Origin of the sequence: Caproiciproducens sp. CPB-2 (assembly GCF_036287215.1) — a bacterium.
Classification (GTDB): domain Bacteria; phylum Bacillota; class Clostridia; order Oscillospirales; family Acutalibacteraceae; genus Caproiciproducens.
This window is the reverse complement of record NZ_CP142860.1, coordinates 1,894,717-2,125,402: the sequence shown is the minus strand read 5'-3', so window position 1 is coordinate 2,125,402 and position 230,686 is coordinate 1,894,717. Positions and strand designations below refer to the sequence as shown.

Sequence of the window (230,686 nt, the reverse complement as noted above, 5' to 3'; positions counted from 1 at the left end):
AAATCCAAGGTAAAAAGCATTATTATTTCGGAGCTGGACGCCGTGGCGAAAAAATACGGCCAGCCCCGTAAAACCATGATGATTTATCAGAACGAGATCGAGGAGTATTCGGCGGAGGAGGAAGTGGCGGATTACCCGGTGAACCTGTTCTTTACGCGGGACGGCTACTTCAAGAAAATCACCCCGCTTTCCCTGCGCATGAGCGGGGAGCAGAAGCTCAAGGAGGACGACGAGGTCGTACAGCATATCGAGGACAGCAACACCGCCGACCTGCTGTTTTTTACCGACCGGTGTCAGGTCTATAAAGCGAAGGCCAACGATTTTGGCGACACCAAGGCGAGCGTTTTGGGAGAGTACATCCCCGCGAAGCTGGGGATGGACGAGGGCGAGAACGCTCTCTATATGGCGGTTACCCACGACTATGACGGCTATATGCTTTTCTTTTTCGAAAACGGCAAAGCCGCAAAGGTCGACATGTCCGCCTATGCCACAAAAACGAACCGCCGCAAGCTTTTAAATGCCTACTGCGACAAATCCCCGGCCGTGCGGATTGCGTATGTAAAAGAGGACTGCGACTTTATGCTGACGTCGCTTCAGGGCCGGATTCTTCTGGTTCATACCGGCGCGGTTCCCAGCAAGTCCACGCGCAGCACGCAGGGCGTCGCCGTCATGACGCTCCGCAAAGGCAGCAGGCTGCTTCGTGCGGAGCCGTACAGCGAAGGGATGCTGGTCAACCCGAACCGCTACCGCAAAAACATTCCGGCTTCCGGGTCCCTTCCCACTGCGGAAGAAACTGCAGGGGAGCAGCTGAAGCTGTAAAATAATAAAAAACGCCGCTGAAAAGCCAATAGCAGTCCAGCGGCGGGTCAGGTCAAAGCGGCAAACGCAGACGCTTTGATGAGTCCGTACTTAGATTGCCCTTTTGCCTTTTCCATATGCATAAAACTTGAGAATGCACATAAAATATGCTTGCAAAAACGCACTTTTTATGTTAGTATAGTTTAAGTTGTTTATGCAAGAATATTCGGAGGTGCGCTATGTCAGCTGTCGAGGTTATATTCGGGATTATATTATTAATATTTTCAGTTGCTATAACGATTGTCGTCCTTCTTCAGGAAGGGCATCAGCAGGAACTCGGGGCGATTACAGGCGGTGCCGATACTTTTCTTTCAAAGAATAAGGCCCGTTCGGTAGATTCGTTTCTTGCCCGGTGGACAAAAGTGATTGCAATTGGATTCTTTGTACTGGTGATCGGTATCAACGCGTACATGTACTTTTTGAAGTAACTTGAATGCTAAAGCCCCGCTTGTGTAAAGCGGGGCTTTTCTTATCGGCGCGCCGCCTCGTTTTACGCAGGTTGTTTAAAAATGGGAATCATAAAATTGATAATAAATTCGGAGGAACCATGTTAGAGGAAATCAAGAGGAAAATTATACAATACATGCAGGCTTATCCGCAGAGCATCACTTCCCGCGGACTGCTCAAAAAACTTGGGGTAAAGGATAACAAAAACTTTTACCGCGCGTTAAATCAGCTGAGGGACGAGGGCGCCGTGGAGGTCAATAAAAAACACCGCGTCCGTCTGCCGGAGGAAAGGAAAACCGTCAAGGCGACCATCGTGTCCCTTTCCAAAGGCTTTGCTTTCGCGCGCCCGTCGGACGGCGGAGAGGACCTGTTTATTCACGCCGACAATCTGAAAAAGGCCTTTATCGGCGACACGGTTCTCCTGAAGCATGTGAAGCAGAGCGCCAAAGGGCCGAGCGCCCATGTGGACGAGATTTCGGAAAAAAGCAGCCGGGTCATTGCCGGTACGCTCAGCAGGGGCAAGGGACTGTGCGAAATTGTCCCGGACGATGCGATCCGCTACCATATTCCGGTGGAAAAGAGCTCCGCAAAGAACGTGAGGGACGGGGACAAGGTTCAGGCGGAAATATTCCGTGCGCCCCGCACCTCCCTGCTTTCCGCGCGGATCGTCAAGGTCTACGGGAAATCGAGCAGCGCAAAAATCTGTGCGGACGCCATCATCGACCAGAACGGAATCCGGACCAAATTTCCGGACGAAGTCCTTTTCGAAGCGCAAAAAATCGCCGCGGGTACGGTTACGGAACAGGATCTGAAGGGCAGGCTTGACCTGCGCGACGTTAGCATCTGCACCATTGACGGCGCGGACGCGAAGGACCTGGACGACGCTATTTCCGTCAGCCGGACAAAAACGGGCTACAAGCTCGGCGTCCATATCGCGGATGTCAGCCATTATGTAAAAGAGGGCGGCGCCATCGACGCGGAAGCGCTGGAGCGGGGGACCTCCGTTTATTTCGCCGACCGCGTCATCCCCATGCTTCCCAAGGAGCTTTCCAACGGGGTCTGCTCGCTGAACGCCGGAGAGGACAAGCTGACCTTTTCCGCCATTATCCAGCTGGACGGACAGGGGGAAATCCTTTCCTACCAGTTCCGGAAAAGCGTGATCCGTTCCAAGGTGCGCGGCGTTTATTCGGAAGTGAACCAATTGTTTGACAAGACGGCCGACGCCGGTCTGCGGAAAAAATACGCTCCGGTCATCCGCTCGCTCAACGCGGCAAAGGAGCTCGTCGATCTTTTGAAGGCGCGTTCCATTCAGAAGGGAACGGTCGATCTGGACAGCACGGAATCCAAATTCACGCTGAACGAGGAAGGGGTCTGCGTCAATGTGGAGCCCCGGCAGACGGGCGTTTCCGAGCAGATGATCGAGCAGCTGATGATTACGGCCAATCAGGCCGCCGCCAAGCTGGCCAAAGCGAATGCCCTCCCGTTTGTCTACCGCGTGCACGAGCAGCCCAGTCCGGAGCGTGTGGAGAACCTGGCGCAGCTCGTGGGGGCGCTCGGGCTGAACGCGCGCAGCCTGAAGCACGAAGGGGACGTTACCACCGCCGACTTCGCCGACATCATGCATCAGGCGGAGGGCACGCCCGCGCAGAAGGTCATTTCCCATCAGCTTCTGCGGACGATGGCAAAGGCGCGCTACGATACGAACCCGATCGGGCATTTCGGGCTTGCGCTTGCGGACTACTGCCACTTTACCTCTCCCATCCGCCGCTATCCGGATACGGCTATCCACCGCATCCTTTCCGCCATGCTGGAAACGAAGGACAGGGCAGAGCTGAACAGAAGGTTCCTGACCTTTGCGAACGCCGCCGCCTCCGCTTCCTCTTCCGCGGAAGTCCGCGCCATGCAGGCCGAGCGCAGCGCGGAGGACTGCTATATGGCGGAATATATGACGCAGCATATCGGCGAATGTTATACCGGAATCATCAGCGGGGTGACCCAGCGCGGCGTTTTTGTGGAGCTGCCGAATTCCGTCGAGGGCTTTGTGCCGGTCGACAGCTTTGAAGGTGCACGTTTCCGCTTTGACGGCGTTATCACGCAGGTCGACGAGAACACCGGCCGCAAGCTGACCATCGGGCAGGAGCTTGCCGTCCGGGCGGTCGCCGCGGATGTGACGAGCGGCAGAATCGACTTTATTCCGGATACTTCTGTAAACGTGGAACCTTAATTGCGTTTATTTCCATAAAAAGTCCCTCTTCATTGGCAAAATATTGAAACATTGGTATAAATTTTGGCATATTTGACCATCATACTAACATAAATATAAAACCGAAAGGCGGAGCTGTTAGTATGGAATCTGTTTTAAAACTGGTGCAGCGCACGGATTGCGCAGCTGTTCAGGAAAATGATGATAAAAAGCAAATCCTGGAAGAAATCAAGGAAGTCTGTCGTCTGATCGCCTGCAACGACTGCTGGTTCGAACTGGAATGTGACGAAAATTTGATAGACGCCTGTATTTATCAGCGCGAAGAACTCCATTCCCGTTACAAATATCTGCTGAACCTGGCAAAACAGCGGGGGATCAGCTGTCCTCCTTTCAAATGCAAGGAAATGGGGGTGTGATTTTGCCCGATCTGATTCTTATGCTTTCCATGTGCGGGGTATTTGCGCTTCTCGTGGTGATTCAGGTGATCGTCAAGGCAAAAAAGCCCGTGCAGCGTGCGGCGGGCGGTGTCATTATGGGTCTTTGCGCGCTTGCTGCGGTGAATCTGACCGGATTTTTTACCGGAGTCAGCCTGCCGCTCAGTCCGCTTACCATAGGGGTTTCCGGCGCCGCCGGTCTTCCGGGGGTGACCCTGCTGCTGCTTTTGAATCTGATTATAAAATGAGACGAAGAAAAGGCCCCCTCGGGGAGGGGGCTGGCAGGCGAAGCCTGACTGGGGGAGTCCGGTTCCCTCAAGCTTCGCACTCCTTCAGTCGCGCCGGGCGCGCCAGCTCCCTCAAAGAGGGAGCCAAAAGAGGAGAAGTGAATTTATCGACAGCTTGAGGCGGGCTTTGCCCGTCTTTTTTATTTTATTTGAGCGCCGCCGTGTGGTCCTTCAAAATATCGGCGGCCATTTCGCTGTTTCCGGTCACCAGCGCCAGCAGCATCCGGTAGACGTTTTCCGGCGACTGGTGAAAGTTGTGCTTTACCATGTTGGCCTGATACAGATCCGGGACATGCAGGGTAAAGTTCATCAGATCCATATCGCCGCCGGAAATATGGCAGACGACGTTGTAGCCGCGTTCGGTTTTTGTAATTTCCACCTTGTTTTCCCGTTCGCGCTTTGTCCTGGCCAGCAGGTTGATCGCGGCCGCGACCGCTTTGTCCCGTACAACGTGGGGGAGTGCCCTGTCCAGCTGTTTGGCGATCATCCGGGCGGTGCCGCTCGCCGAGCAGAGCTCGTCCTTTTCTCCGCTGACAATGATATTCCCCTTTTCGATCAGCTCCGCCAGCGCGTCGGTGACTTCAAAATAGTTTGCCAGTCCGTTGTCCTGAATGATATTTACAATATCGCTTTTTGAAAGCGGTGCATCCAGGCTTGACAGCAGATAGCAAATTAAAATGCGTATCTCGTTCTTGCTGCGGAGTCCACCCGGCTCGATCCCTCCGGTAAAAGCGTCAAAATCCATAAACAACACCTCCGGCAAATATTTTATTCTACGCAAAAAAGCCAAAGCAAACGTACTCCTCAATCGCCGGAGCAGGCTTGGCTTTGACTCGGAACGTGTACTGCTGTTATTTTAACATACAACCGGATTTCTTTCAATCCGGATTAAGGGGCTTCCGTTACTTTTTTATATTTTCCTTCAGGTATTTCAATATTTTTTCCTGTTCCTGCACAGTACAGGAACGGAACACACCGACCAGGATTTTCTCATTGCTGGAAAGCTCGTAAATATGGCTTGTATTTTTTTTACTGTAAATAAAGTTGAATTTGGCCCCGCTGTCCGCTACCGTTTCCGGTGTTCCTTCATCGGCCAGCAAATCATTTATGGCAATATTGAAGACCTTGGCAAGGGTCATCAGTACGGTTATATCGGGTGTTGTTTTGCCAATTTCATAGTACGAATAGGTTGAGCGGTCAATGTTTAATATTTTTGCGATCTGCACCTGTGTGTAGCCGCTTTTTATACGCAGCTCGCGTAGCCTTTCGTTTATATGGATTTTTTCAATAATAGGTCACACCACCTTTATAAGAAGTGCCAAAGGGCTTGCATTAATCAAGATTATATAATATATAATGCCGTCACGATAATAACGTGATGTTTATTCACCTAAAAATAATCCTTTAACAATAAATTTATTTGATTAGCTCTTGACGTGTGCATTCTGATTTTGTATAATATCTTAGTTGGCTGTTCAGACAAGCATTTTCAGTGCAAAGAGCAGTTCCCGAGTTCGGAAAATGAAAGTGCTTACGCCTTTTCCATTACGCTACTGTGGCTCAATGGTAGAGCAGCTCATTCGTAATGAGCAGGTTGTCAGTTCGATTCTGACCAGTAGCTCCACCAGCCTGAAGCTGGACGCAATCGCGCACTTCACTTTGTGAGGTGCGTTTTGTTTTTGTCTGCGCCAAAGGCCCATATGCCTTTTTTGATTTTCTATAGAGTTCTCTTTTATTCTATATCATATCTCCGGCCTATTATTTCATTTATTTCATTACGGCGAAAATATTTGCAGTTTCTGTATCGGAAAACAGACAAAAATGCATGAAATCTTCCGTATCTCTTTAAAAAAAATCCTCTATGTGTTATGATTTTGCCGTAAGAAAATACAGAATGTACCAGATGATTGAAAATGTATCTTACGGATACAATAACAGGACAGGAGGGAAAGCATGACTACATTCAATGAATTATACGAAAGACTTGTAAAAGCTTCGGTGGAAAACAGGGAACCGCAGGAGCTTGAAAAAATTCGGGAGCAGGAATTCGACCCGCACCACCTCGACTGTCTGCTGAATCCGGAAAAGTACGCGCCGGTGCTTCGCATTGGCGAATGTAAATGCTCCAGCAGCGAGCAGGCGCCCTGCGAGGGGAAATGCCTTTTTGACGCCCTTTACAGGGATGAAAAGGGAAACGTTCAAATTAAGAAAGACCTGTGCGTCGGCTGCTCCGAGTGTATTGAGAGCTGCCAGGCCAAAAAGCTGACGGCCAGCCGCGACATTCTGCCCGCGCTTGCCGCCGTACATGAAGCAAAGGCACCCGTTTACGCAATGATTGCCCCCGCCTTTATCAGCCAGTTCAGCAAAGACGTGACTCCCGGAAAACTGCGCACCGCCTTTAAGATGCTCGGGTTTGCCGGTATGGTCGAGGTTGCCCTTTTTGCGGATATCCTTACCCTGAAAGAGGCGCTCGAGTTCAATAAAAATATCGTCAGGGAAACCGACTTCCAGCTTACCAGCTGCTGCTGCCCCATGTGGATCGCCATGATCCGCAAGGTGTACCACGAGCTGATGCCCCATGTGCCCGGCGCGGTTTCCCCCATGGTCGCCTGCGGCCGCGCCATTAAAGACATTCATCCGGACGCGCTTACCGTCTTTATCGGGCCCTGCATCGCCAAGAAGGCCGAGGCGCGCGAGCCGGATATTTCGGATTCCACGGACTTTGTCCTGACCTTTCAGGAAATACAGGATGTTTTTGAATTCGCAAAGCTGGATCTTGCCGCGCTACCGGAGGACGAACGCGACCATTCGTCGCGCGCGGGAAGAATTTACGCCAGAAGCGGCGGCGTCAGCGAGGCGGTCCAGAGGACGTCCAAACGTTTAAGCCCCGACCGGAAAATCACCGTCCGCGCCCATCAGGCCGACGGGGTTCCCGCCTGCAAGGCGATGATCAACGATCTGCTGGCCGGAAAAATCGACGCAAACTTCCTGGAGGGTATGGGCTGTGTCGGCGGCTGTGTCGGCGGGCCGAAGGCTTTGATCCCCCGCGGGGAGGGCCGCAAAAACGTGAACCAGTACGGACAGGAAGCCGTCTATCAGACCCCGATAGACAACCCCTATGTGATCGAACTGCTGCACCGGCTTGGCTTTGACACGGTGGAAAGCCTGATCGAACACAGCGATATCTTTACCCGCAAATTCTGAGAAGTTTGATTTGTAATTTAAAAGCAGGGTCTATGAATGCCCCCGTTTCTATGATATAATAATACCATAGAATGGGGGCATTTGTTATGGGATACAAAGAGGACTTTGAAAAAATATACATATCCAAAATCACGAGGGCCGGGAGCGCGGAGCTGCTGGAATGGCTGAAAACCACCGACTTTTTTACCGCGCCCGCAAGCACGAAATTTCACTGCGCCTGTCTGGGCGGACTTGTTCAGCACAGTGTCAGCGTGTACCGCGTGATGATGGATAAACACTTCAACGCGGAGACGGACAGTGAAGAAAGCTTTGCCATCTGCGGGCTTCTGCACGACGTCTGCAAAGCCCAGTTTTATAAAGAGAGCACCCGCAATGTGAAAAACGAAGAGACCGGCGCGTGGGAAAAGCGCCCGTACTATACGATAGAGGACAGCTATCCGTACGGTCACGGTGAAAAATCGGTCTTTCTGATCGAGCGGTTTATGCGCCTCAAAACCAGCGAGGCGATTGCCATCCGCTGGCACATGGGCGGCTTCGACGAATCCGTCCGGGGCGGAAGCTTTTCCATCGGTCTGGCGTGGCAGAAATATCCTATTGCCGTGAAGCTGCATCTTTCGGATCTGGAAAGCACCTATCTTTGTGAAAAGGGGACGTCTTCCGTACACGGGAAATAAATTTCAAAACATGCGCCGGAGGGAAGCTTCCGGCGTTTTCTTTTATTTTTTTTGAAATGCTATTGACAAATTGAAAATATGATGTATTATTGTATTAAGTTATTAGTACAATAATACAGAACGGAGGTGGATCCATGGCCTGGAATTTGAAATCCGACAGACCGATTTATGCGCAGCTGATCGAACAGATAGAGCTTTTGATCGTATCGGGCGTTTATCCTGCCGGTTCAAAGCTGCCGTCGGTCCGCGACATGGCCGGAGAGGCTTCTGTCAACCCGAATACCATGCAGCGCGCGCTGGCGCAGCTTGAGAATGACGGCTTATTATATTCACAGCGTACCAGCGGCAGATTTGTAACAGAGGATGTGGAGCGCATTATGCAGACGAAAAACAGTCTGGCTCAAGGACTGATCAAAGAATTTATAGAAAACATGGGCAATTTAGGCTATGACAGGCAGCAGACAATCTCTCTGCTTGAGAGGATATCGAAGGAGGAAAAATAATGGAGAACATTTTGGAATGCCAAAATCTGGTGAAATTCTTTCCCGGATGTCTGGCACTGAACTCGATCAATCTGGCCATACCCAAAGGCAGGATTGTCGGCTTGCTCGGCCCGAACGGCAGCGGCAAAAGCACCATGATCAAGCTGGCCAACGGCCTGATTACACCGACCAGCGGAAAAATCCTGATCGAGGGGATGGAACCGGGCATAGAAACAAAGAAGATGGTTTCTTATCTTCCGGAGCGGACCTACCTGAACGACTGGATGAATGTCAACAGTATGATCAATTTTTTTGCTGATTTTTATGAAGATTTCAATAAGCAGAAGGCGTATGACATGCTCCGCCGGCTCGGCGTGGACCCCGCCCAAAGGCTGAAAACCATGAGCAAGGGCACAAAGGAGAAGGTACAGCTGATTCTGGTCATGAGCCGCGAGGCAAAGCTTTATCTGCTGGATGAGCCGATCGGCGGTGTGGACCCTGCGGCAAGGGACTACATTCTCGACACGATCATCAGCAATTACAGCGACGAAGCCACTATCGTGATCTCCACCCACCTGATTGCGGACGTTGAAAAGGTACTGGATGAGGTCGTCTTTATCAATCAGGGCAATATCGTGCTGACCTCCACGGTCGACGACATCCGTGAAAAAGAGAATAAGAGCGTGGATGCGCTGTTCAGGGAGGTATTTAAATGCTGAGGAAACTTTTGAAATATGAAATACAGGCGACGGCCAAAATCTTTCTGCCGATGTATGCGCTTCTGATCGTTTTCGCGCTGCTGAATAAGTTCTTCATCGCGGTGAACGCCGACTACCTGAGAATCCCGCAGGTCATTTCCGCAACGGTTTTCGGGATCATTATTATCGGCATCTGCGTCATGACGCTGGTGGTCACCATTCAGCGCTACAACAAGAATCTGCTGTCTGACGAGGGATACCTGTCCTTTACGCTGCCGGTGAAGATTCACAGCCATATCGACTGCAAGATGCTCGTCTCCCTGATGTGGACGGTTCTGAGCGTTCTTGTATCATTGGCGTCCGTTTTTGTGCTGGCGGTAAACGATAAGACCATTCTGTCCCTCCAGCAGTTTTTCGCGGCCTGTATGGACCTCTTAAGCAGGGTGGGCCCCGGGGCCTATATGATCCTTCTGGAAAGCCTGCTGCTGGCGGTTGCCGGTGTCCTTTGCCAGGTCCTTACGATCTATGCCTCCATCACGGTGGGCAACATGAGCTCCAAACATAAGATCCTGCTCGGCATCGGTGCTTATCTGGGCTTCGGCGTGATCGAGCAGATTGTCACTTCCATTCTGCTGACGTCTTTCGGCGGAAACTTTACCCGCTATTTCAACTGGCTCAGCACGGCGGCCAATTCCGACCAGATTCTGGCGGTCCAGTATTTGCTGCTGGCATTGCTGGCGTATATGCTTGTGTTCGGAGCGGCGTATTATTTTCTGACCAACTGGATGCTGAAAAAGAAACTGAATCTGGAATAGGCTGAACGCAAATACAGCTTTTTGGGCGCGCCGTGCGGCGCGCCCGCTTTTTTATGGGAAGGACTGTAAATGCGCTAACCGTATTGAAATTAGCCTTGAAAAACTTTATAATAAATACAGCCTGCAATACCTTTCCTTGTAAGACCTTTGTCCGAAATTGGCTGTGAAAGAAGCCGAAGCGCACTACGGCAATTCCATTTCAGTTTGCGGAACAAAACAGGTTCCCCCCCCTCCCCCCGCCTCCGGCGGGGGGAGAAACTAAAACTTGTTGCAGAATCAACCGGAAATGCTGTAAATTATATGTTAAAAAATTAACAAATGATGAGTGAGAGGGATGGCAACTTTGGAAATCACGATCTGTATAGGAAGTTCCTGTCATCTGAAGGGTTCGCGCGACGTCATCAAAATTTTTGAAAGGCTGATAGCGTTTCATCGTCTGGAGGACAAAGTTACGCTCAAAGGGTCGTTCTGTATGGGGGAATGCTCCAAGAACGGCGTATGCATCTGTGTGGACGAGGAGCGCTTCAATGTTACTCCGTCCGAAGCAGAATCATTTTTTAACTACGAAATTGTGCCGAGAATCAAGTAACTGAGTAAAGCGGAAGTGGGGACATAAAATGGGGATTATCGGTTTAAAGGCGGCAAACTGTAAAAACTGTTATAAGTGCGTAAAGGTTTGCCCGGTTAAATCCATTAAAGTGGAACATGCACAGGCGCAGATTATTGAGCGGAACTGTGTTTTATGCGGAACCTGCCTGGAGCAGTGCCCGCAGAATGCAAAGACGCTGAACAGCGATGCTGCGGCTGTCAGGGAAATGATCGGGAAGGGCGTCCGGGCCATTCTTTCCGTGGCCCCGTCCTACGTGGGCTCCTTTGATTTTGATGATGTGCAAAAGTTTGCGGGGGCTGTGAAAGCTCTGGGCTTTTACGGCGTAGCCGAAACAAGCATGGGAGCGGCTTATGTGACGGCGGAGTACCACCGGCTGATGCAGGAAAACCGCATGGAAAACATCATTACCACCTGCTGCCCTTCGGCAAACAGGCTGATCGAGCATTATTATCCGTCCCTGGTCGGCCAGATGGCGCCCGTGGTTTCTCCGATGATCGCGCACGCCAGGCTGCTGAAAAAGACCTTTGGATACGGTACCCGCGTCGTATTCGTAGGCCCGTGCATCGCAAAGATCGGCGAGGCCGCCGATATCCGCCACAACAATGATGTGGACGCCGTGATTACCTTTGACGATCTGGCCAGATGGATGGAGGAAGAGCATATTTTTATTCATGAAGCGCAGCCGGCATCCTTTCTCAACCCAAGCTCGCGAATCCTGCGGATGTATCCGGTGACGGACGGAATCATCGCTTCCCTGCGCGCCATGGGCGATACGGACGACTGGAAGATGCTCAGTGTAAGCGGCTCCGCGGAATGCATTGACCTCTGCAAAGCGCTGGAACGCGGCGATCTGCGGCATTGCTTCATAGAGATCAACATGTGCAGGGACGGCTGCGTCAACGGGCCGATTTCCAACAGGGACGCGGCTTCGCGCTTCTCCTCCTCCATGAAGGTCAGAAAATACGCCGGTGAGGACGCCGGTGAATATCCCAATCTACCGGAGCAGATTCCTATGGGAATGCAGTTTGTGGACTGTTCCGTGCGGGAAGATATTCCTGATGAAGCGACGATCCGCATGATTCTGGCGAAAATCGGCAAGGAGTCGCCGGAGGATGAGCTCAACTGCGGTTCCTGCGGCTATCCGACCTGCCGGGACAAGGCGGTTGCCGTCTACCAGAACAAGGCCGAACTGACCATGTGTATGCCGTATATGAAGGAACGCGCCGAATCGCTTTCCAACTGTGTGCTGACCGAAACGCCCAACATCACCATCATTGTTGACAAGGACCTGAATATTATTGAATTCAACACCGCGGCGGAGAAGGCGTTTCAGATTTCCCGCCACGAGGCTCTGCAGAAATGCATTTACGAGATTATGGATTCCTCCGATTTTCAGTATGTTTTTGACGCAAGACAGTCCATCCCGGACAAAAAGGTGCATTTCCGGGATTATGGAATTACCACGATGCAGACCATTGTGTATATCGCAAAGCAGAACATCGCCATGGGGATTTACAAGGATATCACCCGTGAGGAAGCGGAGCTGGAAAGCAAGTATAAGCTCCGTAGCGAAACCATGGAGATGGCCCAGAAGGTCATTGACAAACAAATGGTAGCCGCGCAGCAGATTGCGAGCCTGCTCGGGGAAACGACGGCGGAAACAAAGGTCACGCTGACAAAACTGAAAAATATGATTGTGTTTGACGGTGATAAACAATGAAAATGCATGTTGACACCGCGTATCGAAGTCTGAATAAATACGGCGAAGAGCTGTGCGGGGACAAGGTGATCGTCTCGCGCACAAAGGACGCCACCATCGCGGTTCTGGCCGACGGGCTGGGCAGCGGTGTAAAAGCCAATATCCTTTCCACTCTGACCTCCAGCATTATTTCCACCATGCTGGAAGAGGGAGCGACTCTGGTGGAGGCGGTCGAGACCATCGCCAAAACGCTGCCGGTCTGCAATATCCGCAAGCTGGCCTATTCCACCTTTAGCGTCATCCGGGTGTCCGACGACGGCGACGTCTCTTTGGTGGAGTTTGACAATCCTCCCTGCATCTTTGTGCGAAACGGCAGGACCATTGATCTGGAGAACTGCTCGGAAATCAAAGAATGCGCCGGAAAGACTGTAACGGAAAGCCATTTTACCGTCTGTCCCGGAGATGTGATCGCCCTTGTCAGCGACGGCATTGTCTACGCCGGCGTAGGTCAGGCGCTCAATTTCGGCTGGAACTGGGAAAATGTTTCCGCATGGCTTGCCAAGACGACCCTGAAGGAAACGTCCGCGCCGCGGCTTGCAGTTTCGCTGTCGCAGGCCGTCAACGAGCTTTATCTGGGAAAGCCGGGGGACGATTCCACCAATCTGATTTTAAAAGTCACCCCGCGCTGTATGGTCAGCCTTCTTTCCGGGCCGCCGGTCCGCAAGGAGGACGACGCCAGGATCGTCCATGATTTTATGACCTCCCCGGGAAAGAGGGTGGTCTGCGGGGGAACAAGCGCCAATATCGTATCCAGAGTATTGAACCGGAAGATCGAGACCACGATTCATTACACAGATCCGGATATTCCGCCCACCGGAAAAATAGAGGGGATCGACCTTGTGACCGAGGGCGTCCTGACTCTCAGCCGGACGGTGGAAATCCTGAAGGACTATCTTTCCCACCAGACCGACTCCTACTATTTTCATGTCCTGGACCAGCCGAACGGCGCGGCAATGCTCGCCAGGCTTCTTCTGGAGGACTGTACCGACCTGAAGGTTTATATCGGCAGGGCGATCAATCCCGCCCACCAGAACCCCGGCCTCCCGGCCGACCTGAGCATTAAGATCAAGCTGATCGAAGAGCTCTGCACCCTTGTGCAGCAGCTCGGCAAAAAAGTAGAAAAATATTACTATTAAACGGATGAGGATTATTCATGCAATATAATAATGACGCCAAGCAATTAAAATACGAAGTACTGACCAAGGCCGCTCAATACGCATACGAAGGCACGCTGAAGGAACACCTTGACACCATCCCTTATGAAATCATCCCGGGGCCTCTGCCGGAATTCCGCTGCTGTATTTACCGTGAGCGTGAAATTATCCGGGAACGCCTGATTTCCGCGCGCGGGGAAAACCTGCCCGGACAGGATGACGGCAATATCGTCGCGGTGCTTACGGCGGCCTGCGAGGGCTGTCCGATCAACCGCTTTAACGTCACGGACAACTGTCAGCACTGCCTCGCGAAAAAATGCCACGCGGCCTGCCCGTTCGGCGCCATTTCCATTACTCCCAAGGGCGCATACATCGACCCCGCCAAATGCAAGGAATGCGGACGCTGCGCTGCAGCCTGTCCGTACAATGCGATTTCCGACACCATGCGCCCCTGCATCCGGGCCTGTCCCGTCAAAGCGATTACAAAAGATGAATACAAGCGGGCCGCCATCGACTATTCCCGCTGCATCAACTGCGGCGCCTGCACGAAAAACTGCCCTTTCGGCGCAATCACCGACCGTTCCAGCATTGTCAACGTGATTGAGGAAATCAAATCCGGCAAGCCGGTCTACGCGGTTTTCGCGCCGGCCATTGAAGGGCATTTTGGCGCCGCCAATGTCGGCATGCTGAAATCCGCGATCAAAAAGCTGGGCTTTACAGGCGTCGCAGAGGTTTCCCTCGGTGCGGACGCAACGACTTTCCATGAGGCGCAGGAGCTCCGGGAAGCGCTGGAAAGCAAGCGGAAGATGACCACCTCCTGCTGCCCGGCCTTTGTGGAGATGATAGAAAAGCATTTTCCGAAGCTGGTTCCGCTGATTTCGCACACCGCTTCTCCCATGACGCTGACCGTCCGATACATAAAGGCGGAGCATCCCGGCAGCAAAGTCGTCTTTATCGGGCCCTGCATTGCCAAGAAAATTGAAATCCGGAAGGTTCAGGATACCGCCGACTATGTCATGACCTTTGAAGAGCTTGAGGCCATGTTCAGCGCGAGGGAGATCAACGTCCTTGAGGAAGCGGAAAACGAGCAGGACGGAAGCCGCGCCGGCAAGGGCTTTGCGCAGAGCGGCGGCGTTTCCGGCGCGGTTAGGCAGGCGCTGGAGGAACAGAATTTTGAGCTGCCGTTTACCTGCGTAAAATGCAACGGCGCGGCCGAGTGCAAAAAGACTCTGATGCTCCTGAACGCCGGACGCCTGGAGGAAGATTTTGTGGAGGGCATGGCGTGCGAGGGCGGCTGTATCGCCGGGCCCGGCGGCGTGGAGGAGCTGCAGAAGCTTCTGAAAAACCGCAGCAGGCTGATGGCGTCCGCGGATCACCGCGGCATCCTTGAAAACATTCAGAACATACACGATTTTTCAAAGATTAAAATGACCACAGATTCCCAAGAATAAAGGGGAAAAGGAGGGATCGCTTTTGTACGCAGTCAGCGCAAAAGGTCTTACGAAATCCTATGATGGGAAAACCAATGCCCTGAACGACCTGAATCTGGACATTCCGCAGGGCAGCGTGTACGGCTTCCTGGGCCCGAACGGGGCTGGAAAAACGACATCCGTCAAACTGTTTACGGGGCTCCTGAAACCGACGCAGGGGGAGTGTACGGTGCTTGACCTGAATCCCGTGAAAGCCCCCGGCGACGTCCACCGGCTTTGCGGGGTCATGACGGAATCCGCCAGAATGTACGGCCAGCTGACGGGCACGCAGAACCTTCTCTTTTTTGCCCAGACGGCGGGCCTGAGCCGCGACGAGGGCAATGAGCGGGCGGTCCAGCTTTTAAAAGAGCTTGACCTGTGGGACGCGCGTGAAAAAAAGCTGAGCGAATATTCCACCGGCATGGCGCAGCGCCTCTCTCTGGCCCGCGCGCTGATCAACCGTCCCCAGGTGCTTTTTCTGGACGAGCCCACCAGCGGGCTTGATCCGGAATCCGCACAGACGGTTAATTCCATGATTACGGACCTGGCGGGAAATACCGGTACGACGGTGTTCCTCTGCACCCATCAGCTGCGCTACGCGCAGGACATCTGCGACAGCTATGGAATCGTTGATAAAGGCAGGCTGATCGCCGGGGGCAGCCTCGAGGCCCTTTGCAGCGAGATCGGCTGCCGCGTCAAGGCCGCTTTCCGACTTCCCGAGGGGGATTCCCTGGACGGCTTTGACGCCGATGGCGGATGGTGGCGGACGGAGCTTGAGCGGGAAGATCAGATGCCGAAGCTGCTGAAAACCGTCGTTGAATCCGGGCATAATGTTTTTGAAGCGCGTTTGGTAAAGCCGACGCTGGAAGACATCTATTTTGAATATCTGAAGCGTCAGGAGGAAGCACAATGAAATTGCTGTCGTCAGCCGAACAGGCGGTTGTAAATAAGGATTTCGGGGAGATCTGGAACACCAGAATGGCGCGCAATACCATTATTTTCGTGCCGCTGCTGATGGTTCTGCTCCTGCCCGTCATGTACCTTCTTATGATTCTTTTCGTCCCGGCAGGGGAGATGAACGGCGTTGACCAGATGCTGCAGCTCCTTCCGCGGGAAGCGTCGTATTTTTCCGTCAAGCAGGGTATGTTCTACATTATGACAAATGTGGTCTGTCCCATGTTCTTTCTGATGATTCCCCTGATGGTTTCCAGTGTTTCGGCGGCAAGCAGCTTTGTCGGCGAGAAGGAACGCGGAACGATCCAGACGCTGCTTCTGACCCCTTTGAGCGTAAAATCGATTTTCAAAGCCAAGGTGCTCAGCTGCGTCTTTTTATCCGCGATCGCCACAGGTATCTCCTTTGTGGTGTTTGCCTGCGTCATCACGGCGGGGGACCTTCTCCTCGGCATGCCGTTTTTCCTGAACTGGAACTGGCTCGTACTCGTGCTTTTTCTGGCGCCCGGGGTCACGGTTTTCGGAGTGGTCTTTATGGTGCTGGTTTCGGGCAGGAGCAAAAGCTACATGGAGTCCTTCCAGACGTCGGGATACATCGTTCTGCCGCTTGTCCTTCTTTTTGTGGGGCAGTTCACCGGCCTGTTTCAGCTGAACGCGCTGATCCTGCTGATCATTGCGGTGGTTTTACTGGTAGTTGACTGTCTTCTCTGGTTTGTCGCGGCGCGTTCTTTCACACCGGAAAAGCTTTTAAAATAAACCGCCTATTTGCCTTCGCCGTCGGAAAGTATTATAATAGGATTGTAATAGTATGGAAATGACGAAGACTGGAAGGTGATTAAGTGGCTGCAGATTTACATTGTCATACGAAAATGTCCGACGGTTCGGTCAGTATTGACGAGGTTGTTCTACTTGCCAAAACGCATGGGATCCCCACGATTGCCGTCACTGATCATGACACATTTGCGGGATCGACCAGAGCAAGAATTTTTGGGGACAGGCATGGGATTAAAGTGATTTCAGGGGTCGAGTTTTCAACGACGGACCCTGCTACCGGAAGAAAGGCGCATATACTGTGCTACCTTTGCGACAATACCGACCGGCTGGAGGGCCTGTGCAAGCGCACCGGGGACAGCCGCCGCCGCGCTTCCTGCATCATGCTTCAGAAGGTAATGAAGCTTTATCCGATTACTGCAGAAATGGTTCTGCGCCGGGCGCAGGGGAGTACCAATATCTATAAGCAGCATATTATGCACGCGCTGATAGACGCGGGCTATTCCAATGATTTTTTCGGTGAAACATATCACAAGCTGTTTAATTCCAAGACGGGGCTTGCTTATTTTCCCGTCCACTATCCCGATGTCCACGACGTGATCGGGCAGATCCATGACGCGGGGGGTGTTGCGGTTCTGGCGCATCCCGGTGAATACGACAGCTATGATCTGCTGGAACAGCTTGCAAAAGATCATGAAATTGAAGGCGTGGAGGTCTGGCATCCGCGCAACAAGCCGGGCGACGAGGAACGCTTTACCGCCATTGCGCAGGAGTATGGCCTGGTGATGACAGGCGGCACCGATTTTCACGGCATGTATACGACCGTCGCAATGCCGATCGGGACGTGTGTAACGCCGGACAGTCAGCTGGAAGCGCTGAAAAAGGCCAAAATACATTTGAAAAAATAGAGCAGCGGAGGAAACAGCTTGGTGTATCAGTACAAAACAAAGGGGACATGCTCTTCTGAAATCGATCTGGAGCTGGAGGGCGACACCGTCAAATCGGTTAAGATCATCGGGGGCTGCAACGGGAACGGCAAGGGAATCTGCGCGCTTGTAGAGGGAATGAAGGCCGACGAGGCCATCCGGCGCCTGAAAGGAATCAAGTGCGGGTTTAAGTCCACCTCCTGTCCGGATCAGCTGGCGATTGCATTGTTACAGGCAAAAGAGCAGCAGGAGCATAAATAAAGAATGAAGGGCTGCGATTTTACTCGCAGCCCTTTTTGTGCGTTTAGCAGCCGCCACATCCATTGTTGCAATTGCCGCAACCACCGCAATCGTTATCACCGCCGCAGCATACTAAAAGGATGATGATAAGGATGATAATCCAACAGCAGCTGCCACCACCACCAAAGAAATTGTTGCTACACATAATTGTTTGCCTCCTTTCGGTTTACAGTATATAATATTGCATAGGAACAAAACGTGTTACAAATTTTTCTTTTGGGGCCTCACCCCAAAATCAGGCTTTTCTATCTTCTATTCATGATGAATTAATAGTAATATTATATTATGTTTAATAATCTTACGGGGTGATTCTATGCTGTGCGATTCCTGTGGAAAAAATCCTGTTACCACTCATATTAAAACCATCATCAACGGGGAACTGACGGAATATTCCCTCTGCGCCGAATGTGCGCAGAGATTGGGGTATGGAAATCTTCTGACCGGGCTGGGCTGTGATTACGGCAGCCTGCTGGGCGGCTTTTTCGGCGGGACCGAACTGGACGACCCGGTCCGCTGCAAATGCTGCGGCTCGACCTTTGACGATATCATGCGCAGCGGGCAGGTCGGCTGCGCACAGTGCTATCATACCTTTTACGACCGGCTGATCCCTCTGATTCAGCGTATTCACGGCAATACCAGGCACCGCGGAAAGGTTCCGGGCGGCGGCGCTCTTCAGAGCAGGCCGCAGGAGCAGCTCAGCCTGATGCGCCGGGAGCTGCGGGAGGCAATCGACGCCGAAAACTTTGAACATGCCGCCAGCCTGCGCGACCGGATCAAAGAGCTGGAAGGGGGAAAGGTCCATGAATAACCCGAATCCCGGGTGCGAAGAGGATGTTGTGATCCGTACGCAAATTCATCTCATCCGCAATCTGACGGACGTTCCCTTCTGCGCGAAAATGAGCCGCGCCGACCGTCAGAAGCTTTCCGAAAGAGTGGTGGAGGCCTTCAGCGGCAATGAGACCCTGTCACACCTTTTTCAATTTACGGACATGGAAAGCCTGTCCAGGGTGGAAGCGGTTTCTCTGGTGGAACGGCATCTTGTCAGCGCGGATTTCATATCGGACCGCCGCGGAAGGGGCTTCTTTGTAAACGCGGATGAGACGGTCAGCATCATGGTCAATGAAGAGGACCACATTCATCTCCAGTCTTCGGAAGCGGGGCTGAATCCGCAAAAAGCGTTCGCCACGGCGGATGGTCTGGACGACATTCTGGATAAATGCCTCGGTTTCGCTTTTGATGAAAATCTGGGATATCTGACACAGAATCCCGTCAACCTCGGGACGGGGATGCGCGCCTCCCTGATGCTGCATCTTCCCGCGCTGCGGGAAGGCGGGGGGATTTCCCGGATTTCCGCGAATCTCAGTAAGCTTGGTCTTGCGCTGCGCGGTACTTTTGGGTCCGGGGTGGAGCCGAAGGGCGCCGTATACCAGCTGTCCAACCGCGTTACCTTCGGGCTGTCGGAGCAGGAAGCGATCGCGAACCTTCAAAGCATTGCCATGCAGCTGATCGAACAGGAGCGTGCCGCCAGAAAGGAACTGGCGGAAAGCCTTGAAATTCAGGATACCGTCAGCCGTTCCCTTGCCATTCTGCAAAGTGCGAAGATGATGGCGAACGAGGAATTCATGCAGCTGATCTCCAACGTCCGGTTCGGTGTGGCCACGGGCTTGGTCGACCCGATCGATTATGGCGAAATCAACCGCCTGATGGTTCTGGTCCAGCCCGCTACGCTGACGTTTTACAGCGGAAAAAAGCTTACTCCTGCGGAGCGGCGCAGCCTGCGGGCCGAAAAGATCAGGGATTTTTTAAAAAAGGGGAAATATCTATGGCCGAATTAAAAAATGACAATACGGATCTGGCTGCGGCGCTCTTTTTTGTGCTGGGGGAAACCGTGCCGCACCGCCGGGCGCTGGAAGAAGAGGCCGTCGCTCTGAAAGAGAAGATTCAGGACCGGGAAAAAATACTGCTGAAGGTGATCGAGCTCTGTGGCGAGCCGCAGACGCCGGAGCAGCTCTATCTGGCCGCGAAAGCCTACAGCTGGCTGGGCAAAAAATATTATCAGGAAACGATCCGCTATGCCGGAGAGTACCTGCGCACTTCCGGCTGGGGGAGCCTTCCGAACCATATTCGGGAGGAAGACGGTATCACCATCAACTACGCCGCCGCGCAGCGCGCTTCCGTGCTGAGGGACCTTGCGAAGGCCCAGGAGGGCCTGGGGCGCCTTGACGCCGCGCTCTTCAATTTTACCGAGGCGTATCGTTTGGAGCCTTACAGCGCAATGAACGCGATTAAAGCGGCTGATCTGGTCGCAAAGCTGCACGGCAGGGAAGAGGCGCTGGAGTTCTTAAAGCAGCAAAGGCAGAGCCAGTATTACGATCCGGTGAAATATACGGATTCTCTCGGTCATACCCGTAAAAACGATCTCTTCAAGCAGCTGCTGGATGCCCATATATTAAAGCTGCAGGAAAATAAGCCGCCCGTACAATAGCGGGCGGCTGTCATTCAAGGCGAAGTATGGAGTGCGCGGCTCCGCTCTCCATAAATAAAGTCAAAGAATACGGACGTATTCTTTGACTTAAATAATCGGAATTTTATTTTTTCTGTTAATACTTGCCGCCTGCAGCCATCGGCAACTCGAACCCGGCAGCTTCCCTTGGGTATGCTGCCGCTTCCAGCACGGAGGGCTGGCCGTTCAGCCTGAATTTTTCCACCAGGTCTCTCAGAATTTGTGCCTGACTGGAAAGCTCCTCGCTTGCGGCGGCGCTTTCTTCGGCGGTTGCGGAATTTGTCTGGACAACGCTGGAGATTTGCTCCACACCCAGCGTGACCTGGGAAATAGCGTCGGACTGCCGGTTGGTCGCCACTGAAATTTTTTCAACCGTTTCGGTGACCTCCTCCGCCCTGGCAACGACGCGGTGGAGCGACTGGGCGGTCGCGTCCGCGATTTTTGTCCCGTTTTCTACCTGCCTTACGGAGTTTTCAATCAGAGCGGTCGTATTTTTCGCGGCTTCGGCGCTCTTGCTTGCAAGATTCCTTACTTCGTCGGCAACTACGGCGAACCCTTTTCCGGCCGCCCCGGCCCTGGCCGCTTCCACAGCTGCGTTCAGCGCGAGGATGTTTGTCTGGAATGCGATATCCTCAATGGTCTTGATGATCTTTCCGATTTCCCCGGAAGATTCGTTAATCAGGGACATGGCCTTGACCATGTCGTCCATGTGCTGATTGCTTGTCTCGATTTCCCTGCTGACTTCGGCCACGAATCTGCTCGCGTTGGCGGTATGCTCCGCGTTGTCTTTCACGTGGGTGGATATTTCGGAAATGCTGGCGGAAAGCTCTTCCACGGAGCTTGCCTGCTCCGTAGCGCCCTGCGCCAGTTCCTGCGCGCCGCTGGAAACCTGGGAGGAACCGCTGGCGACCTGCTCCGCCGCCTGATCGATCTGGCTGAAGGTGTGGTTCAGAGTGGCGATAATTCCTAAAATAGAGCTCTTGAGCTGGGCATAGTCGCCGATGTAGTCCAGATCCGTTCCCACGGTAAGGTTGCCGCGTTCAATTTCACTGACTATATTTCCGATATCCGATATGTAAGCCCGGATGGAAGCTGTGGATTTTGCGAAAGCTTCTCCCAGCCGGCCGATTTCATTTTTGGAGCTTCCATCAATTTGAACGTTCAGATCGCCCTGCGCGATCTTCTGCGCGGCTTCCGCCATTTCGGCCACAGGTTTGCTGATGCCGCGGGAAATCCAAATGGCGATGATAATGGAAATCAGGAAGCTGATGAAAATGACCCCGACAATGGCAAAATGCGTAAGCTGGGCCTGCTTGGACAGGTCGCCTGCCAATTTGTTTCCGGCCGTCGTCTTTTCCGTAAGCAGTGCCTCGATAGACGCCCGGATGCTGTCGGAAAGAGGAGTGCCCTCGCGGTCCAGCAGCTCGGATGCTTCTGTGTTCCTGTTTTGCTTGGCCAGTTCAACCACCTGACCGCTGACCTGTTCAAATTTTGTCAGATTTTCCTGAATATGATTATAATAATCAAGTTCCTTTTCCGTGACCATTCCCTTTTTTATATTTTTCAGGTAAGTATCCAATTTCTTGCCTGACTGGTCAAGCTCGTTCCCGCTTTCCTGTATTTTCTGTGGTTCCGTGCTGTAAATGATATTGCTGAGAATGGAACGGCTCTCATTGAATTGTGTGTTGAAAAGCCCGATCTCTCCCTGGGAGAAGCCGTAATCCGTCAGCGCTTTGCCATAAGTGGCATTCAGAAGCGCCGTTGTGTTTACTCCTACGATTCCGCTGATGCTGGAAATGATGGCTACAGCAATAAATGCGATCATCAGTTTTTTAGCGATTTTCATATTCCTGAACATTTTCTCATCCCTTTGACTTTTTTGGGTCATTTTCGCTGATCGGGGTATTCTAATATCCGTAACGTGCCCTGTATCAGGACAATGCCGGCGCCTGTCCGCTCCATGTCCAATACTCTGTGCAGATACTGAAATATTTTGTTTACCACCTCTTCTTTTACAGGATCCCTTTTCAATTTATATTTCTACTTCAATATAATCAAACAAATTGCCTTTTTCAGTATACGCGAAAAAAAACGATTTTTCAATACTTATAGTCATTTTTTGTCGAATATCTTTAGGTATTAATTGAGTGTCTGCGAAAAATGTGACTAAAGGATGAGGGAACAGAGGTAAACATGGATAAGGCAAAAATGGAAATCATGCAGAAAACTGCAGAGCAAATCAAACATCTGCGCAAGGCAGCGGGCTTCAGCCAGAAATCGCTCGCAAATTCTGCCGGGCTGGACCCGGCTTTTTTAGGCCATATCGAGCGGTGCCTGAAGTGCCCGACGATCGACACGCTCAATAAAATCGCAATGGCGCTGGATATTTCCCTGTCCGAGCTGTTTGACTTCGGTCATCCGAGGAAATATGAAAAGAAAGAGGCGGCCGTCAAAAAAATCACGACGGTTGCGGAGAGGCTCACCCCGGAAGAAGCCGAACAGCTGGCGGACCTGGTGGCCGGAATCGTCGCGTTCAAAAGGGAAGGGCCCCGCTCATAAAAATCAGGCCGCGGGCCCGTATCGGACCCGCGGCCTGACATCCTATTCCGGTGTAAAATTGGTAGCGATTTCTTTTTCGCTGTCGGGGGGAGAATAGACAAACCGGTCGATCCTGTTTCCGGTGAAGAAATATTTTGGCGCGGAAGGACGGTAGGAGTAGTCGAACGTATCGATAATCACGAGCTTTACCTTCATCCGTGAAGGAATGATGCTTTTTATGTAAACGCTCGCCTGCTGACCGGGTACCACATCCTCCTTGGCTTCCGCCAGCCCGGCAAGGTTGGGGGAAAGCTCGACGAAAATGCCGTAGGACTCGACGGAACGCACGATCCCGGCCACTGTTTCCCCGGCTTTGAACATGGCTACGTTTTCCGCCCAGGTTCCCAGAAGCTCTTTGTGGCTCAGGGTAATGCGCCCGTTTTCCACGGACTTTATTACAACACGGATATCCATGCCGACCGTAAACCGCTCGCGTGGGTGGTCAATTCTGGAAACGGAGATGGCGTCGATCGGCAGCAGCGCGATAATCCCGCAGCCGATGTCGGCAAAAGTCCCGAAGCTTTCCAGGTGGGTCACGCGCGCGTTGATGACGTCGCCCGGAGTAAGCTTTTTCACATACTCGGCCATGCACTTTTCCTGTGCGGCCCGCCGCGACAGCAGGGCGGTCATATGTCCGTCCGTATCCTTCTGAAAACCCGTCACGGTAAAGCATACCGGCCGGTTGACTCTGGAAATGATGGCAATGTCACGTACCGTACCTTCGCGAATACCTAAAGCACCCTCGTCGTGCGGAATCACACCCTTCATGCATCCTAAATCGACCAGTAAATTATGCGAGCTGTCACAAATCAGCGCGCGTCCTTCCAAAATTTTTCCATCCCGGCAGGCGTCGTTCAGCGCGGAGATGCTCAGGGTCGCCGCGCGGTTTTCGGGTGTATCGATGATCCAACCCTCAGGATAGTAATCAAACATTTTCCTACCTCCTTTATGTCTTCGCTTATCTATATGCTTAAAATGAATCGGTAATACTATGCTGATTAATTATTAAATTGTTAATTTATGCCCCTTCGGCTTGAATATGATTGCTTTTTATAATAAAATATAATTTATGTATTACGAGAAGGAGTTATTTTTTATGATACGATACATCAGAAAAATGCTTGGGTTTGTTTCTGTTTTCGCCTTGCTTCTGAGCCTGTCCGCCTGTTCCGGCGGCGGCGCCGCAAGCTCCGCGGCATCGTCCTCTCCGGCGTCCTCCGCACCGGTGAGCTCGGTCGCTTCCGGCAGGGTAAAGCCGGACGACGGCAAAAAAATAGGCTATCAGCTTGAAAAGCCCGCCGTCGGCGAAGACATTGCCGTACTGACCACCAGTATGGGCGTGATCAAGCTCCGCCTTTTTGCGCAGGCCGCTCCGAAGGCCGTTGAGAATTTCAAAGGCCTGATTCAGAAGGGCTATTACAACGGGCTGACCTTCCACCGCGTGATTAACGATTTCATGATTCAGTCCGGCGATCCCAAAGGCGACGGAACCGGCGGGGAAAGCGTCTGGAATAAGGACTTTGAAGATGAGTTCAACGCCAACTTGGTCAACATCCGCGGCTCCGTTTCCATGGCGAACGCGGGTGAAAACACCAACGGAAGCCAGTTCTTCATCAACCAGAGGGGAACCTCCGAAAAGGTGAACTGGGAGGACTACCAGCAGGCGTACAATGTCTATAAGCAGTATCCGGACGCCTTTATCCAGCAGTACGGCACCTATTTTCTCAACATGGACAAGGTCACAGACGCCTATAAAAAGCTGTATGACGACAACGGTGGCAATCCCAATCTGGATGGCGCGTATAATATTGTGGAGCGGGGACACACCGTTTTCGCACAGGTGATCGAGGGAATGGATGTCGTCGACAAAATTGCCGCGGTTCCCGTTTCCGAAAACGATCAGGGGGAGAAGAGCAAGCCATCTACCCCGGTTACCATCCAAAAAGCGGGGATAGAAAAATACCAGCCGTAATACAGGCCGTTATGCAGGGTGCACAGGTCGGTGGGGTACTCAGGCCGATTATTGGCGGATTGTTTCAAATCTTGTAAGAACAGCGTTTATTATCGCCTATTGCATTGACAAGCCAATACAATAGGCGATATAATTAATCTAATTTGGTTTTTGCAGCGGCAGTAAATTCAAGTGCTTATGGAGGGTAACTATGTCAGCAAAATATGTTTTTGTAACAGGCGGGGTTGTATCCGGATTGGGGAAAGGAATCACGGCGGCTTCTTTGGGGCGTTTACTGAAGGCAAGGGGGCTGAGAATTACCATACAGAAATTCGATCCCTATCTGAATGTTGATCCGGGCACCATGAACCCGTTTCAGCACGGAGAGGTTTTCGTCACCAATGACGGAGCGGAAACGGATCTGGATCTTGGCCATTACGAACGCTTTATCGACGAGAATCTGACCCAGAACAGCAATATCACTTCGGGCAGAATTTACTGGAATGTGCTGCAGAACGAGCGCAACGGCGATTACGACGGGGGTACGGTTCAGGTGATCCCCCACATTACCAACGAAATCAAATCCCGCATCTATGACGGGAAGGACAATATTGACGTAGCGATCATTGAAGTGGGCGGTACGGTCGGCGATATTGAGAGCCTGCCTTTTCTGGAGGCCATCCGTCAGTTTGCGACGGAGGTCGGCAGAAACAACTGCCTGTTTATCCATGTTACCCTTGTTCCTTACCTGATCTGTTCCCATGAACATAAGTCAAAACCCACCCAGCACAGCGTAAAGGAGCTCCTCTCCATCGGCATTCAGCCGGACATTATTATTCTCCGTTCCGAAAGGCCGGTCGGCGACGATATCAAAAAGAAAATCGCGCTTTTCTGCAATGTCAATGAAAACTGCGTGATCCAGAACCTGGATCTTCCGCTTCTGTATCAGGTGCCTCTTGCGTTGAAGGACGAGCGTCTGGACGATATCGTCTGTAAACGCTTTGGGCTGGACACGCCCGGCGCTGATCTGAGCGACTGGATCGCCATGGTCAACACGGCCATGTCCCTGACGGAAAGCGTCACCATCGGGCTTGTAGGCAAATATGTGGAGCTGCATGACGCGTATCTGAGCGTTGCCGAAGCCCTGACCCACGGCGGAATCGGCAATAACGTCAAAGTAAATATCAAATGGATTGATTCCGAAACGATCACCCCGGACAACGTCGCGGAAATTCTTACCGGTATGGACGGCGTGATCGTGCCTGGCGGATTCGGACAGAGGGGCATTGAGGGCATGATTACGGCGATTCACTATGCCAGGGTCAACCGGATTCCGTGCCTCGGCATCTGCCTCGGCATGCAGCTTGCGATTGTGGAGTACGCCCGCGATGTGCTGGGCCTTGCGGACGCGAACTCGGCGGAATTCGATCCGCAGAGCAGCAACCATGTCATTGACCTGATGCCGGAGCAGAAGGACGTTGTCCAGATAGGCGGCACCATGCGCCTTGGACAGTATCCGTGCAAGCTGACCGCGGGCACGAAAGCGGCTGCGCTTTATGGCAACGAACCGCTCATTTCCGAGCGCCACCGTCACCGCTTTGAGGTGAACAACGATTACCGCGAGCGGTTTGAACAGGCGGGCGTGGTCTTCTGCGGGAAATCGCCGGACGACCATATCGTGGAAATGATGGAAGTCCCGGAGCATCCGTGGTTTCTGGGCTCCCAGTTCCATCCGGAATTCAAGTCCCGTCCGAACCGCCCGCACCCGCTTTTCAAGGGCCTGGTCGGCGCGGCAAAGGAGTACAAGGCGGGCCAAAAGAAATAGCCGCCGGTATCCGAAATCTGAATTTTTATTGCTGTCTTCCATTTTCGATGGGAGGCAGCATTTTTTGCAGTTTTAATTTTATTTAGAATTTGTTTAACAGCGTTTCCAGTCGATTTAGCCACAAGGGTGTGTTCCTCCCCCGCCGAAGGCGGGGGAGGAACGTGTTTTGTCTCGCAAACCGAAATGAAATTGCTGTAGGGATTGCTTTGCCGGCTGCTTGACTGGCAATAAAAAGAGAACCGCCGGAAACCAAACGGTTCCCAACGGTTCTTTGTGCTGTTATCCGGTTATCTGGCGCCGCCGCCACCGCCGCCGCCAAAGCCGCCGCCGCCTCCTCCGAAGCCGCCGCCGCCAAAACCACCGCCGCCGAAGCCCCCCGAGCCTCCGGATTGGGGCGGGTGCGCAAGGCGCGTAGCGGAAGTGCTGATGTTGCTGATCGTGTTTCCCAGCGAGGCGCCGAAATCGCTGCCGATGTGGCTGAACCCGCCCATGCCGATGGAACGGCCGAACATGTAGTACATGTAGCTGCCTCCGTAATTCGTGTAGAGGTAGCCGTCGTCATTCAGCTGCGGATAGACCATTCTGAGCTGATCGCAGACCTTTTTGGAAATGCCCATCATGGTTGCGTAAACAAGGTATTCCTCCCAAAGCGTAAGCTCCGGAACGCCGTATTCCTTCATGCGCGAAAATTCGAGCATGTATTTTTTCAGTCCCTGCCATACGGCGTAATCGTATTCTCCCTTTTTGCTCAGCCTTGTTTTTCCGCTCGAAGCAATGATCAGCAGGACTCCAAAAACGATGAATCCCACGGGAATGTAGACCAGCCAGCCGCCTGAAAGCAGAAGGATCGCGATGGCTCCCACAATACCGAGAATTCCCAGAACGGAGCTGACCGTCAGAAAAGCGGGCCGGCGCTCATAATACCCGCGCGAGGCGATTTCCCTCTTTGTCTGCGACAGAAAGAGTTCCATTTTGCTGTCGATCGATTTGTTGTGATCCTTGGCGTAATTTTCAAATTGCTTCATGGTAAACCGGCCGTCAAATGACGACGCCACGGCGGAAATCATATCATAAAACGTCTGCTCGCTTTGCGTAAGCGGCATCTGTTTTGTATTTTCCGCTATGCTTACCACAAAATCTTTTTTCTCGTTGGAGTCAAACCGGACGTACCCCTTGCGCGCCAGGCTCATCAGCGTAGCGCTGAAAACACGCCCTTCTTCTTTGCTGGTGACCCCGCCGCTGTAATAATAGAACAGGTTTGCCGCTCCGCCGGGGGAACTGTCCTCTGGTATCTCGCGGGTGTATTCGGGAGCGTCCACCTGATACGGTCTGGCTTTTTTTTTCAGCCATATCAGAATGAAGATTCCGGCTATCACCAGAACAACTCCGCCCACGGCATCCACTACGCCGACCGTGTAATTCAGCTTCTGCTGGTTCTCCCAGTCCTGCGCCCATTTATTCTCTTCCTTTTCAATATCGCTCAGCACGTTGACCGTACTGATCCTTGTCGAATCCGGGAACAGGGAAACGGGCATGCAGACGCGCGTTTCCACCAGCGTCTCCGGCGGAACCTGGCTTGCGGTAAAGGAAATCCGGGCAGGGGAATCGATGGTTAACTGACTCTGCGCCGTACAGTGCAGCCATCCCTTCACTTCCTTATCCTTCGCGCCGGACGGAATCAAGATGGTGCCGTACAGCTGGGTGATCGGAATACTGAAGTTCTTTCCGATAAAGGCGTTGTACAGGACGGAAGTATCTCCGTATACACTGACAAGGTTCCTGATAGTGTACGATACCTTGAAGTTTCGTACGCCGCTGTCGATCGCCGGCAAAAACCAGCCGATTTCGATGTCCTTCGCCGTGTTGTAAATATAACAGACGTTATCCTCAGAAAAATAGCCGCTTGTCGGATTGATATCGTCACGGAAGCTGTACTGAACGTTTTCATCCATGTCGTACACGGATAAATTTTCGATTCCTACGCTCTGGCTTCCGTTAACCGGGAAGGTTTTATACAGGTTGCTGTAGGGCTTGCCGCGGTCTTCCAGATTGATGCGCCAGGTTTCCGTCACCTGCATATCGCCGTTACTGTTCAGCTGAGAAACGATATCCAGATTTTCCAAAGTCTGCTTTGCGCCGTGCTTGTAACCGCCGGCGCCGATGATAAAAAGAATCAATAGGATAGCGGCGACGGCCGCAGCCATCCCGCCAAAAAGCTTTTTGGCCAATCTGTATGCTCCCTTCGTTCGCCGAAAATCAGAATTTCACCTGTGGTACGGCTTTATCGGCTTCCTCGATCTCAAAGTATTTTTTCTGTCCGAAATGGAACAGGGAAGCAATGATATTGGACGGGAAATGCATGACGTACTCGTTGTATTTCATTGCGGTGTCGTTATAAAACTGACGGGCGAAAGCAATTTTGCTTTCAATGTCCTTCAGCTGACCCTGCAGGTCCAGAAAATTCTGGTTTGCCTTCAGGTCCGGGTATTGCTCCGCCGTGGCAAACAGGTTTACCATCGCGCGGGACAGCTTGGCGTTGTTCTCCATCGCCTCTTCGGGCGTTTTGGAGCTCATGGCCGCGCTGCGCCATTTTGTGACCTCTTCCAGGGTCGATTTTTCATGGGAAGCGTATCCCTTGACGGTTTCCACCAGGTTGGGGATGAGGTCAAAGCGTTTTTTCAGCTGAACGTCCACCTGTGCCCATCCGTTGTCCACTCTTACGGAGAAAGAGACAAGCTTGTTGTACATGCCTGTGACCCAGAAAACAAGAATCAGGATAACTGCGGCAATAATGCCAAAGGTGATCCAATCCATGATGCGTACCTCCTAATCATCTCTGCGGTTTTTGAATATCAAGACATCGCTTAAATTGCTATGAAATGATCATAACATATTTTACATAAAAAGAAAAGCGGGGGAAAACAATCCTTATTGTACCCCGAAAACAGATTTTATTTGCCATGCAAAAAGGGGAAAGGATTTTCATATCCTTTCCCCCTGAACAGTTTATTTCCGGCTTGGGTTTGAAATTCGGTAGCAAAGCGTCATCAGGCTGTCGTTCAGATGAACGTTCTCAACAATCGTATCTTCATACTTCATTGTAATATCATAATGGCTGAAGTTCCAGTAATTGCGCACACCCAGATTGTAAAGGCGTTCAATCATGGTATGAACGCCGTCGCGGGGGATGCAGAGCACAGCCATGGTCGGCTGGTCCTTCTGGCAAAAATCTTCCAGCTCCACCGTGTCGCGTACAATCTGACCGTTGATTCTGGTCCCGGTTTTACTGGGGGAGCTGTCAAAAATACCGATCAGTCTGAACCCTTCGTCATCAAACGACATGTGAGAGGCGATTGCTCTTCCCAAATTTCCGGCTCCGATCAGAATCGCCTTATACTCATTGGAAAGGCCCAGAATATTCCCGATTTCATCACAGAGCTGGTCGACAATATAGCCGTAACCCTGCTGGCCGAACCCGCCGAAGCAGTTCAGGTCCTGACGGATCTGCGAGGCGGTCAGCCCCAGCTTCACGGACAGCTCGGTGGAAGAGATCCTGGTGACCCCTTTTTGTTTCAGATGGGTTAAAAAACGATAGTAGCGGGGCAATCTTCTGATTACCGACATTGAAATATTTTCGCGTCTTGGCATACGCTTTCCCTCCGTAATAGTCCGGTTTATAGAAGCCGAACCAGACTTTTATTGACTTCCCTTAAAAAGGTTTCGGTGTCAACTGTGGTTTTGCCTGGCAGCGTGGAAAGAGCGGCAAGATCGCCGGTCATAATGCCGCTTTCAACTGTCTGAATAGACGCTTTTTCCAGTTTGTCCGCAAAATCCGTCAACGCGGGAAGGTGATCGAGCTCTCCGCGTTTTTTCAGCGCGCCGGTCCAGGCAAACAGGGTAGCCATGGAATTGGTGGACGTCTTTTCGCCCTTCAGATGTTTGTAGTAATGGCGCTGTACGGTGCCGTGGGCCGCCTCGTATTCATAGATTCCTTCGGGCGAAACGAGAACGCTCGTCATCATGGCAAGGCTGCCGAAGGCGGTTGCGACCATATCGCTCATGACGTCGCCGTCGTAATTTTTGCAGGCCCAGATGTATCCGCCTTCTGAACGGACCACACGGGCTACCGCGTCGTCAATTAAGGTGTAAAAATAGGTAATACCGGCTTTTTCAAATTTTTCTTTGTAATCAGATTCGTAAATTTCCTGAAAAATATCCTTGAAACGATGATCGTATTTTTTTGAAATCGTGTCCTTGGTCGAAAACCACACATCCTGTCCGACGTCGAGCGCGTAGCTGAAACAGGACCGGGCAAAGCTTTCAATGCTTTTGTCAATGTTGTGCTGGCCCTGAATAATGCCGGATGTCTCGAAATCATGGATCAGCGCGCGCTCTTCGGTGCCGTCCGCTTTTGTAACGACAAGCTCGGCTTTTGCGCCGGCGGGGACGGTCATTTCCGTGTTGCGGTAGACGTCGCCGTAGGCGTGGCGCGCAATGGTGATCGGCTTTTTCCAGGTGGTGATAAAGGGCGTAATGCCCTTCACAAGGATAGGGGAACGAAAAACGGTGCCATCCAGAATTGCACGGATGGTGCCGTTCGGGGATTTCCACATTTCTTTCAATCCATACTCGCGCACTCTGTCCGCGTTCGCGGTAATCGTTGCGCATTTTACGGCAACGCCGTATTTCTTTGTGGCATAAGCGGAATCAAACGTGACCTTATCGTCGGTTGCGTCGCGGTTTTCCAGCCCAAGATCGTAATATTCCGTCTTCAGGTCGATATAGGGGATCAGCAGGATATCTTTAATCATCTTCCAGATGATTCTGGTCATTTCGTCGCCGTCCATTTCCACCAGCGGCGTCGCCATTTGAATCTTATTCATTCGTAGCCCTCCTGTTTTCTGTAAGCGTTCTGCAAGTCCGTTGTATTTTTGTATCAGCTGTTCTGTTCTTTGATGTAGCTCAGCAGGCCGCCTGCAAGAACGATCTTTCTCTGACGGTCGCTCAGAATGGCGTCTGCTTCGAAGGAGGTGCCTTTTGTCAGGTTTTTTACAAGAACGGTTCCGCCGTTTTCGATGGTGGCGCGGATATCCGGCAGCTCCAGTTCGTCCATCTGGTCGATTCCGTCGTAATCCTTCTCGTTTTTAAATACGAGCGGAAGGATTCCTCCGTTCGCCAGATTGGCGCAGTGGATACGCGCAAAGCTTTTTGCGATCACCGCTTTGATTCCAAGATACAGCGGGACCAGAACGGCGTGCTCACGGGAAGAGCCCTGTCCGTAATTGGAGCCGCCCACAATGATGCCCTTGCCGTATTGGCGGCAGCGCTCCGGGAATTCCTTGTCACAGACGGCGAAACAGAAGTTGGAAAGGTAGGGAATGTTGGAACGGTACGGAAGAATCTTCGCCCCCGCCGGCATAATGTGGTCGGTTGTGATGTTGTCGCCGACCTTCAGCAGGGCTTTTGCGGCGATGTCCCCGGGGAGGGCGGTGGTGGTGGGGACTTCCTTGATGTTCGGCCCGCGCAGGACTTCCACGTTTTCCGCTTCCTTCTCACTGGCGGGGGGGATGATCATATTGTCGTTGATCAGGAATTTTTCGGGCTGCCCGATGGGAGCTTCCTCGCCCAGCGTCCGGGGATCGGTCAGAACGCCGTTGATGGCGGAAGCCGCGGCGGTTTCCGGGCTGACAAGGTAAATTTTGGCGTCCGCCGTGCCGGAACGTCCCTCAAAGTTGCGGTTGAAGGTCCTCAGCGAAATGCCGCCGGAATTCGGGGATTGTCCCATCCCGATGCAGGGGCCGCAGGCGCATTCCAGAATCCGTGCGCCGGCGGAAATCAGGTCGGCAAGCGCGCCGTTCTGTGCAAGCATATTGTAAACCTGTTTGGAGCCGGGGGCAATCGAAAGGCTCACGTCGGGGTGAACCGTCTTTCCTTTTAATATGGAGGCGATCCGCATCATGTCGCGGTAAGAGGAATTGGTACAGGATCCGATACAGACCTGATCCACTTTGATGGGGCCGATCTCGTCCACGGTTTTTACCGCGTCCGGGCTGTGGGGACAGGCCGCCATCGGTTTCAGCTCGGACAGGTTGATCCCGATGGTTTCATCGTACTTCGCGTCGGCGTCCGGCTTTAGCTCCACCCAGTCCTTTTCGCGGCCCTGTGCTTTCAAAAACGTAAGGGTTACTTCGTCGGAAGGGAAGATGGAGGTGGTTGCGCCCAGCTCCGCGCCCATGTTGGTGATCGTCGCGCGCTCCGGCACGCTCAGCGCCGCGATTCCTTCGCCGCCGTATTCCACGATCTTGCCGACGCCGCCCCTTACGGACAGAAGGCGCAGGACCTCTAAGATAATATCTTTGGCGGAAACCCATGGAGAAAGCTTTCCGGTCAGATTGATACGCAGCATTTTCGGCATGGGGATGTAATATTCGCCGCTGCCCATGGCAACCGCAACGTCAAGCCCGCCGGCGCCCATGGCGAGCATGCCGATTCCGCCGCCGGTGGGGGTGTGGCTGTCCGAGCCGATCAGCGTTTTGCCGGGAACGCCGAAGCGCTCCAGATGGACCTGATGGCAGATTCCGTTGCCGGGTCTTGAAAAATAAATTCCGTGTTTCCTGGTGACCGTCTGAATGTACCGGTGGTCGTCCGCGTTTTCAAAACCGGTCTGCAGGGTATTGTGGTCGATATAAGCGACAGAGCGCTCTGTTTTTACGCGCGGGACGCCCATAGCCTCGAATTCCAGATAGGCCATGGTTCCGGTGGCATCCTGCGTCAGCGTCTGGTCTATTTTCAAACCGATATCGCTGCCTGGCGTCATTTCGCCGCTTAGAAGATGGGTTTTTATGATTTTCTGTGCCAAAGTCAAACTCATTATCAAGCTTCCCTCCAATTCGAATTCCCAACATAGTTAAATATATAACCATTATCCAATAAAAAAGCAAAATTGTCAATCTATCCAATCACTTTCTGCCAAAGCATTCTATTTTGACGCTTTATTTTCTTGATGAATATCACAACAGATGATATAATCATAATATTGATATTTCAAACTTGTACATTTCCGTGTATGAGAACGCCCTTCTTACGGCACAATAAAGCGGTAGGAGGGATTATCAATGAGCCATAAAGACCAAAAAGAAAAAGGCCAGAAAGAAGACCGGGATTATATAAAGCGGGTCAATGATGACGATAAAGCCGAGAAAAACGAAAAGCAGACCGACCAGATTATCGACACCGGTTCGGTGATTACCGGCAACGGCAAACATCTGATTCACTGCCTGACGATCATCGGTCAGATCGAAGGACATTATATTCTGCCTTCGCAAAATAAGACGACCAAGTACGAGCATGTGATTCCGCAGCTTGTCGCGATTGAGGAAGAACCCACCATAGACGGGCTTCTGATCATTCTGAACACCGTCGGCGGCGACGTGGAAGCCGGGCTTGCCCTTGCGGAACTGGTCGCGGGGATGAAAAAGCCGACTGTGTCGCTCGTGCTGGGCGGCGGCCATTCCATCGGCGTGCCGCTGGCGGTTGCCGCCAAGCATTCTTTCATCGCCCCCAGCGCGACGATGACCATTCATCCGGTGCGTATGAACGGCATGCTGCTCGGCGTTCCGCAGACCCTTGAGTATTTCCAACGCATGCAGGAGCGCATTACGCGGTTTGTCATGCAGAATTCTCACATTTCCGCCGAACGGTTCCACGAGCTTTCCATGAACACGCAGGAGCTGGTTATGGACGTGGGGACGGTTCTGGACGGAAACGACGCCGTCAAGGAAGGCCTGATCGATTCTCTCGGAAGCCTTTCCGACGCCATCGACTGCCTCTACGATATGATAGAAAAAAAGAAAGCGCAACAAAAAAAGTCCGGCGCAAGAACCCCTAAGGCGGGGGCAAAAAAGCCGGAGCCCAAAACAGCAAAGACCGCTGCCAAAAGCCGCAGCGTATAAAACGAGCCGCGCAACTTCTTTTCAGCTCCCTCTTTGAGGGAGCTGGCAGGCGGAGCCTGACTGAGGGAGTCTGATAGAAGCCCCGACCGGGAGCTTTTACTCCCTCCGGCGCGCCGCCTCCCTCACGGAGGGCGGCAAAAAATGCAAAAGTTACATATAACGAATGACAGAAACAAATGAAAATAAAAAATATAAGGTGATTATAAGGTGGCAACTCAAAGAACAAATACGAATAAGAAAGCGGCGCCCCGCGCACGGAGCAAGCCGAAGGCACAGCACCTTGCCGGCGGAAGAAAAACAAGGGCGGAAAAGGATGCCGAGTATATCAGGCAGCGCAATCAGATCAACGCGATTGTGGTGTTTGCCATGTCCATCCTGATGGTCTGCCTTGTGCTGATCGGGGGCGACCACATCTGGCTGTGGTGCCACAACGCGCTTCTGGGCCTTTTTGGCAGCTGCGCGATCATCTGGCCGATTCTTCTCTGCTACATATCGCTCGTAACGGCTTTTGAGCGTCAGAAAAACCGTCTGGGCAGCAAAGTCATTTTTATGATCGTCATTATTGCGCTGTTTTGCGCGGCTGTCTATATTTTTACCGATCAGAACAATACGCCCATCACCTCGTACTGGGACAGGCTCAAGGATCTTTATACCCTGGGTACCCAAAGGTCCGGCGCCGGGCTGTTCAGCGGCCTGATTGGAATCCCGTTCGTCGCGGCGCTCGGCTCGACCGGGGCAAAAATCGTTATTATTCTGTCTCTGTTTGTAGCGGTTATGATTTTGACCGGGACCAGCCTTGTCCAATTGTTCCGGGCGGTGACAAAACCGGCCGACATGATGGCTGCCAGTTTCAGCAGCGCACAGGAACAGCGGGCTGTGGAACGCGCCCGTCAGGCCAATTCCAACATCGATATTGCGCTTGACCGCGAGGATATGGCGCAGCGTGCCGTTCAGGCCAAGGGCAAGCCGCAGAAGAACAAGAAGCTCGAACAGCTGGAAAAGGTGTTCGGGGTCAAAGAGCCCGTAGTGGAAAAGATAGAGCAGCCCGCGGCTCTGGTTCCGCCGGCCGCGGATAAAACCGGCTCCGCTGCGGCCGCCGCCGCTTACGCCGCCCGTCAGGCCGCTTCGCCGCAGCCGGAGGCGCAAAAAATCTCCGAACCCGCCGGCGTGCAGATGACCATGTTTACTGACGAGCCGCCGCAGGACGGCACCTACCATTTTCCGCCGGTCACCATGCTGGAAACTACAAAAGTAACGAATGAGCAAGATATAGCTGCAGAATTAGAGTTTAATGGTCAAAGGTTGGTCCAGACTTTAAAAAGTTTTGGAGTTGTTACGCATATTGTTAATCGAAGTCACGGCCCCGCTGTAACCCGTTATGAACTTCAACCCGCTGCGGGGGTGAAAATCAGTAAGATCACGAATCTGTCCGACGATATCGCCATGAACCTCGCCGCGTCCGGAGTGCGCATCGAGGCGCCGATTCCGGGCAAGGCCGCCGTCGGAATAGAGGTCCCGAACAAGAAGGTCAGCGTTGTCAGGATGCGCGAGCTGATCGAGTCCAACAGCTTTGTCACGGCGCAGAGCCGTCTGACCGTCGTGCTCGGGCGCGACATCGCGGGTGAGGTCGCGATGGCGGATCTGAGCAAGATGCCTCATCTTCTGATTGCGGGCGCCACGGGCTCCGGCAAATCCGTGTGCATCAACTCGTTTATTGTCAGCCTTCTGTATAAATCCACTCCGGAAGAGGTCAAATTTCTGATGATCGACCCGAAGGTGGTGGAATTGGGCATTTACAACGGGATTCCACAGCTTCTGGTTCCGGTTGTCACCGATCCCCGCAAGGCCGCGGGCGCTTTGGGATGGGCCGTCACGGAAATGCTTAAGCGGTACAAGACTTTTGCCGAAAATAAGGTAAGAGATCTAACAGGTTATAATAAACTTATCAAATCTAACAACTGTAAGGATGAAAGCGGACAGCCTCTACCGCCCCTGCCGCAGATCGTCATCATTATCGACGAGCTTGCCGACCTGATGATGGCCGCCCCCAACGAGGTGGAGGATTCCATCTGCCGTCTGGCGCAGATGGCGCGCGCCGCGGGCATGCATCTGCTGATTGCCACACAGCGGCCCTCCGTCGACGTCATCACCGGAATTATCAAGGCGAATATCCCAAGCCGTATCGCGTTTTCCGTTTCCTCCCAGGTGGATTCCAGAACCATTCTGGACATGGGCGGCGCGGAAAAGCTTCTGGGGCGCGGGGATATGCTGTTTTCGCCCGTCGGCTCGCAGAAGCCCACCAGAATCCAGGGCTGCTTTGTCAGCGACAGTGAAATCGAATCCGTCGTAAATTTCGTAAAGAAGTCGCAGGAAGCGGGATATGATAAAAATATTGCCGAAGAGATTGAGAAAAACGCCGTAGCCGAGAAGGACGGCGGCGGCGACGGCGGCGTGAACGGCGACACCGACCCCATGATGCCGGAAGCGGTCAAATGCGTTGTGGAAGCGGGACAGGCTTCGACCTCTCTGCTCCAGCGCCGCCTGCGCCTCGGGTATGCCCGCGCCGGCCGTCTGGTCGACGAGATGGAGCAGATGGGCATTGTAGGCCCGCACGAAGGCTCCAAGCCGCGTCAGGTGCTCATTACATACCAGCAGTGGCTGGAAATGACCATGCAGCAGGCAGATCAAAAAGAAAGTGAAGAATAAGCGGAATGCCTTTTTTACCCATTACAAAAGAAGAAACGGATGCTCTTGGCTGGGACGCGCCGGATTTCGTCGTCGTAACCGGCGACGCCTACGTTGACCATCCTACCTTCGGCACCGCGATCATCTCGCGCGTGCTGGAGCAGTTTGGCTACCGGGTGGCCATTCTGGCGCAGCCGGACTGGCGCACCGATCGGGATTTTACCCGGTTCGGCAAGCCGAAATACGGCTTTCTGGTCAGCTCCGGAAACATTGATTCCATGGTCGCCCATTACACCGTGGCGCGCCGCAGACGCAAAGAAGACGCCTATTCGCCGGGGAACAGAACCGGTCTCCGGCCCGATCGCGCCGTTATTGTCTACACGAAAAAAATCAGGGAAATCTATCCGGACTCGCCGGTCGTTATCGGAGGGCTGGAAGCGTCCCTTCGCCGCTTCGCGCATTACGATTACTGGGACGACAAAATCCGCCCGTCGATTCTTCTGGACTCCGGGGCGGATTTGCTGACCTACGGCATGGGCGAAAGCCAGACGGTCGAAATTGCCCGCCGCCTGTTTTCCGGCGAGCCGATCGGTACGATCACCGATATCCGTGGCACCTGCTACGCAGTTCCCACGAAGGAATACCGGCCCGGCCCGGCGGTAGACTGTCCCAGCTTTGAACAGGTCTGTCAGAATAAAAGGGAGTACGCCGTTTCCTGCCGCAAACAGCAGGACGAGCAGGACGCCGTGCGGGGACGCAGAGTCATTCAGCGCCATGGCGGCAAAATACTGGTTCAGAACCCGCCGATGCCGCCTTTAAAGCAAAAGGAGCTCGACGCCGTTTATGAGCTGCCGTATATGCGCACCTATCACCCGTGCTACGAGAGCATGGGCGGGGTCCCGGCCATTCAGGAGGTGGAGTTCTCCATTACGCACAACCGCGGCTGTTTCGGCGCCTGCAATTTCTGTTCGATCGCGTTCCATCAGGGCCGTTCCATCACCACCCGCAGCGAGGAATCCATCCTGCGCGAAGCGAAAAAGCTGACGGAAAGCCCAAATTTTAAAGGATATATCCACGATGTCGGCGGCCCGACCGCCAATTTCCGCCACCCGTCCTGCGACAAACAGGAAAAGCTGGGGCTCTGCGCGGGCGGCAAAAAATGCCTTGCACCGAAGCCGTGCCCCCTGCTCAAGGTGGACCACAGCGAATACCTCGACATTCTGCGCAGGCTGCGCGCCCTGCCGAAGGTCAAACGCGTGTTTATCCGTTCCGGCATCCGCTTTGATTATTTGATTGAAGACAAGGACGACGCCTTTTTCAGGGAACTGGTCAAATACCATGTCAGCGGACAGCTGAAAGTTGCGCCGGAGCACTGTACTCCGGAGGTCCTTGACTGTATGGGCAAGCCGCATATTGAATCTTTTCTAAAATTTGAAAAAAAATATCATCAATTCTGTAAGGAGGAGGGCAAGGAGCAGTATCTTGTTCCATACCTGATGTCCTCCCACCCAGGCAGCACCCTGAAAGATGCGGTTTCGCTTGCTCTGTTTCTGAAGCGCGAGCACCTTCGTCCGGAGCAGGTGCAGGATTTTTATCCCACGCCCGGCACTATTTCCACCTGCATGTTTTACACCGGGCTCGATCCTTATACGATGAAAGAGGTTTATATTCCCCGCACCGACCGGGAAAAGGCGATGCAGCGGGCGCTTCTGCAGTATTTTAATCCAAAGAACAGGGATCTGGTAATTGCGGCGCTGAAAGCCGCGGGCCGCAGCGACCTGATCGGTACGGGCGGATCGTGTCTTGTCCCTCCCAGCCCTGCCATGCAGCGTGCCGCCCAAGTTCAGAACAGAGAGAAGCGGGGCAGATGGAGCAGCAAAAAAACAGTAAAAAGGCGCTGAAAATCACTATTTCGCTGTTCCTGGCGATTGGATTCGTTGTTTCGCTGCTGCCGTTCGGGGCGGCAGCCTCCTGGCACCGGATTTTTTCCTTTTTCGGACTGAGCGATTTCTCCGCGGCGGCGGATTCCAGCCCAATGTCCCTCCATGTGCTGGAGGTCGGAAAAGCCGACAGCATTTTGATTGAGTGCGGGGGGAGAGCGATGCTCGTTGACGGCGGGACTGTCGATTGCGGGGAACCGGTGGCGGAATACCTTGACCGCCGGGGCGTGAAGGAACTGGAATATATGGTCAACACGCACCCCGACGAGGATCACATCGGCGGTCTTGCGTACCTGATCGGGCGTTATCCCGTCAAAAAATATTTTGCGCCCGATATCCCGAAGGACCTGATTCCATCCAGTGGGGAATATCTTGCCGCGCAGAAAGCGCTGAACGAAAAACGGATTTTGACGACTGCTCCCCGGCCCGGAGAAACTTTCTCTCTCGGCGGGATGGAAATAGAGGTCCTTGCCCCTGTCCGGCAGGGCGGCAGCACCAACAACAATTCCATCGTCCTGAAGCTGACCTATGGGAAAACGCGGTTTCTGCTGATGGGCGACGCGGAAAAAGAGGAGGAATCCGATTTGCTTGCGGGCGGGGAAGACCTTTCCGCCGATGTTCTGAAGGTCGGCCACCACGGCAGCAGCACCTCCACCACGGACGCTCTGCTGAACGCCGTAAAGCCGAAATGGGCGGCGATTTCCGTTGCCGACGATTCCAACGGGCTTCCGAAACGGGAAGTACTCAAAAGGCTTTTGTCCGCCGGAGCGGCGGTTTACCGGACCGACGTCAGCGGAACGCTTATTTTTATGAGCGACGGGCAAACTATAAAGCTTGCAGCCGAGCGCTGATGATGATAAAGAGGGGGATAGAAAAAATGAAAATGCTGGTCATAGACCGTTTTGAGGGAACTTACGCAATCTGTGAGGACAAGGATCAGAAATTCTTCGCCATCGAAACCACCGAGCTCCCGCAGGGCGCGCGGGAAGGCGACGTGCTGAATGTGGACGCCGCCGAGGGGGCGCTCAGCATCAACGCGGAAGCGACGGCGCAAAGGCGTTCCAAAACAAAAAAACTGCAGGATAAACTTTTCCAGTAAAAATGCAGAATATCATAAAAACACCGCCCTTTCCCGTTGTGTGATGGGTGGTGTGCACCCCGTCAAGAGGACAATGAAAAAATAAAAAGATTTTTAGGACTGCTGTCCGCCGGAACCGGCGGGCAGCAATTTTTACGCAGCTTTTGCGTACTGTGCATGGAACTCCATGGGTGTCATAACAGACAATCGGCGCTGCAGTCGCCGGTAGTTGTAAAAGTAAATATACTCTGAAATGGCTTGCGTGATCTGTTTCCGGTCGGTGAATTTGCGTCCATAGTACATTTCCCGTTTGAGGATACCCCAAAAGCCTTCCATCGGCCCATTGTCAATACAGTGCGCCACTCTGGACATGCTTTGCTTCATCTTGGCGGCATGCAATTTCGAGTGAAAAGAACGGCTGGTATACTGGTACCCCCGGTCACTGTGAAATAGCGGGTGTGCGTCCGGATTAGCGGCCACGGCAGCATCCAGCGTATTGAATACCAACCTGTTGTCATTATGATCGCCTACGGCATAGGCAACGATGCGCCGGTCGTACAAGTCCAGAATAGCGCTCAGATAAACCTTGCGGATTTCCGGGCCGATGAAATACTTGAATTCCGTTACATCGGTCAACCATTTTCGGTTCGGAGCGTCCGCATAAAATTTGCGGTTCAAATAGTTTTTGGCAATGTATTCCGGCGATGCCGCACTTTTTGTGCACCCGTGCCGACGGTATTTGACGCTGGACTGAATATGAAGTGCACGGTCGATGCGGAGTACTCGCTTGTCGTTGACATGAATGCCATGATGCCTGTCCAACTCATCCCGTATTCTGCGGTATCCCATATCCGTATGCAGGCTATGGATTTTCTCGACCTCGCCTGCGATGAGTTCGTTTTCCAACTCGCGGCTGCTTTTCGGGTGCTTCAGCCATCTGTAATACGCCGAGCGCGTGATGTGCAGAAAGCCGCAGAGTTTCCAAACAGGGAATACCCGTTCCGCAGACAGCGTGCTTACCGCGCCGTAAGCCGCCGGATGCCTGATGAAGCTCAACGTCGCCTCCTCTCCAATTCCTTCACTTTTTTTAACAGAGCGTTCTCCATTTCCAGATCATAGTTTTTCCGTTCAAGCTGAGCAACCTTGTCTCTGAGTTCTTCTTCCGGCGTCCGGCTCGGAAGCGTCCCGGCCCGGTGTCCCCGCCGGTCCTCCAGCCCCGCCCTGCCCATATTTCGGTATTTCCTCGTCCAGGTGTAAACCTGCTGGTAAGAAACTCGATACTTAAGCGCTGTACCGCCGTAATCATTCCCGTTGACGATACACGCTTTTACGATCTCCATCCGTTCTTTCGCGGTTGTATCCCGGCCCTTCGTCATGCGACTCCCTCCCGTATGTATCCTGAAGTCTTCATGACAATTATATACCCTCAGCCAATCCCTGAGCTGCCGGGTATCACGGATTCCGTACTTTTCGCAGATTTCCTGAAGAGAACCTTTCCCAGCAAGATAATCCAAAACTGCCGATAGTTTCGTTTCCTTGCCGTATGCCCGGTCGTGTCCGTGGGTCAGAAACCCCGCAGGCCCTTCCGTCTTGTACCGACTGACCCAACGCGCAATCGTCTTGCAATCTACTCCCGCCTGTTTTCCTGCTTCGCTGTATCCAATTTTGCCTGACAAATACAATTCTACAATACGGATCTTTTCTTCGGCTGTTGTCTTCTTCCTATTCGGCATAATTTTACCCCCAGACTGAAGAACAGTGCTTTTTTATTTCACTGTCCTATCTGGGGGTAGCATATCACAAGGGATAAGGCGGTGTTTTTTATCATGACACTCTATCGCCGGAGCGTAACTTTGTCCGTGTTCATTCTGTGCATATGCACGTTCTGCGCTAACCCGAACCCTAAATACAGACAGGCTGCGGACGAACCGCCCGCGCTGAAAAACGGGAGCGTAACGCCCATGACCGGCAAAAGGTTCAGGCACATGCCTAAATTGAACAGCGCCTGCGCCGCGATCATGCCGAAGAAGCCGAAGCAGATGCTGCTGCCCAGGCAATCGGGGGATTTTCTCGCGATCCGGAGCGTCCGCAGCAGGAGCAGCAGAAGAAGAACCATAATCAGCATACAGCCGAAAAAGCCGAGCTGCTCGCCCGCGACCGAGAAAATAAAATCGCTCTGCTGTACGGGTACCAGGCCTTTGCTGACGCGTGAATTGCCGTTGAACAGCCCGCGTCCCCACAACTGTCCGCTGCCGATGGACAGCCTGCCCTGAATCTGCTGCAGGCCTTTGTCCAGCGGGTCCGATTCCGGGTGGCGGAAAATGGTAAAGCGGTCTTTCTGGTAATCCTGCAAAATATATTCCCACGCAATAGGGAATGCGACAGCCAGCGCGGCGAATACCGCTCCAAAGTATCTGAGCTGAACCCCGGCTCCAAACGCCATGGCAAGGAACATGCAGAAGAAGATGACCGCGGTGCCGTCGTCTCCCTGAAAATGGACCAGTACGACTGGAATCAGCGCATGGAAAGCCAGCAGCATGATATGCGGAAAGGATTTCAGCAGGTCGCGTTCCTTCAGTTCCGATATATGTTTGGAAAATGTAATGATAAAACCAATCTTGACCAATTCGCTCGGCTGAAAGGTGATACCGCCGGGGAGCTCTATCCACGCTTTTGCGTTAATGCCGCCGCTGCTTTTCACCGCAATACCGAAAATCTGTGTATATACAATCAGGAACAGGCAAAATCCCGCTACAATATACCAGTAGCTCGCGATTTCCCGGTAATCAATCAGCGTGAACAGGATCGCGCCCACATAGCCGATGATAATGGCGACCAGCTGTACGGCAAAATAGGACTTGCCCGAGCCGCTGTTGGGTACGGTTTTCAGCAGCAGAAGGCTGTACGCCGATATCAGGATCATAATTGTCCAACACAGCTTGTCCGCCCGTTTTAAATAGTTGACAAAAGATTTCAAACCTCGCATGACTTCACCTCTAATTTATTTATTATATGATGGAAACGCGAAAACTGCAAGCGAATAATAAGGGAAAACCGGCGCGGGCGAGAAGCCCGCATCGGTTTTCCTTTTTATGTCAGAAGCAATAGGGTTTACTGCTCTTTGGGCTGCAGCTGTGCAAGCGGAAAATCGACTCTCGCCGAAAACAGGTCGGCGTCGACGCTGATCCGGAACTCTCCCCCGCAGGCCTCCGTAAAGCTGCGTGCGATGGAAAGCCCCAGCCCGCTGCCGCTTGTCGTGCGCGAGCTGTCTCCCCTTACAAAGCGTTCGGTCATATCCCGGTCGCCGTCCAGCTCAAAGCGGGAGGTATTCTTTACCGAGGCGGAGGCTTCTTCCCCCGTTTGTTCCAGCGTGATAAATACACGGGAGCCGTCCAGCGAATACTGCAGCGCGTTGCCGATGAGGTTCTGGAACACCCGGTATAAGAGCTTTCCGTCCGCCCGGATCATGACGGGGGTATCCGGAATGTCGATTTTCAATACCAGTCCGGAAGCCTCCACCTGCTCGTTCATGTCCGCCAGCGTCTGCAGGATCAGCTTGCCGTAATCCAGAATTTCCGGATTCATCTCGATGTTTCCGCTGGTCGCCTTGCTCACCTGAAAGATGTCCTGCACCATGTTTTTCAGCCGGTCGGATTTTTGGGCAAGGATTTCGATATAGTCCTTTACATGGTCGGGCAGATTTTCCTCCTGCTTTAACAGGTCGATATAGCTGATGATGGAGGTGAGCGGCGTTTTCAGGTCGTGGCTCACATTGGTGATCAGCTCTATTTTCATCCGTTCGCTTTTGAGGCGTTCCTCCACCGCTTCGCCGATGCCGGACTGAATCTCATTCAATTCCAGCGAAGCGTTTTTCAGGTCCGCTTCCGCGGGCAGCTCGACCACCGCCGAAGAATCGCCGGTTTTCACAAGGGAAATATGGCGTATCAGAAGCCCGATGTCATAGACGGTGTTCTGAAATCTGCGCACATACCGGTAAATCAGGTAAATCATCCCGGCAAGCACCAGCAGCAGAAAGACCATGACGAAGAAGGAACTGGGATGAATGACGGCCGTTACGGTCAAACCAAACAGCAGCAGCAGGATTTCAGCCGCCAGCAGCGCCCAGAACCGTTGGACCATCTGCCGCTGGAACGGCTTTGAAAACTCAAACCTTCTGTAATTGTTTAAAGCGGAGTTGAAAATATTGTGCCGGTAAAAGGGACGGTTATAGCGCATATCGTTCACCACCAGATAATAACAGAACAGCGAAACCACCGCACAGGTTCCCCATAAAATCCAGTCGTTGTGCCAGGAGTGGGTCATAAAAGCAAAGTCCAGATAGACCAGCACGGCGACGCACAGCGCCTTGAATTCACACCAGAACCAGCCGGTAAAGCGCGCCAGCGCCAGATCAGCCTGTTTTTTATCCTTTCTCAGAAGAATATATACGGCGAAGGCGATCAGGCCAAGCGCCAGAAAGACCCCGGCGGCATACAAAGCGGTTTTTCCGTTTCGTTGGTTGTCGGGAATATAGGACAACACGCTGCTGCCGCTGACGGGCTCAATGAGTTCACTGCGGACAAACATAGTTACGCGGTAATTCTCAATGCCGGAATCGTTCAGCTCCGTGTTGCTGGTATAACCCGGAACATACCACATGGATTTGTTGGGCCGGTAAACTCCGTCCCCGTAAATATCCAGATTTTTTCCGTCCTTGGTAATCGTCACCTTTTCGCCGTCGAAATGCAGCCTGAAGTTATACCCGTCCGGCAGCGGTGCGGTATCCAGATCCAGATTCGGGTACCCGTTGGTATGCATTGCCGGTTTGTCCTTTGTTCCCGCCGAATAGAGGATGTTTTTGCTCGCGTCCCGGTCCAAAACCTCCCAGGCACCGGTGTCGTCAGCTTCTTTTCCTGAGGCCAGCGAATCCAGAATATCCTGCAGCCGGTATCCCATCCCCTGACTGAACAGGGAAGTTTTTTGATAGTCCTGTTCAAACGCATCGTTCACTTCTCTGAGAAAGTAGTCGCCGCGGTTGACGAATTCCCCGGAAAAAAGGGCCAAGGTCAGGATCCCCGTAATCGTCACCATACTGAAGAAAAAACAGAGCCAGCTGAATACCGGCTTAAACTTTTTCGATTTTGTAGCCAATGCCCCACACCACCTTTAAATATTCGGGTTCCTTTGGGTTGAGTTCGATTTTTTCCCGGATGCGGCGGACATGGACCATAACGGTGTTTTCCACACAGTAGGCGGGCTCGTTCCATACGCGGCGGTATATTTCCTCCGCAGGAAAGGTCCTGCCCAGATTGCGCATCAGCAGGTCGACGATTTTGGTTTCCGTCGCCGTCAGACGGACGGGCTCGCCGTCCGCCTTCAGGATGCGTTCGTCCGTGTTATAGCTCAGTCTGCCGTTGACGATTTCGTTTGCGTTCGTATTCGCGTTGATGTCGCCCAGGCTGATGTAGCGCCTGAGCTGGGAACGGACGCGCGCGACAAGCTCCATGGGATTGAACGGCTTTGTCACGTAATCGTCCGCACCCATGCTGAGTCCGAGAATTTTATCGGTGTCCTCGCTTTTTGCCGAAAGCACGATGATCGGGATATTGCGTTTTTCACGGATTTTCATGACCGCGGAAAGCCCGTTCAGCTTCGGCATCATCACATCGATCAAAATCAAATGGATTTCGTTGTTCATCGCCGCGTCGACGGCCTCCAGCCCGTCGTAGGCACACAGAGCCGAATAGCCCTCCTTTTCCAGCAAAATGGCGATTGCGCGGACGATTTCACGGTCGTCGTCGACAATCAGAATCTGTTTTTTATCCATTTGATTTCCTCCCTCAAAAACCTTAACAACAGCTTACCGCATATTTCTTAAGAAAAACTGAACGGATTTCTTACAAAAAACTGAAGATTTTAATTTCCTGCACTCGCCCTATTCTTGATCTGTGGAGCTGCTTTTCATTATAACATATCCTGACAACGATGCTTCCGCCGTCTGTTTCATCAGGAAATATTACTCTTTCCTGTTCATTTTTACAAAAGAATATGATATAATTTTGTCATAATTATGTGTTAGGAGAATGCATGAATGCTGACGGACATCGAAATTGCACAGCAGGCAAAGCTCGTACCGATTGCGAAAATTGCCGCTGACCTCGGAATTTACGAGGAAGAACTTGAGCCATACGGCCGGTTTAAAGCAAAGCTGAACGACTCTCTCTACAACAGACTTGCCTCCCGCAGGGACGGCAAACTCATTCTGGTTACGGCAATCAATCCCACTCCCGCGGGGGAAGGGAAGACCACCACGACGGCGGGCCTTGGCGAGGCAATGAAGCGGATCGGAAAAAATGCCGTCATTGCCCTTCGCGAACCGAGCCTCGGTCCGGTATTCGGCATCAAAGGAGGCGCCGCGGGCGGCGGATACGCACAGGTGGTGCCGATGGAGGACATCAACCTGCATTTTACGGGCGATTTTCACGCCATTACTTCCGCAAACAATTTGCTCTGCGCCATGCTGGACAACCATATCCATCAGGGAAACGCGCTGGGGATTGACCAGCGAAGGATTTTGATCAAACGCTGTCTCGACATGAACGACCGCGCCCTGCGCAGCATCGTGGTCGGCCTTGGCGGGAAAATTAACGGAATTCCCCGCGAAGACGGCTTTTGTATTACCGTTGCGTCGGAAATCATGGCCATTTTCTGTCTTGCGTCCGACATTACGGATCTGAAGGAACGGCTGGGAAGAATTCTGGTCGCGTACACCTTTGCGGGCGCGCCCGTCTACGCTTCGGACCTCAAGGCGCAGGGCGCCATGGCCGCACTTCTGAAAGACGCGATCAATCCGAATCTGGTGCAGACGCTGGAGGGCACGCCCGTTATCATGCACGGCGGGCCGTTTGCCAACATCGCCCACGGCTGCAACTCCGTCAGGGCCACGCGTCTTGCTTTGAAGCTTGCCGATTACTGCATTACCGAGGCCGGCTTCGGCTCCGACCTTGGCGCGGAAAAATTTCTGGACATCAAGTGCCGTCTTGCGGGGCTGAAGCCCAGTGCCGTTGTCCTTGTGGCGACCGCGCGTGCGCTGAAATACAACGGCGGCGTGCCGAAGGACCGCACGGCGGAGGAAAATCTGCCGGCGCTGGAAAAGGGAATCGTCAATCTGGGCGCGCATATCGCCAATATGAAGAAGTACGGTGTGCCGGTGGTCGTCGCCATCAACCGCTTCGGCAGCGATTCCGACGGTGAGCTGGCGTATATTGAAAAATACTGCCGCGACAACGGCGCGGATTTCGCGCTTTCGGAAGTCTTTGCCAAAGGCGGAGCGGGCGGCGTGGAGCTGGCGAAAAAGGTCTGTGAGGCGGCGGAAAAGCCGTCGGATTTCCATCCGATTTATTCCGTCGATTCCACGGTCAGGCAGAAAATTGAATGCATTGCCAAAGAAATTTACGGGGCGGACGGTGTGGACTACACCGGCCAGGCGGAAAAGGCTATTGCCGACATCTCCGCGCTCGGCGGGGACAGGCTGCCCGTCTGCGTTGCGAAAACCCAATATTCCCTTTCCGACAACGCCGCGCTTTTAGGACGGCCGAAAGGCTTCCGTATCACCATCCGCAACCTGCGCCTTTCCAACGGCGCGGGGTTTGTGGTTGCGTACGCGGGGGATATTATGACCATGCCCGGACTGCCGAGGGTACCGTCCGCCGAAAAGATCGACGTGGACGCGAATGGGAAAATTTCGGGATTATTTTAAAGATATAAGGGGACCGGATATGCAGGAAATCATCACTTCTTCGCCTGCCGGGACGGAAGCGCTCGGGGTAAAAATTGCGGAAAAGCTGACCGGCGGCGAGGTGCTGGCGCTTTTCGGCGGGATGGGGATGGGGAAGACCGCCTTTACGCGCGGCCTTGCCCGCGGGCTTGGAATTCAGGACGGCGTTTCCAGCCCGACCTTTGCGCTCGTTCACGAATATCACGGCAGGCTGGATGTCTACCATTTTGATATGTTCCGCGTAACCGGGTGGGACGACCTTTACTCCACCGGATTTTTTGATTATCTCGACAGCGGCGGCGTGCTCGTCATCGAGTGGAGCGAAAACATCGAGGCCGCTCTTCCGCAGGATGCGATACGGATTGAAATCCGTCGGGGCGCGCGGGAAAACGAACGGATTTTTCAGATAGAAGGGATAAAACCATGAGGATACTGGCAATCGATTCTTCCGCGACCGCGGCCTCGGCGGCTCTTCTTGACGACGACAGGCTGCTGGGAGAGTTTTACATCAATACCCGCCTGACCCACAGCCAGACGCTGATGCCCATGATCGACCATCTTCTGGAGTGTACGCGGACAGAACTGGGAAACGTCGATCTGTTTGCGGTTTCCGCGGGCCCCGGTTCTTTTACGGGCGTCCGTATCGGCGTGGCGAGTATCAAAGGCTTGGCCATGGCGCAGAATAAACCCTGTGCGGGAGTTTCCGCCCTGGAGGCCATGGCGCAGAACCTGGCGCACCTGGACTGCACGGTCTGTGCGGTAATGGACGCCCGCTGCGGGCAGGTCTATAACGCGGTCTTTTCCGCGCATGAAAATTCCGTGGAAAGAATCACTCCCGACCGGGCGCTTTCCATTGAGGATTTGGCAAGGGAATGTAAAAATTACACGAAACCGATATTCCTTGTTGGAGACGGCGCGAAATTGTGCTATAATAATGAGCGGTTTAAAAGCCTGAGCGCGGTTCTGCCGCCCGAGCACCTGCTTTACCAGCGTGCCTGGGGAGTGGCAAAGTCTGCGCAGAAAGTATATGAGCGGGGCGGGGCGGTGTCCCCGGCGGCTCTGATGCCGATCTATCTTCGCCCGCCGCAGGCGGAGCGGGAATTAAAAAAACGAATAAAAGGAGAAATCAAATGATAGCTTTAGGAGCGGATCACGGCGGATTTTTATTGAAAGAAGCCATTAAGAACTATCTTGCTGCCGAAAATATTGCCTATAAGGATTTCGGCACGTTTGACGAAACCTCTATCGACTATGCGCCGGTTGCGGCAAAGGTCGCGCACTGCGTAGCGGACGGCGAAGCGGAGCGCGGAATCCTGTGCTGCGGAACGGGAATCGGGATGAGCATCGCGGCCAACAAGGTGCAGGGCATCCGTGCGTCGGTGTGCGCCGACGCTTACTGCACGGAAATGACCCGTCGGCACAACAATTCCAACATTCTCTGCCTTGGAGGCCGGGTGATCGATGAAAAAAAGGCGGTGGAGCTCGCAAAGATCTACCTGAAAACCGAATTTGAAGGCGGCCGCCACCAGCAGCGCATTGACGAAATCTCTGCGATAGAGCGCGGCGAACTGTAATTTTGGAGTTACAACAATACAAGACTATGGAGGCTGTCAACATGGATAAACAGGTATTTGTTATGGATCATCCGCTGATTCAGCACAAGCTGACTTTTTTACGCGACAAAAACACGGGTTCCAAGGAATTCCGCGAGCTGGTCGGTGAAATCGGGATGCTGATGTGCTACGAGGCGACCCGCGATCTTCCTTTGGAGGACACGACGATCGAGACCCCCATGGGGAAAGCGAAAACAAAGGTGATTGCGGGAAGGAAGCTTGCGTTTGTTCCTATTTTAAGAGCGGGCCTGGGCATGGTGGACGGCGTACTGAAAATGGTTCCCGCCGCGAAGGTCGGCCATATCGGCCTTTACCGCGACCACGAGACGCTGCAGCCGATAGAATACTACAGCAAGCTGCCGCAGGATATTGAGGAGCGCGACGTCATCGTGCTGGACCCGATGCTCGCCACCGGCGGCTCCGCGATCGACGCAGTCACCATCATCAAGCGCAGCAAGCCGAAAAGCATCCGCTTTATGTGCATTATTGCCGCTCCGGAAGGGGTGAAGGCGTTTACCGAAGCGCATCCCGACGTACAGCTTTTCTGCGCCGCCGTCGATGATCACCTGAACGACATCGGCTACATTGTACCGGGCCTTGGCGACGCGGGCGACCGTATTTTCGGAACACTGTAAAAATAGATAGAAACGGGGGGCGGCCATTGGCCGCCCCCCGTTTGATCGTGTCGAAAAAAATTTATTTAAAATGCGCGCAGAATTTTTCGATTGCGTCCTCGTCGACCGGGTCGTCCGGGAAAGGCTGCCTGATCAGCGAAAGATTTTCCACGTGACGGATTCCCTCGCCCGGTTCCAGGCCGTACAGCGGACTCAGCGATTCCATTTCGATAAAATCGCCGCACGCGTACGTCTCATAGGAGCAGCCGTAATCCGGGTACGCCGCCTGAGCGGTGTGAAGGTAACGCTTTATTAGCGTATATTCTCCGCAGGTGTACGATGCCCAGCCCGGCGTATTGTTGACGCCCAGCTTCAGTGCGTCGGGTTTGTCCGTGTCGTGCCGGATCGTAATAAACCGGTTGCCCGCTGACAGGCGTTTGTCCCGGATATCGGAATACGGCCAAAGAGTGAGAAGCCGGTTGGGGAGCAGCGAGCTGCCGGTGTCCTTGTTCATCGGGATCACCTCCATGCCGCCGCCCTTCACCATGGTCAGCGCCCACAGCGCGCAGTTCCGTTTTTCCTTCGAGCAGTTTTTCGCGCTGTGCACCACCATGATATCCGTGGTGCCCTCGGTCATGATCACTTCAAAGCTCAGCTGAACGTCGTTGCGCTTCTGGCGCGGGGGCGTAAAGCTGACGCCTTCCGGCAGAATGCCGTATACGACCGGCTCGTTGTCCGGATAATACGTTTCGGGCATTTTTTCGGGACTGAGCCATACGCGGTGGCCGCCGTAATGGTAAAAAGCCGCGTCCTTGCCGTAGCGTTCCGACATACTTTCGCTGCTGATATAATTGCGGCGTTCCAGATCGTTGTAAAGAATATTTTCTTCGCCGATAAAGCCGAAACGGACGATGCGCGGCCCGAACTCAATGGTTACAACAACGTCGATCAGGCCGTTATCCAGCCTCAGGCATTTTCCGTAGTTCTCATATTCCGTTTCCTTAATTTCAATAGACAAGAGAAGACACATCCTTTCAGTCAAAAGACGAAATAGAAATAATACCCGTTGTCCTGTCGAGCCCGCAGGGCGCGATTTTCGGCATACACAGCGCATAAAGGTCCGTTGCTCTGTTTTCTAATTCAAGCATATTTTTCCCGCTTTTGTCAAGAGAAAATATGTCCGACGAATTGGTGATGACCGGCAGCGCTGCCCGCCCCTTCATGGAATGCAGAATTTCCGTGCCGCGCTGATTAAAGCCGAGGATGCGCAGATAGGGAGGAATCCCCGCGCTCATGGAAGCATCCAGCCCCAGAAAAGCGGAAAGAATGATCCGCCGGATTCTGGCGTGCGTATATCTTTTGGACTTAATCAGGCTGTATGCTTCCTCCAGGCCGCCGGCTTTGCGCACCGCGGCGTAAACCCGGTTCTCCAGCCCTTCGCTGATGTCGGGAAGGGCGGCGAACCGTTCGGGGCTCATCGTTCTCAGCTTTGCCAGAACGGCCCGCTCGATGAGGGCAAGGTCGGCGGGAGCGTTTCCGGCTTTTATTTCCCGCCTTGCCGTTTCCGCACAGGAAGGAGGCATCAGCGGGGAAAAATCTTCTCCGGAGCGCATCATTCTCCGTATCTGTGAGGCGGAGGCTATGAATCCCTCCGGGGCGTGCGCGTCGTGCGCGGCGCCCACGCGTCTGACTGTAAACGGTTCGATGCCGGAATTCAGTCTGCGCAGCGCCTTCAGGTATTCTATGCCTAAAATATTGTTTGGCTCGCTTAAAAGTTCCGCGGTTTCTTCGTCGAACAGGCCGGCGACCGCGTTTTGCCTTGCCTTTGCAAAGGTTGCGCCGCTTTTCAGCTCGGAACGGATTCTTTCCCGCAGCTCTCCGGAGCCGAGCGCCCGTTCTGCTTTGTATAAGTCCTCTGTGCGGCCGCATTCGCTGCCGAAGCTCAGCAGGTCGATTCCCATCGCGTCCAGCAGTGCCACGCCGCCGTAAGCAAACTTTTCCGCTCCCGCAAGCGCCCAGGGCAGCGGCAGCTCCACGACAAGGTCGACGCCGTTTTCCAGCGCCTGCCTTGTCCGCGCCCATTTGGAAAGGATCGCCGGTTCGCCGCGCTGCACGAAGTTGCCGCTCATGACCGCCGCAACGTGGGTTGCCCCCGCTTTGCGGGTTTCCGAAACCAGCGCGGCATGTCCGTTATGGAACGGATTGTATTCAGAAACGATTCCGGCCACATGCATTTTATGACAAACTCCTTGATTTTTCTTGAATTTGACGGTTCGATGTACTATTATTATAATATACAGTATTCTCTCGGCGGATTCAATAGCCGCTCGGGTATCTAAGAAAGCATTTTTAGGAGGAAAAAGCATGAAGATTTTGGTAATAAATGCAGGAAGCTCTTCGCTCAAATATCAGCTGATTGATATGGAAACCGAAGAGATGCTTGCAAAGGGGAACTGCGAGCGTATTGGAATAGAAGGCGGAACGTTTACCCATAAGACTGCGGACGGCCGCAAGAAGGACTTGCAGGTCACCATGTCCGATCATAAAGAGGCGTTCAAGCTGGTTACGGCAGCTTTAACGGATAAAGAGGTCGGTGTCGTCAAAAACCTGTCGGAGGTTACGGCAATCGGTCACCGCGTTGCTCAGGGCGGCGCCATTTTCAGCAAGTCCCTGTTTATCAATGAAGATGTGATCGAAGGAATCAAGAGCTTGATTCCGCTGGCTCCGCTGCACAACGGGCCCGAGCTTCAGGGAATCCTCGCCTGCCGCGAGGTTTTTGGAAAAGACATACCGGAATGCGTTGTCTTTGATACTTCCTTCCATTCCACCATGCCCCCGAAAGCTTACATGTTTGCCATTCCTTACGAATATTATGAAAAATATAAAATCCGCCGTTACGGCTTTCACGGCACCTCCCACCGCTATGTCAGCAATCACTGCGCGCATCTGATGCACCAGCCGATCGAGGACATCAACATGGTTACCTGCCATATCGGCAACGGTTCCTCCATTGCGGCCATCAAGGGCGGCAATGTTGTCGATACCAGCATGGGCCTTACGCCGCTGGACGGTTTTATGATGGGTACCCGCTCCGGCTCGCTTGACCCGTCGGTCGTAACCTTCATTATGGAGAAAGAAAACCTTACCCCCGAACAGATGGATGAAATTCTGAATAAGAAATCCGGACTGCTCGGCATCAGCGGACACAGCGACGACCGCGACGTTACCAAAGCGGAAATCGAGGGGGATCCCAGAGCTATTCTTGCCCACGAAATGCTTTCTTATCAGATTATCAAATATATCGGCTCCTATGCGGCGGCCATGAACGGCCTTGACTGCATCGTTTTCACAGCCGGTCTCGGTGAAAATCAGGCTCATCTGCGTTACGCGGTCTGCCGCGGCCTGAAATTCTTCGGCGTGAAGATCGATCCGGTTCTGAACGACAAAATGGTTTCCGGGCGCGAAGGCAAAATTTCCACTTATGATTCCAAGGTCGCCGTTTATGTTATTCCGACCAATGAAGAGCTTGTCATTGCGCGCGACACCAAGGAGATTGTCGAGAAGCTGACCTACGCTTCTACAGAGGACAAGACGGTCGTTGACCTTGAAGATATCTGATAAAATAAAGGAATAAAATGAAAAGGATGCATCCCGCGGGATGCATCCTTTTCATTTTATAAACTCTGCATATCCCTCCAAATGAATTTGTCTGCCTATGCTGTACCAGCAATAATCGTACTAAGTTATTGAATCACTTCGATCCCCGTCATGATCATCTGCTCAGCAAGGGAAGCCATGTGCTCCGAAGATTCCTTCAGTCCGGTTTCCAGCCATTTCTGCAGAAGTCCAATACAGCCGGAAACGATAAAGGAATAATAATATTCAAAATTCTGGGATTTACCAAACAGTTCCATCCAATCGCGGAAGCAACGCTCCCTAACCAAGTCTTTCAGACGGTTAATGAACAAGATATCCCCATTGCTACTGATTAATACTTTGCACATATCGGCATTCTCTTTTACAAAGCGGAAAATATCTACAATCATCGGTAACGGCCGTCCGTTTAAGGACTCTGCCGGATATCTGTCCAGCACGCTGTGGAAATTTTCAAACATCTCCTTTTCGATCTGTTCCACCATGTCGAACACGTCTTTATAATGCAGATAGAAGGTTCCACGATTAATATCTACCAGATCGGATAATTCTCTGACGGTGATATCCTTTATGCTCTTTTCCTCAAGAAGCTGCGTCAAACCCTGACGGAGCTCTTTTTTTGTTTTACGCACGCGGCGGTCCACTTTATCATTTCTCATAGTTTCTTTCTGCTCATGTCGTTCTATTTTATCATTTTGCATGATTTTCTCCTCTGCTCAACATAAAAATATACAAATGTCTATTATTGATCATATTGATCATAAATTGACCATTGCCGTCTTTTCTATGTCTTATTATAATAGATTCGTGTCAATTAATCAATTGAAATTTTGATTGAATAAAGCTTTTAAAGCGTATAAGAAGATAAAATTTGCCTTGGAAGATGAAAAGGGGCAAATCGCATTGGAAAGCGTTAAGGAAGAATAGAAGGAGATCTCTACCTATGAAAATACGCAGAAAGTTGCCCACCAAACGCAATGTGATCAATTTTATTGTCGACCGGAGGAGACTGCTTGAAATCATTTTCGGCATTCTTATCGTTTTGAGCCTTTTTTGCAGCCTGTTCGTTGAAATCAATTACGATTTAAAAGAATACCTTCCGGCCGACACACCGTCGGAAAGCGGAATCAATCTGATGGAGAAGGAGTTCGGCTATCCGGGGATCGCGCGCGTGATGGTGGACGATGTGTCGTTATATGAAGCCAAGGCCTATAAGGAAAAAATTGAAGCGATCGACGGCGTCGACCGGGTACTTTGGGCCGACTCCGAAACGGACGTCTATCAGGCCGGCGAATTCGTCGAGAGTAAAGACATCGAGGATTATTATAAAAACAGGCATTCCGTCATGGATATCATTTTTAAGGAAAGCGACACCAGCAAGCGTACCTCGCAGTCAATCGATGAAATCAGGAAAATAACCGGCGCAAAAGGGCATTTGGTCGGTCCCGCCGTACAAGATAAGACGGTCAGCGAGGGCCTGAGAAGCGAAATGGGCAGCGTGCTGGCGCTCGCTTTCGCGGTGATCGCCCTTGTTCTGTTCCTGTCGACGACCTCTTGGTTCGAGCCGGTTCTGTTCCTGTTCATCATGGCCATCGTCATCATCATCAACAGCGGCACGAATGTTTTTCTGGGGACGATCTCCTTTTTGACCTCAAACGTCTCGTCCGTTCTGCTGCTGGCCTGCTCGATGGACTTCTCCATTTTCCTGCTGCACGCATTCATCCGGAGAAAAGAGGCCGGCAAAGAACCGGAGCAGGCGATCCGTGACGCTCTGGAGGAAGCCATGAGTTCCATCATCCCCAGCGGTGTGAGTACCATCGCGGGTTTTCTGATGCTGGCGACGATGAAATTCACCATCGGCTTCGATCTGGGGATCGTTCTGGCAAAAGGGATCGTCATCAGTCTGGCTACCGTCCTTTGCCTGATGCCCGCGCTGATTCTGCACAGCTACAAGCTGGTCGAAAAAACGGCGCACCGCCCGTTTCTGCCGAAATTTGAAAAGCTCGGCAGGATTTCTTTCAAAGCGCGCTATGGCGTGCTGATCTTTATCGCGCTTGCCGCGGTTCCGGCTTTTGTCGCGCAGGGGATGAACGATTTCGTTTACGGCGGTGAAACGATGGGCGCGAGTCCCGGCACGCAGATGTATGCGGATGAGCAGGCGATCGACGCACAGTTCGGGCGCAGCAATCTTCTGATGGCCCTGTACCCGAACACCTCCCTGGTGAAGGAGAAGCAGCTTTCGGACGAACTGGAAAAGCTCGGATATGTGAAAAGCGTCACCTCGCTTTCAAATACGCTGCCGGAAGGCGTTCCGGCCAGTATGGTTCCGAAAAGAGAATTAAACGATCTGCACACGGACCGTTACGCGCGTATGATGATTTATATCAGGACCAAAGGGGAAAGTGAGCTGGCGTTCCATGCCTCCGATGAGATCCAGGCGGTCGTGAAAAAGTATTATCCGGAGGATTCCCATGTCATCGGCGAGACCCCTTCCACACAGGACATCAAAACCACGATCAACGGCGACTATAATGTGGTCGACCTGCTTTCCCTTGCCGGGGTCGGTGTGATTTATGCGATCACGTTCCAATCCGCCCTCGTTCCTTTCCTATTGATGATTCCGGTTGAAATGACCGTATTCTTCGATATGATTTTTCCTTATCTGGCGGGAGATTCAACAACGTTTTTGGGCTATCTGATCGTCAGCAACCTGATCCTGGGCGCTACAGACGACTACGGAATCCTGATTACCACCACATATCTGGATTTTCGCGGGAGGATGGACCGAAAGCAGGCATACATTGAAACGATCGCGACATGCACCCCTTCGATCCTGGCGTCGGGCATGATCCTTTCCGGGGCGGGATATCTTTTTTACTTCATTTCCTCCATCGCGGCGATCGGCGATCTGGGGCATCTGGTCGGCCGCGGCGCGCTGCTGAGCATCCTGTTGATGGTTTTCCTGCTTCCCGCGATCCTGTATCTATTTGACGGACCGATCCTGCGCAGCCGGCAAAGGCACGCGGACCGGCTGAAGCGGCTGCACGAAGGGAAAAGCAGGAAGCCCCTGCCGAAGCGAGAGGCCTTGAAAAATCTTCGGAAGCAGCTGAAAACGATCGCAGGAAGCTGGAAATTTCCCTGTAGACAGTCTTCAGGTCCGAAGAAACCGGGCGCATTTGAGACGTCTGAGCCAAATCCACCAAAATCAGAACAGGAGGATCTACAATGAGAACATGGAAAAAATTTTTGGCAGGCTTTCTTGCCGCGGTCATCCTGGCGCCGTCCCTGGTGGTACCCGCGCAGGCCGCCGCGCCGTCGGTGACGACGGACGAATCGATGTACGTCAACCTGGACCATTACGGAAAAGTGGAGCAGGTCAATGTTGTAAAAAGAGTTGACCTGAACGGGAACAGCCAATTTACGGATTACGGCTCTTATGAAAAAGTGACCAATATGTCCAATCTGACGGAACCAAGCGTTTCTTCACAGGGCGTCACTTGGAAGCTGCCGGAAAGCTCGGGGAGCTTTTTCTACGAATGTGCGCTCAAGCCGGAAGGCGCAACCCTCCCCTGGAGCTTTGACGTGTCCTATAAGCTCAACGGGGTCCCGACCGACGCAGAAAATCTGGCCGGGGCTTCCGGTATGGTGGAAATCAGCGTGAAAGCCGTACCGAACCGGAATGTCAGCGATTATTACAAAAACAACATGCTTTTACAGGCCGGCACCATGATCGATATGGAAGACACGCTGAGCATCGAGGCGCCCGGAGCGCAGGTGCAGACGGTGGGAAAATCAAAGCTTGTCATGTTCGCCGCGCTGCCAGGCGAGGAAACGACCTTTAACATGCGGATCGGAACGAAGAAATTTGAGACCGACGGACTGGTACTCATGATGGTTCCGGGCTCCCTTGACCAGATGAAGGATATCAAGGACCTCAAGGAAGACAAGGATACGATGGAGGATTCCGTGGATGCGATCCACGACAGCACCAATGTGATTCTCGGCACGATCGAATCGATGTCCGTCGGGCTGAAGCGGACGCAATCCGGCCTTTCCGCTCTGGACCGGGCGCGCGGCACGATCAGCTCCGAAAAGGACGGTCTGTACGACAAAGCGGACCTGAGCCTTGCGGATCTCACCGCTGTCGCGCAGCAAACGGCACTTCTGGTTCCCCATCTGCAAAGCGCGCAGCAGATGGTTAAGGATGTGAATGGCGACCTGAATGCGCTGACGAAAACCGTCGGCGAAGCCAAGCCCTATCTCGCTTCACTCAATAGTTCCATCGGCAAAATTCAGGACGATGTGAAGGACCTGCGGGAGGTGCTCGACAATATTGACAACACTTCCAGCGATCGGAATGAGGTCCTCGGTGATATGAGGAAGGATATCGAAAGTGCGAGAGCCGGTCTGACCGCGCTGCAGCCGCTTCTGACTGATTTGAGCAAAAATCTGGGTGAACTGAGCGCTCTTCTCGAGCAGCTGCAGCAGGCGCTGGGTGAAACCGACCCGGCGAACGCCGCTTTATTTGCAAGCCTGAAAAAGGTGGCAGACTCAACGAACGGCCTTGTGTACGCGATGGGACTGGCATGCGGCCAGGCGGACGAGTACCTTGACACGGCGGACAAAACCTCGATTTGGCGGACGATTATTTCGATGCACTGGACGACGCCACGGACGCCGCGGATTCGATGCTGAAGCATTCCAACCAGCTGGGCGATTCCGCGCAGAGTCTTCTGCGGCTGGGGGAAACGCTGATCGACCAGACGACGGCCCTGAACAGCACGATGAACCGGTACGAGCCAGAAACCGTCTCCGCGCTGAAGGATACCGAGGAGCTGACGCGCCGCCTGACCAGCGCCCTGAACAGTTCGAATGCCTTTCTGTCGTCGTTCGAGTCCACCATGAAAGCCAGCGACGGCAACCTGGACGCAGGAAGCCGCGACAGCCTGAACGGCATGATCGGCGTGTTGGGAAAGAGCCTCGACGGCATCTCCCAGACCTCGGTCATCAAAAAGGCCAACAACACCATCAAGGACACGATCGATAAGGAAACGGATAAATATGAAGACGACAGCAACCTTTTGAACCTGGACGCCGAGGCAAAGCCGGTTTCTTTTACCTCCGAGAAAAATGCCTCCCCCGAAAGCATCCAGATCATCCTGCGCACGGAGGAAATCAGCGCCGGGGACGAGGAGGAAAGCACGGAGGATCTTGAAAAGGAAAAGGAGAAGATGAATCCCTTCCAGAGAATGCTCAATGTATTTCAAAAGATCTGGCACTCTGTGATCGACGCGTTTACAGAATAATTTGGCTAAATTAAGATACAATAGCCAGAAAAGGTTTTGTCCATTATTGGATACTTTTCTGATACTGTCCTTATAGGAAATTTGAGAGTATTCATCTTGAGGCCAAAGAAAACAAAAACGAAAGAGATAAAAGCCTTGTAATATGCAAATTGCATTACAAGGCTTTTATTCTGAAGCAATAAGAAAAATGGTAGCACTATTTTGGAAACTTGTTCCGTTTCATCTTTTGCACCCAATCCCCGTTTAAATGTCTATAGTGCAACAAAGGCTTATTTGAAGTCTTTTTGCATAGGTTTGCGGCAGGAATTGAATGTAAAGATATAGGAGGCTGAAACATGGGAATAGCGATTGCAATGGCGCATCCTCCGGCCTTGGGAAAGAGTTTGCGGGAGAACTCATTGAAAACCATCCGGAGAAAGTCTTTTCTAAATTTAAGAAAGCGATGAATACATAATGTATTTATACGAATACAAGTCATAACCCCCGCTTGCCGGGGATTATGACTTGTTGTTTTTCTGTCTTTTAATCACTTTCAGGCGGGAGAATTCTTCCCTGTCCTTTTCTTCCAGCGCGTCGGTAATAAACTTTACGGTTTCCTCAAACCGGGGAATCATAATATTCTTCAGCGCGTTGGCCCGCTTCTGGGTCTTTTTGATCGCGTCCGCCAGCCGGTAAACGCTATTTTCCACCTCTGCCAGCTCTGCGGTCAGCCGCTTTACTTCGTTGAATTTCATATAGGCATTGTCCAGCATAATATTGGTGGAATTCAGCCCGAACGGAATCGGCGCACACACCGTATCAATCGAAACCATGGGAATCTCCACCCCCATGACGCTTCTGTAGGCTACGTTCAGGTTGTTGTCGAGCGGTACCGTGCGGGACAGTTCGTTGCAGATGCCCAGCGTGATATTTGCTCTCTGCAGCGCGGCGTAAGCTTCATCGTAAGTATCGTCAATGACGCTCTGAATTTTTGCGGCCCGCTCAATCAGAGCCATCATTTCACGGATCAGGATGTTGCGTTTACGATCCAGAAGATCATAGCCGGTGCGCGAAAGCGCAAGGGTTTTTTTTGTAGCGAGCAGATTGCCTTTTGTGGGGACGATCTGGTTGCTCAATGCGGCTCACCTCCTTACTTAGCCGGTCAAATCGTGCGGTACCGTGACACGCACCATTTCTCTCAGCCGTATTCGTATGGTAAAAATTGCCCTGCTGCACGATTCCGGAATTACTCCGCCGGAGTTTCCTGTCCGGGTTTCTCAGGTTCCTGGGCTTTGCTGTAGTATTTATCGAGAATCGCGTCGTCCACACGGTCCAGCTCCCCGCGCGGCAGGGTGGAAAGCAGTTTCCAGCCCAGGTCAAGGCTCTGGCCGATCGTGCGGTTTTCATTGAAGCCCTGGTTGACGAACTGGGATTCGAACAGCTTGCCGAATTCAATATATTTCTTATCGACGGGCGAAAGCTCTTCTTCGCCGATAACCGACGCCAGGGAACGGGCGTCCATCACCTTCGCGTAGGACGCGAAAAGCTGGTTGGAAAGCGCGGAGTGATCTTCACGTGTGTAGCCCGCACCGATGCCGTCCTTCATCAGACGGGAAAGGGAGGGCAGTACGGAAACCGGGGGATAGAAGCCGGAGCTGTCGAGCGAACGGTCCAGAACGATCTGGCCCTCGGTAATATAGCCGGTCAGGTCGGGGACAGGGTGGGTCACGTCGTCGTTCGGCATGGTCAGAATCGGAATCTGCGTGACGGAGCCTTTCTTGCCGCGGATCATTCCGGCCCGTTCGTAAAGGGAAGCGAGGTCGGAGTACAGGTAGCCCGGGAATCCTTTTCTGCCCGGGATTTCACCCTTGGAGGAGCTGAATTCACGCAGCGCCTCTGCATAGGAGGTCATATCCGTCATAATGACGAGGATGTGCATCCCCAGCTCAAAGGCAAGGTATTCGGCGACCGTCAGCGCGCAGCGCGGGGTCAGGATTCTTTCAATGATCGGGTCGTTTGCAAGGTTCAGGAACATAACGACCTTCTGCAGTACGCCAGACTCGTCAAACGAGCGGCGGAAGTATTCGGCAACGTCGTTTTTTACACCCATGGCGGCGAAAACAATCGCGAAGTTGCTGCCGCTGTCGTCGCTGATCTTCGACTGTCTCGCGATCTGGACGGCAAGCTCGTTGTGCTTCATGCCGGAGCCGGAAAAGATCGGGAGCTTCTGGCCTCGGATCAGCGTCATCAGGGTGTCTATGGTAGAAATGCCGGTGTTGATATAGTTTTTCGGGTATTCTCTGGAGACCGGGTTGATCGGCGTCCCATTGATATTGGCTTTTTTCAAAGGGAATATTTCGCCGAGCCCGTCAATCGGGCGGCCCGAGCCGTTGAACACGCGGCCCAGAATTTCCGGGGAAAGCGGCATCTCCATCGGATGTCCCATCAGCCTCGTGCTGGTATTGTCAAGGGAAATGCCGCGGGTGCCTTCAAACACCTGGATCACAACGCGGCTGCCTTCCATCTGAACAATTCGTCCCCGACGCAGCGTGCCGTCGTTCAGACGGATATCGACGACCTCTTCAAACGAGGCGTTTGCGACATCGTCCAGAACGATCAGAGAGCCGTTAATTTCTTGTAAGCCGATATAATCAAGAATCATGGCGTAACCACCTTCTTAGGTAAAATTAGGAGTTTCATCCGGGCGTCAGGAAGCAAGAATTGCGGAGAGAGTCCGGTCTATTTCTTTTATATAGTCGTCGAACATCTCCGGCTTGTTGTTGGGAATGTCGTATTTCATCTTGACCAGCTTGTCGAACAGCCCGGACTGCACAATGCCGGAAATCGGCACGGACGCGGACACAAGCTGTCTTGCCTTTTTATAGAGATACAGGATCACTTTCATCATCAGCTTCTGCTTTTCAAGGGGAACAAAGGTATCTTCCGCGTGGAAAGCGTTCTGCTGCAGGAAACCGACTCTGATAATTCTGGCGATCTCAATGATCAGCTTCTGGTCGTCGGGCAGAACGTCCGAGCCGATCAGCTTGACAATTTCCATCAGCTGGTTTTCTTCCTGCAGGATTTTATTGATCTCCTTGCGGTATTTGATAAAGTCTTCGCCCAAATGCTCCGCGTACCACGGATCCAGATCGGTGAAATATTCACTGTAGCTTTGGGTCCAGTTGATGGCCGGGTAATGCCTTGCGTAAGCAAGGGCTTTATCCAGCGCCCAGAAGCAGCGGGTAAAACGTTTTGTGTTCTGTGTGACGGGCTCGGAAAAGTCGGAGCCCTGCGGGGAAACGGCGCCGATAATGGTAATGGAGCCGTCCGTGCTGTTCAAATTTTTGACCATGCCCGCGCGCTCGTAAAATTCGGAAAGGCGGCTGGGCAGATAGGCCGGGAAGCCTTCCTCGGCGGGCATTTCCTCCAACCGGCCGGATATCTCGCGGAGAGCTTCCGCCCAGCGGGAAGTGGAGTCCGCCATGATGGCAACATGATAGCCCATGTCGCGGTAGTATTCGGCAAGCGTGATTCCCGTGTAAATGGAAGCCTCGCGCGCCGCGACGGGCATGTTGCTGGTGTTGGCGATCAGTACGGTCCGGTCGGTCATCGGCCTGCCGGATTTCGGGTCGATCAGTTCCGAAAACTCATCCAGAACCTGGCTCATTTCATTGCCGCGCTCGCCGCAGCCGACGTAAATAATGATATCAGCATCACACCATTTGGCGAGCTGATGCTGCGTCATGGTCTTTCCGGTGCCGAAGCCGCCCGGAATCGCCGCAGTGCCTCCCTTCGAAATGGGGAAGAGGGTGTCTATGACACGCTGGCCGGTAATCAGCGGCACTTTTGTCTGCAGGCGCTCGGTCACCGGGCGCGGCACGCGGATCGGCCAGCGCTGGCAGAGGGAAAGCCGGTGTGTTTCCCCGTGTTCGTCCTGCAGCTCCACAACGGGATCGGTCACTTTGTATTTGCCGTCTGCGTTTACCTTTGTGACCACGCCGGAAAGAAGCGGGGGAACCATGCATTTATGCTTGATGATGGTTGTTTCCGGGCACTCGGCGTAAACGTCGCCGCCCTTTAACCGGTCGCCCTCTTTCACGGTGACCGTAACGTCCCAAAGCCGGCTCTCATCCAGAGCGGACACGTTGCTTCCGCGGGCGATAAACGCGCCGGACTGCTCCGCAATACTTTTCAGCGGGCGTTCGATTCCATCAAAAATATTATCGATAATTCCGGGGCCGAGCGTAACGTTCATGGGGCTGCCGGTACCGGAAACAGGCTCTCCGGGCTTCAGCCCCGTAGTTTCTTCATAAACCTGAATGGTAATTAATTTATTTGTAATGCCGATTACTTCGCCGACCAGGCGTTCGTTCCCGACATATACCATTTCCATCATGGAAAAGCTGCGCGAGTCCTTGACGGTTACGACGGAACCGTTTATTCCGAATATTACATTCTGATTCTCCATCTCATTCATCTCCGTTATAACAATTGGGTACCGGCTCAGACGATAGCCATCCCCGAGTTTTCCGCAAACCACTCGCGCTGGTCCTCCAACATGGAATCGAGCGTTATGTCCGCGGCAATGCCCATCCGGGAATTGTAGGCGCGGATCCCGCCGATATGAATGTCGGGGCTGATCTTGAAAGTACAGTCTTTTCCAAAAGCCTCTTTTATCAGCTCCTGGTAGGTTTCGTCTTCTTTTTTAATGCAAAGGACAGTGCCGGGTGTTGTAAAGGTCCCCGAAAGCTCGGCCGCGAATTTTTTCAGCAGAAGGGCATAGTCGCTTTTCTGCGTAAACTCCGTCAGCGCGTTTTTGGCACGCCCAAAAACCTCCGTGGTGATTTTCCGGCGTTGAGCCAGAAGTTCCTTTCGGCCTTCCATTTCACGCTGAGCCATTTCACGGGAAATCGCGTTGCGCATTTCCGCCATTTCCTTCTGGATCAGGCGGTATGCTTGAGTCAGCACCTCCACCTCGGCTTCATCCAGCTCTTTTTGCTTGAATTCCGTCACTTCCCGCTCAATCTTTTTACGCTGTTCTTCCGCGTAGTGATTGATGGCAAGGTAGAATTTATTCATTTTATCATCGTTGACAGCCATGATTGAATCCCCCCGTTCCGCCGTAATTGCGGCTTAAATTTTCAGCCCGATGGCCTCACGGACATAACGGGTAATCGAATCCTTCGTACGGCCGTTGCCGTGTCTGTCCGGAATTTCCAGAATAAGCGGGCGCTTTTGATTGAGCTTTAAATCATAAATCAGATCGGGGCAAAGGGAAAGGAGGTTTTCCGTTATCAGAATAACGGCGACATCTTCCATTGCCATGGCCTCCTTCAGTGCTTTCTGCACCTCGGCGGTCTCATGAACCACCACGCCGTCGATCCCGGCCAGACGCAGCCCAACCTGCGTATCCACATTGTCGCTTATCAGGTAAAAGCGCATAGGCAAATGCACCTCAGCTTTCGATCAGTTAAACCTTGTTCAGGATCAGAATGGAAATCAGCAGGCCGTACAGAGCGATACCTTCGCCCAGAGCCACGAAGATCAGCGCCTTACCGAACGCCTTCGGATCTTCGCTGGTCGCGCCGATAGCGGCGGGGGCCGCCGCGGCAACGGCAATACCGCCGCCGATGCCCGCAAGACCGGTAACGAGAGCGGCCGCAATCAGGCCCATTCCCGTAGAATTGTCAACAGCTCCGGTTTCAGAGGAGGAAGGTTTGGCGGGAGTGTCGGAAGGAGTGGTGGCGGAAGCCACGACGGGAATCGCAAAGGTAAGGACGCAAACCGCCATAAAGGCCAAAAGCTGCGTCGCTACGGCACTGCGAACTTTTTTCCCGTTCTTAACGGAGCGGACGGAAAGAATTACCGAAGCAATTAAAAACAATACAGGTAAGCAAATTAATACGAATTTCATGATAATACCTCCATCAAATATCTGATTGATATGGTTATCGGCAAAAAGCATTACTGCTCCCTACGAACAACAACAGGATTGAACGGACGTCCTCCGCCGTCGAAGAAACGGCTGAACATCTCGTAGAATTCAAGCCTCAATACCTGAATCCCCACAAGCAGGCCCTCCAGGGCCATAACGAACACGTTGCCGATCATCACGATCAGGACGTATCCGATGCCGCCGGACATTTCGGCAAGCGTAAACACAACCAGCATCATACCGGCGTGGACAAGCACAAAAGCGCCTACACGCAGAAAGCTCATGGTGTTTGTCGCAAAGCTCAGCAGGAATTCAAACACCTCGAAAAAGTTCTGCATGATGAAATCGCCCCATTTTTCGGGCTTCCAGTCCGGCCTGTGCTCCACGAAACCACCGAGCACTTCGCGGAAGAACATCACGGCGATCGGCAGGATGATGAAGCAGACGACATAGGAAGGAGTGACGATCTGCCAGCCAAACAGCATCTGTCCGCCGAAACCGAACACCAGCGACGTATAGAAAATGAACCCGGCGACCCCGTTGGGGCCGAACAGAGCGTTCTCATAGTGCTTTCTCTTCAGGGAAGAGTAAATGTTGATTAAGATTGCCAGCATGACCAAAACCACGCCGATTCCCACCGCGGAATAGATGATCGTGTTGGTGGTGGCGGGCTTCATCACTTCCACCGGTTTTTCGGCAAAGCCGAGCGCGCGGTACACCGGGTCGAGCGCGTTCTCAAAGCCGAATACCGAACCGAAGACCAGTCCGAAAACAGCGGAAGAAAAGCCGCAGGGAATCAGGATTCTGCCAAGCTTCATCTGCTTCTTTTTCCACATGTACCAGCCGATCAGGGAAACGCAAAGTCCCTGGCCAAGGTCGCCGAACATGATGCCGAACAGCAGGAAATAGGTAAGGGCGACAAACGGGGTCGGATCGACCTCGTCATAACACGGAAGCCCGTACATATCGACAAAGAATTCAAAGGGGCGGAATATCTTCTTGTTTTTCAGCTCTACGGGCGGGGAGTGCAGCAGCTCTTCCTCGGCTCCTTCAAAGGTGTAATTCAGGGACTCCACCTTGTCGAGCGCTTTTTTGAAGCGGTTTTCCTGATCCGCCGGAATCCAGCCGGTCAGGATGAAATTATCGTTGTAGCGGGCCGCATAGCGACGGATCCCAAAATAGACGGACTGCTCGGTCAGCCAGGAATAAACCTTCTGGCACATTGTCTTTTCCTTTTTCCAAAGCGATTCAAACTGTTCGTCGATATGCTTGAGGCGCTCTGTTTCCGCATCGCGTTTTTTGCGGAGCGTTTCCACACCCGATTCCGGGCTGCCGGTCAGTTCCGTCAGGCGTGTCCTTTCAAAATAGAGGCTGGAAAAGATCCGGTCGACCTCGCTGACCATATCAATGGGCGAAAAATAAACCCCCCAGTAATGAGTCGCATCGCTCGTGGACGGAAAAAAGATAATGTATGGATTTTGTTTGTAAGAATTCAGTTTTTCATAGCTTTCCTTCGGAAGAGAACCGAACCGAACCTTAATGTACTTGCAGGCGTGAATCTGGTCCAGGTCCAGTTCAAGGCCCACGAAATGACTGATTTTTTCTATTTCGCCGGTGTAATTCTGAATTTTGAGCTGAGCGTCCGCACGTTCCTTCTGCAGTTGGCTGAAAGAGGACGATATATAGTCAACGTAATCGTTCATCTCTTCGCGGCTCATCTTGATTCTGGAAACTTCGGCGGCGCTCAAAAGGGGAAGCTTCTTTTTGGAACCCGCCATGGCATCGGTAAGCTGCTGCAGGGGCTCGGAGTAAGGATTTTCTTCATTCAGCGGAGAAAAATCGGAAGTATCGGAGTAGAATGACAGCGCATTGTCCGGGTGAAATACACACGATTTTCCGCACAGCGCGGTGGCTTGATCCAAGTCATCCATTCTTCCTATTATACTGATTACTTTCACTTTTAAAACGGCCAAATATCAATCACTCCTTTCATTGAAATGATAGACTACAAGCAATTTCACAATCTCTTCAGGAGGCAATTTGTATCTGATTCCCTCGACAATCGTAATGATGTCCCTTACTTCCGTTTCCATGATAAAGGTATACGAAATCATCACGACCGACGGGTGGGTGGAAAAATGAATGTCATGCCGGCATGTCATATACTTTACCCGGTTGGAGATTTCTCCGGCATAACTGTGTTCAATTTTCAGAAAATGCTTGCCAATGGAGGTCCGCTCCATCAGTTCAGTTACAGCGTCGGCATTTTCCGCTTCAATCATTTCGTTCAGGATTCGTTTGTTTATATTTCCGAACGGCAGAAGAGAACTCCGGATAAAATCAGGCCCCGCGTTATATGAAGCTTTTAAACGGATAATGCGGGCATAATTAATCAGGTCAATATAGGAGTTGAAAATGTCACGGAGCTGTCTTGCGGTTTCCCCGTGGGTATAGCGGTCGATTACTTCAAACAGATTCTGATAGAGATAGGTGTAAAGGGCGTTTTCAATTCCGGTGTAATTGATCGGAATTCCCTTAATCGGTTTGAATCCTTCCAGAAGTTTTTGGTATGGTGTGTGGCTGAGCGCGCTGAGCAGGTCGTCGTAGCTTTTCATCTGGCTTAGCGCCGTCAGGTTAATGTGCGTGTGCCGGGTCAGATACATTGGCAAAGAAAACAGGTAATCCTCCGGCGTGCCGGCTTCCAGTAAAAGAATGCTGTGCAGAATCTGCTCAATTTCGCTGCGCATGATCGGATACCGGGAAAAATGGTCGCCGACGGATATTTCGTATCTGCACAGGGAAGCATAATCATCAAAAAGCTTTTGCTTCAGCTTGGCCTCGAGCTGGCCGCGGTGGACGCTGTTTTGATCAATTCCCGCAAGCGCCTTGCCGTAGGCTGTCCGCGTTTTCAGGTAGTTGGCGATTTCCCCCACGTTCTGACAGGCCAGCAATTCCCTGTAATTCTGTTTTGTAAGGCGCCTTCCGTACATGGCGCGCGCCTTTGACAAAATCGCATTGGAAGAAAAGGTGGAAAGCATTTTTTATCACTCTCCTAATACGCGGGCGACGATTGCATTTACCCATGCGTCGCCGTTTTTGGCGTAAAGATCGTCAAGCTTTGAAGAAAGCTCGGCGATTTTCTTTTTCTTCTCATTCCATTCGGCCTCGGCAGCCGCGCGTTCACCCGGCTCATTCAGAGCAATCCGTTTTCTGGCCCTTTCCAGATAATCATTCCGAATCTGTTCCCGTTTTTCTGCGACTTCCTTTTCAGAACTGACCTTCTCCCGTTGGGCCGCATCCGTAATTTCTCGGGCTTGACGGTCCATTTCGACAATCTGCTTAATCAAATCCTGCATCTGACCGCGCCTCCTCATGGCGAAATAAACAATTTATTTCAAAATATTTGTAAACATATTACATACTCGGTGATTACTCATTATAGTCCTGTTGTGCGGCTTTTACAATGTGCAATAATACGCAAGGAAAAGCATTATTTTTTATAAAATTATACATTGTGTTTAAATTATCAGAAAAACCGGGAGCTTTATCAGCCTTGTTTTCGACTTAATTTTTAAGACTTTGCATCGGTGCGGGGATTCTTCCGCCGCGCTCGATAAATTTCAAAGGAGAGAACCGATTGACTTCCATCACGGGGCCGCCGCCCAGAAGGCCGCCGAAATTCAGCTCTTCTCCGGCCTTTTTCCCGATCGCCGGAATGATGCGCACGGCGGTGGTTTTCGAGTTGACCATACCGATCGCGGCTTCATCCGCAATAATGGCGGAGAGAATTTCCGCGGGTGTGTCGCCCGGAACCGCAATCATGTCCAGACCTACGGAGCACACGGCGGTCATTGCTTCCAGCTTGACGATGCTCAGCGCGCCGCACCGCGCGGCGTGAATCATGCCCGCATCCTCCGTTACCGGGATAAACGCGCCGGAGAGTCCGCCGACATGGGAGGACGCCATCACGCCGCCCTTTTTGACGGCGTCGTTCAGAAGGGCGAGAGCGGCTGTCGTGCCGTGCGCGCCGCAGCACTCAAGGCCCATTTCCTCCAGAATATACGCCACGGAATCGCCCACGGCCGGAGTCGGCGCAAGGGAAAGATCGACGATGCCGAACGGAACGTACAGCCTGCGGGAGGCTTCCTGTGCCACCAGCTGACCCATGCGTGTGATTTTAAACGCCGTTTTTTTAACGATATCCGCTACCGCCGTAATGTCGCAGTCGCCGGCCTTTGCCAGCGCCGCGCGGACGACGCCGGGGCCCGAGACGCCCACGTTGATCACGCAGTCCGGTTCACCCGCCCCGTGGAAGGCGCCCGCCATAAACGGATTGTCCTCCGGCGCGTTGCAGAAAACGACCAGCTTGGCCGCGCCGATGCAGTCCCGGTCGGCGGTGGCCTGTGCCAGCTCACGGATGATCTTGCCCATTTTGGCCACGGCGTCCATATTGATGCCCGCCTTGGTGGTTCCGATGTTGACGGAGGAGCAGACGAATTCCGTCTCGCTCAGCGCTTCCGGAATGCTCTTGATCAGGGCATAGTCGCCGGGCGCAAATCCCTTGTGAACCAGCGCGGAATAACCGCCGATGAAGTTGACGCCGGTCGATCTGGCGGCACGGTCAAGGGCTTTGGCAAAATGCACCGGGTTGTTGCCGGGGCACGCGGCCGCGATCATTGCAATGGGGGTAACGGCGATTCTTTTATGAATAATCGGGATGCCGTATTCTTTGCTGATATCTTCGCCGGTTTTTACCAGATTACCCGCGTAACGGCAAATTTTATCATAAATTTTATCGCAGGATTTATCGATGTCCGAATCGACGCAGTCCAGAAGGGAAATCCCCATTGTGATGGTGCGCACGTCCAGATTTTCATTGTCAATCATGTTGATGGTTTCCAGTATGTCATGGGAGTTGACCATTGCTTGTCCTCAGACCCTTCTTTTATATAATGTAGCTTTATATCCGGTGCATGGAGTTGAAGATATCCTCGTGCATGACGTGGATGGTCAGATTCATATCGCTGCCGATTGCCGTGAGCTTGTCCGAAAGCTCGTTGAAAGGGATGGTGGATTTTGAAATATCGACCATCATGATCATGGCGAACAGATCCTGTAAAATGGATTGTGTCACTTCTACTACGTTGACGCCGTTGTCGGCACAGATCGTAGAAACCCGGGCAAGGATGCCCACCATATCTTTGCCTATGACCGTAATTACCGCACGCATAGTTATTACCTCCAGATGAATATTGTTAGGAAAAAACTTACACTTCATTATGAACGACATTTGAATTCTTGTCAATAGAAGCCGTGAGGGCATGCGGCGTAGTCAATCTGTTCAAACATAAGCCCTTTTAATGGGCGCAAAATATGGATGATTGACCTATAAATATACGGCGTTTTATGATACTATGTTATATTAATAAGGTAATTTGAGGCAATTTGTTTTTTACCGGGAGGAAATTTATGAAATATCATTATATATCGGACAGCCACGTCCATTCCGACTGTTCCCGCGACGCCAACGACCCGACCATGATGATGTGCGAAAGCGCGGTGCGGCTCGGGCTTTATTCCATTACCATGACGGACCATTGCGAATGCAACGTCTACCGGGAGGAAGAGTACGACAAAAGCATCCGGCAGTCTTACTTTGAAGCGCGCAAAGCGGGGGCCGTTTTTCACAGCCGCCTGCATGTCTATGCCGGAGTGGAGCTTGGACAGCCCATGCAGGATCCTTCCGCCGCGGACGACGTTCTCGGCTCCTGCGATTTCGATTTTGTGCTTGCTTCCGTCCACAGTGTTAAAAACAGTGTGGATTTTTATGATTTGGATTACAGGCATGCGGATATCGACGATGCCCTGGAAAGGTATTTTGACGAGATTCTGGAAGTAATCGAATGGGGAAAATTCGATTCTCTCGCTCATCTGACCTATCCCTGGCGGTATATTGTCGGCGAACACAACATCAAAATCGACAATCAAAAATTTGGAGGAAGAATAGACGAGGTGCTGAGAGCGCTGATCCTGAAGCACAGGGCGCTGGAGATCAACACTTCGGGGCTCCGCCAGAAGATTGGTACGACTCTGCCGGATCTGCCGGTGCTGGCCCGCTACCGCGAGCTGGGCGGCAAGCTGGTCACCATCGGTTCGGACGCACACCGCTGGGCCGACGTGGGGGGCGGGGTGGAAAAGGGGCTCAGCCTTTTGCTTGCCGCAGGCTTTCATCACTTTACCGTTTATCAACATCATATACCTAAATTTTTACCGATATCTTAAAATTCATGAAAAATTTTGGGAGGAATTATTATGGACCGTTTACTGAATCTTTTAGATGAAAATGCACGCCTGAGCACTGAACAATTGGCCGTCATGCTGGACAAAACCCCGGACAAGGTCGCTGAAGCGATCGCCGATTACGAAAAGCAGGGGGTGATCAGGGGCTATAAGGCGCTTATCAACTGGGAAAAAATCGATGAGAATAAAGCAAGCGCGCTGATCGAGCTGCGCGTATCGCCGAAGCGCGACCGCGGCTTTGACGAAATTGCCAACCGCATTATGCAGTTTGACGAGGTGGAAAGCGTTTACCTGATGTCCGGCGGCTATGATCTGGCGGTCAAGGTGCACGGCAAAAGCATGCAGGAAATCGCCATGTTCGTCATGCGCCGCCTGTCCACGCTCGACTCCGTCCTTTCCACAGCCACCCACTTTATCCTGACCCGTTACAAAGACGGCGGCGTCATCCTCAACTCCGGGGATGAGAAGGACGAGAGAAGGAGTGTTCTGTGTGATTGATTACCAGTCCGTGCTCAATGAGGAAATCAAGCAGCTGAAGCCGTCCGGAATCCGCCGCTTCTTCGACATTGCAAACGAAATGGAGAACGTGATCTCCCTGTCCATCGGCGAGCCCGACTTTTCCACGCCCTGGCATGTCCGCCAGGAGGGAATCAAATCGCTGGAGGACGGCAAGACGTGGTATTCGCCGAACCGCGGATTTATAGAACTGAGGGAAGAAATCTGCCGGTGGCTGAAGCGCCGCTACCATATTGAATATGAGGCAAAGACGGATGTCGTCGTGACGGTAGGCGGCAGCGAGGCGATCGATCTCTGTATCCGCTGCCTGATTAATCCCGGCGAGGAAGTGCTGATCCCCGAACCGAGCTTTGTCTGCTACCGTCCGCTGACGGAAATGGCGGGCGGCGTGCCGGTTACGATCGAAACGAAGCAGGAGGATCAATTCCGTCTGACCGCGAAAGCGCTGCGGAAGAAGATCACGCCGAAAACGAAGCTGCTGATTCTTCCGTTTCCCAACAACCCGACCGGCGCGGTCATGCGCCGCAACAATCTGGAGGAGATCGCCGAGGTCGTCCGGGAAAACGACCTGCTGGTGCTTTCGGATGAAATTTACAGCGAGCTTACCTACGGCGATACCCGCCACGTCTCTTTTGCCGCGATAGAGGGAATGAAGGAACGCACCGTTGTCGTGAACGGTTTTTCCAAAGCGTTTGCAATGACCGGCTGGCGCCTCGGTTATGCCGTTGGGCCGAAAGAAATCGTCGGGCAGATGACGAAGCTTCATCAGTACGGCATCATGAGCGCCCCTACTATGGCGCAGTACGCCGCGATCGAAGCCCTGAAAAACGGCGACAGCGACATTGACGAAATGCGGGAACAATACGACATGCGCCGTCGGCTGATTGTGGACGGTTTCAATTCCATGGGGCTGACCTGTTTTGAGCCGGAAGGGGCCTTCTATGTATTCCCCTGTATTAAAAGTACGGGAATGACCTCTCAGGATTTCTGCGAAAAGCTGATTTATGCGGAGCATGTCGCGGTCGTTCCGGGCGGCGCTTTCGGCAGCTGCGGGGAAGGGTATGTGCGCGTGTCCTATTCGTACTCCATTAAGCATATTACGGAAGCAATGTCGCGGATCGGCCATTTCCTGAAGAACTTATAAGGCCGGAAGAGGAGAACACAAGGATGCCTTTCACAGTCAAAGCAAACGCGAAAATCAACCTGACGCTGGACATTACCGGGAAACGCGAGGACGGCTATCATCTTCTGCGCATGGTAATGCAGTCCGTCACCCTTTGCGATACCCTTACGCTCCGTAGGGAAGGAAAGGGGATCCGCCTTTTCTGTGACCGGAGCGAAATTCCCTGTAATGAAGCCAATACCGTTTATAAAGCCGCGGCGGCCTTTTTTGCTTACACCGGCATCAACCAGAACCTGACGGTACATATTGATAAGGCGATTCCGTCCCAGGCCGGTCTGGGCGGCGGAAGCGCCGACGCTGCCGCCGTGCTGCTTGCGCTGAATCAAATATACGGCGCCGGTTTACCGGAGAAAACGCTCTGTGAAATCGGGCTGAAAATCGGCGCGGACGTTCCGTTCTGCGTTGCCGGCGGGACCGCGCTTGTCGAAGGGATCGGGGAAAAGCTGACGGCTTTGCCCGCCCTGCCCCCGTGCCATATTGTGATCTGTAAGCCGCCGGTGGGGGTCGACACCAAAAAGGCCTATGCGTTGGCGGACGCCGCCTCAAAAAAAGAGAGCGGCTTTTCCTCCGCCATGCTCGACGCGGTCCGAAGGAGAGATCTCAGCGCGGTCGCACAGAATCTTGGCAATGAGTTTGAACAGGTGATGCACCTTGCCGAAGCGGCCCATATCAAAAACGCGATGATTCGGCACGGCGCGCTCGGCGCATGTATGACCGGAAGCGGCTCGGCCGTTTTCGGTATTTTTGAAGAGGATGGAAAGGCCGTGTCCTGCCAATCGGCGCTGAAGGACGTTTATCCCGAAGCCCTTGTCTGTGAGCCGGCTTCCTCGGGCTGTCTGCTTCAATGGAAGGATTGACGATGGAGCAAACGGAATCTTTTTACCCGGAAGATCAAAAAGAAATGTACGCGCTTTTAAAGACGCAGATGAAAGCGGTTTTGGACGGGGAACGCCACGTGATCCCCAATCTGGCGAACGCTTCCGCCCTGCTGGGCGGCGCGCTGCAGAATATCAACTGGGTGGGCTTTTACCTGAAGCATCGGGAGGAGCTGCTGCTCGGGCCGTTTCAGGGAAAGCTTGCCTGTGTGCATATCGCGTTTGGAAAGGGTGTCTGCGGCGCCGCGTACAGCCGCGGGGAAACCGTGCTGGTGAGGGACGTCCATCGGTTCCCGGGGCACATTGCCTGTGACTGCGCTTCCAACTCTGAAATCGTCGTTCCGCTGTTCAGCCATCGGCAGGCCGTCGGCGTGCTGGACATCGACAGTCCGCTGTTTGCTCGCTTCAACGAAACGGATGCCCGCGAGCTGGAAGAGCTCGCCCGGATCATTGAAAATTCGTGCGACTGGACCGAACTGCCCGGTTTGCAGTGAACGCAGGAGCGGAAAGGAGGAAAAATTGAATATTCAGATATTCGGAAAGCCGAAATGCTTTGATACCAAAAAGGCGGAACGCTATTTTAAGGAACGCAAAATAAAATACCAGAGCATCGACGTCGCGAAATACGGCATGAGCAGGGGAGAGTTCAACAGTGTCAAGTCGGCTGTCGGCGGCCTTGAGAAGCTGATTGACGGGGATTCAAAGGATGACGACGCTGTGCTCCTCCGGTACCTCGCGGGGGCCCAGGCCAAAGAGGAAAAGCTTCTCGCAAATCCGCAGCTTCTGAAAACGCCCGTCGTCCGCAACGGAAAACGGGCGACTGTGGGCTATCAGCCCGAAATCTGGAAAACGTGGGAGTGATTTTGTCCCATCATTATACAAAATTAGGCCCACAACGAATAAAAGCGGTTTTTTGTGTCAATAATTCCCTTGCAACATAAACAACAGAAAGGGACTTACTTAACATGAAACTGTTTGAAAAATCGCTTTGTCTGGCACTGATATTAACCGTGCTGTTTTCCTTCACCGGCTTTGCCGCCGGCTGTGAAGATATACCGAACCATGTACTTCGACTGCACGTCCTCGCGAATTCCGACTCCGAATCGGATCAGGCGCTGAAACTGAAGGTGCGCGACCGGATTCTTACCGAGAGCAAAGGCCTGATGGACAACGTCAAAAATAAAGCCGAGGCACAGGAAGCCGTTCGCTCCGCCATTCCACAGCTGAAAGCGGCGGCGGAGGACGAAGTCAAAAAGCAGGGCTTTGATTATCCCATCAATGTGGAAATGGTCCACATGTATTTTACCACCAGAGAGTACCGGACGGTGACTCTCCCGGCGGGGGACTATGATTCCCTGCGCGTGACCATCGGGAAGGCTGCGGGCCGCAACTGGTGGTGCGTCATTTTCCCGCCGATGTGCCTGCCCGCCGCCGAGGAACCCAAGGAGTTGGGCGACGTGCTCAACGCGAACCAGCTTGGAATCGTAGAGGGCAAAGGCGAATTTGAAGTAAAATTCAAATCGGTGGAACTTTATGAACAGCTGAAAAATTACCTCGAAAAGAAATAGAATATTCTTTTACAGCATTTCCACTTGCTTATGCAAATGTGTTCGTATTCCCCCCGCCTTTGGCGGGGGGAATACGCCTTGTTTCGCAAATTAAAATGGAATTGCTGTAAGCGCGGCATCCATGCTATAATGTTCAGTATGAAATCAGGATATTGAATGTTTGGGGGCATACGATGCTGCGTTTTATTTTGGGCCGCGCGGGCAGCGGGAAAACGGAACTGCTGCGGGCAGAACTGAAAAATATGGCTCAGGCCGCACAGAAAAAAATCATGCTGATCGTACCGGAGCAGTCGTCGTTTGAAAACGAGCGCGCCATGCTCCGGCTGCTCGGCGCGGAGGATGTGCAGCGCGTTTCGGTCACGAGCTTTTCCCGCCTGGCGGATCTGGTGTTTCGCCGGTACGGCGGCGGCGCGGGGCGCCGGCTGGACGACGGGGGCCGCAGCATCTTTATGAACCTCGCGCTGGAGCAGGTGAAGGACCAGCTCAGCTTTTACCGCAAGAACGCGGAAAGCACCGAGCTTGTCGGCCTGATGATCGCCGCTTCCACGGAATTCAAAATGTGCGGCGTGACCCCGCTCGATATCGGACACGCGGCGGGGGAAATGCCCCGGGGGACCCTGCGCCAGAAAATGACGGAACTTTCCCTGATCCTTTCCGCCTATGACGCGCTGGTCGCGCAAAGCTTTGTCGATCCGCTGGATGACCTGACAAGGCTGAAAAACACCCTGCAGGAGCATCGCTTCTTTTCGGAATATACCGTGGCGCTCGATTCGTTCCAGAGCTTCACGGTGCAGGAATACAATATCATCAACCTGATCCTTTCTCAGGCGGACGACCTGTACGTTACGCTCTGTACTGATCAGCTTGACGACCCGGAGTACGGCATGGGCCTGTTTTCCCTTGTCCGCCGAACCGGGAAAAACCTGACGCGGCTTGCGCGCCAAAACGGCGTGAAAATCGCGCCGCCGGCCGTTTTGCCGGGCGGGGCGCGTTTTCAAAGCAGGCCGCTGGCCGCGGTGGAGGCCGGGGCCTTCCGCTGCGGGCGCACGGCGCAGGACTGCGAAAATAACGGGGACGTCGTGCTGTATGAAGCAAACAACGCGTACGGCGAGTCCGCCTTTGTCGCCGCCTCCATCCGCCGCCTGGTGATGGAAAAGGGCTATCGCTACCGCGATTTTGCGATTATCACCCGTTCGACCGACCGTTACCGCGGGGTTCTCGATCTGGCTCTTGAGCGGTGGGAAATCCCGTATTTTATGGATAAGCCACAGGCGATCGACGCCGAACCGCTGATGCGCCTGGTGCTTTCCGCGTTCAAAACCGTACAGTCCGGTTTTTCCTCGGACTCCGTTTTTTCGTACCTGAAAACCGGCCTGACGGCGCTCGGCACCGATGAAATCTCCCAGTTGGAAAACTATGTTTTCGTGTGGGGCAAGGAAGGGAAACAGTGGAAAGAGGACTGGACGGAGCATCCCAAAGGGTTTGCGGAAGAAATGACGGACTCCGACCTGAAAAAGCTCGCGGAAATCAACGAAAGCCGGAAAGCGGTGATGAAGCCGCTGCTTCGGTTTGCTTTCAAACTCCGCGATACCGACGGGGAGAGAATGGCCGCGGCGGTGTACGACCTGCTTCAGGACATCGGCGCCGCCGGGCACCTGAAAGACCTCGCGCGGCATCTGTCCGACTGCGGGGAGCCGGAGCTTGCCGACCGCCAGCTGCGGCTCTGGGACCTTCTGATGCAGATTCTGGACCAGACGGCGCTGGTGCTGCAAAAGAATCCCGTCACCTCCGCGCGCTACGCGGAGCTTCTGCGTCTGGTCATTCTGGCAAACCGTATGGCAAGCATCCCGCAGGGATTGGACGAAGTGACCGTCGGGGCCGCCGACCGCACCAGAACCGGAGCGCCGAAGGTGGTCTTTCTGATGGGGGCCGCGCAGGGCGAATTTCCCTTATCGCCCGGCGGGGACTGCGTTTTCAGCGACAGCGAGCGGCGGGAGCTCATCCGTCTGGGACTTCCCCTGAACGACACCCTTGAGGGTACGGCGGTGCAGGAGCGCTTCCTTGCCTACGCGGCAATGAGCGCCGCCTCCGAAAGGCTGTACATAACGTATCCGCTTACCGGCCCGGCGGGGGAAGCGAACACGCCTTCCTCCATCCCGGGCGAAGTGTGCTCCATTTTAAAAAATACGGCGGTCGTCAACGAGCTTCTTTTGCCGCAGACGTATTTCGCGAACGCGAAGGAACCCGCCTTTGAACTGACGGCGCAGCAGTGGAAGCACAATACCGTACTGTCCGCCACGCTGAAAGACCTGTTCGGAAAGCGCGGCTGCGAACACCGCCTGTCCGCGATCGACCGCGCCGCGCAGAACCGGCCCTTCGTTTTCGCTTCCCCTGAAAAAGCGACGGCGCTGTTCGGGGAAAATCTCCATGTTTCCGCGACGCAGATCGAAAAGTTTTATCTGTGCCGCTTCCAGTACTTCTGCCGTTTCGGCCTGAACGCGAAGGAGCGCCGGGCGGCGGAGCTGGACGCGCTGGAGTACGGCAGCCTGATGCATTTTTTACTGGAGAAGCTGTTCCGCGACACCGGCAGCGAAGCCATCCTCCGCATGAGCCCGGAGGAGCTCAAACAGGAAATCCTCCGTCTTTTAGATGTGTACGTCGATACCAAAATGAGCGGCGTTCAGAATAAGTCGCCGCGTTTTGTGTACCTGTTCCTCCGTCTGGCCGATTCGGCACAGGTGATCGCGTCCCATATCGCCAAGGAGCTTTCCCAGAGCGAATTTAAGCCCGTCGACTTCGAGCTTTCCATCGGAAAAGATGGGATTCCCCCCCTGCGTATCCCGCTGCCGGACGGGGGACAGGTGGAAATCGACGGCAAAATCGACCGGGTCGATCTTTTCGACCGGGACGGGGTCGGCTATGTACGCGTGATCGACTATAAAACCGGCCATAAGGAATTCAAATTATCGGATATCCTTTACGGGGTCAACATGCAGATGCTGATCTATCTGGCGGCGCTGATGGAGAACGGCGGCGGCCGCTACGGGGAGGTCCGGCCCGCCGGCGTGCTGTATATGCCCGCGAACCGCCCCGCCGTTTCCGCTTCCCGCAGTACGGAAGCCGAAAAGATCGGGCAGGAGGCGGCGAAAAAGCTGCGGATGGACGGGCTTATATTGGACGACGCCGAAATCATCGCGGCTATGGAGCACGGCGGGCAGGGGAATTATATCCCGGTCGCGCTCAAAGACGGCGTGCCGGGAAAACGCGACCACGTGGTTTCTCCGGGGGAGCTGGCCGGTGTGATGAAACATATTAAAGAGCTGGTCGGCGCGATGGCCAAAGAGCTTCACGGCGGCGACGTTTCGGCGGTGCCGCTTTCCGGTACCTACGACGCCTGTGCGTGGTGCCCCTATGCGTCCGTCTGTGGCCATGAAAGGGACGATCCCACACGCGAGATGCAGCAGTGGGACAGGGACGAAGTCATCAAAGAGCTTGCGCAGGCAAAGGGAGGGAACGAGGAATGAGCGCACGCACATGGACGCAAAGCCAGCAGGACGCGATCAAAGCTCGGGGCGGCACGCTGCTGGTATCCGCCGCGGCGGGCTCCGGAAAAACGGCGGTTCTGGTGCAGCGCGTGATTGAGCGCATGACCGACCCGCAGAACCCCACCGACGCCGACCGGCTGCTCGTCGTTACCTTCACCAAAGCCGCGGCGGCGGAAATGAGCGGCCGTATCGCGGCGGAAATCGCAGGGCTGCTGGAAGCCGACCCTATGAACGTGCGGCTTCAGCGTCAGCAGATTCTGCTGACCCGCGCGCATATCAGCACCATCCACAGCTTTTGCAGCGAGCTGATCCGGGAAAACTTTTATAAGCTGGGGATTTCCCCGGATTTTCGCATTCTGGACGACAGCGAGATGAAGCTGCTGCGCGGCGACGCGGTTTCCGCCATTCTGGAAGCGTTTTACGCACAGAACGACCCGGATTTTTACGCTCTTGTCGACGCGTTTTCCTCCGGCCGGGACGACGCGCGCATGATCCGGACCGTCGATACCCTTTACGATTTTGTCCGGTCGCATCCGTTCCCGGGCCGCTGGCTGCGGGAAAAGGCCGCCATGTACGGGGGGGAGGCTCCCGCTTCCCGGACCGTGTGGGGACGGACCGTTTTAAAGTACGCCGCGGACGCGGTGGACTACTGTATTTCCCTGACGCGCAATTCCCTTGCGCTGATGCGGGAGGACGAAAAAATCGCCGGCGCGTATGGCGACGGCTTCCATTCCGATCTGGCGGGGCTTCTGGCGCTGAAAGACGCGGCGGACGCGGGCGGCTGGGACGCCGTCTCCTTCCAGTGCGCCAATTTCGCCTTTCAAAGGCTGAAGCCCTTGCGGGGCTACGGCGACGACCCGCTGAAAAACAAGCTTTCGGCGAGCCGCAAGGAAGTGCAGGAAACCGTCAAAAAACTGGCGGAGCTGTTCGGCGCTGACGAACGGGAATGCGGGGAAGAGATTGCCCGCATCGCCCCCTTGGTAAAGAAGCTGTTCGAGGTCACGGAAAAATTCGGCGAAGAGCTGGACCGGCTGAAACGGGAGCGCCGCGCGGCGGATTTCAGCGATCTGGAACATTACACCTTAAAGCTGCTGGTCCGGGAGACGGACGGCGGCTTTGCGCCGACGGAGGACGCCTTGGAGATCTCCGCCCGGTTCGACGAGGTGATGGTCGACGAATACCAGGATACCAACGAAGCGCAGGATATGATTTTCCGCGCGGTTTCCCAAAAGGAAAATAACCTGTTCATGGTCGGCGACGTCAAGCAGAGCATTTACCGTTTCCGTCAGGCGATGCCGCAGATTTTCCTGCGCCGCCGCGCGCAGTACCCCGATTACGACAGAACAAAGGACGAATATCCCGCCTGCGTGGTACTGGACAAAAACTTCCGCAGCCGCCGCGGGGTGACCGAAACGGTGAATTTCGTGTTCCGCCAGCTGATGAGCGAGCAGACGGGCGAGCTGGATTACACGAAAGCGGAGGAACTGGCCGCCGGGGCGGATTACCCGTCCTGCGGCGAACCCGCGGCGCAGCTCGATATCATCGACCTTTCGGCGTCCGAAGACGATGAGGAAATGATCGCAGCGGAAAGCCGCCATATCGCGGAGCTGATTTATCGGATGACCGGGGACGGTACCACTGTGACGGACCATGGCCGGCAGCGGCCCGTCGTCTACCGGGATATCTGCATTTTGCTGCGCAGTGCGAACCAGTACGCGCACGAATACGCGCGGGAACTGGCCGCGCTCGGGATTCCGGCCTGGGCCGACACGGCGGGCGGTTTCTTCGCGGCGGCGGAAGTGGGGGTGGCGGTTTCGCTTCTGCGCGTGATCGATAATCCGATGCAGGATATTCCGCTGCTGTCGGTGCTGATGAGCCCCATTTACGGCTTTACGGCGGACGATATGGCCGATATCCGCATCCCGTCGCGCAGCGCGCCGCTGTATCCCGCGCTCGTCTCTGCCGCACAGGACGGCAATCCGCGCGCGGCGGACTTTCTGCGCGATATGGATGCCTACCGTACGCTGGCGGCTACCATGCCGTCGGACCGGCTGATTCAGGCGGTTTACGACAAAACGGGCTATCTGAATCTGGTTCAGGCAATGCCCAACGGGGAACTGCGGCTTGCGAACCTTCGTTTGCTGCTCGAATATGCGAAAAAATACGAAGCCTCCGGTTACAACGGGCTTTCCGGTTTTATCCGGTTTATCGACAGGCTTCAGAAAAGCAGCGCCGACCTCGCGCCCGCCTCCACCATCAGCGAGGCGGCCAATGTTGTGAAAATCATGAGCATCCACCGCAGCAAGGGGCTGGAGTTCCCGGTCTGCATCCTCGCCGGGTGCTCCCGGCGCTTCAATAAGGAACGGGGGGACGTGCTTTTGCACCCGTCGCTCGGCCTTGGGGTAAAGCTCAGGGACGACGCCGGGCTCTGCCGCTACACGACGATGCCGCGCGAAGCGGTCGCGCTGGAGCTGGACCGCAATGAAATGAGCGAGGAGCTGCGCGTGCTGTACGTCGCCATGACGAGGGCGAAGGAAAAGCTCATCATGGTGACGACGGTCAAGGATGCGGGAAAAACGCTCGGAAAGCTCGCCGCCCGGCTGACGGAGGAAAACAGGATCCAGCCCTATGTGGTACGCAGCGTTTCCAGTATTTCCGACTGGCTGCTGCTCTGCGCCCTGCGCCACCCCGACGGCGCGCGCCTGCGAGACCTTGCCTGCGCCCTGCCGGGGATCACCGTCGGTTCGGAAGAGCCGTGGGCCATGAATCTGGTCTATCCGCCGAAGGGGGATCCTGCCGTACGGCGGCCGGAGGAGGTTTTGCCCGCGCGGCCGGACCTGGCGCTGGAGGAAGAAATCTCTTCGGCGATGGACTATGTCTATCCGTACGCCGCCTTAAAAGGGATACAGGCCAAGGTGGCGGCCTCCGACCTTGCCGCGCGTGAATTTTCCGCGCAGTACGCCGCCGTGTCCCGCCCCGCGTTTTTAAGCAAAACGGGGCTGACTCCTGCCGAGCGCGGAACGGCGCTGCATACCTATATGCAGTTCGCGGATTACGAAAAAGCGCGCGAAGCCCCCGAAAGCGAGCTGGAACGCCTTGTCGCGCAGGGCTTCCTGACGGCCGAACAGGGGAACGCGGTCGATCTCGCCCGCGTGCGGGCCTTCTTTGAAAGCCCGCTCGCAAAAAGGATTTTCGCTTCGGAAAACGTTCTGCGGGAATATCGCTTCACCGCGGAAATTACCGCGGGCGACGTCCGTCCGGGACTGCCGGACGAACTGAAAAACCAGCCTGTGGTCCTGCAGGGCGCGATCGACTGCGCGTTTGAGGAAAACGGCGAGCTGGTGATCGTGGACTATAAAACCGATCGGACGAATCACCCCTCGGAGCTGTGGGAACGCTACCGTACGCAGCTTGCGCTTTATCGTCTGGCGATGGAACAATGTACGGGGAAAAAGGTTGCCGGGTGCCTGCTTTATTCCTTCAGCCTGAATTGTGAAATCTCCAATTAACGCTTGACAAATGAAAAAATCACTGGTAAAATAATTCAGTAAAACAAAGCGGGGCATCTTATGCCCACACCTGTGGGGTTTCGTCCGCCATGGGTCAATACGGAAACCGGCTTTTGAAAGTCGTCATTTTTGTGTATTGTTGCGCGGGCGGATATTCTGCCCGCGCTTTTTATTAAAACCGATAACGTGTTTTGGAGGTGCTTAACAATTAGCAACAAGGAACTGCAGATTAACGAGGAAATTCGTGACAGGGAAGTGCGTGTCGTCGGTTCGGACGGTTCTCAGCTTGGCATCATGAGTTCGGCCCAGGCTTTGGAAAAAGCGTTCGAACAGAATCTTGATCTTGTCAAGATCGCGCCGCAGGCAACGCCGCCGGTGTGCAAGATTATTGATTACGGCAAATTCAGATTTGAGCAGGCAAAGCGTGATAAGGAAGCAAAGAAGAATCAGCGCATTGTCGACATCAAGGAAATCCGTTTGTCTTTAAACATTGACACTCACGACTTTAACACAAAAGTCGGTCACGCAACCCGCTTCTTAAAGGATGGCGACAAGGTCAAGGCTTCCATCCGCTTCCGCGGACGGGAAATGGGACATCCGGAGCAGGGTTACAGCATTATGCGGAATTTTGCTGAGGCACTCAGCGAAATCGCCAATGTGGAAAAACCGGCAAAGTTAGAGGGACGTAATATGCTCATGTTCCTTGCATCCAAACCCGCTAAGTAATCATCATAAGGAGGACAATACCATGCCTAAAATTAAGACACATACCGGCGCGAAAAAGCGCTTCAAGCTTTCCAAGAACGGAAAAGTGATCCGCGGCCATGCCAATAAATCCCATATCCTGAACAAAAAGACCACCAAGCGCAAGAGAGGCCTCAGGAAAACCACTGTTGCCGACAAGACCAACGTGGCGCAGGTAAAGAGATTAATTCCTTACAAATAAGAGTTAGTCCTGTTGATTAAAATAACCATTTCAATGGAGGTAATAGAATGGCACGTGTAAAAGGTGCGTTGATGACACGCAAGAGAAGAAAAAAGACTTTAAAACTTGCGAGGGGCTACTGGGGTTCCAAGAGCAGACATTTTAAAATGGCTAAACAGGCCGTCATGAAATCAGGTAACTACGCGTTTATCGGACGTAAAGCAAGAAAGAGAGATTTCCGCCGCCTGTGGATTACCCGTATTTCCGCCGCATGCCGCGCGAACGACGTCAGCTATTCCGTATTTATGAACGGGCTGAAAAAAGCGGGGATTACGCTGAACCGTAAAATGCTTGCAGAAATCGCCGTTGCCGACGAAGCCGCATTTAAGAGCTTGATTGAAAAAGCAAAGGCAGCGCTTTAAAAAGCTGTAATTGCGCCCGGAAAAAAACCGGGCGCAAATTTTATATGGAGAGAAAACATGCCGGATCTGATTACAAGCCGTCAAAATGAAATCATCAAACACGCCGCACGCCTTTCCTCGACCGCCGGGTTCCGCAGGGAAGAGGGACTTTTTCTGGCCGAGGGCGCGCGGCTCTGCCGCGACGCGGCGCAGAGCGGGGTCGGTATCAGGACTCTGTTTTACACGGCGCAGGCGGGCGAAAGATACGCGGACTATCTCGGCGAAATTCAGCCGGCGGCGGAAGAGAGCTATCTGGTGGAGCCGCATGTCGCGGCGCTTCTGTCGGACACAAAGTCCCCGCAGGGCATTTTCTGCGTCTGCAGAATGCGTGCCGGGACGGAAAAACTGGAGGCAATGGAGCCGGGGCTTCATTACCTGGGGCTTGAGAACATTCAGAATCCGGCCAACCTGGGCGCGGTGCTCCGTACGGCGGAAGCGCTGGGGATCGGCGGCGTCCTTTTGGGCGGCAGCTGCTGCGACGTCTATTCCCCGAAGGTGCTGCGCGCCAGCATGGGCGCGGTTTTCCGACTTCCGTTCTATGTGGGGGCCGAGCTTGCTTCCGCCATCGGATTTCTGAACGGCCGCGGGTTTGTCACCCTTGCCGCGGTTCCGGACTCCTCTGCTCAAAAGGTGACGGAGGTCGGTTTCCGAAAGCCGACGGTGCTTTTCGTGGGCAATGAAGGAAACGGGCTTACTTCCGCGGCGGTCGCCGCCTGTTCGGGGTCGGTGACCATCCCCATGCTCGGCAGAGCGGAATCTCTCAACGCGTCGGCTTCCGCCGCGATTCTGATGTGGGAAATGATGCGCGAAAAATCGGGAGGCGTTTAAGAATGTCTGTTGACCAAAGGGCATACTGGGTGTGGCTGCAGCATGCGCTCGGCGCGGGCAGCTCCAAGCAGAACCGTATTCTTTCGGGTTACCGTTCTCTGAACGACTTTTATGCCGCGGGTATGGAAAGCTGGCTGCTCGAGGGTTACTTTACGCAGAACGAGCTGGGAAAGCTCGGCTCGTTCTCCATCGGGGACGCCGAAGCCCTGCTTGAGTACTGTGAGAAAATCGGGCAGCAGGTTCTTACGCCCGGGTGCGCCGGTTACCCCGAACCGCTCGGTGAGATTCATAACGCGCCCTGCGCGCTGTATGTCAGGGGAACCCTGCCGGATTTTTCCGCGGTTCCCAGCATCGCCATTGTGGGCACCCGCAAAGCGACTGCGACCGGAATCGCGACCGCGCGCAGCTTCGCTTTTGAGCTTGCCAAACAGGGAGCGGTGGTTGTCAGCGGCGGCGCGCTGGGGATTGATACGGCGGCCCACAAGGGCGCTTTGCAGGCCGGCGGGAAAACCGTCTGTGTCCTCGGCTGCGGCATCGATTATAATTACCTGATGGGAAATGCGTCTCTGCGCGAGGCCGTTGCGCTTTCCGGCGCGGTCATTTCGGAGTATCCCCCGAACACGCAGGCCGTCAATTCCAATTTCCCGATCCGCAACCGCATTATTTCCGGCCTGACGCTGGGAACCCTTGTGGTGGAGGCCGCCGGGAAAAGCGGCTCGCTGATTACCGCGCAGTACGCGCTGGACCAGGGAAGGGACGTTTTCGCCGTGCCCGCCGGGATTTACAGCCCTGTTTCCCAGGGGGTGAACGGGCTGATTAAAAGCGGGGCGAAGCCCGTGTCCAACGCGGGCGAGATTCTGGAGGAGTATCTTTACCGCTTCCCCGGCCAGATCGATTTCAGGGATGAGGAAACGAATGTGATTCTTTCTCCGGAACCGGCGCCGGTGCAGCCGGCGGCGGGGCCGCTGGATGAAAAGGAATTTTCAGAGGATGCCGTGCTTTTGTATTCCAGCCTGACGGACTCGCCGAAGCATCTTTCCGAGCTGGAGCGCCTGACGGGCATTTCCGCACCGCGGCTTCTGACCGCGGTGACCGAACTGGAGCTTGCCGAAAAGATCCGTTCCCATTCCGGGCGCCGCTACAGCCTGTCGGTCTAAATATTGTTAAAAATTGCCGAACGCTCGGCAAATTTTAAAAATGTTTAATATTTTATGGTAATACGTTATAATATTGAATAAATTCCAAATACCAGCAAACAAAAAGAAAATAAAAACAGGACAGATGAGGTGGTTTTCATGTCAAAGCTAGTGATCGTTGAATCACCGGCCAAGGCCAAGACAATTAAAAAATTTTTAGGCTCGGGTTACGACGTGATCGCGTCCATGGGGCATGTACGCGATTTGTCGGAAAACCGTTTGAGCGTTGACGTAAAAAACGATTTCAAACCGAAGTATGAAATTATCAAGGGAAAGGAAAAGCTGGTTCAGGAGCTGAAGGACAAAGCCGAAAAAAGCGACGGCGTCCTGCTCGCGACCGACCCCGACCGCGAAGGAGAGGCGATATCCTGGCATCTGGCGTACATCCTCGGTCTTGATACCGAAAAGGACAACCGTATCACTTTTAATGAAATTACGAAAACGGGCGTTACCAAAGGAATGGAGAACCCCCGCACGATCGATATCGATCTTGTCAACGCACAGCAGGCCCGCCGCATCCTGGACCGCCTCGTGGGCTATAAGCTGAGTCCGTTCCTGTCGCAGAAAATCCGCCGGGGCCTTTCCGCCGGGCGCGTGCAGTCCGTCGCGGTGCGCATTATTGTGGACCGAGAGGAGGAAATCCGCGCTTTCGTACCCGAGGAATACTGGACGATCGACGCAAAATTCGTCCCACACGGTTCCCGCCGGGTCTTTGGCGCAACCTTTTACGGCGATACCAACGGAAAGATCAAAATATCGGACAAGGAACAGACCGACAAGATTCTTGCAGAGCTGGAAAACGCGGAATACCGCATTGTCAAGCTGAAGAAAGGCACGCGCAAGAAGTCGCCCGCGCCGCCGTTTATTACCTCCACTCTTCAGCAGGAGGCTTCCCGCAGGCTGGGTTTTCAGGCCCGCCGCACCATGAAGGCCGCCCAGGAGCTGTATGAAGGCATTGAAATCAACGAAATGGGCGCCGTCGGTCTGATTACTTACATGAGAACGGATTCGCTCCGTATTTCCGAAGACGCGATCAAGGATGCGGGCGATTATATTCTGGAGCGCTGGGGCAAAAAATATTTGCCTGACACGCCGCGCCATTTTAAAACAAAAGCCGGCGCGCAGGACGGCCACGAGGCCATCCGTCCGTCCATGCCGGGGCTTTCTCCGGATAAGGTGAAGGACAGCCTGACGGGCGACCAGTATAAGCTGTATAAGCTGATCTGGGAACGTTTCATCGCCTGCCAGATGGCCAACTGCCTGCAGAGTACCACGCAGGCCGATATTCAGGCAAAGGACTATATTTTCAAGGCCTCCGGCTACACCGTCACCTTTGACGGCTTTACCGTGCTCTACGAAGAGGGCAGGGATGAGGAAGCGGAACGGGAAGGCTCTCTGCCGGTGCTGGAAAAGGATATGCTGCTCAAGCTGAAGGAAATCGCGGGCAACCAGCATTTTACACAGCCGCCCCCGCGCTATACGGAGGCTTCCCTCATCAAGGCGCTGGAGGAAAACGGAATCGGCCGTCCGTCCACCTATGCGGCGACCATCTCGACGATTACGGGCCGCGAATATGTTGTGCGCGAAGGCAAAGCCCTGAAACCGACGGAGCTGGGAGAGGTTTCGACCAAGCTGATGCGGGAGAAGTTCCCGAAAATCGTCAATATCAAATTTACCGCGCAGGTGGAGAACGATCTGGACAGCGTCCAGAGCGGAAAGACCGACTGGATTCAGACGCTCCATGATTTTTACGGGGATTTCGACAAGACGCTCAAGCAGGCCAAAGAGGATATGCAGGGCGTAAAGATTCAGCTCAAAGAGGACGAAACCGATATTATCTGCGAAAAATGCGGCCGCAGAATGGTCATTAAGACCGGTCGCTACGGCAAATTTATCGCCTGCCCGGGATATCCGGAGTGCAAGAACATCAAGAAGCTGGTACAGGAAACCGGAGCGGAATGCCCCAAGTGCGGCGGCAAGGTCATTGTGAAAAAATCCAAAAAGGGCCGGATCTTTTACGGATGCTCCGAGTACCCGAAGTGCGACTTCATCTCATGGGACGAACCGAGCACGGAAAAATGCCCGCGCTGCGGCAAGACCCTGCTGAAGAAGAAGGGAAAGCATCCGAAATACTACTGCATTACCCCTGACTGCGGCTACGAGAAAACGGAGGAAGAATGAGTATCAGAGTCGTCGGCGCGGGTCTTGCCGGCTGTGAGGCCGCGTGGCAGATCGCCCGGGCGGGAATCGAGGTCGAGCTTTACGAAATGAAGCCGGTCCGGTATTCCCCGGCGCATCATAGCCCGGATTTTGCCGAGCTGATCTGTTCCAACTCCCTGAAAGCGGAGCGCGTGGAAAGCGCCGCCGGGCTCTTAAAAGAGGAAATGAGGCGGCTGCATTCCCTGCTGATGCAGTGCGCGGATGGCTGCCGGGTACCGGCGGGCGGCGCGCTCGCGGTTGACCGGGACCGGTTCTCACAGGCCGTCACGCGAAAAATATCCGCTCACCCGCTGATTCATATCCACCGTGAGGAAATCACGCAAATACCCCGGGACGGGATCGCCGTGATCGCGACAGGACCCCTTACCGCGGATGCGCTTGCCGGAAAAATCGCCGCTCTCTGCGGCGGAAGCCTCAGCTTCTTTGACGCCGCCGCGCCGATCGTGTCCGCGGAAAGCCTGAACAGGGACAGAATCTTTGCCGCGTCCCGGTACGACAAGGGCGGGGACGACGCATACCTGAACTGTCCGATGGACAAAGAGGAATACGAGCGCTTCTGCGCCGCCCTGGTTTCCGCCGAGCGCGCGCCCGTACGCGATTTCGACGTCGCGGACCCGAAGGTGTACGAGGGCTGCATGCCGGTGGAGGTGATGGCGCAGCGCGGGACGGATACCCTGCGTTTCGGCCCGCTCAAGCCGGTCGGCCTGCGCGACCCGCGAACGGGCCACCGCCCGTGGGCGGTCGTTCAGCTGAGGCGGGAGGACAGTCAGGGAACTCTGTACAATCTGGTGGGTTTTCAGACCAACCTGAAATTCGGGGAACAGAAGCGCGTGTTCGGGATGATCCCGGGCCTTGAAAACGCCGAATATTTCCGTTACGGCGTCATGCACCGCAATACCTTCCTGAATTCGCCCAAAGTGCTTTCCGCCGACTACAGCCTGCGCGAACGGCCGGCCCTCTTTTTCGCCGGTCAGATTACCGGCGTGGAGGGGTACATGGAATCCGCTTCGTCCGGCATCATGGCGGGAATCAACGCTGTGCGCCGCCTGAACGGGCGGGATACGCTGGTTCTGCCGGACACGACCATGATCGGCGCGCTGAGCCGCTATGTGGCGTGCGGCAGTGAAGCCGATTTTCAGCCCATGGGGGCCAACTTCGGCGTGATCCCGCCGCTCGAGGCGCATATCCGCGACAAAAAGGAGCGCTACGCCGCCTTTTCCGCCCGTTCCCTGCAGGAATTGAAAAAAATCATGGCAGCAAATCAACCAGGCCTTGTTTGATAAATAAAAAATGACGGATTTTCGAGATAAAATTGTGCCGAGCAAGGAAAAAAGTGCAGGAATACTGTCCGTATTCCGAGCGTTTTTGACGCCGGGCGGCGCAATTTTAGCCGAGACAGACAAGTTCCTTGATTTTTCAAACGAGGCCTTGAATGAATGTCAAAACAGAGGTGTTTCAAATGAAAATAATCGTTGATGCATTTGGAGGCGACAACGCCCCCCTCGAAATTCTGAAAGGCTGCGCACAGGCCGTCGCGGAGCTGGACATCGATATTCTGCTGACCGGGCGGGAGGAGGAAATCCGCCGGGTGGCGAAGGAACATGAGATTTCCCTGAACCGCATGCAGGTTATCGATGTGCCGGACGTGATTACCATGGAAGAGCACGCCGGGGAAATCATGAAATCAAAATCCAATTCCTCCATGGCGGAAGCCCTGCGCCGTCTGGCCGCGGGGGAAGGCGACGCCTGTATTTCCGCGGGCAACAGCGGCGCTCTGGTAGTCGGCGCGACCCTGATCGTCAAAAGGATCAAAGGAATCAAGCGCGTCGCCTTTGCGCCGGTCATGCCGAAAAGGGAAGGCTGCTTTATGCTGATCGACTCCGGCGCGAACGTGGACTGCAAGGCGGACATGCTCCGCCAGTTCGGCGTGATGGGTTCCGTTTACATGCAGAAGGTCATGAATATCGATCATCCGCGGGTCGCTCTTGCCAACATCGGCACGGAGGAACACAAGGGCGGCGACCTTCAGCACGAAGCGTTTGCCATGCTGAAAAATTCCGGTCTGAACTTTGTCGGCAATATTGAAGCGCGCGATATCCCGCTGGATGCCGGCGATGTGATTGTTGCGGACGGCTTTACCGGAAATTCGATTTTAAAGACATATGAGGGTGTAGCCATCCTGCTGATGGGGAAACTAAAGGAGATCTTCACGAAAAATACTCTGAACAAGCTTGCGGCGGCGATTGTTTTAAAGGACATCAAAACGCTCCGAAAGACGATGGATTACAACGAATACGGCGGCGCCCCGCTGATGGGCTGCGCCAAACCGGTGTTCAAGGCGCACGGCAGCGCAAAGGCAAAAACCTTCTATAATGCGCTCCGTCTGTTAAAATCCTATGTTTCCGGCGGCGTTGTCGACGAAATCGCAAGCTCCATTGAGAACTATAAAAAGAATACCGCAAAAGAATCCGACGATGAAGATGCGGCGGAATAAGGTAAGATTCGTTTTAACGGAGCGTGAGTTTATGAAAGAACTGGAAGAGAAGCTGGAGTACCATTTTAAAAATCAGCAGTATCTGAGAACGGCGCTGACCCATTCGTCCTATGCCAACGAAACCCGGGTGCCGGGCGGCAGCAACGAGCGGCTGGAGTTCCTCGGGGACTCGATCCTGGGGCTGGTGGTGGCGGATTACCTGTTTAAGCAGTTCCCAGACCTGCCGGAAGGCGATCTTACGAAAAAGCGGGCCGCGCTGGTCTGTGAAAAGGCCTGCTGCGGATTCTCCACCCAGCTGGAGGTCGGGAAGTTCCTGCTTTTAAGCCACGGGGAACAGAACTCCGGCGGCCGCACGCGTTCCTCCATCCTGGCCGACGCGTTCGAGTCCATTATCGCCGCGATTTATCTGGACGGCGGCATGGAGGAGGCCCGCAAGTTTATCCTTCGCTTTGTCCTGCCCCTGCTGCAGACGGCAAGGCCGAAAGCCTTCAAGGATTATAAGACCGCCCTGCAGGAGATCATCCAGCAGAATCCGGAGGAACATCTGGAATATGTGCTGACGGGCGAAAGCGGCCCCGACCACGACAAGCATTTTACCGTGGAGGTCCACCTGAACAGCAACGTCATCGGCAAGGGCGGCGGGCGCAGCAAAAAAGAGGCCGAGCAGCAGGCTGCCCGCGAAGCAATGGAGCTGATGGGTTATTGAAACACGCCAACGTAGCGATTTTCGTGCCCCACAACGGCTGCCCGCACCAGTGCAGCTTCTGCAACCAGCGCGCCATTACCGGCCGGCTGGCGCAGCCTTCGCCGCGGGAGGTGCAAAACGCGGCCGGGATCGCGAAAAACAGCCTGCGCGGGAATACGAAAAATGCAGAGATTGCCTTTTTCGGCGGCAGCTTTACCGCGATTGAGCCGGGCTATATGGTGTCCCTTCTGGAAGCGGCGGCGCCTTTTGTAAAGGACGGCACCTTTGCGGGAATCCGCGTTTCCACAAGGCCGGACTGTATTGACGAAGAGATTTTGAAGCTGCTGAAAAAATACGGCGTTACCTCGATTGAGCTCGGCGCGCAGAGCATGGACGACCGTGTTCTTCGGCTGAACCGGCGCGGACATACCGCGCAACAGGTCGCGGCGGCGGCGCGGCTGGTGAAATCCAACGGTTTTACGCTTGGGCTGCAGATGATGACCGGGCTTTACGGCGATACCGCCGAAGGCAGCGTGCTGACCGCGAGAAAGCTGGCCGCGCTCCATCCGGAGAATATGCGGATTTATCCGACCGTCATTATGCGGGGGACGGAGCTGGGCGACCGATATCTCAGAGGAGAGTACCGAACGCTGAATCTGGAAGAAACCGTGCAACTCTGCGCCGGACTGCTGGATTTCTTCGAGGATCAGGGCATCAGGGTCATCCGCCTGGGACTGCACAGCTCGCCGGAGCTGGAGCGGGACATGCTCGCCGGACCGTGGCATCCGGCTTTCCGGGAGCTTTGCGAAAGCGTGCGCCTGCTTCGCCGAATTTCCGCGTACTTACGGCAAAATCCGCAGTTAAAAGACAGTATTATGATTAAGGTGAACCCGAAAACGGCATCAAAGGCTGCGGGGCAGAAAAAGTGCAATTTGGCCGCGCTTGCGCAACTGGGCTACCGCGCAAAAATCGTACAGGACGCAGGCGTAGAGGAAAATTGCTTTACGATAGAATAATTGAGGTGAGAATATGCTGTTGAAGTCACTGGAAATTCAGGGGTTCAAGACATTTCCTGATAAGACAACTCTCAGCTTTGACCATGGTATCACGGCGGTCGTGGGCCCGAACGGAAGCGGAAAAAGCAATATCAGCGACGCAGTCCGCTGGGTTCTGGGCGAACAGTCCACCCGGGTGCTCCGCTGCACGAAAATGGAGGACGTTATTTTCAGCGGTACTCCCGTGCGCAAGGCACAGGGGTTTGCCGAGGTTACCCTGAACATTGACAATGCCCTTCGCCAGCTTCCGTTCGATGCCGACAATGTGGCGGTCACCCGCCGGTATTACCGCTCCGGGGACAGCGAATATTTGATCAATAAGGCCGCGGTGCGGCTGAAGGATATCAACGAGCTTTTCATGGACACCGGCCTTGGCCGCGACGGATACTCCATCATCGGACAGGGCAAGATCGACAGCATCGTGGCCGCCCGTTCGGAGGACCGCCGCGAAATTTTTGAGGAGGCCGCGGGGATTTCCCGCTTCCGTTACCGCAAGGAGGAATCCGAGCGCAGGCTGAATCAGGCCGAAGATAACCTCCTCCGCCTGAGGGATATTCTGACGGAGCTGCAGGACAGGGTCGGCCCGTTAAAGGAACAGTCCGAAAAGGCGCAGCAGTACCTTGCCTACGCCGCTGAAAAGCGTACGCTGGAAATCGGGCTCTGGCTCAATACGCTGGAAAAATCGGGCCGGGTCCTGCGCGAGCACGACGATAAAATCCTGATTGCCCGTGACCAGCATGAAACGGTGGAGCGGGAGCTTCAGGAAATAGACGAAAAAATCGAGCAGAATTTCAGGGAAGCCGGCGCCTGCACCGCAAAGGTGGATGAAATCCGCCAGGAAGCGGCCAGGCAGGAGGAGAATGCCGTCAAAAAAGACGGCGAAGCGTCGGTCCTGCAGAACGATATTCAGCACAACGAGGAAAATATCGGGCGTATCCGAAAGGAAATCGAGCAAAGCGCCGTTTCCAGTCAGGATATGGAAAAGGAAATCGATCAGAAAAAGACTCAGATTCGGCAGAAAACAGAGTACATAAACGAGAAGAATCGACTGACCCAAACCTACACCGAACAATTGGAAGAACTTCGCCGGAGCATGAACGAAACCACCGGGAAAATCGACGGATACACGCGGGAAATTGCGGAATGCGCCAATCAGGCGACGGAAGCAAAGGTCGCGGAGATGACGGCGGTTTCCTCCATCACCGAAATACAGCTTCGGCTTACCGATATTGCTCAGACCATCCGCGCCAAAAAGGAGCAGATGGCACAGCTTCAGAAAGAGTCCGGCGATTACGCGAAAATGCTTTCCGACACCGACGAACGGATCGGCGCGCTGACCAACACGGCGAAGGGCTACGAGCTGCGGCTGAATACGCGCCGCCAGCGGATGGAAGCGGTCAAGCAGCAGAGCGAAACGCTCCGTCTGGACGCACAGGAGCACGCGCGCAAAGCACACCTTCTGGAGGAGCTGGAGCGCAATCTGGAAGGCTTCTCCCACAGTGTCAAAATTGTGATGAAGGAAGCCGGGCGGGGGACCGTCGGCGGCATCCACGGGCCGGTTTCCCGACTGATCAAAGTACCTTCCCAATACGCCGTCGCCATTGAAACGGCGTTGGGCGCGGCCATGCAGAACATTGTCGTCGGCAATGAACAGGACGCGAAAAACGCGATCCGTTTGCTCAAACAGCGCGATTCCGGCCGGGCGACCTTTCTTCCCCTTACAACGATCCGGGGAAATGTCCTGCAGGAAAACGGCCTTGACGACTGCCCCGGCTTCGTCGGCATCGCGGGCCGCCTGTGCAGCTGTGATGAAAAATATAACGGGATCCTGAATTCTCTCTTGGGGCGCATTGCCGTGGCGGAGGATCTGGACAGCGCCGTCGCGATCGCCAAGCGCTACAACTACCGGTTCCGCATTGTTACGCTGGACGGGCAGGTCGTCAACGCGGGCGGTTCGCTCACCGGCGGTTCGCTCGCAAGAAACTCCGGACTGCTCAGCCGCGCGTCGGAAATTGAGCGCATCCGGGCGGAAGCCGCCGAGCTCCAGAAGAAAGCGGAAGCCGCCGCCGCGGCGCTGAAAACCGCTTCGGAAGAGGTTTCTTCCTGTGAAGCGGAGCTTGCCGCAGCCAAAGCGGAGCTTTCTTCCGCGCAGGAAGAGCGCGTGAAAATCGATTCCGAGCACAGGCGCGCGCTTGCTGACCTGGCCGCCGTCTCCCGCGACTGCGACGCTTTGAACGAGGAAAACAAAACGGCCGGCGCAAGGCTCAGCCTTCAAAGAGAAGCGCAGCAGGCCGCGCAGGCCCGCTCAAAGGAAATCACGGAAAAGCAGGCCGCTTTACAGGCGGAGCTCAGTCAGATCAGCGGCAGCCGAACCGAGCTGAACCAGGCCAGCGACGAGCTCTCCGCGCAGCTGCAGGAAATCCGCATGGCCTGTCTCTCGGCGCAGAAGGACATCGAGTCTCTGCGGGCGGGGATCGAGGACATTGAACGCAGGAAGCAGGACCACGAGGGCCGTACGGAAGCGCTGAACGAAGAGATCAACACCGTCCGGGCCGCCAGCGCCGCGCTGACCGTCCGTGTGGAAGAACTGAAAGAGCAGGCCGCCGCCCTTCGCGAAGCCGCGAAAAAATGCGGCGGGCAAATCGAAGAGCTGAACGCCAGACGGATGGAATATGAACGCCTCTCCGCGGAAATGCGCGCGAAGGAGCATGAAAAATCGGCGGAAAAAGAAAAAATAGGTCATGAGCTTGCCCGTCTGGAGGAACGCAAGGCCAACCTTCAGAAAGAGTATGATGAAATAATCAGCCGCTTATGGGAAGAATACGAACTGACACGCCGGGAAGCGGAAGAGACGGGCGCGAAAATAGAAAATCCGGCGCAGGCACAGAAACGCCTGAACGAGCTGAAAAATAAGATCAAGGCGCTCGGCTCCGTCAATGTGGCCGCGGTCGAGGAATACAAGGAAGTTTCCGAACGCTACGAGTTTATGAAAGCCCAGATCGAAGACGTCGAGAAAAGCCGCGACGAGCTCAAAAAGCTGATCGGCGAGCTGACGCATCAGATGCGCGGCCTGTTTGTGGAACGCTTCGGGCAGATCAACGAAAATTTCAAGCAGACGTTCCGGGAGCTGTTCGGGGGCGGTACCGCCGAGCTGGCGCTGAGCGCGCCCGATGATATTTTAAATTCGGGCATCGAAATCTCCGTACAGCCGCCGGGCAAGATCATCACGCACCTGGAGTCGCTCTCCGGCGGGGAAAAGGCGCTGGTGGCGATCGCCCTGTATTTTGCGATTATGAAGGTCAACCCGCCGCCGTTCTGCGTGCTCGACGAAATCGAAGCCGCGCTGGACGACGTGAACGTCGACCGGTTTGCCGCATATCTGCGCCGCATGAATAAAAACACGCAGTTTATTGTAATCACGCACCGCCGCGGCAGCATGGAGGAAGCGGATGTGCTTTACGGCGTCACCATGCAGGACGAGGGCATTTCCAAGCTGCTGGAGCTGCATGTGTCCGAAATTGAGGCCAAGCTTGGCATGAAGGAACAACATTGATGAAGGAGACAATCAAATGGGCTTATTCTCAAAGATAAAAGAGGGATTAAAAAAGACAAGGGACAAAATGAGCTCCTCCGTGGAGTCCATGCTCCGCTCCTTTACCTCCATCGACGAGGAGCTTTTTGAGGAGCTGGAAGAACTGCTCGTCATGGGCGACGTCGGCGTGCTCACCGCGCAGCATATCTGCGACACGCTCCGCAAAAAGGTAAAGGAACAGGGCGTTACCGACCCGGAAGCGATTTACGGGATGCTGCGCGAAACCGTTGCGGAAATGCTCCGCGGCGGCGAAGAGCTGCAGATTTCCACCAAACCGTCCGTGATTCTGGTTATCGGCGTCAACGGCGTCGGCAAAACGACCACCATCGGGAAAATTGCGTCCCGGTTAAAGGCCGAGGGGAAAAGGGTCGTTCTCGGCGCGGCGGATACCTTCCGCGCCGCCGCCGTGGAACAGCTGGAGGTCTGGGCGCAGCGTTCCGGCGCCGAGCTGGTGAAGCAGCCGGAGGGCAGCGACCCCGCTTCCGTGGTATACGACGCGGTTGCCGCCGCCAAGGCCAGAGGAGCGGACGTAGTGATCTGCGACACGGCCGGACGGCTTCACAATAAAAAGAACCTGATGGACGAGCTTTCCAAAATCGGCCGCGTCATTGACCGGGAGCTGCCGGACGCGGACAAAGAGGTGCTGCTGGTGCTCGACGCCACCACCGGCCAGAACGCCGTGAACCAGGCGCGCGAATTCCAGAACGCGGCCGGGATCACCGGGATCGTGCTGACCAAGCTGGACGGCACCGCGCGCGGCGGCGTGGTGCTCGCCATCCGCGAAAATCTGGGAATCCCGGTCAAATTCATTGGAGTCGGGGAACAGGTCGACGACCTTCAGCCGTTCGACGCCGACGAATTTGCCGAGGCTTTATTTGCAAGGGAGAATCAGGAATGAAATTTGTCATGGCTACCCATAATCAGAAGAAGCTTCAGGAGCTTGAGCGCATTTTGATGCCTCTCCATATCTCCGTTTCGGCGCCCGATCTGCCGGAGGTGGAGGAAACAGGTACCACCTTTGCGGAAAACGCATTTCTCAAAGCGGATTCGGCCTGCCGGGAAACGGGGCTGCCCGCCGTTGCGGACGATTCCGGCCTGATGGTGGACGCTCTGGGCGGAGCGCCGGGCGTGTATTCGGCCCGGTACGCCGGGGAAGACGCAACCGATCTTGACCGGATCCATAAGCTGCTGGACGCGGTTAAGGATGTTCCGCGGGAGAAGCGTGCGGCGAAATTCGTCAGCGCCATCTGCTGTGTTTTTCCGGACGGAAGCCGGATCACCGCACAGGGCGAATGTGCGGGGACCATCGCGTTCGCTCCCGAAGGGGAGGGCGGTTTCGGCTACGACCCGATTTTTCTTGTCAATGGAAAATCCTTCGCTCAGCTGACCGCAGAGGAAAAGGATGAAATCAGCCACCGCGGCCGGGCGCTCAGGGCGTTCGCCGAAAAATTACGGAACAGGAAGGAAGAGAACGGATGATGACCAGTAAACAGCGCGCATTTCTCCGCTCCCTCGCAAACGATATCGACACGATTTTAATGGTGGGAAAATCCGGCGTCGGCCCGGACGTCGTCAAACAGGCGGACGACGCTCTGACCGCGCGGGAAATCCTGAAAGGGAAAGTGCTGGAGACCTCTCCCGTCCCCGTCAGGGACACCGCCGAACGGATTGCCGCCGAGACGGGCTCGGAAGTCGTACAGGTCATCGGTTCCAAGTTTGTACTGTACCGCAGAAACGAAAAAGAACCGAAAATCACTCTTCCCAAAGCAGCAAAAAAGTAATATGATATGACATAAGGTGGAAATATGCAGAAAATTGCCGTATTCGGCGGCACCTTCAACCCCATTCACAACGGGCATATGCATCTGGCAAAGCGGTTTGCAGAGCTGATCGGGGCGCAAAGGGTACTGCTGATTCCGACTTATCAGCCTCCGCACAAGCACGCGCCCAACCTTGCCCCCGGCAGGGACAGGCTTGCAATGTGCCGCCTTGCGTGCGAAGGGAATATTTTTGAGGTCAGCGACATAGAGCTGAAACGGAGGGGCCGCAGCTACACTGCGGACACTCTGCGGGAACTGAAAAAAAGAAACCCGGATTCCGAGCTTTACCTGATTACCGGCGAGGATATGTTCCTTACCCTGAAGCACTGGTATGAGGCGGAAACGATTTTCAGGCTGGCTGTTCTGTGCGCGGCCCCGCGCGGCGGCGACGGACTGCGTTCCCTTTTGGACTACGCTGAAATTCTGGAGAGGGAAGGGGCGAAAACCTTCATCCGGAATATTGAATATCTTCCTATTTCGTCAACAATGGTCCGCAATGCGGTTCGGGATGGGAAAAGCATTTCGGAGCTTGTCCCGCCGAAGGTTGCGGATTATATAGCGGAAAATAAGTTGTATTTGGAGCAGGAAAATGAATAAAATCGATTATGAGGCGATTATAAAGCCGTTTCTCAGCCAAAAACGATATGATCATTCCCTTTGTGTCCGCGACGCTGCGGTGCGTCTTGCAAAAAAGTATGAGGCCGATGTGGAAAAAGCGGAAGTTGCCGGAATTCTTCACGATATTATGAAGGATGTTCCGCCCGATGAACAGCTGAAAATGATGATGCGCTACGATATCATCCTGACCGATGTGGAGCGCAGCGCGCAGAAGCTATGGCACGCAATGCTCGGCGCAGCTTATCTGGAGAAGGAACTGAAAATCACCGACGCGGAGATTTTAAATGCCGTAAGGTATCACACGACCGGGCGGGCCCACATGACCCGGCTGGACAAAATTATCTTTATCGCCGATTTTATTTCCGCGGACCGCGATTACGACGGCGTGGAGGCTCTGCGCAGGGCCGCCGACGTCAGTCTGGAACAGGCGATGATCGAAGGAATGGTTTACACCATTCAGGACCTGACAAAAGACTGCCGCGCCATCCATCCCGATACGATCGCCGCTTATAACGAGGCGGTTCTGAAAAATAAATACAGTTAAATAAATACAGTCAAAAGGAAAGGTTGTTGTGTATGACGTCACTGGAACTGGCAAAGGAAACGGTTAAGATTTTGGATGAAAAGAAAGCCATGGACCTGAAGGTCATCGGCATTAAGGATATTTCCGTGATTGCGGATTATTTTGTTTTTTCGACCGGTACCAGCAGCACTCACGTCAAGTCGCTTGCGGAAGAGGTCGAGTTCAAATTAAAGCAGCTCGGCGTCAGCCCGGAGCACGTTGACGGCTACCGTTCCAACTCCTGGGTGCTTCTGGACTACGGCAATGTCATGGTCCATATTTTTACGGCGGACGCGCGCGAATTTTACAATCTTGACCGTCTGTGGCAGGACGCGGAAAAAATCGACATTTCCGATATTGTAAAAGAATAATCAAAATATAGGAGCGAAGGAAAGATGAAATACGATCACAGGTCAATTGAGAAAAAATGGCAGGATAAATGGGAAGCAGCAGGCGTTTTCCATGCTTCCAACGCCAGCGGCAAACCGAAATATTACGCGCTGATAGAATTCCCTTATCCGTCCGGACAAGGGCTTCACGTCGGTCACCCGCGCTCCTACACGGCAATCGATATCGTTGCGCGCAAGCGCCGCCTGCAGGGCTACAATGTCCTGTATCCTATCGGCTGGGATGCCTTTGGTCTGCCGACGGAGAATTTTGCCATCAAAAACCATGTGCATCCGGCGGAAGTGACAAAGAAAAATATCGCCCGCTTTAAGCAGCAGCTTCAGTCCCTCGGCATCTCCTTCGACTGGTCGCGGGAAATCAATACGACCGATCCCGATTATTATAAATGGACGCAGTGGATTTTCCTACAGCTGTTCAAGCACGGCCTTGCCTACAAGAAGGAAATGGCCGTCAACTGGTGTACTTCCTGCAAATGCGTGCTGGCCAACGAGGAAGTGGTCAACGGCGTCTGCGAGCGGTGCGGCAGCGAGGTTGTCCGCAAGGTCAAATCCCAGTGGATGCTCAAAATCACCGAGTATGCCCAGCGCCTGATCGACGACCTTGACCTTGTCGACTACCCCGACCGCGTCAAAGCGCAGCAGAAGAACTGGATCGGCCGCTCCACCGGCGCAGAGGTGGATTTCACCGCGACGACGGGGGACAAGCTCACCGTTTATACCACCCGGCCGGACACGCTTTACGGCGCGACCTACATGGTCGTTTCCCCGGAGCATCCCATGATCGAAAAATGGGCCGACAGGCTGAAAAATATCGGCGAGGTGCGCGCTTACCAGAGCGAAGCCGCCAGAAAGTCCGACTTTGAGCGCACGGAGGTGGCCAAGGATAAAACCGGCGTCCGCCTTGACGGCGTAGCGGCCGTCAATCCCGTTACCGGAAAAGAGATTCCGATCTTCATTTCCGATTACGTGCTCGTTTCCTACGGCACGGGCGCCATCATGGCCGTTCCGGCGCACGATACCCGCGACTGGGAGTTTGCGAAGAAATTCAATCTGCCGATTATTGAGGTGGTCAAGGGCGGCGACGTGGAAAAGGAAGCCTTTACCGACTGCGCGACCGGCATTATGGTAAATTCCGGGATTCTCGACGGTTTGACCGTGGACGAAGCCAAGAAAAAAATCACCGACTACTTAACGGAAAAGGGACTGGGACACCCCAAAGTAAACTTTAAGCTGCGTGACTGGGTCTTTTCCCGTCAGCGCTACTGGGGCGAACCCATCCCGGTCGTTTACTGTGAGAAGTGCGGCTATGTTCCGCTGCCGGAAAGCGAGCTTCCGCTGCGGCTGCCGGATGTCAAATCCTATGAGCCGACCGACACCGGCGAATCTCCGCTGGCGCACATGACGGACTGGGTAACGACTACCTGCCCGCACTGCGGCGGCAAGGCGAAGCGCGAAACGGACACCATGCCGCAGTGGGCCGGTTCCTCCTGGTACTTCCTGCGTTACATCGATCCCCATAACGACAACGCGCTTGCCAGCGAGGAAGCCCTGAAATACTGGATGCCGGTCGACTGGTACAACGGCGGTATGGAGCATACGACGCTCCATCTGCTCTACAGCCGCTTCTGGCACAAATTCCTTTACGACATCCATGTGGTGCCTACGCCGGAGCCGTACGCAAAGCGCACCAGCCACGGCATGATCCTGGGCGAAAACGGCGAAAAGATGAGCAAATCCCGCGGCAACGTCGTCAACCCCGATGAAATCGTAAGCGAGTACGGCGCGGATACCATGCGCCTTTACGAGATGTTTATCGGCGATTTTGAGAAAGCCGCCCCGTGGAGCTCCGCGGGCATCAAGGGCTGCCGCCGCTTTGTGGAGCGCTACTGGAACCTTCAGAATATTCTCTGTGAGGAGAAGGGCGTCAGAAAGAGCCTGGAAATTTCCTTTAATAAAGCGATCAAAAAAGTCGGAGAGGATATTGAATTGCTCAAATTCAACACCGCCATTGCCACGCTGATGGCGCTGATGAACGATATTGCCGACGCGAGTTCCATTACCCGGGATGAGCTCAAAGTTTTCACCGTTCTGCTCAATCCGTTTGCGCCCCATGTAACGGAAGAGATGTGGGCGCTGATGAAGTTCGACGGCGCGATGGCCTGCCAGCAGGCGTGGCCGGAATACGACGAGGCAAAATGCACCGAAGACACTATCGAAATCGTTGTCCAGGTCAACGGAAAAGTGCGCGCACACCTGAGCGTCGCGGCGGATATTGCCAAGGATGCGGCGATCGCGGCGGCTAAGGCCGATGAAAAAATTGCCGCTGAACTCGGCGGGAAAACCGTTGTCAAGGAGATTTATGTCCCCGGCAAACTGGTCAACATCGTGGTAAAATAATTGTAGTCAATACCACCCGTAAAACGGGTGGCTTGCACGAACCCTAAAAGGGCATAAGATTGCCAGCGCCTAAAAGACGCTGGCTTTCACTTTGTTCAAGCCGTAGTGGATTGACTACCGGCTAACCTTTAAAAGGGTCTTGGTATTCTTTTATGGTTAATTTATCCTCAATCTGATCTTGTTTTTCTTGATCTCGAATATATTTTGCTATAGTTGCCTCATTAAGCCCAACCGTACTCACATAATACCCTGTTGACCAAAAATGTTTATTTCCAAATTTGTATTTCAAGTTTGCGTGTTTATTAAATATCATCGTTGCTGTTTTTCCCTTGAGATATCCCATGAAACTCGAAATATTGTATTTGGGTGGAATAGAAAGCAAAAGATGTACATGGTCGGGCATCATATGGCCTTCTATGATTTCTACCCCTTTCCATTTGCATAAATCTTTTATATCTTTCTGGATATCAGCCCTCAACTGATTGTAAATTATCTTCCTTCTATATTTTGGAGCAAATACTATATGATACTTGCACACCCATTTTGTATGTGCTAAACTGTTTGCCATGGAGCATCACCTTTCTTCTGTTTCTTGACGGCTTGAACACTCGTCATTATACCAGATAGGTGATGCTCTTTGCTTAAGCTCTTAATCTCACGCGCGTAGCTCGTGGATTTTTGTTCCTCAAACGACAAGACGTTTGACGAACCTGCTAAAGCAGATTAAAACAAATAAACGGCACCGGTTTTACCGGTGCCGTTTATTTGTTTATATTTGTTTGTTCCGGAACCGAAATGGCATACTGTATAAAAAATTGGGAAACGATTTAGACGACATCACAAATTTAAAAAAGCTCGGGAAAAACTGTAACAAAACACGGTTTGAATCGTTATATCTATAGGAACGCAAACGGACTTTCCTGATTCATTGCGTTCCTTGTGTCGGATTTTCAGAGGGATAGCCGATTGGCATGAAATGTATGGGCAAATCATACACATTGTGTTGGCAATACCGGATTAAGCAAAAGAAAGGTCGATAGAGTTGCCGAAGCTTTTAAAAAACAGAAATGCATCCGGTGAAAATAGTCCACCTGCTCCGGTGCCGTTTATATTGTTTGGGTTCGCGATGTTCATTGTAAATATCATCCAGTTCAGCTACCGGGTCTATTCCCGTCAGGTCTTTTTGGCACTGCTGCCGCTCCAAAAGCAAAGCATCAAGTCGCCGGAGCTGGACAGTCTTTGGAAAACAATCGGTTATACGGCGACGGCTGTCGAGATCGGTTATTACCTCATTGGAATTGCCTTTTTCATCTGGATAGGATATCGGATGATCCATTCCAAAATTCAGATTCATCAGGTGTTTCTGTATACCTTTCTGATGTATGCTTTTTCCATTTTGATTTTTCTGCCGCTGCAGATCAATTATCTGGAAGGGAATCTCCTGCCGCCTGTTTTTATTTCCTTTCTTCTTTCTTTTGTACAGATATTCTTTGCATGGACAAAATGCAGAAGAGAGAATCCCGTGTTGGAGGAAACGAAAGATCAGCCCGCTTCCCGTCCTGCGGACGACCGAAAAACAGTGGGGTGGTAATTGCATGGCAAAATAGCCCATAAAGGCGGATATTCTGCCGCCTTTTCATTAGATGAAAGGGGGTAAATGAATTGCGGAAAATAAAGCATATTTGCGAACCTGCTGTTTTTATACTGCTTACCATCGTCAACCTTTTCGTACTGAAAGCGATGGATCAAGACCGTGTGTTTTATTTCCATCCTTATAAAGTGATCATTGCACATATAATCATTCTGTTTCTGTTTGGAATGTTTTTCAATGCAATTAACAAAAAACTGGTGTTTCGCTTTGCTCTTTTCTATTTAGCAGTTTCTTTGCTGTGTATTGTGGCTATTATCCTTCTGTATGTATTCTATGCGTCTCTGCCACAGTTTTTCGTTCAGAATTTGAATACCATTCAATTGTTTCTGTCCGTCTATTCCGGGGCAAATTTCCTTTCTGCTTTTTATGGAGAAAAATCCGATTTGAAAATGTAATCTGGTTTTCCGCTGCAAATCGGTTGTCAGGAAGCCGGGCATTGTCCGGAACAAAAAAACAAGCAGGGGCTGTTGCAAAAGAATTTGCAACAGCCCCTTGAAATTTTTATAAGGATGGATGCCTGCTTTTCTTTTTTACCCAAGCACGAATCTGGGGAAAGCGGAGAATTTTTGTACCGACCCATCTTAGCACGCGCGAATATAAAATTCCCAAAAACAGCAGAGCCTCAACGAACTTTAACGCAGCCCATATGTCCATGACGGAAGCCTTCTTTCTTACAGCATCATCTGAAAAACAGGTAATAGACAAAACAGACCTGCATCGTAATAATCATCGGAATGCCAAACATAAATTTCTTGTGCCGGGTTTTATGCCGGATCGCGTACATGGTGAGCAGCATGGCGGGGGACCCGCCGAGCGCCGCAATCAGGAGCAGGGTGTTTTCCGGAACGCGCCAAAGGTGTTTTTTCGCGTTGTGCTTGTCTGCCGCCGTCAGGATGACCGCGATAAAATTAATAATAATTAAGTAGCAAATCCAATATATATAATTAGGCATGTCTTACGCCTCCGTCAAAGCAGTCTGGCGCCGCAGTTGGGGCAGTACCGGCTGTTGGGGTCCACCGCGCATCCGCAGCCCGGACAGGTTTTCCGGCTGGCGCCCTGCACGACATACATTCTCTCCGGATTGATTTCAGCCGCGGAGTCTTTTTCAATGCGCCTGCCCTCGTCTTTTGCCAGCTCGTATACGGTACCGCAGTTGGGACAGGTGACGAAGTATCTTTTCCCGAAACGGAACAGCGGGATAAAGAAAAGCGTGAATTGCTGAAACGTACAGGTAACCGCCGCCATCGCGCCGCCGGAACAGCAGGGGAGACAGCCGCATCTCCGCAGGCCAAGGTCGTGCGCGCCGCTGGTTACTCCGATAATGAAGAACATCACACCGCCCCCAATCATTTATTAAATTGTATCGTACACTATCCGGACGGTTCTGTCAAATACATGATTGTTGAAATTGAAAAAACGTCACAAAATCGGGGAAAAGCCGCAATCGGAAAGGATGGGTTTCTATGGTAATCAAGCTTTTTAACCGGCACAGTATTTTTATCTGCGCCTGTATTCTGGCAGGAGTCATCGCGCTTACTATGCTGGTCAATATCGGGCGTAACCGGTTCAGGGAACAGCCCTCCCCGGTGTCCGGGGGGGATCCGTCTTCCACGTCCGCCTCCGCGCCGGCCGCGGCCGGCGCCGCCGTTCCGGCCTCCTCCGACGAAATGCGGGCGGTATGGGTGCCGTACATGAACCTGAATATGAGTCAGGAAAAGGACAAGAGCGAAAAAGCCTTTCAGAAAAAGTTCGACGCCATTGTTGCCGGGGCAAAAAACTGTGGGATGAATACGCTGATCGTCCACGTACGGCCGTTTGGGGACGCGCTGTACAAGTCGGCCTACTTTCCGTGGAGCCATGTCGTCGGCGGAACACAGGGGGTGGACCCCGGTTACGATCCGCTCGCTTACATGGTTACGGCTTCCCACAAGGCGGGGCTGAAAATTCAGGCATGGATCAATCCGCTGCGCATTCAGGTGTCCGGAACGCCGTCCATTCTGGCGCAGGGCAATCTTTACAATACATGGAAAAGCGACGCTTCCAAGGCGGGCTGGACCGTGGACAGCAACGGCGGGAAATATTACAATCCCGCCTACCCGCAGGTGCGTAAGCTGATTGCGGACGGCGCGAAGGAAATCGCGCAGAATTACGATGTCGACGGGATTCAGTTTGACGATTATTTCTATCCGACGCAGGACGGCTCGTTCGATCAGAGCGCCTACGACGCGTACTGCGCTTCCGCTTCCAAAAGCGGCACGCCGCTCGGCCTTCTGGAGTGGCGGCGCGGCAACATCAACGCGATGGTTTCACTGGTCTACAGCGAAATCAAGTCGGTAAAGCCGAACCTGCCGTTTGGAATCGCCCCGCAGGGGAATGTGGAAAACGACATGAACATGGGCGCGGACGTCGCCTCCTGGTGCAGCGCGCAGGGGTATGTCGATTATATCTGCCCGCAGTTGTACGTCAATTTTGAAAATCCCGTTCTTCCGTTTGACACCGCCGCCCAAAGCTGGCGCAAAATGGTGGTGAACACCAACGTGAAACTGTACCTGGGTCTTGCCGTTTACAAAAGCGGCTCCGACGCCGACAGCGGCACCTGGAAAAAATCGAACAATATCCTGGCGCAGCAGGTGGAGGTCGGCCGGAAAACCTCCTGCGACGGGTTTATGTTTTACTCCTGGGATTATCTGAACAGCGACCAGACGAAGGAAGAGGTGCAGAACGTCATGAAGGTGCTGAATTCGTGACGGCCTTGGACTATTTACATCAGGGAAAAGCACTTTGAAACGGCTGTAAAAGCCAGTCAAAGTGCTTTTGCTATCATGTGAAAGCAAACCTGCCCGCTATTCTTTTATTTCGGCAAGGCAGCAGTCGCTCAGGGCCTCCGTAATGCGGGCGGGAACAATTTCCCCGCTCAGGCTTTTGCCGCTGTGCGCTTTGACCGGCGTGTAGTTTTCGGTGTAGCCCTCGTAAACGTTCCTGTCGCATTCCCGCTCGAACAGCACCGGCTCGGTCAGCCCGATCTGTCTTTGGAAAAACGCTTCCTTGATCTGCTGCGTCGCTTCGATCATCAGGCGGCTGCGCTGTTCCTTCACCGCCGGTGCAATCTGGCCGGGCGCGTCGTTGGCTTTGGTGCCGGGGCGGCGGGAATAGGCGAAAACATGCACCTTCGCAAAGGCGATTTCCCGGGCAAAGGCCAGCGATTCCTGAAACTCTTCTTCGGTTTCGCCGGGGAACCCCACCATGATGTCGGTGGTGATCGCCGCGTTTTCAAAGGCCGCGCGCAGGTTTTTTACGATCGTCCGGTACTCCTCCGTGCCGTAATGCCTGTTCATGCGCCTCAGCGTGGCGTCTGAGCCGCTTTGCAGGGACAGGTGGAACTGGGCGCAGAGCTTTTCCTGACGGCTCAGACGGGCGATGACATCCTCGCTCAGCTGCTCTGGCTCCAGGGAACCCAGCCGTACGCGCGTGACGGAATCCGGTTCGCAGGCGGCTTCGACCGCGTCGCAGAGATGCAGGCCGAGATCCTGCCCGTAAGCGGACAGGTTGATCCCGGTCAGAACGATTTCCCGGTATCCGTTCGCGGCGATTTCCGCGATTTCTTTTTTCAGTTCCTCCATCGGCTTGGAGCGTACCCGCCCGCGCGCATAGGGGATGATGCAGTAGGAGCAGAAGCGGTTGCAGCCGTCCTCAATTTTCATAAAAGCGCGGGTGCGCTCAAAAAAGCTGCTCACTTTCATCGATTCAAAGCCGGGGGCCTTTTCATGAGGAACAATATCCACAACGCGCTGACGCGAGGAAAGGTATTTCAGGATGTCTGGCAAAAGCGCCGCGCGGTTGGAATTGCCCAGCACAATGTCCGCGTCGTGCAGCCCGGCCGCCGCTTCGGGGAAGGCCTGGGGCATGCAGCCGGTCAGGACAAGGACCGCTCCGGGGTTCTTCCGCCTTGCCCGGTGGAGCGTCTGGCGCACCTTGTGGTCGCTCATGGCGGTGACGGTGCAGGAATTGATCAACACCACGTCGCTTTCGTCCGCGGCGTCGCATACGGTAAATCCCGCAGAGACAAGCTGAGTCAGCATTGCCTGTGATTCGTACTGGTTTACCTTGCATCCGAGGGTAATAACAGAGACTTTCATTTTTTCACCTTTTACAAATTTAGATATTTAAAATTACTTATTGACATAATGTATGGCTATATTAAATATTGAAAAAAATCCTTCCGTGCTATATCATGAGTAATGAATTTTGTAATACGGAGGTATCTTATGTATACAACTTCTATTTTACTTTCCAGCATTGAGGCTGTCAAAAAGTTTGTAACTCTGACGAACAGCTATACTTTTCCGATTAACCTGACTACAGATAGATACAAAATTGACGCGAAATCAATTATGGGAGTATTTAGCCTGGATCTGTCCAAGCCGATCACGATCGAAGTTCCGGGTGAGGAAGGAAAAGAGTTTATCTCCCAGCTTGATCAGTTTAAACCGCAGACACAAAACTAAATCGGTGGTGAGCAGTCCGGTGATTCGGACTGCTTTTTTTATTCCTGGTATTTCTGCGCCAGAATGCTCCAGCGCTGAAACAGCTTTTCGCTTTCTTTGGTCAGGCAGTCTATTTTTTCGGTGATTTCCATCGCCGCCTCGTAGTCGCTGGCCACTGCCGGTTGGGAAAGCTCCTTCTTTAAAGCGAGGATTTCCGCTTCGAGCTCGTCGATCTTCGCCTCGCTGCGTTTCAGTTCCGCCTTTTCCTTCCGGATCAACGCGTCGCGTTCCTTTTGCAGCCGGTACTCGTTCGGCTTTACGGCGGCGGGCTCCGCCGTTTCCGCGGCCTTTGCGCGGCTTTTTTCAAGATAGCTGTCGTAGCCGCCGATAAATTCCTGTGCGCCGTCCTTGTCAAGGGAATAGACCCGGTCGGCGATTTTGTTGATCAGGTAGCGGTCGTGGGACACGATCAGCAGGGTGCCCTCGTAGCTCTGCAGCGCCGCCTCCAGCGCTTCGCAGGAATCGATATCCAGATGGTTGGTAGGCTCGTCCAGCAAAAGGAAGTTATCCATGGAAAGCATCAGGCGGAGCAAAAGGACGCGCGCCCGTTCTCCGCCGCTTAAAGATTCCACGGATTTGAAAACGTCGTCGCCCTTGAATAGAAAGACGGCCAGCGCGTTTCGAATATCGGTCCGGGTCATTTTCGGGTAGGAATCCCAGATTTCGTCGATCACGGTTTTTTCCGGATGCAGGCCCGCCTGAATCTGGTCGTAATAGCCGACGTCGATTCCCGCGCCGAAACGGAATTCGCCGCCGGAGGGGGTGTTGATCCCCAGAAGCGTCTTTAAAAGGGATGTCTTTCCGCAGCCGTTCGGCCCGATCAGAAAAACTCTTTCGCCCCGGTGGATTTCAAGGTTCACGTTCTGAAACAGCAGCTTGCCGTCGAACTGCAGGGCAAGGTTTTCGGCGCTCAGAACATCGTTGCCGCCCCGCTGGCGGATGCCGAAGTCGAAATGGATGCCGTCCGGTTTTTCATCCGGCTTTTCCAGCGTTTTTTCCAGCCGCTCGATCACCTTCATTTTGCTTTCCGCGGTCCGGATGCTCCGTTCCTTGTTCCATTGCCGCTGCTGCGCCACGATTCCCTCAATGCGCTTGATTTCCTTCCGGGTATTGTCGTACTTGCGCTGCGCCGCCAGATTGTTTTCGTCTTTTTGGGCAAGATAGGTGCTGTAGTTGCCCTTGTACGGCGTCAGACGGCCGTTTTCCAGCTCAAAGGTGCGGTTGGTCACTTTGTCCAGAAAATACCGGTCGTGCGAGATGACCACGAAGGAGCCGCCGTAGGAACGCAGAAAATCTTCCAGCCATTCCACGGAGGAGATATCCAGATGGTTGGTCGGCTCGTCCAGCAGCAGCAGGTTGGCGCCGCACAGCAGCATTTTCGCCAGCTGCAGCTTCGCCTTCTGCCCGCCGCTCAGCACGGCGATCGGCAGCCCCATCTGTTCGTCGTCAAAACCGAGTCCCAGCAGCGCCGAGCGCGCCCTGCTTTTACAGGTCAGCCCGCCCTGTGCGACAAAACGGTCGTTCATCGCGGTTTGTTTTTCTATCAGCCGGTCAATGTCCTTCGGTTTTGCCTGCAGTTGCAGATTGATGCTCTCCAGTTCCTTTTCCATTTCCAGAAGTCCGGAAAATACGGTCAGCACCTCGCTGTAGGCGCTTCTTTCCAGATCGCGGCAGACATGCTGTTCCATATAGCCCAGAATGGTCGAATTCGCCTTGAAAATATCGCCGCCGTCCGGCTGCGTTTCGCCGGTCAGCAGCTTGAGCAGAGTGGTTTTGCCCGAGCCGTTGATTCCCACAAGCCCTATGCGGTCGTTTTCCTGTATCTCAAAAGAGACGCCGCTGAAAATCACATCGGCGCCGAAGGATTTATTCAAATTGCTTGCGCTCAGCAAACCCATAGCCGTAAAAACCCCTTATATGTAAAGTGCGGAGCGTTCGGGCCCCGCTCCCATATTATAATGAAATAGCGCGGTTAAATCAAGTTCTTCAAAGATGCTTCTTCAATTCGTCAATGTTTTTCTGCTCATTAATGATATAATCTTCCGCCAGCTTCTTGACTTCGGTGTCGGCGCCGTCGAGCCGGTTCAGGTTTTTGGTAATGCCCTTGATCCCCATGGCGGTGCCGTTCATCATCAGCCTGGCTATGTGAGACGGAGTCTGGTCCACCATCGTGTTGATCCGGATGGACCCGCGCAGCATCGCTTTCTGCATCGTCTTTTCCGCCCCCGGCATCCTGCCGTCGGCGTGAAGCATCCGCTTTGCCTTCGCGCCCATATCCTGATAGCGCAGAGCCTGATCCTCTATTTCGGTGCGCAGCCGCGGGTTTTGGATCTTGGGAATGATCAGCTGAGTCGCTTCCAGCCCCATTTTTGTCGCCTGATAGATTTCTTCCAGCAAAGTTGCGTTTTCGTTTATCATAATTTCTTCTCCCGTTTTATTTGTAAAATCAAGGAATTTGTTTTTACCGGCAATCATAGAATATCCAGCCGTGCTTTGATTAATCTGGACATTTTTCTTCCATCGGGATATAATCTTAAAAAGGGGTGATACTATGCGTTCCGGCATCTCAACGGCCTGCCTTTATCCCATGGAACTGGAGCAGGCTCTTCCGGCGTTAATCGCGCTTGACTTCCACCTTTTTGAGGTGTTTATCAATACAATCAGCGAACTAAGACCGAAATATATCAAAGAATTAAAAAGAATGGCGGATGACAGCGGCAGTATTGTAAAGTCCGTTCATCCGTTCACCTCCGGCTTTGAAAGTTTCCTTCTTTTTTCGGATTACCAGCGCCGTTCCGACGACGGTTTGGAGTTCTATAAATGGTACTTTCACGCCGCGAACCTTCTGGGCGCAGAAATTCTGGTGCTTCACGGTCAGCGCAACGACAAACGCAGCAGGATCACCGAGCAGGAGTATTTTGAGCATTACGCGCGGCTCTATGCGCTGGGGAAAACATTCGGCGTCACGGTGGCGCAGGAAAATGTCAATCTGTTCCGCAGCAACGAGCCCGGGTTTATCTTGAGAATGCGGGAATATCTGCACGAAGACTGTGCGTTTGTGCTGGATGTCAAGCAGGCGGTGCGCGGAGGGGAAGACCCCTTCCAGGTGTGTGCGGCGATGGGGGAAAGGCTGGTCCACGTCCACATCAACGACAACAAACCGGGGGAGGACTGCCTTTTGCCCGGCAGCGGAACCATGGATTTCGGCGCGCTGAAACAGCTGATGCAGAAATCCGGCTATAACGGGGACCTGATTATCGAGGTCTACCGGCGCAATTTTGGCGAACTGAACGAATTGACAGGCGCAAAAAAAGTCGTAGATGGTTTGATTTACTAATATTTTGTTTCATAAACGCTTGCTAACGGCTGAAAAAATATGTTATAATTATACAAATAGTTTTATAGAGGTGATTTTACAATGCGGTGCCCGTATTGCGGCCATGAAGAGTCAAAAGTCATTGATTCCCGCCCGACCGACGAAGGCGAAAGAATCCGGCGGCGCAGGGAATGCCTGAAATGTGCCAAGCGTTTCACAACCTATGAGGTAATCGAAACGGTACCCATTGTTGTGATCAAAAAAGATAAATCGCGTGAAACCTTCGACCGCAACAAGCTGTTGAACGGCCTTTTGCGCGCGTGCGAAAAGCGGCCCGTGTCCATCGACACGCTGGAGCGCATTGTGGACGAAATCGAAAACATGCTCCAGAATTCGCTTGACCGCGAAGTACCCTCCAGCCTGATCGGCAAGTACGCTATGGAAAAGCTGAAGGATGTGGACGAGGTGGCTTATGTCCGTTTTGCCTCGGTTTACCGTCAGTTCAAGGATATCAATACCTTTATGGAAGAATTGAACAGGATGATTAAGAACAGGTCCTGAAAAATCTGATAAAAACGTGGAAAGCGGCAGGTGTAACCTGCCGCTCTTTTCTTAAAAGATATTTTCAAGGGTGGGAAACTGAGATTCGTTCAAATACATGATCTGTGTGATGCCGCGGTCACAGTCCGCCCCGAATTGGTCTGTTCCCCCAAAATAGCAGAGCATGGGCAGCCCGGAAAGCGTCTGGTCAACGGCTTCCAGCGGCGCGTGCGGCATGAAGGTACACAGCACTTCATGATAGCCGTGCCAGTCGTCCGCGGCCTTTTGACTCAGCTTCTGTGCTTCTTTAAGATCGCCCTTTAGCGCCGCCTGTCGGGCGCTTTCGAGGGTTTGGGTCATCTGTTCGCTGACTTTTTTGGTTTTGACCGTTCCATAGGTACAAACCGTTATGAGCAGAACGAGGATCACTGCGCAGGCCCATAAACGTTTCATTGCTTTTCATCCTTCTTGATAATATTGAAATCTCCCTTTCTGTTGGCCGTCATAATAAAAATCTGGTCCGTGCTGATGTTTTTGCCGCGCAGAACGCCTTCCAGCCATTCCCGGCTTTTGTTGCACAGCTGAAGGGAAAAGTCGGAAATGACCCCGTCGCTGATGACGACGGTTTCGAGTCCGGTATCCGGCAGCGCCACGCCCAGCATCCCGGCGGTCGGCTGTTCCTTGTCCGGCTTTTTGATGACGCTCATCTTTCCGTTTGTCTCCACAATCGCATAGGCAACGTCCTCAAAGCTGAACACGTTTTTTTGCCGCAACTGCTCCGAAAGGTCCTCTGTGCTCATGCGCAGGCGGCGCATTTCCTTCTGGTCCACCTTGCCGTCGTTGATTACGATGATCGGCCTGCCGCAGATCAGCTTTCGGAATTTCGTGCTTTTCAGCATCAGGCCGGATACAAGGATTTCACACATCACAAGCACCGCGATGGGGATGAACCCGCTTACCAGGGGCTGCCCTGTGTCCTGCATCGGGATTGCCGCAATATCGGAAATCAGAAGGGTCACAACGAGCTCGCTTGTCTGCAGCTCGCTGATCTGCCGTTTGCCCATCAGCCTTACCGCTACAATAATGACTATGTAGAGCAGTAAGGTCCTTATAAATGAAATGGTCATGTTTTTATCACCGCTGATAGTATGTTCGTCCTGCGGCGGCTTATTCATTTTGTCCGAAATCAAAGGGTCTCGTGGAAACGGAGAAATGCAGGAAATCTGAGTGTGTCGAAAAACTGCCAGGCGTCGAGAAATCGTGCGAGCGCAGCCAACGCAGTAAGTAAAATTGTAAAACAATTTTGCGGTTGCGCTACTTTATCGACTGTCTGAATGAAAAAACATGCCCTCTGCAAAGGCTTTTCAGCCTGTCAAAGCGCATGTTCGGCACATGGTATTTTCGATGATGTTTTTGCCGCGGTTCTTTTTAGAGCGGTTTCATCTGCTGGGCGAAAGCGGCAAAATTGTCTTGCGCACAAAAGGTGCTCAGATAAACCGACCGGCAGTTTTCGCGCAGCTTTTTTCTTTCTTCCTCCGGTAACTCCGCTGCGGAACGGATGGCCGAAGCCAGCTTGTCCGGGGTAAAATCCGCCTCGATTAAAAAGCCGGTTTCCCCGTCGCGGACGATTTCTCCGGTTCCTCCCACATCCGTTGCAATCGCGGGAATTCCGAACGAGCAGGCTTCCATAACGCTGACCGGAAGCCCTTCCGTGCTGCTGGTGTTGACGAACAGGTCGACCGGGGTGTTTTGGTAATAGGCCATCAGGTCGGAATTTTTCACTTCTCCCCGGAAATCATACTCCATAAACCGCAGATTTTCCGCCGCGTATTTTTTCAGCTCTTCCAATGCGCCGCCGCCGCCGAAATGCGTCCATTTCAGCGCAAGACCGCTGCCGTTCAGCAGGCTCAGGGATTTGGCAAGCAAATCCACGCGTTTGAGCGGGACGATGTGGCAGCAGCTGACAATCTGGAAAGGTCCCGTTCCGTCTGCTTCCGTCGTTCCATAATCCCGCGTACCCAGATAGGCGGTCTGGATTTTTCCCGCGTATTGGGGATACAGGCCGGTTAAGTAGTCGTTTCCGTCTTGGGAGCAGGTGTAGACCTTGTCTATGTTTTTCAGAAGGTAATACCGCAGCGGCAGATAATTCATGGAGTTGCGGTAAGCGTAAAGGTCGTAGCCGTGCGCCCGGCAGACGGCCAGCTTGGCTTTTGCCTGGCAGTACCGTTTCAGCCTGACCGCCGCCATGGCGATATCGTAGAACCAATAGCTGTAAAACGTTACGCCGTCGTATTGCTGCAGGGAATACGGAGCGAGAATTTTAACCGTTTCATCGTACACGATTTCCGATTTCGCGATAAAATAACTCAGATAAAGCCTTTTTTTCAGCGACCCCTTCACGGCGTTCCGCTCGTCTTTTCCGGAATAGCCCTTGTAGTCCTTAAAGGGAAACTGTCTTGCCACCGCTCCGGCAAGGCTGCGTTTGACTTTGGATGCGCGGATGTTGCGGACGCAGACGTTTTTCGGCACGCCTCTTGTCTGTACCGGGTTGTCGGCAGTGCTTGTGGCCACGATGATGACCTGATCGAATGCTTTCGCCAGAAGAGGGAGCTCGTCCTCTATAAATTCTTCCCCCTTGTCGAAAGGGAACGTTTTCGTTAACAATACCAGGCAGTCCTTCATCGGAAAACAGCCTCCTGATCGATTTAAAATAGAAATATATAAAAGAATAGCATACAAAATGCTGCATTTCAACACGCTGCTGCAAAATAATCTTGTATTGGTTCACAGAAAATGGTATCATAAGATGTATTTTTATATGCGAATACGTTGACCGGCGCCTGTTTCCCGGTTCTTAACCGGTTTGACGCGGGGGCTGGAAAGGATACCCGGCGCTGTATCCGGAAAAGGACGCTGCCGCCGGGGTGACGAAGAGAAGGAGGTCTGGTTTTGCCAAAAGTAAGTGTGGTTATACCGGTATACAACGTGGAAAAGTATTTGGCGCAGTGTGTCGAAAGCATTTTGGCGCAGACGCTGACGGATATAGAAATTCTTTTAGTAAACGACGCATCGACCGACCGTTCGCTGGAGCTTGCGCGGACGTATGAAAAGGACTCCCGTGTCAGGGTGCTGGACAAGCCCCATGGGGGGCTGGGAGATACCCGCAATTACGGCGCCGCCCGCGCCACCGGAAAATACCTGTCTTTTGTGGATTCCGACGACTGGCTTGACCCGGAGGCACTGCAGAATTTGTATTCCTCTGCGGAAAAATGTGCCGCGGATATGGTGGTCTTTAACTTTGTACGCGAAAACAGTAAAGCGGATGAGCACCGCGTCTGCAAGCTGCCGGTGAGTTTCCCGGCCTTCGATCGGGAGACGCGGGAAATCCTGCTCCGGGAGCTGATCGGTCCCGACCCGGCGGACAGCCCCTGGCGGCAGGTAGAGATGCTCGGCTGCGCATGGCGCAGGTTTTTCCGCCGTGAGTGGTTCCTGGAAAATCGCCTTTCGTATTTCAATGAGCAGGAAATTATGCTGGAGGATCTTCCGGTATCGATCATGGCACACTGCCTGACGGACAAAGTGCTTATTCTTGGAGGAGCCTATTACCATTACCGTTATAATCCCGAATCGTTAAGCACCCGGTACCGTCCCCGCAAAATGGAGATGATGACCGCCTGCTACCATGTGGTACGCAATTTCCTGCAGAAAAACGGCCTTTACGCCCAGTATGGGGAACGCCATCTTGCTTGGATTCTCCGCAGCGCGGCGCATTCCTCTCTGGTCAACTGTTTCAGCCCCAATAACGATGTGGGCTTTGCGAAAAGATACAAAGAGGTGCGCGGTATTCTTCGGAATCCGGTGCTCAGGGTTGCGGCCCGTTCCGACTACCTGAAAAACGGCACCCGTGCGGACAGGATCATCCTCCGGCTGATCCGCTCCAAAAACGCGCCGGCCGTCTATTTGTTCTACCGGATTTATTCCAATATGCTGTTGAAAAACGCGGGGAAACGATAATGGCGAAAAAACGTGTTCTTTTTATCAATTACAGCCTGCACAGCGGCGGCATTGAAAAAAGCCTGGTTACGGTGCTGTCTCTGTTCGATTATGAAAATTATGAGGTTGACCTTCAGCTTTTCGCGAACGACGGCCTGTTTCTGAGCCGCGTTTCACCGAAGGCGAACCTTCTGCCTCCGCTTTTTCCGGCGGAGTACAAATTAAATATCCGTCAGGCCTTTTTTGCCATCGTCAGAAAGGGGCATCCGCTGATTGCGCTCTGCCGCCTTCTGGTTACCTTTGCCGGTCTGCGCGGGACCATGGGCGAGCGGCTGGTGCGCATGTGGAATGTGGAAAGGCGTTTTATACGGCCTTCCCGAAAGGAATACGACGCGGTGGTGGCCTTTATGGAGGGCCAGCCGATTTATTACGCCGTGACCAAGGTCAAAAGCCCCGTCAAGATCGGATTTATCCACGGCGATTATACGGCGATGGGGTTGAACAGCGGGTTTGACCGCGCATTTGTCGGAAAGCTGAACGCGCTGTGCACGGTTTCCGAATCCTGTAAGACCGCGCTTGAGAACACCTTTCCAGAGTACTCCGACCGGTTCCATGTGATCTACAATATCATCTCTTCCACCTTCATGCGCCAGATGGCCGGGGAGCCCGCCGACTTTGAAGACGATTTCTCCGGTCTGCGCGTACTGTCCATTGCCCGTCTTTCCCATCAGAAGGGGCTTGACATTGCGCTGCCCGCCATTGCCGCTTTAAAGAAGAAGGGGCTTCGCTTCAAGTGGTATATCATCGGAATCGGCCCGGAAAAAGAAAATCTGGAGGCGATGATCCGGGAACTCGGCATCGGCGATACCGTCCGGTTCATGGGGGAGCGTCCCAATCCGTACCCGTATCTGAAGGCTTGTGATATCTACCTGCAGCCGTCCCGGTTCGAGGGCAAATCCATCGCCGTAGACGAGGCGATGGTCATGTGCCGCCCGATCCTGCTCACCGATTTTTCCACGGCCCGCGACCAGATCGATTCCGGCAGAAACGGACTGATCGTTCCCATGGACAGCGAAGGAGTAGAAGCGGGTTTGGAAGATTTGCTGCTGCATGAGGAAAGACGCGCGGAATTTTCACAGGCTCTGGCGCAGTGTGATTATACCAATGAAGAGGAAATCAAAAAGCTGTATGCGCTGATCAGCGGCAACTGACAGAAAAAAGCTCTCGCTTTGGTACCAAAGCGAGAGCTTTTTTTCGGCTGACGGCAAAGTCTGCCGTTTTTTATGGGGCGGTCAGCCCGCATTTTCCTGTTCTTCCGGATGGGACTCGTCCCAGAGCCTTCCCGCGACGGGAGCCCAGTTCTTTGCGGCGTTGACGCATTTTGCGCTCAACTCCTCAACATTCTCGGGATGAGTCATGTCCGTGGATTGCGCGCCGGACTTGTGTACCATGTCGGACAGCCTGCCCGGATTGTCGAGCAGCGGGCAGGGGCGCAGGTGGTTTCCGTTAAACGGCTGGTTCCTGCGGTACTGCATGAACAGCGGGGACTGGTACGCTTCCAGAAGGGTTTTGTCTTTGATGTTGGAATCGGCGTAATGGATGAACGCGCACGGCTCGATATCCCCGTTCGCGTTGATGTGCAGGTAGCAGCGTCCGCCCGCGATGCATCCCTGTACATACTCGCCGTCGTTCCAGAAGTCCATGGTGAACAGCGGCTTTGTCCCCCTGAATTTCCGGATCTGGTGATACATGAACTCCCTTTGCTCCGCAGAAGCCATCAGCTCGGGAACCGCGTCGGCCCCGACCGGCATATAGGTGAAGAACCACGCGAATTTCGCGCCTTTCGCGATCATGTCGTCAAAGTATTCCTCGCTGCCGATCACGTCGGTGTTCTGGCTGGTATAGCAGCAGGAGATGCCGAACGGAAGCTTTTTCTCCTTTAAAATCCCCATCGCTTTGACGACCGCCTGATAGGTGCCTTCTCCGCGGCGGGAGTCGGTGGCTTCTTCAAAGCCCTCCACGCTGATTGCGGGCACGAAATTCTTTACCCGCAGCATTTCGTCCGCGAACGCTTCGTCGATGAGCGTTGCATTTGTAAAGGCCAGAAATTCGCAGTCGTTGTGCTTTTCACACAGCCTGATAATGTCGTCCTTCCGTACGAGCGGCTCGCCGCCGGAATAGATATACATATAGGTGCCGAGCTTTTTCCCCTGCTCGATAATGCTGTCGAGCAGCTCAAAGCTCATATTCATTTTGTTGCCGTAATCCGCCGCCCAGCAGCCCTTGCATTGCAGGTTGCACGCGGAGGTGGGGTCCATCAGGATTGCCCACGGAATATTGCAGTCGTACTTTTCTTCGTTTTTATTTTTGCGCTGGCAGCCTACAATGGAGGAATTGATCAGGAAATTTTCGAACATTTTTTTCCTGACACCGGAATCAATGTCGTCATAAAGGCTCATAATCAGTTTGTACCAGTTGTTTTCTGGATTTTTCAGCGCTTCTTCAACCAGATTGTAAGCGTTGTGATAATAATCCTCCTTGTCGAATCTGCGTACCCAGTTTAAGACCTTCGGTACGTTTTCCTCAGGATTGTTGTCCAGGTAGCTCAATACTTTTTTCAGTCCGTAGGATTCCAGTTTTTCATTCACAGTTCCCATCACGCATGCTCCCTTTCTATCGTTTTAAGCGCCGTGTACGCTGTCTGACTGTATGTTAGCATTATCCGGAACGGTTGTATCTATACAAAATGGTTCCACAGTCCAAATATCATACAGAAAGGGGAAAGTGTCATGTAACCATAAAGAAGGGTTGCCGGCCTAATACAATTGACTTTGACATCTCTTTATTGTATCATCAGAAGAGTTTCTATAGCAATTCCGGTTACGTTTGCGGGACAAAACATGTTCCTCCCCCGCCTTCGGCGGGGGAGGAACGCAACCTTGTTGCAGAATCAACTGGAAATGCTCTAAATTATGGATACGGAGGCTGGATTATGCAGTTAAAAAATATGCTAAAAGGATTAAAATATACCTGCTCCGGCGACACGGACGTTGAAATAACCGATATCGTTTACGATTCGCGCAGGGTGGTCAAAGACTGCGTGTTCGTGTGCCTGTGCGGCTCTTCCGTCGACAGCCACGACTTTGCGCAGCAGGCGGCGGACGCCGGCGCGGCCGCGATTGTCGCGCAGCGCCCGGTAACGGTGCACGGCGCGGCGGTGATCCTGGTGGAAAATACGCGCTATGCCATGGCGGTGATGGCGGCGGCCTATTTCGGGCACCCCGCCGATCGGCTCCGCGTGGTGGGCATTACGGGCACGAAGGGCAAAACGACGGTTTCCTATATGATCCGTTCCATTCTTGAAGCGGGCGGAATCAAGACCGGCATCATCGGGACCATCGGGACGGTTGTCGGCGGCGAAGTGATTCAGACGAACAACACCACGCCGGAATCGTACGATGTACAGCGTTTCCTGCGCAAAATGGCGGACAGCGGCTGCAAAGCCGCCGTGATCGAGGCCTCCTCCATCGGGCTCAAGGACCACCGTGTGTCGGGCTTTGCCTTTGACATCGGACTGTTCACCAATTTTTCACCCGACCATATCGGCGGAAACGAGCATAAAACGCTGGAAGAATACCTGCAGTGCAAAAGCATGCTGTTCCGGCAGTGCCGGACCGGTATTATCAATATAGACGATGAAAATTACCCCGGAATTATCAAAGGCCACACCTGTGCGATCGAGACCTACGGCTTTTCACAGGAAGCCGGCCTGCGCGCGTGCAATGAAAAGCTCATTTCGCGTCCGGGTTATCTCGGCGTTCATTTTGACCTTCAAGGCCAGCTTGCCTTCGGCGTGGACGTGGATATCCCCGGCCGGTTCAGCGTTTACAACGCGCTTGCGGCGGCGGCGGTCTGCCGCCATTTTGATGTGACCCCGCAGGCGATTGCCGAAGGGCTGAACACGGTCAAGGTCAAGGGAAGGGTAGAACCGGTCAGTGTTCCCGGAAATTATACTCTGCTGATCGATTACGCGCACAATGCGCTGAGCATGGAAAATATTCTGGAAACCCTGCGCGAGTACCGTCCGCACCGCCTGATCTGCATGTTCGGCGCGGGGGGCAACCGCGCGTGTTCCCGCCGCTATGAAATGGGCGAGGTCAGCGGAAAGCTCGCCGACCTTTCCGTCATTACAGCGGATAATTCACGCTACGAGGATGTCATGGACATTATTGAGGACATCAAGGTCGGTATCGCCAAAACGGACGGAAAATATGTGGTCATTCCCGACCGTAAGGAAGCAATCAAATACTGCATGGAGAACGCCGAAGACGGCGATATCGTCGTCCTTGCGGGAAAAGGCCACGAGGATTATCAGGAGATTCAGGGAGTCAAATATCATTTGGATGAACGCGAGGTTATCGCGGATATTATCAACGGAAAAATATAGGTGATCGTATGAGAATGACAGTTGGAGAAATCATCGCCGCCTGCGGCGGGAAGCTGCTCTGCGGCGATCCCAATACCCTGATCACGTCGGTCAGTACGGACAGCCGCAAAATCCAGTTCGGCACCCTCTTTGTCCCCATCGTGGGGGAAAAGACGGACGCCCATTCGTTTATCAGCGCGACTTTTGCGGCGGGGGCTGCCGCAACGCTCACACAGGAGCACGACGGGATGATTGACTCTCACGCATGGATCCGCGTGCAGAATACGGAACAGGCCCTGCAGAGGATCGCGGCCGTTTACCGGCAGCGGTTCCATATTCCGTTTGTCGGAATTACGGGAAGCGTAGGCAAAACGACCACGAAGGAAATGGTCGCCCTCGCGCTTTCCGGCTCGTTCAACGTGATGAAGACCGAGGGAAACTATAACAGCCAGATCGGGCTTCCGCTGACCATGTTCCGGGTTTCCGACACGCATCAGGCCGCCGTGGTGGAGATGGGGATGAGCAATTTCGGCGAGATGAGCCGTCTGGCGCAGATCGCCGCGCCGGACTATGCCGTTATGACCAATATCGGCATTTCCCATATCGAGCAGCTGAAAACACAGCAGAATATTTTGAGCGAAAAGCTGCATATTACCGATTGCTTCCATAAGGATTCCATCCTGTTTCTGAACGGGGACGACGCGCTCCTTGCGGGCCTGCGCGGAAAACCGGGAATCAGAATCGTCTGGTTCGGCACCGCTTCCTGGTGCGATTTCCGGGCGGAAAATATCCGCACGGCGGCCTCGTCCACCCGGTTCACTCTAATAATGCCGGGCGGGTCCTGTGAGGTGGAGCTTCCGGCGCTGGGGCTTCATAACGTGACCAACGCGCTGGCCGCTTTAGCGGTTGCCAGAACGCTCGGCGTCCCGACGGAAAAGGCCGCTGCAAAGCTTGCGGAGTACCGGCCCCTTGCCATGCGCCAGCAGATCCATCATGTCAGCGATGTCACGATCATCGACGATTCCTATAACGCCAGCCCCGACGCGATCAGAAGCAGCGTCGACGTCCTGTGCGGCTTCCGTACGGGCAAGCGCATTGCGGTGCTGGCCGATATGCTGGAGCTCGGCGATTTTTCCCGGCAGGCGCATTTTGGCGTGGGCGCGTATGCCGCCCGGGCGGGGGTGGACATCGTTTTGACGGTCGGCGAGCGGGCCAGGGAAATCGCCGAAGGGGCGCGCAGCGTCAATCCGGACTTCGTCTGCTATTCCTGCGCGGACAATGCGGAAGCGATTGCAAAGCTCAAATCCCTTCTGACCGGGGGAGACGTGGTGCTTGTCAAGGGCTCCCGCGGAATGAAAACCGATCAGATCGTCAAAGCCCTTCTTTAAAAAGAACGATCTCCTCTTTACGCCTTCCTCTTTTTCAACACACTCCCGCGGCGGACTTTTTTAGTCCGCCGCTTTGGTTTCCAAAAATACATCATTTCCAGTTGATTTTGTAACAAGCTTGCGTCACTCCCCCGCCTTCGGCAGGGGAGTGACGTCCTTTGTCTCGCAAACTGAAATGGAATTGCTGTAAGATAATTATTTAACAATTTTAACATTTAAAAGTTGCCGCAAATTGTGAATTTTTTCATAATTCTGATCTTTGCCTGTTGCGTTCCGGAAAAACATGTGTTAAAATGTTACTAATTTGTAATATGTGTAACGAATATGTATCATTTTTTACAGACAGAAAGTAGAAAAAAGAGTAACGGAAGTGCAGCAGGAGGTTAAAATGAAAAAGGGGTTCGGGTTTCTATCAGCGTTTGTCGCGGCAGTTCTGATCGCGATCCTTTCGATGAATGTTTCTTCAGCCGTCAGCGCGGCAAGCGCCAAAACAGGAGTCGGACTTTCCGAACATGTCCTCAAGGCCTATCAGGAGGGATGGAAATACCGTGCCGGCGGATACGGCCAGTTTTCCGGCGGAGTACGCGGAACCGACTGCTCCGGCCTGATCAAATCGTATCTTTGGTGGACAGGCGATTCCAGCGATCCCAGACCCAGTCTGGTTTCCGTAGCCGGAAGCTCCGGCGGGATGCTCGATTCCGCCAGCGCAAAGGGTAAAATCAATTATTCCGATTCCTCCTCTCTGCCGCGAATCCACGGGCTGATTCTGTATCAGCCGGGCCATGTCGGCGTTTACGTCGGCAATAACATGGCGGTGGACAACCGTGCGACGGGGGTCAATATAAAATATGAGAAGGTCTTCGGCCGCGACAAGCCGAAATGGACCATGTGGTTCAAACTGCCCCAGATTACATATCCGACCACAGGCTTTGCAAGCTTCAACGGCCAGAAGTATTACTATGAAAACGGCCAGTATGTCGTCAATACGACCAGAACCATTTCTGGCGTTACCTATACGTTCGGCGCTTCCGGCGCACTGACCGCTTCCTCCGGAGAGGCCATTCAGGCTGCTGCGGAGTCCTTGGGTACAACGGGTAAAACGCCTTATATCACGCTTCAGGCGGATTCCAAAGGCGCGGATGTGGAAAAGCTGCAGCAGCGTCTGAAGGACCTTGGGTACTATTATGAATCGGTAAACAATTATTACGATTACTGCGTGTCCGACGCCGTCAGCGCGTTTCAGGGCGCGGCGGGGATCAATTCCACCGGCATTGCCGATCCGGCCACACAGGCGAAGCTGTTTGCGTCCGGCGCGGTGAAAAATCCGAAGCCGGGAACCGTTACGCCCGGCATGCATTCCTCGCTGGTTCTTTCCATGCAGAAAAGGCTGATCGCTTTGGGCTATATGACCGGCGACCCGACCATTTACTACGGGGACCTTACCAAACAGGCCGTTCTGGCCTACCAGAAGGCTTCCGGTCTTGCGCAGACCGGAATTCTGGATCAGGCCGCCCTGAGCGTCCTTTATTCGGATGCCGCGGTGAAAGCCCCGGCGCAGCCGGTTTCCTCCGTTGCGGAGAAGAGCCTTTCCTCTGAAACTGCTGTGGAAAGCAAATCCGGGACCATCGTCTTCAGCAACATGATTCCCGCCGTCAACGCCGCGGCGGCTGACAGAAGCGTACAGGAAGCTTCCGGCTCCGACGGCGGTATGGTTTTCAGCGTCGTGCTGTTGTCGGCGTTTTTGTCCGGCGTCTTTATGACGGTGAAAAGGATCCGGGCCTTACGGAAAAAAACGGCAGCGGTTCTTATTAAAAAATAAAACATTGATTTCTCAAAAATCCCGCAGGAAACTGCGGGATTTTTTCATCTAATTAACAATTATTTTGTCTGGAGAAAAACAGAGCATTTCAGCGGAAAACAGAGAAAAATTAATTAAATTCATGTGTAATTTAAAAAATCAATAGGAATTTGATGAAATATTCAAAAAAATCTTGACAAATCGTATTTATGCCACTATATTTGATATGTTGCGTTTGCATCTGAATTCTATATCGGCGGCGCTTCACTGCCGCAGTCAGCAATGACCGCGAAAAATCCTTTGCGGAGGGCAGTGGCAACGGCGTGGCTGGGATTGCGTTTAACCGCTTGGCTTGACGTAACTAATTTTACCGCAAAGGGGATGCACTATTTGGAAAATCCATCTATCATTTCATTGAACAACATCGTGGTATCGTTTGACGGAGAAATTGTGCTGAAGGATTTTAACCTCAGCATCAGGGACGGTGAATTTGTCACCCTGCTCGGACCTTCCGGTTGTGGAAAAACGACAACCCTCAGGATCATCGGCGGCTTTGTCAAACCGGACACGGGCGATGTTTTTTTCAATGGCAAAAAAATCAACGATCTTCCGCCGCATAAAAGGGAGGTCAACACCATCTTTCAGAAATATGCCCTGTTTCCGCATCTGAACGTGTACGACAACGTCGCGTTTGGCATGAGGGTGCACGGCAAGAGCGAAAGCCAGATCAAAGCCACAGTGAAGGAAATGCTCAACCTTGTCAACCTGAACGGTTTTGCGCACAGAAATGTCAATCTGCTTTCCGGCGGTCAGCAGCAGCGCGTTGCCATCGCGAGGGCGCTTGCGAACGAACCGAAAGTTTTGCTCCTTGACGAACCATTGGGTGCGCTTGATTTAAAGCTGCGAAAAGATATGCAGGCCGAGCTTAAAAAGATACAGCAGCAGACCGGAATCACTTTTGTTTTTGTTACCCATGACCAGGAAGAAGCGCTTTCCATGTCCGACACCGTTGTGGTCATGGACAGGGGTGCCATTCAGCAGATCGGCTCTCCGCGCGATATCTACAATGAGCCGGAAAATGCTTTTGTCGCTGATTTTATCGGCGAAAGCAATATCCTGGACGGGGTCATGCACGAGGATTACCTTGTGGAATTCGCGGGCCATCCCTTCCAATGTGTCGACAAGGGTTTTCAGCCGGACGAGCCGGTGGACGTGGTGATCCGCCCGGAGGACATCGACGTGGTGGAGCCGGATACCAGCCATCTGACCGGAATTGTCACCAGCGTGACCTTCAAGGGCGTTCATTACGAAATCATCGTGGACGTCCGCGGATTTAAATGGATGATTCAGTCGACCGATTTTCAGGAGGTCGGCAAAAAAATAGGAATGATGCTTCAGCCCGACGATATCCACATTATGCACAAATCGGAATATTCCGGCATGTTCGGCGACTACAGCACCTTCAGTGACGAAATGGACGAGGACAGTCAGCCTCTGCCCGAAGAAGGGGAGGTCGGGAATTAAGAATGAAAGCAAAATCAGCCGCGGCTCCTTATGCTGCATGGATGTCCATTTTTATTATTGTTCCGATGATTCTGGTCGTTATTTTTGCGTTCACCGATAAAAGCGGGGCGTTTACCTTCAAAAATATCGCCGAAGTCGGACAGTATTCCAACGTCTTTCTGCGCTCCATCTGGCTGGGCGCTCTGGCCACCGTGATCTCCCTGCTGCTGGGGTATCCGCTTGCCTATATTATTTCCCACATCAGCGCGCGCAGGCAAGGCATGATGATTATGCTCGTCATGCTGCCGATGTGGATGAACTTTCTGCTCCGTACCTACGCCTGGATGACCCTGCTGGAGGACAACGGCATCATCAACAGCCTGCTTGCGTCCTTCGGCCTGGGAAAGCTGCATTTGATCAATACGCAGGGCGCGGTCGTGCTCGGAATGGTCTACAACTATATTCCGTATATGATCCTGCCGCTTTACTCCGTACTGACCAAAATCGATTCCAGCGTGATTGAAGCGGCGCAGGACCTCGGCGCGAATCAGATGCAGGTGTTTTCAAAGGTCACTTTTCCCATGAGCATGCCCGGGGTGATTTCCGGGATCACCATGGTTTTTGTACCGGCGGTCAGCACCTTTATCATTTCCAAAATGCTCGGCGGCGGCGCAAACCTGATGATCGGCGACCTGATCGACATGCAATTCCTGGGAAGCGCGTACAACCCGAACTTAGGTTCCGCCATTTCGCTGGTCCTCATGGTGCTGATTCTCATCTGCATGGGGATTATGAACCAGTTTGACGAAGGGGAGAACAACGGGGGAGGAATCATGATATGAAAACAATTTCAAGGATTTATTCCGCCGTCCTGTTCCTGTTCCTCTACGCGCCGATTTTCGTACTGATCGTTTTTTCCTTTAATAATTCCACCACCATGAGCCGTTCCGTCTGGTCGGGCTTCTCTTTTAAGTGGTACGCGCAGCTGATGCAGGACGGCATGCTCCTGAACGCTCTGAGAAACACGCTGGTCATCGCGGTGATCGCGGCGGTCGTTTCCACCGTTCTGGGGACGGCCGCGGCCATCGGCATCAACGGCATGAACAAATGGATGAAGCGCATGGTGATGAATGTAACCAATCTGCCCATGGTCAATCCCGAGATTGTCACCGGCGTTTCGCTGATGCTTCTGTTTGTGTTTTTCGCAAAGGGCATGGGGAACATATCGCTCGGCATGTTTTCCCTGATACTGGCGCACATTACCTTCTGTCTGCCCTATGTGATCCTGTCCGTCATGCCGAAGCTCCGGCAGATGGATTCCCATCTGTATGAAGCGGCCCAGGACCTTGGGTGCAGCCCGGTTCTTGCCTTTTTTAAGGTGGTTCTGCCGGAAATCATGCCGGGGATTGTGACGGGCATGATTATGGCCTTCACCCTTTCCATAGACGATTTTGTCATCAGCTATTTTACAAGCGGTACCACGCAGACGCTTCCGATCTTTATCTATTCCATGACGAGAAAGAGAATCAGCCCTGAGATCAACGCGCTGTCCACATTGCTGTTCGGCACGATCATGGTGCTGCTCATCATTGTCAACCTTCGCCAGTCAAAAGACAGGAAAGCGGAAGAAAACCTGATTGAGGAGGCGTGAGATTTGAAAAAAACGATTGCAGCTCTGGCAGCTGCCGTACTGCTTGCCGCCGCTGTCAGTCCGTCGGCGTTTGCGTCTTCGGAAGAACCCGGACAGCCCGCCGCGCCGAAAACAGGGGTGACCATCAATGTGTACAACTGGGGCGAGTATATTTCGAACGGCGTCGACGATACGCTTGACGTCAACAAGGAGTTTACCAAACGGACCGGCATCGACGTGAACTATACCACGTTCGATACCAACGAATCCCTTTACTCTAAGCTTGCCAACGGCGGGGCGAACTACGACATTATCATTCCTTCGGATTATATGATTTCCAAGCTGATTGACGAGAAAATGATTGAAAAGCTGGATTTCAGCAACATCCCGAATTTCCAGTATATCGACGAACAGTTCCGCAACCCGAAATACGATCCGAAAAATGAATATTCCGTCCCCTACACCTGGGGGGTAGTCGGTATTTTTTACAATAAAAAATACGTAAAAGAACCGGTCGCCAGCTGGGAAATCCTGTGGGATAAAAAGTACGCGGGAAAAATCCTGATGTTTGACAACCCGCGCGATTCCTTCGGCATCGCGCAGAAAATTCTCGGCTATTCCTACAACAGCACGAATGTGGAGGAGTGGGAGAACGCCGCGAAGCTTTTAAAAGAGCAGAAGCCGCTTGTTCAGGCCTATGTCATGGATCAGATCTTTGACAAAATGTCCAGCGGCGACGCCTGGCTTGCCCCGTATTACGCGGGGGACGCCGCCACCCTGGTGGAAGATAACCCGGACATCGGGTTTGCCATTCCGACAAAGGAGGGGACAAACTTCTTTGTCGATGCGATCTGCATTCCGACCGGCGCCCAGCACAAAAAAGAGGCCGAGGCGTACATCAACTTTCTCTGCGATCCCGAAATAGCCGCGGCGAACGTGGACTATATCGGTTACTCCACGCCGGAGTCGGCCGCCAAGGAGCTTTTGCCGGAAGAAACCGTCAACAATCCCATTTTTTATCCCGACAAGGAAATTTTGGACAAATCGGAAACCTTTGTCAACCTTCCCGAGGACACCAATCTGCTGCTGGATACGCTTTGGGCGGAAGTAAAAATGGGCGGCCCCGGCCAGACGGCGACCTTGGTCGCGGTTCTCTTGGGTTTTTTGCTGCTCTATATCGGAATTGTTGTTTATAAAAAAATGAAAGCGAAACGCGAACTGCAATAAAATTGCATTTTTGAAAATGAAAAGGATAAAAGCCCGCGGCGTTTATGCGCCGCGGGCTTTGCGATTTTATCCCATCTCATGTAAATGAAGGCATTTTCGGCCTAAGACAGCGCAATTGGAGAAAATAATTCCAGTTAATTCCAATAATCAAGAGAATTGTCATAATAATTTCACCGTCCCGTGGCAGATTAATAGAGCGGCGCAAGGGAGGTGAAATTTTGAAAAAATTTCTAAAAGGATTCACCGCATTCGCGGCTGTGCTGGCTTTTTTGTATGCTGCCAGTGTCGGCATGGCCGATTATTTCACACCTGATTCCTATAAAATTACTGCCGGAAGCAGTCTGCAATGGGGTTCGGACGCAATTACGGCGGTGGCCGAAAATGGCGCCGATATTTCCACCGGCATCTGTTCGACACCGAATAAAAGTTATAAGGCAAAGCTGATGCTCTATCATGTGATCCCCATCAAGACGGTCAGCGTGAATGTCGTCAAGGAAACGCTTCTGGTACCCTGTGGTACGCCGTTTGGAATCAAAATGTTTACAAACGGCGTAGTCGTCGTAGGGGTAGCCGATATCAAAACTTCATCCGGAACAATCAACCCCGCGGCCGTGGCGGGACTGAAGGTCGGCGATATCATTACGGAGGTTGACGGCAAAAAAGTCAACACCAACGCGGAAATCATCAAGATGGTTACAGACAGCGATGGCCGCAGCCTTACTTTTACCGTTTCCCGGGACGGGCAGGTCCTTACGACCACCGTTCAGCCGGTTAAATCTGAGGTCGACTCCGTCTACAGGGCCGGCGTATGGCTCCGGGACAGCACTGCGGGAATCGGGACGCTCACCTTTTACAATCCTGTTACGAAATGTTTTGCCGGTCTGGGCCACGGTGTCTGTGACACGGATACCAATGAGCTGATGCCGCTGCTGAACGGAGACATCGTTCCCGTCACAATCAGCGGAATCACCAAAGGCGAAAAGGGAAGTCCGGGAGAGCTTCGGGGATATTTCAGCACCGATACCGCGATGGGAACGCTGGAAGCCAATGTTCCCGCCGGCGTTTACGGAACCCTGAACACCGCTCCCAAAGGAGAAGCCCTGGAAGTGGCGATGAAACAGGAAATCAAAGCCGGTCCCGTCAAAATCCTTTCGACCATAGACGGCGGCAGGCCGCAATACTTTACTGCTGAAATCGAAAAAATAGACTATCGTGAAAATGTACAAAGCAAAAATATGGTTTTGCACATTACTGACGAAAAACTGCTGAACGCCACCGGAGGAATCGTTCAGGGAATGAGCGGCAGCCCGGTTATCCAAAACGACAAAATCATCGGCGCTGTGACCCACGTTTTTGTGAATGATCCGACACGAGGATATGGCATTTTCGCTGAAAATATGCTGTCGGTTTCAGAGAGCATTAGATCAAATGACAAACAAAAAGCTTCTTAATCTAATGTTGCGCTTTTATATTTCCCCTTTTTAGCAAAAAATATTTTTACAACCTATTGCCATTTTTTCCAATATATGGTAATATAACGGTAAATTAAATCTATTAGGGGGACTCAAAATGGAAAAGCGTATTAAACTTCTCATAGCAAATGACAGTGCAGAGTTTAACCGTGATTACGGTCGAATTTTTGAACAATCCGGCATGGAAATAATCTATACGCAAAAGGATGGCATGAAACTGCTTGAAAAAATAGAATCCATTCATCCTGATGTCGTCCTTGCCGATTTGTTTATGCCCCGTTTGGATGGAATAGGCGTGATGAAAGCGGCTCAGGCAAAGGTCCCGGGCATGGGGCCGATGTTTGTAATCATTTCCAATTTTACCAGCCCCGCTTTGGAGCGTGAAGTAATGATGTCGGGAGCGTCTTATTTTGCCATTTACCCATTTAATGCCGCGGACCTTTCCGACAGAATCATTCAACTTTGTTCCATTTCCGGTTTAACGCAGAAAACGCCTTCCAGACAGCAGGCGCCGGCCGCAGCGGAGCCATCGCTTGAAATTCAGGTAACTGAAATACTCCATCAGATAGGAGTCCCTGCTCATATTAAAGGCTACCACTATTTACGCGACTCAATTATTATGGCAATAGAAACACCGGATATTATCAATGCGGTTACCAAACAGCTTTACCCAAGCGTTGCAAAACAGTATGACACAACGGCTTCGCGCGTGGAACGCGCCATTCGCCATGCAATAGAGGTCGCGTGGGACCGCGGCGACGTGGATATCCTCAATTCCTATTTCGGCTATACCATCCACAATACGCGCGGAAAACCGACCAACAGTGAGTTCATTGCAATGATCAGCGACAGGCTCAGACTGCATATGAAGAGCGCAAGCTAAAGTCAAAACACACATGAATACTGGATAAATCAAGAAAAACAAGAATGATTTCAAAGCGATAAAGAAAACAAAAATACGCCTGAATTCGTCATTTTGACCAATGAATTTTTAAAAATATTCCGATAAACTCTCTTGCTTTATTGGGTACTGAATTATCAGTCTCAAAAAACAAGGGAGTTGTTTTTTATGCTACAATTTGATTATGACATTGATGATTTCATGAGCTATTGCCAAAGTCAAAATCTAAGACCAAAAACAATGCAAAGTTATGAGCAAGCATTAAGAATTTTTGAAAGGTATATGATGGAAATCCATAATGTAAAGGAAGCTTCAGAAGTCAGGGAAGGGCATATTAAAGAGTATATTCAGTATTTATCTGAGAGAGGAAAATACACTGTAGTGGCAAATGACCATACAAAAATATTGAATCATCCTGATAATCGCTCAGATCACAATAAGCCAATGAGTAACACTTCTATTAATAATTATCTTCGAAATATTAAAGTTTTTTTCAATTATCTCAGCGAGAATCACTATATAAAATCAAGTCCATTTGCAAGGATTAAAAGACCGCTTAATAATAATCATAGACCTGTTGATTACCTTTCAGATGAAGCTTTTGTAAATTTAATAAAATCGTTTGATATGTCAAAGTTCCATGAATATAGGGATTGTACTATTTGCCAACTACTTATTGATACAGGTATGCGGCTTGGAGAGACTCTTCTAATCAAATTAACAGATATGGATATGTTAAGACGTTCAATTTATTTACAACCTGAAAACACAAAATCAAAGAAAGGCAGGATGGTTTTTTATAGTGCCGAAATGGGAAAAATCATAAAAAGATGGTTACAGTTTAAGGATCGCTATCGTGACAGCGAATATCTTTTCTGCACGAATAATGGCAAGCCGTTAGCAATCAGCAATTTTGAAAAGAATTTCAGGGACTATACTCAAAGTGTTGGAATTAAGAAAGCTCATCCACATATGCTTCGCAATAACTTTGCTAAACGCTTTCTAATGAATGGGGGAGACATTTATACACTCAGCCGTATTTTAGGTCATAGCAGCGTTACAGTGACAGAGAAGGCATATCTGGACTTAGATAATGAAGACTTGAGAGTCAACTATGCACCGTATTCTCCGCTGGAAAAAATCATGAAACGAAAATAAAATAGAGCATAACTAAAAGCAGACTACCGCCGTAAATGGATTGGTAATCTGCTTTTTATTTGTGCTTTATTTTTAATGCAATTTATTTGTAATCCTAATAAAATCCGAACATAACTCTTTACCCATGAAATTACATTACAGGATGCTACTCGTTCAAAAACCATAATGTAGTTATATGATTTTCACACTTAAAACAAGAGATATGCTCAAAGCCGTATAACTTTGCCATACAGAGACTTAAAGGCATTCAGAGTGTAATTTCATTATTGTTAGCTATATGCGCTCTAACAAGCCTATAAATAGTTATAAACAAATGTGATGTTACAATGCCATTTTTTATAAGCAGGAATAAGTAAAATTAAAGTGATTTCAAGAGAAAAGTGCTTAGGGGTATAATTTCATGGGCAAATAGTTTGTGTCTAATTTATATGTTTATTATAATGATTTTGTAGCAAATTAAATAGTTGCAAATTTGCAATAGCTATATAAAAGGAGAGTATAAGGATAATCAATGTCTGGCAGTTAATGACTATCTCAAAATAGTATAAGAAAAGCGTCTACCGAAGCAGACGCTAATATTAGAGTTCTTCCCAACACTGTTCTTTCCCACCCCATCCAGCAGCCTTGCAACTTTTATTTTCACAATTGTTGTTACTACATTTTGGCGGGTTTGGAAATTTGAATCTGTTCCCTGCGTCCGTATTATATGATTCTATAATGGTCACACCGATTCCATATGTTTTACAAATTGCCTTTATTGCATGAGATTGTAACGGCATATTATCCCCTCCTTTTCTCCATAATAATTCCACATTATACCATTGTCAATAGAGAAGAAAAAGCAAAAGAGAATTTATCTCAAGCTGGTAAAGATAAAAAGTGAGTCCGTAAAATCGCTTTCGCCGGAATCAGCGGAAGCGATCAAAGGTACAATATTATCTCCTTCACTTCGTTACACGCTTATACAACATAAGAGTTTCTCTATATTGTTCTGCTTCTGGGTTCCTTATAAATTCTATTGATTTATCATGATTTTTCTTTACTTCAGTTTCAATTTCTTCTAATGTTACATGAAAAAATTCTTTACGGTTGTTTATCATATTAACTTTTCTATCACTAAATGCTTGATGAAGTTTAGCTTCTAGGGTAGGAGCATCATCACTAAAGATCATAGCATGAATATCAAATTTAAATGGAACAGATGCTCCTCCTAGTTCATCAATTCGTTCTTGAGGATCAAGCCTTCTTGTCATTCCAATTTTATAAATATTATTACCGAACGCGCCAATATTGGAGATAATATAGACGTAGCCAGCTCGTTTGTTAGCTTCCCGATAATCAACATCTTTTAATGCTTTTTCTAATTCTTGAAGTTGATTATCTATTTCAGATCGTTTGTTACTTAAAATGGTCTGTTCCTCTATGCTTACAGTATTATGTATTCGATTATCTATTTGTACTAATTGATTAGAATAATGTTTTTGTTCTTTGACAATTTCAGCGCGGCGGGTAGCAATTTCTTTTTGTACCTTAGCCTCTTCAAGTTGTTGCTCACGTAAAATTCTTCTTTCATCTTTTTCATCCTGTTTTTTCTGTTCATATTCATAGCAAAGATTTAATTCATTTATCTTTTCATTCAAATAATTTTGTGATATGAAAATACTTGATGAATTGTTAAATTGATTTATAAGATTATATGATTGTTCAATCCTTTTTTTAATAGATTCATAATTATTAAACTTTACTTTTAAAATTAAGCCTTCACTTTCGGTATTAAAACTTCTAATTGCTTCTTTCATAAATTGCTTAACCCAGTGCTCCCCTTGGCGAATACTACTGTTTACTGTCCATGTTATGTTACAAGAGATAGCAGTTCCACTTTTAATCATTTTTTTTTGTCGTTGACGGCATTCATTTATTTTTTGTTTATAATCATCTGAGTTTCTTAAATTATAAATTGGTTCGTATAAGCCAAATTCTTGATATAAAATATCGTCCTTTAATTCAATTATTTTATTATTCATATAGTTTACAGTTCGGTCTAATGGCTCAATTCTTTTATTTAGTTTTATCAAATAAATAAGTTTGATTACAATGATTAACTCCAGCATTGCTTTTTGTTTATTTAAAATCTGAAGTTGCTCCTTTATATCTAATAGTTGATAATGTTCATCTGTTACCATACTTAATAGCCTTTTGTTATTTTCCAACTGCTTATTATTTTGCAATAATAAAGTAGCTATATAATATTGAAGAAATTGTATATTATTATTTAGAATAGTAATTTGACTATTATCAATATCTGCTTTAGGCGTTGAAGTAAGAGATGATATTATTATATTTATACATTCCTCAATGTTTACCTCACCAGAACATAATTTTAAAGTATTGATGATGCCAGTTTGTTTAATTATTGAGCTATTCAATTTTGTGATTTCATCATGATACTGAATATTTTTATTAGAAATTTTTTGGTTTAATCTCTCTATGTATTCTTTATATTTTTTATTTATGGATGAATCAAAAAAAGACATTCTAACATCCCTCCTAAATTAAATTATATTTCTATGTTGTAGATATTACAATATTCTTACATATAAGAATGCAACTTATCACCAGAAAGTGACAGGCTGCTTTTTTTGTGCAATTATTTTTAGAATTATTAATTAAGAATCTAAGTTGTTATCAGAATTTGAATTATAAGTATCTGGAATATATTCAACAATATCATCGATATTACAATTTAGTATTTTACATAGTTTCATCATAGTTTCTATAGTGACACTTCTATTTTTTGTTAAACTATTTACAGTTTTTGGATTTATTCCGTATTTTGTTCTGAGATCAATTTTTTTAATATTTTTTTCTTCCATTAATTGAAAAAGTTTGGTATAAGAAATTGGCATATTATACACCTCGAAATATTTAGAAATATTATATATATAAGTATATCCTTAAAAGTATTTTCAGTCAATGAATGTTATTATAGTACCAAAAAATATACTATTTATACAAATAATTAGTATATAAATTGGAACTTAAGTCTATTGAAATTTAGTATACTTATTGGTACAATATAATCGCAGTCAAGGGCAACCACATAGATAGTAAAATACCAAGAGATGCGATATAATACCGACCAAAACACTACCCATCTGATGATGGCTTGCTGGGAACAGGCCGAAACACTTTTTGTGTCGTGGGAACCCATTGGCTCAGGGGATCATATGCCGCCCCTTTTATCTTATAAATTGTTCTTTGAAAAGTAAAATGTTGTATCAGAGAAACAATAGTCGAAGGTGGCAGCTAGAATGCAGACAGGCTATTCGCTAGATCAGGTTTTAAAAATCGCGGCCTACAATTCTAATATGGATTATAACCAATTAATGATAAAAGTTTATGATCCTATCCTTGAAGCAGACCGCAATAATCTCAGGTATCCCAAATTTACAAAGTATAAAAAATATGGAGGACAACAAAATGAAAATGGTTAATTGTGGTGGATTGGTAATCAGTTTAAAGGATTTGGATTTTGATCACGCCGAAGATATTGATTGGGGAATATCAATTCCAGTCAAAGGCATTGATGAACTGGATTTAGTCAAATTCAACTTGATACTAGATTATGAAGACAATGACTTTATCCTTTTTTATGAGGATGTACTTGACCCTGATAACATGGGTTCAGATGAGCTGTTTGCATTTGATATTCCTGAAACAGATTTTCTTCAAGCTGTCCTTGATAATTCGAAGGTTAAGGAGATTATGGATAACTTTGAAGCCAGTATTATATATGTAGACGAGGGCGTAACAGTATGAGCAATGATGAACAGGAAATCATTCCAGTTGAATACGTTGATATAGAATCAATATACATTCCATCAATATTTACTAATCATCCAGTATCAGATAAAAAAATCCGCAAAGTTCAATTGTACTATGATATTTTTCATCGACTTGATAAACCGATCACATTGTTTTCCAGCGACAACAGGCTAATGTTGGATGGTTACGCACGTTTCGTATTTGCCCTGTCTCGTAATTTAAAGGAAGTACCAGTTATTTATCGAGGATTCTGAAGAACATAAAAAAGGACTGGTGAAATTAATCATCAGTCCTTTGGGTATTTTCAGCATCGGTATCAGTTTCATCCTTTATCATTTCATAGTATTTTTTGAATACATCAGAAACCTCGTCATATAAATTTTGTCTCTCATCATGATTAAGCTTACTAAGAGTAAAAAAAGGTATACCGATTATTGCCATCATAAAGCCTAGGTCAAAACGCATTGAACGAATAAAAGATTTTAATTCTCTTTCGGCGAATTTAGAGTCATGTTTAAAAACCTCTGTAAATCCTGAGTTCATTATCTTTATTAAACGCTTAAATTCCTTTTGGTTGTCTATGGTATCTATTGTTTTATAAGTTTTTATATTCTCTTGACTTGGAATATTACTATCTTCTTCGTTTTCCAAATCACTAATAGATGAAACATCAGAATCATCTTCTGAATTCGCTATGAGATTTTGAATTTTTTGTTTAGCTTCATCATCATTATTAATATCGTATAGTATTTTAACAATATTAATAAAATCGGATTCTTTCATGCTTTTAATATTTCCATTTTCCAAGGCAGATATATAGCTTACTGAGTTTCCTATATCTTTAGAAAGTTTAGAGGCAGAAATACCCTTTTTATTTCTAACTTCTTGCAATAGATGGGATAATCTACTTGTTAATTTATATTTTGCTTCCGGCATAATATCACCTTTTCTAGTTTAATATTTTTAATTATACATGAAATATCTATATGTGTCAATAGTGTGATAATTACAACTAACACGATAAATATTATTAATCTATCGTAAATATCGAATAAATCTATTGACAAATAATATAAAAAGACTATAATTAGAATTAGAGAAGAGGACAAGAGCACACAAGACTGGACATTGAAAATTAAACAGCTAAGGATAAATCCCTTGAAAATTTGACAGCGCCATAAAACTATACATTTTTGCTGTCATGATTACTTAGGTGTCAGCCGCCGTAAGGCGATTAAGCATATATCATTATATATAGAAAGGGGTGAGTCCCATGAGGCAAAAAGAAAATAGACCCCGTTGTGTTGTAGCACAAACAATCTATTCCCTCTAATGTTTATTCTTGACAATAAATAATCATCTTATTCGATAAAAGATGATATTCAGCATATTTATTTTAATCGGATGAGATACAAAAATGATTCTTGAAAATTAGTAAAGGAAGTAAATAATGAAGATTCTTGATAAAGCGGATACCATTTTTGAAGAAAGCAACATCAGCAATATAAGCTTTGGCTATTCCGAAGCAACCATTGTTTCTGATGGTGTATTGGTTCCTTGCATCTCTGAAAGATTGGATACCACGCTCTCTAAAACTTTGGGCAATGGAAGGGAAAATTTCATTCCGGCTCTGGTTTTGAATGTCAAAAAGGATAAATTTGAAGCGCATTTCTGTATTTACGATTATCAGCTAGCACATAAGGGACAGAAGCCTGAAATTCCGATGAGGACATTTGCAGATACACTAAGCCAAGGCGAAGTATTGTATAAAATCGCTCAATATGACGTTGTGTTCAGTGAAGCCGAGAAGGGTTATATTCTTTGGGAAGCTTTCAGAACCACTAGCAATAATTGGATGCAATCCGTTATGGAAACTTGCAAAACAATGGATAAGATCGGCGGCTGGGACAAACTCAAAAGAAACAATTTGGAACTTGTTAAAAATGAAAGAAGAGGTAAATAAAACTATGGCAAATAAAGTAGTATATGAAAAAATCCCTGTAGATCAGCTTCAGTATGATTCCAGACTCAAAGAGTGTGATGATGAACTTGTTAGTTTTATCAGTCAAACACTTGATTGGCAGTTCAATAATGAATTAGCTCAATTTCCTGTAAAGCATGGTATTGAATATCTGGATGCTTTGTGCTCTGTGAAATTTGATACCTTGGGACGCAACGACAAGAAGAAGATTATTGAGGTTATGGAAATGGTACTTAAGAAAACAATAGGCGAAGCCAAACAGGGCTTAGAAAGTGAGGACAAATAATTATGACAGATGAAGAAATTCGAAATAAGGCTATTAATCCAGAAAACCACAAATTGTTGTTTGATTTGATTCAGTATAACCGTAAACATGGGATGAAGAGTGATGAACAAATGGTTGAGATGTGGAATAAAGGGTATGAATCTCTCAACAAATATCGAAACTCGGATGGCAAAATTGATATTGAATATGCTCTATCTGTATTAAATCAGGATTAACTAAATCCTTCCGGAGCGGCAACCGTTAAGCTGCCGTTCCTATGAGGAATAGCAAATAAGAGTTGAGTCGTAGCAGGGTGGGCGAGTCCTGCCCTGCTATCATTTCAAATTTAAGAAAGAAGGATTATAAACGTCACTGAAAACAGAATTTATTGATATGGCAAAATTACTCATTGGAAATAATGAAAATTATGAGATAGTGACAGATATGCCGGTTTATATTTGTCCTCAATATGGTGAAATTGATTCTGTTAATGCTCACGATTGCGAACATTGTGAAGAAAAACAACAGGGTAGATGTAATGGCGTAATCAAATTTCATGCAGATGTAGGGGTAGAAAATTATCCAGATGATTACTTCCTATATGCTGTTTTCAATCAAAAACCAAACAAACAATTAAAAAGCAGTATCTATTATATAAACGCCAGATCGCAATTGCTTAAGACAATGGCCGAGCTTAAGTCAGAGGTTGATAATTGGAGGAATTATTGTGCTGAACAATATGAGTATTTTGATGAACTAACAAGTTACGCAAAAGAATTCATGGAACGAGTCCAAAAAGATTTTGCTATTCCTTATCAAAAAGATATTTTGCCTTTAAAATTGCATTCTGAATGCTATGATACCAAACAATATTGTGCTGATAATAAAGACGGAATAACGCAAGGGAACTTTTGCCCGTATTTAAAACAATCCGAAATTAACATTTATGAATGCAATCCTTCATATCAAAAGAGAAATGAACAATCTATAAGACATGAAATAATTCATTATATATTGTGGACACAAAATCTAAAAGAAAATGATGATACAGCGGTATTTCATCTTATGACTGAATACTATGATGCCAATCCTTATAAACCGATGACCAGAGGAGAAAAGACTCTCTATAACAGGTATAAAAGACTCTGTGTTTTACTTGACATATTCCAAAAATATTATCCTGATATATGTCAGGAAGCTACAGGCGAAGATAATTTGAATTCAATAAAGAAAACCTTAATGTTAGCTTTAGGCTGTAAAGATAGGCATAAAGAACAGCGTAAAAACTTTAATGGGTTATATCGAACCTATATGAAATACGAGCATCTCTTAAAGAGCAAGTGTGCAGCAGCTTGAATATTAGCCCCTCCCGGCTACTTTACATTTATTAGGTCAATTATTTTCGCCAGCAGCTATATAGTTGTTTGGTTTCACTGTAAAGCCGGATTTTTTGCTCCGAACCGAAAATCGAACGATGTTTCACGGCGATTCGTTAAAATGCACAAATAAACAACAAATTGAAAGGATCGTGACCAATTTATAAAGACAGTAGGAAATAAATATATTCCAATTTACAGCCTAAAGATGGCTAATTACCTTATCCGAAATGGATATGATATGCAGCGTGTTTCCATGAACTATAATAATACCTCCTATTGTGTATTTGAATTCATTGATACAACCGCATTACGCCAAACTATGAGCCTGTTTAAAAGACGGGGGGCGTAACCTGTATGTCAAATGAACTTCAAAAGCATCATTTTGAATTACTGCTGAATTTACAAGAAGACCAATACATAGCTGATGCTATTACTCCTGAGATGATGTCTGAATGGAAACTAGGACATAAAATATTAATTACGGCAAATACAGGGGCAGGAAAAACGTATTTTATTATGAGCACTATTTATCAGGCCTGTAAAAAAAGCGGCTATAAAGTATTACTTCTCACAAACAGGGTATCATTAAAGGAACAATTAATTGCATTGTATGGAGAACAGTCCGAAGACCTTATAAAAATCATGAATTATCAATCATTTGCAAAATATATCAGCTTTCACCCTGAAAAGATAGAGAATAAATATACCATAGTTGTTGCGGATGAGTGCCATTTTTTCTTCAGTGACTCCACATTTTCAAATGATACGGATATTCCGTTGAATTATCTTATAAATAACACTGATAGTCAATTGGTAATGTTCATTAGCGCAACCAGTAGAATATTACAGTATTATTTTAAAGGCTTGAATGATCATAAGATTGATTTTAATTATCAGTTCATTAGACCATATAGATTCAATGAGTATTACTATTGGGATGATATTGAAGTTATCAGGAAAATGCTTATGTCATTGCCAAAAGATGAAAAGGCAATATGCTTTTGTAGCAATATAAAACAAGCTTACAAATTGTATATGGATATGCGTGATTCATCAGCTTTTATATGTGCGACTAATAACCCAAAGTTTGGCAAGTATTGTTCTACAGAAACTTTAAAATCATTGAAAGATAATCAGAAGTTTGAAGAGCAGATTTTGTTTACAACTTCGGTTATAGAAAATGGTATAAACATTTTTGATTCACAGGTAAAACATATAATTATCGATCTGAAAGATTTTGATACTATTATTCAGTGTATAGGCCGTAGACGAATAACCGATAAAAATGATTTACCCAATATTTATATAAAACAGTTTAAACAGTCATCACTTCAGACGCAAATTAATAATCTTGAGCGCAAAATGAAACCGTTAGAATATTTCAGAACCCATAATAATGATGACTTTAATAAACAGTATGGAAAAAAATCAACCTATGGATTACTCTATACTGAAAGCTTATCCAAAGATCAAAATATATGTCAGTATGTAGTCAATTCAGCCCGTGAGATGAAATATAAATACGATATGGACTTATTACAACAGATAAATAAAGATGATGGTAAATTTGGTCATTTAAAATATCTGTGTGATTATATGCAAATACCTTTTGAAGAATTTCAAGATTTATCACTGTATTATGACCAAGTAACAATTTTAGACAAGCTGAATTATTATCTTGATAAACAATTATTTGGAGAAGACAAATCTCAATTCATTGATTTTTTAAAAAAGGATGTTCTCAAACCTTTGCAGGGCGGTTATAAGGTGTGTACTATCAACAAATATTTTGAAGATATAAATATACCATATTACATTAAAGAGGATAAAGAAAATAGTAGAAAAAGTCCAAATCGGAATAAACGATACTGGATATTAAAATCAAAAACATTAAGTGAATTGAATCAAGCATCATAAAATAGTTGTTAAATAAATATCAAAGTGGCGTCACAATCAGCGATTTCTAATATATATTAGGATTTCAAGATTGTGGTGCCAAAATAATAAAAATTGAATCAGACAGATTTTAAGAATGAGTTTGGCGCAGTGTAAGCTGCGACAATACTCAGGCTTAAAAGATGGCTCCCTGCTTCTCAAAGCAGGGAAACCCCTGTCTGGAAGACGAAGTATAGTAACAAATCAAATTTATAGTTAGAAAGGGAGATATAAATTAATTGCTCACACAGAATTTATATAACATTATAAAATTGACAGGTAATGATATTGTAAGTAATGTCCATGTTGAAACTGTAACTCAAGGAAAAAAGAAAAAGGAAATTAAAAGTTTTCGTGTTGCTCATATTAGTATTGATGAAGCAAGACAGAATAATAGTCTCATTAGCTTTGCAGACAACTTCATGTTCAGAGAAATCAGAAAATATAATAATGATCATTCAACGCAATTAGAAGTAGCTGACCATGTGGAGTTGTTGCGGGAAGAAATCAAGAAGATAAAAAAACTTGAAAATACCCAAGAAAATAGGAATGCTCTATTAGCTAAAATAAATGAACTTGATGAATATTTGTTTGTGCCGGAAGTAATTAGCGTTACTTCTTACAAAAAGGATTACTCCAGATTTGCTAAGAAAGGCTTCTATTATGATGGCAAGCTATATACTCGCTATTGTGCTTCGTCAGGTAATTTAAAAAGTAATACAGCCCTTTTTATGCTTGATGATGTAAATAAAGCCGTATCAGATGTATTTGCTTGTGGACATAAAGATATTTCAAAATCAGAAGAGGTGATACCCGAGAAGTATGGCGCATATAAGGGTTTAACAACCAGTGGGATAAATTTTATCACTTTGCCGAAGGTGGTTGTAATCCCTGATTTTGAAGAAATAACCCCCAAGGGCAAGGTTAATTTTGTCGAGAAAAATATCATTGATGGACAAGTAGAATATAAGGTTGTACCAAAAGATTTTGATAGCATTTTAAATAGCTTTGATGGAATGGGATTAATTTCTTCCGCTAAAGTAGGGCAGTACTGTACAGAATTAGGACTTGACTATGAACCAGCCGCTCTTAATATCCGTGCTATCGGTGTTAAAGGCTTATTGATAAACTTTGATTTCCATGAGCTTGCAAAAGAAAATAATATTATATGGATTAAAAATCTGAAGGGCGATCTTGTAAATATAAATAACTATGATGTATTGTTGACTGCTTCACAATGGAAGCTTCATGGGCTGTACGATGACGATTGGGGAGCATTTGATCGTGTGCAGCAAGATAATGACTTAGTTTGGGGAGTACAAAGAGTAACACCTAAGCAGGATGATGATACTGTTAAGCTCAATTATCAGTTGGTTCAGTCGAGTAATTTGAAAGATGATGATATTGAGGAGTTACTAAAGCCTACAAAAGAACTGTTTACAAAGCTTGCCGAAGGTGATGACTTTACTACAATAAAATATTTGATGGAAGAAAATCTGTTAAACGATGAAACAGATCATTTTAGAGGTACTATATTAAACCAGGCATTACTACGAAATAGAAGTTTATTGCAGGATACTTATGTTAAAGAGGAAATACATAAACTTGTTGCAAGCAACTTGAAACTTGCTAAAATTGCAAAGATTCTTTGCAGAGGGATGTACTCTTATATGGTTAGTGATCCTTATGCACTAGCACAGTGGGCAATTTTCAGGGACAAAGATAAAGTAACCGGCTTAATTCCTGCGAATTGTATTTTTTCTAAATACTGGAATGATAGAAATGCTGATGAAGTGGATGCTTGCCGGAGTCCCATGACTGATATAGCAGAACATAACATTCTAACAGTTTGCAATGATACAAGTGTTGGCTCAGATACATTTGCAAAGATGAAACATTACTATAGTCATATCTACAGTGGAATTATTTACTCTATATGGGATTTATCCACAATTATCCACTCGGATAGTGATTGGGATTCTGATCAATGCCTTACAACGGACTCAGCCGTACTAAAACGTTGTGCTTATCGTGATGCCCTTCCCGTAACATATCAAAAAGGACTTACAAAAGCGCAAAAGAAAAAATATACCATTAAAGCAGCGGTCGAGAGCGATTTAAAGGGATTTGGTAATAAGGTAGGATTCTATTCTAATAAGACTACCAGCTTCTTTGCAATGTTACCGCTGTTTAATAAGGACGAGCAGAAAGGGATTTTGGACAACATCAGAATTCTAAGACTTATTATTGGAGAAGAAATCGACAGCACAAAAACTGGCGTTAAGCCAAAATTACCGGTAGAATTTATTTACCAAAAGTTAAAATCAGACGATACAAAAGAAGTGAGAAAAAAGAAAATGGAACACAACACGTTTGTTCCAAAATATAAACCATACTTCTTTCGTTACAGGGATACCACTGATAATGATAGATTTACAAAGTATCAAAGCCATATGAAACCTATTTGCCAACGACTACTTTATATTACACTTGATAAACTTCTGGCTTTGAAAGATGATGAACTAACCGATAAACAAAAGAATTTTAAACAAATCTACATAGACTGTTCACCTCTTCTATTAACTAATTGCGTTATGAATAAGCTGTGCTGGAATTTAGAAGAATTCGAGAAAACTATAGCTGACAAACTAAAAGTTGATACAGAAAAAAATTATGTCCTATTAGGCTTTGCGAAAGAAGTAGATGTATCAGTTGAAGATAAAGCGCAAGTCATTGAAGTATTTAACCGATATAATAAAAAAGCCGCTGAAATAATAAAAGAAATCCATTCAAAACGCAGCACTGACGATGAGAAAAAAGAAATTATAATGGAAGAAAAAGAAAAAATGCAGGATGAAACCAAAAAGGAACTCTATAAAATTTGCAGTAATAAATTTATGCTGTTTGATCGAGTTGTTACTAGTTTGAAAGATATGGATAAGGACAAAGTAAATCAATTTATTTGGAAAGTATTTGAGTATGATCTTCTCAGTATTATTCCAAAAGATAATATAATTCTCAAAGCCGAAAGAAAAAACAACGGAGATTATGATATATTCGAGGTGACAAGAAATGATTATATGGCAGGATAAGTTGTTAGCTGATAGCGTTCTTACTCAAAGAAAAAACAAAGAAAAAAGTGAAGATTATTGGGCGGTTCTTCTTACAAAGTATTTTATATTATTGAATGCTAAAGCGAAATCCTGTAACGGCGAAATTGATATAATAAAGATAAGAAATTACTTTGGATATTTTGAAGACAAAGAATATATTAGCAATAATAAGGAGCAAATAAAAGAATATATTAAATCTTTGCTAATTGAACCAAATGAAAAAAGAATTAAGTCTATTCTTAAATCTGTGAATAGCCATATAAGCAGTATTATAGATGGTAAAACCGATAAGGTGTTTTTTAATGATAAGTCGATAATAGTTTATAAATCTGAGATTGAAACCTTAGATAAAATCAAAAATGAAATTCTACGAAAATATTTACTTATATGGTTAGTTTGGCAAAAAGCGTATAATAACCAATTTCATCAACCGCATGAATGGTGTATTGCCAAAGACGAGGAACTGTTTAAACTAGCTGAGGGCAAGGGAAATAGTCAAAGCGGACAACGTTGTAATAACTTCAAAAAGCTAACAGAAAACGGATATATAAGTTATGACATTCGGATGTCCACTGAACCAAGAGAACGCTTTCCCCAAAGGTTGTATAAAGTAAATATTCTTCAGCATACTGGTGACATAGCTTTTGTAATCAAAGATTTCCAGCACATTTATGAACACTATTTAATGCTTAAAAAGGGAAAATATAAATTCTGCGAAAGTTGCGGAGCGTTGTTTCCATACAAAAGAAGTACTAGAAAATATTGTGATGATTGTGCAAGATAAATAATATTGCGCGTAAGCACTCCAAAAAATCCTTTATTTATAAGGCTTTTAAGGGGTGCTTATCTATTTTATAAATGGAAATATAAATATATAAAATTTTATTATAACACATATTTAATATATAACGCAATAGATTTTAAAAATATTTTTTGGAAGGAGTAATGCAATGTGAAATTGCAGATGCAAGTAGAGCAATTTGTAAAAAATAATGGAATCAAGAAAAGTTATGTTGCAAGTAAATGTGGACTAACTCCTAGCGATTTCAGCTTATGGCTGCACAACAAATTATATATTAATCCAGAGATTGAAATAAAAATTTCTGAGTTTATTAATCTTCGGTAATAACAAGGTTATCGGCCTTGCGTTACATATGACTGTTGTGAGATAGTCTACTTTTGCAGACTTTAGGATTTAAGCATAACTCATTGGTAAGCGTTTGCCGTTTACCGTAACAGGATCATGCCCTGTCACCTCCTCAAATTGTGTGTAAACGGCTGTGGTGAACTGATGGCTTCTTAGATGGGAGCCGGATTAAAGGATGGACAACACCTCCTGCGCTGTGAAGCGTTGCCTAAACATGAGTATCGTTAATCATGCGGTATTCCTCAACTTTCTGGGTACATCTACGAGCCTTCGGGTTGGGGGTGTACCTCAATTGCAAGTGCCATTAATGTTGGTCTTTCGTGCAGCCAATACTAATGGATTGATATATTCCTTTTTGGCATTGTGGGGAAGCATCTTGAATGATGGAACGGTGAGAAAGAAAGAATGGAACGGTGAGTAGGGTGCTTCCCCTATAATGCAAATATATATTGTATTTGTAAAAATATGGTATATAATAGCAGATAAGAAATTAAATTTGATTAGAGGTGAGATAAATGGTTCGTGATGACAAAGCAAAGCAAAGAGACATAGATCAAGCTTTTGATGAAGCAATTGCTAATGTTAAAGGTGATAGTCAAAAAGATATTGAAGAACTTACAAATAAGGAAATGATCGAAATCTTCAAATCTGTATTGAAAAAAGTTGTTCCTAGTGAACAGAAAATAGTAGATGTAATAAATAAAGAGCTTCGGTCTCAATCGAATGGGTCAGGACATATTTTACAGATTTAATATTACAAATTTCATTTAGAGAGTAGTCAATCCGGCTACTCTCTATTTTTATGTCCAAATTATTAATGTATAAAGGAGAATGAAACATTGAGTGAATAAAAATTTTGATTATATCGTTGTGCAAGATCAGCGAGAAAATACAAGATGGTATGTTGTTAATGATGTTGTGTTACCCAAGAGTCGAAAGCGTTGGCTTGAGTTGGAAAACCAAAAGACAGGCCAGCATAAGGAAGTCAAGATATTTTGGCTGCATGGTAGTAGTAAGTATTTGATTAGTGAAGAGATTTGTGAGGGTGTTTCTCTGTCTGATCGGTATCTATTTGCTAAGAAAATCGGCAGGGTACTTTTGGTAGAAGATAAAAGTTTTTGAGACAAACAATTTATTGTAGAAAGAAGTAGTGAAAATTGAGTAATGAAAACAGAGCAACCAAATGTAGAACTTATAGCAGAGGACGAAATTTTTAAAACAGTTAGAATTTATGATGAGTATTATCAAAATTATCTAGTATCGAATTATGGTAGAGTTTATTCCAAAAATGTAAATAGATTTTTATATCAGGGTATAGATAATCATGGTTATACACGTTTCAAAATATATAAAAATGGGAAAGAGAAGAAAATTTCAGGCCAGCGATTAGTGGCTTTTGCATTTGTAAAAAATCCGCAGCCTGATAAATTTAATACTGTCAATCATAAGAATGAGATAAAAACGGATAATTTCTATTTGAATCTTGAATGGACAGATGATAGGGGAAACCTTAATTGGGCTACTTGTCAAAAGCGTAGATCGACACAAAGAGCAAAAAAGGTATTACAATTTGATTTGAATAATAATCTGATTGCAGAGTATGACAGTTTGCCTGACATAAAGAAAAAACTAGGATATAACGGTTCTGTGATTTGCAATAGAATTAAGTCTGGTGAACCTTATCAAGGATATTACTGGAGACATACCAGTTAATAAATAAAATTAACATAATAAAAAGGAGATAATAATTAATGTTTGATTGTAATAAATGTGTTAATAAAAACACTTGTAAGGAAAATATTAGATTTGCAGATGATTTGCAAAACGATATTAAGGAACTGTCAGAAAAATACAAACATTTTTATGGCAGAATTAATGCATCATGTGACTATTTTATTAGTACTGAAAAAGATATTCCGTGTTGCTGTAAATAATATATAAATGAGGAGATAAAAATAAATGAATGAAGAAACAAGTACATATCAAATAGTAAGCAGTATTAGAATAGCGACTTCGCTAGTAGCTGATTATCCGTTTTTCAAAGATTTAATGAGCATTGAGAGAAACAAAAGTGATACGAGTAGAAGAGTCTGGTTTTTTAGGAGAAGTCCTGAGTTTGACAAGGTATTTAATGAATTGGTGGAAGAGAGCAGACAGTATAAAAAACAAAGACTAATCGAAAATATGGCTTTGTCTGAAGAAGATAAACAGGCAATTATTCATGGTGTTATAAATCAGCTTAAGTCTGAGAAAGATGAGGGTAAATAATATGAAAATTGAAATTACAGAGGAAGATAGACAATTTCTTGCGAACGCATTAAATTACATAACTTTATCTTTAGATGGATATGACCTTGATAATTCAAATTTGCCGAATGGCGATAAATTGAAAATATTGGGTAAGTGTTATTCTTTATTACAAATGTTTTTTCATGCAACCGATAAAGAGAAAGTAAATAAATAACCTTACTCTTTTTTATTCAATAAAGTATACTAAAAAGGTGTGATATAATTGTAAATATGTAAAGGAGTGAAATAAAATATGCTAAGTGATAAAAAACAGAAATTAGTGGATCTACTTATTGAAGGAAAGTCAACTAAAACAGATATTGCAAAGCTCTTAGATGTAAGCAGAACATGTATTTATGATTATTTGGATGATCCAGAGGTACAGGCTGAGCTTAACACTCGCTTGACGGCAATTAGAGACCAGAGCCAAAAGAAATTTGTAGCACAACTTGATCCAGTCATTGATGAGTTGTATAAAATAGCCCTAACAGCAACGGATACAAGAAGCCGGAAGGATGCCTGTATTTATTTGATAAATAGAGTTTTGGGAACACCCACTAATAATTCAAATATTACTGATGAACGCAATCAGGATGAAGACATTGATATTCTTGCAGCATTTGAAAGTGTTACAGGGGAAAATAAAGAAGATACAGAAGAATAAGTGAATATTACACAATAGTGATTATGTAATATTATAAATTGCCAACAAACATAGACCTAGAGCCAAATTCTAAATATTCCGTAAAAACGCTTGATTTTTAATATTACATATTATATAATTAACTCATAATAAGTAACATTGAAAAGGCGGCGTTATTATGGAGCGTGTTGATCCGATTAGAGATAAAAAGAAATTGGAAGCAATGAAAAAGTATCTCAAAGGGCAATCAGTAAGGGACTACCTAATGTTTATGATTGGCATATCATCTGCATTACGCATATCTGATATATTAATTCTTAAAGTCTCTGATATATGGGATGGTAGTAAGATCGCTCCATATATTAAGGTTAGGGAAAAGAAGACAGATAAGTCTAAAACATTCCCCATTACAAAGAACCTAGAAGGCGCTATTAAAGCCTATATGCAAGAGTATATCCCTATTACTTTAGATACCTATTTGTTTGCCAGCCGTAAGGGGAGTAACACACCTATCACTAGGCAGCAAGCACATATAATAATAAGTAATGCAGCTAAAGCAGTTGGTATTACAGATACTATATCAACACATAGTATGCGTAAGACATGGGGCTATTGGGCTTATAAAAGTGGTGTGAGTTTGGCCTTGATAATGGAAGCGTTGAATCATGCAAACATTAAGGAAACAAAAAGATATTTAGGAATTACACAAGACGATTTAAATGAAGTGTATATAAACCTGAATTTATAATTGACTCGAAAAGAATAATTAATAATAGATTGATAGAAGTGTATCGGATAGCCGGTATACTTCTATTTTTGTGTTTGGCGGTCGGCTGGTGGGGTTAGTTACAGAATTTCCACCAAAAAATAGAACCCAAAGTGAAGAAGGTGACACAATATATCAAAACAAAGTATAAATACAATCGAAAATACTCAGTTACTTTCTAAGTATCTGATTAAATATTACGGAGAAGATCAGGCGAAGCAGCTTCTTCTTCAAAATAAAGATAACCTATTTGGCTATCATGGATTGAGTTGGAGCCTTGGCAAACGTTCCTTAGAGTTCTTCTGTATGTTCTATCTCGCAAATGTCTTTAATAATGAGGAAACGGCTGAAATAGCTCAAATACACAAGGACATTTGGAATGATATCCAAAATGTAATATTAAATGAAAACACGACAGATCAGCAAGGGTATATACTCCCTAGAGGGACGGGGAAAAGTGCCTTCAGAGGTTTAAGCACCTGTATCTGGACTATTTATTATGGCTATAAAAAATATATTCTTTATGGTTCATCTATAGGTTCTACAGCAGAGAAATTTATAAAACAGATTCGCGTTGCAATAGAAGATAATGACCGCATTACGGCAAGTTTTGGTAGGATTTATGATAATAAGGATAAAAGATTAGCAAACAATTCCACTCAAATTGAATTTTCTTCAAGAGCAATGATAGAGTCTGTATCTTCCATGTCTCCCCTGCGTGGACGTAAAAACGCCGTTGGAGATAGACCTGATTTAATTATATTAGATGATTTTCAGGATGAAGATGATGTAAGAACAGAAGCGGCAAGGGAAAATAAATGGAAAAGATATTCAGACGATGTTAAATATGCAAAACAAAGACCTTTATATGATAAAGATGGAAAGATTAAAAAGCGTGGTACTACCATGTTGGCCTTGGGTACTCTTATTTGTAAACAAGATTTTTATGATAGGTTGCGGAATTTATCAACATGGGAATTTAGACAGGAAAAAGGCGTGTTGATTGACGATGTAGATCAATTTTTCCATCAAGGATTATGGGAAGAATTTTATAAAACCCTAATTGATAAAAATAAAGGACTTCAATTTGCAAAGGAATATTATTATCAACATGAAAAAGAGATGCAATATCCTGTATTATGGCCTGAATTCTGGAATTGTTTAGACTTAGCGAAAGATTATTATGAAAACCCTCTTTCTTTTAAACAAGAAGTTCAGGGAGATATAGAAAATCTAGGTAAAAGGAGATTTAATACAATTGTTACTGAATCCGCTGTAGATATAGAAAATCATACTTTTCAGAAGAGTATTCTTTCTATTGATCCTGCTGGAACTGCCAGAACCGGCACAAAAAGAGATTATTATGCTTATTGTGTTTTGTCTCAGGCTGATAATAGTGTTAATTATGCCAGAAAGTCAATCATTCGTGATTATGAAATGAGTGATTATATCAAGGAAACAATTCAATTACTGAAAGATTACCCTGATATTCAAGCATTATCTATTGAAAAGAACGTCTATTCCGGTGCCGATGCAATTAGAATTCAAGAATGCATTGATAAAGATGATGAGTTAACACATAGAGGATTAACAATCATAAATAAATCTCGTACAGGGAATAAAGATAACCGTATTAATGCCATTGTCGGTGATATCAATATGGGACGAGTTGTCTTCAATGAAGAAGATACAGAAGCTATTGAACAGCTACATGACTTTTGTGGTTGCCGGTTTAGTCTTCACGATGACTATCCTGACTGTTTGGCTGATGCTTTGGAGCAATTGCCACAAATAAAGAAAACATCAAAATTAAAGGTAATACCTTTATCATATTTGGGTTTATAAAGGAAGTGAGAATTTTTGAATACAGATGAAATTATAATAAATATGATTAATGACTATCATGGTCATAGTGATCTATTCGCAAAGATGCAGCGGTACTATGATGGGAAACATGATATTTTAAGTACATATAAACATGAACCTAATAGGGCAAATAATATTACAGTAGTGAATTATGTTCATAAGTTTATCGAAGAGGAACTTAGCTATTGCTTTGGCAATGGACTCACCTATATCAGTAAAAGCAGTAACGAGCAGGAAATTAATGATATAGATTATCAGTTATCCCATTGGAATAAAAATCATAATCAGGAATTAATGCGACAGCTTGAAATATATGGCCTAGCTTATGAATTGTATTACATAAACGAACGAGGGGAGTTTTCCTCAAGGATACTGAATCCTTCGAATTCGATAGTTTATTGCGATTCTGATAATGTTCCACAGTTGTTTATTCATTTCTATAAACAGCGGTATGACAATTCTGAATATTATGATATCTATTATCCTGACAAAATTGAAATATATCAGGACGGAAATTTGATTAATACAAAAGAAAATATCTTCTCTGGTGTTCCTGTATCTGTTTGCTATTTAGGGGCAGAAAAGACTATATATAATAAAATTAAGGATCTTAACGATAGCTTGAACCAGGTCATGAGCGATCAGATTAACGTTATTTCCGACTACAGATCAGCATATTTGGTTGTTACAGGTGCAGATGTAGATGAAGAAACAGCGGAATTACTTAAAACCAAGGGCATTCTTAATCCAAAAGGTGACGGCAAGGTAAATTGGCTGATGAAGGAGATGAACGATTCATATATTCAAAACATGATTTCAGAAATCAAAAAGGATATATATGAAATCTGTGACCACATTGATGCCCAAGAAAAGCTTCAGTCCAATACCAGTGGGGTTGCATTGCGAACAAGGCTTGTTTTCCTTGAACAGCGTTGTAAAACAGTGTTTGATGCTATCTGTAATACGATTACTGACCGAATGTGGTTTCTGTTTCAGTATTTGAATCTAAAAAATCTTACATATGATTATAAAGATATTAAGATTACTTTTAATCCTTGCATTCCGCAGGATATTTTAACAATAGCACAGACAATCAATCAGCTTGGGGACAAGATTTCTACTGAAACTGCTTTAAGTCAAATTCCTTGGGTTCAGAATCCAGCGGAAGAAATGGCAAAAATCAGAAAAGAGCAGGAAGACGAACAGCAGATTGATTTATCAAAAGTTGGATTAACAAATGAATAATAAATTTAAAAATGATATCTTACAGATTGAAAAGGACTGTATTAACAAGGCTAAAAAGCCAAAGCAGGAACTTTTAAGGGCTTATAAAAAGGCATTGGATGATATCCAAAATGAAATAGCTGGAATTGTTCAGAGATATGAAGTGGATGGAGTCATCAATATATCTTCTAAACAGCGGTACAGTGAATTAATGTCTTTGAAAGATAAATTAGTAAAGCAAGCAAATAATTTAGGTTCTTTTAATGTAAAACAAACTTCTGATTTACTGCCTGATATATATTCAGAGTCATATTATAGAACAGCTTATGTTATCGATAAAGGCATAACAGCCAATATCGATTTTTCTATTTTAAGACCTGAAATGATTGAAGCTGCTATTAATACTCCAATTGATAAAATGACCTTTAGTGATCGTATCTGGAACAACCAAAAGGCATTAACCAACCGGATCTATAATGATGTTCGCAAGGCTTTAGTGAGCGGTAAAAGTCCTGAAAAGCTTGCCAGACAGATTAAAAAAGATTATGGGGTTACTGCTTATCAGGCCAGCAGATTGATCAATACGGAAACGGCAAGGGCTATGAGTATGGCACAGGATCAAATATATAATGATTCTGATGTTGTCCAAAGGGTTATGTGGGATGCAACGCTTGAGGGCAATACCTGTGAAGTTTGTGCTTCATTGGATGGACAGTATTTTCCGAAAGATAATCATCCTGATAACCCTCGACATCCGATGTGCCGCTGCTGTATCATTCCTGTTATTGAGGGTTGGAAGCCTACACGAAAATTAGAGAATATTGAAAATCCTGAAACAGGGAAAAAGACCATTACTAATTATTCTACATTTGATAAATGGAAAGATTCAAAAGGAATTTAGGAGAGTGACATATTGGCAGAATTTAAGAAGCCACAGCCCACACAAAGGGCATTGGCAAAGGAAAAAGAACGAGCACAATTTAATATTGATCCTGTGAAGGACTTTATTTCACCAAAAAATAGAGCCGCATTTGGTCATAAATGCGATAAGTGTTCAAATAAGTTCCGCTGCCATAAATGGTACGGAGCAATTATTATAATTTGTGACCGATTTGGCGAAAAAAGCGTATTGAATAAACCGTTAAATAATAATAAAGCATAAATCTAACTCAGTCCTCTTTTTGGATTGAGCTATTTTTATATAAACAATTAACCGCACTTTATGGTCTTAGTCGAACGTAAAGGGCAGAAGGAGAATAATTTATTATGGAATTTAAAGATGTAATAACTGAACTTGACAATTATAAGGATTCTGAGGATTTTAATAACTATGTTACCGGTCTGATGACAGATGACAGAGTAAATAAATATCTTGAATCTGAAAACGGGAAAAAGGCTATTCAACCTAAATTGGACAGTTTCTTTTCAAAGGGACTCGATACTTGGAAGCAAAATAATCTCTCAAAACTTGTTGATGAAGAGATTCAAAAGCGAAATCCAAGTACTGATCCGAAAGATATTGAGCTGAATAAAATCAAGTCTCAGCTGGAGCAAATGAAAGCGGATAGTCTTAAAAAAGACTTAACCGCCAATGCTATCAAATATGCAACGACTAAAAATCTTCCTATTGATATGGTTGATTTTTTGGTTGGAACAGATGAAGATAGTACGAATAAAAATATGAAAGCCTTTGAAAAAGCATTTCAGACAGCGGTTGATAACGCTGTAAATGAAAAGCTTAAGTCTTCAGGACATATTCCTTCCAATACCGAACCTTCAAATATGGATGGTGTGGAGAAGGCATTTTACAACAAAAACCCACAACTTATAAAACATTAAAAATAAAGGAGATTGATAATTATGGCAAATGAACTTCAGACAAGATATTCAAATTTGGTAGATGCAAAACTTAGAGCAGAACTAGTTACTATTGATGCTGGTACTACTCCCGTATTTAATACAGATTACGAAGGTGAACCTAAAGCTGGTGCCGTTAAAATTCCTGTGCGTGATTCAGAAGTAGCTTCCGGTAACTATGATCCCATTACTGGTAAAGAACTTACCTCCAGTGATACAACTTATTTGACTGTAACAGACTTTCATGATGTTGCTATCAATGAGGTAATAGACGGATATGATGCAGCCGCTGTTCCAGATAATAAGATTGCTGATAGACTTGATAGTGCTGCCTATACAGGCTCAAAGATTTTGGATCAGGATGCTATTACTACCCTTGAAGCTTCCGGTACAGAATCCACTAATACAACTGCACTTACTAAGAGTACAGTTTATGAAGCGGTTGTAGATGCAATGACTGCCTTAACGGTTGCTAATGTGCCGATGACAAATCGTTTTCTTATTGTTTCACCGGCTACATACGCTCTTATGCTGAAGGATACCACTAACTTTATTAAGCAGTCTGATCTTTCTCAGCAGATGGTTGCAGAGGGTTATATTGGTATGTACAGCGGTTTTGCTGTGAAGGTTTCTAACCTACTTGCCGTAAGAACTGAATTTATCGCCGGTCATAGCCGCTGGTGCCATAGAATTAGGGAATGGATCGTTGCACCGAGAATTCAGGATTTGAATGGTGATGGTAAGCATATTGGCGCAAGTGCTGTACAGGGACGTTGGGTATATAAACATGCTGTTAGTAAAGCTGCCGCTGTTTATATTAAAGCAAATGCTCCAAAAGCTTAATCTATAGCTTAATCTATAATAACAGTTAATCGGATGGGGCAGTCAATAGGCTGTCCCTTTTGATTTATTAAGGGTGTGAAATATGAGTTTAACAGACTTAAAAACAAAATATCAAACAGAAATATTAGATATTAGAATTTTGTTGTCCATATCTGGCACAGACACTTCAAATGATATTCCTATTGCCTTATCTGTTGATAAAGCATATAAGGCTATTCTGAAATATACAGGATGGGATACATTCAATTCTGATTATATTACCGCTGTATATAGTTTGGCTACAGCTTATTTTAATAACGATACCGTAAATACCAAAACGGCAAAAGGTGAACGGTTGATTACTCAGCAATCACAGGGAAGCAGAAGTGCCACTTATTCCAATGCAACCATTAGTATTGATTCTGATGGATTAACCAACGAAGTCAAAGCTGCTTTACCTTTACCAAAATTGAAGGTGCTGTAATATGACTAACTGGTTTTATGATAAGCAGATTCAAGTTATTGGACAAGGTGAAGGATATTTAGATGACAGCGGTATATGGCATAATGGAACTGAAACTGTTGTTAAAACAATTCCCTGTGATATTCAGCCATACACAAAAGAATTAGCTTATAAAGATTATGGCTTTACGGTGGATTGCACTAAGCGTGTATTTTGTGATGTTGATTCAATTTTACAAAATGGTATGACAGTACAGTACAACGGGGAAAGTTATAAAATTGTTAAGCTGATTAATTGGGACGATTATTATGATATTATGCTTGATAATAAATAAAGGCGGTGTTTACTATGGAAATGACATATCAGCAAGCTATGAGATTGAACCATAAAAACGCCTTAAAAGCAATGGAAAGGGCAGTTATTACTGTTGAAGCGGATGCAAAACAGCTTTGCCCTGTAGATACTGGTGCAACTAAACGCAGCATTACTCATGAGGTAGAGGATAATCCGAATGAGATTGCCGGTTATGTTGGTGCCGGAACAGAGTATGCGTATTGGGCAGAAAAGAACCAGCCCTTCCTTGAACCGGCTGTTGATCAGAATCTTTCTCAAATCAAACGGATGTTTGAAGAGGAATTGCAAAAGGTGAAGTAAATGAATTCTTTGGGTAAATATGAGGTGTTGCGAAAATATCTCATTAATGATACTACAATAAAAAATCTATTGACAGTAACGGTTAATAGTAAAGACATTGTTTGTATTTTTACAGCGGAAAAGCCGGAAAAAATCACAGCGAACAACTACGTCATATTAAAAATGAAAGAATTGTCAGGTGGTTATATTACGGCTGATCAAGTTGAGTTTGATATTATCGGTAAGGATATTTCAAAACTTTTATCTGTTAAAGATAAAATTATAGAGCTACTTGATGATCCTAGAAATACAAAAACAATTAAAGATGAAAATGTAACGATACTGACATCGGAACTTGTCAATGGCGGCGGTATTGCTAAAAATGCAGAAACAAATAATTTTAACGTAATAATATATTTTAAAATTCAAACAAAAGGAGTGTGTTAATTATGGCTTTACCTACAGTACAAAATACAGAACCTCTGATGCTGGGGAGCGGCGAACTTTTTATTGCAAAATCTAAAGATATTTCTAATCTTGCAATTCCTACTGATGAGGATTTAGCAAAGTTTGTAAATATTGGTGCTATAAAAGAAAACGCTAGTCTTTCTATTAAAGATGAGATGCAGGATGTAAAAGGTGCTAACAGAGGACTAATTTATAAGGCTCTAAAAGAAAGAAATGTAACTTTTAAAACTGGTATTATCACTTTCAATTTGGAGAATCTTTATAAATTCATCTATGGCGGTGACTTTACGGATGATACTACAAAGAAAGTACAAACGTTTAGTATCGGCAATGAAGTAGCAGGAAAATGTTACCTTATCTTTGTACATACAGATAAAGAGACAGGGCATAAACTTACTGTTAAAATTCCGCAAGCACTTTTTATTGGTGAACAGCAATTTGCATGGGGAGAAGATGCAGTAAGTACGAATTATGAGTTTGCAGCATTGTCCACTCAGATTAATGGAAAGCAAAAATATGTACTCTTTGATAACGACTATAACGATGTGGTATAAGGAGGATTATTAAATTATGGCAGAAATTATAGACTTATGTGCTTTACAGCCTGAATCACTAGATATTAAGCTTCCGAGTGGAACGGTATATAAAATTCCAGCAAGCTTGACAGTAGAAAAGATGGTAAAGCTTGAGAATTTACAAAAGAAAACAAATGTTTGCAAATCACTACAGGATGCAACAACCGTTCTTCAGAACTTTGCTTTTGAAATTTTATCACTTGATAAAACAAAAGAAATCACAATGGATACAGTAAGGACAGAGTTATCAGACCTTGTGTTGCTAAGATGTTTGTCTAACCTATTCAATGATTTCATGGAAAATTCAATTAAAGGAGCATTACCTACAGAAGAGTTTGCAAAACAAATTAATAAGCAAATCCCAAACAGCAAGACCCCACTGGAAAAGAAATAAATTCCAGTGGGGTTTCTTATATCATGAGGGATATTGTGCTTGTTGAAAAAGAAACTGGAAATTCATTTGAACAAGTGATGCAGATGCCCTATATCGTTTATCTATGTCATTTGTATTGGATTCAGCAGTTGAATTTTGAAAGTTATCAGGATCAGTTATCTTTATTTGGACAGGGGTTGGCTGAAGACTCTCGACAGGAGCAACATGTTACTGAACCTGATATGAAGAGAATTCAAAAGATAGGAGGTGGTCTATAATGCCTTCTGTGGATTTAATGACATACAAGCAAAAGATTGAATTAGATGATTCCAAATTCAATTCAGGAATGACTAAAGCACAAGGAAATTTCGACAAGTTTAAAAGCGGATTAGGAACTGTTGGCGGTGTTTTGGGTAAAACAATCGGTGCTGGCGTTACTGTTGCCGGTGGTGCTCTTGTAGCATTTGGTAAAAAGGGCATTGAAACCGCTTCTGATTTGAATGAGGTTCAAAATGTTGTTGATACGACTTTTGGAGGAAATGCGTCAAAAATAAATAATTGGGCAAAATCAGCAGCTACTTCTTTTGGAATGAGCGAATTATCAGCAAAACAGTATAACGGAACCATGGGAAGTATGCTCAAGTCAATGGGGCTTACAGGGAATCAAGTTTCCGATATGTCAACTAAAATGGTTGGTCTTGCCGGTGATATGGCTTCATTCTATAACCTTGATCCTTCTGAAGCATTTGAGAAGATACGGTCAGGCATAAGCGGTGAAACAGAGCCGTTAAAACAGCTTGGCATTAATATGTCGGTTGCTAATCTGAATGCTTTTGCTATGTCACAGGGGTTGGGTAAAACCTATGACAGCATGACACAATCAGAACAGGCAACATTGAGATATAATTATCTTTTAAATGCTTCTAAAGATGCACAAGGGGATTTCTCCAAAACTTCAAATAGTTTGGCGAACCAGATGAGAATAGCACAGTTAAAAGTAACCGATTTAGCCGGTGCATTTGGACAATCCTTATTACCTATGGCAAATCAGGCTTTAGGTGGCATCTTAAGTTTTGTAAATCAGTCTCAAGGAGCATTCACTAATTTGTTTACTGGATTTTCAGGCTTACTTACTGGTACTAAGGGGGCAGAAGAACAGTTTACAAGTGGTGCGACTACTTTAATTAATAGCTTGGTTACGCAGGTAGTTAATATTACTCCTAAAATCTTGTCTGTGGTAACGGCGTTACTGCCAGCAGTGGCAGGGGCAATTTTAACAAATACACCGACATTGGTGCAGTCAGTCATGGGGATATTTCCGCAAATATCCAGTACGCTTTTATCTATGCTGCCTATGATATTAAATTGTGGTGTTCAGGTCATTTTGAGTCTGGTGAACGGACTTGCATCCGCACTACCTCAACTTATACCTCAGATTGTAAATACAGTTATTACGATGGCAAGTACATTAATTGCCAATGTTGATAAGATAGTTGATTCAGGCCTGAAGCTTTTGCAAGGATTAGCCCTTGGGTTAATAAATGCGTTGCCTCAGCTTATTGCTAAAGCACCAGTTATTATTGATAAACTGGTAACAGCGATAGCAAATAATTCACCTAAAATTGTGTCAGTAGGGATTCAATTGATTATTGCCCTAGCAGGTGCTTTGATTAAAAGCATACCTCAGCTTATTATAGCAATACCGCAAATTATCGGATCAATAGTTAAGGGATTTGCTAGTTATTATAGTCAGATGGGAACGGTTGGATTAAATTTGATTAAGGGAATTTGGCAGGGGATCAGTGATGCTGCATCTTGGCTATGGAACAAGGTAAGCGGATTCTGTGATAATCTGGTTGATCAAATTAAGAGTAAATTAGGTATTCATTCTCCTTCAACTGTGTTTGCATCATTGGGTGGCTATATGGCTCAGGGCTTGGGTAATGGATTTACTGATAATATGGCTGATATTTCTAAGCGGATGCAAAATGCTGTTCCAACAAGTTTTGATTTTGACATCGGTGCAAATATTAATCAGAAATTCAATGCTTTGAAAAGTAATTTACAGTTATCGTCTAGTCGGTCTGCAATTCCTATATCCTCTTCTCCTATTACTTTGACCATAAAGCAGGGGAATATCACTGTACAGGGGAATGCAGATAATAAAACTATTCAAAAAGTTCAGCAATTACTGGATAAATCCTCAAAAGATACGGTTAATCAAGTTTTTGACCAAATGAAAACTTTAAATATCAACAGTGGGTTTGTTCCCAATGTATAACATAAATAATTAAAGTTACCTATGTTCCTGTAATGGCGCATAGGTAACTTTTTTATATGGAGGTAAGAAAAATCATTGCAAGTTAATTTTGACCACTTTAATAGACCAGAAAATCCAGAATTATCTATATGTAATCCAAACAATACATCATTGGCATCAATTGTTTCTTATAGCAATTTGGATATTAAACCGACTTTTAATGGATTATCTGAATTATCTGTTAATGTTTATAAATACATTAGAGATAAGGATATAGGGATAATCGATACATCAAGAGCTTGCGAATGTTACCAGTATATTGCTTTACATCGGTATATTCATGTAGAAAATTTAGGCTATTTTATTATAACTCAATCCACTGAAAAGAATGACGGTATAAATCCATATTCTGATATAAAGGCTTCATCATGTGAACTTGAATTAAATAATAGAAAAATAAAGATTGATGCAGGAAATTATAAATTTTATGATCCTCAATTTCCGTCAATGTCTATAATGGGAAAAGTATTAGCCTTATGTCCTACTTGGTCATTAGGGAATATACCTCAATCTGTATTAAATACATATCGCTCTTTTGACGATACGAATCAAGGTATTTATACTTTTCTTTCCAACGATATAGGAAAAGCTTTTGGCTGTATCTGCGATTTTGATATAGAAAATAGAGTTATAAATGTAATAGATTTGAATAGTGAAATTGAATCTACAGATGTTTTCTTAACTTATAACAATGTAGTCAAAAATTTAGATATAAACCAAACAGCGGATAATATAATAACCGCATTAACGGTGTCTGGTTCCAATGACCTATCAATTAGTGAAGTCAATCCATTAGGAACAAATTATATCGTTGACTTCAGCTATTATAAAAACACAGATTGGATGTCCCAAAGTTTAATAGATGCAATTAATACATGGGAGAAAAAAGTCTCAGACAATCAAGCAAAATTGGATTCTTTATTGTCTGTTATAAAGCAGCATAAAACGGAGTTTGAAAACCTGAACAATAGCCTTGCAACTTTACAAAGTGAACTAAAGATTTTAGAAGATGAAAAATCAGATTTGTCCAGTGATGGAAAAGATTACTCATCTGTACAGGCTCAAATTAATATTAAGAATACAGAAATCAGCAACAAAAATAATGAGATTATAAGTAAACAGACAGAAATAAATAATGATTATTCACGGTTGTCTAATTTACAAAATTCACTGAAGCTGGAAAATAACTTTACTGCAAATCAGTATAGTGAATTAAGCAATTTTATTTTTGAGAATGATTATAAGAATGAATATATTGAAGCAGATAGTAATTATACCTATGCTCAAAAGCAAGAGCTACAATATGCCTTATATGCGGATGGATTGAAGAAGCTTAAAAAGATATGTCAGCCTGTTTCAAGTTTTGAGATAGATTGTAATAATTTCTTATTGATTCCTGAATTCAATGTCTTTAGAGATCAATTCGAATTGGGAAAAATTATTCATGTAGAAACCAGTCCAGATAATAGAGTTGATATGATGCTTTTGCAGTATGAGATCAACTATGAAAATAAGGAACTAAAGATCAAGGTTAGCAATCAAATGAAAATCCATGATAGATTTACCGCTTATCAAGAGGTTTACACGAAAGCAGCCAAGGCTAATAACACCATTGCCGAAAGTAAATCGACTTGGGATTACGCTGTAAAGAGTGGGAAAATTGATGACTTTGAAGCGTTTCGGACAGGTGCTTTAAATGCTACACTAAATAAGGTTATTTCCTCCACTAATGAAGATATCAGCATTGATAATACTGGTATCCATGGTAGGGCAAAAGACCCTTCAACTGGTAAATTTGAGAAAGAGGAAATGTGGCTGAATAAGAATAATCTCCTTTTCTCTGATGATAATTTTCAAACTGCTAAAACGGCTTTGGGAAAAATCACATTGCCAAATGGAAAGGTTGTATATGGCCTTGTAGCTGATGCTATTGTTGCTGGAACAATTGATGCAGGGACAATTGATGTTATTCATCTTGTCGCTGACAATATTACTACAGGAACGCTTCAATCTGCCAACGGTAAGTATTCATTGGACATGGATACAGGCGAAGTTAATATGAAATCTGGTACATTTTCAGGAAATATTTCGTGGCCTGATAGTAATGGAATAGAGGCTGGGTCAATAAAATATGGAGGACAAGCAGGTTTAATTATCTCTGCTGGAAACGGGATTACATTTGAAGGCGCAGGCGTTTCGTTTCCTTATCATACTCCTGTGTATATTGGATATCTTGATGTAAGTGATTTAAGAACAAATGGAATAGAAGGTAAAACAACGCAAGTTGGTATTACTCGTTCAGACGGCAGTACAAGAACCTTGCAGTTTACGAATGGGATTCTGACAGATAATGATGTGTGATTTTATGGGCGGCTTAGGCAATAGCTTAGGCCGTTTTTTTATGAAATTATTTTTGCTAATTATTTTTTAAAAGTATTATGTAAATCATTAACAGAAGAAATTAAATCAATAGTATCAATAGTATTTTGTGCTTTCTTTTTAGCTTGTCGATGGGTGAAACCTTCTATTCGTGAAATATTATATTTAAAATGATAGGCAATATTTTTAATGATCCATAATATAAATGAAGTAATGAATAGTCCTATGATCCATTTTTGAGTAGTAGGTGACATTGAATTCCAAAGTGAACTAATAATTCTCAAGAATAAGACAAATATTTGTATGAGCAAGTCCCATGATTTTTTAATAGTGTCTATCAATTCTATCACCTCAACATTAGTATATAGCAGAAAAATGAATAAAGAAACGATAAAATAGATATTTTTGAAGGTATTCGTATTACTTCTTATAATTCCAATATTGATTATTAACCCAATAAATCAAAAACAGCCCTTTTTTCAAACCTTGATTGGTCTGTAGCTTGCATTCATAGGTCTAGCGTGATATACTCAGACCAATGAAGACATGGGATTTAGACCAATAAAGTATATGAGTGGAATTAAAACATTCATTGGTTCAGGACTTTTTGAAAAACTTAATAAATCCAGTAATAATGCGGCTTTGTGATGTGGATATCCTCAATTCCTATTTCGGCTATACCATCCACAATACGCGCGGAAAACCGACCAACAGTGAGTTCATTGCAATGATCAGCGACAGGCTCCGGCTCCACATGAAAAGCGCAAGCTGATTTTCATTTTTAAATCCTATGCACTCCTTTACTTTATCGGATGTGAATTTTTATTCTGCCTTTAAAGTAAAGGAGTTTTATTTAACACGGGGTGGTGATTGCTATGAAACGAAGCATATTGATCCTTGGAATCCTTCTGCTTGTGACGACGCTGAATTTCACCGGCTGTAAAAATACCGCCAACACGGGAGCTGCGGGCAAAGCCGCCGACGCCGGCGCGCAGAGCAAGGTGCCGGATAATCTGAAGCTGGTCAGCCTCACGAAGATCAGCGCGGACGACATCCTGTATGTTTACGTCGACCAGGTTTATCATACGGAGGTTTATGTCTGCAAAAATTTAAAATCAAATACGGTCAGTATTTCCACCAACAAATAAAAGAGGCGGATCAGTTCGATCCACCTCCGCGATAATCAATGATATTTGTAAAATCGATGGCCAAATCATCCGGTTCTCCCGCCAAAAGGTCGGCCTGTACTTCTTTGGGAGTTTTTCCCTGCTGGGTGATTTTTTCTTTGCTGTCCCGGTTGGTTTCCCAATGATCGGGTCGGTCAGGCATATCATTCACTCCCTTCGGTTCACAGGCTTAGTATAACACCGTACACGGCGTTTCATTCAGAGCCCGGAAATCAGGAAGTGCAAAATTTTTTATTTTCGGATGCAATGCCGGGTCGACAGGCGTTTTCAGTATGCTTCCAGGCGGCGCTGCTGACGCAGCCTGCGCCGCTTTTCGCCGGCTTCCCATTCCATTTTTTCCTGAAAGCTTTCACAGATCAAGCCGGGAACGGGAGTCGGCTTTTCGTTTTCGTCAAGCGCTACAAGAACCAGATATGCCGTGTTCACGAGCCTTCTCTGGCCCGACAGGTCCTCGGAAAAGCTGTCGACGCGCACTTCCATCGAAGTCGTTCCGACGTAAGTGATCCTGCCGTGTAAAACCACCAGGTCGGTCATGTAAACGGGGCTTTTGAACCGGAGCGTGTCGATTTCCGCCGTAGTGACATTGCGGTTGGAATGCCTGCGCGCAACGGTCCCCGCGACAATGTCGATCCAGGAGGCGAGCCGCCCGCCGAAAACACGTCCCTGGCCGTTCAGATCGTTCTCGAAGATGACCTGTATCTGTTCCGTTTCAGAATCCGACACCCTTTTTGCCGGTAACTCGTTCATAGTACCACCAGTCCTTATCAATGAATTCATACACTCAATCATATACGATCCTTGGAAAAAACTCAATACAGCATTTCCAGTTAATTCTGCAACAAGGTTACGTTCCTCCCCCGCCAAAGGCGGGGGAGGAACGTGTTTTGTCTTGCAAACTGAAATGGAATTGCTGTAGGCGGGGACGCCTCTATAATTGTTAACACAGTTTTAATTTTCAATTTGTGACAGGATTGTAATTGCGCCGCGGCGGATAAAATATTATAATAATAACCATTCGATCAAAATCCGATCAAAAAGGAAGGGACGAATGGATGGGAAGAAAGCCTCACTGCTGCGCCGTGATCGTTGCCGCCGGAAGCTCCACCCGCATGGCGCTCGGTTTTTCAAAGCAGTTTGTTTCCCTTTGCGGGACGCCCGCCATTGTGCGCACGCTTTCCGCCTTCAGCAGTGCGGAACTGATCCAGAGTATCGTTGTGGTCTGCCGGAAAGAAGATATTGCTCAAGTCGGAAACGAGATTCAGAAATATAGAATAGAAAAAGTAACCGCGATCGTCGAAGGGGGCGCTACCCGGCAGCAGTCTGTTGCGGCGGGGATTTCCGCGGTGCCGGAAAATGCCGCCTATTTTGCCATTCACGACGGGGCAAGAGCGCTGATTACTCCCGAAGAAATCAACGCGTCGGTGGAAGACGCCTATGAGTGCGGCGCGTCCGCGCTTGCAGTTCCCGTCAAGGATACGATTAAAATCATCGGGAAAAATCATTATGTGGTTTCCACCCCGGAGCGTTCCGCCTTGTGGGCGGTTCAGACCCCGCAGGTGTTTGAACGGGGACTTTACCGGCGGGCGATGAAACAGGCTTTGGCGGACGGGGGAGATTACACGGACGACTGTCAGCTGGTCGAACATACAGGCGTTAGGGTGCATTTGTGCATGGGGACATATACGAATATCAAACTGACCACGATGGAAGATGTGGAAATTGCGCAGGCTATTTTGAAAAGCAGGGAGGTGCCGCTATGAGGATCGGCCACGGCTACGACGTGCACCGGCTTACGGAAGGCAGAAAGCTGATTTTAGGCGGTGTCGAAATCCCGTATGACAAGGGCCTTCTGGGCCACTCCGACGCGGACGTGCTTGCCCACGCCGTTGCAGATTCGCTTTTGGGAGCCGCCGCTCTCGGCGATATCGGGACGCATTTTCCGGACACGGACCCCGCTTTCAAAAACGCGGACAGCCTTGTGCTGCTCACGCGGGTCTGCGCGCTTCTCGCTCAAAAGAATTACCGCATTGCAAATATTGACGCCACGATCATTGCGCAGGCGCCGAAACTGAAGCCCTATATCGAGGCCATGAGGGAAAGGCTGGCGGCGGCCTGCGGGGTTGGCTTGAATCAAATCAGCGTGAAGGCCACCACCGAGGAACATCTTGGATTTACCGGTACGGGAGAGGGAATTGCCGCTCATGCGGTATGTCTTATTGAATCATAACCGATAGTCAAAAGGCATGTTTCCGGCATACTCTGTAGTAAAAACAGAGAGGTGATTATCATGAGCAAACCGATGATTTTGATTAGTTCAATCACGTATGCCATGAAGAGCCGCGACATCCTGTTCAGCTACGGTATTAAAGCTTATGTTGAAAGAACACCGGGCGGCAACCGTGCCGGCTGCGGTTACAGTATATATGTTCCCGACAGGACGGATGAAGCAGAGAGTATTTTAGCCGGTGCCGGCATTAAAATACTTGGACGAGCGGAAAGAGACGGATCGTTATGATTTATCTTGACAATGCCGCAACTACGTATCCAAAGCCGAATTCCGTTCTAAGTGCGGTAAATGTTGCTTTGAGAAATTATGGAGCCAACCCCGGACGCGCCGGTCACAGTATGTCGCTTGCAGCGGCAGAGGAAATTTACCGCTGCCGCAAGGCGGCGGCCGATTTTTTTCGTGCGCCGGGGCCTGAATGCGTTGCGTTTACTCTGAACTGTACGCATGCGCTGAATTATGTGATAAAAGGGCTGCTCAGGCCCGGCGACCACGTGGTGGTTTCCTGCCTTGAGCACAACGCCGTCATGCGGCCTCTGCAAAAGCTGATGGAGTCCGGAGTGACTGTTACCAGAGCGCGGGTTTTTCCGGGTGATAACGACGCCACGGTAGACGCTTTCCGCAGTGCGCTCAGGGAAAACACAAAGCTGATTGTCTGTACACACGCCTCCAATGTCTGGGGAATCCGGCTGCCCGTCGAACGCATCGCCGCCCTGGGCCATATTTACGGCGTCCCGATTGCGGTCGACTGCGCACAGTCGGCGGGCGTTCTGCCGATCGATATGGCGGACGGCGGTTTCGATTATCTCTGTATTGCGGGCCATAAGGGCCTTTACGGCCCTATGGGGACCGGCATGCTGATTACGCCGGACGGCTCCTCGCTTCCCACGATCATTGAAGGCGGAACCGGGACCAACTCCCTTTTGCTCGAACAGCCTTCCAGCATGCCGGACCGCATGGAAAGCGGCACTCAGAACATGCCGGGCATCTCCGGGCTGCGGGCCGGGATCGAGTTCGTGAAAAGCCGCGGGGTTCAGACGATCTATCAGCATGAGATGTCGCTGATCCGGAATTTATACGAAAAACTGTCAAAAATAAAAAACGTGAAGCTTTACACGGCGGAGCCGGACGCGCCGTATTTCGCGCCGGTACTTTCGTTCAATGTGGGCGACGTTCCCAGCGAGACCGTCGCGCAGAAGCTGAACGCCCGCGGCTTTGCGGTGCGCGCGGGGCTGCACTGTGCGCCTGCGGCGCATGATTTCATGGGGACCCTGGCGCAGGGCGCCGTGCGGGTCTGCCCGTCCGCTTTCAGCAATTTGGGCGAAATGAACAGTTTTGCCGCGACTCTCATGAAAATAATCTGAAAATAAAGATAAAAGGATTGCATATCAAATTATATATGTTAAAATTATAAGGGATGTGTTTTATTCTGACGGAAGGAAGTAAGTTATGGATGTCGTTGTGACCATATGGAATTCGTTTATCGGTATTGTGAAACTGTTTCGTGTTTCCGATGCGTTGGACGTCATTCTGGTTTCCTTTATCATTTACAGTGGAATAAAACTGGTTCGTGAAACAAGAGCGGAGCAGCTGATTAAAGGAATTATTGTGCTTCTGGCCGTGTGGGGTGTGTCCTATGCCCTGAAGCTTTATATGATGAAAAACCTGCTGACCTATTTTTTTCAATTCAGCGTTGTGGCCATTATGGTGGTCTTTCAGCCGGAAATCCGGCGTGCGCTGGAACAGATCGGCCGCAGCGGGATGGGGAATAAGCACTGGCTGTTCGGTGTTTCAAACGATGATCTTGAAACGCTGAGGCAGCAAAACCGCAGGGGCGTGAATGCCGTTGTCGATGCCGCGGCGGTTTTGCAGAAACAGAAAACGGGCGCCCTGATTGTTTTTGAAATGCAGACAAAGCTGGGCGATATTATTGATACGGGTACGGTGGTGAATGCCATTCCGTCCTCGCCCATTATCTGCAATATCTTCTTCAACAAGGCTCCGCTTCACGACGGCGCCATGATTATGCGCAGCGGTATGGTGTATGCCGCTGGCTGCATTCTGCCGCTGACAAAGAACGACAGCGTCAGCATTGAACTCGGTACCCGCCACCGCGCCGCGATCGGCATGAGTGAGAACTCCGATGCCGTCGTGGTTGTGGTGTCCGAAGAAACGGGGCAGATTTCCGTTGCCGTAAACGGCGTCCTCACGCGCAATTACACCAGGGAAACGCTGAAAAGCGAGCTGGAAAACCTGATTCTGACCAGTGAGGCCGAATCGGGCGAGAAGCGCCAGAGCATTATCCCTTCGATAAGGAGGGCGAAAAAGAAATGAAAAATAAAAAATTTAATATAGGCCGTTTATTTTATGACGATAAATTTGTAATGCTGTTTTCCGTCCTTTTCTCCATTGTCCTGTGGATTTTTATGGCTACCGGAAACACCGAGGAGTTTCCCCGGCAAATCACCGATGTGCCGGTCGTCATCAATCTTTCGGACGCCGCGCAGGAGGACGGGTTAAAGGTTTTCAGCCCGGTCGACCAGACCGCGACCGTATCCATTAAAGGCAACAGCCTGATTGTCAATCAGATCAAGGCTTCCGATATGCAGGTCGTCGCTCCGCTGGCCTCGACCATTACCAGCCCCGGAAGCTATACATTTAATTTGTCGGTACAGAAAAAAGGGACCCTTTCCGATTACGAGTGGGTTTCCATTTCCCCCAGCCAGGCGATCATCACAGTGGACCGGTATGCGGAAAAGACCTTTACCATCCAGAATGACATCAAATACAAGCCGGGTTATCAGTCGGATCCCGCTTTTTTTGTCAGCGCGCCTACCTTCAGCAGCGACACGGTCACGGTTTCGGGCCCTGAAAAGGAAGTCTCACAGATCAACAGGGTGTCCGTACAGTACGAGATCAGCGACACGCTGAGAGAATCCAGGAGCTTTACGACCGATTTGGTCATGTACGATGCAAACGGCAATAAAATCACAAGCAACAAGCTGAAAATGAGCGAGCAGAAGGTGGATGTCACCATTCCAGTCCTTGCAAGGCAGGTCCTGCCTCTCAGCGTGAACTTTACCAACAAGCCTCTGGGGCTGTCGCTTTCCTCCGGCCAGATCAAAATTGACCCCCAGACCATCGAAGTGGCGGGTCCGCAGGATGTGCTGGCCAATCTGACGGAGGTCAGTCTTGCTCCGCTGGATTTTTCGGGCATCAGCCCGACGAGAAATTCCTTTGACGTGAACGTGACCCTTCCGGCGACCTGCAAGAACCTGAGCAATGTTCCGGTTGCCAAGGTTACGCTGGATTTGAGCTCCATGGCCACGCGGCAAATGGTTGTCAATAATTTCACCGTTAAGAATCTCGCGGCTGACAAGTCCGCCACCGTTTATACCAAGACCCTGACGGTTACGGTTGTCGGGCCGGAGGCTGAGATTTCCAAGCTGACGGAAAACAGCCTTTCCGCTCAGATCGATATGTCCGGCAAAGAAAATTTCACCGGGCACACGGAAATGCCGGTCACCATCAGTGTGGGGAATTCCGTAAGCACCTGGGTCTACGGAAGCTATATGGCGAATATCAGTGTCACTTCTAAAAGCGGATAGCCTGTGAAAAATCTGCTGTATTCACCCCCGGCAACGAAATGAATGACGCCGTGAAAACGGATAGAATCACCTCCGGCTGCAGGAAACTGCGGACGGAGGTATTTTTCCGGAAAGCGTACGATATTATTTAATTATTGGCTTTAAACTTTTCGCCGGTTGAGATATAATAAATATATCATAATATTCTATATATTATAAAAAGAGGGAAGCAGGTGTTTTTTTGAGCAGCAATTTTACGGTGCCTCTGTCCAAGGTGATCGGCGAACTGTCGCTGGATACGATTTATATGCCCGGAGACCCTAAAGAAATTCTGATTTCTTCCACGGATGTCAACCGTCCGGGACTGGAGCTGAACGGGTTCTATGATTATTACGATACAAGGCGCATTATTATTTTCGGCAACGCGGAGGCCTCCTTTTTGAGGTCGATTTCCTCCGATAAACGCAGCACAGTTCTGAACGAGATTTTTTCCCAAAAGCCTCCCGCCGCGATTATTGCGCGCAGCATAGAGCCGATGTCCGAACTGCTGGAAGCGGTCAAAGCCCATGAAATACCGCTTTTAACAACGCCGGAGACGACCTCCAGCCTGGTGGCTTCCCTGGTTTCCTTCATGAACGTGGAGCTTGCCCCGCGGATTACGCGCCATGGAGTGCTGATCGAGGTTTACGGCGAGGGAATCCTTCTGGTCGGCGACAGCGGTGTTGGCAAAAGCGAAACGGCCATTGAACTGATTAAGCGCGGCCACCGCCTCATAGCGGACGACGCGGTGGAAATACGCAAGGTGTCCGCCAAATCGCTGGTCGGACAGGCCCCGGATAACATTCGGCATTTTATTGAGCTTCGCGGCATAGGCATTATTAACGCCCGCCGCATTTTCGGTATGGGCGCCGTCAAGCTGACGGAAAAGATCGATATGGTGATCAACCTGGAAATCTGGGACAATAACAAGGTTTACGACCGCATGGGCATCGACAGCGAATACACGGAAATTCTTGGCATCAAGGTGCCCGTGCTGACCATTCCGGTGAAGCCGGGCAGAAACCTCGCGATCATCATCGAGGTGGCCGCCATGAACAACCGTCAGAAAAAGATGGGCTACAACGCGGCGCAGGAGCTGATGCAGAATCTCGGCATGGATATTTCCGTGCTGCAGGAATCGGAAAAAAAGCTGGATCTGGATTTATAATACGGGAATAGGGAATAGAAGCTGGGAGTAAATATGAATATCATCGCAGATACCCATACGCATACGCTCGCGTCCACACACGCCTACAGCACCTTGCAGGAAATGGTACACGCAGCGTTTTTAAAGAAGCTTTATGCCATCGCCATTACCGACCATGGCATCACCATGCCGGGAGCGCCGGGCCGCTGGTACTTTCACAATTTAAGGATCATTCCTCATCTTCTCGAAGGGGTGCTTGTCCTGCGCGGGCAGGAGACCAATATCATTGATTTTGACGGCAATATCGACCTTGAAAAGGACAGCATCTCTACGATGGACTGGGTGGTTGCCTCCATTCACGCGGAAGCGGTTCCGAAGGAAAGACCGACTGTCGAGGAAGTTACAAACGCATGGATGAATATTGCGAAAAATCCGCATATTCATGTAATCGGGCACAGCGGTACGCAGAAATACCGGTACGACTACGAGTCGGTAATCCCGGAATTCGGGCGGCGGGGAAAGCTGGTGGAGCTGAACGAAAGCAGCTTTACCGGAAGGGAATCGTCCATCCCCAACTGCAAAAAAATCATGGAAATCTGTAAAAAGCGCGGTGTGCCGGTGATTGTCAACACGGATTCCCATTTTTCCAGCCTGGTGGGCTGTTTTGACCGGTCGCTGGCGCTGCTGAAGGAACTGGATTTCCCCGAGGAGCTTGTGGTGAATTCCAGCGTGGAGCGTTTTCAGGCATACCTCAGAGAGTATACGAATGTTTTTAGCGATCCTTTATTACAGTAAAAATGATTCCGACTGTCCGGATTGCCGTAAAAATCCGATCGACACTGTCGGAATAGCCGGAGGAAACGATGAATCATTTAGAACAGCTTGCCCTGACGGCGGAAGACCTGGGCTGTAAGGTCAGCCGTAAAGAACCGATGAGCCGGCACACCACCTTTAAAATCGGGGGACCGGCGGATTTGTTTATTACCGTGTCCTCACGTGCGGAAATCCAGAAACTGTACCGCGCGGCGGCCGAACTAAAAGTACCCCTGATGCCGATCGGCAACGGCTCCAACATGCTTGTGAGCGACAACGGGATACGGGGCGCGGTTGTCGCGCTGGACGGCGAGTTCCGCGAAATCAGACAGAACCCGGACGGTACGGTTTCCTGCGGCGCGGGCGCGTCCCTGGCGGGAGTCTGCGTTTTCGCCAGGGAGCATTCGCTGACCGGCCTTGAGTTCGCGTGGGGAATTCCCGGCGCGGCGGGCGGAGCCGCGTTTATGAACGCGGGCGCCTACAATCAGGAAATGAAGAGCGTGCTTCTTTCCTGCACGCATGTTACAAAGGAAGGGAAAATCGGCATGCTGTCCGGCGAAGCGCTGCAGCTGGGTTACCGCCGCAGCGCCTATACCGACAACGGATACACCATTCTGGAGCTCAGGCTCGATCTGAAGCCGGGAGATCAGGACGAAATTTCGGCGGAAATGGATGACCTTTACCGCCGCAGAAAATCAAAGCAGCCGCTGGAACTGCCGAGCGCGGGAAGCGTGTTTAAACGGCCGGAAGGCCACTTTGCCGGCACCCTCATAGAGGCCTGCGGCCTGAAGGGCAGAACGGTGGGGGGCGCGATGGTCAGCCCCAAGCACGCGGGCTTTATTGTCAACACCGGCGGCGCGACCTGCCGGGATGTGACGGAGCTGATTAAAATCATCCAGGATACGGTTTATCAGCAGACGAAGATATCTTTGGAATGCGAAGTGAAAACCATTGGCGGTTAGGGAGGAAATATGGAGTTTCTAATTATTACGGGCCTTTCGGGCGCGGGGAAATCCCGCGCCATTGACGCGTTGGAGGATATTGGCTTTTACTGCATCGATAATATCCCTCCCAAGCTGATCATCGCTTTTTATGAAATGTCCAAACAGGCGAAAGGCACGCTGTCGCGGGTGGCGGTCGTCACCGATATCCGCGGAGGGGACATGTTTTCCAGCCTGTTTGAAACGCTTGACCAGATGAAAAGCGAGAATAAGGAATATAAAATCCTGTTTCTGGACGCGAACGATTCTGTGCTGATGAACCGTTTTAAGGAAACCCGCCGCAAGCATCCGCTGGTGGAAAATTGTCTCGGCTCGCTGGAACAGGCCGTAAAGCTGGAACGGGATGTTTTAAAGCCGGTCCGCGAATGCGCGGACTATATCATCGATACCTCGTATCTTTCTCCCGCGCAATTGAAAGAACGCATTTCCAGCCTGTTCCTGGGCGATTCCTCCGACGCGCTGATGATCCACTGCGTTTCCTTTGGTTTCAAGTACGGGATTCCCGCCGAGTCGGATCTGGTGTTTGACGTGCGCTGTCTGCCGAACCCCTACTATGTTGAGGATTTACGCAACCTGACCGGGCTTGACGAGCCGGTGCGCAGCTATGTGATGAAATGGGAGCAGACGCAGGGCTTTATCGAACGCTTTCTGAATCTGATCGATTACATGATCCCGCTCTACTGCAACGAGGGGAAAAGCCAGCTCGTGATTGCGATCGGCTGCACCGGCGGGCATCATCGCTCCGTTGCCCTGGCCCAGCTTCTGTACAACCATCTGCTGGAACAGAACAGGAGGACAAGCGTCAACCACCGCGATATCCAAAAGCAATAACAGAATCGGGAGCGTACAAAAATGTCATTTGCGTCTGAAACAAAAACCGAACTTTGTCAGGCGATGCCGCAAAAATCCTGCTGCCGGAAAGCGGAATGCTACGGCATGCTTTTATTCGGCCGCAGCTTTTCTCAAAATGCCGTTTCCCTGACGATTCAAAACACCGCCGCCGCTCACAGGGCCGCGCAGCTTACCGCGGAAACCGCCGGGGTGGTCGTGGATGTTTCCACCTCCCTTTTGCGCCGGAAGGAGCGCAAAAGCGCTTTTACCGTTGCCGTATCCGGCGGCGGACAAAGGGAAGAGGTGCTTTCCTGTTTCGGGCACACGGGAAAAGAAATCCATCTTCGGATCAACCGTGCCAATATGGAAAACGATTGCTGCGCCTGCGCGTTTCTGCGGGGCGTTTTTCTTTCCTGCGGCACCGTATCCGACCCCAGCAAGGACTATCATCTGGAATTCGTGGTGCCGTTTATGAACCTTGCCAGGGATTTATGCGCCTTTATCAGCGAAATCTATGAGCTCGACCTGCAGCCGGGTCTGCTGAACCGGAAGGGTTCGTACGTAGTCTATATCAAGGGGAGCGAGCATGTCGCGGATTTCCTGACCTTTATGGGCGCCGGAAAGGCCGCCATGAGCCTGATGCAGGTCAAAATGCTGAAAGAGGTCCGCAACAACGTCAACCGGAAAACCAATTTTGAGACGGCGAATATTGACAAGACGGCGTCCGCCGCGGCGGAACAGATTGTCGCAATCGAAAAGATCATCCGTTCGGCCGGGGGATTGTCCGCACTGCCGGAGGAACTGCGGGAGCTTGCCGTGCTGCGCTGCCGGTATCCCGAAATGTCGCTCCGCGAGCTCGGCGCGACGCTCTCCGAACCGCTCAGCCGGTCCGGGGTGAACCACCGTCTGCAGCGCATTATGGAGTTTGCGAGAGTATTATAAAGAACTGACAGGAGGGTACCGCACATGTTTGTTCATCTGCATCTGCACACCGAGTACAGCCTGCTGGACGGCGCGTGCCGTATCACAGAGCTGCTGAATACCGCCGCCGGGCGGGGAGACACCGCCGTAGCGATTACCGACCACGGGGTCATGTACGGCGCGGTCGATTTTTATAAGGAAGCCAAAAAGCGCGGCATCAAGCCGATCATCGGGTGCGAGGTCTACGTCGCCCAGCGCACGCGCTTTGACAAGGTGCACGAGCTGGACTCGGAGCACCGGCATCTGGTCCTTCTCTGTGAAAACAACACCGGCTACCAGAATCTGATCGCCATGGTATCGAAGTCATGGACGGAGGGTTTTTACAGCAAGCCGCGCGTGGATTTCGACCTTTTACGGGAGCACCATGAGGGGCTCATTGCCCTTTCCGCCTGCCTTGCGGGAGAAATCCCGCGCGCCCTGACCGCGGGCGACTACAACGGAGCAAAGGAAGCCGCTCTGCGCTACCGCGATATTTTTGGGGAGGACAATTTCTATCTGGAGCTGCAGGATCACGGTCTGAGAGAGCAAAAGCGCATCAATCCGTCCATCATAAAGCTTTCGGAGGAAACGGGAATCCCGCTTATTGTGACCAACGACTGCCATTACATCAGTCAGGAAGACAATAAAATGCATCATATCCTCCTTTGTATCCAGACCAACCACACGATTGAGGATAAGGACGGTATGGAATTCGGCAGCGATCAGTTCTATTACAAGAGCGAAGAGGAAATGCGCGCCCTGTTCCCGGATCATCCGGAGGCCGCGGACAATACGGTCCGTATCGCAGAGCGGTGCAATGTGGAGTTTGAATTCGGCAAAACCAAGCTGCCGCATTTTGATACGCCGAACGGACAGGAGAACACGGCGTTTTTCCGTGACAAATGTTACGAGGGCCTTTACAGGCATTATGGAGAAGACCCCGCAAGCGAGCTGGTCGAGCGGCTGGAATATGAATTAAATACCATTGAGCATATGGGATACGTCAATTATTACCTGATCGTCTACGATTTTGTACGCTATGCGAAGGAAGCCGGTATCCCGGTGGGGCCCGGAAGAGGCTCCGGCGCGGGCAGCCTTGCGGCGTATTGTATCGGGATTACGGGAATCGATCCCATTCGGTACAACCTGTTGTTTGAGCGCTTTCTCAACCCCGAGCGCGTCAGTATGCCGGACTTTGACATCGACTTTTCCGACGAACGCCGTCAGGAAATGATCGAGTACGTCGTGCGGAAATACGGCGCTGACCATGTTGCCCAGATCGTCACCTTCGGCACCATGGCGGCGCGGGGCTCCATCCGCGATGTGGGCCGCGCCATGGCGGTTCCCTATGCGACGGTGGACGGGGTCGCGAAGCTGGTGCCGATGGAACCGAACATCACGCTGGAAAAGGCGCTCAAAGCTTCCGTCGATTTAAGGCAGCGCTACGACACTGATCCCCAGATTCATGAACTGATCGATATGGCGAGAAAGCTGGAGGGGATGCCGCGCAACGCCTCCACCCACGCCGCGGGCGTCGTTATTACGGACAGGCCGGTCGCGGAGTATGTGCCGCTTGCCAAAAACAATGATTCCGTAGTCACGCAGTATACCATGACCACGCTGGAAGAGCTCGGCCTGCTGAAAATGGACTTTCTCGGCCTGCGCAACCTCTCCGTCATCCGCGACGCGCAGGACATGATCGCCGCGCAGCGGCCGGGTTTTCAGATTGAGGACATTCCGCTTGACGATAAAAAAGTGTACGCCATGCTTTCCAGCGGCGCGACCGACGGCGTGTTCCAGTTTGAATCCGCCGGGATGCGCAGTGTCATCATGCAGCTGAGGCCGGAATACATCGAAGACTTGATCGCGGTCATTTCGCTTTACCGCCCGGGTCCGATGGAATCCATTCCGCGCTATGTCGAAAACCGCCATCATCCGGAAAAGGTTTCTTACCGCCATCCGCTGCTAAAGGATATTCTGGACGTTACCTACGGCTGTATTGTCTATCAGGAACAGGTGATGCAGATTTTCCGTACGCTGGCGGGCTATTCGCTGGGGCGCGCGGATATCGTGCGCCGTGCGATGAGCAAGAAAAAAGCCGCCGTGATGGAGAGGGAACGGGAAATCTTCCTCTACGGCCTGACTAACGAAAAGGGAGAGATTGAAGTGGACGGCTGCATCCGCCGGGGTGTGGACGAGCCGACGGCAAAAGCCATCTACGGCGAAATGGAAAGCTTCGCGTCCTACGCCTTCAACAAATCCCACGCCGCGGCCTACGCGCTGCTGAGCTATCAGACCGCCTGGCTCAAATGCTTCTATCCGCGCGAATATATGGCGGCGCTGATGACCAGCGTGCTGGACAACAACAATAAGCTGGCGGCTTACATAGCCGAGTGTATGCGCCTGGGCATCCGCGTGCTGCCGCCCAACGTCAACCAGAGCGGCGTCGGCTTTACCGTTGCGGGGAAAGACATCCGCTTCGGCCTGCTCGCCGTGAGAAATCTGGGCAGGGGATTCATTGTCAGCACCCTGCGCGACCGGAAGGAAAACGGGCAGTATACCACGTTCTACGGCTTCTGCAAGCGTATGTACGGTGAACTGAACCGGCGCGCGCTGGAAAGCCTGATCAAATGCGGGGCGCTGGACGGGCTTGGCGTCAACCGCAGGCAGATGCTGACCAGTGTCGGTAATATCATGGATCATCTCGACGACGACAAGCGCCGCAATGTGGACGGCCAGATGGGCTTTTTCGACACTCCCGCCCAGACGGCCGACGACGAGGAGTATTCCATAGCGGAAATGCCTGATTTCAGCGCCGGCGACAAGCTTTCCATGGAAAAAGAAGTGACCGGCATGTATCTTTCCGGTCATCCCATGGCAGAATATATCAATCAGTATGACGCGGTCCACGCAAGCCGCACCGGCGATATCCTTGACGACGCAAGGGAGAACGGAGGGCGCTTTCACGACGGCGATACGGTGACTCTCCTCGGGATTATTGCCGGCGTAAAAATGAAAGTGACCAAGAGTAATACCACGATGGCGTTTGTGACGTTGGAAGACATGTTCGGCTCTATGGAGGTTCTGGTTTTTCCGAAAATCCTCGCCCAGTATGCCGAGTGGATCACGGAAGGAAAAATCGTGAAAATGTTCGGCAGAATCAGTATGCGCGAAGACGAAGAGGCCAAGCTGGTCTGTGAGTCGGTCGGCCCGGCTCCCTCCCTTCACGGGGGTTCCGAAAAAAGTGCGGGAGCCGCAAAGCCCGCGCACCCGGGGCTTTACATCAAAGTGCCAGAGGAGCAGTCGGAGCTTTATGACCGGGCCAAAAAATACCTTGCCATTTTTGACGGCAGGACGCCGCTTTATATTTACTTTGTCAATACCAAAAAGCTGGTGCGGGCTCCCTTTTCCATGTATGTCAGCGTCAACGATATTTTGGTGCGGGAATTAAAAAATCTGCTCGGAGAAAAAAATGTGGCGGTTGTAAAGGAAATACAACAATAATCCATATAGCGGATACTTTTGTCCATATTCACCGGTTGATTCTTCTTCGCCTGATATACTATAATTTAGATATGGCAAAGCAACGAATTTAGGGGGTAACATCATGAATGCAAAAACAATTGCGGTTCTGACCAGCGGGGGAGATGCGCCGGGAATGAACGCAGCCGTTCGGGCGGTAGCAAGAACCGGTATTTCTTATGGAATGAGAGTCATGGGCGTACGAAGAGGCTTCAATGGCCTTTTGAACCGCGACGTCTTTGAAATGAATCTGCGCAGTGTTTCCGATATTATTCATCACGGCGGTACGGCCTTGTTTACGGCCCGCAGCCCGGAATTCAATACTCCGGACGGCGTAAAAAAGGCTGCCGACAATTGCCGTGATATGGGAATCGAGGGCATCGTGGTCATTGGCGGAGACGGTTCTTTCCGCGGTGCGCGCGACCTTACCAAGGAGGGAATTCCCTGTGTAGGCGTGCCGGGTACGATCGACAACGACATTGCCGCCAGTGAATATACCATTGGATTTGACACCGCCATGAATACGGCTGTGGAGATGGTTGACCGTCTGCGCGATACGACCGAGTCGCATGACCGCTGCAGTGTTGTAGAGGTCATGGGCAGGAAATGCGGCGATCTGGCGCTCCAGACCGGTATTGCGGTCGGTGCAACGACCATTCTTGTTCCGGAAGTTCCCTTCGATTTTCAGACGGACATCATCAACCGTATGATGTTTACCCAGAAAACGGGTAAAAAGCATTTTATCATTGTGGTGGCCGAGGGCGTCGGTGGGGTAGACAAGCTGGCAAAGGATATTGAAGAAAAAACCGGGATCGAAACCAGGGCTACGGTGCTTGGCCATGTACAGCGCGGTGGTTCGCCCACGCTCCGTGACCGTGTGGCTGGCAGCGTGATGGGATTCCATGCGGCGGATCTTCTGTATAAGGGCCGGGGCAACAGGGTCGTTGTGATGCAGAAGGGCAAGATCGTTGATTTGGATATTACGGAGGCGCTTGAGATGGAGCGCGTTTTTGACAAGAGCCTGTACGACATAGCGCTTAAGATTTCTATCTGATTAAAAATAAAAGGAGTTCCGTTTTTGTGGCGGAACTCCTTTTATTTTTGCGTATTATTTTCAGAAGAAATTTCAGCGGAAAGATTATGATGAGGGTTTTCCGAAACAACCTTTGCTGCCTGAAACAATGCGTTGAGCAAATCCGTTTCATACTGTGTGGACAGCGTATCCAGCTTGGAATAAACCTCTCCTTCATAGGTGGCGACATATTTGGGCGGGAGTCTGTTCAATGCGTAAGAAGCGATGTCCATCCGGCATTTCTCACATTTACAGCAATCCAGCTTATCGATTACCTCGTCCATTTTGGTCAAAAGCAGGGATTCCATCAGATTTTTCAGTTTTACTCCCATACAGATCTGCCTTTCCTTCAAATTGCCCGTTCATATCTATTTCATTCTATCATCATTGGAAGTATTTGTAAATGATTTTCGGAAACATGCCGTCCTCTTTTTCAAGCGCCGGAAATTTCACTGATATTTTCTTACGCCTTTGATATGTAGGTAGCGGATGGTACTGTAAAAATAGCTGCTCAGCGGCCGCATGTATGCGTCGTACGTATGGGCGGCGATGAAAATGTCCTGTGGAGTGATGCCCACAACCACGGGGGAGTGGTAAAAGTGGTTTTCGGCGTTGCCAAGCTGAACAATGTCCCCAACCTCCAGGGAACTTACGTCGACCTGCTCCGCATAAGGCCCTGCTTCCTTGTTTGCCGTAAGAAAATTAAAAAGATATTGTACTCCGCTCCACGAGGGGGTACGGTCATTGCCGCTTTTGTAGTACCAGCCGAAAACTGGGGTGTAATTCATCACCCTGCTTCCGGCATAAATGCACTGCGAGGCAAAATTGGTACAGTCGCCGCCCATTTTATCGAAATTCATGAAGGCGCGGTTCCTCAAAAGAGCCCACGTTTTGGCGTATTCGGCCACCTGTTCCCGGTTATACGGTATCTCAACCAGCATAAGGATGCACCTCTTCCAATTATGATTCTTATCAAATTTTATGATGCATCCGCCTTTGGCATGACAAAACGTTCAGCCTTTTCCGCGATACCTGATCTTGTGATAAAAATAGGAGAGAAACTGCAATGCGGTGCCGGCGCAAAGTCCGATGGCCATCCAGGTGAACAGGGATAAAAGGCCGGTCAGGTCCTCCCAGCCGCTTCTGCTCCCCAGAAATGTCCGGAACATAACGAGGTATCCCACGAAAATCCCCAGGGCGAAGACAGAGCACATGATTTTCAGCTGCATCAGATATAAAGCAGAGGAAACGGCGCCGAAAATCAGGGAAAGAATGACGTATGCGGCAATATTCTGCAGTGTGACCGGATTCCCGAGCAGATATTTTATACCGAGATAGAGCAGCGTGAAAGACAGAATGGCCACGGTGAAAAAAATAAACCAAAAATTTTTTTTGTTTTTCTTCATACAAATCCTCCTGACCGAACAAATAAAAAGGATATTTCTGTCAGGAATATGCCCGCTTTTCCGCTTGCTTAGACGCAGGGGGAAAGGGAGGTTTGTGCAGCACGAGTGGATTTTTCAGATTCAGAACCTGTAAATTTTTCTATATGGTCATAAAAAGTCATTTCTTGTATTATTATAAAATAAATGTTATAATTTACCAAACTGCAAACATGGAGATTGTGATCATGGATTTTAATGTGAATGAACTATTGAATTCTCTTTCCTATACGCTTGACTTTGTAGAAAAGGACTTAATCAGTGATGTTACCAATCACGGCAGAAGGGTTGCTTATATTGCCGCAAGAATCGGGCAGAAAATCAATTTATCCAATACGGAATTGTTTGACCTGATTTCCTATTCGCTTCTGCACGATAACGGCGTGACCAAAGCGCTGATCCAGATGGATGGCACTGAAAATTACAAAAAAGCGGAGCTCAACAGGATGCATTGTCTGGAGGGGGAAAAAAACATTGATTTTTTCCCTTTTTTTCATAAAATACCGAATGTTATTCTCTATCATCACGAGCATTATGACGGCAGCGGATTTTTCGGCATTTCCGGAAAGGAAATCCCGATGTTTTCAAGGATTATCGCTTTGGCCGATTCCGTCGCCATCTATTTTTCCGAAGGAAGAAAGCCTGCCGATATTGAAGCCCGGGTTCAGAAGTTCCCGATTTTTGATCAGATTTTCATCGATGTTTTTCTGGAGCTGAGCAGAAATATTGAATTCTGGCTGAATATGGATGACAATTTCGTGTTCCAGGCGCTGCGCATAGTTACCCCCACCGTCCACAGGGAGTTCAGCTATCAGGAAATGCGCACGGTTTCCAGAATATTCAGCAATATTATTGACGCGAAGTCACCGTTTACCGGTTCGCATTCACGCGGGATCAGTGAGAAGACCGGGATTCTGTGCGATTATTATGAATTTGACAGAGAGACCTATTGGAAAATGCGGATTGCCGCTGATCTGCACGATTTGGGAAAGCTGATGATACCCAATGAAATTCTGGACAAACCCGGTACTCTGGATGCGAATGAGATTGCGGTCATACAGTCCCATCCGTTTTATACCCGCAAAACGCTGGAAGAAATCACAGGATTTGAAGAGATCGCCGACTGGGCGGCCAACCATCATGAAAAGCTGAACGGGAAAGGGTACCCGTATGGATTTGACGGGAACAGGCTTGATTTTCATTCCCGGCTTCTGTGCTGTGTGGATATCTATCAGGCCCTGACGGAAAACAGGCCGTACCGTCCGGCTATGCCGCACAGCAGGGCGATTGCGCTGATGCGGAACATGTCGGAGCACGGCCTGATTGACGCTTCCATTGTAGAAGATATCGATTCCATTTTTGAATCGGCCTGCGCGACCGCTTAACTTCCGATATGCATCATCGCGTCCAGAAGCCTTTGGGTTTTCAATGCTTCCTCGCCGTTTACCAGCGGCTGGGTATTTCCTTCAATGGAATTGATAAAATGGAGAATGGCCCCTTCAAATCCCTTGCGCTTTAAAATGGTTTCCCAGGCCGGAGGAGTTTCCGTTTCCGTTTTCCCCCCGGTTTCGGTTTCAAAAGTATCCATATCCCTGACCCGCACGAGTGTCCCTTCGGTGAGAACCTCGATCCTTTCCAGATTGGTACCGGCTTTCCGGTGCATGTCCAGAAATACGGCACAGCCGTTTTCCGCCTTATATTGGTGCTGGGCAAAAATCAGTTCTTGATTTTCATTCACCCTGACGGAGCCGCCGATCTGACTGCCGCTCTCAGGCTCGGCGAACCAGCGTGCGGTGTCTGCCAGATGAATATAGTCGTCCAGCATCGTGATTCTATAATTTTCGGGCCGGATGGAGTCCGCCCGGTGCTTTTCCAGCCGAATCAGCGCCGTTCCGGCGCCCGTCAGATTTTTTGTCCGGACATACATCGGTGCAAATCTGCGGTTGAACCCGACCATCAGCTTTCTGCCGTATCGCAGGCTGAGCTCCGCGAGCTGTTCCGCTTCGTCGGAGGTAGCCGCAAGCGGTTTGTCTACATACACGTCCTTGCCGTGCTTCAAAGCCTCTGAAACGATTTCATAGTGGGACTTTGTCGGCGAAGATACGAATATGGCGTCCGTTTCCCCCAGCAAATCCATCAGACCGGGAAACGCTTTGATCCGGTACATGCCGCACAGCTGGCTCCTTTTCCATTCCGTAGGGCTGTATCCCCCGACAAAAGTCCAGTTCTTTTCAGCCGAAAGAAACGGGAGATAAACCTTCTGCGCTATATTTCCAAGTCCGATCATTCCAACACGAATTTTTGACATGGCGGCGGCCTCCTGATATTTGTTTTTTTCATTTTATCATAGTGCAAAAACGATATCAATGACGCGTTAAGGCATCAACGGCAGTCTGCAGACAGAAAAAGACCTCCGGCTTCTGAAACCAGGTGTGGCTTTTAAGCCGCATCTGGTTCAACCAAGCGGAGGCAGTTATTGGGAACGGACGTGCCGTCCATTCAGTCCATACTATCGATTTCTTCCTGGAGTTCGTCTATGAAAACTTCAATCTTATCCATGCGGGTATGGTCCTTCTGTTTTTCAGCCTGCTGATAGCAAACCTTGTATACCACTAATTTGCTTTTCAGCATTGCTTTTTTCTTTGTATTCAATAGAGCACCTCCTGAATGTATTTCTTTTATTATAACATAGAAATATAAATCCATAGTGTGATTGAAGAAAGAGAAATATTGACAAAAAAGTACGCCGTAAACGGCGTACTTCAGCAATCGGCATTCTTCAGTTATCTTTGCCTAAAAAAGCATTCGCTACAGTAAACCGGACGGCCGTCCCTGGGACGGAAAGAAAATGTTATTGTACGACAGTAACATTCGCAGCTTTCAATTTCCCGTTGCGAGGATCTGTCTCGGTGTCAAAAGTAACTTTCTGGCCTTCCGTTAAAGATTTATATCCCTGACCGGTAATTGCGGAAAAATGGACAAACACATCGTCCCCGCCGTCGTCGTTGGAAATAAACCCAAATCCTTTATCCTGATTAAACCATTTTACCGTACCTTTATTCATAAAAAGCACCTCCAAATATATTATATCCGCATGTAAAATAAAAAACCGCACATTTATGTAAATCATTAAACGGTCAATGACTTACATAAATATGCGAGTTCCATTGGTACATTTAGAATACATATCTATTATAGCACAAAAACAGCAGAAGTCAAGCGCAGCCAACGATTATTTAGAAATTTTAATGTATTTCTATTCCTGCGGCCTCTGAAAAAGCAGCAGAGGGTTACCCCTCTGCGACAATGGAGTCCAGGCACTTAATCAAATCCTGAATGGAATTGATTTTGACATCTCTCTTCATAATTTCTTCTTTCAGATCCTTTGACAGGGAGTCGAACTTGCTTTTTATTGCGGGCCCTATATCAGCCATATTATCACCTCGCGAGTAGGATTCCCTTTCCTCTGTAAAAAATACAGCCGTCCCGGATTCCGGGACGGCTTTTTCAGTTTGGCTGGCTCCGGTCGTTCCGAAGAAAATCTTGATAAGAATTCTCTTCGTCACTGTCGTCTTTTTCTGCCTCTTTTTCGTTGTACTCCATAAAATCATAGTCGCCGGCTTCAAACGGATCATTTTTGTCGTTTTTATTCCAGCCGCAATACGGAATATTCATAAAAATCAATCACCTCAGGATTAATTTTTACGAAACCGCTTGATTTATGAATGGAAATTTATTTTGAGCGCGGTGTGTTGCCCCCGCTTTGCTTTTTAATGTCCCCGCTGGCGTCCCGGCCTGCCGGGAGTATGAGGCGGTCCCGGCGGATGGGGCGGTCCCGGTGGATGGGGCGGTCCCGGTGGATGGGGCGGCCCCGGCGGATGGGGTGGCCTTGGCGGACGGGGAGGCCCCGGCGGATGAGGCGGCCTTGGCGGACGCCTTCTGGGCTGGAACCACCACCAGAAGGGGAAGAATCCTCTTGCCATACTGATTACACCTCCTTACTCTCTATAATATGCAGCTGACAGAGTTAAGAAGGTTCCAACGTAAAATAAAAGCGGCCCATACCGTATCACCGGTGTGAGCCGCCTGTACCGCCTGTTTTCAGACGGACAAAAAAGAGGGAAATGAAAAAGAGTATATGTGAATCCCCATAGGGGAACCTGCTGTTAGTCTGCCTGCCTGTCGGTTCGGTATTCCGTCTGTGCCGACAGGCGTACGGCAGTAATCATAATATCTTTATACAAAGGAGGAGCAAAAACCTTTTCGGAACAATGAAAAGTATACCGTTCGCTTATGTCTGCGAGGTGAAGCAGCTTTTAAAATTCTGAGAAATTAATGTTAACAAATTAAAAACATGGAAATATGTGGTTTCGAATAAAAAACCGGCTTATTTCCGATTGCCGTCGTTGTTTTTCGTGTTTGGCGGGGTAAGCTCCTTGGAAAATTCCGCCGAAAGATTTTCCTGAAAGTCCTTTTTAACCGCGTTTCCATGGGAAAGCTCCGAATGCTTCGAAAGAGAATACAGTCTGACTGCGACATAGCACAGCGAATAAAAAATGACCATAAAAATTCCCGCCATCAGCCCGGACGCCTGTCCGGGAACGAAGGGCATACTGACCATAATCACGATCAGGGCGATCAGGACAAGCAGGGAGGTATAGGGATATCCCTTTACATGGCATTTCCCGTCCGGCGGACAGCCGTGCTGTTTGCGAAAACGGATATGGGTCGCCATGATGAGCGTATAGGTAAAGAGCAGGGCAAAGCCGCCGGAGCTGATTAGAAACAGGTAAACTCTCGGAAACAGCAGGCCGAGTCCCAGCCCCACCAGCATGGAAAAACCTGAAAACAGGATTCCGCGGCGGGGAACATCGTTCTGATCCTTCAGCCAGATGGGGGCAAGGCCCTCCTCCGCGAGCGAACGCATCATCCGTCCAAGACCGAACATGGCCGCCAGCATGGTGGACAGGATGGCAGTCACCAGCACCAGATTCATGGCGGTGCCGGCCCATCCGATTCCGCTTCTGTTCAGGGCGGCGACCAGAGGACTCGTCTCTTCGTTAATATCGGCGGTCGGAATCAGGGGGAGAAGCACGGCGACGGAAAGAATGTAAAATCCGACCAAACAGAGCACCGTATCATTGATTGCTTTCGGAACGGTTTCCTGCGGATTGTCCGCTTCCGAAGAAGCGAGGCCGATAATCTCAAAACCCGCATAGGCGAACATGACAATCAGCATGCTTCCGGCAATCCCTTTGATTCCTCCCGGCATCAGGGGTTCCTTCCTAAGCGCTCCCGTACCGATCGCCGGGCTTCCGGGGAAGAGTCCGGCAATCAGCAGAGCGGCGATTACCACAAAGGAAACGATCGCCAGCAGCTTGATCGCCGCCAGTCCGCTTTCCAGCCTGCTGAGTTTATCCGCACCCAGGAGGTTCAGGGAGGTTACAATAATAATGATCAGGCTTCCGAACAGCGGGATGGAAAGATTCGGTACCCATTCCCTGACAAGGATGGACACGGCGGTGGCTTCGCTGGACATGGCGAGAATCATTCCCGTCCAGTACACCCATCCCACGACAAACCCTGTGCCCTGCCCGTACGCCTGGGCCGCAAAGGTGCGGAAGGAACCCGCGTCGGGATTGGCGACGGTCATTTCGGACAGTGCGAACAGGATAAAGTAAACCAGAAACCCGGCTAAAATGTAAGACAGTAAAATCGACGGGCCCGCGGCGTGAATTGCCACCGACGAGCCAAGAAAGAAGGAACCTCCTATGACCGTTCCCAGCGCCATCATGGTAAGCTGCCATGCGGACAGTCCCTTTTCTTTTTTCTTCATAATCCCAGCTCCGTACATAAAATCTCTCTGTTGCTTCGCAACAAAGATAGTATGTCCGGATTTTTCCTGATCCGGGCTGTCAGCTTTTTCCTCGGCGCACGATGAACTTCTGTCCATACAGCGGAATTAAAATAAAGGAAGGGCTGAAATCCGGTGGATTTCAGCCCCTGCAGGTTATTTGATATTTTTTTTGTAAATGATGTACAGACCCTTTAAAGTCAGGTCGTTGTCCCAGATGATTTTGCGCTTGCAGTAGGGAACAATATGGTGCGCAAGCCCGCCCGTAGCCACGACGGTCACGTGCTGGTGCAATTCTTCCTCAATGCGGTCGATCACCCCGTCCAGCATGGCGGCATTTCCGAAGATAGCGCCGCTTTTCATACAGTCCACAGTATTTGTTCCCGTGATTTTCTTCGGCGCCTCTAAACTGATGTGCGGAAGCTGCGCGGTTTCTCTGGAAAGCGCTTCCATGGCGACGCGTACGCCGGGCATAATCATGCCGCCGATGTAGTTTCCACGCGTGTCTAAAACAGAGAGAGTCGTGGCGGTGCCCATATCGAAAATAATGGCGGGCTTTGGATACCCGGCGTAGGCGGCTACCGCGTCCACCACAAGGTCGCTGCCGAGCTGCGCCGGATTGTCGATCAGAATATTCAGCCCGGTCTTTACGCCGGAACCGACAATCAGAGAGACTTTCCCTGTCAATTTTTCAATCGCGTCCTGTAAAACCACAGAAAGCTCCGGGACAACCGAGGAAATGATTCCGCCCTCTATTTTTGAGAAGGGACAGCGGTTTACCATAAAAAGGCTCTGCACCAGAATCGCGTATTCGTCGCTTGTCTTTGCACGGTCCGTGGCAAAGCGGGCGGTAAAGTAGATTTTATCGTCATCCATACAGCCCAGGACGGTATTCGTATTCCCAACGTCAACGGCGAGAATCATAAACAATCACCTGCTTATTTTCTATTCGGAAGATTCTTTTTTCCGCAGCTTCAGCAGCGGCTTGCATACCGCAACGGTAATCAGGGCGGCCACAAGAGCCTCCGGAACGCCGTTTGTTCCGACAATGCCGAGCACGACGCCGATTACCGCACTGACCGGAATGGATTTGGCGGTCGCATAGGCTTCTTTAAACAGAAAATAAATCAGGCTCATTACCAGCGCGGTGTTGGTGAGAGCTCCTGAAATTCCGCCAAGCGTAAGGGAAAGATATTGTCCCTTGGAGCTGTTCTTTGAAAGCTTCTGCGCAAACTGATACACATAATACGGCACAACGCCCACCAGAATGCGGGGAATGAAGCAGATCACGAGGGCCAGAGGGCTGCCGTGCGCGGTTCCCGGGACGGGAATGAAGGGACAGAACGCGAAAGAGAGCACGGACGGGGTCGTGTAGTTGCTGAGCAGGCTTGTCAGGCCAAAAATACCGCCCAGAATCGCCCCGCGTTTCGGCCCCAGTATAATCGAGCCGATGATGACCGGGATGTGGATGATGGTGGCTTTGATAATCACCAGATTGATAAAACCAATCGGTGTGAAAGCCAGCACGAGAATGATGGCGGCGAACAGCGCCGTCAGGACAAAGTTCCCATACTTTGCGGATTGTTTATTCACTTTTTATTACCTCCTGCTGCTGTTCCTTTGTTGGATACAGCGCAAATTTCCTGTTTATTATATCAGTCTGTGGGAAAAAGTCAATCGCTTTATCCAATCTGAGGAAACGCCTGACAAAAAAAGCCGCCGATGAATCAAAAAATCAACGGCGGCGGAAAAGCAAAACGGTTAGCGGCGGCCGCGCGGACGCATCCACCTGCGCGAAGAACGCGAGTATGGAATCCTCAGACGACGGGGAGGGAACCACCACCAGATATAAGGTAATCTTAACATAATACACACCTCGGTATTATGATATGCAAGGATGCTGAGGTGTGGGATCGTTTTCGATTTTCTTTATTCGTGCTGCAGACCGTTGTTTTCTTCATTTTCCGGTTTCGGAATATGGTAAATTTCCGTGTAGGATTCGGCTTCCCCTTCGGACACCGGAGGAGTCTGTATCAGGCCGGTGCATTCCGTCGAGGAGATGACGTTGTCCGTATAGAAAAAGGAATCCTGATCGTTCAGCTTTAATTTGCGTTTTTGTATATCGCTCATTTGATTGTCCTCCTTAATTTTGATCCTATCTTAGTTTATCCAAATCACAGAATTTATTGCATAATAAATGCACCCCTGATCGATTTCAGACTTTGGGGTGCATTTTATGGGACGGCTGCGCGTTACATACTGCCGTGGTTGGGCTGGGAAATATTTTTTAAGGTTTCTTCGGCATTGTCCTGCAGGGTGGGCTCAAGGGAGATATCACCCAGCGCGACTATCCCGATCAGGCTGTTGTGGTCCACAATGGGCAGCCGGCGGATCTGCTTTTCACTCATAATTCTGGCGGCGTCATGGACATCCATATCGGGGCTCCCGACGACCGGATCGGAGCTCATGATATCCCTGACCGTCTGTTTCGCGTTTCCGCCGTTCGCCGTCGCCCGCAGGGCGATATCCCGGTCGGTGACGATGCCGACGACCTTGTCCTGACTGCATACGGGGATGGAACCCACATCGTATTGCTTCATCAACTGCGCGGCCCTTTCGATGGAATCATTTGAATCCAGGCTCGCAATTTTTGTTGACATAATTTCTTTTACTTTCATAATCCTCACCTCAGCGTTAGGTTTCCCTTTGACGGATGGAATTATTAGCGTTTCAATAAATTTCATGCATTAAAGTTGGCCTGAATGTTTTGCCTGCGTTTGAAATATCCTCGCCAAAATTGCTTTTGAACAGATTCCTATTGCGAAATACAGCGGCAGCCCATAATAGCTTTTCCAGGTAATCATTTGATAGATGCCGCTCCAAACAAAAAGCGGCTCAAGGACGAAACATGAGATCACGGACATGATTATCGAGGCGATCGTGAAGCTTTTCCATGTCCTGAAATGTTGATAGATAACAGAGTAGATCAAAGGCAGGCTTGCCAGGTCGATCGCCGCTATGGGAGGAAAGAGCGGAAATATCTCCACGGGATAATCCCAGAGGGTCATTTCCTCTCCCAACTCGTCCAGAATCAGAATCATCACGGTTACGATACCCGCATACAAAACAATCTCATTCAACCTGGATTTATCGACCGTTTTCCACCAGACAACGACGGACAATAGAAACACCAGCAGCAGCAGCCACCACCTGAAACGCAGCAGCTCGGTCTGCAGCCATTCTTCAAAGCGTGCGGAAGTCAATTTCCATTGAATGTCGGCATTTGCCAGCATATTATTCGGTATCAATTGCATTCGCTCCTTAATTTTGATTCGCCGGGACACCGATCTGATTTTTTTCCCTGATCGCGTAAATTTTCTTTACCGCTGTTTTTATGCCGATTGCCGCTGTCGTATAAATCGGGAAACTGAAATAATATTGCCAGTGAATCAGATCGTAGAATCCTCCCCAGGTCAGGAGCGGCTCAAACAGAAAACAGATTGCAGCCGATGTTATGATCACTGCGTACACAAATCTTTTGCCCTTGCCGAAGCGCTGATAAACCTGTGAATAAATCAGAGGAAAACTTATTAAATTAACGGAAGATAACGGCGGGAATATGGGGATAAGGTCGGTCGGATAATCCCATAACGTCAATTCTTCTCCGTATTCGTTAACGGCCATAAAGACGATAGCGGACAAAATCGCGAACAGGCAGATTTCCGGCGCTCTCGATTTATCGAGCATCACCCACCAGATCAATGCAAGGATTACAAGAAAAACAATCAAAAACCACCATTTAAAATGGAATACGTCTTCCCGCAGCCATTCTTTCATGTGAAGATCCGTCAGTTCCCTTTGAATGTCTACGCTTTTTGGGATAGCAAACTCTTTCGCAAACATTGGTTTTCTCCTTATTTATATATTCCGTTATAAATCTGTTAAAGGAATTTTAAAATAGAATACTCCTCCGGCCACCAATGAAAACAGTATTACCCATGCCCATATCGGATGTTTATAGTGCATCCGCAGCAATGGGAATACTCCAATGTAAAGCAAAACGGACCACCAGAGATTCCATCCATTGTAATATTGTATCTCTCCATGAATATAAAGTGCAATTTCGACAAACGACATCATGGCAATAAATGCACATAAATACGCGATCTGCTTCATTTTTCCCTTGGGATATTTTGATAAAAACAGGATTACCACACAGGGGAAAATCAGAAAGCCGAACAGATAATCGGCTAATCGGTCGATCGACGTTGAGCCATAGTAGAGCCACAAAGGTTTTTTGCAGGTGATAATGTCTTCCGTGAGATTTCCAATAATATAAAAAAGCATTGTCGGGTAATACAGTTTCCAGTTCTTCCAATCGCTCCACTTATAGCAAAGTCCTAAAAATACGATTTGCATGATGGCAAGCGTCAAAATTTTACACGTCCTCACAAATTGGAATTTTTATAGTACTTTACAGCATTTCCCAGTTGTTTCTGCAACAAGGTTGCGTTCCTCCCCCCGCCGAAGGCGGGGGGAGGAACGCGTTTTGTCTCGCAACTGAAATGGAATTGCTGTAGATAGTTTGTTCCTGTATTTTTGCTGTTTAAGAAATGCAATTTAATAGAAAGGGACGCTTCCTATAATTTCTCCAGCCGTCCCATTTTCTATACAACAAAAATAAATAAGGCGGATTTTCACGGCGGAGAAATCTATTTTCATAGATGATAGAATGACAAAACACCCCCCGCTGTAGGAAATCAGCTACAGCAGGGGGTGTTGCTATACGAGAGAAAGCAGTTTTTTACCAAATTCTGTTTATTTCCGCTTGACGGCGCAGTTCCTCGCGAAAGTCCGGATGCGCAATGTTGATGAGCGCTTCGACGCGGCGGCTTACATTCAGCCCGCGCAGCCAAGCAATGCCGTATTCCGTCACCACGTAGTCCGTGTCGTTGCGGGATGTGGTGACAGCCGAGCCCTTCTTCAAAAACGGCACAATCTTTGAATGAAGGACCTCTTTGCCGTTTTCATCCTTGGTGGTATAGGTGGAGTGCATGGCGATAATCGACTTGCCGCCGGGAGACATCTGCGCGCCCTGCACGGTTTCCGACTGTCCGCCCGTGCCGGACCACTGGGTGTGGCCGACCGTTTCCGAAGCGCATTGGCCGGTAAGGTCAACCTCCAGCGTGGCGTTCACCGAAACAAATTTGTTGTTTTTCCCAATGGTGTACGGGTCATTGGTAAAGGTGCAGGATTTGAACAAAACAGAGGGATTGCTGTCGATGTAGTCGTACAGCCTCTGGCTGCCCATTGTGAAAGAGCAGACCGAGTAGCCGTTGAGCAGACCCTTTTGGGAATTGTCCACTGCGCCGCATTCAATCAAATCCACCATGGTTTCTGTAAACATTTCCGTGTGGATTCCCAAGTGGTGCTTACTTTTCAGCTCCGTTGCCACCGCATTCGGGATATTGCCGATTCCCAGCTGAATCGTGGAGCCGTCCTCGATCAGCGAGGCGATATATCTGCCGATTGCCGCATCCGTTTCGGTATAGCGAGCCAGCTTGCTTTTGGAGATGGGTCGGTCGGATTCCACAACTGCCGCAACCTCGGAAATGTGGACCTGTGTGTCGCCGAAGGTGCGGGGATAATTGGGGTTCACCTCCACAATGGCAAGCGCTCCCTTATCGATCAGGTCCCGCTCATAAATCGCGCTGACGGACAGGGACATATAGCCGTGCCGGTCCATGGGGGATACCGTGGCCAGCACCACGGGGCGTCGGTTTTCATAAGCGATGCGGTCAAGGGTTTTGCGCAGAATAGAGGTGGAGCTCTGGGGCACGTGGCTCACCAGTTTTTTGGTCTGTGCGTCGCGCAGACCGGCATTGAAAAACCAGCCGTTATGCGCCATGACCCCCTTCATTTCTGGATCCTTGAACGCCTCGTAATACTTTAGGGGCAGGCAGGTGTTCAGGACCGTATTTTTTACGCCGGTCTCTTTAAGATGCTGCAATTTTTCAAGAATCGCCTCGGGCTCCCCGGCCGCTTGGGCGGAAAACATATAGTCGTTGTCCTGTATTAATTCCAGTGCCTGTTCGGCGGTCATTTTTTTCTCACGGTATATTTCTTCAAATGATTTCATGAAAATTTCCTTTCTATATTATTTACTGCTTCTTTTCCTTTGCCGTGCGCCCTGTTTCCGGAAGAAGGAACGATCCGAGGAAGAAGGTTGCGCTCATCACCAGCGCAATGGTCAGTCCGGCCGAATACCCGGATTTGTCGATCACAATGCCGATCAGATAGAACACCACCGATTCGATTATATAGGACAGCGCCCAGAACAGCCCCATAATGGTCGTCAGCTTTGCGGGGGACATGTTCGGCAATTCCTGCGGAATCATTACGAGGGAGGTGACCGGCAGGAACATCAGCACGCCGATGGCGAAGGCGGCGATCATCGAAAGCATACCGTTTTTCGTGTTGAACATCAGCACGCCGAACAAGGTCATGGCAAGACCGCTCCAACGGATCACAGGCAGGCGCTTGAAGTATACCTTGGACAGCATAATCGCAAGAATGGAGCCGGCGACGCCGCCGACCGCCACCAGGGTGCTGAGTGTTTTAGAGTTGATTGCGGTTACGCCGGAAATCGGGAAAATATTGAGCAGCACAATGTAGAAGGTAAGTAATCCGGAATAGGTAAGCGGCAGCAACCAGTTGATTTTTTCCCTGATCGCATCCCCTATGGTATATTTCTCCGTGTCCGCACCGGATGAACGGTTCAGCTCAAAGTCCTGTCCCAAAACCGGCCATATGATAAACAATACGGCACTGATTGCCGCGAAAAACGCCATGCTGTACTGCCAGGTCTGCATCCAGCGGATGACCGGGCCGACGATCAGCATTGCGATGATTCCCCCGACATTGTAGGCCACGTTATTGAGCGCATTGACTGTCGGGCGCTTCTCAGGGGTAAAAAAGTGAATGACAACAGGGCTGAAATAAACTACGTACAACGCGCCGCCAAACCCCATAAGGAAGCGGCCCAAAATGAAAATCCAATACTGCGGCGCCAGCACAGCCAGCGCGCTGCCCGCGACAATCAGCCCGGAACCCAAGCCGATCGCCTTTTTAGGCAGTAGTTTGACAAGAATTCCGGCAGCCATGAAGTTACCGATGATTTTTGCGATGGTAATAGCGTTGGAAATGAAGGTTGCTGAAGCAAATGACTGCAGATTGAAATATTTCATGATCTGCGGTGTCAGCGTGCTGCCTGCCACCCAGTTTACAGCGAAAAACACGTATGTGAAAAACATCACCGTTTCAATCAGTATGGCTCTGACGGAAGATACTTTTCTCTCTTGCTCTTGCACAAATACCTCTCCTCTCGCTTGCATACAGCCGCATGCAAGCAGTTGTTCAATTTCGTCTGCTTTGGCCAAAGCATTTCTTCATCATTATCATAACACGGTGTTTTTCAGAGGAAAAATACAAAAAATTCATACCCGTATGAATCAATTTCATGCAAAAGCGTGCCTTGATCAGCGATTTCAGGATTGCAATCACAGGATTTCCAGGTATAATGAAGACAGAGTAAAAAAATTGAGGAGGAAATCCCCAATGACGATGGTTCAGCTGGCTTACTATGTGGAAGTGGTCAAACAACGCAATTTTACAAGAGCGGCGGAGAAGCTTTTTGTCAGCCAATCGACCTTGAGCAAGGCCATTCGCGCGCTGGAGAATGAATTTCAGGCGGAATTCATTGGCCGCCGGGCGAAGGATCTTGTGATTACGCAGGACGGTTTGGCATTTTATGAATACGCGGCAAAGCTGCTGGACTATTATCACACGCAGACGCAGGAACTCGAGCAGCGGCTGCGCTGCTCGGGCGGGACCTTGACGCTCGGCCTTCCGCCGTCCGCCGGAACCATCTATTTTTCTTCCCTGATTTATCAATTTCGGCAGGCTTACCCGGAAACCGATTTACAGATTACGGAGATCACCTCCAAATCGATCCGGGATTTGGTGGATGACGGAACGCTCGATCTGGGCGTGGTGATCGAACCGTTTTCAGACAGTAAGTTTTACAGCCAAACCGTTTTTCACTCGGAGGCCGTGCTGGTCGTCCCCAAGCAGCATCCGCTTGCCGCCAAAAGCTGCGTGGACTTCGGGGCGTTGAAGGCGGAACGTTTGTTAATGGTTTCTCCGGATTATATGTATTACGATGTAATGCTGGAGCGCTGCAAAGCTGCGGGCTTTACGCCGAATATCGTTTTTGAAAGCTCCCAATGGGATCTGCTGTTGGAGATGGTTGCAAACAATCAGGGCGTCAGCATCTTGCCCAAGCCCCTGATCGATAAGCTGTACGTCGACCGTGTGTGTCAGCTCCATCTGAAGAACCCGGAATTTCCCTGGGCGCTCTCCGTCATTTACCGCACGGATAAGTTTCTGACCATACCCATGCAGCATTTTTTAAAAATATGCGGCAAATCGAAGCAGTCCCCGTAAAGCAGCACGAAGGGTCAGAAAAAGGGTTCCTTACCGCTGTGGAAGGGACTTCTTTTTGTGTTTCTCCCGCTCTTACTTGAACAGAAGTTGACATTCTTCCTTCCAGTACAATTCCAGGTAAAACAAAAGATCCAGGAACCTGATGGTTCCTGGATCTTTGTTAATTTTTTGTTTTGGTGGAGCATAGCGGGATCGAACCGCTGACCTCCACACTGCCAGTGTGGCGCTCTCCCAGCTGAGCTAATGCCCCATACATTATTTTAAAACAGCTTTGTTATAATATCATACTTTCTGGGAGAATGCAAGTACTATTGTAAAAAAATTGGATTCCTTACAGCCATATTGAAAAAATATAATAATACTGGTAAAATGGAAACAAATCATTCATTCAGGGTGCGAACTTTCATACATAATCGTCCTCATGTATTTCAGGAGAATAAACCATGTCTGATTCACTGATCACTAAAAAAGCGATTGCAGCTTCCATAAAGGAATTGATGAAGAAAAGACCGCTCCAGAAAATATCGGTCGCCGATATTGTGGAACACTGCGGGATTAACCGTCAGACCTTTTATTATCATTTTAAGGACAAATATGATTTGGTGGACTGGATTTATTACAATGAGGTCGTTTCCGCCGTCACGCAGCACAGATCGTTTGAGGAATGGAACAACGTTGTGCTTGATGTTCTGAAAACAATGAAGAATGAGCAGTATTTTTATACGAATGCTCTCAGCGTCACCGGACAAAACGCTTTTCAGGATTATTTTTTCAATGTCACGAAGGACCTGATCGCTGAAATGCTGGATACTGTTTCACGGGGCAGTCAGATCGCCGCGGAGGACAAGGTTTTTATAGCGGAATTCTATTCCTACGGGCTTGTAGGCGTCGTTATCCAGTGGGCGCGCTGCGGCATGAAGCAGCAGCCGGAGGAAATTGTTCTGCGCCTGACGCATTTTATCGACGACAGCAAGCTCTACACGGCCGGACGCTATTTTCAGGAGCATCCGGCGGAGAAAAAAGCGAATATCACTGAAAGTAATTCGAATTAGGAACGGATAACTGTCAGTTTTCATCTTTTCTATTCGTCGCGATATGATATACTGGTAACAGATTTGGTAAAGGAGGTTCGGTAATGCAGATTACAAAGCTTTCCATTATTGTTCCGGTGAAGAATGTTGAACAGGAAATATCGGGAGTATTGCGCTCGATCGCCGCGCAGGCGGCCGGGTTGGACGCGGAATTTATCGTAGTGGATATGGGCTCCGCGGACAAGACGGTCTGGGAAGCCGTTCAGCTGATCAAAGAACTGAAGCTTCGTGGTTTTGTCATTCAGAACGGCGACGGAACCGTCGCCGCGGCTTTAAATACAGGGATACAGAAGTCCGGGGGAGATTATATCACTTTTATTTTCGCCCGCAGACTGTACCGCGATTTTATCGGCGGATATCTGGAAACGGCTTTGCATACTTCGGCGGATTTTGTATTCGGCAGCATCAGCGAGGAGGAAGCCCATGCCGCGGAACGCCGGCTGATCAGCAAGGCGATCCGTCAGGAAAGTGGCGCCCAATACCTAAAGGGCGTCCTCAGCCATTCGATCCATATCGATATCTCCGCAATCATGCTCCGGCGCAGGTTTCTGCTGGACAGGCAGATTTATTTTTTCGACTCCTGCAGCCACGGATACGCGGAGGAGTTTGTTTTCCGCTGCCTGCTTTCCGCCGAGACGATTGCGCAGTCGCCGACGGTCATCCGACGGGATACCGTCTATGAATTAAAACGCGGCAAGCAGAAGCCGGTGGGGAAGAATATATTCCAGCATGCCGACGCCATGCTCCGGATTTTTGATCTCATCAAAACCACCCCCCGGGAAGACGAGGAGCTGATTCAGCTGTTTGAACACCAGAAGCTGCCGCTGACCGTCATGAACGGGGTGGACATTATGCTGAAAGAAGGAGCGGGCTATAACGCGGTGCGCGGCTATCTGCACGCCGCCGGATACGACAAGCTGCTTTCGGCGGGCAGGAAGACGGACAAAGCGCTGAAACGCCGGATCGCCGTCTGGCGCACCATTCCGTGGATGTACAAAGCGAAATAGAACTTTCTTTTTCCCTGCCGCCGCTTGCCCGGCGGCAGGGATTTTGGTTCTTTTTTCTTGAAGTAACCAAAGCAACATGATATAATCAGTTATACCATACAACATAGGAGGGCTATCCTTTTGGCAGAAAAATTTCCGGCGCAGGAGCAGCCGGTGCGTTCCCAGGCTGAATTCATCAGCGACGTTTCTCAGATCATGGCGATCCGGGCGCGCGGCGCCATCCCCATGGCGCTGGTACACACTTACGGCTGTCAGCAGAATGTTGCGGACGGCGAGAAAATAAAGGGCCAGCTCGAGGAAATGGGGTTTTCCTTTACCGATCACGAAGATGCGGCGGACCTCATCATTTTTAATACCTGCGCGGTCCGCGAGCATGCGGAAGACAGGGTTTTCGGAAATGTGGGAGCGCTGAAAAATGTGAAACGGCGCAATCCTTCCCTGATTATCGCCCTCTGCGGCTGTATGATGGAGCAGGAGCATGTTGCCGAGCGGATCCGGAAGAGCTTTCCTTTCGTCAACCTGGTTTTCGGCACCCATGTGATTCATAAGCTTCCCGAGCTTTTATTTACCACGATTACGCAGGGTTCCCGTGTGTTTGCGCGCGGCGACGACAGCGAGGACAGGCAAATCGTCGAGGGTCTGCCGGTCCACCGCGACGGAAACACGAAAGCATGGCTTACGGTCATGTATGGCTGCGACAATTTTTGCTCATACTGTGTTGTGCCCTATGTGCGCGGCAGGGAGCGCAGCCGTACCCCGGAGGCGATTCTGGAGGAGTTCAAAGGCCTTGTAAAGGCGGGATACAAAGATATTACCCTTTTGGGGCAGAATGTCAATTCCTACGGCAAGCATCTTGACGAACCGGTGAATTTTTCACAGCTCCTGAGATCGCTCGACGCGGTGGACGGCGATTACCGCATCCGTTTTATGACCTCGCACCCGAAGGACGCGACCCGTGAGCTGATTGACACGATTGCGCAGGGGCGGCATATCAGCCGTCACCTTCATCTTCCGTTCCAGTCGGGCAACGACCGCGTGCTGAAAGAAATGAACCGCGGCTACACCCGTGAAAAATATCTCGATCTGATCCGTTATGCCAAGGAAAAGCTTCCGGATCTTTCTCTTACCTCCGACGTGATCGTCGGGTTTCCGGGCGAAACCTACGAGGAATTCCTCGACACCGTCAGCCTGATTCAGGAGGTGGAATTCACCTCGCTGTTTACCTTTCTCTATTCCCCGCGCGTGGGGACAAGGGCGGCGAAGATGCCCGACCCGGTTCCCGCCCAGGAAAAGTCAAAATGGTTTGCGCAGCTTTGCGAAGCGCAGGAGCAGATCGCGGCATCGCGCTGCGCCGGTATGGTCGGCACGGTCCAGCGGGTGCTGGTGGAAGAGCGCGATGAAAAAAACGGCCTTCTTTCCGGGCGGACCGACGGCAATATCGTTGTTGATTTCCCGGGGGACCAGAGCCTGATTGGCAGCTTTGCCGATGTAAGGATCACTTCCGCCCGCAACTGGATTTTAAACGGAGAACTTCATCAATAAATCAGGTGATCGGTCAAGTTACGCTTCCTCTTTTCAGCCCCATCTCCGAGGGGGCTGGCAGGCGGAGCCTGACTGGGGGAGTTTTGTTCTTGCTCCCTCCGGCGCCCGGCGAGTTTCTGATACTTTTCATCAATCAATATAAATCATTATTAAGGAGTAACAAAATGGATATTATCAGCTTAGCGAGAGAAATCGGCAAGGAAATACAGAAGGACGAGCGTTATCTGAATATGCAGCTTGCAAAGCAGAACAGCGACGATGATCAGCAGCTGCAGGATCTGATCGGCGAGTTTAACCTGAAGAGAATGGCAATCAACAACGAGGCCCAGAAGCCGGAGCAGGATTCCGACAAAATGCAGGTGCTCAATCAGGAGCTGCGCCATGTCTACGCCCAGATCATGCAGAATCCGAATATGACGGCTTACAACAGGGCCAAGGAAGAAATGGATGCTCTGCTTCAGCGCGTCAGCGCCATCATCGGCCAGTCCGCCGACGGCGAGGACCCGGAGACCACCGATTACGTGGAATCCTCCTGCGGCGGCAACTGCTCCTCCTGCGGAGGCTGTCACTGATTCCCCATCAAGTCATGAATTGGAGATGAAACGCAGGTTATGGCAAATCTTTCACCAATGATGCAGCAGTATTTTGAAATCAAAAAACAAAATCCCAATACAATCTTGTTTTTCCGCCTTGGTGATTTTTATGAAATGTTTTATGAAGACGCCAAACTTGCATCGAAGGAACTGGAACTGACGCTGACCGGGCGCGACTGCGGACAGGAGGAGCGGGCGCCTATGTGCGGCGTGCCCTTCCACAGCTATGAAAGCTATGTGGCGCGTCTGGTCGCGAAGGGCTATAAGGTCGCCATCTGTGAGCAGATGGAGGATCCCGCGCTGGCCAAAGGGCTGGTAAAACGCGATATCATCCGCGTGATTACGCCCGGCACGGTGTTGGAAAGCAGCATGCTGGACGAGGCGCGCAACAACTTTATCTGCTCGCTCTGCGCCGCGGGCGCGGGCGCGGGAATTTGCTTTGCGGATATTTCCACCGGGGAACTGCACGCGACCACGCTTTCCGGCGGGGATCTGACGGAACAGATTAAAAACGAGCTCTCCCGCTATTCGCCGCGCGAAATCCTCGTCAATCAGAACACTCTCGAGCTGACCGGGCTTCCGAAATTTATCCGGGAGCGGCTTTCCGCCAGTCTGGAGCTGCTGGATAACGCGGAGTTTGAGGCGCAAAGCTGTTCCCTGCTGGTGCTGGAGCAGTTTCATTCCAAAAGCCTTGCGGAGTTGGAGCTTTCCGATAAAACGGAGATTGTTCAGGCTGTCGGCGCGCTGCTTTCCTACCTGAAGCGCACACAGCGCGTGGGCATTGAGCGCATTAATGGGATAGACCTTTACACTGGCGCGCAGTATATGCATCTGGACTTGAACGCGCGGCGCAATCTGGAGCTTCTGGAAACGATGCGCAACAAGGAAAAGCGCGGTTCGCTCTTGTGGGTGCTCGATAAAACGCGCACGGCGATGGGCAAGCGCCTGATCCGCAGCTGGATTGAGCAGCCGCTGTTGAGCCCGGTCCAGATCAACCGCCGCCTGAACGCGGTGGAGGAGCTGGCGGGAGATGCCATTCTGCGCGACGCCGTCGCCGAACAGCTGACCGGAATCCACGATCTGGAACGCCTGATGTCCCGCATCGTGTACGGCTCCGCCAACGGCAGGGAGCTTCGTTCGCTGTCCTCCGCGATCATGCGGCTGCCCGCTTTGAAGACCCTGCTGAAAGATGTAAAGTCTAACCTCCTTACAGAGATTGAACAGCATATCGACGTTCTGGAGGACGTCTGCCAGATGATCGACCGGGCGATTGTGGAAGAGCCTCCGTTTTCCATCCGGGAAGGCGGCATGATCCTGCCGGGCTACAGCGAGGAACTGGATCTTCTGAAAGGCGACATGAGCGACGGCCGGGGAATCATCGCCCAGATCGAGGCGCAGGAACGGGAAAAAACGGGTATCCCGAAGCTGAAAGTCGGGTACAACCGGGTATTCGGCTATTATATTGAAATCAGCAATTCCTATAAGGATCAGGCGCCCCCGGAATACATACGCAAACAGACCCTTACCAACTGCGAACGCTTTATTACCCCCGAGCTCAAGGAGCTGGAGGGAAAAATCCTCGGTGCGCACGAAAAGTCCGTACAGCTGGAATTCCAGCTTTTTGACGCCGTCCGCAGCAATGTAGCCGCGCAGCTGACCCGCGTACAAGCGACGGCCAATGCGATTGCAAGGCTTGACGTACTGACTTCCTTTGCACAGGTTTCGGCGGAACATCATTATGTCCGCCCGATCGTCAATCTGGACGGAAAGATCATTCTCAGGGAAAGCCGCCATCCGGTCGTCGAGGTTTTGCTCGATACTCCTTTCGTGCCGAACGACGTTACGCTCGACAGGAACGAAAACCGGGTCGCCATCATTACCGGCCCGAACATGGCCGGTAAATCCACCTATATGCGTCAGATCGCGCTGATCGTCATTATGGCCCAGATCGGCTGTTTTGTACCGGCTTCCTATGCGGAAATCGGGATTACGGACAGCATTTTCACCCGCGTGGGCGCTTCCGACGATCTGGCTTCCGGCCAGTCGACCTTTATGGTTGAGATGTCCGAGGTTGCGGACATCATCAAAAACGCCACCGGCAACAGTCTGCTGATTTTGGATGAAATCGGGCGGGGAACCTCGACCTTCGACGGGATGAGCATTGCCCGCGCCGTTCTGGAATATGTCGCCAACAAACAGCTTTTGGGCGCGAAAGCTCTTTTCGCTACCCATTATCACGAGCTGACAGAGCTGGAAGAGCTGATTGACGGCGTGAAAAATTACAATATTGCCGTAAAAAAACGCGGCGACGACATTACCTTCCTGCGCCGGATCGTGCGCGGCGGAGCGGACGACAGCTTCGGCATCGAAGTGGCCAAGCTTGCCGGCGTGCCGAATAAAATTGTGAACCGCGCAAAGCAGGTGCTGTCGGAGCTCGAAAGCGGGCAGCAGGTGACCATGCCCAAAAGGCGCGGGCATAAAGAAGAAACGCAGGAAGACCTTCAGCTTGTGATCACCCCGCCGAACGAGACGGAAATTATGGACAGGCTCAAAAAGCTGGACGTCAACACCCTGACGCCCATTGAGTGCATGAATACGCTGTTTGAGCTGGCCACACTCGCAAAATAGGAACACAGAAAAAGGAGGCGTTTCATGAGTAAAATCAACGTATTGGACAAACATATCGCGGAATTGATCGCCGCCGGTGAGGTAGTGGAACGCCCTGCTTCCGTTATTAAGGAGCTGGTCGAAAATTCAATCGATGCCGGTGCGGCCTCTATTACCGTGGAAATAAAAAACGGTGGGATTACCTATATGCGGGTCACGGACAACGGCAGCGGGATTGCCCGTGACGACGTTGCGGTCGCCTTTCTGCGCCATGCCACCAGCAAAGTTCATAGCCAGGACGATTTGGAGAGCATCTCCACCCTTGGCTTCCGCGGCGAGGCGCTGGCCTCCATTGCGGCTGTGGCCCGGGTGGAGCTTCTGACCGCGACACAGGGCGAGCTGGCGGGGACGCGCTATGAAATCGACGGCGGGGTGGAACAGGCCTGTGAGGATGCGGGCTGCGCGCAGGGAACCACCCTTGTGGTGCGCGACCTTTTTTATAATACGCCTGCGCGCATGAAATTCCTGAAAAAGGATGTTACGGAGGCAAACGCCATCGCCGCGGTGATGGACAGACTGGCTCTTTCTCACCCGGAAATTTCGGTGCGGTTCATCCGTGATTCCCGCGAAACGCTGAACAGCCCCGGCGACGGCAAGCTGAAATCGGCCATATACGCTGTTTTCGGAAAGGAATTTACCGCGGGGCTGATTCCGGTGGAATACGAATTGAACGGTGTAAAGCTTTCTGGCTTTATCAGTAAACCTGCCGCGGCACGTCCGAACCGGAGCATGCAGCATTTCTTTATTAACGGCCGCTACATCAAAAGCCGCACCGCGATGGTTGCTCTGGAAGAAGCGTTCAAGGGTTCTTTGATGGTGGGGAAGGTCCCTGCCTGCGTGCTTCATATGGGGATTTCCTATCAGGCGGTGGACGTCAATGTCCATCCCTCAAAAATAGAGGTTCGCTTTATTAATGAAAAACCGGTGTTTGACGCGGTTTACCACGGTGTCAAAACCGCCCTTCACCGCGGGGACGCGCCAAACGTCATGGCCTTTCAAAAGCAGGAGACTTCGGTTTTCGAACAGCCGAAGGCCCCGGTTCAGATACAGTTTTCCGCTCCTCCCACAACAGCGGCAGTGCAACCGCAGCCGGCCGTGCCGGTGATCCCGGCGGTTCGCCCCGCGGCGCCTTCCTACAGTTTCGCGGTCAGCGACTCACACAGGCCGACGTTCCATACGGATTTCGCGGCGGCAAATATTGAATTTACCGGGCCGGTTCCCGTGACACAGGAAGATCAGGCGACCGTCCCCGCCGCCACGGAGCCCGCGGCCATGGTGGAGCCGGAGAATCCGGCGGCGCCGGAACCCGGACCGGCCGAACCTTCCGATTCCCCGGAACCGGAAAAGCTGGTGGGGGAAGCCTTTCATACTTATATTATTCTGGAGCGGGGAGACGAACTGGTCTTTATCGACAAGCATGCCGCCCATGAGCGGATACTCTACGAAAAGCTCAGGGCGCAGGAAGGCCGGGCCGACCAGCAGATGCTTTTGGAGCCGGTCGCCGTTACCCTGGAGAAAAACGAGTACGCCGCGGTGATGAATTCCCTGGACGTCTGCGCGGCGGCGGGATTTGAAATCGACGACTTCGGTTCCGGCACCGTGCTGGTCCGGAGCGTCCCGCTGATTCTCGGCGACGACGATATTGCGGGAACGGTGATGGAGATTGCGGGCTACCTGCAGTCGGCCAAAAACGATATCACGACGGAAAAGCTCGACTGGCTTTACCACAACGTCGCGTGCCGTGCGGCGGTGAAGGCGGGGGACCTGAGCTCGCCGATGGAGCTTGCCGCTCTCGCCAGGAGAATGGAAAATGAGGATATCCGCTACTGCCCGCATGGGCGTCCGGTATCCATCGTGATGAAGAAAAAGGACCTGGAGCGCCAGTTCGGGCGTATACAATAATGAGCAGGAAAGATAAAATCCCGGTTGCGGCGGTTGTCGGCCCGACCGCTTCCGGCAAAAGCCGTCTTGCGGTGGAGCTTGCGCTCCGCAGGAACGGCGAGGTGATTTCAGCCGATTCGATGCAGATTTACAAAGGAATGAATATTGGCACGGCCAAGCCGACGACGGAAGAAATGCGCGGTGTGCCGCATCATCTGATCGATTTCGCGCCGCTTTCCCAGCCGTTCAGTGTGGCGGACTATGTTTCGCTTGCTTCGGACTGCATTTCGGAGGTGTACGCGCGCGGCAGGCTGCCGGTCATTGCGGGGGGAACCGGGCTTTATATCCGCTCCCTCCTGCAAAATATACGGTTTACCGAGGACGATAAGGACGAAGCGCTGAGAAAGGAGCTTGCCGAAAAGGCCGAAAAGCTGGGCGTACAGACGCTGATCGACGATCTGCGCAGCTTTGACCCCGCGTCAGCACAACGAATTCATCCGAACAATCTCGGACGCGTGATCCGCGCCATTGAGATTTACCGTACGACCGGCGTCACAATGACCGAACAGCTGAAGCTGTCAAGGCAAACGCCTTCCCCGTATGACACGTGCATCATCGGCCTCGATTTTCAGGACCGTCAGAAGCTCTACGACAGGATCAATCTGCGGGTGGACCGGATGATACAGGACGGGCTGCTGGCGGAAGCGGAAGAAATTCTGAACCGGCCCGGCGCCCAGACCGCGCTGCAGGCGATCGGCTACAAGGAGCTTTTGCCGTATTTCCGCTCGGAGTGCTCTCTGGACGAGGCGGTCGAGTCCATTAAGCGGGAAAGCCGCCGGTACGCCAAGCGCCAGCTTACCTGGTTCCGCCGTGACGAAAACATCCGTTGGATTATGGTGGATGAGTACGAGGATTTTGACGGAGTGATCCAACAGGCATTCCGGATAATCGGTCGGAAAGGATGGGAATGATGAATAGTCCGTTGCTGAGAAGAATTGCATCGGCTGTTGTAGCCATCCTTCTGTTTATTTATATGGGATATCAGATTTATAACTCCCATTACGCAAAGGTCCAGACGGAAACGGCGTCCTACGCCAGCGCGGCGGACACCGTACAGGTGACCGGTACCGCCGTCAGGAAAGAAAAACTGATGAACACCAAAACCAACGGCGTGATTACTTACAGCATCAGCGACGGGGGAAAGGTGGCAAAGGGCGGCACGGTCGCGAAGATTTACCCGAATGAGCAGAGCGCTGCGGCCCAGCAGCAGATTGCCGGCCTCGATTACCAGATTTCCAAGCTGCAGAAACTCAGTACGCCCGGGGACACCTACGCGGCGAGCATCGGTTCCATCAGCTCGCAGATTAACCTGAAGCTGGTGGATCTGCTGGACTGCATCCAGTCCGGCGAATACACCGAGCTGACGAACAGCCGCGAAGATTTGCTCTACCTGATCAACGAGCGCCAGATCGTAACAGATAAGACGGCGAATTTCAACACCAGAATCAACGCGCTGAAGGCGGAGCGTGAGACGCTGTCCAAATCCAACAGCGCGGCGACCGGCTCTGTTACCGCTCCGGCGTCGGGCTATTTTATCAGCTCCGTGGACGGCTATGAATCGGTTTACGACTATGACAAGCTGTTGACCATTACACCTGCGGAATTCAAGGAAAAGCAAAAGGAAAAGCCTGCGGAGCAAAGCGGTTCCATCGGGAAGATCTGTGAAGATTACGACTGGTATTTCGCCTGTCTGGCGGCGGCGGACAAAGCCTCCAAGTTCAAGGAGGGCGACGCTGTATCCATTCAGTTTCCGTTTGCTTCCAATCAGACTGTCCCTGCGACGGTCGCCGCGGTGAATCAGGCGGATAAAGACACCGAAGCGGTCGTTATTCTGCAGAGCAGCAGCATGAATTCTTCCCTGGCACTGATCCGCAACGCCACGGCGCAGATTCAGATCGAAAAATATACGGGAATCCGTGTGAGCCAGAAAGCGATTCATTTTGCCAAGGTGACGAAAACAGGAAAAGACAGCGACGACAAGGCAACTTCGGTTACCAGGGAAATCAAGGGCGTGTATGTCATGCATGGCAGTGAAATAGAGTTCAGGCAGATTTTTCCGCTGTTCAGTACGGGGAATTACGCCATCTGCCGGACAGACCCGCCTAAGGAGGACCTGATGACCGATTCAACCGTAAAGCTGTTTGATGAAGTAGTTGTGGAAGGGACTGATTTATATGATGGAAAAGTCGTTAAATGATTTTGACCGCCGGATTTCGGATTTGGAAGAAAATCTGAAGGTGATCCGCAGCAATATAGCTGACGCCGCCGTAAAGTCGGGACGCCGTCCGCAGGATATCACGCTTCTTGCGGCCACGAAAACCGTTCCGGTGGAAGTGATCAATCACGGGATTGCGCTCGGCATCGACCATATCGGTGAAAATAAAGTGCAGGAGCTTTGCGAAAAGTACGGCGCCTATTCGCTTTCCCGGTGCGAGCTCCAGTTTATCGGGCACTTACAGACCAATAAGGTGAGAAATATAGTGGGGAAGGTCTCTATGATCCAGTCGGTGGACAGCGTTAAGCTGGCAAAGGAAATTTCCCGCCTTTCGCTTGCCGGGGACCTTACGGCCGATATTCTGATCGAGGTCAATATCGGAAGCGAGCCAAACAAATCGGGGGTGCTGCCGCCGGAGCTGTACGACCTGATCGGGCAGATTTCGCTTTTGCCGGCGATCCATATCCGCGGTTTGATGGCGATTCCGCCCGCAGACGCGGACAGCGGCGAAACACAGGGATATTTTTCAAAGATGTTCCAACATTTTATTGACATCAGGGATAAAAAAATAGATAATGTTAATATGGATTACTTGTCCATGGGCATGTCGTCCGATTATTCCCAGGCAATCTTATCGGGAGCCAATATGGTTAGAATTGGTTCTGCTCTGTTTGGCCCAAGAATATACAATCAATAATCATTACAGGAGGCTTAGCGATGGCAGGAATTGTAGAAAAAATCAAAGATATGTGGAACCCGCCGGAAGACGAGTACGACTACGATTATGACGGTGTCCAGCAGGAGGATATTTCCTCCCGCCAGAACGAGGAAGCCGAGATCCGCGAACGCGATACCATTAAGCGCGCACCCGTGCAGAACAGCGGAAATAAGGTCGTTAATATCCATGCGACCGCTCAACTGCAGGTCGTTCTGTTTAAACCGGAGCGCTTCGGCGAAGAGACCTGTGCAGTGGCGGACGAGCTTTTGAAAATGCATACGGTGGTTTTAAACCTTGAAAATACAAACAAGGATGTTTCCCGCCGTATTATTGATTTTCTGAGCGGCGTCGCTTACGCGAACGGCGGAAAAATCAAAAGGGTCGCTACAAGCACCTTCATTATCACGCCCTATAACGTTGACCTGACGGGTGACGACGTTTTAGATGAGTTGGAAAACAACGGTGTTTATTTTTAATGGAGAAACAGTCGGCCGACGCAATTTTTGAAGCAAAACTTTGCGATGCCGTACGTCTGGCACAAAGCGGAGCGAAGCCCCGCTTTGTGGGCTTTTTAGACGAACGTCAGGCGCTTGCGGCACAGAAAATCATGAATCGTCTTTCCTTTAAAAACTATATGCTCTGGGGCGGATACGACGGCTCGGAGCGTGTAGTTTTTGGCGCATTTCCGGACTTTGCAGAGCCGGATACCGAATCGTTTCCCATTGCCGCGGTTACCGCAAGCTACCGTGCCTGCGACACGCTTACCCACCGCGACTTTCTCGGCGCCCTCCTTGCAAACGGGCTTCAGCGTGAAACGCTTGGGGATATCCTTGTGGAGGAGGGCCGCTGCGTGATTTTTTCCCGCGGCGAGGTAACCGACTATCTTTTGTCCCAGACGCAGAAAATCGGCAGAGTGGGTGTCCGTCTGGTCAAAGGCGCCGTACTGCCGCTGCCGGTCGGCAGGAGCTTTGAAGATTTTTCCGCGGTTGTCGCTTCCGCGCGGCTGGACTGTATTGTCGCGGCTGCTATCGGTACAAGCAGGGAAAAGTCATCAGAGATGATTCGCGCCGGGCTGGTGATGCTGAACCATGAAGTGAACATTTCGGTGTCGGCGGCTGTCGCACCGGACAGCAAACTCTCCATCAGGGGAAAGGGCCGTTTTGTTCTTGACCGCCTTGGGCCCGTCACAAAAAAAGGCAGATTGAGTATCGCAGGCAGGAAATATATTTAACGGAGGGCTCGAACATGCTATCAATGAACGACATTATTAACGCCAGTTTCAGAAAATCCGGTTTTTCCGGGTACCGTACCGACGATGTGGATCAATTCATCGATCAGGTCAAGGAATCCTATGACGCGCTCCTCAAAAAAGACCTGGAACAAAAAGAAGCGTATGAAAGGCTGAAGGCGGAAAACGAGCAGCTTCTTGAAAAAATTAAAATATTGGCTGCAAAAGTGGAAGACTACCGTTTGGAAGAGGATGAGATCAAGAATGCCCTTGTCAGCGCCCAGAAGCTGGGCGACGCTTCCATCCGCGAATCCCGCCACAAGGCCGAAATTATTGTAAAGGACGCCAACATCAAGGCGGAGCGGATCGTCTCCGGCGCCAAACAGAGCGTGATCGAACAGCAAAAGGAAATGGAACGCCTTCAGCAGACTGTTTCGGATTTCCGTTCCAAGCTGCTGGGCCTTTATAAAGAACATCTTACCTTAATCGATGCTCTGCCGTCGCAGAAGCCAGAAGCAGCGCCCGCGCAGAATGCGGAGGTTTTGGTACCGGAACCGGTTTCTCCGGCCCCCGCGGCTGAGGAAGAGGCTCAGCCTTTGGAGGAACCGGTTCCTTCTGAGACACAGGACCGCCTGTTTAACACCGAGGTTTCCAATTTCGATGACGATGATTTTCCGCCGGAGGGAAAGCCGCAGCATTTCAGTTCCATTCCGTTCAGCGATGAGGATGAGACTGCGGACGGCGAGAATTCTTCCGAAGGCATCTACGACCGTCAATAAAGATGCTCCCTGCCGTTGCGCATGAGCTTTCAATAACTGCAAAAAGGGCGGGCTGTCTGGTTCGCCCTTTTCCAATCATCATACCATACAAAAGGAGAGATTCCGTTGGCAATTATTGCACTATTGCTTGCAGCGGCGGCTGTTGCAATCGACCAGATTCTCAAACTGCTGGTTACGTCCAATTTACAGCCTAACAGCGGTTTTCATGTGATCAATGGCTTTTTAAAAATCTTTTATATTCAGAACCGGGGGGCGGCGTTCGGAATGCTGCAGAACCAGCGCTGGTTTTTCGTTGTGGTGACTCTGACCATTTCCGCCGTCATCATTTACGCCCTGTTCCAATACAGACAGCATAATTTCTTTTCCTATGCGGCCGGTACGCTGATTATTGGCGGCGGAATCGGGAACCTGATTGACCGGATGATGTATGGCTACGTCGTCGATTATATTTCTGTCAGCTTTTTTCCTCCGATTTTTAATTTTGCCGATTGCTGCGTAACGGTCGGAACGGTGTTTTTAATGATTCATATCCTGTTTTTTTCCGATTTAAACAGCAATGTTGAGAAGGTTATCCGTACAAAATAATGCAGAAGATCATTCAAATTGAGATACAGCCGGAAGATTCCGGCATCCGGCTGGACAAGCTTGTCAGTGAAAAGACGGAAAATATGACGCGCTCTGCGGCGGAAAAGCTGATTGAGCGGGGCAATGCGACCCTGAACGGAAAGCCCCTTACGAAAAGCTACCGTGGCACGGCCGGCGACCGCATTGACCTCGTCGTTCCCGAGCCGGAAAAGCTGGATGTCCGGCCGGAAAAAATTCCCCTGGAAATCCTGTATGAGGACGCGGATTTGCTGGTCGTCAATAAGCCGAAGGGGATGGTGGTGCACCCGGCCGCCGGCAACCACACCGGCACGCTGGTCAACGCTCTTCTGGCGCACTGCGGCGATTCGCTTTCCGGAATCAACGGGGTCGTCCGGCCCGGCATCGTTCACCGTATAGACAAGGATACAAGCGGTCTGCTGATTGTGGCGAAAAACGATTTTGCCCATCGGAACCTGGCCGAGCAGATAAAGGCGCACAGCTTTACGCGCCTTTATGAGGCTGTTGTCCACGGCAGCCTGAAGGAGGATGACGGGACGATTGACGCGCCTATCGGCAGGCATCCGCTCCACCGGAAGATGATGGCGGTGACCGAAAAGAACTCCCGCAATGCCGTTACGCATTATCATGTTCTTGCGCGGTACGACGGGTTTACCCATGTGCAGTGCCGGCTGGAAACGGGGCGTACCCATCAGATCCGGGTGCACATGGCGTACATTGGGCATCCGGTTGCGGGGGATGCGGTTTACGGTCCGAAGAAGCCCGTTCCGAATCTGAACGGTCAGTGTCTGCACGCCAAGGTGATTGGATTCCTTCATCCGCGTGACGGCCGATACGTGGAAATCACCAGCGAACTTCCGGCCTACTTCGTTCAGTTTCTGAAAAAGTTAAAGCGGGATTAGCGCTGGATAAGGTGGCTTCAGCATGGACGACGAAACTTTGCATGTGCGGTATCTCATGGTAATTGCGATGGTACTGTCCGCCCTCATTATCGGGTATAACGCGTTTTATGTGCCCGAAGTTTCTCTTTCCGATCTTGTTGTTACAACGGATGTTTCTTCGTCGGCTGACGAAACGTATATCCCCAAAACCGGATCGGAAGCTTCGTCCTCCGCAGTTTCCGCCCTTTCGTCCAAACCGGAGAAAGTTGCGGGCGGAACCCCGGCGGTGAACGGAAAAATCAATATCAATACCGCCACCGCTCAGCAGATGAGCGACGGTCTTGACGGAATCGGCGACGTGATCGCGAAGCGAATTGTGGATTACCGTGAGAAAAACGGTTCTTTTAAAAGCATAGAGGAAATCAGGAAGGTCAGCGGCATCGGCGAAAAGACGTTCGCGGGGCTCAAAGACCACATTACGGTATCATAAAAATTCATAATGAACGAAAACAAGCATCCGCCGGCCCAGCCGGCGGATGTTTCAGCTTATCAATAAAGTCATTCCCTTGTTTCGGCTCCCTCCTTGAGGGAGGCTTTCCACGGACAGCCTATCCGTTCTTTTGTTTGTCGTCCGTTTCTTCCGCCGTGTGGTTTTTCCTATATAGCCGCGCGGCTTTTTCAATTTCAGGCAATGATTTCTGAACCGTATTGGTACAGCGAACAATCCTGATAAAAGCGCAGATGTTCAGTACGGCCGTAAATGCCATCATGGCGGCGGAAATCGCGCCGATCATCATGGTAACCGCCACGACGGCGGGCTTCTTGTTTCTGTTCGGTTTCATATGATTCCCTTCTTTCTCAATCGCCAAAGCAGATGCCGATGTCCCGCGCGGTCTGAATGATCTCGCAGTCTGTTGGGACGCCTTTCAGCTTTCCAGCGACCTCATTCAATGGAACGGGAACGATGCTTCCGTTTTGCAAAGCCACCATATTTCCGTATTTTTTATCGGAGATGAGTTTCGCTGCCGCGGTGCCGAACCGCGTCGCCAGAAGCCTGTCGTAGGGGCAGGGACTTCCGCCGCGCTGAAAATGTCCCGGAACCGTTACTCGGATTTCCTGACCGGTTCTCTCGCTGATTTCCCTTGTAAGACGGTAGGAAATGGAGGGATAGGGCATCCCGGCCCTCGACGCTTTGAACTCTTTTTTATTCATCTTTGCTTCCTGCTGGGAGATCACGCCCTCCGCTACGGCAAGAATGGAAAAGCGCTTTCCGTGTTTGTTGCGCTGTTCCAGCGTTTGGGCGATACTGTCAATGCTGTAAGGGATTTCCGGCAGGAGGATCACGTCCGCCCCGCCCGCAATGCCTGCGTGCAGGGTCAGCCATCCCGCTTTGTGGCCCATGATTTCCACTATGAACACCCTGCCGTGAGAGGTCGCGGTGGTGTGGATGCAGTCCAGCACATTTGTCGCGATTTCCATTGCGCTGCTGAATCCAAACGTCATATCGGTGCCCCAGACATCGTTGTCGATGGTTTTCGGCAGAGTGACAATATTCAGCCCTTCTTCGCTCAGCAGGTTGGCGGTTTTATGGGTTCCGTTTCCGCCTAAAATCACCAGGCAGTCCAGCTTCATCTTTTTATAGTTGTCCTTCATGCATTTAACTTTGTCAACGCTGTTTTCGTCCACCACGCGTATCAGCTTGAAGGGCTGGCGGGAAGTACCCAGAATGGTGCCGCCAAGGGTCAGAATACCCGAAAAATCGTCCGGCTTCATCCGTTTGTAGCTTCCCTCAATCAAGCCGCGGTATCCGTCGTTGATTCCATAGATCTCAATGTTTTCCTTAAATTCAACATAAAGTGCTTTTGCGACACCGCGGATCGCCGCGTTCAGTCCCTGACAGTCCCCGCCGCTTGTTAAAATTCCGATTCTTTTCATACGTTTCCTCTTTCCCTGATTCCTTTATCCTTAAAATTACCTGAGTTCCGCACTGTAAATTGGGCGGAATGGCTTATTGCCGTCCTGTTCCATGTATTGATTTACCGCCGCCTGTGCCAGACGGGAAAATTCAATCTGGCAATTGCAGGGGGCTTTCCCGCGCTTGTCTATATGAGCGTATACCGTGTCGGACTGCATGATCCGGGCGTTGATATTGTCGCTCAGCATCAGGTCCAATATGGCAAACGCCCGCTGCCGCAGGTCTTCTTCTTCAATCGGAAATATAAGCTCCACACGCCGGTCGAGGTTGCGCTGCATCCAGTCCGCGCTTCCCATATAGATTTTTGGGCTGCCCGCGTTTTCAAAGCGGAAAATGCGGCTGTGCTCCAAAAGCTGGCCGACGATGCTGTAGACCGTAATATTTTCGCTGATTCCCGGCAGCCCGGGAATCAGGCAGCAGATGCCGCGCACCAGCAGCCGTACCCGAACGTTTGCCTGGGAGGCTTTGTACAGCAGCTCGATAATATCGGGGTCGACAAGGGAATTCACTTTTGCCGTGATCCCGCAGGGCAGGCCCTGACGGGAGTTCTCAATTTCTTTTTCGATCATCCGCCGGAAAAAGCTTCTCATTCCGTGCGGCGCAACCACGAACCGGTTGTATTCCGGCGGGCGGGAGTACCCGGTCAGCACGTTAAACAGGGAAGAAGCGTCCGTTCCGTAAGGTTCCTTGCAGGTAAAGACACCGATATCGGTATAAATTTTCGCGGTCGAATCGTTATAATTTCCCGTTCCCATATGAAGGTACCGGCGAATGCCGTCCTCATCGCGGCGGACGACCAGCAAAATTTTGCAGTGGGTCTTTAGTCCGGCCAGACCGTAGATGACATGGCACCCGGCTTCCTCCAGCTTTTTTGCCCAGAGAATGTTATTTTCTTCGTCAAACCGCGCTTTTAGTTCCACCAGTACGGTGACCTGTTTTCCATTTTCCGCCGCGGTAATCAGTGCCGCCACAATCGGGGAATGCCCGCTGACGCGGTAAAGGGTTTGTTTGATTGCCAGCACGTTTTCGTCCTCCGCCGCCCTGCGGACGAAATCGACCACGATGTCAAAGCTTTCATATGGATGGTGAACCATCCTGTCCTTTTCGCGGATGGCCTCGAAAATATCGTCGTAGCCCCAGAAATCGGCGGGGGGATAGACCGGCTCGATCGGTTGAAAGCACAGGGTTTTAAATTCCGGGATGGAAGCGAATTTTGAGAAAAAGGTCAGATCAAGCGGGCCGGGCAGCTCATATATTTCATCCTCGCTGACGTCGAGCATGTCGATCAGGAATTCCCGCGTCTCAGCATCGCATTTCTGTATCAGTTCCAGACGCACGGGCTTGCCGCGCTTGCGCTTTTTAATGGATTTCTGTATTTCGATCAGCAGGTCCTCCGACTCCTCGTCAATGTCCAGATCCGAATTGCGGGTCATGCGGAACGGGCAGGCGGACTGAATATCGCTGAGCTCGAACAGCTCTTCCAGCTTATACATGATGACATTTTCCAGAAGAACATAGGTTTTGCCGTGGTCGGAGGGGACTTCCAGAAACCGGGACAGAATCGCCGGCACCTGTACGACGGCGAAATAGGAATCCTCTTCACCCTTGAGCCGCACCGCAATATTCAGGCTTTTATTTGCGAGCAGCGGGAACGGGCGGCTTGTGTCCACCGCGAGCGGCGTCAGCACGGGGAAGAGCACTTTATCAAAATAATCGGAAATAAAATGCAGCTGATCGGGGCTCATTTCCTCAGGAGGGATAAAGCTGATATCGCTTTTTCTCATTGCCGGCAGAATAGAGCGGTACAAACAAGAATACTGCTTTTCCGTAAAGGCATGGATTTTTTTGGACAGCAGAGGAAGGAGCTGTTTTGGCGTCAGGCCGGAGGGGTCCTCACCCCGATAATCCGAATTCACCTGTTCCTTCACGCCGGCTACGCGCACCATAAAGAATTCATCCAGATTGGAAGCGGTAATCGCCAGAAAACGGATCCGCTCCATAATCGGATTTTCCCGTTCAAAAGCCTCTTCCAGCACCCGGGCGTTAAAATCCATCCAGCTTAGTTCACGGTTGATATAGGGGATTTTTATTTTTTCAATGATATCGTTCATGATCAACACACAGCCTTTTATATAAGAGATGATTTGATGGTGAGCACCGGATTGTATCCGAAAACCTCTTTAAAGAAAGGGGCGCACTGGTCAAACGCCCATTTTTCCAAATAGACGTTATCGTTGCTTTCCGCTGTGATCAGTAACTTGTCGTTTTCCAGCTTGACCTTAATATCCTTCAGCTTCTGCTTCTGCGATTTATCCAGGGCATTGGCAAGCCGGAAAATCGCCACCAGCTTGGAAACGATCAGCCTGTTCTTGTCGCTGGTACGGATAAATTCAACGTCGTCGTAATTCGGCACGTCGTATTCGTTGTACCGGGAGACATACGCTGTAATCAGCATTTCGTCGTCGGTCATTCCGTAAACGTCAATATCTTTAATCAGGTCGAACGCGCTCAAAAGGTGCTGCTTGGCCGTCACATAGTGCCCGCTGTCGTGCAAGATGGCAGCCAGCTCCAGAAGAAGCCTTTTTCTATGGTCAAGGCCGTGGGCGCCCTTCATTTTGTCAAAAATGCGGCAGGCAAATTTTCGGATATTATCGGAGTGCTTTTGATTGCAGTTGTAGGTTTTTGCGATTTCCTGCGCGCAGGAGATGGCATTTGCGCGGACATGTTCAAAATATTCATCCCCGCTCTTCGGGATGAGCATCAGCCGCATCAGTGCGTCCCAAAGCTCCACCTTAGGAGAGATGATATGATCGGAAGTGGTAAAGTCGATCAGAGAGATGTAAATGGCCAGGGCGGAATACAGCAGCTCCGCGGTTTCCTCATTAATGCCGTACTCGATCCCGATCTTTTCCTGGGACATGGAGCGTACCCGCTTAAACAGGTCGGTGAGCATTGCCGTAGGAATGGTATAACAGTCGTCCACCGGCTCCACACCGCAGATTTTTGCAATCAACTGAATCTCGTTGCCGGTCAGGATCAGATTCGACACGATCCCCTTCTTAAACGGAATATTGATATGTCCGATAATCGAATGAAGATATTCTTCTACAACGGTATAAAAGTCTTCCGTCAGTTCCTGGATATTTCCCAGCATATCATGCAGTTTCAGCGCGCCCATCGGGATGTTCTGAGAGAAAACCATATGCTTGCCGTTATAAACGGAAAATCCGATCGTTCCCGCACCAATGTAAGAGATCAGCGCGTTTTCACTCTTCTTATTTTCGATTCTGTTCAGAAAATTTAATATTTCGGAATAAATCAGCGTTTTTTCCTGGTCGTCTTCCAGGACCTGAACCGTAATATCATTTTGGATTTTCAGCTGGTCTACAACGTAGGACCTGTTTTTGGCATCCCGGAATGCGGTGGTGGCCACGACTTTGCACTGGTCAACTCCGTATTCGTTCATGATGGAAGAGTAGCCGTGCAGGACGCGGGAAAGCTCTCGCAGGCTTTCAAACCGGATTTTCCCTTCCGTAAAGACCTCGTGCCCGAGGCTCAGGGGATACTCCAGGATATCCAGATCAACGATTTCGCCTTTTTTCAACTGGGATATTCTCATTTTCAGCATATTCGAACCAATGTCGATTACTGCTGCTACCTTTGCTGTCTTATTAGTTCTTTTTCTGTTCAAAACGCGACACCACCAATGTTTCGTTTTTATAAGTCGATTATAACAAATGTCGGCCTGTTCATCAACTTTTTAAGCCCCCTTCTGAAAACTTTATTATTTTATTGAAATCCGGGAGGATTTATGTATAACAAATAGGAGCTTTTGCTGAAAACGCAATTCGGCTACCTCCTTTTGCAGACTATTTCCGGTTGACAATCCGGAGAATCTGGGATAAAATGAATACTAATCTGATAGGAATTGATAAGATTAAATCAGTATGATGTCAGATGTGAGAAAAAATTAAATTGATGGGGACAGATATGGATTTATTAGAGATCAAGTATGAGAACCTGAAAGAATATTTAAGAAGCCTGAAAAGCGTCGCCGCCGCTTTTTCCGGCGGGGTTGATTCCACTTTTCTTCTGAAAGTGGCCCATGACGTTTTAGGCGATAAGGCAATTGCCGTTACGGCGCGTTCCCTCAGTTTCCCCAAAAGGGAACTGGACGAAGCAACCGCGTTTGCGTTTAACAATTCCATCGAACATATCATTGTGGACTCCGAAGAACTGAATATCGACGGTTTTTCCAAGAATCCGACCAACCGATGCTACTTATGTAAATCCGAGCTTTTTTCCAAAATTAAGGCAATCGCACAGACAAAAGGGATTGAAAATGTTATCGAAGGTTCCAACTCGGACGATAACGGGGATTACCGCCCGGGCCTGACGGCTGTTGCGGAACTGGGGATTAAAAGCCCTCTGAGGGAGGCCGGCCTTACGAAGGCGGAAATCCGCCGGCTTTCCAAAAAGCTCGGGCTTCCCACATGGAACAAGCAGTCCTTTGCCTGTTTGTCCTCCCGCTTTCCGTACGGGGAGGACATTACGCCGGACAGGCTGCGCATGATCGATCAGGCTGAACAGTATCTGCTTGATTTGGGCTTCCATCAGGTACGCGTCCGTTTCCACGGGAATCTGGCCCGTATCGAGACGGATGAAAACGGATTCACCGCAATGTTGGATAGAAATACGCGCGACAAAATTGATTCCAGATTCAAAGAGATCGGGTTTACCTATATTGCCTTGGATATCAAAGGGTACCGTACCGGAAGCATGAATGAGACTTTGAACCAATAAAATAAGCCATTCTTTGATTTTTCCATAAGAGAAGCCTCGGACCGTTTCTTTGCGATGGTCCGGGGCTTTTCTTATCCCTATACGATTCCTATTTCATCAGCATGTCGTAAACGACTTTGGAAAACAGAAGTACCAGTACGAAGACCATAACGGGCCGGATAAACCGGGCCCCCTTTTTAATTGCCAGTCCGGAACCGATCCAGTGGCCGGCGATGGAACAAACCGCCGCGGGAACCGCAACGGAGTACTGGATCGTTCCCGCCGCAACAAACGTAACAAGCGCGGCTGCGTTGGAGGCCAGATTTACGACTTTGGTATTGCCGCAGGCCGTTTTGTAGTCGAACCCGAGCAAAGCAGTAAAAGCAATAATCAGAAAAGTGCCGGTGCCCGGCCCGAAAAAGCCGTCGTACATGCCGAGAGCCAGCCCGATCCCCGCGGAAAGGACCATGGCGCGCCGTGCGGGGATTTTTTCAAAAGTGCTGATATCCGAACTGTCCTTTTTCCGTGAAAGTAAGATGACGGCGGCGGCAAAGGGGAGAAGCACCAGCATGGCGAGACGAAGAAAACGGTCGTCCAGAAAAAGCGCCAGCCGCGCGCCGGCGTAGCTTCCGGCCAGGGCAAATCCGGCCGAGATGAGAGCGACGCGCAGATGGAAGCTGCCGCTTTTTAAAAACCTTCCGGTAGAGAACATCGTGCCGATACAGGAGGAAAATTTGTTGGAGCCAATGGCAAAGTGAGACGTCATGCCCGTCAGGTAGTATGCGGGAAGGGAGATCAGTCCGCCCCCGCCCGCGACTGCGTCCACAAAGCTTGCCAGAAACACCAGAGGGCAGGCGATAAGGATTTGCTGATAAACTGTCATGATTGGATTCCCCCGTAAATTGTTATTGGGTACAGACGGGCAGCCGCCGGACGAGGGAACGCTACTCCAGCCAGCAGATGGCCTGTTCTGAAACAGTAAAGCCCAGCTTTTGCTGCAGCTTCAGGGAAGCCGTATTTCCGGCAATGATCTGAGCGAACGGAACGCGGCCTTCCGCCAGAAAACGGTTGATGAGAAAGGTTTCCAGTACGACGGCAATGCCCTGACGGCGGTATTCCGGCAGCACCTCCAGCAGGCCCATGGAGCCCTCCGCGTGAGTGCCGATAAATCCTGCCAGCGCGCCGCTGAGAAACGCTCCGAACATGGAGCCGGATTCCAGAAGTTCCTGCACCGATACGATGCCGGCGAGGGAATAATGTTTTAACAGAAACGGCAGATAGGATTCGTCCAGCGGGCGGATCACCGCCGCGGACTCCGGTACGGGCAGAGGGTCTCTTTTGAAATACGCCGCCTGATGGCAGGCTGTTTTCCTGCGGAAGCAGAATTGTTTCTGAACCGTATCGATACAGAAATTCTGATGCGTGACGATCACTTCGGGCTGTCTGACGGACGAAAGCATTTTCTCCGCTGTCTGCCCGTCCTGTGCGCTGATCATATAGACGCCGCAGCTTTCATTATAAAGCAGGACGCCCCGGTTGGATGCCTGTAATATTTCGGTGTCGTTTTGTTTCAGAATCTCAAGCATATCAATGTGTAAAAGCATATCCTTTGATAAATACGATACGGCTTGTTTCGCGCTCATTGAATTCCGCGTCCTTTCCGTTAAACTGCTACAGCATCTCCAGCTGATTCTGCAACAAGGTTGCGTTCCTCCCCCCGCCTTCGGCGGGGGGAGGAACGCGTTTTTTTTCGTAAACTGAAATGGAATTACTGTAAGATGTATTTTTATCTTATTCATGAAAAAGAGCACCCGCAAATGCGGATGCTCTTTCTTGGCGGAGAGGATGCGACTCGAACGCACAATGCCTTGCGGCACACCACATTTCCAATGTGGCTCCTTACCATTAGAATACCTCTCCAAATGGCAATTAAGTTGCTCTCACATCAGGCAACTCTGATATTATATCGAATGTTCCGTGAAAAATCAACCCCTAATTTAGAGATATTTGAAGTTTTACGGAAATTCCTGTGTTTTTGGTATTGCACAGCGTAGCTTCGTGTTATAATATAAGAATAATTCATAAGTTGCTAATATTTAGGAGGTATCAGCTTGAAAAGGACTGAAATAGCCGAATTATATTCCAAAGCGGCGGAACTCGGCGGTAAAACCGTCACGGTTTGCGGCTGGGTACGCACGATCCGGGATTCCAAAGCCCTTGGCTTTATTGAACTGAATGACGGAAGCTGCTTTAAAGGAGTTCAGATTGTATTTGAATCCGATAAAATTTCTAATTTCACAGAGGTCGCAAAGCTGAATGTAGGTTCGGCTCTTACGGTGTCGGGCGAACTGCTTTTAACGCCCGAAGCGAAGCAGCCTTTTGAAATCCATGCCGCGCAGGTGGAGGTGGATGGCCAGTCCACGCCGGATTATCCCCTTCAGAAAAAGCGCCATTCTCTGGAGTATCTGCGTACGATCGCCCATCTGCGCCCGCGTACCAATACGTTCAGCGCGGCGTTCCGCATCCGTTCCGCCGCGGCGTATGCGATTCATAAATTCTTCAATGAAAATGATTTTGTCTATGTCCATACTCCGCTGATTACCGGCAGCGACTGTGAGGGAGCGGGGGAGATGTTCACCGTGACCACGCTGGACGCGGACAACCCTCCCCGGACGGAAAGCGGCGCTGTGGATTATTCACAGGACTTTTTCCAGAAGCATACTTCGCTGACGGTTTCGGGACAGCTTGAGGCCGAGTGCATGGCCATGGCTTTTGGAAAGGTATACACCTTCGGACCTACCTTCCGTGCGGAAAAATCCTATACCCAGCGCCACGCGGCGGAATTCTGGATGATAGAGCCGGAAATCGCGTTCGCCGACCTGCAGGACGACATGGAGCTGGCGGAAGCTATGATTCAATTCGTCATCCGGTATGTCATGGAGACCTGCCCGGACGATATCGCGTTCTTCAATCAGTTTGTCGACAAGGGCCTTATGGATCGGCTTCGGAATGTCGTCGATTCCGATTTTGCCCGCGTGACCTATACCGAGGCGGTTGAGCTTCTGAAGAAAAACAACGATCAGTTTGAGTACAAAGTGGAATGGGGAACCGACCTTCAGACCGAGCACGAGAAATATCTGACGGAAAAGGTCTACGGAAAGCCGGTTTTTGTGACCGATTATCCGAAGGAAATCAAAGCGTTCTATATGCGCCTGAACGACGACGGCAAAACGGTGGCGGCGGTGGACCTGCTGGTGCCGGGAATTGGCGAGATTATCGGCGGCAGCCAGCGCGAGGAGCGCATGGACGTTTTGCAGCAGCGCATGAAGGATTTCCATCTGGATGAGGAAAATTACTGGTGGTACCTCGACCTGAGGCGCTACGGCGGCACAAAGCACGCCGGTTACGGCCTTGGCTTTGAGCGTCTTGTCATGTATCTGACAGGAATTGCCAATATCCGCGACGTGCTGCCTTTCCCGCGCACGACCGGCACGGCGGAATTTTAATAAGGGGATTTGATTCAAAAACAGAAAGGATGTGTCTTTTATGGCAATGTGGAAAGAAAGCTTAAAAATCGGCGTGCCCCTGATTGACGGGGAGCACAAGGAGCTTTGCGACCGGATCGACCAGCTTTTTGCCGCCTGCAATCAGGGCAAGGGCAAGGAAGAAATTTTCAAAACGCTGGAGTTTCTGGAGGGCTATACCATCAAGCATTTTTCGGACGAAGAAAAGCTGCAGAGAAGCAGCGCCTATCCAAAGTACAAAGAGCATAAGGAGCTGCATGAGTATTTTAAGAAACAGATTGCCGATCTGAAAAACGATCTTTCAAAAGAAGGTGCTTCCATCGCGCTGGTGTCCAAAACCAATTATTTTCTGATGAACTGGCTTCTGAATCATATCCAGAAAGTGGACAGTGAGCTTGCACAGTATTTGAAGTAATTTCCACCGAAAACCTTTTGGGCAGCTTCCTAAATGTAATACATAGAAATGGGTTCTTAGGATTCTAATTTCATGAAAATTGATGAAAATGCAGGAATTTTATTTTTAACTTGCATTTTATCACGGCATATATTAGAATAATAGAAGTTTACATATGTATTTTGCATATTATGATAGGGAGATGCTCATGTTGCAATTTTTATCCATGTCAGATTCCGAGCTGTCGAAAGTGAAAGCAGACTTGCAGAGCCGCTACGACCAGTTTAAAGCCCAGGGCCTTAAACTGAATATGGCGCGCGGAAAACCGGCGACGGATCAGTTGAATCTTTCCATGAAAATGCTGGATACTCTGAATTCAGGTTCGGATATGCATTCTTCAACCGGAGACGACTGCCGCAATTATGGTCTGCCGGACGGCCTGCCGGAACTGAGAGAGCTGTTTGCGGAAATGATGGGCGTGGATGACCACAATATCATCGTCGGCGGAAACTCCAGTTTGAACATGATGTTTGACGCGGTGTCCTGTGCCATGACGCATGGCTTTGCAGGCTGTGAGCCGTGGGGCAGACAGGGTACTGTTAAATTTCTGTGCCCTTCGCCCGGCTATGACAGGCACTTTGCCATCACCGAATATTTTGGCTTTGAGCTGATTACCGTACCGATGCTTGCCACCGGCCCGGACATGGATGTCGTGGAGAAGCTGATCGCGGATGACACGGCGATTAAGGGAATCTGGTGCGTGCCAAAATATTCCAACCCTACTGGTATTACCTATTCTGATGAAACGGTCCGGCGGTTTGCGGCCCTGAAGCCCGCGGCAAAGGATTTCAAAATCTTCTGGGATAACGCCTACTGTGTCCATGATCTGACGGATACTCCGGACACTCTGCTGAACCTTTGGCACGAATGCCGGAAACATAACAACATTGATTTGCCCATCTTCTTTGCTTCCACCAGTAAAATCACCTTCCCGGGCGCGGGTATCGCAGCCATGGGGGCAAGCGAAAGCAACCTCGCTGTCCTGAGGGAGCATTATTCCTTTCAGACGATCGGACCGGATAAGCTGAATCAGCTCCGCCACATTTATTTCCTCAAGGATATGGGCGGCGTGATGAATCACATGGCGAAGCACCGCGCTCTGCTGGAACCGAAATTCCGGACGGTGATCTCCAGCCTGGAATCGGAGCTGGGGGGCAAGGGAGTTGCCGAATGGACCAACCCGAACGGCGGTTACTTTGTCAGCGTGGATGTTCTGGACGGCTGCGCAAAGCGTGTGGTTTCGCTCTGCAGGGAAGCCGGGGTCACCCTTACCGGCGCGGGCGCAACGTATCCGTACGGCAAGGACCCGGACGACAGGAATATCCGGGTTGCGCCGACTTACCCGCCTGTGGCGGAGCTGGAACAGGCAATGGAACTGTTCTGTATCTGTGTTCAGCTTGCGGCGGCGGAAAAGCTGTTGAGCAAATAGGGGAAGGGGAGCGCTGCTCCCTTTCTTTTTTTGACCGTATCCGTTAATAATCTTACCAAATCGATTGACTTTTTGGGGCAATAACAATATAATAAACTTTGTTACGTCTGCGAGGATTCACAGAACACCAAAATTGGAGGATTTACGAATGAAGCGAGTAGCAAAACCAGTTTTTTTCATCGTCGCCCTCCTCATACTGTTTTTAACTTATACCGCTACTTTTGGTATTAAGGGACAAAACGGGGATAATTCGAACACCTACATAAAGGGTGTAAGCGACATTAGATGGGGAATTGACATCAACGGCGGCGTCGAGGCTACGTTTAGCCCCGCAACTTCGACCAAGGCGACCAAGGACCAAATTGATTCCGCCAAATCAATTATTGAGCTTCGAATGACTGACAAACACATCACCGATTATGAGTTGTATACGGACTACGATCATGACCGGATTATTGTCCGCTTCCCGTGGAAGAACGGCGAAACCAGTTTTGACCCGGAAAGCGCAATTCAGGAGCTTTCCGCAACGGCGCTGCTTACCTTCCGCGAGGGCGGCGAGTATACGACGACGGAAACCGGTTCCGATGGACAACCCGTCTATAAAACCCCGAAGGGAACTACTGCGGAGAAAATTATTCTTCAGGGAAACGAAATCAGTAGCGCCAAGGCCGAAATGTATTCGGACCAAACGTCCGGCGGGCAAAAATATCAGGTGTCTCTTGCATTGAGTGACAGTGGAACCGAAAAATTCGCGGAGGCAACCGAGCGCCTGCAGGGTCAGGTTATTTCCATCTGGATGGACGATGTGATGATTTCCAGTCCGACGGTCAACGCGGTCATCACCGACGGAAAATGCTCCATCGAGGGCAATTTTACCGCTGCGGAAGCATCTGATTTGGCAAACAAGATTTCTGCCGGTGCGCTTCCCTTTAAGCTTACCACTACAAACTTCAGCACGATCAGCCCTCTGCTGGGAGCTTCTTCCCTGCACGCCATGCTGATTGCCGGCTGCATTGCATTCGCTATCATTTGTATCTTTATGCTTTTCGTTTTCAGACTTCCCGGCTTTGTCGCGATTATTGCGCTGCTTGGCCAGATCGCGCTTTCTTTTGCGGCTGTTTCCGGTTACTTCCCGTTTGTAAACAGCTTCACCATGACCCTGCCCGGTATTGCCGGTATTATCCTTTCCATTGGCATGGGCGTGGACGCAAATATTATTACCGCATCCAGAATCAAAGAGGAACTGTGGGCGGGCAAAACGCTTGACGGAGCTATCCAGAAGGGTGACGACAACAGCTTCTGGGCGATTTTCGACGGCAATATCACCGTTATTATCGTTGCTCTGATTCTGATGGGCGTTTTCGGACCGACGAACATTCTTTCCATGATCTTTGGCCCGTCGACCACCGGTTCCATTTATTCCTTCGGTTATACTCTGCTCATTGGTATTGTCGGCAACTTCGTGTTCGGCGTAACGGCGACCCGCCTGATGACAAAGTCCCTTTCCGGGTTTAAGTTCGCACGCAGCAAATGGTTATATGGAGGTGCCGCAAAATGAAAACCTTTCACATCAAATTTTTTGAAAACAGGAAAATCTTTTTCGGTATTTCCATTGGAATCATGGCGATCGGTCTGATTTTCAATATCATTTTCGGCACCCAGCTCGACATTCAGTTTACCGGCGGCGCGGTCATCAAATATTCCTACACCGGAAAGATTGTACAGGAGGATGTAGAGAAAATTGTTCAGGACGCCACTCAGAAGGACGTTACCGTCCGTATCCTTGAAGATGTAAAATCCGCCGACGGCTCTGAAGCAAAAAACAACGTTTCCATTTCCTTTGCGGGAACGGATTCCATTTCCATTGACAGCCAGCAGGCAATTGCCAAAGCGCTTGCAGCGAAATACCCGAACGCGGGCTTCCAGGTTGTCGAATCAAGCTCTATCAACCCGTCCATGGGGCGCAGCTTCTTTGCGAAATGTATCGCCGCGGTTGCGATTGCCTCCCTGCTGCTGATTCTTTATGTCGCACTCAGATTTAAGAAAATCGGCGGTATGTCCGCAGGCGTTATGGCGATTATCGCCCTTTTACATGACGTTATCATGGTTTACTTTACCTTCATTATCTTCAGGATGCCGCTCAATGACAGCTTTATCGCCGTTGTTCTGACTATTTTGGGATATTCTCTGAACGATACCATCATCATTTACGACCGTATCAGAGAAAACCGCAGGCTGCTTGGGCCGAAGACTCCGTACTCAGCCCTGGTCAATACCAGCATCAACCAGACCTTTACCCGTTCCCTCTATACCGCCGCATGCACATTTTCATCCATTGCGACAGTGTATGTGGTCGGCGCTGTTTATGGTCTGAGCAGTGTAACTACGTTTGCTCTGCCGATGATGGTCGGCGTTGTCACCGGCTGTTATTCCTCTGTCTGCATTGCCGGCCCGATGTATGTCATGTGGCAGAACCACAAGGCTGCAAAAAGGGCGCAGGCAAACGCTTAAGGCTTTTGTGCGGGTGAAAACCGTTATTTGAATCCATGCCACCGGTCTGTCCGGCTGACCTTTTTCTGTGGTCGCCGGCAGTCATCGGTGGCTTTTTTGTTGTCATGCATGGGAACCGTGGCCGCTTTGATGTGATAGGATGCAGATAAATATTGAATATTTTTTATCAAAATGATACAATAAGAAATTATGGGGCAGGTGTAGTGCGTGAGTATAAAAAAGTGGCAGGTTTTTCCTTGTGACGGCCAGTCTGTGCAGAAAATATCGAAAGAAACAGGAATTCCCGAGCTTCTGGCGGTTTTGCTGCAGGCAAGGGGAATAACGGAGCCGGAGCACATCCGGGAGCTGTTTCAGTCCGAACTGACTTTTTCCGATCCGTTTTTAATGGCCGATATGCGTCAGGCGGCCGACCGTATTTTAAGCGCTGTGGACGGATTTGAAAAAATAGCCGTTTACGGGGATTACGACGCCGACGGGGTAACCTCTACCGCAATGCTGTATTCCTATCTGGAATCCTGCGGAGCAAATGTGCTGTATTATATCCCGGAGCGTGAAGGGGAAGGCTACGGCCTCAACAGCAATGCGATCAAAACACTGCATGAGCAGCAGGTCAGCCTGATTGTTACGGTTGACAACGGGATATCGTCGATCGAAGAAGTCGATTATGCGAACAGCCTTTCCATGGACGTTGTTATTACGGATCACCACCGGCCGCGCGCGGAGCTGCCGCGTGCCTGTGCCGTTGTGGACCCTTACCGGGCCGACTGCAAAAGTCCGTATAAAGATTTTTCCGGTGTCGGAGTTGCCTTTAAGCTGATTATGGCTCTGGAAGGGGAAGACTGTGATATAACGGCTCTTCTCGATAATTACGCCGATCTTGTCGCGATCGGGACGATCGGCGATATTGTTCCGCTGACGGGAGAAAACCGCAGCTTTGTCAAAGAGGGGCTCAGGATGATTTCACGCACCGACCGGATCGGCCTTCGCTCTTTGCTGGAGCAGGCGGGGATGGAAGGGCGGAAACTGACCTCCGGAAATATTGCCTTTACCATTGTGCCGCGCATCAACGCGACGGGGCGGATCGGTTCGCCCGACAGAGCGGTCCGTCTGCTGCTGACCGAATATCCGGACGAAGCGGGTGAGCTTTCCTGCGATATCAATGACGAAAATGAATACCGTCGCCAAATTGAAAGAGAAATATATGAAAAGGCACTGCAGCAGTTAAAGGAACAGCCGCAGAGGCTTTATGACCGCGTTTTGGTCATCGAGGGCGAAAACTGGCACCATGGCGTCATCGGAATTGTTTCTTCCAGAATTACCGAGCAGTTTGGAAAACCAAGCATCATCATTTCCTATTCCGGCGAAGAAGCCAGGGGTTCCGGCAGAAGTATTGAGGGATTTTCCCTCTTTGAAGCGGTGCGTTCCTGTGACAGACTGCTTACCCGCTATGGCGGGCACCCGATGGCGGCTGGCCTGACGTTGCCGACGGAAAACATCTCCGCGTTCCGTAAAACGATCAATGCTTACGCCGCTTCCTTGGACGGCCCAATGCCGGTTCCCATTCTGAAAATCGACTGCCTTTTAAAACCGCAGCAGCTGACGCTGGATATTCCCGAATATGTACGGGCGCTGGAACCGTTCGGGATGGGGAATCCGTCGCCGCTTTTCGGTTTGTATCATATGACATTGTCCGACATCACGCCGGTCGGCGGTGGAAAGCATCTGCGCGTTACCGTGACGCAGGGTACCGCCGCTGTACGCTGCATGAAATTCGGCACTACGCTGGAGCAGTTTCCGTATTCTCCCGGCGATCTGCTTGACCTTGCGGTCACGCTGGAAGCACGGGAATACAACGGAAAGAATACGCTTTCCATTTATATCAAAGACCTGAAACGCTCCGATGTGGATTTGGACGGGGTCATTGCCGGGTTTGCGCTCTATGAGAAATCCAAAAGAGAAGAACCGTTGTCGCAGGAAGAGCTTTCCGGCCTGATACCGAACCGGAACGAGTTTGCCACCGTTTACCGCGCGGTGCGTGCGGGAAACGGCTTTTCCGGGGAAGCGGAAATCCTTTTGGCGAAAATCGGTTCCGCACAGATCGGCCTTGGAAAGCTTCTGACGGCACTGGACGTCCTTGCTGAGCATCATCTGATTAAGATGGAGAAATCCGGCAATATCTGCACGGTAGAAATGATACATACGGAAAAGAAAGTGGACTTGTTCCGTTCCAACATACTGAATCATTTATATTCTCTGGGAAAGGCGGGTGAATCCTATGGCGTGGCCGCTAATGACGTATGATCGTTTGGTCGCTTTAATCAAGGAAAGTGAACATGAATATGACATGGACGTGATAGACCGCGCCTATCAGCTCGCGGTAAAATCCCATGAGGAGCAGAAACGCCTTTCCGGCGCGCCTTATATTTCCCATCCTGTCGCGGTCGCTTGCATCCTGGTGGAACTGGGCATGGATACCGAATCCGTTGCAGCCGGCCTTCTGCATGATGTTGTGGAGGATACGCCGGTCAATCTGGAGCAGCTGAAAAAGAGCTTTGGGGCGGAAATTGCCAACCTGACCGACGGTGTAACAAAGCTCGGCCGTATTCCGTACTCTTCCCGGGAGGAACAGCAGGCGGAGAACCTGCGCAAAATGCTGATCGCCATGGCGGAAGATATCCGGGTCATCATTATTAAGCTTGCCGACCGCCTGCACAATATGCGCACGATTGAATTCATGCCGCCGCAGAAGCAGCGCGACAAGGCGCTGGAAAATATGGAGGTTTACGCGCCGATTGCACACCGTCTGGGCATCCGGGCCGTGAAAGAGGAGCTGGAAGACCTTTCCCTCCGATGTCTGGACCCCGTGGCCTATGAGGAGATTGAAAGCAGCCTCGAGCTGCGCAGCAGTGAGCGCAAAGCCTTTATTGAACGGACAAAAAAGTGTATTTTTGAACGCGTGTCGCCGCTGATTCCCAACGTTTATCTGGAAGGAAGAGTCAAGAGCATCAACGGGATTTTCCGGAAGACATTTATCCAGGGACGCTCCATGGATGAAATATACGATATCTACGCCGTGCGTGTCATCGTCGATACGGTAAACGACTGCTACAATGTTTTGGGCGTTATTCACGACATGTACCGTCCGATTCCGAACCGGTTCAAGGATTATATCTCTACCCCGAAGCCGAATTTGTACCAGTCCCTGCACACGACGGTGATCGGGAAGGACGGAATCCCGTTCGAGGTGCAGATCAGAACGTGGGAAATGCACCATACCGCGGAATACGGAATCGCGGCTCACTGGAAATACAAGCTCGGTCTTGGCGGTAAGAGCGGCGATTCACTGGAGCAGCGTCTTGCCTGGATCCGTCAGATGCTGGACAGCCAGAAGGACAGCGAGGACGCGACCGACCTGGTGCGCACCATCAAATCGGATCTGGCCCCGGAAGAAGTCTTTGTCTTTACGCCGAGGGGCGATGTCATTAATCTGCCGTCCGGCTCCACCGTGATTGACTTTGCCTATGCCATCCACAGCGCCGTCGGCAACCGGATGATCGGCGCAAAGGTGGACAAGCGGATTGTGCCGATTGATTACAAAGTAAAAACCGGGCAGATCATTGAGATCCTGACCTCCAAAGAAACCCGCGGACCCAGCCGCGACTGGCTGAAAATCGTCAAAACAAGCGAGGCCCGCAATAAAATACGCGCCTGGTTTAAACGCGAGAAACGCGATGAGAACATCATCGAAGGCAAAGCGGAGCTGGAACGCGAATTCAGAAGGAACGGCATTGAAATGAGCGAGTCCGAGCTTGCCGCCATTCTGGAAAAAATCGGCGCCAAACAGAACTGCGCCACGGCGGACGATGTATACTCCGCCATTGGCTATGGCGGAATCCAGCTTTGGAAGATCATGCCCAAGATCAAAGAAGACTATATGAAGGACAAGCGTCCGCCTGCGGCCCTGCCGGCACAGCCGCCTGCCAAACAGACGCCGAAGAAGCCGGTGGGCGGCGTTACGGTCGACGGGATGGACAACTGCCTGATCAAGTTTTCGCGCTGCTGCAACCCCCTGCCCGGGGATGACATCATCGGCTTTATTACCCGGGGCTTCGGCGTTTCCATCCACAAGCGCACCTGTTCCAATGTTCCGCAGAACCTGCAGGACACGCCCGAGCCGGAAAGATGGATCAAGGCTCACTGGACGGGCGAAGTCAAGGAAGAATTTAAATCCACGCTGGAAATTGTGGCGAACGACCGCTCCGGCCTGCTTGCCGACGTGACCCAGCAGCTTTTCAATATGCACATCTTTATTCACTCGCTCAATTCCAGAGAAACAAAGGACGGCAGCGCCGTGATTTCCGCTACCATTACCATCAACGGTCTGGAGCACCTGAACAGCATCATTAACCGTCTCAATAATATTGAGGGGATTATTTCTATCAAACGTTCTTAAGAGCTGACCGGACGGCTGAACTGCCGGCAATTATGAGGATACAGGAGGTCTTAAAGCCAGATATGAAAGTAAATAGAATCACCGGCGGGCCGCTGCCCACCAACTGCTATATTCTGACAGATGACGAAACCGGCCTGTCGGCGGTAATCGATCCGGGTTTTGAGGACCCGAGACTGACAAAGGCGGTTCTTGCCGCGGGCAAGGAGAATATCAAAGCCATTTTGTTAACTCACGGGCATTTTGATCATATTATGGGGGTAAGTTCTTTAAAACGGCTGACGGGCGCCAAAATCTATATCTATTCCGACGATATGCTGTTTACCGCTGACAATTCCCTGAATTTGTCCACCATGGTCACCCCGCTGGGAGCGGAGCCTTTTACGGCGGATGTCTCGCTGAACGACGGCGATAGGATAGAGCTTGGCAGCCTGAAAATCCGTGTGATGCATACGCCCGGACATACGATCGGCAGCTGCTGCTATCTTGTGGGAGACGCTATTTTTTCAGGCGATACGCTGATGAAATGCAGCTGCGGCAGGACGGACTTCCCGACCGGGAGCTACCCGCAGATGATGGATTCCCTGAAAAAGCTTGAGAATCTCGAGGGAGACTATCATGTTTACCCGGGGCACGAATGGGAAACGACGCTGGAATACGAAAGAAAAAACAATCCGTATATGGGGAACGGCGTCTTATGATCCTGATGATCGACGGACACTCGTTCCATTACGAAATGGAAAATCTCTGCCGCGTCTTTTTTCCTTATCAAAAAATCAAAGTGGTTTCCGAATTGCCCGCTGATGAGCAGGACGACTGGCTCGTTTATACCGGGCTGAAGGCCTTGCCGGAAGGATTGCGGATTTCCGTGCGCGTGAAGCTCGGTTCCTACGAGGGCGAAGACTCGGATACGCTTGCTTTATCGGGAGATGTCCAGCAGAAGGACAGCGAGCGCCGTATGGCGGTTATGCTGTTCCGCCTTCTGACACAATACTGCGGCTTTACCCCGAAGTGGGGAATCCTGACGGGAGTCAGGCCGGTAAAGCTGCTGCGCCGCCTGATTGCCGAAAAAGGGGAACAGGAAGGGCTGGATTATTTTCGGAACGAGCTTCTTGTTTCCGGCGCTAAAACGGAATTAAGCCTTTTGACCATGCGCGGCGAAGAAAAGATTCTGGCACAGTCCAGACCGGAATCCTTCAGCCTGTATGTTTCCATCCCTTTCTGCCCGACGCGCTGCTCTTACTGCTCCTTCGTTTCGTCGTCGGTGGAAAAGACGGCAAAGCTGATTCCGCAGTACCTGACTCTCCTTTGCGAAGAAATCCGTCATACCGCGAAAGTAGCCTCCGGCCTGAAGCTGCGGCTGGAGTCCGTTTACATCGGCGGAGGAACGCCCACGACCCTGTCCGCGCAGCAGATGGAGGTCCTTCTGGCCGCCATCCGCGACAGCTTTGACCTCTCTGCCTGCCGTGAGTTTACTGTGGAAGCGGGCAGGCCGGACACCATTGCCGGCGATAAGCTGGACGCGATGAAAAGGCGCGGGGTTACGCGCATCAGCATCAATCCACAGACGCTGAACGACGAAGTGCTCAAAGCAATCGGCCGCCGCCATACGACCGCGCAGACCCTTTCGGCTTTCGCGCTGGCGCGTGAACACGGCTTCGGCAATATCAATATGGATCTGATTACGGGACTGCCGCAGGACACGGTGGAGAGCTTTATGTCCACTTTGGATGAAGTGATCCGCCTTGCCCCGGAAAGCGTTACGGTCCACACGCTTGCCCTGAAGCGTTCGGCCAGGATTTTTCAGGAGGGAAGCGAGCCTTTTGTAAGCGGCGCACAGGCGTCGGAAATGCTGGATTACGCCGACAGCCGGCTGCTTTCGCACGGGTATTTGCCGTATTATCTTTACCGGCAGAGCCGGATGGTGGGCAATCTGGAAAATACCGGATGGGCGAGGCCCGGCTTTGAAAGCCC

General features: G+C 50.0%; 225 protein-coding genes, 3 tRNA genes and 2 pseudogenes (2 of these 230 running past the window's edge). 161 read left to right on the top strand and 69 right to left on the bottom strand.

Annotation, left to right across the window (positions count from 1 at the left end; translation table 11 throughout):
* The 5 genes from VXK30_RS10590 to VXK30_RS10570 form a co-directional block, all read left to right on the top strand.
* Positions 1 to 819: the 3' portion of a DNA gyrase/topoisomerase IV subunit A gene (locus VXK30_RS10590; RefSeq protein ID WP_275717600.1), read on the top strand. The gene continues 1,413 nt to the left of window position 1, outside the view; the window shows 819 of its 2,232 coding nt (coding positions 1,414-2,232); its start codon lies beyond the left edge, outside the window; its stop codon occupies positions 817 to 819.
* A 218-nt stretch (positions 820 to 1,037) separates the two neighbouring features.
* Positions 1,038 to 1,286 (top strand): preprotein translocase subunit SecG, encoded by a 249-nt coding sequence (gene secG / locus VXK30_RS10585; RefSeq protein WP_275717601.1) that lies wholly within the window; start codon positions 1,038 to 1,040, stop codon positions 1,284 to 1,286.
* A gap of 119 nt (positions 1,287 to 1,405) precedes the next feature.
* On the top strand, positions 1,406 to 3,529 hold the full coding sequence (rnr, locus tag VXK30_RS10580) for a ribonuclease R (protein WP_275717602.1): 2,124 nt from the start codon (positions 1,406 to 1,408) through the stop codon (positions 3,527 to 3,529).
* A 122-nt stretch (positions 3,530 to 3,651) separates the two neighbouring features.
* Positions 3,652 to 3,924 carry a DUF2508 family protein gene (locus VXK30_RS10575; RefSeq protein WP_275717603.1) on the top strand — a complete coding sequence of 91 codons (273 nt, stop codon included), beginning with the start codon at positions 3,652 to 3,654 and terminating at the stop codon, positions 3,922 to 3,924.
* A 2-nt stretch (positions 3,925 to 3,926) separates the two neighbouring features.
* Positions 3,927 to 4,190 (top strand): pro-sigmaK processing inhibitor BofA family protein, encoded by a 264-nt coding sequence (locus VXK30_RS10570; protein ID WP_275717604.1) that lies wholly within the window; start codon positions 3,927 to 3,929, stop codon positions 4,188 to 4,190.
* Positions 4,191 to 4,374: 184 nt separating this feature from the next.
* Here VXK30_RS10570 and VXK30_RS10565 read toward each other — a convergent pair whose 3' ends face one another.
* Complete coding sequence (locus VXK30_RS10565; RefSeq protein WP_275717605.1) at positions 4,375 to 4,974, bottom strand: DUF4364 family protein; 600 nt, start codon at positions 4,972 to 4,974, stop codon at positions 4,375 to 4,377.
* A gap of 157 nt (positions 4,975 to 5,131) precedes the next feature.
* Positions 5,132 to 5,503 carry a helix-turn-helix domain-containing protein gene (locus tag VXK30_RS10560; protein WP_275717634.1) on the bottom strand — a complete coding sequence of 124 codons (372 nt, stop codon included), beginning with the start codon at positions 5,501 to 5,503 and terminating at the stop codon, positions 5,132 to 5,134.
* Between the two features lie 275 nt (positions 5,504 to 5,778).
* On the opposite strand from VXK30_RS10560, the gene VXK30_RS10555 reads away from it, so the two are divergent.
* The 17 genes from VXK30_RS10555 (at position 5,779) to VXK30_RS10475 (ending at position 20,527) form a co-directional block, all read left to right on the top strand.
* Positions 5,779 to 5,853: transfer RNA gene (locus VXK30_RS10555), tRNA-Thr, on the top strand.
* A 329-nt stretch (positions 5,854 to 6,182) separates the two neighbouring features.
* Positions 6,183 to 7,433, top strand: coding sequence for a [Fe-Fe] hydrogenase large subunit C-terminal domain-containing protein (locus VXK30_RS10550; protein ID WP_275717606.1), 1,251 nt, complete (start codon positions 6,183 to 6,185; stop codon positions 7,431 to 7,433).
* A gap of 86 nt (positions 7,434 to 7,519) precedes the next feature.
* Positions 7,520 to 8,107, top strand: coding sequence for a hydrolase (locus VXK30_RS10545; protein ID WP_275717607.1), 588 nt, complete (start codon positions 7,520 to 7,522; stop codon positions 8,105 to 8,107).
* 134 nt (positions 8,108 to 8,241) lie between these two features.
* On the top strand, positions 8,242 to 8,610 hold the full coding sequence (locus tag VXK30_RS10540) for a GntR family transcriptional regulator (protein WP_275717608.1): 369 nt from the start codon (positions 8,242 to 8,244) through the stop codon (positions 8,608 to 8,610).
* Positions 8,610 to 9,308, top strand: coding sequence for an ABC transporter ATP-binding protein (locus VXK30_RS10535; protein WP_275717609.1), 699 nt, complete (start codon positions 8,610 to 8,612; stop codon positions 9,306 to 9,308). Before VXK30_RS10540 ends, VXK30_RS10535 begins: the two co-directional genes overlap by 1 nt.
* Positions 9,302 to 10,102, top strand: coding sequence for a hypothetical protein (locus tag VXK30_RS10530; protein WP_275717610.1), 801 nt, complete (start codon positions 9,302 to 9,304; stop codon positions 10,100 to 10,102). Before VXK30_RS10535 ends, VXK30_RS10530 begins: the two co-directional genes overlap by 7 nt.
* A 334-nt stretch (positions 10,103 to 10,436) precedes the next feature.
* Complete coding sequence (locus VXK30_RS10525) at positions 10,437 to 10,691, top strand: (2Fe-2S) ferredoxin domain-containing protein (RefSeq protein ID WP_329493235.1); 255 nt, start codon at positions 10,437 to 10,439, stop codon at positions 10,689 to 10,691.
* Positions 10,692 to 10,719: 28 nt separating this feature from the next.
* Positions 10,720 to 12,432 (top strand): [Fe-Fe] hydrogenase large subunit C-terminal domain-containing protein, encoded by a 1,713-nt coding sequence (locus VXK30_RS10520; RefSeq protein WP_275717611.1) that lies wholly within the window; start codon positions 10,720 to 10,722, stop codon positions 12,430 to 12,432.
* Positions 12,429 to 13,607: a SpoIIE family protein phosphatase gene (locus tag VXK30_RS10515; RefSeq protein ID WP_275717612.1), complete on the top strand. Its 1,179-nt coding sequence runs from the start codon at positions 12,429 to 12,431 to the stop codon at positions 13,605 to 13,607. The genes VXK30_RS10520 and VXK30_RS10515 overlap by 4 nt, the downstream gene beginning before the upstream one ends.
* A 17-nt stretch (positions 13,608 to 13,624) precedes the next feature.
* Entirely contained in the window at positions 13,625 to 15,076 is a 1,452-nt protein-coding gene (locus VXK30_RS10510) for a 4Fe-4S dicluster domain-containing protein (protein WP_275717613.1), read from the top strand.
* A 22-nt stretch (positions 15,077 to 15,098) separates the two neighbouring features.
* On the top strand, positions 15,099 to 16,007 hold the full coding sequence (locus VXK30_RS10505; RefSeq protein ID WP_275717614.1) for an ABC transporter ATP-binding protein: 909 nt from the start codon (positions 15,099 to 15,101) through the stop codon (positions 16,005 to 16,007).
* Complete coding sequence (locus tag VXK30_RS10500; protein ID WP_275717615.1) at positions 16,004 to 16,801, top strand: ABC transporter permease subunit; 798 nt, start codon at positions 16,004 to 16,006, stop codon at positions 16,799 to 16,801. Before VXK30_RS10505 ends, VXK30_RS10500 begins: the two co-directional genes overlap by 4 nt.
* A gap of 83 nt (positions 16,802 to 16,884) precedes the next feature.
* The gene (locus tag VXK30_RS10495; protein WP_275717616.1) at positions 16,885 to 17,724 is read left to right on the top strand and encodes a PHP domain-containing protein; all 840 of its coding nucleotides are present in this window, start codon (positions 16,885 to 16,887) and stop codon (positions 17,722 to 17,724) included.
* Between the two features lie 21 nt (positions 17,725 to 17,745).
* Positions 17,746 to 18,003 (top strand): TIGR03905 family TSCPD domain-containing protein, encoded by a 258-nt coding sequence (locus VXK30_RS10490; RefSeq protein WP_275717636.1) that lies wholly within the window; start codon positions 17,746 to 17,748, stop codon positions 18,001 to 18,003.
* 352 nt (positions 18,004 to 18,355) lie between these two features.
* Entirely contained in the window at positions 18,356 to 18,850 is a 495-nt protein-coding gene (locus VXK30_RS10485; RefSeq protein ID WP_275717617.1) for a UvrB/UvrC motif-containing protein, read from the top strand.
* The gene (locus VXK30_RS10480; RefSeq protein ID WP_275717618.1) at positions 18,843 to 19,877 is read left to right on the top strand and encodes an ATP--guanido phosphotransferase; all 1,035 of its coding nucleotides are present in this window, start codon (positions 18,843 to 18,845) and stop codon (positions 19,875 to 19,877) included. Before VXK30_RS10485 ends, VXK30_RS10480 begins: the two co-directional genes overlap by 8 nt.
* Positions 19,865 to 20,527 carry a hypothetical protein gene (locus VXK30_RS10475; RefSeq protein WP_275717619.1) on the top strand — a complete coding sequence of 221 codons (663 nt, stop codon included), beginning with the start codon at positions 19,865 to 19,867 and terminating at the stop codon, positions 20,525 to 20,527. The genes VXK30_RS10480 and VXK30_RS10475 overlap by 13 nt, the downstream gene beginning before the upstream one ends.
* A gap of 115 nt (positions 20,528 to 20,642) precedes the next feature.
* Here VXK30_RS10475 and VXK30_RS10470 read toward each other — a convergent pair whose 3' ends face one another.
* Positions 20,643 to 22,403, bottom strand: a complete 1,761-nt coding sequence (locus tag VXK30_RS10470; protein WP_275717620.1) for a methyl-accepting chemotaxis protein — start codon at positions 22,401 to 22,403, stop codon at positions 20,643 to 20,645.
* A 335-nt stretch (positions 22,404 to 22,738) separates the two neighbouring features.
* Here VXK30_RS10470 and VXK30_RS10465 point away from each other — a divergent pair, with 335 nt between their 5' ends.
* Complete coding sequence (locus tag VXK30_RS10465) at positions 22,739 to 23,104, top strand: helix-turn-helix domain-containing protein (protein WP_275717621.1); 366 nt, start codon at positions 22,739 to 22,741, stop codon at positions 23,102 to 23,104.
* A 42-nt stretch (positions 23,105 to 23,146) separates the two neighbouring features.
* On the opposite strand, the gene VXK30_RS10460 is transcribed toward VXK30_RS10465, so the two are convergent.
* A complete protein-coding gene (locus VXK30_RS10460; protein WP_275717622.1) occupies positions 23,147 to 24,076 on the bottom strand; it encodes a S1 RNA-binding domain-containing protein in 930 nt (309 codons plus the stop codon).
* Positions 24,077 to 24,239: 163 nt separating this feature from the next.
* Here VXK30_RS10460 and VXK30_RS10455 point away from each other — a divergent pair, with 163 nt between their 5' ends.
* Together VXK30_RS10455 and VXK30_RS10450 are read left to right on the top strand one after the other, a co-directional pair.
* Positions 24,240 to 25,115, top strand: coding sequence for a peptidylprolyl isomerase (locus VXK30_RS10455; protein WP_275717623.1), 876 nt, complete (start codon positions 24,240 to 24,242; stop codon positions 25,113 to 25,115).
* A 190-nt stretch (positions 25,116 to 25,305) separates the two neighbouring features.
* Positions 25,306 to 26,919 (top strand): CTP synthase, encoded by a 1,614-nt coding sequence (locus VXK30_RS10450; RefSeq protein WP_275717624.1) that lies wholly within the window; start codon positions 25,306 to 25,308, stop codon positions 26,917 to 26,919.
* A gap of 287 nt (positions 26,920 to 27,206) precedes the next feature.
* Here the strand turns inward: VXK30_RS10450 and VXK30_RS10445 are convergent, their stop codons facing one another.
* The 5 genes from VXK30_RS10445 to VXK30_RS10425 form a co-directional block, all read right to left on the bottom strand.
* Positions 27,207 to 29,147: a DUF2207 domain-containing protein gene (locus tag VXK30_RS10445; RefSeq protein ID WP_275717625.1), complete on the bottom strand. Its 1,941-nt coding sequence runs from the start codon at positions 29,145 to 29,147 to the stop codon at positions 27,207 to 27,209.
* A 28-nt stretch (positions 29,148 to 29,175) separates the two neighbouring features.
* On the bottom strand, positions 29,176 to 29,733 hold the full coding sequence (locus VXK30_RS10440; RefSeq protein WP_038324681.1) for a LemA family protein: 558 nt from the start codon (positions 29,731 to 29,733) through the stop codon (positions 29,176 to 29,178).
* A gap of 192 nt (positions 29,734 to 29,925) precedes the next feature.
* A complete protein-coding gene (locus VXK30_RS10435; protein WP_275717626.1) occupies positions 29,926 to 30,567 on the bottom strand; it encodes a redox-sensing transcriptional repressor Rex in 642 nt (213 codons plus the stop codon).
* Between the two features lie 26 nt (positions 30,568 to 30,593).
* Positions 30,594 to 31,802: an NADP-dependent isocitrate dehydrogenase gene (locus tag VXK30_RS10430; protein ID WP_275717627.1), complete on the bottom strand. Its 1,209-nt coding sequence runs from the start codon at positions 31,800 to 31,802 to the stop codon at positions 30,594 to 30,596.
* 53 nt (positions 31,803 to 31,855) lie between these two features.
* Positions 31,856 to 33,790, bottom strand: coding sequence for an aconitate hydratase (locus VXK30_RS10425; protein ID WP_275717628.1), 1,935 nt, complete (start codon positions 33,788 to 33,790; stop codon positions 31,856 to 31,858).
* A 244-nt stretch (positions 33,791 to 34,034) separates the two neighbouring features.
* Here VXK30_RS10425 and VXK30_RS10420 point away from each other — a divergent pair, with 244 nt between their 5' ends.
* The 5 genes from VXK30_RS10420 to VXK30_RS10400 all read left to right on the top strand — a co-directional run bounded on the left by VXK30_RS10420 (position 34,035) and on the right by VXK30_RS10400 (position 40,595).
* On the top strand, positions 34,035 to 34,871 hold the full coding sequence (locus tag VXK30_RS10420) for a ClpP family protease (RefSeq protein ID WP_275717629.1): 837 nt from the start codon (positions 34,035 to 34,037) through the stop codon (positions 34,869 to 34,871).
* Between the two features lie 207 nt (positions 34,872 to 35,078).
* Positions 35,079 to 37,577, top strand: coding sequence for an FtsK/SpoIIIE family DNA translocase (locus VXK30_RS10415; RefSeq protein WP_275717630.1), 2,499 nt, complete (start codon positions 35,079 to 35,081; stop codon positions 37,575 to 37,577).
* 5 nt (positions 37,578 to 37,582) lie between these two features.
* Entirely contained in the window at positions 37,583 to 39,457 is a 1,875-nt protein-coding gene (locus VXK30_RS10410) for a YgiQ family radical SAM protein (RefSeq protein WP_275717631.1), read from the top strand.
* Entirely contained in the window at positions 39,424 to 40,347 is a 924-nt protein-coding gene (locus tag VXK30_RS10405; protein ID WP_275717632.1) for a ComEC/Rec2 family competence protein, read from the top strand. The genes VXK30_RS10410 and VXK30_RS10405 overlap by 34 nt, the downstream gene beginning before the upstream one ends.
* 26 nt (positions 40,348 to 40,373) lie before the next feature.
* Positions 40,374 to 40,595, top strand: coding sequence for a DUF3006 domain-containing protein (locus tag VXK30_RS10400; RefSeq protein WP_275717633.1), 222 nt, complete (start codon positions 40,374 to 40,376; stop codon positions 40,593 to 40,595).
* A gap of 132 nt (positions 40,596 to 40,727) precedes the next feature.
* Here the strand turns inward: VXK30_RS10400 and VXK30_RS10395 are convergent, their stop codons facing one another.
* The 5 genes from VXK30_RS10395 to VXK30_RS10375 all read right to left on the bottom strand — a co-directional run bounded on the left by VXK30_RS10395 (position 40,728) and on the right by VXK30_RS10375 (position 46,401).
* Complete coding sequence (locus tag VXK30_RS10395; RefSeq protein ID WP_329493117.1) at positions 40,728 to 41,630, bottom strand: IS3 family transposase; 903 nt, start codon at positions 41,628 to 41,630, stop codon at positions 40,728 to 40,730.
* Positions 41,627 to 42,307, bottom strand: coding sequence for a helix-turn-helix domain-containing protein (locus tag VXK30_RS10390; protein WP_329493119.1), 681 nt, complete (start codon positions 42,305 to 42,307; stop codon positions 41,627 to 41,629). The genes VXK30_RS10395 and VXK30_RS10390 overlap by 4 nt, the downstream gene beginning before the upstream one ends.
* 101 nt (positions 42,308 to 42,408) lie before the next feature.
* Complete coding sequence (locus VXK30_RS10385; RefSeq protein ID WP_275717582.1) at positions 42,409 to 43,560, bottom strand: FtsW/RodA/SpoVE family cell cycle protein; 1,152 nt, start codon at positions 43,558 to 43,560, stop codon at positions 42,409 to 42,411.
* Positions 43,561 to 43,685: 125 nt separating this feature from the next.
* Positions 43,686 to 45,725 carry a sensor histidine kinase gene (locus tag VXK30_RS10380; RefSeq protein ID WP_275717581.1) on the bottom strand — a complete coding sequence of 680 codons (2,040 nt, stop codon included), beginning with the start codon at positions 45,723 to 45,725 and terminating at the stop codon, positions 43,686 to 43,688.
* The gene (locus tag VXK30_RS10375; protein WP_275717580.1) at positions 45,700 to 46,401 is read right to left on the bottom strand and encodes a response regulator transcription factor; all 702 of its coding nucleotides are present in this window, start codon (positions 46,399 to 46,401) and stop codon (positions 45,700 to 45,702) included. The genes VXK30_RS10380 and VXK30_RS10375 overlap by 26 nt, the downstream gene beginning before the upstream one ends.
* A gap of 264 nt (positions 46,402 to 46,665) precedes the next feature.
* Between VXK30_RS10375 and VXK30_RS10370 the strand changes: the two genes are divergently transcribed.
* Genes VXK30_RS10370 through upp form a run of 5 tightly spaced genes read left to right on the top strand, consistent with a single transcriptional unit; the run spans position 46,666 to position 50,599 of the window.
* Positions 46,666 to 48,333 carry a formate--tetrahydrofolate ligase gene (locus tag VXK30_RS10370; RefSeq protein ID WP_275717579.1) on the top strand — a complete coding sequence of 556 codons (1,668 nt, stop codon included), beginning with the start codon at positions 46,666 to 46,668 and terminating at the stop codon, positions 48,331 to 48,333.
* Between the two features lie 19 nt (positions 48,334 to 48,352).
* On the top strand, positions 48,353 to 48,778 hold the full coding sequence (gene tsaE, locus VXK30_RS10365) for a tRNA (adenosine(37)-N6)-threonylcarbamoyltransferase complex ATPase subunit type 1 TsaE (protein WP_275717578.1): 426 nt from the start codon (positions 48,353 to 48,355) through the stop codon (positions 48,776 to 48,778).
* Positions 48,775 to 49,485: a tRNA (adenosine(37)-N6)-threonylcarbamoyltransferase complex dimerization subunit type 1 TsaB gene (gene tsaB, locus VXK30_RS10360; protein WP_275717577.1), complete on the top strand. Its 711-nt coding sequence runs from the start codon at positions 48,775 to 48,777 to the stop codon at positions 49,483 to 49,485. The genes tsaE and tsaB overlap by 4 nt, the downstream gene beginning before the upstream one ends.
* A complete protein-coding gene (gene rpiB / locus VXK30_RS10355) occupies positions 49,482 to 49,925 on the top strand; it encodes a ribose 5-phosphate isomerase B (RefSeq protein WP_275717576.1) in 444 nt (147 codons plus the stop codon). The genes tsaB and rpiB overlap by 4 nt, the downstream gene beginning before the upstream one ends.
* 41 nt (positions 49,926 to 49,966) lie before the next feature.
* Positions 49,967 to 50,599: a uracil phosphoribosyltransferase gene (upp, locus tag VXK30_RS10350; RefSeq protein WP_275717575.1), complete on the top strand. Its 633-nt coding sequence runs from the start codon at positions 49,967 to 49,969 to the stop codon at positions 50,597 to 50,599.
* 61 nt (positions 50,600 to 50,660) lie between these two features.
* Here the strand turns inward: upp and VXK30_RS10345 are convergent, their stop codons facing one another.
* Both VXK30_RS10345 and VXK30_RS10340 read right to left on the bottom strand, forming a co-directional pair.
* Positions 50,661 to 51,596, bottom strand: a complete 936-nt coding sequence (locus tag VXK30_RS10345) for a hypothetical protein (protein ID WP_275717574.1) — start codon at positions 51,594 to 51,596, stop codon at positions 50,661 to 50,663.
* A 16-nt stretch (positions 51,597 to 51,612) separates the two neighbouring features.
* On the bottom strand, positions 51,613 to 52,812 hold the full coding sequence (locus tag VXK30_RS10340) for a tRNA(Met) cytidine acetate ligase (protein ID WP_275717573.1): 1,200 nt from the start codon (positions 52,810 to 52,812) through the stop codon (positions 51,613 to 51,615).
* 130 nt (positions 52,813 to 52,942) lie between these two features.
* Here VXK30_RS10340 and VXK30_RS10335 point away from each other — a divergent pair, with 130 nt between their 5' ends.
* The gene (locus VXK30_RS10335) at positions 52,943 to 54,196 is read left to right on the top strand and encodes an acetate/propionate family kinase (RefSeq protein ID WP_275717572.1); all 1,254 of its coding nucleotides are present in this window, start codon (positions 52,943 to 52,945) and stop codon (positions 54,194 to 54,196) included.
* Positions 54,197 to 54,321: 125 nt separating this feature from the next.
* On the opposite strand, the gene VXK30_RS10330 is transcribed toward VXK30_RS10335, so the two are convergent.
* Positions 54,322 to 54,933 (bottom strand): TetR-like C-terminal domain-containing protein, encoded by a 612-nt coding sequence (locus VXK30_RS10330; protein ID WP_442868017.1) that lies wholly within the window; start codon positions 54,931 to 54,933, stop codon positions 54,322 to 54,324.
* 242 nt (positions 54,934 to 55,175) lie between these two features.
* Between VXK30_RS10330 and VXK30_RS10325 the strand changes: the two genes are divergently transcribed.
* From VXK30_RS10325 to VXK30_RS10310, 4 genes and pseudogenes are all read left to right on the top strand, one after another.
* Entirely contained in the window at positions 55,176 to 57,461 is a 2,286-nt protein-coding gene (locus VXK30_RS10325) for an efflux RND transporter permease subunit (RefSeq protein ID WP_275717571.1), read from the top strand.
* On the top strand, positions 57,458 to 58,927 hold the full coding sequence (locus VXK30_RS10320; RefSeq protein ID WP_275717570.1) for a hypothetical protein: 1,470 nt from the start codon (positions 57,458 to 57,460) through the stop codon (positions 58,925 to 58,927). Before VXK30_RS10325 ends, VXK30_RS10320 begins: the two co-directional genes overlap by 4 nt.
* Positions 58,867 to 59,538 (top strand): hypothetical protein, encoded by a 672-nt coding sequence (locus VXK30_RS10315; RefSeq protein WP_275717569.1) that lies wholly within the window; start codon positions 58,867 to 58,869, stop codon positions 59,536 to 59,538. Before VXK30_RS10320 ends, VXK30_RS10315 begins: the two co-directional genes overlap by 61 nt.
* Positions 59,539 to 59,730: 192 nt before the next feature.
* Positions 59,731 to 59,862, top strand: a pseudogene (locus tag VXK30_RS10310) (SDR family NAD(P)-dependent oxidoreductase); the annotation flags it as partial.
* Positions 59,863 to 60,035: 173 nt separating this feature from the next.
* Here the strand turns inward: VXK30_RS10310 and VXK30_RS10305 are convergent.
* The 11 genes from VXK30_RS10305 to VXK30_RS10255 form a co-directional block, all read right to left on the bottom strand.
* Complete coding sequence (locus VXK30_RS10305) at positions 60,036 to 60,653, bottom strand: V-type ATP synthase subunit D (protein ID WP_275717568.1); 618 nt, start codon at positions 60,651 to 60,653, stop codon at positions 60,036 to 60,038.
* 110 nt (positions 60,654 to 60,763) lie between these two features.
* Positions 60,764 to 62,179: a V-type ATP synthase subunit B gene (locus tag VXK30_RS10300; RefSeq protein ID WP_275717567.1), complete on the bottom strand. Its 1,416-nt coding sequence runs from the start codon at positions 62,177 to 62,179 to the stop codon at positions 60,764 to 60,766.
* Between the two features lie 45 nt (positions 62,180 to 62,224).
* Complete coding sequence (locus tag VXK30_RS10295) at positions 62,225 to 63,985, bottom strand: V-type ATP synthase subunit A (RefSeq protein ID WP_275717566.1); 1,761 nt, start codon at positions 63,983 to 63,985, stop codon at positions 62,225 to 62,227.
* 35 nt (positions 63,986 to 64,020) lie between these two features.
* On the bottom strand, positions 64,021 to 64,617 hold the full coding sequence (locus tag VXK30_RS10290) for a V-type ATP synthase subunit E (protein ID WP_275717565.1): 597 nt from the start codon (positions 64,615 to 64,617) through the stop codon (positions 64,021 to 64,023).
* 33 nt (positions 64,618 to 64,650) lie between these two features.
* On the bottom strand, positions 64,651 to 64,959 hold the full coding sequence (locus tag VXK30_RS10285) for a V-type ATP synthase subunit F (protein ID WP_275717564.1): 309 nt from the start codon (positions 64,957 to 64,959) through the stop codon (positions 64,651 to 64,653).
* Positions 64,960 to 64,987: 28 nt separating this feature from the next.
* The gene (locus VXK30_RS10280; RefSeq protein ID WP_275717563.1) at positions 64,988 to 65,431 is read right to left on the bottom strand and encodes an ATP synthase subunit C; all 444 of its coding nucleotides are present in this window, start codon (positions 65,429 to 65,431) and stop codon (positions 64,988 to 64,990) included.
* A gap of 50 nt (positions 65,432 to 65,481) precedes the next feature.
* The gene (locus VXK30_RS10275; protein WP_275717562.1) at positions 65,482 to 67,383 is read right to left on the bottom strand and encodes a V-type ATP synthase subunit I; all 1,902 of its coding nucleotides are present in this window, start codon (positions 67,381 to 67,383) and stop codon (positions 65,482 to 65,484) included.
* 45 nt (positions 67,384 to 67,428) lie between these two features.
* Positions 67,429 to 68,490 (bottom strand): V0D/AC39 family V-type ATPase subunit, encoded by a 1,062-nt coding sequence (locus VXK30_RS10270; RefSeq protein WP_275717561.1) that lies wholly within the window; start codon positions 68,488 to 68,490, stop codon positions 67,429 to 67,431.
* A gap of 6 nt (positions 68,491 to 68,496) precedes the next feature.
* On the bottom strand, positions 68,497 to 68,808 hold the full coding sequence (locus VXK30_RS10265) for a hypothetical protein (RefSeq protein WP_275717560.1): 312 nt from the start codon (positions 68,806 to 68,808) through the stop codon (positions 68,497 to 68,499).
* A 208-nt stretch (positions 68,809 to 69,016) separates the two neighbouring features.
* Positions 69,017 to 70,375, bottom strand: coding sequence for a PFL family protein (locus VXK30_RS10260; RefSeq protein WP_275717559.1), 1,359 nt, complete (start codon positions 70,373 to 70,375; stop codon positions 69,017 to 69,019).
* A 37-nt stretch (positions 70,376 to 70,412) separates the two neighbouring features.
* Complete coding sequence (locus tag VXK30_RS10255) at positions 70,413 to 70,682, bottom strand: ACT domain-containing protein (RefSeq protein ID WP_038324643.1); 270 nt, start codon at positions 70,680 to 70,682, stop codon at positions 70,413 to 70,415.
* A gap of 239 nt (positions 70,683 to 70,921) precedes the next feature.
* Between VXK30_RS10255 and VXK30_RS10250 the strand changes: the two genes are divergently transcribed.
* The 27 genes from VXK30_RS10250 to leuS all read left to right on the top strand — a co-directional run bounded on the left by VXK30_RS10250 (position 70,922) and on the right by leuS (position 102,208).
* Positions 70,922 to 71,734, top strand: a complete 813-nt coding sequence (locus VXK30_RS10250) for a histidinol-phosphatase HisJ family protein (protein WP_275717558.1) — start codon at positions 70,922 to 70,924, stop codon at positions 71,732 to 71,734.
* 30 nt (positions 71,735 to 71,764) lie between these two features.
* Complete coding sequence (locus VXK30_RS10245; RefSeq protein WP_275717557.1) at positions 71,765 to 72,250, top strand: Lrp/AsnC family transcriptional regulator; 486 nt, start codon at positions 71,765 to 71,767, stop codon at positions 72,248 to 72,250.
* Entirely contained in the window at positions 72,213 to 73,412 is a 1,200-nt protein-coding gene (locus VXK30_RS10240) for an aminotransferase class I/II-fold pyridoxal phosphate-dependent enzyme (protein WP_442868016.1), read from the top strand. The genes VXK30_RS10245 and VXK30_RS10240 overlap by 38 nt, the downstream gene beginning before the upstream one ends.
* A 23-nt stretch (positions 73,413 to 73,435) precedes the next feature.
* Positions 73,436 to 74,308, top strand: coding sequence for a 4-(cytidine 5'-diphospho)-2-C-methyl-D-erythritol kinase (gene ispE, locus VXK30_RS10235; protein ID WP_275717555.1), 873 nt, complete (start codon positions 73,436 to 73,438; stop codon positions 74,306 to 74,308).
* A 2-nt stretch (positions 74,309 to 74,310) separates the two neighbouring features.
* Complete coding sequence (locus tag VXK30_RS10230) at positions 74,311 to 74,820, top strand: GAF domain-containing protein (RefSeq protein ID WP_275717554.1); 510 nt, start codon at positions 74,311 to 74,313, stop codon at positions 74,818 to 74,820.
* Between the two features lie 25 nt (positions 74,821 to 74,845).
* The gene (locus VXK30_RS10225; RefSeq protein WP_275717553.1) at positions 74,846 to 75,187 is read left to right on the top strand and encodes an arsenate reductase family protein; all 342 of its coding nucleotides are present in this window, start codon (positions 74,846 to 74,848) and stop codon (positions 75,185 to 75,187) included.
* Positions 75,188 to 75,291: 104 nt separating this feature from the next.
* Positions 75,292 to 75,894: a stage II sporulation protein R gene (gene spoIIR / locus VXK30_RS10220; RefSeq protein WP_275717552.1), complete on the top strand. Its 603-nt coding sequence runs from the start codon at positions 75,292 to 75,294 to the stop codon at positions 75,892 to 75,894.
* Between the two features lie 173 nt (positions 75,895 to 76,067).
* The gene (locus tag VXK30_RS10215; RefSeq protein WP_275717551.1) at positions 76,068 to 79,418 is read left to right on the top strand and encodes a PD-(D/E)XK nuclease family protein; all 3,351 of its coding nucleotides are present in this window, start codon (positions 76,068 to 76,070) and stop codon (positions 79,416 to 79,418) included.
* A complete protein-coding gene (gene addA / locus VXK30_RS10210; protein ID WP_275717550.1) occupies positions 79,415 to 82,948 on the top strand; it encodes a helicase-exonuclease AddAB subunit AddA in 3,534 nt (1,177 codons plus the stop codon). Before VXK30_RS10215 ends, addA begins: the two co-directional genes overlap by 4 nt.
* A gap of 153 nt (positions 82,949 to 83,101) precedes the next feature.
* A complete protein-coding gene (gene infC, locus VXK30_RS10205; RefSeq protein WP_442868018.1) occupies positions 83,102 to 83,674 on the top strand; it encodes a translation initiation factor IF-3 in 573 nt (190 codons plus the stop codon).
* A 22-nt stretch (positions 83,675 to 83,696) separates the two neighbouring features.
* Positions 83,697 to 83,894, top strand: coding sequence for a 50S ribosomal protein L35 (rpmI, locus tag VXK30_RS10200; RefSeq protein WP_275717549.1), 198 nt, complete (start codon positions 83,697 to 83,699; stop codon positions 83,892 to 83,894).
* 47 nt (positions 83,895 to 83,941) lie between these two features.
* Positions 83,942 to 84,295, top strand: a complete 354-nt coding sequence (rplT, locus tag VXK30_RS10195; protein ID WP_275717548.1) for a 50S ribosomal protein L20 — start codon at positions 83,942 to 83,944, stop codon at positions 84,293 to 84,295.
* Positions 84,296 to 84,352: 57 nt separating this feature from the next.
* Complete coding sequence (locus VXK30_RS10190) at positions 84,353 to 85,162, top strand: TrmH family RNA methyltransferase (RefSeq protein ID WP_275717547.1); 810 nt, start codon at positions 84,353 to 84,355, stop codon at positions 85,160 to 85,162.
* Between the two features lie 2 nt (positions 85,163 to 85,164).
* A complete protein-coding gene (gene dprA, locus VXK30_RS10185) occupies positions 85,165 to 86,319 on the top strand; it encodes a DNA-processing protein DprA (RefSeq protein ID WP_275717546.1) in 1,155 nt (384 codons plus the stop codon).
* Positions 86,320 to 86,457: 138 nt separating this feature from the next.
* Positions 86,458 to 88,539: a type I DNA topoisomerase gene (topA, locus tag VXK30_RS10180; protein ID WP_275717545.1), complete on the top strand. Its 2,082-nt coding sequence runs from the start codon at positions 86,458 to 86,460 to the stop codon at positions 88,537 to 88,539.
* Positions 88,536 to 89,858: a methylenetetrahydrofolate--tRNA-(uracil(54)-C(5))-methyltransferase (FADH(2)-oxidizing) TrmFO gene (gene trmFO, locus VXK30_RS10175; protein WP_275717544.1), complete on the top strand. Its 1,323-nt coding sequence runs from the start codon at positions 88,536 to 88,538 to the stop codon at positions 89,856 to 89,858. Before topA ends, trmFO begins: the two co-directional genes overlap by 4 nt.
* A 179-nt stretch (positions 89,859 to 90,037) precedes the next feature.
* Positions 90,038 to 91,072 (top strand): phosphate acyltransferase PlsX, encoded by a 1,035-nt coding sequence (gene plsX / locus VXK30_RS10170; RefSeq protein ID WP_275717543.1) that lies wholly within the window; start codon positions 90,038 to 90,040, stop codon positions 91,070 to 91,072.
* A gap of 31 nt (positions 91,073 to 91,103) precedes the next feature.
* Positions 91,104 to 91,778, top strand: coding sequence for a ribonuclease III (gene rnc, locus VXK30_RS10165; protein WP_275717541.1), 675 nt, complete (start codon positions 91,104 to 91,106; stop codon positions 91,776 to 91,778).
* Positions 91,775 to 92,773, top strand: coding sequence for an elongator complex protein 3 (locus VXK30_RS10160; protein WP_275717539.1), 999 nt, complete (start codon positions 91,775 to 91,777; stop codon positions 92,771 to 92,773). The genes rnc and VXK30_RS10160 overlap by 4 nt, the downstream gene beginning before the upstream one ends.
* A 13-nt stretch (positions 92,774 to 92,786) precedes the next feature.
* The gene (gene smc / locus VXK30_RS10155) at positions 92,787 to 96,365 is read left to right on the top strand and encodes a chromosome segregation protein SMC (protein ID WP_275717537.1); all 3,579 of its coding nucleotides are present in this window, start codon (positions 92,787 to 92,789) and stop codon (positions 96,363 to 96,365) included.
* 16 nt (positions 96,366 to 96,381) lie between these two features.
* Positions 96,382 to 97,302: a signal recognition particle-docking protein FtsY gene (gene ftsY, locus VXK30_RS10150; protein WP_275717535.1), complete on the top strand. Its 921-nt coding sequence runs from the start codon at positions 96,382 to 96,384 to the stop codon at positions 97,300 to 97,302.
* Positions 97,299 to 97,883: an RdgB/HAM1 family non-canonical purine NTP pyrophosphatase gene (rdgB, locus tag VXK30_RS10145; RefSeq protein WP_275717533.1), complete on the top strand. Its 585-nt coding sequence runs from the start codon at positions 97,299 to 97,301 to the stop codon at positions 97,881 to 97,883. Before ftsY ends, rdgB begins: the two co-directional genes overlap by 4 nt.
* Positions 97,880 to 98,185, top strand: a complete 306-nt coding sequence (locus VXK30_RS10140) for a YhbY family RNA-binding protein (protein ID WP_275717531.1) — start codon at positions 97,880 to 97,882, stop codon at positions 98,183 to 98,185. The genes rdgB and VXK30_RS10140 overlap by 4 nt, the downstream gene beginning before the upstream one ends.
* Before the next feature lie 24 nt (positions 98,186 to 98,209).
* Entirely contained in the window at positions 98,210 to 98,821 is a 612-nt protein-coding gene (gene nadD / locus VXK30_RS10135; protein WP_275717529.1) for a nicotinate (nicotinamide) nucleotide adenylyltransferase, read from the top strand.
* Positions 98,814 to 99,386 (top strand): bis(5'-nucleosyl)-tetraphosphatase (symmetrical) YqeK, encoded by a 573-nt coding sequence (yqeK, locus tag VXK30_RS10130; protein WP_275717527.1) that lies wholly within the window; start codon positions 98,814 to 98,816, stop codon positions 99,384 to 99,386. The genes nadD and yqeK overlap by 8 nt, the downstream gene beginning before the upstream one ends.
* Positions 99,387 to 99,418: 32 nt before the next feature.
* Entirely contained in the window at positions 99,419 to 99,775 is a 357-nt protein-coding gene (gene rsfS / locus VXK30_RS10125) for a ribosome silencing factor (RefSeq protein WP_275717525.1), read from the top strand.
* Positions 99,776 to 99,799: 24 nt separating this feature from the next.
* Positions 99,800 to 102,208: a leucine--tRNA ligase gene (leuS, locus tag VXK30_RS10120; protein ID WP_275717522.1), complete on the top strand. Its 2,409-nt coding sequence runs from the start codon at positions 99,800 to 99,802 to the stop codon at positions 102,206 to 102,208.
* Positions 102,209 to 102,329: 121 nt separating this feature from the next.
* Here leuS and tnpA read toward each other — a convergent pair whose 3' ends face one another.
* Positions 102,330 to 102,776 (bottom strand): IS200/IS605 family transposase, encoded by a 447-nt coding sequence (gene tnpA / locus VXK30_RS10115; RefSeq protein ID WP_275717520.1) that lies wholly within the window; start codon positions 102,774 to 102,776, stop codon positions 102,330 to 102,332.
* A 558-nt stretch (positions 102,777 to 103,334) separates the two neighbouring features.
* Between tnpA and VXK30_RS10110 the strand changes: the two genes are divergently transcribed.
* Positions 103,335 to 103,799, top strand: a complete 465-nt coding sequence (locus VXK30_RS10110) for a hypothetical protein (RefSeq protein WP_275717518.1) — start codon at positions 103,335 to 103,337, stop codon at positions 103,797 to 103,799.
* Between the two features lie 71 nt (positions 103,800 to 103,870).
* The gene (locus VXK30_RS10105; protein WP_275717516.1) at positions 103,871 to 104,254 is read left to right on the top strand and encodes a hypothetical protein; all 384 of its coding nucleotides are present in this window, start codon (positions 103,871 to 103,873) and stop codon (positions 104,252 to 104,254) included.
* A 284-nt stretch (positions 104,255 to 104,538) separates the two neighbouring features.
* On the opposite strand, the gene VXK30_RS10100 is transcribed toward VXK30_RS10105, so the two are convergent.
* Both VXK30_RS10100 and VXK30_RS10095 read right to left on the bottom strand, forming a co-directional pair.
* Positions 104,539 to 104,811, bottom strand: coding sequence for a DUF1294 domain-containing protein (locus tag VXK30_RS10100; RefSeq protein WP_275717513.1), 273 nt, complete (start codon positions 104,809 to 104,811; stop codon positions 104,539 to 104,541).
* Positions 104,812 to 104,825: 14 nt separating this feature from the next.
* Entirely contained in the window at positions 104,826 to 105,191 is a 366-nt protein-coding gene (locus VXK30_RS10095) for a zinc ribbon domain-containing protein (protein WP_275717511.1), read from the bottom strand.
* A 131-nt stretch (positions 105,192 to 105,322) separates the two neighbouring features.
* Here VXK30_RS10095 and VXK30_RS10090 point away from each other — a divergent pair, with 131 nt between their 5' ends.
* A complete protein-coding gene (locus VXK30_RS10090; protein WP_275717509.1) occupies positions 105,323 to 106,606 on the top strand; it encodes a glycoside hydrolase family 10 protein in 1,284 nt (427 codons plus the stop codon).
* A 96-nt stretch (positions 106,607 to 106,702) separates the two neighbouring features.
* Here the strand turns inward: VXK30_RS10090 and mtaB are convergent, their stop codons facing one another.
* Positions 106,703 to 107,995 (bottom strand): tRNA (N(6)-L-threonylcarbamoyladenosine(37)-C(2))-methylthiotransferase MtaB, encoded by a 1,293-nt coding sequence (gene mtaB / locus VXK30_RS10085; protein WP_275717507.1) that lies wholly within the window; start codon positions 107,993 to 107,995, stop codon positions 106,703 to 106,705.
* A 129-nt stretch (positions 107,996 to 108,124) separates the two neighbouring features.
* Between mtaB and VXK30_RS10080 the strand changes: the two genes are divergently transcribed.
* Complete coding sequence (locus VXK30_RS10080; RefSeq protein ID WP_275717505.1) at positions 108,125 to 108,364, top strand: HPr family phosphocarrier protein; 240 nt, start codon at positions 108,125 to 108,127, stop codon at positions 108,362 to 108,364.
* A gap of 38 nt (positions 108,365 to 108,402) precedes the next feature.
* On the opposite strand, the gene abc-f is transcribed toward VXK30_RS10080, so the two are convergent.
* Together abc-f and VXK30_RS10070 are read right to left on the bottom strand one after the other, a co-directional pair.
* Positions 108,403 to 110,301 (bottom strand): ribosomal protection-like ABC-F family protein, encoded by a 1,899-nt coding sequence (gene abc-f / locus VXK30_RS10075; RefSeq protein ID WP_275717503.1) that lies wholly within the window; start codon positions 110,299 to 110,301, stop codon positions 108,403 to 108,405.
* An 88-nt stretch (positions 110,302 to 110,389) separates the two neighbouring features.
* Positions 110,390 to 110,821 (bottom strand): hypothetical protein, encoded by a 432-nt coding sequence (locus tag VXK30_RS10070; RefSeq protein ID WP_275717501.1) that lies wholly within the window; start codon positions 110,819 to 110,821, stop codon positions 110,390 to 110,392.
* A 133-nt stretch (positions 110,822 to 110,954) separates the two neighbouring features.
* Here VXK30_RS10070 and VXK30_RS10065 point away from each other — a divergent pair, with 133 nt between their 5' ends.
* The gene (locus VXK30_RS10065; protein ID WP_275717499.1) at positions 110,955 to 111,740 is read left to right on the top strand and encodes a sugar phosphate isomerase/epimerase family protein; all 786 of its coding nucleotides are present in this window, start codon (positions 110,955 to 110,957) and stop codon (positions 111,738 to 111,740) included.
* A gap of 81 nt (positions 111,741 to 111,821) precedes the next feature.
* A complete protein-coding gene (gene nrdR / locus VXK30_RS10060; RefSeq protein WP_275717497.1) occupies positions 111,822 to 112,280 on the top strand; it encodes a transcriptional regulator NrdR in 459 nt (152 codons plus the stop codon).
* 51 nt (positions 112,281 to 112,331) lie between these two features.
* Here nrdR and VXK30_RS10055 read toward each other — a convergent pair whose 3' ends face one another.
* From VXK30_RS10055 to VXK30_RS10045, 3 genes are all read right to left on the bottom strand, one after another.
* A complete protein-coding gene (locus tag VXK30_RS10055) occupies positions 112,332 to 112,712 on the bottom strand; it encodes a DUF4363 family protein (RefSeq protein ID WP_275717495.1) in 381 nt (126 codons plus the stop codon).
* Complete coding sequence (locus VXK30_RS10050; protein WP_275717493.1) at positions 112,709 to 113,386, bottom strand: DUF421 domain-containing protein; 678 nt, start codon at positions 113,384 to 113,386, stop codon at positions 112,709 to 112,711. Before VXK30_RS10050 ends, VXK30_RS10055 begins: the two co-directional genes overlap by 4 nt.
* A gap of 301 nt (positions 113,387 to 113,687) precedes the next feature.
* Positions 113,688 to 114,941, bottom strand: coding sequence for a glycosyltransferase (locus VXK30_RS10045; protein ID WP_275717491.1), 1,254 nt, complete (start codon positions 114,939 to 114,941; stop codon positions 113,688 to 113,690).
* 267 nt (positions 114,942 to 115,208) lie between these two features.
* Here VXK30_RS10045 and VXK30_RS10040 point away from each other — a divergent pair, with 267 nt between their 5' ends.
* Together VXK30_RS10040 and VXK30_RS10035 are read left to right on the top strand one after the other, a co-directional pair.
* Positions 115,209 to 116,273 (top strand): glycosyltransferase family 2 protein, encoded by a 1,065-nt coding sequence (locus VXK30_RS10040; RefSeq protein WP_275717489.1) that lies wholly within the window; start codon positions 115,209 to 115,211, stop codon positions 116,271 to 116,273.
* Positions 116,273 to 117,463 carry a glycosyltransferase gene (locus VXK30_RS10035; protein ID WP_275717487.1) on the top strand — a complete coding sequence of 397 codons (1,191 nt, stop codon included), beginning with the start codon at positions 116,273 to 116,275 and terminating at the stop codon, positions 117,461 to 117,463. Before VXK30_RS10040 ends, VXK30_RS10035 begins: the two co-directional genes overlap by 1 nt.
* Positions 117,464 to 117,544: 81 nt before the next feature.
* Here VXK30_RS10035 and VXK30_RS10030 read toward each other — a convergent pair whose 3' ends face one another.
* On the bottom strand, positions 117,545 to 118,909 hold the full coding sequence (locus VXK30_RS10030) for a radical SAM protein (RefSeq protein ID WP_275717485.1): 1,365 nt from the start codon (positions 118,907 to 118,909) through the stop codon (positions 117,545 to 117,547).
* A gap of 335 nt (positions 118,910 to 119,244) precedes the next feature.
* Between VXK30_RS10030 and VXK30_RS10025 the strand changes: the two genes are divergently transcribed.
* From VXK30_RS10025 to VXK30_RS09980, 10 genes are all read left to right on the top strand, one after another.
* A complete protein-coding gene (locus VXK30_RS10025) occupies positions 119,245 to 120,699 on the top strand; it encodes a UDP-N-acetylmuramoyl-L-alanyl-D-glutamate--2,6-diaminopimelate ligase (RefSeq protein WP_275717483.1) in 1,455 nt (484 codons plus the stop codon).
* Positions 120,700 to 120,707: 8 nt separating this feature from the next.
* Positions 120,708 to 122,066, top strand: coding sequence for a UDP-N-acetylmuramoyl-tripeptide--D-alanyl-D-alanine ligase (locus VXK30_RS10020; protein WP_275717482.1), 1,359 nt, complete (start codon positions 120,708 to 120,710; stop codon positions 122,064 to 122,066).
* Positions 122,067 to 122,454: 388 nt separating this feature from the next.
* Positions 122,455 to 123,885, top strand: coding sequence for a C40 family peptidase (locus VXK30_RS10015; RefSeq protein WP_275717481.1), 1,431 nt, complete (start codon positions 122,455 to 122,457; stop codon positions 123,883 to 123,885).
* Between the two features lie 369 nt (positions 123,886 to 124,254).
* Complete coding sequence (gene potA / locus VXK30_RS10010; RefSeq protein ID WP_275717478.1) at positions 124,255 to 125,388, top strand: spermidine/putrescine ABC transporter ATP-binding protein; 1,134 nt, start codon at positions 124,255 to 124,257, stop codon at positions 125,386 to 125,388.
* Between the two features lie 2 nt (positions 125,389 to 125,390).
* Positions 125,391 to 126,209: an ABC transporter permease gene (locus VXK30_RS10005; RefSeq protein WP_275717476.1), complete on the top strand. Its 819-nt coding sequence runs from the start codon at positions 125,391 to 125,393 to the stop codon at positions 126,207 to 126,209.
* Positions 126,206 to 127,018: an ABC transporter permease gene (locus VXK30_RS10000; RefSeq protein WP_275717474.1), complete on the top strand. Its 813-nt coding sequence runs from the start codon at positions 126,206 to 126,208 to the stop codon at positions 127,016 to 127,018. Before VXK30_RS10005 ends, VXK30_RS10000 begins: the two co-directional genes overlap by 4 nt.
* 3 nt (positions 127,019 to 127,021) lie before the next feature.
* The gene (locus tag VXK30_RS09995; protein ID WP_275717472.1) at positions 127,022 to 128,224 is read left to right on the top strand and encodes an ABC transporter substrate-binding protein; all 1,203 of its coding nucleotides are present in this window, start codon (positions 127,022 to 127,024) and stop codon (positions 128,222 to 128,224) included.
* A 218-nt stretch (positions 128,225 to 128,442) separates the two neighbouring features.
* Positions 128,443 to 129,675, top strand: a complete 1,233-nt coding sequence (spoIVB, locus tag VXK30_RS09990; RefSeq protein ID WP_275717470.1) for a SpoIVB peptidase — start codon at positions 128,443 to 128,445, stop codon at positions 129,673 to 129,675.
* 118 nt (positions 129,676 to 129,793) lie between these two features.
* Positions 129,794 to 130,579 (top strand): sporulation transcription factor Spo0A, encoded by a 786-nt coding sequence (spo0A, locus tag VXK30_RS09985; RefSeq protein WP_329493186.1) that lies wholly within the window; start codon positions 129,794 to 129,796, stop codon positions 130,577 to 130,579.
* 186 nt (positions 130,580 to 130,765) lie between these two features.
* On the top strand, positions 130,766 to 131,755 hold the full coding sequence (locus VXK30_RS09980; protein ID WP_275717904.1) for a tyrosine-type recombinase/integrase: 990 nt from the start codon (positions 130,766 to 130,768) through the stop codon (positions 131,753 to 131,755).
* A 944-nt stretch (positions 131,756 to 132,699) separates the two neighbouring features.
* Here VXK30_RS09980 and VXK30_RS09975 read toward each other — a convergent pair.
* Together VXK30_RS09975 and VXK30_RS09970 are read right to left on the bottom strand one after the other, a co-directional pair.
* A complete protein-coding gene (locus tag VXK30_RS09975; protein ID WP_275717905.1) occupies positions 132,700 to 134,289 on the bottom strand; it encodes a DUF4041 domain-containing protein in 1,590 nt (529 codons plus the stop codon).
* Between the two features lie 132 nt (positions 134,290 to 134,421).
* Positions 134,422 to 134,661 (bottom strand): helix-turn-helix domain-containing protein, encoded by a 240-nt coding sequence (locus VXK30_RS09970; protein ID WP_275717906.1) that lies wholly within the window; start codon positions 134,659 to 134,661, stop codon positions 134,422 to 134,424.
* A 405-nt stretch (positions 134,662 to 135,066) separates the two neighbouring features.
* Here VXK30_RS09970 and VXK30_RS09965 point away from each other — a divergent pair, with 405 nt between their 5' ends.
* The 3 genes from VXK30_RS09965 to VXK30_RS09955 are packed head-to-tail and all read left to right on the top strand — an operon-like array spanning position 135,067 to position 135,834.
* Complete coding sequence (locus VXK30_RS09965) at positions 135,067 to 135,249, top strand: hypothetical protein (RefSeq protein WP_275717907.1); 183 nt, start codon at positions 135,067 to 135,069, stop codon at positions 135,247 to 135,249.
* The gene (locus VXK30_RS09960) at positions 135,236 to 135,574 is read left to right on the top strand and encodes a hypothetical protein (protein WP_275717908.1); all 339 of its coding nucleotides are present in this window, start codon (positions 135,236 to 135,238) and stop codon (positions 135,572 to 135,574) included. The genes VXK30_RS09965 and VXK30_RS09960 overlap by 14 nt, the downstream gene beginning before the upstream one ends.
* Positions 135,571 to 135,834 (top strand): hypothetical protein, encoded by a 264-nt coding sequence (locus VXK30_RS09955; protein ID WP_275717909.1) that lies wholly within the window; start codon positions 135,571 to 135,573, stop codon positions 135,832 to 135,834. The genes VXK30_RS09960 and VXK30_RS09955 overlap by 4 nt, the downstream gene beginning before the upstream one ends.
* Positions 135,835 to 135,859: 25 nt before the next feature.
* Here VXK30_RS09955 and VXK30_RS09950 read toward each other — a convergent pair whose 3' ends face one another.
* Positions 135,860 to 136,516 (bottom strand): helix-turn-helix domain-containing protein, encoded by a 657-nt coding sequence (locus tag VXK30_RS09950; RefSeq protein WP_275717910.1) that lies wholly within the window; start codon positions 136,514 to 136,516, stop codon positions 135,860 to 135,862.
* A gap of 514 nt (positions 136,517 to 137,030) precedes the next feature.
* Here VXK30_RS09950 and VXK30_RS09945 point away from each other — a divergent pair.
* The 33 genes and pseudogenes from VXK30_RS09945 (at position 137,031) to VXK30_RS09790 (ending at position 163,226) form a co-directional block, all read left to right on the top strand.
* A complete protein-coding gene (locus VXK30_RS09945) occupies positions 137,031 to 137,543 on the top strand; it encodes a hypothetical protein (protein ID WP_275717911.1) in 513 nt (170 codons plus the stop codon).
* Positions 137,524 to 137,847: a hypothetical protein gene (locus VXK30_RS09940; RefSeq protein ID WP_275717912.1), complete on the top strand. Its 324-nt coding sequence runs from the start codon at positions 137,524 to 137,526 to the stop codon at positions 137,845 to 137,847. The genes VXK30_RS09945 and VXK30_RS09940 overlap by 20 nt, the downstream gene beginning before the upstream one ends.
* A gap of 2 nt (positions 137,848 to 137,849) precedes the next feature.
* The gene (locus VXK30_RS09935) at positions 137,850 to 138,062 is read left to right on the top strand and encodes a hypothetical protein (RefSeq protein WP_275717913.1); all 213 of its coding nucleotides are present in this window, start codon (positions 137,850 to 137,852) and stop codon (positions 138,060 to 138,062) included.
* Between the two features lie 157 nt (positions 138,063 to 138,219).
* The gene (locus tag VXK30_RS09930) at positions 138,220 to 139,182 is read left to right on the top strand and encodes a hypothetical protein (RefSeq protein WP_275717914.1); all 963 of its coding nucleotides are present in this window, start codon (positions 138,220 to 138,222) and stop codon (positions 139,180 to 139,182) included.
* A 183-nt stretch (positions 139,183 to 139,365) separates the two neighbouring features.
* Positions 139,366 to 139,554: a DUF5659 domain-containing protein gene (locus VXK30_RS17185; protein ID WP_442877870.1), complete on the top strand. Its 189-nt coding sequence runs from the start codon at positions 139,366 to 139,368 to the stop codon at positions 139,552 to 139,554.
* Positions 139,555 to 139,559: 5 nt separating this feature from the next.
* Positions 139,560 to 141,122: a DEAD/DEAH box helicase family protein gene (locus VXK30_RS09925; protein WP_275717915.1), complete on the top strand. Its 1,563-nt coding sequence runs from the start codon at positions 139,560 to 139,562 to the stop codon at positions 141,120 to 141,122.
* A gap of 257 nt (positions 141,123 to 141,379) precedes the next feature.
* Entirely contained in the window at positions 141,380 to 144,232 is a 2,853-nt protein-coding gene (locus VXK30_RS09920; RefSeq protein WP_275717916.1) for a hypothetical protein, read from the top strand.
* Positions 144,213 to 145,037, top strand: coding sequence for a hypothetical protein (locus tag VXK30_RS09915; RefSeq protein WP_275717917.1), 825 nt, complete (start codon positions 144,213 to 144,215; stop codon positions 145,035 to 145,037). Before VXK30_RS09920 ends, VXK30_RS09915 begins: the two co-directional genes overlap by 20 nt.
* Positions 145,038 to 145,205: 168 nt before the next feature.
* Entirely contained in the window at positions 145,206 to 145,379 is a 174-nt protein-coding gene (locus tag VXK30_RS09910; protein ID WP_275717918.1) for a hypothetical protein, read from the top strand.
* A gap of 536 nt (positions 145,380 to 145,915) precedes the next feature.
* Positions 145,916 to 146,152, top strand: coding sequence for a hypothetical protein (locus VXK30_RS09905; RefSeq protein WP_275717919.1), 237 nt, complete (start codon positions 145,916 to 145,918; stop codon positions 146,150 to 146,152).
* A gap of 91 nt (positions 146,153 to 146,243) precedes the next feature.
* Positions 146,244 to 146,522 (top strand): hypothetical protein, encoded by a 279-nt coding sequence (locus tag VXK30_RS09900; protein WP_275717920.1) that lies wholly within the window; start codon positions 146,244 to 146,246, stop codon positions 146,520 to 146,522.
* Positions 146,523 to 146,564: 42 nt separating this feature from the next.
* Entirely contained in the window at positions 146,565 to 147,113 is a 549-nt protein-coding gene (locus tag VXK30_RS09895; RefSeq protein ID WP_275717921.1) for a hypothetical protein, read from the top strand.
* 246 nt (positions 147,114 to 147,359) lie between these two features.
* A complete protein-coding gene (locus VXK30_RS09890) occupies positions 147,360 to 147,668 on the top strand; it encodes a hypothetical protein (RefSeq protein ID WP_275717922.1) in 309 nt (102 codons plus the stop codon).
* 1 nt (position 147,669) lies between these two features.
* A complete protein-coding gene (locus tag VXK30_RS09885) occupies positions 147,670 to 147,864 on the top strand; it encodes a hypothetical protein (protein WP_275717923.1) in 195 nt (64 codons plus the stop codon).
* Between the two features lie 78 nt (positions 147,865 to 147,942).
* Positions 147,943 to 148,353, top strand: coding sequence for a helix-turn-helix domain-containing protein (locus VXK30_RS09880; RefSeq protein ID WP_275717924.1), 411 nt, complete (start codon positions 147,943 to 147,945; stop codon positions 148,351 to 148,353).
* A gap of 157 nt (positions 148,354 to 148,510) precedes the next feature.
* Complete coding sequence (locus VXK30_RS09875; protein ID WP_275717925.1) at positions 148,511 to 149,080, top strand: site-specific integrase; 570 nt, start codon at positions 148,511 to 148,513, stop codon at positions 149,078 to 149,080.
* A gap of 324 nt (positions 149,081 to 149,404) precedes the next feature.
* A complete protein-coding gene (locus VXK30_RS09870) occupies positions 149,405 to 150,943 on the top strand; it encodes a hypothetical protein (protein WP_275717926.1) in 1,539 nt (512 codons plus the stop codon).
* Between the two features lie 15 nt (positions 150,944 to 150,958).
* The gene (locus tag VXK30_RS09865) at positions 150,959 to 152,209 is read left to right on the top strand and encodes a phage portal protein (protein ID WP_275717927.1); all 1,251 of its coding nucleotides are present in this window, start codon (positions 150,959 to 150,961) and stop codon (positions 152,207 to 152,209) included.
* Entirely contained in the window at positions 152,202 to 153,089 is an 888-nt protein-coding gene (locus VXK30_RS09860; protein WP_275717928.1) for a minor capsid protein, read from the top strand. Before VXK30_RS09865 ends, VXK30_RS09860 begins: the two co-directional genes overlap by 8 nt.
* A gap of 12 nt (positions 153,090 to 153,101) precedes the next feature.
* Complete coding sequence (locus tag VXK30_RS09855) at positions 153,102 to 153,350, top strand: hypothetical protein (RefSeq protein ID WP_275717929.1); 249 nt, start codon at positions 153,102 to 153,104, stop codon at positions 153,348 to 153,350.
* 104 nt (positions 153,351 to 153,454) lie between these two features.
* Entirely contained in the window at positions 153,455 to 154,027 is a 573-nt protein-coding gene (locus tag VXK30_RS09850) for a DUF4355 domain-containing protein (protein WP_275717930.1), read from the top strand.
* A gap of 21 nt (positions 154,028 to 154,048) precedes the next feature.
* On the top strand, positions 154,049 to 154,888 hold the full coding sequence (locus VXK30_RS09845; protein ID WP_275717931.1) for a hypothetical protein: 840 nt from the start codon (positions 154,049 to 154,051) through the stop codon (positions 154,886 to 154,888).
* An 82-nt stretch (positions 154,889 to 154,970) separates the two neighbouring features.
* The gene (locus tag VXK30_RS09840; RefSeq protein WP_275717932.1) at positions 154,971 to 155,351 is read left to right on the top strand and encodes a hypothetical protein; all 381 of its coding nucleotides are present in this window, start codon (positions 154,971 to 154,973) and stop codon (positions 155,349 to 155,351) included.
* Between the two features lies 1 nt (position 155,352).
* Positions 155,353 to 155,664 carry a hypothetical protein gene (locus tag VXK30_RS09835; RefSeq protein ID WP_275717933.1) on the top strand — a complete coding sequence of 104 codons (312 nt, stop codon included), beginning with the start codon at positions 155,353 to 155,355 and terminating at the stop codon, positions 155,662 to 155,664.
* Positions 155,665 to 155,678: 14 nt separating this feature from the next.
* Positions 155,679 to 155,984, top strand: coding sequence for a hypothetical protein (locus tag VXK30_RS09830; RefSeq protein ID WP_275717934.1), 306 nt, complete (start codon positions 155,679 to 155,681; stop codon positions 155,982 to 155,984).
* Positions 155,985 to 156,410 carry a hypothetical protein gene (locus VXK30_RS09825; protein WP_275717935.1) on the top strand — a complete coding sequence of 142 codons (426 nt, stop codon included), beginning with the start codon at positions 155,985 to 155,987 and terminating at the stop codon, positions 156,408 to 156,410.
* 2 nt (positions 156,411 to 156,412) lie between these two features.
* Complete coding sequence (locus tag VXK30_RS09820) at positions 156,413 to 156,985, top strand: hypothetical protein (RefSeq protein WP_275717936.1); 573 nt, start codon at positions 156,413 to 156,415, stop codon at positions 156,983 to 156,985.
* Between the two features lie 16 nt (positions 156,986 to 157,001).
* Complete coding sequence (locus VXK30_RS09815) at positions 157,002 to 157,400, top strand: hypothetical protein (RefSeq protein ID WP_275717937.1); 399 nt, start codon at positions 157,002 to 157,004, stop codon at positions 157,398 to 157,400.
* Positions 157,401 to 157,423: 23 nt separating this feature from the next.
* Positions 157,424 to 157,657, top strand: a complete 234-nt coding sequence (locus VXK30_RS09810) for a hypothetical protein (protein ID WP_275717938.1) — start codon at positions 157,424 to 157,426, stop codon at positions 157,655 to 157,657.
* Entirely contained in the window at positions 157,657 to 159,660 is a 2,004-nt protein-coding gene (locus VXK30_RS09805; RefSeq protein WP_275717939.1) for a phage tail protein, read from the top strand. Before VXK30_RS09810 ends, VXK30_RS09805 begins: the two co-directional genes overlap by 1 nt.
* Positions 159,661 to 159,735: 75 nt before the next feature.
* A complete protein-coding gene (locus tag VXK30_RS09800; protein WP_275717940.1) occupies positions 159,736 to 162,060 on the top strand; it encodes a hypothetical protein in 2,325 nt (774 codons plus the stop codon).
* A gap of 664 nt (positions 162,061 to 162,724) precedes the next feature.
* Positions 162,725 to 162,850, top strand: a pseudogene (locus VXK30_RS17180) (sporulation initiation factor Spo0A C-terminal domain-containing protein); the annotation flags it as partial.
* Between the two features lie 103 nt (positions 162,851 to 162,953).
* Complete coding sequence (locus VXK30_RS09790; RefSeq protein WP_275717097.1) at positions 162,954 to 163,226, top strand: hypothetical protein; 273 nt, start codon at positions 162,954 to 162,956, stop codon at positions 163,224 to 163,226.
* Positions 163,227 to 163,236: 10 nt separating this feature from the next.
* On the opposite strand, the gene VXK30_RS09785 is transcribed toward VXK30_RS09790, so the two are convergent.
* Together VXK30_RS09785 and VXK30_RS09780 are read right to left on the bottom strand one after the other, a co-directional pair.
* On the bottom strand, positions 163,237 to 163,407 hold the full coding sequence (locus VXK30_RS09785; protein WP_275717099.1) for a hypothetical protein: 171 nt from the start codon (positions 163,405 to 163,407) through the stop codon (positions 163,237 to 163,239).
* Between the two features lie 125 nt (positions 163,408 to 163,532).
* On the bottom strand, positions 163,533 to 164,012 hold the full coding sequence (locus tag VXK30_RS09780; RefSeq protein ID WP_275717101.1) for an acyl-CoA thioesterase: 480 nt from the start codon (positions 164,010 to 164,012) through the stop codon (positions 163,533 to 163,535).
* A gap of 305 nt (positions 164,013 to 164,317) precedes the next feature.
* Between VXK30_RS09780 and ispD the strand changes: the two genes are divergently transcribed.
* The 13 genes from ispD (at position 164,318) to pfkA (ending at position 178,503) form a co-directional block, all read left to right on the top strand.
* Positions 164,318 to 165,025, top strand: coding sequence for a 2-C-methyl-D-erythritol 4-phosphate cytidylyltransferase (ispD, locus tag VXK30_RS09775; protein WP_275717103.1), 708 nt, complete (start codon positions 164,318 to 164,320; stop codon positions 165,023 to 165,025).
* Entirely contained in the window at positions 165,022 to 165,492 is a 471-nt protein-coding gene (gene ispF, locus VXK30_RS09770; protein ID WP_275717105.1) for a 2-C-methyl-D-erythritol 2,4-cyclodiphosphate synthase, read from the top strand. The genes ispD and ispF overlap by 4 nt, the downstream gene beginning before the upstream one ends.
* Before the next feature lie 60 nt (positions 165,493 to 165,552).
* Entirely contained in the window at positions 165,553 to 165,780 is a 228-nt protein-coding gene (locus tag VXK30_RS09765; RefSeq protein ID WP_275717106.1) for a DUF3343 domain-containing protein, read from the top strand.
* The gene (locus tag VXK30_RS09760; RefSeq protein ID WP_275717107.1) at positions 165,777 to 166,913 is read left to right on the top strand and encodes an aminotransferase class V-fold PLP-dependent enzyme; all 1,137 of its coding nucleotides are present in this window, start codon (positions 165,777 to 165,779) and stop codon (positions 166,911 to 166,913) included. Before VXK30_RS09765 ends, VXK30_RS09760 begins: the two co-directional genes overlap by 4 nt.
* An 85-nt stretch (positions 166,914 to 166,998) precedes the next feature.
* Complete coding sequence (gene cdaA / locus VXK30_RS09755) at positions 166,999 to 167,883, top strand: diadenylate cyclase CdaA (protein WP_275717108.1); 885 nt, start codon at positions 166,999 to 167,001, stop codon at positions 167,881 to 167,883.
* A complete protein-coding gene (locus tag VXK30_RS09750) occupies positions 167,880 to 169,157 on the top strand; it encodes a CdaR family protein (RefSeq protein WP_275717109.1) in 1,278 nt (425 codons plus the stop codon). The genes cdaA and VXK30_RS09750 overlap by 4 nt, the downstream gene beginning before the upstream one ends.
* A 220-nt stretch (positions 169,158 to 169,377) precedes the next feature.
* The gene (hprK, locus tag VXK30_RS09745) at positions 169,378 to 170,343 is read left to right on the top strand and encodes an HPr(Ser) kinase/phosphatase (protein WP_275717110.1); all 966 of its coding nucleotides are present in this window, start codon (positions 169,378 to 169,380) and stop codon (positions 170,341 to 170,343) included.
* A 33-nt stretch (positions 170,344 to 170,376) separates the two neighbouring features.
* Positions 170,377 to 171,117, top strand: a complete 741-nt coding sequence (locus tag VXK30_RS09740) for a phosphatase (RefSeq protein ID WP_275717112.1) — start codon at positions 170,377 to 170,379, stop codon at positions 171,115 to 171,117.
* 68 nt (positions 171,118 to 171,185) lie between these two features.
* Positions 171,186 to 172,097, top strand: coding sequence for a UDP-N-acetylmuramate dehydrogenase (gene murB, locus VXK30_RS09735; protein ID WP_275717114.1), 912 nt, complete (start codon positions 171,186 to 171,188; stop codon positions 172,095 to 172,097).
* 9 nt (positions 172,098 to 172,106) lie between these two features.
* The gene (gene rapZ / locus VXK30_RS09730) at positions 172,107 to 172,967 is read left to right on the top strand and encodes an RNase adapter RapZ (protein WP_275717116.1); all 861 of its coding nucleotides are present in this window, start codon (positions 172,107 to 172,109) and stop codon (positions 172,965 to 172,967) included.
* 21 nt (positions 172,968 to 172,988) lie between these two features.
* Positions 172,989 to 173,909 carry a DNA-binding protein WhiA gene (gene whiA, locus VXK30_RS09725; RefSeq protein ID WP_275717118.1) on the top strand — a complete coding sequence of 307 codons (921 nt, stop codon included), beginning with the start codon at positions 172,989 to 172,991 and terminating at the stop codon, positions 173,907 to 173,909.
* 24 nt (positions 173,910 to 173,933) lie between these two features.
* On the top strand, positions 173,934 to 177,431 hold the full coding sequence (locus tag VXK30_RS09720; protein WP_275717120.1) for a DNA polymerase III subunit alpha: 3,498 nt from the start codon (positions 173,934 to 173,936) through the stop codon (positions 177,429 to 177,431).
* A gap of 103 nt (positions 177,432 to 177,534) precedes the next feature.
* Positions 177,535 to 178,503, top strand: a complete 969-nt coding sequence (gene pfkA, locus VXK30_RS09715; protein WP_275717122.1) for a 6-phosphofructokinase — start codon at positions 177,535 to 177,537, stop codon at positions 178,501 to 178,503.
* A 41-nt stretch (positions 178,504 to 178,544) separates the two neighbouring features.
* Here pfkA and VXK30_RS09710 read toward each other — a convergent pair whose 3' ends face one another.
* The 3 genes from VXK30_RS09710 to VXK30_RS09700 all read right to left on the bottom strand — a co-directional run bounded on the left by VXK30_RS09710 (position 178,545) and on the right by VXK30_RS09700 (position 179,927).
* The gene (locus tag VXK30_RS09710) at positions 178,545 to 178,853 is read right to left on the bottom strand and encodes a late competence development ComFB family protein (protein WP_275717124.1); all 309 of its coding nucleotides are present in this window, start codon (positions 178,851 to 178,853) and stop codon (positions 178,545 to 178,547) included.
* 117 nt (positions 178,854 to 178,970) lie between these two features.
* On the bottom strand, positions 178,971 to 179,462 hold the full coding sequence (locus VXK30_RS09705; protein ID WP_275717126.1) for an amidase domain-containing protein: 492 nt from the start codon (positions 179,460 to 179,462) through the stop codon (positions 178,971 to 178,973).
* Positions 179,463 to 179,534: 72 nt separating this feature from the next.
* A complete protein-coding gene (locus VXK30_RS09700) occupies positions 179,535 to 179,927 on the bottom strand; it encodes a hypothetical protein (RefSeq protein ID WP_275717128.1) in 393 nt (130 codons plus the stop codon).
* A gap of 224 nt (positions 179,928 to 180,151) precedes the next feature.
* Between VXK30_RS09700 and VXK30_RS09695 the strand changes: the two genes are divergently transcribed.
* Positions 180,152 to 181,348 carry an HD-GYP domain-containing protein gene (locus tag VXK30_RS09695; RefSeq protein ID WP_275717130.1) on the top strand — a complete coding sequence of 399 codons (1,197 nt, stop codon included), beginning with the start codon at positions 180,152 to 180,154 and terminating at the stop codon, positions 181,346 to 181,348.
* Here VXK30_RS09695 and VXK30_RS09690 read toward each other — a convergent pair.
* The 15 genes from VXK30_RS09690 to VXK30_RS09620 form a co-directional block, all read right to left on the bottom strand.
* On the bottom strand, positions 181,345 to 182,271 hold the full coding sequence (locus tag VXK30_RS09690; protein WP_275717132.1) for a Gfo/Idh/MocA family protein: 927 nt from the start codon (positions 182,269 to 182,271) through the stop codon (positions 181,345 to 181,347). The genes VXK30_RS09695 and VXK30_RS09690 overlap by 4 nt on opposite strands.
* 191 nt (positions 182,272 to 182,462) lie before the next feature.
* Positions 182,463 to 182,615 (bottom strand): hypothetical protein, encoded by a 153-nt coding sequence (locus VXK30_RS09685; RefSeq protein WP_275717134.1) that lies wholly within the window; start codon positions 182,613 to 182,615, stop codon positions 182,463 to 182,465.
* A 199-nt stretch (positions 182,616 to 182,814) separates the two neighbouring features.
* Positions 182,815 to 183,027, bottom strand: coding sequence for a cold-shock protein (locus VXK30_RS09680; RefSeq protein WP_275717135.1), 213 nt, complete (start codon positions 183,025 to 183,027; stop codon positions 182,815 to 182,817).
* 226 nt (positions 183,028 to 183,253) lie between these two features.
* The gene (locus VXK30_RS09675; RefSeq protein WP_275717137.1) at positions 183,254 to 183,397 is read right to left on the bottom strand and encodes a hypothetical protein; all 144 of its coding nucleotides are present in this window, start codon (positions 183,395 to 183,397) and stop codon (positions 183,254 to 183,256) included.
* A 73-nt stretch (positions 183,398 to 183,470) separates the two neighbouring features.
* A complete protein-coding gene (locus VXK30_RS09670; protein WP_275717139.1) occupies positions 183,471 to 183,638 on the bottom strand; it encodes a hypothetical protein in 168 nt (55 codons plus the stop codon).
* Between the two features lie 712 nt (positions 183,639 to 184,350).
* Positions 184,351 to 185,799 carry an amino acid permease gene (locus VXK30_RS09665; protein WP_275717141.1) on the bottom strand — a complete coding sequence of 483 codons (1,449 nt, stop codon included), beginning with the start codon at positions 185,797 to 185,799 and terminating at the stop codon, positions 184,351 to 184,353.
* 174 nt (positions 185,800 to 185,973) lie between these two features.
* Positions 185,974 to 186,741 (bottom strand): type III pantothenate kinase, encoded by a 768-nt coding sequence (locus VXK30_RS09660; protein WP_275717143.1) that lies wholly within the window; start codon positions 186,739 to 186,741, stop codon positions 185,974 to 185,976.
* 21 nt (positions 186,742 to 186,762) lie between these two features.
* Positions 186,763 to 187,410: an ECF transporter S component gene (locus tag VXK30_RS09655; RefSeq protein WP_275717145.1), complete on the bottom strand. Its 648-nt coding sequence runs from the start codon at positions 187,408 to 187,410 to the stop codon at positions 186,763 to 186,765.
* 336 nt (positions 187,411 to 187,746) lie between these two features.
* Positions 187,747 to 187,947: a hypothetical protein gene (locus tag VXK30_RS09650; protein ID WP_038324376.1), complete on the bottom strand. Its 201-nt coding sequence runs from the start codon at positions 187,945 to 187,947 to the stop codon at positions 187,747 to 187,749.
* Between the two features lie 122 nt (positions 187,948 to 188,069).
* Positions 188,070 to 188,495: a CBS domain-containing protein gene (locus VXK30_RS09645; RefSeq protein WP_275717148.1), complete on the bottom strand. Its 426-nt coding sequence runs from the start codon at positions 188,493 to 188,495 to the stop codon at positions 188,070 to 188,072.
* 69 nt (positions 188,496 to 188,564) lie between these two features.
* Positions 188,565 to 189,125, bottom strand: coding sequence for a CBO0543 family protein (locus VXK30_RS09640; RefSeq protein ID WP_275717150.1), 561 nt, complete (start codon positions 189,123 to 189,125; stop codon positions 188,565 to 188,567).
* A gap of 13 nt (positions 189,126 to 189,138) precedes the next feature.
* Positions 189,139 to 189,720, bottom strand: coding sequence for a CBO0543 family protein (locus VXK30_RS09635; protein WP_275717152.1), 582 nt, complete (start codon positions 189,718 to 189,720; stop codon positions 189,139 to 189,141).
* Positions 189,721 to 189,747: 27 nt separating this feature from the next.
* Positions 189,748 to 190,251 (bottom strand): CBO0543 family protein, encoded by a 504-nt coding sequence (locus tag VXK30_RS09630; RefSeq protein ID WP_275717154.1) that lies wholly within the window; start codon positions 190,249 to 190,251, stop codon positions 189,748 to 189,750.
* Between the two features lie 370 nt (positions 190,252 to 190,621).
* Positions 190,622 to 191,956, bottom strand: coding sequence for an acetyl-CoA hydrolase/transferase family protein (locus tag VXK30_RS09625; RefSeq protein ID WP_275717156.1), 1,335 nt, complete (start codon positions 191,954 to 191,956; stop codon positions 190,622 to 190,624).
* Between the two features lie 22 nt (positions 191,957 to 191,978).
* The gene (locus VXK30_RS09620; protein ID WP_275717158.1) at positions 191,979 to 193,187 is read right to left on the bottom strand and encodes an MFS transporter; all 1,209 of its coding nucleotides are present in this window, start codon (positions 193,185 to 193,187) and stop codon (positions 191,979 to 191,981) included.
* A 247-nt stretch (positions 193,188 to 193,434) separates the two neighbouring features.
* Between VXK30_RS09620 and VXK30_RS09615 the strand changes: the two genes are divergently transcribed.
* A complete protein-coding gene (locus VXK30_RS09615) occupies positions 193,435 to 194,322 on the top strand; it encodes a LysR substrate-binding domain-containing protein (RefSeq protein WP_275717160.1) in 888 nt (295 codons plus the stop codon).
* A gap of 174 nt (positions 194,323 to 194,496) precedes the next feature.
* On the opposite strand, the gene VXK30_RS09610 is transcribed toward VXK30_RS09615, so the two are convergent.
* Positions 194,497 to 194,572, bottom strand: a tRNA-Ala gene (locus tag VXK30_RS09610).
* 193 nt (positions 194,573 to 194,765) lie between these two features.
* Here VXK30_RS09610 and dhaS point away from each other — a divergent pair.
* The 15 genes from dhaS (at position 194,766) to VXK30_RS09535 (ending at position 210,077) form a co-directional block, all read left to right on the top strand.
* The gene (gene dhaS / locus VXK30_RS09605) at positions 194,766 to 195,374 is read left to right on the top strand and encodes a dihydroxyacetone kinase transcriptional activator DhaS (protein WP_275717162.1); all 609 of its coding nucleotides are present in this window, start codon (positions 194,766 to 194,768) and stop codon (positions 195,372 to 195,374) included.
* An 83-nt stretch (positions 195,375 to 195,457) separates the two neighbouring features.
* Positions 195,458 to 196,420, top strand: coding sequence for a glycosyltransferase family 2 protein (locus VXK30_RS09600; protein ID WP_275717164.1), 963 nt, complete (start codon positions 195,458 to 195,460; stop codon positions 196,418 to 196,420).
* Between the two features lie 195 nt (positions 196,421 to 196,615).
* Entirely contained in the window at positions 196,616 to 197,962 is a 1,347-nt protein-coding gene (gene miaB, locus VXK30_RS09595) for a tRNA (N6-isopentenyl adenosine(37)-C2)-methylthiotransferase MiaB (RefSeq protein WP_442868012.1), read from the top strand.
* A 164-nt stretch (positions 197,963 to 198,126) separates the two neighbouring features.
* On the top strand, positions 198,127 to 198,534 hold the full coding sequence (locus VXK30_RS09590; RefSeq protein ID WP_275717168.1) for a YlbF family regulator: 408 nt from the start codon (positions 198,127 to 198,129) through the stop codon (positions 198,532 to 198,534).
* A 39-nt stretch (positions 198,535 to 198,573) separates the two neighbouring features.
* Positions 198,574 to 201,183 (top strand): DNA mismatch repair protein MutS, encoded by a 2,610-nt coding sequence (gene mutS / locus VXK30_RS09585; protein ID WP_275717170.1) that lies wholly within the window; start codon positions 198,574 to 198,576, stop codon positions 201,181 to 201,183.
* A 24-nt stretch (positions 201,184 to 201,207) separates the two neighbouring features.
* Positions 201,208 to 203,124 carry a DNA mismatch repair endonuclease MutL gene (mutL, locus tag VXK30_RS09580; RefSeq protein ID WP_275717172.1) on the top strand — a complete coding sequence of 639 codons (1,917 nt, stop codon included), beginning with the start codon at positions 201,208 to 201,210 and terminating at the stop codon, positions 203,122 to 203,124.
* Positions 203,124 to 204,074 carry a tRNA (adenosine(37)-N6)-dimethylallyltransferase MiaA gene (gene miaA, locus VXK30_RS09575; protein WP_275717174.1) on the top strand — a complete coding sequence of 317 codons (951 nt, stop codon included), beginning with the start codon at positions 203,124 to 203,126 and terminating at the stop codon, positions 204,072 to 204,074. Before mutL ends, miaA begins: the two co-directional genes overlap by 1 nt.
* Entirely contained in the window at positions 204,071 to 205,360 is a 1,290-nt protein-coding gene (locus VXK30_RS09570; protein WP_329493150.1) for an HlyD family efflux transporter periplasmic adaptor subunit, read from the top strand. Before miaA ends, VXK30_RS09570 begins: the two co-directional genes overlap by 4 nt.
* A complete protein-coding gene (locus VXK30_RS09565; RefSeq protein ID WP_275717178.1) occupies positions 205,338 to 206,075 on the top strand; it encodes a YggS family pyridoxal phosphate-dependent enzyme in 738 nt (245 codons plus the stop codon). Before VXK30_RS09570 ends, VXK30_RS09565 begins: the two co-directional genes overlap by 23 nt.
* 20 nt (positions 206,076 to 206,095) lie before the next feature.
* Positions 206,096 to 206,572 carry a cell division protein SepF gene (locus VXK30_RS09560; RefSeq protein ID WP_275717180.1) on the top strand — a complete coding sequence of 159 codons (477 nt, stop codon included), beginning with the start codon at positions 206,096 to 206,098 and terminating at the stop codon, positions 206,570 to 206,572.
* Positions 206,572 to 207,327: a YlmH/Sll1252 family protein gene (locus VXK30_RS09555; RefSeq protein ID WP_275717182.1), complete on the top strand. Its 756-nt coding sequence runs from the start codon at positions 206,572 to 206,574 to the stop codon at positions 207,325 to 207,327. The genes VXK30_RS09560 and VXK30_RS09555 overlap by 1 nt, the downstream gene beginning before the upstream one ends.
* Positions 207,328 to 207,341: 14 nt before the next feature.
* Positions 207,342 to 208,103, top strand: coding sequence for a DivIVA domain-containing protein (locus tag VXK30_RS09550; protein WP_275717184.1), 762 nt, complete (start codon positions 207,342 to 207,344; stop codon positions 208,101 to 208,103).
* Between the two features lie 105 nt (positions 208,104 to 208,208).
* Positions 208,209 to 208,688, top strand: a complete 480-nt coding sequence (gene lspA, locus VXK30_RS09545) for a signal peptidase II (protein ID WP_275717186.1) — start codon at positions 208,209 to 208,211, stop codon at positions 208,686 to 208,688.
* On the top strand, positions 208,688 to 209,608 hold the full coding sequence (locus VXK30_RS09540) for an RluA family pseudouridine synthase (protein WP_275717188.1): 921 nt from the start codon (positions 208,688 to 208,690) through the stop codon (positions 209,606 to 209,608). Before lspA ends, VXK30_RS09540 begins: the two co-directional genes overlap by 1 nt.
* Positions 209,609 to 209,630: 22 nt before the next feature.
* Positions 209,631 to 210,077 carry a ComEA family DNA-binding protein gene (locus tag VXK30_RS09535; protein ID WP_275717190.1) on the top strand — a complete coding sequence of 149 codons (447 nt, stop codon included), beginning with the start codon at positions 209,631 to 209,633 and terminating at the stop codon, positions 210,075 to 210,077.
* A gap of 118 nt (positions 210,078 to 210,195) precedes the next feature.
* Here VXK30_RS09535 and VXK30_RS09530 read toward each other — a convergent pair whose 3' ends face one another.
* From VXK30_RS09530 to VXK30_RS09515, 4 genes are read right to left on the bottom strand one after another with little or no spacing between them, the layout of a single operon-like run.
* Positions 210,196 to 210,429: a hypothetical protein gene (locus tag VXK30_RS09530; protein ID WP_275717192.1), complete on the bottom strand. Its 234-nt coding sequence runs from the start codon at positions 210,427 to 210,429 to the stop codon at positions 210,196 to 210,198.
* 16 nt (positions 210,430 to 210,445) lie between these two features.
* Positions 210,446 to 211,522, bottom strand: coding sequence for a 6-phosphofructokinase (locus tag VXK30_RS09525; RefSeq protein ID WP_275717194.1), 1,077 nt, complete (start codon positions 211,520 to 211,522; stop codon positions 210,446 to 210,448).
* A 36-nt stretch (positions 211,523 to 211,558) separates the two neighbouring features.
* Positions 211,559 to 213,673, bottom strand: coding sequence for an RNA degradosome polyphosphate kinase (locus VXK30_RS09520; RefSeq protein WP_275717196.1), 2,115 nt, complete (start codon positions 213,671 to 213,673; stop codon positions 211,559 to 211,561).
* Positions 213,674 to 213,690: 17 nt separating this feature from the next.
* Entirely contained in the window at positions 213,691 to 215,166 is a 1,476-nt protein-coding gene (locus tag VXK30_RS09515) for a Ppx/GppA phosphatase family protein (protein WP_275717198.1), read from the bottom strand.
* Between the two features lie 386 nt (positions 215,167 to 215,552).
* On the opposite strand from VXK30_RS09515, the gene larE reads away from it, so the two are divergent.
* Positions 215,553 to 216,365 carry an ATP-dependent sacrificial sulfur transferase LarE gene (gene larE, locus VXK30_RS09510; RefSeq protein ID WP_275717200.1) on the top strand — a complete coding sequence of 271 codons (813 nt, stop codon included), beginning with the start codon at positions 215,553 to 215,555 and terminating at the stop codon, positions 216,363 to 216,365.
* 88 nt (positions 216,366 to 216,453) lie between these two features.
* Here the strand turns inward: larE and VXK30_RS09505 are convergent, their stop codons facing one another.
* From VXK30_RS09505 to VXK30_RS09495, 3 genes are all read right to left on the bottom strand, one after another.
* The gene (locus VXK30_RS09505; protein ID WP_275717202.1) at positions 216,454 to 217,227 is read right to left on the bottom strand and encodes a sulfite exporter TauE/SafE family protein; all 774 of its coding nucleotides are present in this window, start codon (positions 217,225 to 217,227) and stop codon (positions 216,454 to 216,456) included.
* A gap of 61 nt (positions 217,228 to 217,288) precedes the next feature.
* Complete coding sequence (locus VXK30_RS09500; protein ID WP_275717204.1) at positions 217,289 to 217,987, bottom strand: GNAT family N-acetyltransferase; 699 nt, start codon at positions 217,985 to 217,987, stop codon at positions 217,289 to 217,291.
* Positions 217,988 to 218,178: 191 nt separating this feature from the next.
* A tRNA-Ser gene (locus tag VXK30_RS09495) sits at positions 218,179 to 218,264 on the bottom strand.
* 191 nt (positions 218,265 to 218,455) lie between these two features.
* Here VXK30_RS09495 and asnS point away from each other — a divergent pair.
* From asnS to hemZ, 9 genes are all read left to right on the top strand, one after another.
* Positions 218,456 to 219,850: an asparagine--tRNA ligase gene (gene asnS, locus VXK30_RS09490; RefSeq protein ID WP_275717206.1), complete on the top strand. Its 1,395-nt coding sequence runs from the start codon at positions 218,456 to 218,458 to the stop codon at positions 219,848 to 219,850.
* Positions 219,851 to 219,890: 40 nt separating this feature from the next.
* Positions 219,891 to 220,283, top strand: coding sequence for a bacteriohemerythrin (locus VXK30_RS09485; protein WP_275717208.1), 393 nt, complete (start codon positions 219,891 to 219,893; stop codon positions 220,281 to 220,283).
* 187 nt (positions 220,284 to 220,470) lie between these two features.
* On the top strand, positions 220,471 to 221,751 hold the full coding sequence (locus VXK30_RS09480; protein ID WP_275717210.1) for an aminotransferase class I/II-fold pyridoxal phosphate-dependent enzyme: 1,281 nt from the start codon (positions 220,471 to 220,473) through the stop codon (positions 221,749 to 221,751).
* 148 nt (positions 221,752 to 221,899) lie between these two features.
* Positions 221,900 to 223,309: a preprotein translocase subunit SecD gene (locus VXK30_RS09475; RefSeq protein ID WP_275717212.1), complete on the top strand. Its 1,410-nt coding sequence runs from the start codon at positions 221,900 to 221,902 to the stop codon at positions 223,307 to 223,309.
* Positions 223,306 to 224,262: a protein translocase subunit SecF gene (gene secF / locus VXK30_RS09470; protein ID WP_275717214.1), complete on the top strand. Its 957-nt coding sequence runs from the start codon at positions 223,306 to 223,308 to the stop codon at positions 224,260 to 224,262. Before VXK30_RS09475 ends, secF begins: the two co-directional genes overlap by 4 nt.
* Before the next feature lie 207 nt (positions 224,263 to 224,469).
* Positions 224,470 to 226,563, top strand: coding sequence for a single-stranded-DNA-specific exonuclease RecJ (recJ, locus tag VXK30_RS09465; RefSeq protein ID WP_275717216.1), 2,094 nt, complete (start codon positions 224,470 to 224,472; stop codon positions 226,561 to 226,563).
* On the top strand, positions 226,538 to 228,715 hold the full coding sequence (locus tag VXK30_RS09460) for a RelA/SpoT family protein (RefSeq protein WP_275717218.1): 2,178 nt from the start codon (positions 226,538 to 226,540) through the stop codon (positions 228,713 to 228,715). The genes recJ and VXK30_RS09460 overlap by 26 nt, the downstream gene beginning before the upstream one ends.
* A 62-nt stretch (positions 228,716 to 228,777) precedes the next feature.
* On the top strand, positions 228,778 to 229,413 hold the full coding sequence (locus tag VXK30_RS09455) for an MBL fold metallo-hydrolase (protein WP_275717220.1): 636 nt from the start codon (positions 228,778 to 228,780) through the stop codon (positions 229,411 to 229,413).
* On the top strand, positions 229,410 to 230,686 hold the 5' portion of the coding sequence (gene hemZ / locus VXK30_RS09450; RefSeq protein WP_275717222.1) for a coproporphyrinogen dehydrogenase HemZ. 220 nt of this gene lie beyond the right edge of the window; only the first 1,277 of its 1,497 coding nucleotides appear in the window; the start codon lies at positions 229,410 to 229,412; its stop codon lies beyond the right edge, outside the window. The genes VXK30_RS09455 and hemZ overlap by 4 nt, the downstream gene beginning before the upstream one ends.

Excerpts from the sequence above, each read along its gene's own strand:
- secG (WP_275717601.1), top strand. The coding sequence starts at position 1,038 with ATGTCAGCTGTCGAGGTTATATTCGGGATTATATTATTAATATTTTCA.
- rnr (WP_275717602.1), top strand. The coding sequence starts at position 1,406 with ATGTTAGAGGAAATCAAGAGGAAAATTATACAATACATGCAGGCTTAT.
- VXK30_RS10575 (WP_275717603.1), top strand. The coding sequence starts at position 3,652 with ATGGAATCTGTTTTAAAACTGGTGCAGCGCACGGATTGCGCAGCTGTT.
- VXK30_RS10565 (WP_275717605.1), bottom strand. The coding sequence starts at position 4,974 with ATGGATTTTGACGCTTTTACCGGAGGGATCGAGCCGGGTGGACTCCGC.
- VXK30_RS10550 (WP_275717606.1), top strand. The coding sequence starts at position 6,183 with ATGACTACATTCAATGAATTATACGAAAGACTTGTAAAAGCTTCGGTG.
- VXK30_RS10545 (WP_275717607.1), top strand. The coding sequence starts at position 7,520 with ATGGGATACAAAGAGGACTTTGAAAAAATATACATATCCAAAATCACG.
- VXK30_RS10540 (WP_275717608.1), top strand. The coding sequence starts at position 8,242 with ATGGCCTGGAATTTGAAATCCGACAGACCGATTTATGCGCAGCTGATC.
- VXK30_RS10535 (WP_275717609.1), top strand. The coding sequence starts at position 8,610 with ATGGAGAACATTTTGGAATGCCAAAATCTGGTGAAATTCTTTCCCGGA.
- VXK30_RS10530 (WP_275717610.1), top strand. The coding sequence starts at position 9,302 with ATGCTGAGGAAACTTTTGAAATATGAAATACAGGCGACGGCCAAAATC.
- VXK30_RS10525 (WP_329493235.1), top strand. The coding sequence starts at position 10,437 with ATGGCAACTTTGGAAATCACGATCTGTATAGGAAGTTCCTGTCATCTG.
- VXK30_RS10520 (WP_275717611.1), top strand. The coding sequence starts at position 10,720 with ATGGGGATTATCGGTTTAAAGGCGGCAAACTGTAAAAACTGTTATAAG.
- VXK30_RS10515 (WP_275717612.1), top strand. The coding sequence starts at position 12,429 with ATGAAAATGCATGTTGACACCGCGTATCGAAGTCTGAATAAATACGGC.
- VXK30_RS10510 (WP_275717613.1), top strand. The coding sequence starts at position 13,625 with ATGCAATATAATAATGACGCCAAGCAATTAAAATACGAAGTACTGACC.
- VXK30_RS10500 (WP_275717615.1), top strand. The coding sequence starts at position 16,004 with ATGAAATTGCTGTCGTCAGCCGAACAGGCGGTTGTAAATAAGGATTTC.
- VXK30_RS10485 (WP_275717617.1), top strand. The coding sequence starts at position 18,356 with ATGCTGTGCGATTCCTGTGGAAAAAATCCTGTTACCACTCATATTAAA.
- VXK30_RS10480 (WP_275717618.1), top strand. The coding sequence starts at position 18,843 with ATGAATAACCCGAATCCCGGGTGCGAAGAGGATGTTGTGATCCGTACG.
- VXK30_RS10475 (WP_275717619.1), top strand. The coding sequence starts at position 19,865 with ATGGCCGAATTAAAAAATGACAATACGGATCTGGCTGCGGCGCTCTTT.
- VXK30_RS10470 (WP_275717620.1), bottom strand. The coding sequence starts at position 22,403 with ATGTTCAGGAATATGAAAATCGCTAAAAAACTGATGATCGCATTTATT.
- VXK30_RS10465 (WP_275717621.1), top strand. The coding sequence starts at position 22,739 with ATGGATAAGGCAAAAATGGAAATCATGCAGAAAACTGCAGAGCAAATC.
- VXK30_RS10460 (WP_275717622.1), bottom strand. The coding sequence starts at position 24,076 with ATGTTTGATTACTATCCTGAGGGTTGGATCATCGATACACCCGAAAAC.
- VXK30_RS10455 (WP_275717623.1), top strand. The coding sequence starts at position 24,240 with ATGATACGATACATCAGAAAAATGCTTGGGTTTGTTTCTGTTTTCGCC.
- VXK30_RS10450 (WP_275717624.1), top strand. The coding sequence starts at position 25,306 with ATGTCAGCAAAATATGTTTTTGTAACAGGCGGGGTTGTATCCGGATTG.
- VXK30_RS10440 (WP_038324681.1), bottom strand. The coding sequence starts at position 29,733 with ATGGATTGGATCACCTTTGGCATTATTGCCGCAGTTATCCTGATTCTT.
- VXK30_RS10435 (WP_275717626.1), bottom strand. The coding sequence starts at position 30,567 with ATGCCAAGACGCGAAAATATTTCAATGTCGGTAATCAGAAGATTGCCC.
- VXK30_RS10430 (WP_275717627.1), bottom strand. The coding sequence starts at position 31,802 with ATGAATAAGATTCAAATGGCGACGCCGCTGGTGGAAATGGACGGCGAC.
- VXK30_RS10425 (WP_275717628.1), bottom strand. The coding sequence starts at position 33,790 with ATGAGTTTGACTTTGGCACAGAAAATCATAAAAACCCATCTTCTAAGC.
- VXK30_RS10420 (WP_275717629.1), top strand. The coding sequence starts at position 34,035 with ATGAGCCATAAAGACCAAAAAGAAAAAGGCCAGAAAGAAGACCGGGAT.
- VXK30_RS10410 (WP_275717631.1), top strand. The coding sequence starts at position 37,583 with ATGCCTTTTTTACCCATTACAAAAGAAGAAACGGATGCTCTTGGCTGG.
- VXK30_RS10405 (WP_275717632.1), top strand. The coding sequence starts at position 39,424 with ATGGAGCAGCAAAAAAACAGTAAAAAGGCGCTGAAAATCACTATTTCG.
- VXK30_RS10400 (WP_275717633.1), top strand. The coding sequence starts at position 40,374 with ATGAAAATGCTGGTCATAGACCGTTTTGAGGGAACTTACGCAATCTGT.
- VXK30_RS10390 (WP_329493119.1), bottom strand. The coding sequence starts at position 42,307 with ATGCCGAATAGGAAGAAGACAACAGCCGAAGAAAAGATCCGTATTGTA.
- VXK30_RS10385 (WP_275717582.1), bottom strand. The coding sequence starts at position 43,560 with ATGCGAGGTTTGAAATCTTTTGTCAACTATTTAAAACGGGCGGACAAG.
- VXK30_RS10375 (WP_275717580.1), bottom strand. The coding sequence starts at position 46,401 with ATGGATAAAAAACAGATTCTGATTGTCGACGACGACCGTGAAATCGTC.
- VXK30_RS10370 (WP_275717579.1), top strand. The coding sequence starts at position 46,666 with ATGCTGACGGACATCGAAATTGCACAGCAGGCAAAGCTCGTACCGATT.
- tsaE (WP_275717578.1), top strand. The coding sequence starts at position 48,353 with ATGCAGGAAATCATCACTTCTTCGCCTGCCGGGACGGAAGCGCTCGGG.
- tsaB (WP_275717577.1), top strand. The coding sequence starts at position 48,775 with ATGAGGATACTGGCAATCGATTCTTCCGCGACCGCGGCCTCGGCGGCT.
- rpiB (WP_275717576.1), top strand. The coding sequence starts at position 49,482 with ATGATAGCTTTAGGAGCGGATCACGGCGGATTTTTATTGAAAGAAGCC.
- upp (WP_275717575.1), top strand. The coding sequence starts at position 49,967 with ATGGATAAACAGGTATTTGTTATGGATCATCCGCTGATTCAGCACAAG.
- VXK30_RS10340 (WP_275717573.1), bottom strand. The coding sequence starts at position 52,812 with ATGCATGTGGCCGGAATCGTTTCTGAATACAATCCGTTCCATAACGGA.
- VXK30_RS10335 (WP_275717572.1), top strand. The coding sequence starts at position 52,943 with ATGAAGATTTTGGTAATAAATGCAGGAAGCTCTTCGCTCAAATATCAG.
- VXK30_RS10330 (WP_442868017.1), bottom strand. The coding sequence starts at position 54,933 with ATGCAAAATGATAAAATAGAACGACATGAGCAGAAAGAAACTATGAGA.
- VXK30_RS10325 (WP_275717571.1), top strand. The coding sequence starts at position 55,176 with ATGAAAATACGCAGAAAGTTGCCCACCAAACGCAATGTGATCAATTTT.
- VXK30_RS10320 (WP_275717570.1), top strand. The coding sequence starts at position 57,458 with ATGAGAACATGGAAAAAATTTTTGGCAGGCTTTCTTGCCGCGGTCATC.
- VXK30_RS10300 (WP_275717567.1), bottom strand. The coding sequence starts at position 62,179 with ATGATTCTTGATTATATCGGCTTACAAGAAATTAACGGCTCTCTGATC.
- VXK30_RS10295 (WP_275717566.1), bottom strand. The coding sequence starts at position 63,985 with ATGGAGAATCAGAATGTAATATTCGGAATAAACGGTTCCGTCGTAACC.
- VXK30_RS10290 (WP_275717565.1), bottom strand. The coding sequence starts at position 64,617 with ATGGCTGTCAACGATGATAAAATGAATAAATTCTACCTTGCCATCAAT.
- VXK30_RS10285 (WP_275717564.1), bottom strand. The coding sequence starts at position 64,959 with ATGCGCTTTTACCTGATAAGCGACAATGTGGATACGCAGGTTGGGCTG.
- VXK30_RS10280 (WP_275717563.1), bottom strand. The coding sequence starts at position 65,431 with ATGAAATTCGTATTAATTTGCTTACCTGTATTGTTTTTAATTGCTTCG.
- VXK30_RS10275 (WP_275717562.1), bottom strand. The coding sequence starts at position 67,383 with ATGGATGACTTGGATCAAGCCACCGCGCTGTGCGGAAAATCGTGTGTA.
- VXK30_RS10270 (WP_275717561.1), bottom strand. The coding sequence starts at position 68,490 with ATGCTTTCCACCTTTTCTTCCAATGCGATTTTGTCAAAGGCGCGCGCC.
- VXK30_RS10265 (WP_275717560.1), bottom strand. The coding sequence starts at position 68,808 with ATGCAGGATTTGATTAAGCAGATTGTCGAAATGGACCGTCAAGCCCGA.
- VXK30_RS10260 (WP_275717559.1), bottom strand. The coding sequence starts at position 70,375 with ATGGTCAACTCCCATGACATACTGGAAACCATCAACATGATTGACAAT.
- VXK30_RS10255 (WP_038324643.1), bottom strand. The coding sequence starts at position 70,682 with ATGCGTGCGGTAATTACGGTCATAGGCAAAGATATGGTGGGCATCCTT.
- VXK30_RS10250 (WP_275717558.1), top strand. The coding sequence starts at position 70,922 with ATGAAATATCATTATATATCGGACAGCCACGTCCATTCCGACTGTTCC.
- VXK30_RS10245 (WP_275717557.1), top strand. The coding sequence starts at position 71,765 with ATGGACCGTTTACTGAATCTTTTAGATGAAAATGCACGCCTGAGCACT.
- VXK30_RS10240 (WP_442868016.1), top strand. The coding sequence starts at position 72,213 with ATGAGAAGGACGAGAGAAGGAGTGTTCTGTGTGATTGATTACCAGTCC.
- ispE (WP_275717555.1), top strand. The coding sequence starts at position 73,436 with ATGCCTTTCACAGTCAAAGCAAACGCGAAAATCAACCTGACGCTGGAC.
- VXK30_RS10230 (WP_275717554.1), top strand. The coding sequence starts at position 74,311 with ATGGAGCAAACGGAATCTTTTTACCCGGAAGATCAAAAAGAAATGTAC.
- spoIIR (WP_275717552.1), top strand. The coding sequence starts at position 75,292 with ATGAAACTGTTTGAAAAATCGCTTTGTCTGGCACTGATATTAACCGTG.
- VXK30_RS10215 (WP_275717551.1), top strand. The coding sequence starts at position 76,068 with ATGCTGCGTTTTATTTTGGGCCGCGCGGGCAGCGGGAAAACGGAACTG.
- addA (WP_275717550.1), top strand. The coding sequence starts at position 79,415 with ATGAGCGCACGCACATGGACGCAAAGCCAGCAGGACGCGATCAAAGCT.
- rpmI (WP_275717549.1), top strand. The coding sequence starts at position 83,697 with ATGCCTAAAATTAAGACACATACCGGCGCGAAAAAGCGCTTCAAGCTT.
- rplT (WP_275717548.1), top strand. The coding sequence starts at position 83,942 with ATGGCACGTGTAAAAGGTGCGTTGATGACACGCAAGAGAAGAAAAAAG.
- VXK30_RS10190 (WP_275717547.1), top strand. The coding sequence starts at position 84,353 with ATGCCGGATCTGATTACAAGCCGTCAAAATGAAATCATCAAACACGCC.
- dprA (WP_275717546.1), top strand. The coding sequence starts at position 85,165 with ATGTCTGTTGACCAAAGGGCATACTGGGTGTGGCTGCAGCATGCGCTC.
- topA (WP_275717545.1), top strand. The coding sequence starts at position 86,458 with ATGTCAAAGCTAGTGATCGTTGAATCACCGGCCAAGGCCAAGACAATT.
- trmFO (WP_275717544.1), top strand. The coding sequence starts at position 88,536 with ATGAGTATCAGAGTCGTCGGCGCGGGTCTTGCCGGCTGTGAGGCCGCG.
- plsX (WP_275717543.1), top strand. The coding sequence starts at position 90,038 with ATGAAAATAATCGTTGATGCATTTGGAGGCGACAACGCCCCCCTCGAA.
- rnc (WP_275717541.1), top strand. The coding sequence starts at position 91,104 with ATGAAAGAACTGGAAGAGAAGCTGGAGTACCATTTTAAAAATCAGCAG.
- smc (WP_275717537.1), top strand. The coding sequence starts at position 92,787 with ATGCTGTTGAAGTCACTGGAAATTCAGGGGTTCAAGACATTTCCTGAT.
- ftsY (WP_275717535.1), top strand. The coding sequence starts at position 96,382 with ATGGGCTTATTCTCAAAGATAAAAGAGGGATTAAAAAAGACAAGGGAC.
- rdgB (WP_275717533.1), top strand. The coding sequence starts at position 97,299 with ATGAAATTTGTCATGGCTACCCATAATCAGAAGAAGCTTCAGGAGCTT.
- VXK30_RS10140 (WP_275717531.1), top strand. The coding sequence starts at position 97,880 with ATGATGACCAGTAAACAGCGCGCATTTCTCCGCTCCCTCGCAAACGAT.
- nadD (WP_275717529.1), top strand. The coding sequence starts at position 98,210 with ATGCAGAAAATTGCCGTATTCGGCGGCACCTTCAACCCCATTCACAAC.
- yqeK (WP_275717527.1), top strand. The coding sequence starts at position 98,814 with ATGAATAAAATCGATTATGAGGCGATTATAAAGCCGTTTCTCAGCCAA.
- rsfS (WP_275717525.1), top strand. The coding sequence starts at position 99,419 with ATGACGTCACTGGAACTGGCAAAGGAAACGGTTAAGATTTTGGATGAA.
- leuS (WP_275717522.1), top strand. The coding sequence starts at position 99,800 with ATGAAATACGATCACAGGTCAATTGAGAAAAAATGGCAGGATAAATGG.
- tnpA (WP_275717520.1), bottom strand. The coding sequence starts at position 102,776 with ATGGCAAACAGTTTAGCACATACAAAATGGGTGTGCAAGTATCATATA.
- VXK30_RS10110 (WP_275717518.1), top strand. The coding sequence starts at position 103,335 with ATGTTCATTGTAAATATCATCCAGTTCAGCTACCGGGTCTATTCCCGT.
- VXK30_RS10100 (WP_275717513.1), bottom strand. The coding sequence starts at position 104,811 with ATGCCTAATTATATATATTGGATTTGCTACTTAATTATTATTAATTTT.
- VXK30_RS10095 (WP_275717511.1), bottom strand. The coding sequence starts at position 105,191 with ATGTTCTTCATTATCGGAGTAACCAGCGGCGCGCACGACCTTGGCCTG.
- VXK30_RS10090 (WP_275717509.1), top strand. The coding sequence starts at position 105,323 with ATGGTAATCAAGCTTTTTAACCGGCACAGTATTTTTATCTGCGCCTGT.
- mtaB (WP_275717507.1), bottom strand. The coding sequence starts at position 107,995 with ATGAAAGTCTCTGTTATTACCCTCGGATGCAAGGTAAACCAGTACGAA.
- VXK30_RS10080 (WP_275717505.1), top strand. The coding sequence starts at position 108,125 with ATGTATACAACTTCTATTTTACTTTCCAGCATTGAGGCTGTCAAAAAG.
- abc-f (WP_275717503.1), bottom strand. The coding sequence starts at position 110,301 with ATGGGTTTGCTGAGCGCAAGCAATTTGAATAAATCCTTCGGCGCCGAT.
- VXK30_RS10070 (WP_275717501.1), bottom strand. The coding sequence starts at position 110,821 with ATGATAAACGAAAACGCAACTTTGCTGGAAGAAATCTATCAGGCGACA.
- VXK30_RS10065 (WP_275717499.1), top strand. The coding sequence starts at position 110,955 with ATGCGTTCCGGCATCTCAACGGCCTGCCTTTATCCCATGGAACTGGAG.
- nrdR (WP_275717497.1), top strand. The coding sequence starts at position 111,822 with ATGCGGTGCCCGTATTGCGGCCATGAAGAGTCAAAAGTCATTGATTCC.
- VXK30_RS10055 (WP_275717495.1), bottom strand. The coding sequence starts at position 112,712 with ATGAAACGTTTATGGGCCTGCGCAGTGATCCTCGTTCTGCTCATAACG.
- VXK30_RS10050 (WP_275717493.1), bottom strand. The coding sequence starts at position 113,386 with ATGACCATTTCATTTATAAGGACCTTACTGCTCTACATAGTCATTATT.
- VXK30_RS10045 (WP_275717491.1), bottom strand. The coding sequence starts at position 114,941 with ATGAAGGACTGCCTGGTATTGTTAACGAAAACGTTCCCTTTCGACAAG.
- VXK30_RS10035 (WP_275717487.1), top strand. The coding sequence starts at position 116,273 with ATGGCGAAAAAACGTGTTCTTTTTATCAATTACAGCCTGCACAGCGGC.
- VXK30_RS10030 (WP_275717485.1), bottom strand. The coding sequence starts at position 118,909 with ATGGGAACTGTGAATGAAAAACTGGAATCCTACGGACTGAAAAAAGTA.
- VXK30_RS10025 (WP_275717483.1), top strand. The coding sequence starts at position 119,245 with ATGCAGTTAAAAAATATGCTAAAAGGATTAAAATATACCTGCTCCGGC.
- VXK30_RS10020 (WP_275717482.1), top strand. The coding sequence starts at position 120,708 with ATGAGAATGACAGTTGGAGAAATCATCGCCGCCTGCGGCGGGAAGCTG.
- VXK30_RS10015 (WP_275717481.1), top strand. The coding sequence starts at position 122,455 with ATGAAAAAGGGGTTCGGGTTTCTATCAGCGTTTGTCGCGGCAGTTCTG.
- VXK30_RS10005 (WP_275717476.1), top strand. The coding sequence starts at position 125,391 with ATGAAAGCAAAATCAGCCGCGGCTCCTTATGCTGCATGGATGTCCATT.
- VXK30_RS10000 (WP_275717474.1), top strand. The coding sequence starts at position 126,206 with ATGAAAACAATTTCAAGGATTTATTCCGCCGTCCTGTTCCTGTTCCTC.
- spo0A (WP_329493186.1), top strand. The coding sequence starts at position 129,794 with ATGGAAAAGCGTATTAAACTTCTCATAGCAAATGACAGTGCAGAGTTT.
- VXK30_RS09980 (WP_275717904.1), top strand. The coding sequence starts at position 130,766 with ATGCTACAATTTGATTATGACATTGATGATTTCATGAGCTATTGCCAA.
- VXK30_RS09975 (WP_275717905.1), bottom strand. The coding sequence starts at position 134,289 with ATGTCTTTTTTTGATTCATCCATAAATAAAAAATATAAAGAATACATA.
- VXK30_RS09970 (WP_275717906.1), bottom strand. The coding sequence starts at position 134,661 with ATGCCAATTTCTTATACCAAACTTTTTCAATTAATGGAAGAAAAAAAT.
- VXK30_RS09965 (WP_275717907.1), top strand. The coding sequence starts at position 135,067 with ATGCAGACAGGCTATTCGCTAGATCAGGTTTTAAAAATCGCGGCCTAC.
- VXK30_RS09960 (WP_275717908.1), top strand. The coding sequence starts at position 135,236 with ATGAAAATGGTTAATTGTGGTGGATTGGTAATCAGTTTAAAGGATTTG.
- VXK30_RS09955 (WP_275717909.1), top strand. The coding sequence starts at position 135,571 with ATGAGCAATGATGAACAGGAAATCATTCCAGTTGAATACGTTGATATA.
- VXK30_RS09950 (WP_275717910.1), bottom strand. The coding sequence starts at position 136,516 with ATGCCGGAAGCAAAATATAAATTAACAAGTAGATTATCCCATCTATTG.
- VXK30_RS09945 (WP_275717911.1), top strand. The coding sequence starts at position 137,031 with ATGAAGATTCTTGATAAAGCGGATACCATTTTTGAAGAAAGCAACATC.
- VXK30_RS09940 (WP_275717912.1), top strand. The coding sequence starts at position 137,524 with ATGAAAGAAGAGGTAAATAAAACTATGGCAAATAAAGTAGTATATGAA.
- VXK30_RS09935 (WP_275717913.1), top strand. The coding sequence starts at position 137,850 with ATGACAGATGAAGAAATTCGAAATAAGGCTATTAATCCAGAAAACCAC.
- VXK30_RS09930 (WP_275717914.1), top strand. The coding sequence starts at position 138,220 with ATGGCAAAATTACTCATTGGAAATAATGAAAATTATGAGATAGTGACA.
- VXK30_RS09925 (WP_275717915.1), top strand. The coding sequence starts at position 139,560 with ATGTCAAATGAACTTCAAAAGCATCATTTTGAATTACTGCTGAATTTA.
- VXK30_RS09915 (WP_275717917.1), top strand. The coding sequence starts at position 144,213 with ATGATTATATGGCAGGATAAGTTGTTAGCTGATAGCGTTCTTACTCAA.
- VXK30_RS09905 (WP_275717919.1), top strand. The coding sequence starts at position 145,916 with ATGGTTCGTGATGACAAAGCAAAGCAAAGAGACATAGATCAAGCTTTT.
- VXK30_RS09895 (WP_275717921.1), top strand. The coding sequence starts at position 146,565 with ATGAAAACAGAGCAACCAAATGTAGAACTTATAGCAGAGGACGAAATT.
- VXK30_RS09890 (WP_275717922.1), top strand. The coding sequence starts at position 147,360 with ATGAATGAAGAAACAAGTACATATCAAATAGTAAGCAGTATTAGAATA.
- VXK30_RS09885 (WP_275717923.1), top strand. The coding sequence starts at position 147,670 with ATGAAAATTGAAATTACAGAGGAAGATAGACAATTTCTTGCGAACGCA.
- VXK30_RS09880 (WP_275717924.1), top strand. The coding sequence starts at position 147,943 with ATGCTAAGTGATAAAAAACAGAAATTAGTGGATCTACTTATTGAAGGA.
- VXK30_RS09875 (WP_275717925.1), top strand. The coding sequence starts at position 148,511 with ATGGAGCGTGTTGATCCGATTAGAGATAAAAAGAAATTGGAAGCAATG.
- VXK30_RS09870 (WP_275717926.1), top strand. The coding sequence starts at position 149,405 with ATGTTCTATCTCGCAAATGTCTTTAATAATGAGGAAACGGCTGAAATA.
- VXK30_RS09860 (WP_275717928.1), top strand. The coding sequence starts at position 152,202 with ATGAATAATAAATTTAAAAATGATATCTTACAGATTGAAAAGGACTGT.
- VXK30_RS09850 (WP_275717930.1), top strand. The coding sequence starts at position 153,455 with ATGGAATTTAAAGATGTAATAACTGAACTTGACAATTATAAGGATTCT.
- VXK30_RS09845 (WP_275717931.1), top strand. The coding sequence starts at position 154,049 with ATGGCAAATGAACTTCAGACAAGATATTCAAATTTGGTAGATGCAAAA.
- VXK30_RS09840 (WP_275717932.1), top strand. The coding sequence starts at position 154,971 with ATGAGTTTAACAGACTTAAAAACAAAATATCAAACAGAAATATTAGAT.
- VXK30_RS09835 (WP_275717933.1), top strand. The coding sequence starts at position 155,353 with ATGACTAACTGGTTTTATGATAAGCAGATTCAAGTTATTGGACAAGGT.
- VXK30_RS09830 (WP_275717934.1), top strand. The coding sequence starts at position 155,679 with ATGGAAATGACATATCAGCAAGCTATGAGATTGAACCATAAAAACGCC.
- VXK30_RS09825 (WP_275717935.1), top strand. The coding sequence starts at position 155,985 with ATGAATTCTTTGGGTAAATATGAGGTGTTGCGAAAATATCTCATTAAT.
- VXK30_RS09820 (WP_275717936.1), top strand. The coding sequence starts at position 156,413 with ATGGCTTTACCTACAGTACAAAATACAGAACCTCTGATGCTGGGGAGC.
- VXK30_RS09815 (WP_275717937.1), top strand. The coding sequence starts at position 157,002 with ATGGCAGAAATTATAGACTTATGTGCTTTACAGCCTGAATCACTAGAT.
- VXK30_RS09810 (WP_275717938.1), top strand. The coding sequence starts at position 157,424 with ATGAGGGATATTGTGCTTGTTGAAAAAGAAACTGGAAATTCATTTGAA.
- VXK30_RS09805 (WP_275717939.1), top strand. The coding sequence starts at position 157,657 with ATGCCTTCTGTGGATTTAATGACATACAAGCAAAAGATTGAATTAGAT.
- VXK30_RS09790 (WP_275717097.1), top strand. The coding sequence starts at position 162,954 with ATGAAACGAAGCATATTGATCCTTGGAATCCTTCTGCTTGTGACGACG.
- VXK30_RS09785 (WP_275717099.1), bottom strand. The coding sequence starts at position 163,407 with ATGCCTGACCGACCCGATCATTGGGAAACCAACCGGGACAGCAAAGAA.
- VXK30_RS09780 (WP_275717101.1), bottom strand. The coding sequence starts at position 164,012 with ATGAACGAGTTACCGGCAAAAAGGGTGTCGGATTCTGAAACGGAACAG.
- ispD (WP_275717103.1), top strand. The coding sequence starts at position 164,318 with ATGGGAAGAAAGCCTCACTGCTGCGCCGTGATCGTTGCCGCCGGAAGC.
- ispF (WP_275717105.1), top strand. The coding sequence starts at position 165,022 with ATGAGGATCGGCCACGGCTACGACGTGCACCGGCTTACGGAAGGCAGA.
- VXK30_RS09765 (WP_275717106.1), top strand. The coding sequence starts at position 165,553 with ATGAGCAAACCGATGATTTTGATTAGTTCAATCACGTATGCCATGAAG.
- VXK30_RS09760 (WP_275717107.1), top strand. The coding sequence starts at position 165,777 with ATGATTTATCTTGACAATGCCGCAACTACGTATCCAAAGCCGAATTCC.
- cdaA (WP_275717108.1), top strand. The coding sequence starts at position 166,999 with ATGGATGTCGTTGTGACCATATGGAATTCGTTTATCGGTATTGTGAAA.
- VXK30_RS09750 (WP_275717109.1), top strand. The coding sequence starts at position 167,880 with ATGAAAAATAAAAAATTTAATATAGGCCGTTTATTTTATGACGATAAA.
- VXK30_RS09740 (WP_275717112.1), top strand. The coding sequence starts at position 170,377 with ATGAATATCATCGCAGATACCCATACGCATACGCTCGCGTCCACACAC.
- murB (WP_275717114.1), top strand. The coding sequence starts at position 171,186 with ATGAATCATTTAGAACAGCTTGCCCTGACGGCGGAAGACCTGGGCTGT.
- rapZ (WP_275717116.1), top strand. The coding sequence starts at position 172,107 with ATGGAGTTTCTAATTATTACGGGCCTTTCGGGCGCGGGGAAATCCCGC.
- whiA (WP_275717118.1), top strand. The coding sequence starts at position 172,989 with ATGTCATTTGCGTCTGAAACAAAAACCGAACTTTGTCAGGCGATGCCG.
- VXK30_RS09720 (WP_275717120.1), top strand. The coding sequence starts at position 173,934 with ATGTTTGTTCATCTGCATCTGCACACCGAGTACAGCCTGCTGGACGGC.
- pfkA (WP_275717122.1), top strand. The coding sequence starts at position 177,535 with ATGAATGCAAAAACAATTGCGGTTCTGACCAGCGGGGGAGATGCGCCG.
- VXK30_RS09710 (WP_275717124.1), bottom strand. The coding sequence starts at position 178,853 with ATGGGAGTAAAACTGAAAAATCTGATGGAATCCCTGCTTTTGACCAAA.
- VXK30_RS09705 (WP_275717126.1), bottom strand. The coding sequence starts at position 179,462 with ATGCTGGTTGAGATACCGTATAACCGGGAACAGGTGGCCGAATACGCC.
- VXK30_RS09700 (WP_275717128.1), bottom strand. The coding sequence starts at position 179,927 with ATGAAGAAAAACAAAAAAAATTTTTGGTTTATTTTTTTCACCGTGGCC.
- VXK30_RS09695 (WP_275717130.1), top strand. The coding sequence starts at position 180,152 with ATGGATTTTAATGTGAATGAACTATTGAATTCTCTTTCCTATACGCTT.
- VXK30_RS09690 (WP_275717132.1), bottom strand. The coding sequence starts at position 182,271 with ATGTCAAAAATTCGTGTTGGAATGATCGGACTTGGAAATATAGCGCAG.
- VXK30_RS09680 (WP_275717135.1), bottom strand. The coding sequence starts at position 183,027 with ATGAATAAAGGTACGGTAAAATGGTTTAATCAGGATAAAGGATTTGGG.
- VXK30_RS09675 (WP_275717137.1), bottom strand. The coding sequence starts at position 183,397 with ATGGCTGATATAGGGCCCGCAATAAAAAGCAAGTTCGACTCCCTGTCA.
- VXK30_RS09670 (WP_275717139.1), bottom strand. The coding sequence starts at position 183,638 with ATGAATATTCCGTATTGCGGCTGGAATAAAAACGACAAAAATGATCCG.
- VXK30_RS09665 (WP_275717141.1), bottom strand. The coding sequence starts at position 185,799 with ATGAAGAAAAAAGAAAAGGGACTGTCCGCATGGCAGCTTACCATGATG.
- VXK30_RS09660 (WP_275717143.1), bottom strand. The coding sequence starts at position 186,741 with ATGATTCTCGCCGTTGACGTTGGGAATACGAATACCGTCCTGGGCTGT.
- VXK30_RS09650 (WP_038324376.1), bottom strand. The coding sequence starts at position 187,947 with ATGAGCGATATACAAAAACGCAAATTAAAGCTGAACGATCAGGATTCC.
- VXK30_RS09645 (WP_275717148.1), bottom strand. The coding sequence starts at position 188,495 with ATGAAAGTAAAAGAAATTATGTCAACAAAAATTGCGAGCCTGGATTCA.
- VXK30_RS09635 (WP_275717152.1), bottom strand. The coding sequence starts at position 189,720 with ATGTTTGCGAAAGAGTTTGCTATCCCAAAAAGCGTAGACATTCAAAGG.
- VXK30_RS09625 (WP_275717156.1), bottom strand. The coding sequence starts at position 191,956 with ATGAAATCATTTGAAGAAATATACCGTGAGAAAAAAATGACCGCCGAA.
- VXK30_RS09615 (WP_275717160.1), top strand. The coding sequence starts at position 193,435 with ATGACGATGGTTCAGCTGGCTTACTATGTGGAAGTGGTCAAACAACGC.
- dhaS (WP_275717162.1), top strand. The coding sequence starts at position 194,766 with ATGTCTGATTCACTGATCACTAAAAAAGCGATTGCAGCTTCCATAAAG.
- VXK30_RS09600 (WP_275717164.1), top strand. The coding sequence starts at position 195,458 with ATGCAGATTACAAAGCTTTCCATTATTGTTCCGGTGAAGAATGTTGAA.
- miaB (WP_442868012.1), top strand. The coding sequence starts at position 196,616 with ATGGCGATCCGGGCGCGCGGCGCCATCCCCATGGCGCTGGTACACACT.
- VXK30_RS09590 (WP_275717168.1), top strand. The coding sequence starts at position 198,127 with ATGGATATTATCAGCTTAGCGAGAGAAATCGGCAAGGAAATACAGAAG.
- mutS (WP_275717170.1), top strand. The coding sequence starts at position 198,574 with ATGGCAAATCTTTCACCAATGATGCAGCAGTATTTTGAAATCAAAAAA.
- mutL (WP_275717172.1), top strand. The coding sequence starts at position 201,208 with ATGAGTAAAATCAACGTATTGGACAAACATATCGCGGAATTGATCGCC.
- miaA (WP_275717174.1), top strand. The coding sequence starts at position 203,124 with ATGAGCAGGAAAGATAAAATCCCGGTTGCGGCGGTTGTCGGCCCGACC.
- VXK30_RS09570 (WP_329493150.1), top strand. The coding sequence starts at position 204,071 with ATGATGAATAGTCCGTTGCTGAGAAGAATTGCATCGGCTGTTGTAGCC.
- VXK30_RS09565 (WP_275717178.1), top strand. The coding sequence starts at position 205,338 with ATGATGGAAAAGTCGTTAAATGATTTTGACCGCCGGATTTCGGATTTG.
- VXK30_RS09560 (WP_275717180.1), top strand. The coding sequence starts at position 206,096 with ATGGCAGGAATTGTAGAAAAAATCAAAGATATGTGGAACCCGCCGGAA.
- VXK30_RS09555 (WP_275717182.1), top strand. The coding sequence starts at position 206,572 with ATGGAGAAACAGTCGGCCGACGCAATTTTTGAAGCAAAACTTTGCGAT.
- VXK30_RS09550 (WP_275717184.1), top strand. The coding sequence starts at position 207,342 with ATGCTATCAATGAACGACATTATTAACGCCAGTTTCAGAAAATCCGGT.
- VXK30_RS09540 (WP_275717188.1), top strand. The coding sequence starts at position 208,688 with ATGCAGAAGATCATTCAAATTGAGATACAGCCGGAAGATTCCGGCATC.
- VXK30_RS09535 (WP_275717190.1), top strand. The coding sequence starts at position 209,631 with ATGGACGACGAAACTTTGCATGTGCGGTATCTCATGGTAATTGCGATG.
- VXK30_RS09530 (WP_275717192.1), bottom strand. The coding sequence starts at position 210,429 with ATGAAACCGAACAGAAACAAGAAGCCCGCCGTCGTGGCGGTTACCATG.
- VXK30_RS09525 (WP_275717194.1), bottom strand. The coding sequence starts at position 211,522 with ATGAAAAGAATCGGAATTTTAACAAGCGGCGGGGACTGTCAGGGACTG.
- VXK30_RS09520 (WP_275717196.1), bottom strand. The coding sequence starts at position 213,673 with ATGAACGATATCATTGAAAAAATAAAAATCCCCTATATCAACCGTGAA.
- larE (WP_275717200.1), top strand. The coding sequence starts at position 215,553 with ATGGATTTATTAGAGATCAAGTATGAGAACCTGAAAGAATATTTAAGA.
- VXK30_RS09505 (WP_275717202.1), bottom strand. The coding sequence starts at position 217,227 with ATGACAGTTTATCAGCAAATCCTTATCGCCTGCCCTCTGGTGTTTCTG.
- VXK30_RS09500 (WP_275717204.1), bottom strand. The coding sequence starts at position 217,987 with ATGAGCGCGAAACAAGCCGTATCGTATTTATCAAAGGATATGCTTTTA.
- VXK30_RS09485 (WP_275717208.1), top strand. The coding sequence starts at position 219,891 with ATGGCAATGTGGAAAGAAAGCTTAAAAATCGGCGTGCCCCTGATTGAC.
- VXK30_RS09480 (WP_275717210.1), top strand. The coding sequence starts at position 220,471 with ATGTTGCAATTTTTATCCATGTCAGATTCCGAGCTGTCGAAAGTGAAA.
- VXK30_RS09475 (WP_275717212.1), top strand. The coding sequence starts at position 221,900 with ATGAAGCGAGTAGCAAAACCAGTTTTTTTCATCGTCGCCCTCCTCATA.
- secF (WP_275717214.1), top strand. The coding sequence starts at position 223,306 with ATGAAAACCTTTCACATCAAATTTTTTGAAAACAGGAAAATCTTTTTC.
- VXK30_RS09460 (WP_275717218.1), top strand. The coding sequence starts at position 226,538 with ATGGCGTGGCCGCTAATGACGTATGATCGTTTGGTCGCTTTAATCAAG.
- VXK30_RS09455 (WP_275717220.1), top strand. The coding sequence starts at position 228,778 with ATGAAAGTAAATAGAATCACCGGCGGGCCGCTGCCCACCAACTGCTAT.